Origin of the sequence: Sporosarcina sp. HYO08 (genome assembly GCF_001563475.1) — a bacterium.
GTDB lineage: Bacteria > Bacillota > Bacilli > Bacillales_A > Planococcaceae > Sporosarcina.
In genome coordinates, this window is record NZ_LPUT01000023.1 from 230,686 (window position 1) to 459,014 (window position 228,329).

Sequence of the window (228,329 nt, forward strand, 5' to 3'; positions counted from 1 at the left end):
CCCTCGCATCGATGGTGATTAAATAATTAATATTCGTCATGCCGCCGACTCTCTTGATGATCTCAATGGATGCATCTGGCATTTGTATAGATTGTCTAATGATTTCAATCACTTTTGCCAACTCCATCGCCCTCGCCCCCATCCCCTATCTAGTATATTACTATTATGATCGTTATTTTCTTAGCGCGCAATCACTTTCTTTCCACGGAAATAGACTTGTTGAATGGCATCGGCTTTTGAAAATTCTAAACCGGGGATTCCGTCACAAATAATAAAATTGGCGTCCATTCCCGGCAGCAATCGGCCAAAATGATTGTCTTTCCCTAAGATTTCGGCGGGGTTCGCCGTAATCAGTGCCAATAGTTGATTTTCATCATAACCTTGTTGTTGCAAAAGCCGCATAGTCGGCTGAGCGATGGCTAATAATGACTCTACTCCGCGTAGCTGACCGTCCGTAAACGGCAGCCAGTCTGCCTCGGGATGCGGCGGTAAATAAGCATCGGTCGCGATTGAAACAGCAATGCCTTTCTTCACTAGCTTCAAAATATCCGAAGGAGAATTTGGTTTCAGATGTGTGCCCCCAAGCGGTGTAGCTACCACCTTTACATCTGTCGTTGCAACTTTTTCAATTAAAACGTCCGTAATACCATGCGCATGATGAAGGACATCCACACCCGCCTCGATTGCCATCCGAATGCTCTCTTCCCCCGCTACGTGAACACCGATCTTTTTTCCCATTTGATGGTAAATTGAAACAGCTTGTTTTAAGTCTTCTAATTCATAGATGATTTCTCCCGCTCTTGGCACTTCATTTTCAGTGAAATTGGCAGGGGTTGCGTTGATAAAAATATTTTCTCCTGGAAACTCACTTTCCCTGGCAATTTTTCGGATTAGGAACGGGTCTTTTAATTCATCGATCGTAATCGGTCGGGATTGTGTGATGGCTGAAAAATGTGCGGGTTCCGAAAAACCAATGGATATGCTGACAGTCGCAAAGGAAACGTCAAGCGGTATTCCTTGAACAATTTCACGATAATCTTGCACGGAAAACCGACAAAGCGGATGGCCGCAAATTTGCTCGCCGATTGCTGTAATGCCTGATGAAAGTGCTTTTAGAAGGATCGCTTTTGCTGCTAGAAAATGCGTTGCAGGGGTTACCGGATATAATGAGGATGGTGCAAATTCAAGCAAATGCGTATGGCAATCGACAAGGGATGGCGTGATGGTCGCATTTGAATAATCGACTATTGGCAAAGCAGGAAAACGTTTTTCCAATTGTCGCCAAGTGTCGATGGCAACTATTTTCCCCTTGTCAATTACCATACCGCCATTTTGAATTGTTCCAAGTGGACTAACAGTAACAAGTTCCCCGGCTTTGATCAAATAACCGTTCATTCTTTAACCTACTAAGAATGGCGTTAAGAAGACGGCTAATCCCCATGCAGTCAGGAGTCGAATCATGACACCTATAAGCGCTGCATGTAACGCTTCTCTTTCATTCAAATTAGATGACTCGATCCAAGTAACTGGAATTTGACCAAAAATGACGGACAGCGGCAACCCCGAATTAGCCAGGATAAAAGAGCCGACAATTAAACGCGGATCGATCGTTGTCGATAACTCTGCCAGTTGCGCAACAGCTAAAGTTGGTGCAGCGAGAATCGAAATAATGCCTGTTGTCGGTTCAATGCTAATAAAAGATAAAACAGCCGTTAGACCCGTTTCAATCGGTCCCCATATACCGAAAAATTTTAATGTGCCGATGAAAAAGAAGACAGCCGCAATTGCCGGAATAATGATCAACAGCAGGAGCTCGACGCCTTCTTTTGCAGACGAGAAAAACGTTTCTAAAAAACGCGTTCTCGGTGTAAATCTTGGCAAGTCTTCTAAGTCTACTTTTTTCGTATCGCGATAGATGGTAATAGAGAGGAGGAATGGAACAACAACAATGGGAAGAAGAATAGAGAAAAGGATGAGTGGAACAGATTTAATGCCAAAGACGGCGAGTGCAATGAGCCCGAGGACGAGTGTCGCAAAAGATTGCGGCGATTGAATCATTGTGGCAATGGCAATTTTTTGTTCGTCTTTCGTCGCTTTTGCTTTCACTAAAATTGGCCCGGCAATTTTACCAGCCGCATTAATATCGCCGAGAATATTGTAAACGCTTGGCACAATGACGGATGGGTTAATTTTCAACCATTTCATAACCGGGACAAATAGACGGATGAGTCCGTCTGTAAAGCCCGCGCGCTCAAGGAGACGTCCAAAAATGACACTTATGATAATGGCAATTCCCACTTCCCCCGTAAGAAACACATCGACGACAATTGGCTTTACTTCACCCATAACGGTATTGAAGTAATTGGACAATGAATTAGGCGCTTTTAACAAAATGATCAAGGAAATAAAGACTAATAGGACACCAATGATTTCAAACACTTGCCATTTTGACCGGTAAGATGAACTTTTTTTCACAGCCTGCCCTCCTATCGTTTCTCTATTTTATGTAGGAAGGGAAAATTGTGTGTTTGTCTTGGGTACTGATCTATATGACTGGCGAGTGACTATCACTCAGTTCTGCCGAATAGTCATGATAGGCACTTAATTGCAAACAAAAAAGCACTTCTGTTAGCCAGAAGTGCCCCGTTCATCATTTCAAACTGCGATTCAAAAATGCTTTCGTTCTTTCAAATTTCGGATTTAATAAAACTTCTTCTGGACTGCCGGATTCGATAATTTCTCCTTTATCCATAAACATCACGCGATCGGCGACTTCTTGTGCGAATCCCATTTCGTGTGTGACGACGATCATCGTCATATGTTCCTCTGCTAAATCTTTCATTACTTGCAACACTTCGCCTGTTAACTCTGGATCTAATGCAGAAGTTGGTTCGTCGAATAATAAGATATCAGGATTCGTCATCAAAGCACGTGCGATCGCGACACGTTGTTTTTGTCCCCCCGACAATGTCGCTGGATGAGCATTCGCAAACGCTGAAAGCCCGATTTTCCCCAGGAGCTCTGTACTTCTTTTTCGAACTGCCTCTTTTGATTCCAATTTTCGCAGCTTCGGTGCAAGCTCCAAATTTTCAATGACAGTTAAATGCGGATACAAGTTAAAATGTTGAAAGACCATCCCCATTTTAGCAGTCACTCGTTTGACCTCTGATTGCTTCGGGTAGACGCCGTCTTTCACTAAATAATCACCGCCGACCGCGATCGAACCGCCGTTAATCTCTTCTAAGTGGATTAAACTGCGAAGCATTGTACTTTTTCCAGAACCCGATGGACCGATAATCGCAACAACTTCATTTTGCTTTACATCAAATGTAATTTGTTTTAATACTTCCAGCTCGCCAAATGATTTCTTTAAATTTGAAACTTCTATAATAGCCATTGTTAAAAACCCCTTACCCGCTAAATGTGTACTTCTTCTCCAGCCGTTTAAAGAACAGCGTGAGGATTAGTGTCATGATTAAATAAATGATTCCTGCGAAGAAGAAAGGAATGATGGTGAAATCCCTATTGACTGCCGTTTGTGCAAAGTGCAGCAATTCCGGAACTGCGACCGCGTAAAGCAGTGCTGTATCTTTCACAAGTGTAATCGATTCATTCGATACGGCCGGCAATGCGACACGGAACATTTGCGGCAAAATAATACGTGTCGTCGTCTGCCATTTCGACAACCCTAAAACTTGTGAAGCCTCATATTGCCCTTTATCAATCGCAAGTAACCCGCCGCGGAAAATTTCCGCAAAGTAAGCCGCATAGTTGAAGATAAAGGCCAATGTAGCAGCAACGAAACGGTCTAATACTAAATGTTCACCAATAACCGGCAGCAGCGGTAACCCAAACACAAAAAATAACAATTGTAAGAGTAAAGGTGTTCCACGCATTAAATAAATATAGCCATGCGCAAACAACGAAAGCGGCTTAATGGAACTTCTTACCGCGAGCGTCAATAAGAAGCCAAGCGGAATCGACACAATAATGGCAATGAAGAACAATAATACCGTTGCCTGTGCTCCTTCTAACATCGGTTTAATGATGGATAAAAAATAATCTAACGTCATACGCGTATTCCTCCAAAAACAAAACAGGTTTCCCCTAAAGGAAATCCTGTTTGCCTTTTAGTTGTTCATTCTATTCCTGCAAAACTTTGTTTTCCCCGAACCATTTTGTTGAAATTTCAGCTGCTGTGCCGTCTTCATTCATTTCATCTAATGCATTTTGAAGCTTTTCCAACAGCTCTTCATTTCCTTTTTTCACACCGACACCATATTCTTCCGGCGCAAGTGATTCGTCAAGCACTTTAAATGTGCCAGGTTCTTTAGACATATAGTAATCGATAACAACTTCATCAATGACAGCCGCATCTAAACGGCCTGTTTTTAAATCTGTAAGAACGAGCACATTGTCCGCAAATTCTGTTGTCGATTTAATTTTTGAAGCAATTGGGTTTGCATTTAAAGCGTCAAGTGCCGACGATAGTGCCTGAAGGCCAACTACTTTTCCTTCCAAATCAGCTAGCTCCGTAATATCCGAATCCGCAAGCGTCGCAACCACTTGTGCGTTTCTCAAATAAGGCTTCGTGAAAAGAACTTTTTCTTTACGCTCATCTGTAATTGTATACCCATTCCAAATTAAGTCAATTCGTCCACTGCTTAATTCAGTTTCTTTCGTTTTCCAATCGATCGGTTGGAATTTCGGCGTGTACCCCATATGCTCTGCCGCTGCTTTCGCATAATCGATATCAAAACCTGTAATGTCATTATTTTCATCGCGGAAGCCCATTGGCGCGAATTTATCATCAATCCCAATAACGAGTGTTTGTTTCTCTTCTCCCGCATCATTTCCTTCATTTGAAGCGTCCGATGGTTCAGTAGAACTACTACAGCCTACAAGCAGCAGTAAAGCAGCTGCTAAAATGGACATCATTGTTAACAAACGTTTCATTTCCCATAACCCCTTTTCCGTTTTAACGCTTTAATGCGCTAAAGTGATGTTGTGTTTAATATAGCATACTTCATTTCAAAATGGTAGTCTTTTTATTAACTTTTTAATGCCTGCACCGACACCTCTCGAAACCCCCGGCTCTTTTCACTCGTGCTAGGCACCCAAAAATGAAAAAGCGCCTGCGAATTAGTTCGTGGGCGCTTTTTCTAGTTATTTATTTCTCAAGCACTTGATGAATTACGTCTTGTGCTTTACTGTTGTTGAGGTTTTTGTAAATAGTACCCGCTGGTTTGTGGCGAAGAGTTGCGGCGAAAGCGTTGGCGTGATCTGCTTCGCCTGTAATATAGACTGCATCCCAGCCCAATTGTTTTTTCAAACGTTCGACAATTTCGCCCATTCCTTTGTAAAAACGCTGCAAATTTTCGCGAAGTCGAGGTTCAATTCCATCTATACGCGTACTGCCTCCCGAAGTCGTGTTATGGGCATCGGACATATTTCTTCTCCCCTCTGCCCATCCTTCTAAATTGGGGTCGAATTCAAAAGTCAGTTCCCCGTGGACAAAGCCCATAGAGGTATCCAATATGCGGACTTCGCCAAAGCTCGGCAGAATAATTCCTGCCTCTGGGTATGCTTTGTACATATATTCCAATTCCTCGGTGACAGGATGACTTTCCCAATGAAAACTTGTTTTCCGGACAGGCACCTGCACATAATGAACGGACCAAAGCTCCGGATTAGCCGACGCAAAAATCACAACGCTTTTGCGTAAGCTATTCATATTGCTTTCAATTTCTTTTGTCACTTTTTCCCTAAGCGACTTGAACGCTTTTAATTCCTTCGGGTCGTCGGAAGCTTGAATATACTCTTCAATTCGCTTTAAGCCACTTTTCAAATGGAGTTTCCAACCGCCATTCAATTGTTCGGGATCCCCGGGATTTGTGCTCAAATAAACACTTAACACACAACGGTCGCCACAACTGAATTTTTTTAGCCTTTGAAGTTCGTTCTTAATTGTTTTCACTCGCATCGCCTCCTTCACAATTTTCACGCATAGCATGCCCTTTTAACGGATTCTAAAACGTATGTGATTCGGGCAGATTACAGTGGAATACTTGATCACAAATAAGTATCTTTTTTATGTTTTTTGCCCATTCTAATCACAAAGGAGGGTGATCTTGTGAATCAAGAAATTCTTTGCGAAGTAAACAACTGTAAATATTGGGGTTCTGGCAACCGTTGTAACGCAAAATCAATTTACGTTGTCAGTCAAAAAGGAAAAACTGCCCAAAGCAGTGAAGAAACCGATTGCAAAACTTTCGTACCGAGAGACTAAACGCTATTTAGGACATAGTATCAACCAAAAGCGCTTCGGTATGAAGATTAATCTTCATACCGAAGCGCTGCTATGTCTTTACTTCTCCAGTTCTTTGCCCATACCTTTTAAAAAATCAAGACCAAACTTCACCGCGCGATTAATATCGGGGTCATTCAAAGCTGTTAATAGCTGAAATACACTTACTTTATCGCCGTTATTTTGATAAAGCTCCGCTTCCTGCATGCCACTCTTTAATCCATTCGCTAATTTTTCTGTAACGGCCGGATCGATTGATGAGAAGACGCCAGCGACATTCATAACGTGATTGATCAGATTCGTCACGGGTTCTTTCGATACTTGGTCAATCGCAATTTTCGAAATGGCATCTTTTGCTTTTGCCATTGCCTGCACCGCGTCAAGTACACCAGCTTGATCTAATTCACCCGTAATCGCTATTAATTTTTGGAGGGCCTCATCTTGTTCGGCGATGAATGTTTGAAGTTCTTCTAACTTTTTTTGTTTGGATTGTTCTTCCGTCAATTCATTCCGAATAATCGTCGTAATTGGTTCCGCCATGGCTCCTCACATCCCTTTCCCATCATCAGTCAAATGGACGTAACCTGGACGTGCCCATTTCCGTTCGACTTCCACACCATTTTGCGGATGACGTTTTTTATTTCGCGGATTCGATTTTGGCAATGGATTTTCGCCGTCTTTTTGAAGTACTTCCATCCGCACCATCGTCTGCTTATAAGCAGGTGTATTTGTTCGTTGATCCACAGCCGGGCCTGTTAAAAAGTTAATGGCCGATTGTTTTTCAACTGAGTTCATCGGTAAGAATAACTCGTTTCCTTTAACACGATCCGTCACAAGCGCAGGTAATTTCAATGCACCAAACGGCGAGACGAGACGTACCGTTGAGCCGCTTAACACGCCGCGCTCTTTCGCAAGTTCCGGTGAAACTTCCACAAAAATTTCCGGTACTTTCGCTTGGATCCCTTCCGATTTATTCGTCAAGTTTCCTTCATGGAAATGTTCCAACATCCGGCCATTGTTAATATGCAAATCATATTCCTCAGGGAATCGGGTCGGCTCTACCCAATTGGATAAAGCAAACCTTGCTTTTTGATCTGGAAAATTAAACCCATCTTCATAAAGAAGCGGCGTACTGGAACCATCCAAGCTGCCCCATAAAAAGCTATCCCAGCCTTCCATGACTGAATAGTCCGCCCCAGCAAACAGCGGTGATAAACTTGCCATTTCCGCAAAAATTTCCTTCGGATGGCTGTAATTCCAATCGGCACCGAGACGATTCGCAATTTCTTGGACAATCCACCAATCTGCTTTTCCTTTACCAAGCTCTGGCAATGCCTGATACAAACGCTGTACACGTCTTTCGGTATTCGTAAACGTTCCATCCTTCTCAAGTGATGGCACTGCCGGCAGAATGACATCCGCATAGCGTGCAGTCCTAGAGAAAAAGATATCTTGAACGACAAGAAATTCAAGTTTAGAGAGCATGTCATGGACATAATTCGAATTGGAATCTACAAGCGCCATATCTTCTCCGACAACATACATCGCTTTCATAATGCCTTGATCCACTGCTTGAAGCATTTGAATATTATCTAAACCTGGCTTGCCCTCGATCTTCACACCGTAGGCCCGCTCAAATTTTTCCCGTGCTGCGTCATTCGTGACATGTTGATACCCAGGTAGCCAACCCGGCAGCGTTCCCATGTCACAAGCCCCTTGTACATTATTATGTCCGCGAAGTGGATAAGCACCTGTGCCCGGGCGTCGGTAATTTCCTGTTGCCAAAAGCAAGTTTGAAATAGCAGCCGACGTATCAGAGCCGCCAGTATTTTGCGTCACACCCATGCCCCACAAAATACAAGTTCCATCTGCATCTCGAATCATTTTAGCCGTTTGGATCAATTGTTCCTTCGAGAGCTTCGTAATTTCAGCTGCATAATCTAATGTATATTTTTCCAGCACTTCTTTAAATTCATCAAAATAATGCACATTGTCATCGATAAACTTTTGATCATGCCAACCTTGATCGATCATATATTTCGTGACAGCCATCAACCACACTTGATCCGTTCCCTGTCTTGGACTTAAGAAAATGTCGGAACGCTCCGCCATTTCATGCTTTCTAAGGTCCGCCACGATCAGTTTTTGACCGTGCAATTTATGCGCTCGTTTGACACGCGTTGCAAGCACAGGATGTCCTTCCGCCGGATTTGCGCCAACGATAATGACAAGACCCGCTTTCGCGATATCTTGAATTGTCCCGGAATCCCCGCCCATACCGACTGTACGGAATAAGCCGTCTGTCGCTGGGGATTGACAGTAACGCGAACAGTTGTCCACATTATTCGTTTCAAACACTTGCCGCGCAAGCTTTTGAATAACATAGTTTTCTTCATTTGTAATTTTAGACGAAGAAATAATGCCGACACTGTCTTTTCCATTTTCTTTTTTAATCGTGCCCAATTTCTCTGCCACGAGATCGAGTGCTTCTTCCCAAGATGCTTCCACAAAGGCACCATTTTTTCGAATTAAAGGCGTCGTAATCCGTTCTTCGCTATTCACAAAATCCCAGCCGAACTTTCCTTTAATACAAGTAGAAATCGCATTCACTGGTGCATCCGAAACCGGTTGGATTTTTAAAATGGTCCGATCTTTCGTCCACACTTCAAATGAACAGCCGACACCGCAAAACGTACAAACCGTTTTTGTCTTTTTCGTTCGCGTATCTCGCATTGCCGCTTCCGCATCCGAAATCGCCATAATACCGCTATACCCCGGTTCAACGTCTTTTACAAGGTCAATCATTGGGGTTAATACATCCTCTTTCATCCCCGTCATAAAGCCTGCTTCTCCGAGCATCGATTTTTCCATCAGCGCATTACATGGACAAACGGTAATACAATGGCCGCAACCGACACAAGATGAATCATTAATTTTCGCGCCGCCGTCCCATAAAACAATCGGGCGTTCCCGTTCCCAATCAATGGATAGCGTTTCATTCACTTGTAGGTTTTGACACACTTCCACGCATTGTCCACAGGCGATACACTGATTCGGATCATAACGATAAAATGGATGCGTCAAATCGACTTCGTCTACCGAACATTTCGGCGAATACGGATATTTTTGGTGCTCAATCTCCATCATGTCGACCGTATTATGCACTTTACAATTGCCGTTATTATTATCACAAACTGTGCAATAGAGTAAATGGTTTTCTAAAATGCGATCCATCGCTTCGGTTTGGGCCGCTTTTGCTCGTGTTGAAGAAAGCTCGACATTCATGCCCGTCGCAGCAACTGTTGAACAGGACCTGACAAGCCTTCCATCCACTTCTACGATACAAGTATCACATGTCTCGATCGGGTCTACTTCTGGCAAATAGCAAATTTGAGGATGTTCAATTTTGTTTTCATTGATGACTTGGAGCAGTGTTTGTCCTTCTCTATAGGTGTACGCTTTGTTATTGATCTTGATGTTCAACGCACAACCCCTCCTCCCAATATAAATGCTAGCTATTGATCATGTGTCATCTAGCTTCGCTTTTGTTCGCAAATGCCTTTCTACGTAACAGCATTCGCTAGCGCCGAAGCGGATTTAGTGTAATTCTTCAGTCTTTATTATGTTACTATTATTATAGTAGATTTTCATTACATAAACAATTTGTTTTCAGAATTCCTTGACATTGAAAGGAGGGCTACGAGTGGAGCAGGTGACGAAAAGAGTTGTGTCCCGCTATCAGAACGGACAATTCATTCAGAAAGAAGATACGATTGCGGTCGAACTCCCCGTTACGATTTATATAAATGGTCGTGAATTTGCGACGATCGTTTGTTCACCTGAATACATCGAAGACATGGTCATCGGCTTTTTGGCATCCGAAGGTGTCATTCCAAATTATGAAGACATTCAATCGATTCATTTTCAAGAAGAGCTCGGACATGTGCATATTTCGACGAATAAAATGTATTCCTTTTACGAAAAAATGCTCAACAAAAGATATATTACTTCGTGCTGCGGGATGAGCCGGCAAGGGTTTGTCTTTGCCCACGACGCCATCACCGCAAAAAACATGTCCCAAGTCCAGTTCACACTTACAGCCGGGCAATGTTTTACACTAATGAAACAAATGGACGAAGCCGCCGACATGTTCCACGATACGGGCGGCGTGCATAATGCTGCACTTTGTACACCAAACGACGTCGTTGTCTCGCGAATGGATATCGGGCGGCACAATGCATTGGACAAAATTTACGGTCACTGTTTAAAGCATAAGATTTCTGTTCGAAACAAAGTCATTGTGTTCAGCGGCCGCATTTCCTCTGAAATTTTATTAAAAGTGGCTAAAATTGGCTGCAGTGTTGTTCTGTCAAAATCCGCTCCGACTGAACTCGCGCTTCAACTGGCGGATGAGCTCGGCATTACAACGGTCGGCTTTATTCGCGGACAGTCTTTTAATGTTTATACCCAGCATCATAGAATCGAAGAATAATGAAAAACCGTCAACAATGAATGGTTCATTGTTGACGGCTTTTTTAAATAGTAGGCTCGTATTGTTCATAATAAGCATTTAGTTCGTGATAATACTTATTCAAAGAGGACGGCGAAATTTCAAACCACTCGGCAATTTGTTTAATCGTCATTTCAAGCGGCTCTATTAATTGTTGCTCAACTCCGAATCGAATCGCGCCTGCCGCAATTGCCACGTCTTTTCGGGCATTCGGCTGCTGCTCGACTAAGTAATCTTCGATAACCTCTAACAGCTTGTCCGGATCCTGGCCTTTTTCGTTTAGAAATGCTGTCACTTTAGAGAGTACACCAGATTCAAAGTTTGTAAATTCGTCCCCCCCGTACCCTTCCGCGCAAAGCATTTTCCAGAAAGCAAGCCCATTTTGCTGCATGAAGGCAGTAGGTACTTCACCTTGTGCGTTAAATTGCTTCACCAACTCATCAAACACTTTTTGATGATCTGTTGGGATAAAGACCAGGCTCGAAATCGCCAAATAATGATCTTCTTGCGCTGTACCATCCGGCAAGGTAAAGCAATATACATGAACACCTTCAGGCACGGGTTTCCCACTTTCTCGTCGTAAGAAATTCGTTTTTCCTGTGAAAATACAGTCAACTGTTAAGTAATCTTCATGAACTGCCTTTACTTCCCCGATCAAGATGCTCGGCTCGTACCAATTTTTCAAGACATTTTCAACGCTTGGGCGAATGATTTTCTTTCGTTGTCTGTCCAAATATTTCGTCCAAATTTCCGGTTGATGATGAAAGAAAAACTCGTCCAGTCCGATGGCTTCGATCATTTCCTCTTCCAAATCAGTGCCAAGCGCTGTCTTCCATTCATTCACGAGATTCAAATAGTCGCGAACGCTTCCGCGATCCGGATGCACTTCGTAAAAAGTTTGTAAAACCGCTTCCAGTTCCTCCGCAGTCACATCCGCGATCGAAACAGTTTCTTTCCCTGCACAACATTTTTTATATTTTTTCCCACTGCCGCAAGGGCATGGATCATTACGTCCTACCATAAAAACACGTCCTTTTCTTTCTTGTACCCGATAATTTAGTGTAACACTTATCGAACAATACGAAAATGGACATAAAAAAGTAAGGTTACTAAAATAATTCGGAATACTTTAGCAACCTTAGAAAATATTGCTCGTAACTAAAAGTTAAACCATTTTCAACAATGCTTCTTCCCCGATCATTCCTTCATGGATGCCCAGACTTTCCGCTTCAATCGTAACGGATTCGAGCGGTGCTTTTAATAATTGCTCAATCGTTTTGACGCCTACTGCGCGGCCCGCGATGATTTGCCGATCCGATAATTTCGTGTTTAACAGTTCGACATCGAGTGCCCCACACATAATATAACCATTTTTGTTCGAAACCGTCAGTAATGTCGTTTTAGGCAATTTTACTTCTACTGCCGTAAACGTATTTCCATTAATTGAAACTGGTGTCATCGTAATCATAACAAAGCCCCCTTCTTCCCTATACATATGGAAAGAGCGGGCTAAATGTTCAACAAATTAGTGTGACCTCACCAGTAAATAAAAGGCACACTATTAGCAGAAAGTGACAGTCGTCCAATGAATTGGTATACTAAGCATAACCTCAAGTAGAAGGAGGAAAACTGGGTTGAGCAACAATGCAAAACTGCAAAAAGAAGCCATGCATGTTCTAAAGTTAACAAGCCGAACATTTTATATCCCGATCAAACTACTGAATACGACATTACGGCAAACTGTCGGTTCAGCTTATTTATGCATGCGTGCAATTGATGAAATTGAAGATCACGAACAATTACCATCAGACGTAAAACAACATCTATTGCGTTCAACGAGTCAATTGCTTCAAACGACATTTGACAAAAAGGCCTACGAAAAGTTAGTACAGCCTTATGAAAACATTTTACCCGAAGTCACTTTACGTTTAAGTGATTGGCTGGACGTTTGCCCAGAAGGAATCCTTGAAAAAGTGAAAGAATCGACGGGTATTATGGCAGATGGAATGGCAAAATGGGTTGAAAAAGATTTTGTTATCAAAACAAAAGAAGACTTAGATGATTATACATATTATGTAGCAGGCTTAGTCGGCGTCATGCTGTCGGATATATGGGAATGGTTCGATGGCACGAAAACGGACCGTGAGTTGGCGATTGGCTACGGGCGAGGGCTACAAGCGGTCAATATGCTTCGTAACGTAGATGAAGATGCTGATCGCGGTGTCCATTTTATGCCGGATGGCTGGACGAGAGAAGAGATGTTTGACTATGCAAGTAAAAACTTAGCGCAAGCAAATGATTATATTGCATCGATCAAAACGAAAAACATCATTACGTTCTGTAAAATTCCGCTCGCCTTAGCAGAGCGAACACTGAAAGCATTAAAATCGGGCCACGAAAAAATGTCACGGTCAGACGTCGAGTCAACAGTCGATGAGATTTTGAATGAACAATAAAGAAGAGCGATCCATTGTACAATTTCCAATGGACCGCTCTTTTTTTATTCGCCTAAAATAACACCAACTGGCCGCTTCACAAGCAGTCGAAGACCAAAAAATAATGCCCACACTTCATTTTTTTCGTTTAATACGAATTCAAGTGGCTTCTCGTTCGGCATCATGACGAATGACTGACGAGAAAGAGCGCATAGAGGAAAATTGTTTTGATCAATCTGTGCGACAAGACCTTGTTCTTCTAACTCAATCTCAACTTGATATCCTTCATCGGATGCATAACACCCAACCATTCCCTTCAACTGACCTTCGTCCAAGGCAATTTGAGGTGCTGTGTATCTTTTTCGGTCTAGCGGGAGACCTAAAGCATTATTAGCGGCTGCTAGCCAAATGGCATCTGCACTAACGCCGCTGACATTTGTTAACACCGCCACAACGATCTCTTTTTCGGGGATAAACCCGAAATTCGAAGAAACGCCCGGCTGCCCTCCCCCATGTTCCACTAGCGTAACTTCCCCATAACGCGGCGTGATATGAAGACCGTATCCATAATGGCGATTTTGTTGTGTCCGATGAACAGGTTTTGCCATGATATCTGTCGTCTTTTTTGACACGATGCCATGCGCAAATCGATGTAAATACAGCTGGCCATATTTCAATAGGTCTTTTACTGAAGAACGGATCCCGCCGCCCACTGCATAATTGCCCAAAGTCGGCCATGCACATTTTGTCGGCCGTCCACTATTGAATACATAGGGGACCGATACATTCTCAAAGTGCCGTAATTGTTCTAAATCAAAAGTCGTTCGATTCATTCGGAGCGGCTCAATAATTTGTTTCGTAATGTAAGTCTTGTAATGTTCCCCCGTGACTTTTTCAATAATAGCACCCAAAAGTAGAAACAAATCATTGTTATAGCTCATATGGGCCCCGGGATCACCGAGAACATCAAGTTTCTTTTCAGCCAAATAGCGTAAATGTTCCTCCAAATTTGTCAGCTGCTCTTTACGTTCAACAGAACCCACTCCTGTCGTGTGGGACAGTAAATGGTGGATCGTGATTTGATCGCTCTTTTTATAGCCGCATAATTTAAAATCTGGCAAATAATGAACAACTGGTTTATGAATTTGTACTTTGCCTTCTTCCGCAAGCTTCATAATTGCCAAAGCGGTAAATGACTTGGTGACCGATGCGATCCCGAAAATCGTATCGGGTGTTACCGGCTCCATTGTTTCTAAATTTCTCTTTCCAAAGCCTTGTTCATAGACAACTTGACCGCCTACCGATACGGCTACAGCCACGCCAGGGATTTGCTCCTTATCCATTAACTCTTCAACAAACTGTTCAAACGCTCTCCATTTTCCCACTTAAAACAACCCTTTCAAACTTTCATTTCTAGTTAGTTACTTACTATTGATATACACTAGAATAGAACAAATAAACATGAATTGATGAAAAACCACTATTTTCTACTGAATTAATAGGAGATTTGATAGGATGCCTACTAATGAAAAACGAATAGATGAACAGCTGGAAGAATCTGAAGAAGAATTAATTGAACGGCTTGCGTTGGAAGCGCAGGCAGACATACGGCAAAAAGATTTACAAAACCGTTCCGGCCAAAAGCGAAAACGCCCTTTTCATAAAATGCTCATTTGGCTCATGTCCATTTCATTAACGCTCAGTACATTTCTCTTTATCTTTGAAGTTTACTCAATCCCAGCTATCGAATTTTTAAAAGTATCAGCCAAACTATCTGCGCGGGAAGACATTGCTAGTTATAAAAAATCAGTTGTAGTCGTTTTAACGGAAGACAGCAAAGGAACGGGCTTTTCGATTGATCAAGGCGGAACGATTGTCACAAACTATCATGTCATTGAAGGTTCCGAAACAGCAACAGTCACATTTCCAGAATTGGGGCGTTTTTCTGCAACCGTAGCAAAAACGTACCCAGACATTGACCTTGCCGTACTTGAAATAAAAGACGCGGTTTCTTTCCCCTCTTTACCATTAGCCAAATCAAATGACTACGTCCGAAAAGCAGCCGTCTATTTCATCGGGAACCCGCTCTATTTCACCGGGATTGCCAATGAAGGTACGCTGCTTGAACCGATTCTGCTACAGGATTGGCCGGAATCCGTTATGATGATGAAAGCACCCGTTTACCGCGGAAATAGCGGCAGCCCCGTGCTGAATGAAAACGGACAAGTCATTGGCATTGTCTTCGCAACACTCGATCATGATGCATATGGAAAAGTTGGATTGTTTGTGCCGATTGAATTATACAAATTATATGCCAGTAAAAACTAACCCCCAGCCAGAACGCCGGGGGTTTAGTCACTTCGTATTTTTCTTTTTCGCCGCTTCTTCCAACTTTGTTTTTGGTTCTGATCCGAATTCTGTATCGCCTTGCGGTGTCACGCTTGTTGCTTGTCTGCCTTTATTATGATTGTTCTTTTTAGACATCCTTCCACACTCCCTCCTTTTTCATTCAACAGATAGTATGGTCAAATTTTTTTTGTCTACGCATGCATTTCTCTTTTAATTGAATATTTACATCCCGGTCCTCATAAAGTGGACAGAGGAGTGTGATGGATTTTGGAGCGTCAACAATTTAGGGGAACGTTTATGCCTTACGTTTCTCCGCTTGATCCGTGTCCGCCGATTCGGGTCAAGACTTTTGTTTTGCCGCCACAACTTTTCATGGATACCCAACCACCTGGCCTACCGCAATTTTCACCTGCCGATGCGCTTCGGCATGGATCACTTTGGCCGGCATTAGTGGATGGATTTTCACGGGAGGAGGGAATTTCTTGACACCCGCCGAAGAAGAACGCCTACTAATGGAAAAAGTACAACAAGCCGATTTTGTCGTTGTCGAACTCACACTCTATACGAATACCCACCCAAACGATATGGAAGCTTTAGAACAATGGCGCGAAGCGATTAAAAAAGCCGCGCAAGTGAGACGCCAATATGAATCCAGATACGGTCCCATCTCTTTAAACTCCATTCCTACACAACAAGCACTTGAGGTCGGCTGGCGTTGGAACCAATCGCCATGGCCATGGCAACGGTAGAAAGGGGAAATTGAATGTGGGTTTATGAGAAGAAACTGCTTTACCCTGTCAAAGTAAGCACTTGTAATCCAAAACTTGCTAGATATATTATGGAGCAATACGGTGGTGCCGATGGAGAACTAGCTGCTGCACTTCGGTACATGAATCAGCGTTATACGGTTCCGGACAAAGTCATCGGTGTGTTAAATGATATCGCCACAGAAGAATTTTCACATTTGGAAATGCTGGCCACAATGATTTACAAATTAACGAAAGACGCGACACCTGAACAGTTAGTAGAGGCTGGTTTAGGCGCTCATTTTGTGAATCATGGCCATGCGTTATTTTATGAAAATGCCGGCGGTGTTCCATTCACGACAACATATATTCAAGCGAAAGGCGATCCGATCGCGGATTTATATGAAGATATCGCGGCGGAAGAGAAAGCACGCGCGACATACCAATGGATCATTGACGTTTCGGATGATCCCGATATTAATGATGCTTTAAAGTTTTTGCGTGAAAGAGAAAACGTCCATTCTTTACGTTTTAGAGAAGCTGTAGAAATACTGAAGGATGAGCGAGACCGGAAGAAAATATTTTAAATACACAAAGAGCAGGGAGAGAACCCCCTGCTCTTTTTCTATTATCAAACGATCGATCATTGCTTAGAAATACTTTGCCACACATGCTTTTTATTTTTCTTAAACAGCGTCAAAAGTGACCTTCTGTTTCCTTTTTTACGATTAGAACGTTCCATATGATAGCGTTGAACCTCTTCTTGCATTTTTTGTCTATGCTGCTTGGCAGCTTCTATGTCAGGTATAAACATAATAATCTCCTTTACAGGAGTTTCCAGCGACATCATTGAATGCTATATTCACCTTCGCCGATATAGATCCGGTGGAAGCCCCATTTTCAGTTTATTTTTTTCGTTTTTTGTTGATTTATCATTTACAATCTGCATCTTGAATTTGATCATTGTACTTCTCCTCCTTTTTTTATTGTTGAAACACTTCTTAGAAATTCTTCTACTACCTATCCACTGTCAAAAGCACCATTTCTCACAATTTCCTTTTCTTGCACGAACATTGGAAACACTCCTTTTTTGTTATATATATCACACGCATTGCGTGAAGATACCGAATTTTCCCATATGTGAAGACACAAAAAAAGCACACGCCTTTTACTATAAGCGTGTGCTCATGAAAAAAGAACGGCAATGTGCCATTCCACAATTCAAAAATTACATTGAATCTAAAAGATAATCTGGCACGGAATGATATACGATTTGATGGATTGTTGTATGTACTTTTGTCATTTTCCGTACCTCCCTTTTAGTATAATCAGAACTTACTGGTAAAGGATAACATTTCCATTTCCAAACTGTCAATACCTTTATTGCATCAATTAACAAATAGAAGTGTGAAGATCATACAGCTTGTTTATTTTCGGTATAGTATACTAACAAATGAGGTGACTACCGTGAAAACAAAAATGCTTATGAATAACGAAAAGATCTTAGCTGGTATTACCTTAAAAGATCCTAATGAACCCGAACACAACAATATGGCACTGCACGCCTGCAAAAATCCGGCATCTATTTTAACGAATCGAAAAAAATTAGCTGATTTTCTCCAATGTGAACTTGCACAATTTGTTTGTGCCCATCAAACCCATAGTGCAAACTTTCATAAAGTTACTTTAGGAGACCGGGGAAAAGGCGCCCTTCAAAAAGAAACTGCGATCGCAAATACAGACGCGCTTTATACGTATGAACCCAATATTTTATTAAGCGTTTTCACAGCGGACTGCGTACCGGTCCTATTTTTTGATGAAACAAGCGGGTTAACGGGTGTTATTCATTCCGGCTGGCCCGGAACCGTAAAAGAATTGACGTTAAAACTATTCAATCATTTAATCCAAGTGGAACAATGCAATCCTATGCATATACAAGTGCACATCGGCCCCGCCATAAGCCAGCGTAAATTCGAAGTCGATGAAGATGTTTATCGACAATTTAAAAACCTCGGCTATGCGGACGAGTTTATTGACTACAATTCCAAAACACGTAAATACCATATTGACAATCAACAAACCGTCAAAAGGCAATGCATGATCGCCGGTATTCCAGAGGACAACATTTTCATCGATCCGACTTGCACATTTCAAAATCCGAACGGCTTTTCATACCGCGAAAATAAGCAATGCGGAAGACATTTGAGTTTTATCATGCGGAAAAGTAATTAACTGTATAAATGAACAGCTCCAGCAACAACCTACATATTGCATTCCAATTGATAGGAGCTGTTCACTATGAATGTCAATTTAATCTGGCAGACCGCGCTTATTATAGTTGTCGGCACATTATTACTAAGAATCGCCGGCAGAAAAACGATTTCCCAAATGACATTAGCGGAAACAATTTTAATGATTTCAATCGGAACTTTACTTATTTCAGGGAAAATTTGTTTACAGAAGTCCAAAATGAAGGCCATACCAATCCCCCGCCCGAATACTTACAATGAACAATAGCGGGTAGACAAAGTTTGTTCTCCACTTTGTCTACCCGCTTTTTTATCGCGTGAAAATAGAATTGATGTGTCTACCCGCGCGATTGACTGTGAATTCCCTGAAACCTTTCGGCAGTTAACCGAATTCTTTCCCCCGCCTCTTCTACCATACCTGCCAGCAACTCTTCAACACTTGGGATCTCATCGATTAACCCCGCAATCAGACCACTATTGATAAAACCATTTTCCATATCCCCTTGAATCGCACCTTTAATGTGCTGGTCTTCAGTAGTCCAGTCCATGTATTGCTCTAGCGTGATTCCTGCTTTCTCTTGCTCTACAATTCTTTTTGCATAGGGATTTGTCAATACTCTTCTTGTACGTCCGATACTTCGGCCAATAATGACCGTCGACGTGTCTTCCGCTTCGACCAGGCGTTGCTTGTAAGACCTATGAAACGGAGCTTCCCTCGTTGCGATTAACCGCGTGCCCATTTGGACACCGCTTGCGCCGAGCATAAACGCTGCAGCAAGTCCTTTGCCATCTCCAATACCACCCGCGGCCAGTACGGGAACTTGGACACTTTCAACAATTTGTGGAATAAGTGTAAACGTTGTCAATTCCAAATGCGAATTAATCCCAGCAGCTTCGAACCCTTCCGCCACTAAAAGATCCGCCCCAGCCGCTTCCGCTTTTTGCGCGTGCTTCACGGAAGCAACGAGTACCATTACCTTGATACCATGTTTGTGCAACTTAGGGATGAACGGTGCTGGATTACCAGCAGAAAGCGATACAACTGGAATGTTCTGTTGAATGACGACATCAATTAATTCATCCGTATAAGGCGACACACCGATCGCAATATTCACTGCAAAATTTTTCGTTGTTTGCTCTTTCGTCTGTAAAATGATATGTTCAACTTCTTTCGGTGTCATCGTACCGCAGCCAATCGTGCCAAGTCCACCTGCTTCAGAAACTGCGGCTGTCAATTGGGCATTACTTATGTTTCCCATTCCCCCTTGAACGATCGGGTACTTAATCTGAAGTAGTTCGCACACACGTAACATTTCTTCATCCTCCTAACGAAATTATGTTATAGTAGAAACAAGTATAAATTATCACTATATTCTACTGGGGGGCTTTTCATGATTATTCCGTATAACAATCATACACCGATAATCGATTCAACCGTGTTTATTGCACCGGGTGCCAAAATAATTGGAGACGTTCAAGTCGGAGCAGAATCGACGATTTGGTTCAGTGCCGTCCTACGCGGAGATGAGGACTACATCAAGATTGGTAAACGATGCAGTGTCCAGGAAAACTCGACGATCCATCAATCCGAGGGTGTACCCGTTAACGTAGAGGACGAGGTCACCATTGGTCACAATGTTGTTTTACATGGATGTACAATCGGCAAACGATCCATTATCGGAATGGGCTCAACTATACTGGACCATGCGGAAATTGGAGAGGAGTGCATCATCGGCGCTAATACACTCATTCCACAAGGTAAAAAAATTCCGCCCCGTTCGCTCGTTATCGGTGCACCCGGTAAGGTCGTCCGGGAACTGACGGATAAGGACTTGGAACTTATTCAACTATCAATCGATTCTTATGTTCAAAAAGGATATGAGTATCGTAAAATTTTCTCGGATTCCGTCCTTGTAAAATGAACTGGGGGCCGCTTGAAAAGTCGTTTAGTGAACGCACTTTTCAAGCAGCCCCTTTTCTCATTAACCTTCTATAACCAAAGCGGGGCGCAGTATGTTTGCCTTCATTAGGATATAATCAGCGGATGATCATTGGCGTTATACTCTTTGTCTTTTCGCCCCAAATCATTATCTTTTGCAAATATCTCTTCGAAAAAGCGGCTTGCGGGTTCTGCGAGTAATTTATAATACTCTTTAAATAAGAGACTCGCATGCGTTCCACTCCACATATCCGGTAACAATTCTTTAGGCAGACCGGGATCGCTAAAAAGAAATTTTCGGTATTCATGCACAAGATTTGTCCGCTCAACGAAACATTCTGCATCGGTCATCCGCCCCTCATTAATCATGCTTTGATGGACGATGTAACGTTTACTGTATACTGAAACAAATTCTTCGTATTTCGACTCAATTTCTTCGAGGGGCCAACTTCTTTCAACAAGTGCCTTATTCGTATGTGGTCCCCGATACTCAACCAAAAAGTAATCCACATAGTCCTCGATACCGTATTTTTCCACGAGTAATCTTGCCTCTATAGCCAAATCATTAGGGGCGATCCAACAGCCGTTTGAAAAACTGCCAAAGCCACTCCACATCAACTCATTGCGCAACTCATCGCGAATATGCCGCTTTTCTTCCGGGATTGTGTACATCAGCATGCGCCATTTTCCATCCCATTCATGCGGCTGCACACGGTAAATACGGCGAGCAGCCTCTTCAATCCGAGTTTTCCCACGAGTTGTTAGGAAATAATAGCTCTTATTTCCTTGTCTTTCGGATTGAAACCAACCAAGTTTCATCATTCTAGAGACAGCCACACGAACGGCTTGTTCGTTATGACCAAACTCTTTAAGCAACCGAATAAGACTGCCGATCCAAATTTTGTTTCCATAATGCCGGATATAATCTCCGTAAATTGTCAATATCATAGATTGCGTATTAGACATCGTGTATCACTCTTTCTTTAAAGCATTTCAAGAACTTCCTTTCTTTACATTATATCGTTACATAATTAAATTGGAACTCATTTGCCTAAAAACGCTGGAGTTCTTTTCTCACTAAATGCCTGTAACGCTTCCAGACGATCTTCCGTCGGGATCACAAGCTCATATGCCTTCGACTCGATGGCAAGTCCCGTCTGCAAATCGGTATTCATGCCTTGTGAAATAGCAAATTTCGCTTGTCTAATCGCGACCGGTCCATTTTTCATGATATTAAAAGCAAACTCTTCACATGTTTCGATTAGCCGCTCTTTTTCTACTACCTTCAGGACGACACCTAGCTCCAGTCCTTCTTCAGCTGTAAATCGTTTTGCTGTAAAGATCAATTCTTTTGCTTTCATTTCACCGACGAGTCGAGGAAGCCGCTGCGTTCCACCCGCGCCCGGAATAATCGCCCAGCTCGTTTCGGTCAGCCCCATGAGAACTCCTTCTGCTGCGATTGGAAAATCACACGCAATCATCAATTCAAAGCCTCCGCCAAGCGCATAGCCGTTTACCGCCGCGATTGTTGGTTGCGGAAGGTCAGCAATACTATTGAACACATCACGGATGGCCCGCACATTCCGTCTTGTTTCCGCCTCCGTTAACGTTTTACGTTCTTTTAAATCGGCGCCCGCACTAAATGCTTTATCTCCTGCACCGGTAAAAAGGACTACTTTCACTTCTGTATCGAGTGCGATCTTGTCCGTTACTTCTTGTAACTCCCGTAACGTATCATAGTTAAAACAGTTCAACGCTTCTTCTCGGTTAATTGTTACATAGGCAATTCCATTCTTTTTTGTCAATAAAACATTCGTCATTTTTCTCTCTCCTTTATCACCTATCAAGCTCGGTCTATTTCGCATACTATTAGAAAAATAAAACAAAAAAGCTGTCCACTATTTACTGGACAGCTTTTCACGGCCGGTCATTCTTGGATATTTTCAACAATAGCCGCAATGCCTTGTCCGACGCCGATACACATTGTCGCAAGTCCGTATTTCTCGTCCCGCTTCTTCATTTCATGAATGAGCGTTGTCAAAATACGCGCCCCACTCGCACCGAGAGGATGTCCAAATGCAATGGCTCCGCCGTTCACATTTACTTTTTCCTGATCGAGTTCAAGTTGTTTGATACATTCCAGTGCTTGCGAAGCAAATGCCTCGTTCAATTCAATTAAGCCGAGGTCATCTTTGTTCAAACCTGCACGTTCCAGTGCCTTTCTGGATGCATAGATCGGACCAAGCCCCATCACAGCAGGTTCAAGTCCCGCTGCCGCTCCTGATACGTATTTCGCCAATGGTTTCAAACCAAGTTCTTTGGCCTTTTCAGCGCTCATTAATAACAGAGCAGAAGCCCCATCATTGACGCCGGAAGCATTCCCTGCTGTTACCGTACCATTTTCAAAAATAGGACGTAGTTTACCAAGTCCTTCAAGTGTCGATTCAGGACGTGGATGTTCATCCGTATCGACAACAATTTCATTTCCTTTACGGTCTTTATAGATCACCGGAACGATTTCTTCAGCGAAACGATTGGAAGTCATCGCTTTTTTGGCACGCATTTGACTTTCGAATGCAAAACGATCTTGCGCATCTCGGCTAATATCGAAACGTTGCGCTACATTTTCCGCCGTCTTCGGCATTGTGTCTGCGCCGTACATTTCTTCTAGCTTTTTATTAGTGAACCGCCAACCGATTGTTGTATCGTACATTTTCATATCACCACGAGGATTGGCTCGTTCTGGTTTTGCCATTACGAATGGTGCACGCGTCATGCTTTCCGTTCCACCCGCGATATAAATATCTCCTTCTCCAACTGCAATCGATCTTGCGGCATAAATGACGGCATCGAGCCCAGATCCACATAGCCTATTCAGTGTCGTACCGCTAATTTCGATTGGCAAGCCTGCAAGTAATGTGGACATTCTTGCAACGTTACGATTATCTTCTCCGGCCTGGTTCGCATTCCCAAAGATCACTTCTTCGATCTGGTTAACTGGAACATCTGGATTTCGTTCAACAAGTGCTTTCAGAACAACGGCACCGAGATCATCTGGTCTAATATCTTTTAACGCACCGTTATATCTTCCGATCGGTGTACGTACCGCATCGACAATAACTACTTCTTTCATTTTTCCACCAACTCCTTCTCTGCTGCAGGCTGCGTATAATCATACACACCTTTACCACTCTTTCTTCCGAGACGTCCCGCTTGGACATATTGCTCTAAAAGAGGGGCTGGACGGTATCTTTCTCCAAGTTTTTCATACAAATAGCGCAAGTTATTCAAACGCGCATCTAAACCGACAAGGTCGACGAGTTCAAATGGCCCCATCGGATAACCAAGACCTAACTTGATCGCTTTATCAATTTCTTCCGGTGTACCGAGTCCTTCTTGCAACATATGAAAGGCCTCATTTCCTACAAGTGCACTCATACGACTCGTGACAAATCCTGGAAACTCATTAATCACAACTGTTTCTTTGCCCATTTTTTCAGCAACTTCCCGGATCACTTCGGCCGTTTCATCACTTGTCTCCAACCCGCGAATAATTTCAACGAGCGGCATTTTATGTACGGGGTTAAAGAAATGCATGGCAATCGTTTTTTCTGGTCGCTTCCCGTACGATGCAATTTCTGTTGGACTCATTGTAGATGTATTCGTTGCAAAGTAGCACTCTTTTGGCGCATACTTTTCAATCGTTTCAAATACTTGCTGTTTAATCGCAGCGATCTCAGGAACGGCTTCAATGATCAGATCGGCGTTTGCTGCTGCTTGTGTTAAATCTGTGACATAGGACAAGTGATCTTTTGCAGTTGCTGCTGCTTCTGTCGTCACTTTTCCTCTTTTAATGCCATGCTCAAAAATCACATCAAGCTCTTTTTTTGCATTTTCCAGTGCGTCGGGGTTAATGTCTACGATGGAAACGAAATAGCCTCCCAATGCCCCAACGTAAGCGATCCCTCTTCCCATGACGCCAGAACCGACGACAACGATGCGCTTTATCACATTCATTCCTCCCTATGGGTAAATCAATGCGGACGGAGAATGACCCCGTCCGCATCGTAATCAGTTGATAACATCAATTACGCCTTGGCGTAATTGCGGCGGGATTTTGAATTGAGGCCAACAGGATGTTGGTCATGCAGTCGTCGCGACAGGACGTCGCGCACTTAGACTGCCTTCCTTAACTCCTTTCAAAATCCCTGACATCCGCCGGAGGCTTAACTTGAATCAGCAGGGAGTTTGTACTCCCTCTGATTTAAAGGATTTTTCAGCATTCATCCCGCCATTTATGGAAGTGGGAGATTTCTGCTGAATCAAGTTAAACGCCTAGTGGATTCAATGGACGACTGCCAAAATAGGAAACTATGCTCTTCGTTTCCGAATACAAGTCCAATGTCTCGATCGATAGTTCACGTCCGAAACCAGATTGCTTGTAGCCGCCAAACGGTGTGCCTGGCATTGCGGAAAACGGACAGTTAATCATCACAATTCCAGCTTGAATTTGGTTTGCGACACGTGTTGCGCGTCCACCGTCTTTTGACCAAATTGCGGATCCAAGACCGTAGATTGTGTCATTTGCCAAAGCGATTGCTTCTTTTTCATCTGAGAATTTCATAACCGTTACAACTGGACCAAAAACTTCCTCCTGAACAATTTCCATGTCTTGTGTAACGTTGCCGATAATTGTCGGCTCGTACCAGAAACCGTTTTCAAATCCTTCAGGCTTCGCTACTTTACCGCCCACTAACACTTCCGCACCGTCTTTGACTGCACGCTGAACGAACCCATCAATCGTATCCAACTGACCTTGGTCAATGATTGCGCCCATATGTGTTCCTTTATCGAACGGGTTGCCTAAAACGATTTGTTTAGCTTTTGCAACGAATTTCTCCATAAACTCTTCGTAAACAGCTTCATGGATATACAGTCTTGAACGCGCCTCACATGATTGACCGGAGTTATAGAAAATACCATAAAGAGAACCGTCAACAGCCGCGTCAATGTCCGCATCTTCAAATACGAGGTTTGGAGACTTCCCGCCAAGCTCTAGCGTTACACGTTTCAATGTTTGAGATGCTTTACCCATAATGTCCTTACCGATTGGTGTAGATCCTGTGAATGCCACTTTGTCAACATTCGGGTGCTCTACTAAGTAATTTCCAACGTCTGCACCTGATCCTGGTACAATGTTCACAACGCCTTCAGGAACGCCTGCTTCGTGACAGATTTCACCAAGGACAATTGCCGTAAGCGGTGTTAAGGATGCCGGCTTGACGACGATTGAACAACCAACCGCAATGGCAGGTGCGATTTTCCAGGCTGCCATCATCAGTGGATAGTTCCATGGAATAATTTGTGCACAAACGCCTACTGGTTCTTTTTCTGTATAGTTGTGGAACTGACCAGGAAGGTTATTCACAACACCTCTATGACCTACAATAGCGCTAGCGTAAAATTCGAAGTCCTCGATCGCTTGGTTAATTTGTCCTTTTGCAGCATCAACCGTTTTGCCTGTATTCAACACTTCAAGCTCAACAAGCTCTTTGAAACGTGAACGCATAATTTCAGCAATTTTGTTTAATGTACGTGAACGGTACCCTACCGGTAACTTTTTCCACTTCCCATGGTCAAATGCATCGCGTGCTGCTTGAACTGCACGTTCTGCGTCTTCTTGTGAAGCTTTTGCAACTTCTGCAATTTGTTCTCCTGTTGCTGGATTATAAACTTTAATTGTTTCACCTGTGCTGCTTTTCACTTGTTCTCCATTGATCAGCAGGGAGTAAAAATCACGTTTAACTTCTAGCTTCGTTTCTTCTATAGTTGTCGACATGTAGAACACTCCTTTTATTTTCCTATAAAAACTGGCTTTCTTTTTTCTATGAATGCTGTGACACCTTCTCGATGATCAGCTGTCAAACCCGCTGCACGCTGTCCTTGTGCTTCTTGTTCAAGAAACTCATCATAAGAAAGTTCATAGGCTGCGTTTAATGAACGTTTAATGAGTCCAATGGCTTTTGTCGGCATCATTGCCAATCGTCCTGCAAACGCTGTCACTTCAGTTTCCCAGTCATCGGCCGCAATCAAGCGATTGGCAAGACCCAATTGGACGGCTTCGTCTGCTGGGATTTTTTCACCAAGTATCGAAAGTTCCGCTGCTTTGGCCTGTCCAACGAGCTTTGTCAGCGCATATAAGTTCCCCGAATCTGGGATGAGTCCGACATGAATGAAAGCATTTAAGAAACTCGCATGCTCCGATAGTAATCTGAAATCACACGCAAGGGCGAGGCTGAATCCTGCACCCGCTGCAACCCCATTTACAGCCGCAACAATCGGCTTTTCAAGTTGTCGAATCGCTTTCAACATTGGACCGTACTGGCCTCGCAATACTTCGCCGTGATCCATCTGTTCATCTACGCTCTCCAAGTCTTGGCCGGCGCAAAACGCTCTTCCCTCACCAGTTAGTACGACGCAGCGAACTTGTTCATCCGCTGCTGCGGCTTTAACTGCTTTCGTTACTTCTTTGAGCATCTGATCCGTAAACGAATTGAGTTTGTCCGGGCGGTTTAGTCGAAGCCAAGCAACATTGCTTTTTACTTCATATTGAATCGTATCGTACATACGACAGTTCTCCTTTACTTCCCTTTATACTCTGGCTTCCTTTTTTCAACGAAAGCACTCATGCCTTCTTTCTGGTCCTCAGAAGCAAACAACAGGTAGAAATTTTTACGCTCATATTGCATTCCTTCATATAATGTATAATCAACAGCCTTATTCACTGAATCTTTGATGAGGCGGATTGCAAGTGGTGGCTGCGCAGCAATTCTTGTTGCATACTTCATCGTTTCTTCAAGTAAGAGTTCCGGTGCAACGATCCGATTAATGACACCGTGGTGAAGTGCCTCTTCAGCTGGAATTCGTTCTCCCGTCCATATCCACTCCAGTGCTTTTGTTCGTCCAACAAGCTTTGTAAGCCGTTGTGTACCACCTGCCCCGGGCATCACTCCCAGGTTCACTTCCGGAAATGAAAACTCCGTGCCGCTTGCTGCAATTAACGAATCACAGCAAAGCGCTAGTTCAAAACCGCCGCCGAAAACAAAACCTTGTACAGCACCGATAATCGGTTTTTTGATGTTGGCAATTCGATCCCAATCTGAAAACTGGTTTAACAGCTCTAGACGGATTGGATCATCTTGTGACATTTCATCGATGTCTGCACCAGCCGAAAAGGCGCGGCCTTTTCCTGAAAGCACAATCACACGTGCGTCAGGATCCCGGTCGAATTTTTCCATTGCCTGCAGAATTTCTCCAACCATTTTCCGATTCAAAGAATTTAGTTGGCGCGGACGGTTCAAGACGATGCTTGCAACTCCGTCCGCCAGAGATGTTTCAATGAATTCAAAGCTCTCCATTATTATTGATCCTCACCGATGCTCAATGAAACGAGATCGCCCGCAAAGCTCATCAAATCTTTACCAGATGCTTTTCCTTCCTCCGAACGCAAACCATTATTTAGTGCTTCCATATCGTCATAGCTCATTTCACACATCAAATAATAAGGAGGTTTTCCGCCCATTACAGACTTGGAGAATTTTGTTACTTTCATTTCACGCAATCCTGGAATTTTTGCCGTCAGTGGGCCATGGACATTAAAGTAATGCTCATCGAATGCCTGCTCATCTTCTGGATGTTTATATAATGCAACTAGTTTTGCCATTGTCAATCTCCTCACTTTACATTAATGTTGAAATCGGCTTCATAGCCTCAAAAACGTTTTTACAACTTTTACAATAGAGAATACTTCTACATGCGGTCGGTCCGAAAATATTATCCATTGTCACATATGTTGAACCACAATAAGCACAGTCAACATGCCACGATCCGTCTTCTTCGAAGTGGCGTGGCGGCGGTGCAATACCAAACGCTCGGAGGCCCGCATGCCCTTGCTCCGTAATACGGTCAGATGTCCAAGGCGGACTGAATATGAATTCTACATCCACGTTCGACACGCCCGGAACTTTCTGCACAGCCTCGACTGTATTCTTCTCGATAATTTCAAGAGCCGGGCAGCCGAGGAATGTCGGCAAAAGGACGACTTTCACATCATTTCCTTCTACCGAGACATCCTCTACCATCCCAAGATCGAGAATACTTACTGTGTCAATCTCTGGATCTTTCACATTCATAAGCGCACCATATATACTGTCGTTCGTAAGTTGTGTAAGTACCGTCACTAGAGATGCCTCCTTTATTGATCAATTACCAAACAGCTTCAACGTCTAATCGGTATACTTCAGACAGTGTCGCAATCGCTGTGTCCAGCTCATCCGTATGTTCACCGTTTCGTCCATTTTTCACAGGTGCCGGGATCGTAGGCACTGCTAAACCTAGCGATTCAAAGACAGGTGTCAAAGCTGCAATCCAGTTCTTCGTCAATTCTTCCTCAGTTGCAATGAGGCCTGCACTTTCAATATCCTCTTTATACTGACCGTATGAAAAGATGTCGCCAAAATCTTCCATCACAAGCTTAATCGCGTTGGTCATTCGTTTTTCAGCTTCATCTGTAGAGCTCATTAACTGCGTGAACCACGTTCTCCAGTGCATAAGGTGATAATGCAGTTCCATACTCACTTTCACAGCGCCTTCTGCAAGCGGTGCATATGAGCTTTCTCGAAGCGAATCAATTTTCACGCGCTTCGCCTGTGCATAGAAGTAGTTTCGAACGACTGCATAAGCCCAATCATAGATCGGTGTTTCCATGTAATAACCTTCACCGTTGACACGCTCGGCTAAAACACTGTTTCTTCTTTCTGCTGACGAACGTAAATGTGCGAGTGCGTCTGCATTTCCTTCTCCAAGTTCCTCTAGTAAGTTGTAGTACATTGTCGCATGTCCCATCGTATCCTGCGTGATCGAAGAGAAAGCAACGTCCTCTTCAATATGTGGAGCCAAACCAAGCCATTCGGATCCTCGGTATGATATTAAGAAGTCATCATCCGCTAATTGGAATAGAAGTTCTTTCAATGCTACTCTTTCGTTACTCATTTTTTATCACCTGCCCATGATAAAATTTCTTTTTCATCAAACATTTGCTGCTCATAATGACGCCATTTCTTCTTTAAGTAGCCGTAACCTTTTGTTTCCCGATAATCTTTATTATTCAAGCGACCAAGGATTAGCTTCTCTTCACCTTCCAAGCCACGTATGTCTTTCCGGTTCACGATCCATATATCAACAACTGGCTCACGTCGCATAAAGTTTTCCTGTGCCATGATCAATGCCATTTCCTTGTTCGGAGCGAGCAAGCTGAATTGGTGTTGGAATGACGCTGTCGGTGTTCGTTTGCTAAAGACTTCAAACTCTTGATAAAATGTTGTCTCTCTTCCCATCTGTTAACGTCTCCTTTCTGTTATCTAATGACTGCGCTCAATGCGTCACGTACCCATGCGTTATATTCGTAAGAAGTGCGTCGTAAGTTCAAACGCGCCTGTGAACGCGGTCCTTCATTTCTAATAATCTTCTTAAATTCATTCCAGTCTGGCTGCGCGTACTCCCAACGTTTTTCCTCATCGTTGTAACGAAGAGTTGGATCTGGAATTGTTAAGCCAAGTGACAGAATACGCGGGATGTATTTATCAAAGAAATCTTGTCGTAATTGTTCGTTTGTTTTCGTACGGATTCTGTATTTAATCGTTACGTCCTGTTTGGAAGCACCTGTTGTCTGACTGCTTGCAGGTCCAAAGAACATGAGCAAGGATTCCCACCAACCATTCAGTGACTCTTGAATCATGGCTCTTTGCTCAGGCGTTCCTTCTGCTAAAGCAAGAATGATAGACTCTCCGTGTTGCGCGTGGAATACTTCTTCCGCACAAATACGTTGTAACGCTCGTGCATAAGGACCGTATGAAGCACCTAGCATATTCGTTTGAGTGATGATTGCCGCTCCATCGACGAGCCAGCCGATTAGCCCTGCATCCGCCCATGTGTTTGTTTCCATGTGGAAGACGTTATGGAACTTCAAATCTTCATTGAATAAATCTTGCATCAAGTCGCCGCGATTTTTTCCGTACGGTTTCAATAGATCTTCTGCAACACGCAAGAGAAGCTGTCCATGCCCCATTTCATCTTGTACTTTTGACATAATGCCAAGCTTTCGACGTAAAGACGGGGCTTTCGGAACCCATTCCTTTTCGGGAAGTGCCCCCATTATTTCACTGATTCCATGCATGGAGATCAACTTAATAAGCGCTATCCGATATTCCTCTGGCATCCAATCATCTGCTTCAATCTTCTCGCCTGCTTCAATACGTGCAAGAAATTCTTGCTGCTTTTCTTCTTCCGTTTTTAAAGCTACCACAACCATTTTCCAAATCCCCTTTCTGCTGTTAACTCCGTTCCATATAACCGTCTACTAACGATAGTATACAATACTGTTATGTTAGAAGGCAAGCCTTTATCCGATTATTCCGATTAGGATGAAAGTATTTCAATCGAATGCCCCGACCAACAATGGTTCTTCACTCATTTTAATTGAATCAGTAGGGCAGCCATCGCATGCATCTTCAAGATCATCTAGTAAATCATCCGGCACTTCTGCAGTTCCTTCGTTATTATCCAAAAGGACATAAGCAAAACCTTCATCGTTATAGGCAAAGATCTCAGGGGCACTGGCTCCGCAAGCCCCGCACGCAATGCAAGTTTCTTGATTCACTATTGTGTATGCAGACATATCTTATTCCTCGCTCCCGGATTTTTTTTGTTATACATTAACTGTTTCTGAGGCCTTATTCTTTTTTTCTTCTCTCTTAGCCATCACTGTCGTGCTGTGAACCGCCTGCACTTTGGCAGACGGATCGATATATGTTTTTGCGTTACTAATAGCAGTCGGCCCTTCTCCAAAACCACTCGCGATTAATTTCACTTTTCCTTCATATGTGCAAATATCACCAGCAGCGTAAATACCCGGAATGTTCGTTTCCATTTTCGAGTTGACAACGATACAGTTCTTGTCTAGCTCAAGTTCCCAATCCTTAATCGGTCCAAGCGAAGAGACAAATCCGTAATTGACGACGACATCATCTACATCAATCACTTTCACTTCATCACCTTTTGCTTGTTGAAGAACAACTTGTTCGATCTTGTCATCTCCGATCAATTTTATTGGCACGTACGGTGTCAACACATCTACGGAAGAATTCTTCATTTCCTCAACTGTCGCTTCGTGCGCACGGAATCGATCACGGCGGTGAGCGATTGTCACTTTTTCTGCAATAGGTTCCAACATAAGAGCCCAGTCAACGGCGGAATCTCCGCCGCCGAATAATTGAACTTTTTTCCCTGCAAAACGATTGAGATCTGTGATCAAATAATGCAAATTCGAGTTTTCAAATTTGGTCGCTTCTTCAAGTTCAAGTCTTCTTGGTTGGAAAGAACCATTGCCCGCTGTAATAATGATAGTTTTTGAATAATGTGTTGCTTTGTCTGTGACAAGCTTGAATGTGTTATCTTCTTGCCGTTCAATCTGCTGAACCATTTGACCAAGACTAACTGTCTGTTCAAATTGTTCCATTTGTTCTGTTAAGCGATCAATCAAATCTTGTGCTGTAATTTTTGGAAATCCAGCTACGTCATAAATATATTTTTCTGGATATAAAGCGGATAACTGACCGCCTAGCTGCGGTAAACTCTCGATAATATTACAAGTCATGTTTCGCAATCCAGCGTAAAAAGCAGTAAATAAGCCGACGGGACCTCCGCCGATAATCGTTACATCATAAACCTTCTTATTTTCAGACACGCGTTTTCCTCCTTATTAACGGTATTTCATGCTTCTACTAAAACCTTTTTCTCACGTAAATCAATAATTCGAATCGCCTTTCCTTCCGATTTTGGAAGCGTATTCGGTTTATTGAAAATAACACCCATCGACACTAGACAGTTTGATGAGATCGCTTTTACAATCTCCTTAGATAATTTTTGAATTTTAGGGTGGACAAGATCGCCCGAAATTTCGTTGTATAATTCATTTGTAATTTCAACGTGCAGCTCAACACTTTCCATCGTCCCTTTTTGCAAACGGTGAATTTGATAATTTGGCACAAGATCTTCTACTTGCAGAAGAACACGCTCGATTTCCGATGGGAAAACGTTTACTCCACGTAAGATAATCATGTCATCTGTACGCCCTTTAATGCGTGACATTCTTGTCGTCGTTCGGCCGCATTTACACTTTTCTCGTGTAATAGAAGCAATATCGCCTGTTCGATAACGAATAACCGGGAATGCTTCTTTCGTTAAACTTGTAATGACAAGTTCCCCTTCTTCGCCTTCAGCAACGGCTTCCAGTGTTTTTGGATCAATCACTTCCACATAGAAGTGGTCTTCTTGAATATGCAATCCATCCTGTGCTTCGTGACATTCTATAGAGACTCCTGGTCCAATAATTTCGCTCAACCCGTAAATGTCGACCGCTTTCAAATCAAAGGTTTCTTCAAGCCGATGGCGCATTTCTTCTGACCAAGGTTCCGCACCAAAAATACCGTATTCAATAGACGTTTCTCGAGGATTGATCCCCATATCTTTCATCTTTTCAGCAACCGTCATAATGTATGATGGTGTTCCGGAAATACCTCTTGGTTTGAAATCATCAATCAGCATCACTTGCCTTTCCGTATTCCCCCCAGAAATTGGAACAACAGCTGCGCCTAATTTTTCTACGCCGTAATGGACTCCAATTCCTCCGGTAAATAAACCATAGCCATACGTATTGTGGAAAATATCTCCCTTTCTACCACCCGCGGATACGACTGCACGTGCGACCACTTCCGCCCAGTTATCAATATCGTTTCTCGTATAGCCAACAACAGTCGGTTTACCACTCGTTCCGGAAGAAGCGTGTAATCTGACAATTTCATCTTGCGATACTGCAAATAAACCGAATGGATAGTTATCACGAAGATCACCCTTAATAGTGAAAGGTAGTTTGCTAATATCATCTAAACTTTTAATATCCTTCGGAGTTACCCCTAATTCTTCAAACTTTTGCTTGTAAAAATTCACATGCTTATAGACTTTCTCAGCAGTTTCTTGAAGTCTTTCCAGCTGTAAAGCCTCCATCTCAGGCCGTGATAATGTTTCCATTTGTGGATTGAACACGTTAACTCCTCCTTCTCCTAGTCCTCTTATCCCTCACCAAAACATAACACCAATATCACGAATGAATTAATTTTGTAACATGAATACAGGGTAATCCCTGATTCAGAAAATGTCAATATGAAAATCTGAATACTCTTAATAAAATGTATATTCTTTAATAAATAGCTATTCAGGAACGTCTTGAGTTTAAAAAGAGACTGTCAAGCGTTTCTTCAAAATAAGGGAGAACCCACCTGCATGGATTCTCCTTTATTTATTTCTGAATCTCAATGATTTTGTGCAGATCCTACGCCATAACCGGTATTCGATTTATAAACAACTTCTGCATATTTTTCTTCATCTGCTTTTTCGGTTGACAAAATGGTTCCTAAGTAAGCACCTAAAAAGCCAAGTGGTACAGTAAAGATCGTTGGATTTCCTAGTGGGAACAATGCTTCTCCTACAAAAATAGCTGCACCTGGTTCAGGGTTCCAAACGTTCGGGCTTAAAAAAACAAGAATGACAGAACTCAATAATCCAACGAGCATTCCCGTAATTGCCCCCGATGCATTAAAGCGCCTCCAGTAAATCGTGCACAAAATGACCGGTAAATTGGCGCTAGCTGCGATTCCAAGCGCTAAAACAGACAAAAAGGCGACATTCAGCGTTTGAGAGAATAAAGCAAGAATAATAGATGTAGCGGCTACACTGACTGAAGCAATACGCGCCACTAGTACTTGCTCTTTTTCAGAAACTTTTCCATCCTTTATAATTTCTCCATAAATGTCATGTGCAAATGCGGATGCAGAAGTTAACACAAGTCCAGACACGACAGCCAAAATTGTTGCAAATGCAACTGCTGCAATAAAGGCAAATAAGAAGTCCCCACCGACAACTAAGGACAACAAAGGTGCCGCCATATTTCCAGCTGGATCCGCGCCGACAATCGTATCAAATCCTACAAATGATGCCGCACCGAAACCTAGGAAAATTGTCATGACAAAGAAAGCGCCGATAAACCACGTTGAATAGACAACTGACTTCCGTGCCGTCACCGCATCTTTTACCGTGAAGAACCGCACGAGTAAGTGAGGCAATCCAGCTGCGCCAAGAACAAGCGCCATATTCAATGAAATGATGTCAAGTCCATTCGTGTATTTATTGCCCGGTTGCAGAAATTCCGTCCCAAGTGGCGTAACTGTTTTCACATAATGGAACATTTCTGAAACGTTAAAATTAAACTTTGAAAAAACCATAAACGTTAGGATCCCTGAGCCGCCGAGTAGAAGAACCGCCTTCGTAATCTGAACCCAGCTTGTTGCAGTCATCCCTCCAAATATGACGTAGATCGTCATCATTACCCCTACAATTAAGACGGCTATTCCATAGTCAATGTCAAGTAGAAGTTTAATGAGCCCCCCTGCACCGACAAGTTGGGCAATCATGTAGAAAATGGAGATAACGAGTGTACTAACTGCCGCCATTCCCCTTACTTTTTTCGAATTAAAGCGCGAGGTAATCATATCCGCAAGCGTGAATTTCCCCAGATTTCTAAGCGGTTCCGCCACTAAAAAAAGAAGGAATAGGAATGCCATCAAATTCCCTACACTCATATAAAATCCGTCAAAGCCGATCAGCGCAATCGCGCCTGTAATTCCTAAGAAAGAAGCAGCGGACATAAAATCACCAGCAACCGCCAATCCATTTTGCCAAGCCGTTAGCCCACCGCCCGCTGTATAGAAGTCACTTGCACTTTTCGTTTTCTTTGCTGAAAAGTACGTTATTGTAAGCGTTAACAAGACAATACTTAAAAAAAGCGACAAAGAAAGAAGGCTCATTTCTCCAACTCCTTTTTATGCTTTGTCAATATCTCTTTAACCGTTATATCGTACTTTGCAGCGGTCTTCATATAGACAAGACCTAAAATCCAAACAACTGCGAATTGCAAGAGCGCATAGACCCACGCCCATGTCAGACCGAAAAACGCGTCCCCTTTTAAAACATCTGTATAAGCTGCAAGGATTGGCAAAAGAAAATAAAAAGATAAGAAAAATATTGTTGTTGGTAAAAGAAATGCCTTCTTCTCTTTGATAAGCTTCGCAAATTCCTTCGTTCTGGTTAACTCACTATATGTCTGCTTCGAACCTGTTTCCGTTCCCTTCTGGTAAGGCCATGACGGATCCATCGTTGTTTCATTGGAACCCAATGCTGAATCGTAGCGATCTTTTACATTTATTGTCATTCCAGTTCCCCTTTCTCCCCAAGGATTTTCAGTTTTCAACCAAACTTTTTAAGTACTTGTCCCCATCCTAATTTCTTTTTTTACTCACGCCTTTCCTGACTTATAATCTAACGTAATAAAGTGTTATCGGTATCTTCTGACTTTTCTTGATGTAACCAAAGTATAGCTCAACGTATTTAATACGTTACGTTATGAATTAACATATCACCGTTCATGGGGTTTGTAAATAACTTTTTGAAGTTTTTGTGAATTTGTTTTTAAGAATTATTCAAACTTTCACTTAAAACACTATAATAGCAATGGTTCCAATGATTTTTATATAACACAAAAAGTTCACACACCTTTTTGAGGTTATGAATATACCTAACTTCATAAATGGCAGCAGGAATTTTATTGTTTAATTATCAAGCAAATCTTTTATAATGATAAGAAGATTAGTGATTATAATCGTATTAATGACGATCGGGATGGAAATGGAAATAACTTCCCTAAATAAAAAACATACCAAAATTAGCAGTCTAGACCGCATCTATGGGTCGGATTGCTAATTTTAGTATGTTTTATGATCACTATTGCCGCACAAACAATATTTTAAAACTCTGATGATGATCCTCTGCGGTGATAAGCCGAAAGAGCGTTATGTTCACAACAGAAAAAATCCGATACCCATAATGAGATACGCCGCAAAAAGCATCAACCCTTCAAACCAATTAGACTCCCCATCATTGCTTACATTAATGACAAGAAACGTCGCTGTAATCATCGCCACCAATTCAGGAATCGTGAAAACCAGCGGCATTGGCTCGGGCATAAAGAGCGAGATAAGTACGAGTACGGGCGCTACGAACATCGCCACTTGCAAAGTCGATCCAACCGCAATTTCAACAGAAATGTCCATTTTATTTTTTATCGCCATCGTAATCGCGGAAAAATGTTCGGCGGCATTCCCTACAATCGCGACAATGATGATCCCAATAAACAATTCTGACCAACCAAATTTCTCGCCAAGCGTCTCAAATGTATGAACAAGTTGTTCCGACACAAAGGCAACAGCAACTGTTGAGAGTAGAAGGATTAAAATCGACTTCCCTTTCGTCCACTCGGGCGTCTCGGTTTCTTCATGATCAGATGCGCCAAAAACTCCCCGGTGCGTCACCAATTTAAAAAACAATCCCGCAAGATACAAAGTAATGAGAATGACAGAAATCCCAATACTTAAACTTAATGTCTTCGGACGATCTAGTGTCATCGAAAAGATCTCAGGAATGACAAAGGCTACAATGACAGCGAAAATGAGCAAACCAGAGTTATATCTTGCATCTTGAATACTGAAATTTTGCCGTTTAAATTTAACGCCGCCCGCAAAGAAGGAAAGTCCCAAGACAAGCAGCAAGTTACCTAGGACAGAACCCGTAAGTGAAGCTAAAACGATGCCAATCATGCCAGCCTTTAATGTGAAGATGGAAATAATGAGTTCAACCGCATTTCCAAACGTCGCATTTAACAAACCGCCAATCCTCGGCCCGCTTACAATGGCCAAACTTTCCGTCGCCCGCCCCATCACACCCGCAAGTGCAATAATGGTTACGCTGCAAAGAAAAAACATTGGAATGTCTCCCCAATGAAAAATGGCACCTGCAATGACAAATGGTACACCAACAAAAATGAGTATCGTAAATAACCGGTTCAATGGAAGCCCCCCTGTTGGATAAAAAGAGTACTCTTCCTATCTTTTCCCTAAAGAAAAGATCAAAACATTCATTTTTACATTCGTGACACAGTCACAAAAGAGTTTCTATTGTTTACGCATACCGTAAAAGAATGAGCAAAGCGGCCTACACAATGAACGTGTAGACCGCCTTATTTTCATTGCTTCTGTGCAAATTGATCAAACAGCTACCAAATGCCCAAATAGGCTCACCAATGTCAAACTAACAGCACCAACTGCAACGGCAGCAATGAGGCCGATCAAAAATGGTTTGATGCCCAGCCCTTTAAATTTACTGAAGTCAGTGGATAGCCCAACGCCAGCCATTGCCAACCCAAGCATATATGTCGTACCAAAAGAACTGCTGGCACTATAAAAACTCTTCCATGCATCTGGTTCTAAAAAGCCAAACGCTACGCCATTATTCGTAATATTCATGTCTCCAATCGTACGAACAAGTGCCAACAATAGAAAACCAATAACAAATAATGGAATAAATTTATACCATTTTGGGATGTTTCGCTCTTCGCCAATCCCACCCTCTTGACTAGCATTTTTATAAAAGAAAAACGAAATAAGCGGAATGACAGCAATGATAAATAAATTCCTTGTAAGTTTTGTAACCATCGCGACATCAACGGCCTGTTCCATATCAAATACCTGATTAAAAATGAGTGCTGCCCCTGTCACTTGTGCTGTGTCATGAATAGCTGTTCCTAAAAACAAGCCTGCTTTAATCGGATCATCTGCAAAAAACAGATTGGCTAAGTATGGGTAAAACAACATACCGACTAAACCGAAAACCGTAATATTAGCGACCGCGTATGAGATTTCATTGTCTTTCGCCTTTAATACTGGAGAAGTCGCCATAATCGCTGTAACGCCGCAAATTCCTGTTCCGCAAGCAATTAATGTACCAAGACGTTTAGACTGATTGAGCTTTTTGGTGAAAAATAATGTTACGAAAATACCGCAAGAAATACAGATCACAACAAGCGGAATCCCCCACGCTCCTAGTCTTACTGCTTCTATTAAACTGAGACGAAGACCTAATAAAATAATTCCGGCCCTTAACGCATACTTGACTGAGAAAGCAGCACCTTCGACGAAGATCGGGTGCAGCTTCAGCGCATTCCGAATGATGATTCCAATGAGGATTGCCACAAATATGCCCGATACAGGACTTGCGCTTCCCTCCGGCAAAATATTCAGCTTCACAATGACTACGCCGATTAACTCCGCCAAGTAGATCCCCAGCATCATGATTAGAAAACAAATCACGAGACCCGGGAGAATGACACTTACATAATTTCGGTTAGGAGTGGCCGCCACCTTATTCATATACATTTTAATCGTCTCCATTAGTTCTCCCTCACTTTCAATTTAAAATCAATCTAGACCATAGATACCAGACGAGTCATGACGTCCGTACCAGTTCATTTTAGGTACTTCTAGTATAATCATCTAAAGGTTGATAATTCAATATTTTTCGTCATTTAGGGGTATATGAATATTGAATAAGTATAATTATAAAACAAGATAAATGCGGTCTAACCATACAATTGGTACTATTTGAACGACTTTTAGGATAATGCGCCTCTTCACACTAGACATGACTAAAAGAGCCAGGCTCACATTAAATGTACAATGGTGCCTAGCTCTTCGTTTTAGTGATTGTGTTCTTCTGCAGCATCTGCTTCCGCTTTGGTCATATGAACCGTTCCAAATGGATGGTTCGGAGGTGCATAAATGGTGTAGAGCTTTAGCGGAACATTGCCTGTATTCGTTAGATTATGCCATGTTCCAGCAGGAACCATAATTGCGGAATCATCATCAACCATTCTTCTAAAATCTAAACGATCCCTACTTCTCCCCATTTGAACAATTCCTTGGCCTTGTTCAATACGCAAAAATTGATCAACATCAGGATGCATTTCTAAACCGATCTCTTCGCCAACATTTAGGCTCATTAACGTAACTTGCAAATGTTTCCCTGTCCATAAAGCAGTGCGAAATGTATTGTTTTGCTCCGCTGCTTCATCGATATTGACAACATACGGATTGGGGCCATAATCTTTTAACATCATATTTTCATCGTCGTTATTTACGTAAAAAGAATCCAATCCATTTGCATACACGACCCTATCCGGAAAGGTACCAACCTGTCTTCCATAGTGGTACATGGGGATGTAACCGTAATAAGGATACTGATAGGGATACCCATATGGATAATTGTACATTTCTTTCAATCCCTTCGCAGTTCGTCGAGTTATCCTATGCGTTTACTATTGGGAATGGCACTGAAGTATGCATGATTCTTAAAATGAAATTAGGCGCTGTTCCTTGGTTCAGGAAAGCGCTTTACTCCATCTCTTCTACCTACCGATCGAGCCGATCAAGGATTTGTAACAATAGTTTATTTGACGTCTCTGAGTTAGATACATTTTGATCAAGCTGCTTTTTTAATTCATCAATTTGTTTTTGAAGATCCGCTGTCTGTTTGGCTTGCTGCTGATCAGAAATTTGATCTTCCTGAATCGCAATGATTCCCCCTATAACGGCCACCATATCCCCAAACGCCGAAATAGCTGCCCCCAATAACGCAATTTTATCACCGGCCTGTGGGGACGATTCATTGCCAGAACGGGCACCTATTTCTTCAATTTCAAACAATGGGAACTCTCTTGTCAACTGAAATTCCCCCTTACCCATTTGCAAACGAAATGATACTGAACTTAGTATATGAAGGTTTCGGACAATGGGTTCAAGCACAGTTCCATTTTATAAGCGTCTAAGAAAGACCCCCAAGTCCATAGTCCTTCATCCTATACATTGTAAGATCAGCATAGCGAATAAGTTCATCAACATCCCTTCCATGTGTCGGAAAAACTGCAAGTCCAACCGATGCCTCAATTGAATAATTCGGAATGAACGCAGTAGCCGAGAACTCTTGCTCCAATTTTCTAATCAAATCATTGGATGCGTTTGGAGACAATCGAGAGATGAGTATAATAAATTCGTCACCGCCCCAACGAGCGATAAAATCTTCATTCGTTGTAATTTTTTTCAATATGCATGAAACATGACGCAATAGCTCGTCACCTTTTTCGTGACCATATGTATCATTGACTTTTTTAAAATTATTAAGATCAATCATGACAACACCAAATTGTCGGCCTTTTCTTTGGTAGTTCGTCTTAAATCTTTTCAGCGCCTTCTCAAAGGAACGCCGATTATAAACGTCTGTCAAAGGATCTTTTTCAGCGTAATATTTAGCAAAGTCATATTGTTTTCCGCACCACCAAGCAACGAGCAGAAAAATTACTGTTAAGATAAAAAAATCAGTTTGAAATTGGACGTCCATATAATGATGGTAATAAAAATAGCGCAAAATATTAAATAATCCCACAACTAAAATCGAAAAAACTCTTCCCCTATACCCCATAGCCGCTCCCTCTTTTTCTTTAAACTACTTATTATTTTAATATAACCTAAGACAATTGTCCTGTATGTTACTTATTTAGCCACTCATGAGGAAAGTACTGCCGCATTTTATGTAAGCTAGGTGCCGCTGACACCTAGTTCGTTCACTCACCAGTAAACGCCCCCGGAACTGATCCACTTACTGGTTGAAGCCTTTTTTGTTTACGCTCTGCTTTAAGTATTTTCATTAAAACGCGCTGCACTTCTATTGTTTCTTTTGTACAATGCATTGGATCTGCCAAATTCTTTTGTTCTAAAGGATCTTCCGTTAAATTATACAATTCAAATTCATCTAGCACGGGCTGTTCTTTTCTCTGTGTTGTACAATCCTTTTTATTCAAAATCGCATCGCTTTCCCCTGGACTGGTCCAGAATTGCGGATTGTCAAAATACCGTCCAAACTTCCATTTTTCCTTCCGGCCATTTTTGCCTGTTTCGAGCATCGCCACTACTGCTTCAATCGAACATGGCTGTATGACCGATTCATACGCTTTACCAGTCACTGCATTCGCCTGACGCAATCCTTTTGATACATGATCATCCGTCATGAAGTAAATGGGTTCGTTAATTCTTGAAAAATGCCCATATCCTTTCACAAGCGGCTTTAAATTTCGCCCAACGAACGAATGTACTTCCGTATGATCTTTAGAAAGAATCTGCTGGACTTTGTGAACGTTAATTTCCGAAAGACCTAGCAAAGTAGGCAGTACATCCACATGACTCGTTAGCATATCTGTACTTGCTTGTTGAGGAAATAAAATAGGATTGGATATAATGAACGGAACATGAATCGACTCTTCATACATATTATACCACTTTTGATACAAGCCGCCGTGCGCCCCCAATAATTCACCGTGATCTGAAATAAATACAACGATCGTATTTTTGTGAAAACGGGATTGTTGAAGAGCATTTAATACTTTCATCACTTCAGCATCTGCTTGCTTCATTAAACTAAAATACAGTTGACGGTAAAAGTTATTATCAATAATGGGCTGCAGCATTTTCGGATACGTATCACGATAACTAGCTTGCGCTTGCGGTTTTTCAAGTAATGAATCTAACGTGGTGGGGGCGGGCGGTATATAAGGAAGTGTGTCATCGACGGTAAAACGGTAGTTGGATGAGACGGCTGTAAAGATCCCATACAACGCAATATCATGCGGATTTACAATTGAACAAGTGATCAGCCACGGTTTATGATCCTTTTCACTAGACGCCTGATCGTGTAATTTTTTTATTAATTCTACAGTTTTAGCCGAATAGACTTCATCGCGGCCGCTCGTGCCAATAGCTGCGGATGATCCAGAATTTCTTGGATCGGCACCGTGGGGATCTGGTCCTATCCAGTCAGAATAGCCGTATTCATCTAATCGATTCGCCTTTTGATAATGATTTTCTTTCGCCAAACTAGGTGCACCAGTAGACGGATCATAGCTTGGCAATGCATTATGCGTCCCTGGTATTAAAATATCTGCTTCTGAAGCGTGCCATTTGCCTTGCCAGTACGTATCGTAGCCAGCAGCACGGAAATAATCGCCCATCGTTGGCACAGTGTTCGGATCGAGCCAAAATTGATCGGCATCAAAAGATCCTTTGGCTGCGCCGGGTGTTTGAGAAACGCCATGAAGCGATGGGTATTGTCCAGTGAACAATGTTGTCCGGCTCGGTGCACATGCCGTACTGCTAACGTAATGATTTTGAAATTCCATCCCATGTTTCAGCAACCATTGGTGCGCTTGTAAGTTTTCCTTGCGCCATTTGCTTAACTCTTCTGATTCATAGACAGTAGGATAACGTTCCTGATCCACGATAATAAAGAGGATATTAGGACGTTTTAGCCGACGAGGGTATCGCTGATTTCTTTTCTTATCCATGCTAACCACTCCCCTTCGTTCCTTTATTTATCATATGAGAAAAGAAGAGAAGTCGTGTCATTCGCCGTGACGTTTTTAAAGTTGTACTTTCGAACTACGTAGTGCACCTCTCTATTCTCGATTTAGAAAAACCAAATTATCTGTTTTACATATACTAAAATCAAAAATAGCACAAACCATGTTCCAGGTTTGTGCTACCCTATTATTTCTTCTCATTGCTCGCAGGCAAAATATGGGCTGGAATTGGAGATTTGTACACATCGTCGCCGAGACGTTCTTTTAGTTCTATTTTGCTTCTTTCAATTAGCTCTGGATTTCTCAGCATTTCGAGCGCCGTTCCTGCCATTACTTTCCCTGCCATTAACATTCCTTTTTGGGCAATGGACGTGTTCCCAATAGAGACAACTTGCCACGTATGAGCAGGTGTACCAATTACCCAACAAGCACTAAAAATTTGAGCGGTTGGCGTAACCCAGCTGACATCCCCGACATCAGTCGAGCCGAAAATAGTTGGTTCAGCTACCGCATCATAAGGATGAAGGACATCTGCCATTGCTTTTCCTTTTAATTGAGCCGCAACTTCTTTTGGCATTTTCCCCATGTCGTTCTCAATATCTGCCGCTGACAATGTCGCTTGTAGTTGTTTGGCGAATGCAAGCTCTTCTTCACTATATTCCGGCACACCAATTTCATTAAACACTTCATACATTTTCGTTTCAATTGTTTTATTTGGAATAAGATTTGAACAAGCTTTATCGAAAATGATTTCAACTTCCGTCCCTGTCATTAAGGCTGCGCCTTTTGCGATATTACACACCCGCTCGTAAATTTCTTGGACTTGTGGTGTTTTAGGCGCACGAATTAAGTACAAAACTTCCGCCTCAGCTTGGACGACGTTCGGCGAGAAACCACCTGAATTGGTGATGGCATAGTGAACCCGTGCTTCAGGAATAATATGTTCACGCAAGTAGTTCACACCAACGTTCATTAGCTCAACTGCATCTAATGCACTTCTGCCAAGATGCGGAGCGGCCGCTGCGTGAGCACTTTTCCCTTTAAAACGATAGTAAACTTGATAGTTTGCAAGTGAATTGCCTGTAAAAATTTCATTCGTTGACCATGGATGCCAACATAATGCAAAATCGACATCATCAAAAATGCCTGCGCGTGTCATGTACGTTTTGCCAGAACCGCCTTCTTCTGCCGGACAGCCATAGTAACGAATCGTTCCTTCTAATCCTTCTTTTTCCATTAAATCCTTTAATGCGACTGCAGCGGCTAATGAGCCTGTCCCGAGCAAATTATGCCCGCAGCCATGTCCATTTCCGCCTTGTTCAATCGGTGAGGCATTTGACGTGCCACCTTCTTGGCTTAATCCGGAAAGCGCGTCATATTCTCCTAAAAACGCAATAACGGGACTGCCAGAACCATAACTGCCTACAAAGGCTGTCGGCATGTCGGCGAGTCCCTTTTCGACTTGAAAACCTTCGGAATCTAGCGTTTCACAAAGTAACGCCGCTGATTGCACTTCCTCAAAGCGCGTTTCCGCAAAATCCCAAATTTGTTCACTTACATTTATCCATTTCTCTTTCTTTTCCTCTATTAATTGTACTATCTTTTGAAGATCATTCACCTATATCCCTCCTGCTTTTCATTTACTTTTTGCCAGTTCTTTTGCGGTGCGGAATAATAGATCGACACCAGTCAGCAGTACATCCTCCTCATAGTCGAACCGTTCATGATGATGTCCCGCCGCCAAATTCGTCCCAACGATCACATACGTCGCAAGACCGCCTCGTTCTTTCACTCTTTCCATGAAATAAGTGGCGTCTTCAGAACCGGCAGATTGATCACTTATCGGAATAACTTGATCGATATACGGTATCGTTTTGGCCACCTCGGAAATGATGTCCACTAACGCTTCGCTTGGTGTACTGCTCACCGCTTCACCGACGATTTCTATGTCAACTTCTGTTTGATGCATCGCAGCCGCACCTGTTAAAATCGATAAAGCTTGCCCACGCACATAATCATTCACTTCGGATGTTTCCCCGCGCGTTTCAATCTGTAAATACGCTTGCGGTGCGATAATATTGCGTCCGCTCCCAGCTTCTAACACACCGACGTTAATGCGGGATGCACCGTTTGCATGACGAGGAATTCCATATAATCCGAGCACTGCCGTTGAGGCCGCTACTAATGCATTATGCCCTTCATTCGGTGCTGCCCCCGCATGAGCAGCTTTCCCTTTAAATACCACATCCATTTTCGTCGTGGCTAGAAAACCTGCATTTCCCGCGACGACATGACGAACTGGAACACCTGTCCCAATATGTGTGGCAATGAAAAAGTCCACATCATCAACAACACCTGCTTCTGTCATCGATTTTGCACCGCGCGTCCCTTCTTCCGCAGGTTGAAAAATTAACTTCATTACCCCGTTGAGCGAATCTTTATTTTCCATGAGCAATTTAGCAAGCCCCATTCCGATCGCTGTATGACCGTCATGACCGCAAGCATGCATTGTTTTTTCATTCACGGAAGCAAATCCCTCGTCAAACGGAAGATGGCCGGGTGACAATTCTTCTTGAATTTCAAGTGCATCCATATCTACACGAAATGCAACCGTTGGACCCGGTCTTCCCGTATCAAGGACACCAACAACACCTGTCAGGCCATCCGTCAATCGTTCCAACCATTTTTCATCGGCACCGTTCTCTCTTGCCCACGCTGCATGTGCATCCAATGCAGCCTGATCCGGCACTCCCATTCTCGCTTCTCGGTTCATCACTTCTTCCCCTGCGTAAACCGTATACCCTAACGCCTCTAAATAGCGAGCGACGAGCGATGCCGTCCGTATTTCCATAAAGCCAATTTCTGGGTATTGATGAAAGTCGCGCCTCCAGTATTGCAGCTGTTGCTGGAGTGCTTTACTCTGTTGTTGCTTGTCCATAAACTCCACCCCCACATATTTTAAAAAATGGCGTACTGCTACGGTCTATCCGCAACAGTACGCCATGTCAATGTACATAATTTAAGGTGTATAGAATGGCGTCACGCCTGGTCCAAATGGAATGCCAGCGTAGAAGAACACAAGGATCATAAGAATCCAACTGACAAGAAATGCAATGGAGTAAGGAAGCATTAAGGAGATTAATGTTCCAATTCCAGCTTTTTTGTCATACTCGCGCATGAACGATAAAATCACAACGAAATACGCATTTAACGGCGTAATAATATTTGTTGAAGAATCCGCAATCCGGTAAGCGACTTGTGTAAATGCTGGGTGGTACCCTAGCTGCATGAAGAGCGGCACAAATACAGGTGCTTCCATCGCCCATTTTGCTGAACCAGAAGTAATTAAGAAATTTAGCATAGCCGTGAACAGGATATAGCCAATAATGACCCACATGCCTGTTAAATTGATTTCGTTTAACCATTCTGCACCATTAACCGCAATCCATGTACCAATATTGGACCAGTTAAAATAAGAAATGAATTGAGATGCCGCAAAAATCAGTACGATATAACCCGATAAATCGCGAATAGATGTGTTCATATGTTTCGCAACATCTTTTGTCGATTTTATCGTGCCAGTCGTCAACCCGTAGGCAACGCCAATGGTTACGAAGAAAAAGATAATAATTGGCACAATACCCGTTAAAAATGGTGAAGGGATCATACCGCCATCTTCATTGCGAAGCGGAGAGTTAGGCCAGAAAATAACAAGCAGCAGTAAGGCGATGTAACCGAGTCCTGCTAAACCTGCATTACGAAGCCCTTTACCTGCATTCGGCAAATCTTCGTCCATAGCCTTTAATACGGCTTCTCCGGTAAATTTACCAAGTTTCGGCTCGATAATTTTATCAGTAATGAGTCCGCCGACAATTGTCAAGACAAAAACAGATGCAATGTTAAAATACCAGTTGTCTACCGGTGTGACGATGACTGTTTCATCAATAATTTTAGCAGCTTCCGTCGTAATTCCTGCTAACAGCGCATCCGTTCCAACGACTAATAAGTTTGCAGTAAATCCAGCACCTGCGCTCGCAAACCCAGCGGCAAGACCAGCTAGCGGATGACGACCAAGCTTATAAAATACCATTGCCGCAAGCGGTGGGATTAAAATCATCGCTGCGTCGGAAGCTAAATTCCCCATAATCCCAGTAAAAACAATTGCATATGTAACTAATTTTTTAGGTGCTTTTAAAACCGTTTTTTTAATGGCCGTTTCGAGCAAACCAACTTTTTCTGCTAATCCAATCCCAAGCATCATCGCAAGAACAAGCCCTAAAGGTGCAAAGCCTGTAAAGTTCGTAATCATGGATGATAATATATATTGCAAACCTTCACCCGAAATTAAGCTTTTAATTTCTAGTTTTTCTCCTGTGCCAGGATGAATAACCGATGCATTAAATTGTGCGAAAATAAAAGATGCAACCATAACTGCGATTGCCAAATAGACAAATAGCATGAATGGATCAGGTAGTCTATTTCCAACTTTTTCAACGCCATTTAAAAATCGAATGAAGAATCCTTGTTTTTCAGATTTCACTGTAGATCTTTCCATATCTTACCTCCAATGTTTTAAGTACTGTCCTTATCAACAGGCCAGGTTCATTTTAATAGATGAATGCGCTTTCATTATGATGAAAAAAATATTTTGAAAACTACGACACTGTAGTCGTAAAAAACTATTTTTAGACCTATTTAAGACATGTCATGAAAGAAGTATAACAGGCTCATTTTAAGATTGCAATCATACTTTTCCTGAAAACTACTAAATACTACTAAAAACTACTGAAAACATTATGATTTTCTCAATTATGATTGAACACTCTTGAGTTTTTTTAGTATAGTTAAAATTAATGGATTTTTCGGGAAAGGATCGGATTGAAAATGCTTAAAATTGGGGTTATTACAGCAAGCCACTCCATTAAAATGATTCAACAAGTCGAATCATACTTGCCAAATGATTGTGAGTTAACATTTATTCCGTACCGACAAATTAAAGAAATTGTAGAATTATACGAGCAGCACCATTTGTACTATGATGGTATCCTTTTTAGCGGTAGGCTGGCTTATAAAATATTGTTGCAGCATAGAGAGGATTTGCCTACACCAACTTTTTACTTAGAAATTACGGAGGGCGATTTTTATAAACACCTATTTGTGATCCGCAACCAATATAAAGAACTGCAGTTTTCAAGAGTTTTTATTGATTTTTTAGATGACAATGAAAATGCGTTTGGCTTGTATGAAGTCTTAGCAGAAGACGAAAGACCTTATGCGATGCAACCGGAGTATTCTGAGGAAATCTATGAAAAAACATTGCAAAAACATTTAACACTTTGGCATGAAGGAAAAATTGATTACGCCATTACGCGTTTAAGTAATATCGTTCACCGATTAAATGAAGCGGGCATTCCTAATACCTTTATCTTCCCATCTACAAAATCGATTTGGGAGCAATTACAGCAAATCATTCACGAGTTGCAAATCTCCCATCTGCAAGAAAACCAATGGGCGATTGGGATCATCACATTAAAAAACGAGACTGACAGTGAACTAGACTTTACACAAGTTTTATTACACAAAGCTTTGTTAGAGTTTAATCAGCAAACAAAAGCTTTTTCCATCATTCAAAAAAAGCGTGAGGGTTTTGAAGTCGTTACTTCACAGAGTGAGTTGAAAAAGTTAACAAATGATTTTACAAATTGCTCCGCCATTCACTACTTAACGAATGCACTTCCCTTCCAAGTGAACATTGGCTGGAGTGTAGGAACGACACTCTATCAAACAAAAAAGGATGCCTACATTGCCAATACTGAAGCGGCTGCACATCATTTTTCTTGCGCTTTCGCTATGATTGACCAGGAAGAGGTCGTTGGCCCGCTTGGAATGGATACTTGCATTGAGTATAGCATTGCCGTCGATCCAGAAATTGAGCGATTAAGCGAGCGTTTAGAGATCTCCAGTCTCCATATCCAGAAAATACTAGCTGTCCTTTCAAATAACCAATCAAACGAACTGACCTCAGAAGATCTCGCCCATCATTTAGGACATACCGTTCGCCAAGCGAATCGGATTTTAAATAAGCTGGAAGAAAAAGGTGTTGCCGAAACGATCTATCGAAAACAAGAAAAGTTAAGAGGTCGCCCCAAAAAAGTATATCGCATCGACTTTCGAAAAACGTCCCAACGCAAAGAGTAGTTGCGCTGGGACGTTTGGTTTAAGTACCACAAAATGTCCGGTAAGGCCCATCCGTCGACGGTGGCAATGTACAATAATCATCTTGCTCTTTCGTATACGCATAGGGATTTGACAAAGCTGCCAGTAAGTTTTCCATTACACTGTAATCTGCCTGTTCTACTGCCGCTTCGAGTGCTGCCTCAACACGGTGATTGCGCGGAATAATCGCTGGATTATGCTTTTTCATGAGCTGAAACACTTCGTCTTGCGTCCTTGATTGCCTTGTTAACCTTTCTTGCCATTTTTCATGCCAATGTTTAAACTGATCCGTCTCGAACAAGGGCATTCCCTCAAATTTTTCAATTGTTAAAGCACGAAAAGTGTTCGTAAAATCTGCTTCATTTTTTCGCATGAGATCAAGAAGGCTATCAACTAATAACGAATCCCCCTCTTCTTGATCTAATAGCCCCAATTTAGATCGCATCCCTGAAAGCCAATACCCCTGAAATATTTCAAAGTAATCCGACATCGTATCTTGTGCAATTCCAAGTCCTTTTTCCTCATTTTCATCCAATAAAGGAATGAGACTTTCCGCTAAACGCGCCAAATTCCACCCGCCGATATACGGTTGGTTGCCATACGCGTAGCGGCCATTCACATCGATTGAGCTAAACACTGTATCCGGATCGTACGTATCCATAAACGCGCAAGGTCCGTAGTCAATCGTTTCACCCGAAATCGTCATATTGTCGGTATTCATGACGCCGTGGATAAAACCGACAAGCTGCCATTTGGCAATTAACGATGCTTGTCTTTTCATCACTTCTTGTAAAAAAGATAAGTATGGGCTTTCATGTGATGCTACTTCGGGGTAGTGCCGTTCGATCGCATAATCCGCTAACGTACGAAGCTCTTCAATCGTCCCCCATTGCGCCGCAAATTGAAAAGTGCCGACGCGTAAATGGCTTGCCGCAATTCTTGTTAAAATAGCACCTTCCAATTCTGTTTCCCGAAAAACCGGTTCCCCAGTTGTCACAACTGCTAAACTTCGCGTCGTCGGAATGTTTAGCGCATGCATCGCTTCACTAATCATGTATTCCCGAAGCATCGGGCCAAGTGCAGCACGACCATCTCCGCCCCTCGAATAAGGCGTCCGGCCAGATCCTTTCAACTGCACATCAAATCGGTCTCCATCGGGTGTGATTTGCTCGCCAATGAGTAGCGCCCGTCCATCGCCAAGCATTGTAAAATGGCCAAATTGATGCCCAGCATAAGCTTGAGCAAGCGGCTCGGCATGCTGAGGTGCTTGACTACCTGCCAATATATCAATTTGTCCTTCCTCTTTTAAGGCTTGCGCATTTAATCCCAATGTCTTCGCCAATGATTCGTTAAATTTCACTAACTTTGGTGACGAAACTGGATGTAATTTCATTTTCGAATAAAATAGTGCAGGCAGTTCCGCATAGCTATTTTGCAAATGCCAGCCTGCTTTGTTTTGATTTTTTGTCATTTTTTCTCCTTTTGCCTAGATCTTAATTGTCGTTGTCTTTATTTTATCCCAATCCGCGATTAAAATTCTTAGTTGTGGCTTGAGAAATGATTTTACTAGAACAATAGGTGTTTTCATCACCCCACCCTTGCACCAAATTCATAAGATACAACATAAGTTCAAGATCGACAACTTGTCCTAGTTGTTGGTGGAAGGGGGTCTGACAGATGAATAAATCTTGGGGATTCTGGACTGGATGGCTTGGCATTATTTTAGCGGTAGCTGGATTGCTTTATGATCCTTTCTGGTTAGGCGGAGCAGCCGTCGTATTAGGTCTAGTTACTTTTGCATTTCCACAAAAAATGCTCGCTTGGTCGGCACTTGTGCTCGGATTAGTCGCATTCTTACTGCCATATATACACTAGCTCTATATAAAAAGGCCTGTTGTCTCTACTTTTGACAACAAGCCTTTTTCTATAGAAATAAAACTAGCAAGTTCATAAGAACCTAGATAAGTTCATAAGATAGTAGACAAGTACAAGATCGACAACTTGTCCAAGTTGTTACAAAAAAGGAGGTTCTGACAAATGATGAAGTCTTGGGGCTTCTGGACTGGATGGCTCGGCATTATGATGGCGGTATGCGGATTTTTCTTTGACCCCCAATTAGGCAGCGTTGCAATTATGTTAGGATTAGTCACTTTTATATTCCCGAAAAAAATACTTGCTTCGTCAGCACTTGTACTTGGAGTTGTTGTCCTCTTACTTCAACATATATAATAGCTTCTATACCGATGGAAAGGTCTGTTGTCTTTTACTTAGACAGCAAGCCTTTATTTTTTATGTGTCATGCAAGATTCCTTCGACAATAAAAGTATTATGTCAACACATTGAATCTCCTAATGTTAACCTCTTCTAAGATGTAGTTGACATATTTAACACGTTCATGAATAATGATAAATGTGTCAACTACTTATATATTTAGGTTAACCACCAAGGGAGAGGAATTCATATGACAGAATCTAGTACAAAACTACGTATGATGATTGTATCTGCACTATTTGCGGCCATTACTGGGGTATTGGCACAAGTGACTGTGCCCCTGCCGCTTGTTCCGATTACCGGACAAACATTAGCGATTGGCCTGGCCGCGACTATTTTGGGTGCTAGATACGGGACAGTATCGATTTTAATTTATTTAGCGCTAGGCGCAATTGGTATTCCAGTTTTCGCGCAAATGTCTGCTGGGATCGGTATTTTAGTAGGACCTACTGGGGGCTATTTAATTGGATTTATTCCTACAGCATTTATCATCGGTTATTATTTAGAGAAAACGAGCTTTTCTATGCTTCATGCGATGATCGCAAATGTCATTGGCATGTTTGTCGCATTGATATTTGGAACGGTTTGGTTAAAGATCGTAGCGGATTTATCTTGGACGGCTGCGTTCGCTGGTGGATTTTTGCCATTCATTATCGGTGGCTTTATTAAAGCATACTTGGCAGCGTGGGCGGGTATTGCTGTTCGAAATCGCTTGAAATCGACAAGCCTTTTAACAACTCGGGAAGCAGAAGCAAAATAATATTTTTATGTCATGCCATGTGCCGAATGATTGCATTCAGCTACATGGCTTTTTTATAATGGGGTTTTATAACTGAAACTAAACTGATCCTTTGAACGTCTACTAAATAGTCTTTTCATACAAGAGGTCTATTTAACTGGAGGAATACTTGTGAAACGTTCAGAAATAAAACAGATGAAAAAACGAAAAAAATGGCCATGGATTGTTCTTTTACTAGTCTTTGTTAGTTTTGGAGCCTATGCGCTAAGTTTTTATACGGAATTGTCTTCCACCTTAAAAAATATGCACAGTCCAATTGACCGTGAAGAATCAGACAAGCGAGCCAATGAGATCGAACTCGAAAACCAGCATCCCTTTTCAGTACTTGTATTAGGGGTTGATGAACGAGAAGGCGACAAAGGACGATCGGATACGATGATTGTCTTAACCGTTAATCCGAAGTTAAAATCTACAAAAATGGTCAGCATTCCACGGGATACGTATACTGAAATCGTCGGTTACGGCAAAAAAGATAAACTGAACCACGCCTTTGCATTTGGCGGGATTGAAATGTCTTTAGCATCGGTTGAAAATTTATTGGACATGCCCATTGATTATGTGGCAGAAATTAATATGGAAGGATTTCAAGATATCGTAGATGCAGTTGGCGGGATTAAAGTGGAAAATGCTTTTGATTTCACCCAAGATTCTATTCATTTCCCGGCTGGCACTATAACGTTAAATGGGAAAGAAGCATTGTCTTACATTCGCATGCGAAAAGGAGATCCAAACGGAGATTTTGGTCGCCAAGAACGGCAAAAGCAGGTTATTCAAGGCGTCTTGCATAAAGGTGCATCATTTAATAATTTATTGAAGTATCGCGGTATTTTTAATGCACTCGGAGACAATGTAAAAACAAATATGACGTTCGATGAAATGATGGAAGTTCAAAAAAGTTATCGGGCAGCTGCTGGTACAATCGACCAATTACATTTTGAAAAAGGACACGGCCAGCGCATGAACGGTCGAATTTGGTATTACATCATGGATGAGGCAGAATTGAATCAGATGTCGGATGAGTTGAAGCAGCATTTGGAATTGAACTAAAAATTCTCTTCGACGCTGCCGATCAGACACAAATCTTTGTGATAAGACGTTTTAGCGATCAAAATAATCCTGTTGAAGGGGTTTTTGCCCTCAACAGGATTATTTTGCATGGCAGAAAATCGCATGCTATTTAGTGAAACCATGTGTTCGAAGATTATAAAAAATAGGCAAAGGGGCAATACTGCGAACATCTATGTTTCGCAGGAGGAATCTGATATTGAATTCAACAGCAAACACCTTATCGGTTTTTGCCTTAGGCGGCATTAATGAAATTGGAAAAAATATGTATGTATTGCAATATGCAGATGACATCATAATCATCGACTGTGGTTCCAAATTTCCGGATGAAAGTCAATTAGGCATTGATTTAATCATCCAAGACATTGCCTATCTACAAGAAAATAAAGATAAAATCCGGGGTTTGGTCGTTACCCATGGACATGAAGACCATATCGGCGGGATTCCCTATCTATTGAAACAACTAAACATCCCTATTTATGCAAGCAAATTAACGTTGGGGTTAATCAGAATTAAATTAAAAGAGCATAAACTGCTTAGGGAATCGGAACTCGTAACGGTAAACAGCGATTCGACTCTTCACTTTGGGTCCATTACAACGACTTTTTTCAAAACAAATCATAGTATTCCCGATTGCCTCGGTATCGCTTTTGAAACGCCCGAAGGAATTGTGGTACATACGGGTGATTTTAAATTCGATTTAACACCGGTAAATGGTGAGTTACCCGATCTATATAAAATGGCTGCGCTTGGTAAAAAGGATGTTATCCTTTTATTATCAGAAAGTACGAATGCCGAACGTCCTGGTTTCTCACAATCGGAACGGATTGTCGGCGAGCATATTGAAGAGGAATTCCGCAAAGCGCATCGGAAAATTTTCATTTCAACTTTTGCGTCAAATGTAAACCGTGTGCAACAAATTATCGATGCCGCCATGAAGACCAATCGGAAAGTAGCTTTGCTTGGAAGAAGTATGGTGAATGTCGTTTCCGTAGCTGCTGACCTCGGCTATTTGACAATACCGGAAGGCATGTTAATAGAGGCCCAAGAAGTGAACCATATGGATCCCGAAAACGTTGTCGTGTTATGTACGGGCAGTCAAGGCGAACCGATGGCAGCTTTGGCGCGGCTTGCGAGCGGCTCTTTCCGGCAAGTTTCTGTTTCACCCGGGGATACCGTCATTTTCTCCGCAAGTCCGATTCCTGGAAATGAAAAAAGTGTTTCCCGCATCGTCGACAACTTATATCAATTAGGTGCAAATGTCATCTATGGTTCTGGAAGTGCGTCGGGCATGCACGTTTCGGGTCATGCCTTCCAGGAAGAATTACGGTTGATGCTCGCTTTAATGAAACCTAAATATTTCGTTCCGATACACGGTGAATTGAGAATGTTGCATCACCATAAAAGGCTGGCCGAATCCGTCGGGATCCAATCAGACAATATTTTTATTATTGAGAACGGAGATGTTGTTGATATTCTGGGCGGGGTTGCCCGCCAAACGCGGGATGTACAGTCGGGGAATATTTTTGTGGACGGATTCGGGATCGGCGAAGTCGGCAAAATTGTCATGCGTGACCGCAAGTTACTTTCCGAAGAAGGAATGCTTGTTGTCATCGTAACACTCGGAAAAAACCGAACACTTATTTCAGGTCCTGATACTTTTTCACGTGGGTTCGTATTTGACCCCGAGTCGAAAGATCTACTTAACGAAGTCAATGAAATGGTTACAAAAACGATCGAAGAATGGAAACAATCGACAGCCAACCAACGAAACTTAAAACGAAAAATCAAAAACACCGTCGAACAATTATTATACGTCAGAACCAAAAGAAGACCGATGATCCTACCATTCATTATCGAAATATAATAAGTGCCAGGCACCCGAAAAATCACGTTAATTCAATTTAACATGATTGTTTAAACAAACGTGAATGTCGAAACTTTCACGTTTGTTTTGGTGCCTGGCACCTTATTTTGCAGCTATAGATCGATTCCACTTATACAACTTCCAAATAAGTACAAGAAAGATGAAGTAACCGACTGAAGAGTAATATGAATTCCATTGATCACCAAGAGAAAGGAACCCATACTGCACTGCCTGCTCCTCTGCATAGGGTACAAAAGCGCAAAGGGCTATTGTAAAGATGAGCCGAAGCCAACTGGCCATCTTCCCTGCTACTAAAAGATAAATGAATGTGATGGATGGAATGAGTAATAGTGTAAATGCGATATTAATCGAAAAGATTTCGGGGAAGGGCCGGATGGAAAATGTGTAAAAGTTTTTTTCAACAAACCATAATTCCACATAAGTCCCTACTAATGCAGCGAAAAGAATTGCGAAGACATACGGTTGGACTCTACGGGAAAATTGCATTTTTGGCAATTGCCGCAAGTTCAAGTTTTTCGAGTGTTTCACAATAGTCACCTACGATCTTTCCATTAATGGTTGCGTTTTCCCTTAGTAAATAATGAATGACATGCCAGTGCTCAAACCAATCTCCCAGCTCCGCCTCCGGATGGATGACATTTTGCCATGCATACTCGAGTTTTGGACTATAAATTCGAGGGGAGCCCTTTCTCAAGCGGCATAATTTTAGCCGCCGCGAAAACGCATGTCCCGGCAATCTTTCGTGTAAATCATTAAAGACATCCGGCCAATAATCTTTTCTTGATCCCGTATGGGGATGCGTGATCGCCCATTGATACACTTTCTCGAACAGCTCCGGATCTTGAAACAACAGTTGGTACAATTCCTTTCCAAGTTGAATCCGCTCATGCAAAAATCCGAAATGGTGCAGTGTCAATCCCCTAAGTGATGCCCTTCTTAGCTCCTCCCCCTCCTTTGCGAATGGAAATAAAATATGATTGAATGATAAAAAATCTTGTAAAACAAACTCTACTGTCTGAAAAACTTTTTTCTTGTAGACTGGATTTTGAACGACCCGATTTTCTAAATAACTTTGTTCATTAATAATTAAAGCAATGGCAAGGATGGCAGGATCATGTTCCTTCCAAAAATAATTCCAGATCACTTCCATGAAAACCGAGACATTCAAATAAGATAAGAGATAAAACAAGTTGCGGTTTCGCATGACACTTTCTTCATACAATAAAAATTGCGGGTACGCATCTTGAAAAATGAGCCAGTTTCCCCTTTCCAAAAACGAAAAGAAATGAGTGCGGGACGATTCGGTCATTAATCTGGCAAGAAATTCTCCGCGTAAGTCTGTCATATTCCATCCGCCATTTCTCGAAACGATATGCCCAAGAAATGCCCAGTGAATGTCCGGCCAACAATTATAAAAATCAAGATACGCTTTCGTTCTTGTTACATTATTTACATTCAACTGTTCCGTTTTCAATCGAATCGTTTGCAGCAAATGCTGTTCGTGCAGCGGCAAATTTTGTTCCTCTGGCCGATTCGTGCGGTCCATCCGTTTCAGTTCATCTCTAATTTCCAGTAAGTGATCCGGCAGCCGTAATTTTCCCCTTATTTTCTTGATGAAATTAAGCACGATGCACCCCCGCCAAGTGCCAGGCACCCAAACCATCACGTTAATCCTATTAAACATGAAAGTTTCAACAAACGTGAATGTCGAAACTTTCACGTTTGTTTGGGTGCCGTGCACCTTCTTCTACTTTTTCTTCTCTGTTCCCGCCACAACTACCGCGGCGGATGCATCGCCGACGATATTGACAGTTGTACGCATCATGTCTAATACGCGATCGATTCCCGCGATGAGCGCAATGCCTTCAAGCGGCATATTTACTGAAGTGAGTACCATCGCTAACATAATCATGCCAGCACCCGGCACTCCCGCGGTTCCAATGCTTGCCAATATGGTGATTAAGACAACTGTAAGCAGTTGGACGAAAGTGAGTTCTAAACTGTAAAATTGCGCAATAAATATGACGGCTACTCCTTGGTAAATCGCTGTTCCATCCATATTGACAGTTGCCCCAAGCGGCAGGACGAAACTTGAAATTTTATTCGGGACGCCGAGATTTTCGTTTGTGTTTTTAATCGTTACCGGCAGCGTTCCCGCACTGCTTGCTGTACTAAAAGCAACGAGGGCGGCTGGTGAGATTCCTTTGAAAAACTTTAGCGGGCTCATTTTTCCCCATGTTTTCACGGCCATTGAATAAACGATTACTGCATGAAGAATACAGGCGATATAGACAGCTAAAATGACTTTTAAGAGCGGTAATAAAACCGATAAACCGTATTGACCGATCACCGGTGCAAGCAATCCCAGAATCCCGATTGGTGCAACTTTCATGACAATGCCTGTAATTTTAAACATCACTTCCGCAAATCCTTCAAAAAAGCGATAGACCGGCTGCGCTTTTTCCCCTACAAATGTAATAGCCAGCCCGATGAATAAAGCGAAGAAAATGATTTGCAAAATACTTCCCGCAGCCAAAGCCGCGAATGGATTTTCCGGAATGATATTCAAAATTGTCGTAATCGTACTTTGCGGTTCTTGCGCTGCCGCTTCGGGAACAGCCAACCCTTCTGTTGACATCGTAACCCCTTTACCCGGCCCGATGGAAAATGCAACAGCCAATCCGATGATAATCGCGATGGCTGTCGTCCCCAAATAATAGACAACTGTTTTGATGCCCATCCGACCCAATTGCTTCGGATCTGAAGTTCCCGCGACCCCGACAACAAGTGTGGACAAGATAAGCGGCGCAATAATAAATTTGATCAATCGTAAAAACAAATCACCAAGAGGCTTTAGAAAATTGATGGAGCTGCCAAATAGACTTCCAAGTATAATGGCCAAGACAAACGCGATAAAAATTTGCGTTACAAGATTAAACCTAATCTTCATGTCCTTTTCCCTCCCCTATTTTTCCTCCTTTTTCCCCCTACTCCATCCTATACAAATTAGGCAGTCGGCATGAATGAAAATCTCTTCTATATTAATCTATTCGTCTTCGGGCAGATCAGACATGCATTGATGCGGTCTTTTCATATAACAGGTATTTCAGATACAACATTCCTTCCCGACGTGGTACAATGCTCCTACTATAAGAGTCATAATTTCTTTCACTTTAATGGGGATTCCATGCCTTTCAATTTCGGTGAAAAGCAGGAACAGGGCGTTTATCCGGGATTGGAAAAACCTTCCAACACCGGATTCTTTCGCCTAATTGCTTTATTCGTTGTAGATGTAAAGAGAGGCATTGTGAAATTGTATGGTGAAAACAACCTAATCAATTCCCCCTTAACTATCACTCACTACTCATTGACTTAATCTGATTCTAAAGGTCCAGACTCGTTCATTCCCAATCTATGATATAATATGCCCTAAATTAACCGATGACTTGTACAACTAAGGAGGATTCTATGCTTACCAAATTTAAAAACAAGCGGAAATTAAATCATTATTTAGAGCAAGAAAAACATTCCTATCCTGATATTTTTGAGAATTCACCAGATATACTTTTATTTGTTGTAGATTTATATGGCACCATTGTAAAATTTCGCGGGGGGAGCCCGCTAGTCAAAGACGTTTTCAATCGGCTCGTCGGCAAACCGTATAAGAAGTTCGTTCACCCCGAGGATGTTGCCCAAGTAGATGCTTACTTCAATGAAGTATTGGGCGGCGAAGCTAAATATGTGGAGTATCGCATGACAGGTCTAGATGGCGATTTTATACCAATTGACGTTACACTCGTTCCAATTCGACTAGAAAATGATGAAATCATTGGATTATACGGCCTAACGCGGAATATTACTGATAGAAGAGATTTGAATCACAGCTTACAAACATCGCAGGAAAGATTTCAATCTTTATTAAATCACGCCGAAGAAATTATTTGTATTCTAAACAGAGAAGGTAATATCTTATTTGCCAGTGCAGCGACTGAAAAAATACTCGGTTATACCGCGGATGGGCATCTTGGGAAGAATTATGCCCACCTCGTACATACGGATGATCTTTCACTAGCCAACCGGAAGCTTGATAATATTATGAAGCGACCGAACAAAACAACAGAAATCGAATTACGCCTAAAACATAAAAATGGTGAATGGCGAGACTTTAAAATAAGCATAAAAAATCTACTTCACAATGCAAGCGTGAATGGCATCGTTTGCAACCTCCAGGACATAACGAGAATCAAAAAACAACAACGAGAAATTCACTATATGGCTTATCACGATTATTTAACGGAGTTGCCGAATCGGAGAGCTTTTGAAGAACGGTTAAATTTAGAAATACGGCTCGCCAATGTTGACGATCGTAAATTTGCTGTCTTATTCCTGAACTTAGACGGATTTAAATATTTGAATGATTCGCTAGGGCATAAAATTGGTGATTTATTGTTAATTGAAATTGCCCGAAACCTACATCGTCATTGCTCGCAATCTATTGAAATGCTCGCAAGAATTGATGGTGATGAGTTTGCCATTTTAACGACACCTCTCCACGATGACAAGATGATCGAAAAAATCGCTAAAGAGGTATTGCAATTTTTCGAGCAGTCCATTCAAATAAAAGATTATAATCTTTTTATCACGGCATCAATCGGCATTGGGATTTATCCCGAGTCTGGAAATGATGCAAATACGCTTATAAAAAATACAGATTTAGCATTGTATCTCGCGGAGAAAAAAGGAAGTCATCATTATCAAATCTTTTCTCCGACAACCGATATTGCTACGCATAAAATTTTTTCATTGCGAAATGATCTGCAACAAGCGTTACATAACAATGAATTCATTGTTCATTATCAACCGATTGTCCATCCAGTGACAAATGAAATTGGAAGTGTAGAGGCGCTTCTTCGTTGGGATCATCCAAAATGGGGAATTGTTCCTCCGAATGAATTCATTCCGCTCGCGGAAGAATCGGGATTGATCATCCCTATTGGCGAATGGATTATTCGAACGGTGTGCGAAAACTTGAAAGAGTGGCATAAAAAGGGATATTTCATACAAGCTTCTGTCAATTTATCAGCTGCGCAGTTTTTCAATGAAAATTTAGTGGATACTATTATCCAAATTTTGGAAGAGCACGAACTAGATCCCAAATGGTTAAATGTTGAAATTACTGAAAGTGTTATGTTAGAACAACAAGAAAATAAGATTAAGAAAATCGCTAAATTACGTACACTTGGCATCCAAGTATCCCTCGATGATTTTGGCACGGGCTATGCCTCTTATAGAAGCTTAAAAGAAATAAAACCTAATATTGTAAAGTTGGACAAATCTTTCGTTAAAGAGCTTCCTAATGATCAGGAAAGTGTTGAAATTGTCACTTCCATTGTCCAATTGGCGAAAAAGCTTTCTATTATTGTTGTTGCTGAAGGTGTTGAAACGGCCGAGCAGCTTGCATTTTTATCGAATTTACAATGCGATTGGGTGCAAGGATATTTGTTCAGCAGGCCTGTGTCAGAAGATCAGCTGTTAACTTTATTGAAGGGACCGTCGATTTCTGAAAACCTTGTTCAAAACACGACGGAAAGAAGAAAATATTTTAGAATTGAATTTCAATACCCATTGGAATGTTCGATGACTATATCGGAGTTGAATGGAAAAAAAGTTCAATTAGGACGTACTAACGTATTAATCGAAAATATTGGACCTGGTGGATTACGATTCCTATCAAATATTAAACTGCCCGCAAAAGAAGACCTCACCTTACAATTCAAAATGTCAATTTTGGGGAATGAATTGGTATTACATGGGAAGATCATTCATACATCAGAAATAGATGATGTCTACCGATACGGCATCCAATTTATTTTGAAAGAAAAACGGAGAGAATTGTTAATTAAAAAGCTTAATCAATTTCAACTGCGTCTCGAAAACAGTCCCGTGCCCGCAGATCATTTATTTGTAACAGATCGCGTGGATCATTACTTTAATAAGTTGTAAAAAAGTGAAAGGGCTGTCCTGGAAGTGCCTGGCTCTTCATTTTAGGACAGCCTTTTCCCTTTTAAAATTTCTCACGCTTTATTCGGCCCAAATACTCGCCTCTCGTCCGACGGAGCCTCCCCTTGTAACCTTTTTTCCAATGACTGCCGCCAACTCTCTGCCAACAGTTCACATGAAGCAAGATCGCTAGCCAGTTTCCTATCGTCTTTACGCACATACATCACTTCATTGCACGCGGCAATCGTCCATTTCGGATAAGGACGTTCGATTAACTCCAACCGTTCGCCCCGCCGGATCGCACCTTCCTTTAAAACGCGGAAATACCATCCAGTCCTTCCGCTGTCTTGGATCCTTAACGCCAAATCGACCACTCGAAATCTTCTTGCCGGTTTCCAGCAAGGTCGTCTCGGTTGGGATACTTGGATAAGGGCATCTCCTAATTGATAAATATCCCCAATACAGACAGTCGATTCGGCCATGTCGTGTACGGCCAGATTTTCACCCATAGCCCCCATATCAATCGTTTCCAACTTCAACTCTTTTTTCCAATCGGCATAATGCTTCGCTGGATAGGCAAACACAGCTTTTTCCGGACCGCCATGGTTGATTTTGTCCGCTACCTCATCCCCTTCGAGTGCTGTTTTCCCCAACCAAACCCGCTCATTCTTTTCAGTCTTAAACATTCCGCTTTCCCATTGTCGATCCATACGATCCTTGGCATTTGGATCACCCAATTGCTTTACTTTTCCCGTGAATATTTTTAGTACATGTGGTTGCATCATTTTCATATCCCCCCGCAATTCGTTGATTGGCCGCTAAAAATCAACCCAAATAATGGTCAAACAATAAATAACCCATATAAAATGAAAACAATGATAACACTGCAAATACAACCGTTTCCACTGCCCCGCCAGTTTTGGCAGTCAATGGAAAACGAACAGTAAATCGAATCGGATACAACAATTGAATCCCATTTTTAGTAGCCATGTCTAACAAATAATGACTTGCCATTCCGACTAAAAATCCGCCGCGCAAGGATTCATTCGGTACATACATATTCAATAGGAAGGCGACAGTGACTAAAAATAATAAGCTATGCGTAAAGGTGCGATGCCCAAATAGCTTATTGACGAGCTTTGATAAGAGCGGTAATTTCCTGCCAATTGTACTACCGCTATGGCAAATGTCCGGCAGCAACGCCCCAGCCACCCCGGCTCCTAATGTACTAATTGGATCATAGTGATAGAAATGGGCAAAAGCAAGACTTGCTGCGATCCCGCCTACGATGTGTGTTTTTCCTCTCATGCTTTCTTCCTTTTCTAGAGTTTTTTCCCCTTTAACTAAGGGGAATATGTATGATTATACCAGTTCCAAAAGTATTTTCGTGAAAATGCAATTGTCATACCAAAAAGCCCATTCACAGCCAAGCGATCGAAGCGCCATACAGCTACGAATGGACTAAATCCGCGTTACCTTGAACTTTTCAAATAAAATATCCCACCACTCAACACTTCAATTTTTATTTTCGTTTCATATTGTTGATCAATCGCTTCTTTTTCAATTTCATAACACTCCGGTCGATCTTCCATCCCTTCATAAAAATATTCCAGGATCTGCCTTTCCTTTTTTCTTCTTAATTTTGCTTCTTCCATCCATGTGTGATCATCTTGTTCGATGATGTTTTCAATCACCATATCCAATCGATCCAATGCCCGAATCGGTTGAATAATTGGCGGCGGATAAAAAGTATTTTCTTGCATAGTCGCACTTAAGTCAATGTCCTGTATAGATTCATGAAAGCCATCAATGACTTTCCCTGTCATTAAATGAATGCCCAATGAATAAAGTTTTTCGGTCATTTGATTACTCGAATAGGATACTTTATAATTCACACCTAACCACGGTGCTAACATTGCTTTGGAATCCAATGGATCTACTTCATACATTTGAACAAACGACCCTTTTTCTTTCGTTACTTGAAACAGTTGATTCAGCCGCGGGGAACCGAAATGGACAACTTCTCCTTTGATGTCTTCCACTAATTTATTTTTATCGGTGATCAATGTAAGCTGCGCCGGACGAGGTTCCTCATTCGTACTTTCTTGGTATTTCCAATAAAAGGGCCTATTCATAATTCTTTTATCCATTTCAATCGTTAATTGAACGCAGATGAAATGGTCATGCCTACTTAAAATCGGGCAATTATTTTCTTTGAAAAATTGATGTAAATAATCATGAATTTGTTGGGGATACATGCGCATGAAACCTCCTTTCTTCTCCAACTATTATGCCTGAGACAAAATATCATCCAGTTCCCCCACTACTTTTTCAAAAACATCGATTTTTTCATAAAGCAAATCTAATATATGATCTTCAATTGTATGTTGAACTGCTAAATTATAAATATGAACGTCATGTTCTTGCCCTAATCGGTGAACACGTCCAATCCGCTGTTCTAACTTCATTGGATTCCAAGGCAGATCATAATTAATGACGTGATGGCAAAATTGTAAGTTGATCCCTTCGCTGCCGGATTCCGTCGCAATGAGCACTTGTGCTTTTTCTTTAAATAATTGCTTCATCCACTCACGTTTACTTTTATTAAACTGCCCATTGAAAGGAACACTTGTAATGCCTTTTTTTTGTAAAAACCACTGCAAATATGTTTGAGTTGCCCGATATTCGGTAAAAATAATAACCTTGTCGTTTACTTCAGAAATAATTTCGAAAGCCTTTTCCGCTTTCGAGTTACGATCTAATTCATTCATTTGTTGAATAATGGCATCTATATAAGACAGATCCTCTTCATTCGCACATTTTTGACGCATTTTCGTTAACGTGACAAATGCAGCTTCCTTACTGCTGCACATTTCCCTTTGAAGCGTAATCATGGAAAATGCATCCGAAAAAACTGGCGACACATTTTTTAGATCTGAAATCATATCGTAAATGGCTTTTTCTTTGTCCGAAAAATCGATCGGCAGTATTTGCACGCGGCGATTCGTCCATTCTATCCCTGTATCCTGTCTTCTATTTCGAACCATTACTTGATTGACCAATTCTTTTAAAAACTCATCATGTTCCACATGACGTTTACTCGCGGAAAAGTAGGATTGGAACGCTTCGTAATTCCCCAAATGACCTGGTTTCAGTAATGAAATCAAATAAAATAATTCAAACACATCGTTTTGAACAGGCGTTGCCGTTAACAATAAACAAAATTTTTTCTTTAAATGTTGGACAAACTCATAGCTTTTCGTTTTATGGTTTTTTAATTTATGTGCCTCGTCAATAATGATCAAATCATACGCCTGCTCATAAATTTTCTCCATATGCGGACTTCGTTTCGCTGTATCTAGACTCATGACGACAATATCACAAGCGTTCAAATCATAATTTTTCTTATATTGGATCGCAGGGATATAAAATTTCTGATTTAATTCTTCAATCCATTGGGTCACAAGCGAAGCTGGCGCCAAAATCAACGCTTTTTTCACAAGCCCTCTTATTAAATATTCTTTTAAAATTAAACCCGCTTCAATTGTTTTCCCGAGCCCTACTTCATCCCCAAGAATCGCTTTGCCATTCATCCGTTCGATGACTGTTTCCGCGGCTTCCAATTGGTGCTTAAGCGGCGTTAAATTCGGCAAATATTTAGTACATTGAAGACCATAGAAATCTGTGATCAAGTTTGCTTTGACTGCCTCGTAATGCATTTTATACAATGTCCAACTATCCCATGCTTCACGATTTTCCAACCTTTCCACTAATCCATCTTTCCATCCAGACGACCTTTCAATGATCATAAATATCACCTCACGCAACTGTTTTGTACGATTAAGATGCCCCAAAATGAAGTTCCTATGTTTATTTTTTGAATCATCATTGAATGTTATAATATGAGTGTAAGCATACTAGAACAGAAAAGAGGATGGTCATATGCTGAAAAAATTCGCTTCAGACGCATTAGGATTATCGGATATCGGTAAAATCATTGGTCCAGAAGACTATGACAAAACAGATGCAGATGATTATATTCGACATGAAGACAATGAAAAAATTTATTTTTTGATCAAGACAAAAGCGGATGAATATTGCTTTACGAACATCGCCTTCATCCATGTTGATGGGGAAAATGCGATCTCTTCGAAACGCGTGCTAAAACGTTATCCTTATTCACAATATCAGTTCACCAATGTATTTTTGGAAACGGCGGGAAGAGTAGATTTAGATGTTGAAATCAAGTTCACTTTAGGCGATCAGTCATACAGCATTGATGTCGACAAAAAGCAGCTGGATCAATTAAAGGATCTATACAAAGCATTGGTCTATATCTCAGAAAAAGTCTACGACAACAACATACTATTTGACATGGCGACACAAAGTTTGGATAAAGCTGTAACAGTGTTGCAAAACGCAAGACCGTCTGACATTCAATTGGCCGACCAGTATAAACAATTGACCGAATTTAGTTTCTCTTGGCTATCATCGGCCCGCTCCCAATACCATGTGATAGACTTTGGCGATGTGTTTGAGAAATATATCAACAATTGAAACTGAAAAAGAAGTACCTAGTTCTGCAAATATGCCGAACTAGGTATCTTTTGTTTATAAAAAGACTGCCCGATCTGTCGATGAAAACCGACGATAAGACAGTCTCTTCCATTACATATGATAATTAGCTAAACTCACTATAACGAACACCTTTTGGGTCAATCTCTTCTAAGTATTGAATCTCTTCGTCCGTCACTCGCGGAAATTCATGGAATTCCTGATGTTTTTCAATCGGAAATCCTGTATTCTCAATGACATCTTCAATCTTTGCTGTCGGCAATAAAGAATACAGTTTAAGCTGATTGTCTTGTTCGGATTTTTTGAAAATAGCAAGCGGTGTAACGACAAATTCCGTATTGCCCGATGCCGTGACAACGTCTAGCTTGTCGACAAGCGCCCGTTTATCATGCGTTGTTTTCCATAAAATCCCCCGTTTTACCGTTGGAAGAAGTGCCGCACTGCCCGCTCCGCCCGGCAAACGGACTTTTGGCTTCTCAAACGATCCAATGGCACTTAAATTCAACCGGCCGGCGCCATCAATTTGCGCGCCGCTTAAAAAAGCAACATCCAACGCACCGCGTGCCGATAAGTCAAAGATGTCAGCTAATGTGAAAGGTGCAAGGGCGCCTTCAGCTAATGACGCATCCGCTGTCGAAACGCTTGAATAGTCCGTTGGCACTGCATCCACTCCACCCGCGATGCTGACATAAACAGCATTTTTAGCATGTAACTTTTTCGCAAGTTGAATGGCAATAGCCGGCATCGGAGAAGCAACACCATGGAAAACGCGCTCACCGTCGTTGATCAATCGCGCCATTGCAACCGTTATATAATCAGCGGGCTTCAAATTAGACATGGGAAGCCACTCCTTTCACTTTTTCTAAGTAACTTTCAGGATCTTGCAAGTAACGCGTCACTTCATCCTCATCAATCGAATATAATGATCCGCAGCTTCCAGGCGCTGCGCCCTTTTCTGCAAGTACAACCGTTTCCACAAGGAATCCTGGTACTTGAGGTGTCACTTTCCACTCAGTCGAATCAATGATTTTTTCAGCTGTAATAATGACCCGCGCCGCTGCTTTCACCATGATCAAATCTTCAAAGGCTGCACCGTCGATATACGCATTTCCCTTTTCATCAGCTATGCTTACATGGATAACTGTAATATCCGGACGTAGTGCTTCCACAACCGCCGTTTCTTTATTCGTAAACGGACAAGTTACATTTCGAACCAATCCCGTCAACTCCGGCAGTTCACTTCCTTGGAACCCATTGATTGGCTGGAACGGCACACCGTAAATACTTGCCCGTAGTCCCGCGATAACACTGGCACAAGCGTGTTCATGGACGATGATTTCTTCGTTTTGAACGCCTTTCCGGTAATTTTGCGCCAAACCGAGCATCTCAAAGCCGATATACCCTGCATAAACCGAACGAATCGATTTTGCTAAAGCAAGCAGGTCAATATCTAATGCACCGGCTGTTTTAATTACAGAGAGTTCTTTTTTCCCTTGACGAACCAGCTCGCGAACAAAAGAAAGCGGAGATCGATGTAAAGCATTTCCCCCAAGCGCAAGGAGCGAACCATCTTGAATGGAAGCGACCGCTTCCTGTAAAGTTTTTTGTTTTGTCATGTAAATTCCTCCATTCCGACTATTTTTCTAGTGCTCTATGCAATCACAACTCCGTCCGGATCAAGTGAACGCAATGTCGTAAGCTCTTCATCTGTCGGTTTTGTGACATACGTCCAATCTTTCGAGATGGCAATTGGGAAACTGCTATTCTCTTGGACTTCTTCTAGCGTGTGTCCTTCAAATAAATGCAACAACGTCATTTTTTTCGTTTCCTTATCAAATCCATAAACCCCTAACTGTGTAATGACGCGATAAGGCCCTGTATTTGCCGGCAAACCTGCTTTCTCTCGTTCACCTGGACCTGTGAAATAGCCTGGGCTCGTGAGGAAATCCAGCTCCTTGACAAATTTCTTTCGATCCTGCCCGATAATGACAATCGTTTTTTCGCAGAGTGACGCTAAATCCGCTCCGCCGCCAGAACCAGGAAGTCTGACTTTCGGCTTTTCCCAATCCCCAATAACCGTTGTATTCAAGTTTCCGTATTGATCGATTTGCGCGCCGCCTAGAAATCCATATTGGATCCAACCTGCTTGTGCCAGACTCATGACGTAATCCATCGACCCAACTGTCACGCCGTTTTCATACGTTAACGATTCGCTTACTTGAATCGGCAATCTTCCGGTTGGTTTCCCGCCAACGCCGCCGCCTTCATAGACGAGCAACAGATCGGGCGCATGTGTATTCAACGCTAATACGGAAGCAAGAAGCGGCATACCTGTTCCGACAAATACTGCTCCGTCCGCAGGCAATAACCGCGCTGCGGCAACAATCATTTTTTCTGTTTCGTTGGCCATTATTTCCCTCTCCTTCTCGCCACTTTTGGATATGGCGCCAATTTCTTTTCAATTTTCTCAAGTTCACGGAGAACACGTACGCCCCCGATTTTTTCTAAATAGGCATAATGGTCTTTCGTTCCGTAGACGTATGTATTAAAGTATTGTTCAACATCCTCATCGGTCAGCGAAGCATCCAGCCACTCCTGCCAATGTGTTTCGTCAAACGAATAGAGGCCAGGTACTTGGTTGGGATGGGAGCCGTATGGTACTTCGACAACCGCATCGACGACAAAATAAGGAATTTTCGTCAATGCTGGATCCTGTTGAATCACTTCATCATGAATAATTTCTTCAGCGGTAATGATGACAAATTTACCTGCATGGGCAAGTTCGATATCCTCTGCAATATTCCCGTCAATTTGGCAGTTGCCATAGCGATCTGCACGATGTACATGAATGATGACAACATCCGGATAGCAAGCTGGCAATAATTCTACTGGTTCATTGGTAAATGGATCTATAATCGTTTTTGAACCGCTATAGTGCAGTGTATCTGTACCTAGCGACGAACGCGTTGGATAAAAGGATAATCCTTTCATGGCAGCGGTAAACCGCCATTGGAACCCTGCATTCGTTGTTTCTGATAACACTTTGAGACGCCCGGACTCAGCCGCCGCCCGTGCAGGTCTTGAGAGGCCACGCACTTCATCTCCAAACCCATAAGCTACTTCGGCCTTCGTTACATTTCCTGCTGCCGCAAGCAATTGCCAATCATGCTGTGATCCTTTTGTGCCGATTGTTAAATCCCCAATTTTTTGACGAATGATCTCATGAACTGCCGCAATCGGATTTCGTACGGAACCCATCCCCCCGAAAGCGATATAATCTCCGTCCTTCACACCACGGGACACCGCTTCAGCGAGCGTTGTTCGTTTATCTTTTTTGGCAAAAGATTTATGTTTTTTTCTGTATTCCCTCATTGTATCCGGGTGTTCCCATCCGTAAAGCCTCGATGACACTTCTTCTGTTCGTACCGTCATATCTTTTTTCCTCCTTTATCTCCGATCGACTGCTTTTGCAGATCGATCCCCAACATATTGAATGAGCTGTACAAGAATAATTAAAATGACAACGGTAACGAGCATAATTTCATTTTGGAAACGGTAATAGCCAAATCGAATGGCCAAGTCTCCAATACCGCCGCCGCCAACCATCCCGGCCATTGCCGAATAACTCAACAAGCTAATGACTGTCACCGTTAATCCCGCAATCATGCCTGATCTTGCTTCCGGTAAAAGTACTTCCTTAATGATGAGCCACGGAGAAGCGCCGCATGATTCGGCTGCTTCAATAACCCCTTTGTCGATTTCGCGCAATGATGTTTCCACTAAACGTGCGTAAAATGGGATGGCTGCCACAGTGAGCGATATACTTGCGGCAGTCGGCCCAGTTGTCGTGCCAAGAATAAGCTTCGTCACAGGGATGAGCACAACAAGTAAGATGATAAATGGCAATGAACGAATAATATTAATCGCAGTGCCCGCAATATTTTGCACTGCCCGATTTTGCCAAAACATCCCTTCACTTGTCGCGAACAAACCAATGCCAAGAGGGACGCCAATGAGAATGGCAAAAACGACCGCAATCCCCATCATCCAAGACGTTTCAACAAAAGCTTTTCCAAATTCATTGATCATCTCAAGCGGCATTTGCTAGCACCTCCAATTGATTCGTTCGTGTTGTCATATAGTCGATCGCTTTTTGTCTTTCTGATGCCTCGCCGTTAATCTCAACGATGAGTGTGCCTAATGGACGATCTTGTATATAAGTGATCTGTCCGTGAAGAATATTCACGGACACTTTGAATTTTTCCAATGTTTCCGAGAGAACGCCTTCCTCTGCCGACTCCCCCCGAAAAACGATTTGAATAATGGGTCCCTTCCGGCCAGCAAGTAACCGTTCTGGTAACACTAAAGAATGGACCGTTTGAACAAATTGCTTTGTCAATGAAGTCTTCGGATCTGCGAATAGATCATAGACGTCCCCAGATTCAACAACTTGCCCGTTTTCCATCACTGCAATCCGATGGCAAATCTCTTTCACGACTTCCATTTCATGCGTAATGAGGACAATTGTGATGCCTAGTTTCTGATTGATTTTTTTCAATAGATTTAAAATGGAAACCGTCGTCGTTGGATCAAGGGCAGATGTTGCTTCATCACAAAGCAACACTTTCGGTTCATTCGCTAATGCGCGCGCAATCCCGACACGTTGCTTTTGCCCGCCTGACAATTGGGATGGATAATGATCCGCGCGATCCGAAAGGCCGACCATCTCAAGCAATTCCAATACCCGCACCCGAATTTCATCTTTCGTTTTACGTGCAGCCTTCAATGAAAATGCGACGTTTTCAAAAACGGTTTTCGAACTAATTAGATGGAAATGTTGAAAGATCATGCCAACCTTTAGCCGCTCTTTCCGCACTTCTTTTTTCGTTAAGGATGTAATTTCTTTTCCATCGATGTAGATCTGCCCTGTTGTAGGCTTTTCCAATAAGTTCAAGCAACGCAGCAAAGTACTTTTGCCCGCGCCGCTATACCCAATGATCCCGAAAATTTCACCTTGACGAATGTTCAAATTGACATGATCTACAGCAGTCACTTCTTTGTATTGTTTGGTCACATTCACAATATCAATCATCGGCAATCACTCCTTCTCAAGCTGATAAGCAGGCTTTACATACCCTTTTGAATTTTCGTTCGTATATTGTAAAAATTCGTCGGATTCATAAGCAGCCTTCAACGCTTTCGCAAAAGGTTTTTCTGCATCTTCTTTACGGATTGTCATGTAAATTAAGAAATCCTCAGGCGTTTTTTCCACATCAACCGCCTCTTCCAGTTTCAATCCGGACGCAAGCGCAAAATTTCCATTGACGAAAGCAAAGTCAGCATCACTTAAGGAACGTGGTGTAGCCGCAGCATCTAATGGCTGCACTTTTAAATTGTACTTATTTTCAATAATGTCTTTCTCAGAAGCTGTCGTCTGTTCAACGTCAGGGTTTACCTTAATCCAACCGTAACCTTCCAACATGTGCAGCGATCTTGCCAAGTTCGTCGGATCATTTGGCAATGTGACGGTCATACCTTCCTTCACATCGTCCAACGATGTATGCTTCTCAGAATATAATGCGATCGGAGCTGTTGGCACCGCAAACGCCGGATCAAGATCCATCCCGTGGCTGTCGTTGAAATTCGTTAAATAAATGCGATTTTGAAATAGATTTGCATCAATATCTTTTTCATCCAATGCCTTATTCGGCTGAATATAGTCATTAAATTCGACGATTTGCACTTTATAGCCGTCCGCTTCCAATAATGGAATAATCCCTTCTTTCAACTGATCACTATAAGGACCGGCAGTCGCTCCGATCTTAATTTTCTTTTCATCGTCTGCGGATGCATTTCCACAAGCCGCTAAAAGAAATGCACTGACAACAACTAACAACAAACTTGTGATGATTTTCTTCATGTTCTTTTCCCCCTAATTTTTTTATGCTTATAAAAAATGACCCCTAACCAAAGTTAGAGGTCATTGCATGTCAAAGCATGTATGCAAAACCTCTCATAGATCAGACTCCTAAAGAATCTGCTGGAATTGGCACCGTTTGAACAAGTTCAATGGTTGCCGAGGTATCAAAGGGCCAGTCCCTCAACCTCTCTTTATAAGAGTTTTTAGTCATTTAATTATTTTCTTGAAACTTACATTAAACCAATAATTCCTATTTGTCAACTAAGTCTTTAATATTTAATAGAGTAGTAGCTCACTTCTTCGCAGGGACTATCGATTTCCAATTCTCGCGGATGAATGGTGCTCTGCCCGATTCTTCTTTAAAAACTGCATACTGATCAGGATTTTTTTGATAATAATCTTGATGATACTCTTCTGCAAGATAGAATGTTGTCGCTGGTTCAATCGTCGTTACGATTGGCTTTGAAAAACGATCGCTTTCAATTAACGCTTGTTTTGATTGTTCCGCGATTTTCCTTTGCTCCTCGCTATGGTAAAAAATGACGGTTCGATAAGAGGATCCGCGACTGCGAAATTGCCCCTCTGCATCCGTCGGATCAATTTGCTGCCAATAAATTTCAACGAGTTGCTCATATGGAAAAATAGTAGGATCGTATGTAATTTGCACTGCTTCCGTATGACCGGTGATTCCCGCACGCACCTCTTCATACGTTGGATTTTCTGTTGTTCCGCCAATATAACCTGAAACAACCTTTTCAATTCCCGGTTGTGTATCAAACGGTTGCACCATACACCAGAAACACCCCCCTGCAAATGTTGCGATTTCGTAATGATTGTTTTTTCTTTCAGCCATCTACATCATTCCCCCATTTCTTATTAAATAAAAAGGCAACCTCTTAAACTAATAAGAGGTTGCCCATATCTACTCCACGATGTGTGCAAAACCTCTTATCTGTCAGATTTTCAAAGAAATCTGCTGGAATTGGCACCGTTTGAACAAGTTCAATGGTTGCCGAGGCATCAAAGGGCCAGTCCCTCCGCCTCTCTTCATAAGAGTTTCAAATATTTTGTTGATATTCATACTAGTCTTTAAATTGCGTGATGTCAATAGACTTTTGCAGCAAATACAAGATATGTTAGGCATAATTTGAAATGGATCATCCAACTAAATAGCTATATTCTTTCTTACCTTCATTGTCCCAAATGACCTTTTCCAAGACCAAATACGCTAAAATCCCCCCGAAAAAACAATTGCAAATAATATTGATCCAAATGGGTTAAGGACACTAAAATTGAAAAGCTCAAATTAAACCAAGTGTATTCAGAAAAACGAGCACAATCGTCAACGGCACGACCCACTTCATTAAAAGTGTATGATGTAAAATGATCATTCAGTGATTATAACTTCGTTCGCAAATCCCAAAGTTCTGGGAAGAAGCGATGATCCAATACTTGTTTCAAATAATTAACACCCGATGAACCCCCTGTTCCTACTTTAAATCCAATAATCCTTTCCACTGTTTTCGCATGACGGAATCGCCATTGCTGCAGCCAGTCTTCTACATCGACCAATTTTTCAGCAAGCTGATATAAATCCCAATACTTATTCACATCGCGATAAACTTCTTCCCAAGCAGCTGCAACAGTTGGGTCTCCGCCGTACGTCTCTGAATAATCGCGCGTCAGCAAATCCGGATTAATCGAAAAGCCGGCCCGTGCAAGTGATTTGATCGCAACGTCATAAATACTTGGTGCATCAAAAGCTTGTTTAAGGGTTTCATGAACTTTTTGATCTTTCTCGTAAATTTTTAATATGTGACTTGTTTTATAACCTAATGCAAATTCAATTAATCGATATTGATACGATTGAAAACCCGATGCCTGACCAAGGGAATCGCGGAACTCCAAATACTCGGCAGGCGTCATCGTCGATAAAACATCCCATGCCTGAATAATTTGAGACTGAATTTTCGTCACACGTGCCAACATTTTAAAGGCTGATTGCATTTCCCCCGCTTCAATCGCTTGAATCGCCGCTGTCAATTCATGGAGAACAAGTTTCATCCACAACTCGCTTACTTGGTGAATAATGATAAACAGCATTTCATCGTGGTGGCCTGAAAGTCTTTTTTGGCTTGATAAGATAGAATCTAGGCTTAAATATTCGCCATAAGTCATTTTATTCTTAAAATCGGTATGAATATTTTTTTCCGCTTCAAGCTTTTTATGAAGATCTGCAATTGACTTATTCAATGCTATTTCCTCCTTTAATTTTGAGCATCTTGAAAAAGTTTCACTTCCACACTTTTGATAGCGCTTTCATTTATTTGGACTAATTTCGCAATCGACCTTTTTCATCCACTCCCTCTCGACTGAGTTTTCCACTTATTAGCATATTGATATAATAGCAGTCCCCTTAACGGAATGTCAATGACATAACGTCAATGATGCGGTATCACTTATGATTTTTGACGGGCTTCCCTCCAACAATCCCCTCCTTCACCTTATGAAAGAGCCCGAATGAATGCCCATCCCATCTATATAAGGCGGCTAAAAATGCTGCACATAAAAACCGCTCAGAGATTTCTCTAAGCGATTTTTATCCAATGTGATTAAATTAAAAGTCAGGGATGACCCCCCGACCTTTTCCAATATATGATTACTAAAGTATTGTAGAAGAAGACTCCTGTCCCAAAATAGTGAGATGGAATTGCACTCAATGAATATCTCTTTTCTTAAAATTACCGCCCTTCACTTCAGCAACGTCATAGACAACAACGAACGCATTTGGGTCAATTTCATAAATAATTTCCTTCATTTTGCTATCTTCTAGCCGATTAATGATACACGTAATTTCTTTATAGGTTTCTTTTGAATAGCTTCCCTTAACAATGTTATACGTTGCACTGCGGCCGAGGCGGTCACGGATCATTTCTACCATTAATTCTGGTTCGCTTGTAATAATTTTATAAGTCTTCGAACCGCTTAAACCTTCTTCAACGATCTGAATGACTTTAGAGGCAATATAATAAGCAATTCCTGATAAGAATGCACCTTGAAGACCAAATACGAACGAAACGACGATAAATACAAATAAGTTTAAAAATAAAATAAGGTCGCTTGTTCCAAATGGCAATCTTCGGGAAAAAAGTACAGCCAGCATATCAATACCATCTAACGCACCGCCATTTCGTAACGCGATCCCCATACCAATACCAATGATGATTCCCCCAACAACTGTTACTAATAACGTATCTCCTTCGATAATCGTAGGGAGTTGATGCATAATACTCGTCCCGTATGCAAGTGAAGCGATGCCCAGTACGGAATAAATCGCAAAGCTCCTACCAATTTGTTTATACCCTAAAAATACAAAGGGGATATTGAGTACTGCGATAAGGACACCTAGTGGTAGTCCAAATAATTGCGAACCGACGATACTTAGACCTGTCACGCCTCCGTCTGATACGTTGTTTGGAATGAGTATAGTCTCTAGACCATAAGCGGTTATAAACGCCCCAGCCATAACAGCTAATGCGCGTAATCCCATTTTTAATTTGCTTACTTTTTTGGGCTTTTTCATAGCTTTCATAAATTTTCCTCCTGCTTACATTTGCCTTGATCTCATGGATCATTGAATTAGAATGACAGGGATTGTAGCATTTGTCACTGTTCAATCATTCTTGATTTTTTATTATCTCACTTTAACAAGTGTTTTTCACTTTTAAAATATAGTTTTCCATCAAAATACCGTTCCCATTCACATTGGATTTTATGCATAGATAGAGTAACGATTGGAACAACAAAAAAGCCGGGGACTATTCCCTGACCTGCACACTATTCCCTTTTTAACAATAGGCTTCATTTCAATCAATCAAAAATAGAATCAGAATCTATATTGAACAGATCGTCTAGCAAAAGCATACTGTAAGATGATATTGGATGGAGGTTGGTTGGATGAAGATCAATTCTTTTAGTGGGACTGTGACTGCGATAAATGATTTTGGGATAACACCTACAGATGAAAATGGCGGTTGTTATCAGTTGTTTACAGTCGATAATGGTTCAGGATCTATTGTCAATTTTGTTGTCGAACCAACTACTTATTTTGTTGATCACACAATGGTCAGGATTGGAGATCGGGTAACAGGTTTTTATGATGCAGATGTGCCTGTTCCATTCATCTATCCGCCGCAGTACCGGACAATTGTGATGGCTAAATATTCTCCGAATCGGAACGTAAAAGTAGACTTTTTTAATCGAAATTTACTAAGCAGCGACGGACAATTAAAATTAAATCTTTCCCCACAAACGAAAATTCTTTTAACGAACGGGCAAGCGTTCCGCCGCTACCCCGCCAATCGTACATTGGTCGTTGTTTACGACTTCACAACAAAAAGCATTCCAGCGCAAACGAGCCCTACTTCTATTATTGTTCTGTGCCACTAAATTGATTGAATAACCATTATGTAGTAGAAAATCTCGCCCGTCATCTTGTTGATGGGTGAGATTTCTTTGTTTTTGTTTCTTATCGGCGATCTACACACTCAAATAAAATTCTCCCAAATATTTATTTTCCAATCATGTATCCTTTTTGACCACTCCCTTCTATCTAAAAGGTAAAGGGGGAATAGTAAATGACACATTATTTAAAACAACACGCACGCTTCACTACAATCGCCGAAATGGATACAGCCGCTGAACAGCATATCTTATGCCACTGGGATCAAATGACAAAATCAGATCGCCGGGTGCTGGACGTGATCCGCCGCTATTCGGTGAAATACGGTGCAGCACATTTGAAACACGAAACAATCGAAGAAGCGATTGGGGTATCAAACGTAACAGTCCGCCGTGCCATCCGGAAACTTGTCAGCCTACAAATTATCGAAAAAGTTCACTATATTCGTCCAGTTATGAGCGGGCTCGGCGCCAATATTTACATCATTTTACCTTTCGATGACCACGGGAAAATGAACGACCGGGATGAGGCCGATAAACCCCATGACAACAAGGAAAACGAACCCATTTCCGAAAACGAAGCCTTTCTTTCTAAATCTAAAAAATCTAAAGATCTAAATAATACGTCTCCTAAGGAATCGTCAAAGTACTCCACAAGTCTTTTTAGTCGAATGAAAGATCTTCTTAACACAACAATCGGAAACACTAAACTAGCTCGCGAGTTTTTTGGTATTCATAAAGCGATCTCAAGTAAAATGTTAAAGTTTGATATTTACAAAGATGACAAAAATGTCTTCGAAGATCTTGCCTATCGTGCGCTCATGATTACCGTAATGGCAACAAAAAGGAAATCGATCCGCAACTTGCCGGGGTATTTTCATGGCGTGCTAAAGCAATTGGTGGACGAGATGTATTTTGGAGATATTTTCATGTGCTTTGACGTGCCTGTAGAGGGATTTTATTGCCCGGAATGACGGGGTTTTTAGAGGTCTTTTGAAGAAACTATCGGATTTCCCGATTGGATAGCAGAATGACTACACTTAGCTAGAAAATAAAATTAAGGTCTTGTAGAATATAATTAACAGAAACGAAGAGAATCCACAATAACCAAAAAAGATCAAAAAGAACAGGCACTCAGGAGTTCATCAGTACCCGCATTTGACGAGTGGATGAAGCAACATACAAAGATCCAAATACCGGAAATAGAAAAGAGGGAATTCATTGAAAAAAATGTCCAAAGAATACTTAGACGATATTCTTGTCCGTTTGGCTCATCATTCATCTGCGTTAGAAGGGAATACGATTACATTACCTGAAACAATCTCAATTATTCTGCACAATCAAGTGTCAAGCAATCGCAGTGTTGATTTGAGAGAAATTTACGAAATTAAAAACCATGAGCAAGCCTTTCGATATCTCGTACAAGAAATTGAACAAGATGCGCCGCTTCACTTGCAAACAATCAAGGAAATTCACGCTTTATTAATGGATCGTTTGCAATATGACAGAGGGCAATTTAAGTCTGTAGACAATGCGATACTAGGGGCTGACTTTATGCCAGCCAGCGCGCGGGAAACACCACTTCTTATGCAACAATGGGTAGAAAATTTGAATTATCGTTTACAAGCGGCTACTACTGCGCAAGAAAAAATAGTCATTATTGCAGAAGCTCATATTGTATTTGAGCGTATTCACCCTTTTGCAGATGGCAACGGGCGCACTGGACGTATGCTTCTCAATTATTCTTTATTACAACACGATTTTGCTCCACTCATTATTCATAGCAAAGAGAAAGCAACTTACTTACGTTATCTTGCTGAACAAGATATAACGGGCTTTAGCGAATTTATCGAATTAGTACTAACGGAAGAACAACAACGTTTACAACGCTTTGCGAATAAAGAAAAACAACAAATATCTCCCGACTCACCTGGCGAGAATTCTAAATGAAACGTTTGTTTCAGGAAAATAGTTGAATGTGGTCAAATGAATGGCAAAAATTCCGGACACCGCTGCTTTGTCGCAGGATCCGGAATTTCACAAAGCTTTGAGTTGTTAGTCCAGCGGCATTTTAGAATGCCGCTGAACAAGCTCTTTTACAGAGAATCTATTTCCTCCCCATTATTTTTATCAATCAATTTAACTCCTTTCCTATCTGAAAATGAACCGCCTTCAAAATACCACAGATACAGCCCCTTCAATCGCAATTGTTCCACCTTATTTTGCGGCAGCATTTCCAAATTGAGCATCTTCGCGTCATGTTCACCTACTTGAATAAGCCGCTCGTCACCATGCCGGATCAATCCATAAATCAAATGATCCCCATGTCCTGAGTAACTGTCCAATCCTTCATTGTTACGATCCAGCGAACTCCATGTCAACATGCCTGCTTTCCATCCAAAGATTCTTTTATGCACATAAGCAGCACCTAAATACGTCTCATTTTTTATAAAAAAGAACAGTGCTCGATCATCGTGTTTATAACCGGGGATGAGTACTAGGTCTTGATCATTCGCTAGTAATGCTTCATTCGGTTCCTGAAAGGATTCTGACCTTTCTGCCAAAGCCCAGATGAAGAATCCGATAATAAAAATGAGAATTAATGGGAGAATCCCTAGTAATTTTTTATTCATTTAAAACACCTTCCCTTCTATCAACTTCAACATAAATCCCCTATTCCTTAACTCTAGTATAACGTATAAAGGTTATTACTCTCCCCGTCCACCTATGGTATGATAAACAAGGTTCAAAACAAGAGGTTCGCAAACTCCCTCTATAAAAAACTAAGGAGATTGGTAATATGAAAAATGAAAAAGCGTTAGTCGTCTTTAGCGGCGGCCAAGACAGTACGACATGCCTGTTTTGGGCATTGAAAAATTTCCGGGAAGTCGCAACAGTGACGTTCGACTATGGACAGCGTCACTCGGATGAGATTGAACATGCCCGAAAAATTGCGGAGGAACTTGGTGTATCGTTCAAAGTGTTAGATATGAATTTGATCAACCAGTTATCCGCCAATGCACTCACGCGAAATGACATTGAAGTGGCAGAGGTAGACGGCGAATTGCCGTCGACGTTTGTACCTGGAAGAAACCATTTGTTCTTCTCTTTCGCGGCGGTTTACGCCGATGCGATTGGCGCACGGCATTTAATCACCGGTGTGAGTGAAACGGATTTTAGCGGCTATCCGGATTGTCGCGATAACTTTATTAAATCATTAAATGTGACATTGAATTTAGCAATGGATGGAAATTTTGTCATCCACACACCGTTAATGTGGCTCGATAAATCTGAAGTTTGGGCACTTGCCGATGAGCTCGGTGCACTCGATTTTGTGCAAGAAAAAACACTTACTTGCTACAATGGGGTGCCGAGTACGGGATGCGGGGAATGTCCGGCATGTGTACTGCGCAATGAAGGTCTTGCAGCATACCTAGCAAGAAAGACTGCGGGTGTTTCCAAATGATGCAGCAATTTTATCCGCAAGTACAGCACAACTACCGATTCGAATTAAATAAAGATATGCATTTTTCAGCTGCGCATTTCATACCAAATGAAAATGCGGGGAAATGCCAAGTGATGCATGGCCATACGTATTTTATCAATGTAACGATTGGTGGAAATGAATTAGATGAACTTGGTTTTTTAATTGATTTCAAGCAACTGAAAGATTTGATTCATAAAAAATATGACCATTCTGTATTGAATGATCATCCTGAATTCCAACAGCTTTACCCGACCACTGAGCGATTAGCTGAACAAATTTGGACATCGATACAGTCAGTTTTGCGAACAAAAGACAATCGGCCTGACTGCCTCCAAGTGATTGTGCGGGAAACACCGACGAGCTATGTCGTCTACCGTCCAAGACAGGAGGAATTGGCATGAAAATTCCTGTTATGGAAGTGTTCGGTCCGACGATCCAGGGCGAAGGAATGGTAATTGGACAAAAAACGATGTTTGTCCGAACAGCGGGCTGCGATTATTCTTGTGCGTGGTGTGATTCAAGTTTTACGTGGGATGGAACAGGGAAAAGTGTTTCGAAACGACCGCAAGAAATTATCGATGAACTGAAAACGATCGGCGGACAATCTTTTTCGCATGTGACGATTTCGGGCGGAAATCCCGCCTTGCATAAAGGTATCGGGGAACTCGTCGATTTGTGCCATGCAGAAGGTTGGAAAGTTGCGGTCGAAACGCAAGCGACGTTTTGGCAAGATTGGCTGTTGAAAATCGATGACATCACCCTTTCGCCGAAACCGCCGAGTTCAAAGATGATAACGGATTTCGACAAACTAGATCTTTTCATGGAGAAGCTTTCGGACACAAATGCAAGTCTGAAAATCGTCATTTTTGACGAAGAGGATTTCAAATTTGCAGAAGAAGTCCATCTCCGATACCCTTCTGTTCCTTTCTATTTACAGGTCGGTAACGATGATACGACAACAACAGACGATGCCGTTCTGATCCCTCACCTTTTGAAACGGTTTGAATGGCTCATTGATTTAGCTGTTGCTTCTCCGATTATGAACGATGTAAAAGTGCTGCCGCAGTTGCATGCGCTTGTATGGGGAAACAGACGGGGCGTTTAACGATCAAATTGAAAAAGGTGCTGTACTTCATGTCGATTTCGACATAAGGTACAGCACCTTTTTATAATTACGCTCACAAACAATTAACTTTCATAAGCCGACGACGGGGTAAACTTAATATCCGCATCTTCCGGATAAAGTGCTATAAAGGCATCTTCCATATGAAAGACAGCTATTTCAGCCCCTTCTAAAAGATTGTGACGATGCAGCACATTCACCATCGTTTTGAATGCTAGTTCAACGTCTAGTGCTTGAAAAAAGTTGATGGCAGCACCCTTCCCAATTTCTGCGCCATCAATACCGCCATTGCCGGTATCATGCAAAGCTTGGTCCAATAAATCTCCCACATGGACACATTGATCGGATGCTTCATCGAACGCGCCGTCATCTTCCTCATCATCGTAACGGTATTGAACAGCTATGATCGTAAGCGACTCCTCATCCACATGGTTATATCCCTCATATTCCTTTTCTTTTGCCAGTCTTTTCATCACTTTTTCTGAACGCTCAAATAACCCAAGTAGGATTTCTTCACGTCGGCCCACTTTTCCTAGAATCCCTGTCATCGTTACTATTTTCCGCTTTAGTTTCCACACTTGCCAAAAATGTATTTCATTCCCTCTCTTTTTCATCATCCGAATCACGTGAACAAACTCCCTTTTTGAAATTAGTAAATTCCAGTATACCTCATTTTCTACTAATCTATTTTTACACGTTTAAAAATGTAAAAAACCGCTAAAATATATTTACTTTAGATGGGAAAGCTATTAGTTAAATGAAAAAGGATGTGTGACAAATGCAAAGTAAAATTTATATATTATTATCAATAATTGTGATCACCATTTGTTTTTCAGCTTATGAGTTAATATCAGCCAACCAAAACGATCGACCGGAATCTTTTGAAGAAGGTTATGAAGAAATTGGATATAAATCTGTTGAAGATGCAGTCATACAATTTGAAAAACACTTCAATCAGAAAGTGCAGTTACCAACAATTACACCCACTATTCCTTTCACCCATCAATTCGGAAGATTTACTGAAGATCCGAAATACAACATCAACGATTCACTGGAAATTAAGTTTGTGAATGAAAATGCACCAGAAAATCATTATAAAATTGATATTCGCCCTTTGAAAAACCGATTACATTTTAAAGATCAACGCAATCAGAAAACCTATACACTTAAAAATGGTGGGAAAGCCATTTACTTCGAACACCACTTATTCAACTTTTTTGTTTTTGAAAATGACGCCTGGCAATATATGCTTGGCATCGATAAAAGATTGTCTCAAGTAACGCCCGAGACTTTCGTTAAAATTGCAAACTCCATTGAATAAAAATAGCCTTTGCGGGATTCAATTCCTCATCCGCAAAGGCCATTCACTATTCTTTTCTTTCAAGATTGTTTTTTTGACCAATCCGCTTTTCACTCATTAAATCGCTTACCGTACCTAGCTGCAGTCCTTTCGCTTTACTTTCCTGAATAATCGTCCCAAGTCCTTCTTCGACAGGTTTTGTCGGATGCATCAGCACCATATATCCTTTGTCAACGCCCTTTACAATGCGGTTGACCATTTCGGCAGTAGCTGGTTTTCTCCAATCGACTGTATCAATCGTCCATAAAATTGTTTTCATGCCAAGCTCATCAGCGACTTGGATCGTCGTTTCGTTAAAGCTTCCGCTTGGCGGTGCAAACCATTTTGGTGTGATGCCTAATGTTTTTTCAATCACTTCATTCGTCTGGGCCAGTTCTTTGACAGTTTCTTCTCTGGAGCGATGCTGCAAATCAGGATGACTGTACGCATGATTGCCAATTTCATGCCCTTCCTCATAAATGGTCATCGCGAGATCTGGATTGTTTTTTACCCAGCTGCCGTCATAAAAGAAAGTGGCTTTCACGTTATTTTCTTTCAATGTCTTCAGAATTCCCGGGATATGTTCATTGCCCCACGCGACATTGATTAATAATGCGATCATTGGTTTTTCGGGATTGCCCCTATAAATCGGCGACGGTTCCAAATCATCCAAATGAACGCTTGGTGGAATTTCTTTCAAAACGACTTTTTTCGGATCAAATCGTCCGGTTTTTTTCATTTTTTTATAGCTAGCGTCCGTATCAACAACGAGTCCATTGTATCCGGGTATTGCCTTCCAAACACGGTCAATTTTCGCGTCAATCGGTTTGATTTGATGCAACCGATCATACGTTCCAATTTCTTTGGATAGTTCGTCTGGTTCAACTTCTGCAAACGTTGCGACCTTATTACTACGAATAATTTCCGATAAAATTCCGATTTTCACTACAGCAATGACGCCAATTCCAATTACGGAAAGAATTACGAGCAATATTTTTCTCATTTCATTTCCTCGGGTATACAATAGTTATCCACAGGCAAGCGGTTCGTTACATTATTTGGCAGCAATGGAAATCCTCCGTTTCAATGATTGGGTAATCATAGGATTCCCGTACAAATGAAGACAATACATAAAATCATCCAACAACCATCGCGACATCTTTTTAGCTATCGGCGTTCTCAGAGTAATTGGTGACAGTCACTCACACAACTCACTTTCCATTTGATCATAGCATTTTTTCAAAATAATTTCTTTATTACGCCAGGCAACAAATAAATGACGATAAATCGCTTGGGATTCATCGTCATTTTGTTTGCGGTACTTTTTTGACTGAGTTTAGTAGAATTGCCGAAGTGATCTTGGAGAGGTTCATGACCGTGTCTAATCGCGTAGTATTCAAAGAATTGACTGGGAAATGAGGATCTAAGTAATTAACAACCGCCTTCAAATGGTAGGTCCCGACTTCGATTAATGGATTCCCAATCGCATTGCCGGGAATGAACGGACCTTCTTTTAAAAGAATAGAGCCAATTTGATGATGATCTCCTAAACATGCGTCGACGCCAATAATCATCGGATCAGTGAAGCGGCTATGAATGTCTTTAAGGACTTTTTCCAAATTTATCGCATGAACGGGTTCGGAAATGGTGCCAAATACAGGATAGGGAAAGTGGCTTTCTTCGAGCATCGTCCCAACGAGAGGTCCATATGCATCTCCCGTCGAGCGATCTGAACCGATACAAAGGAACACAATCTCATTACACGACTGGTAGCATGTATTCAGGATAAAGGACATTTCATGCAGATCCTCTTCTGTCGATGATTCAGCCGAATAATGAAAATACAACTTACTTTCCTGAAGTCGAACAGTTTTTTTCTTTTTAAAAGAAAACACCGGCTTCCCTCCTCTTTCGGTAATAGGACTACTTCAGACAATGTACTACTTCTACGAAGAGCGGGGAAAATCCTTTTATAGGGGGATACTTGAATAGCATGGAGCTAAAAAAGCATCTTCTCCGAAGAGTAGATGCTTTCTTTGTTAGGATGCCTCCCTGTTCCTTCGGGCAAGTCCATAATAAGAAAAAATGGCAATAACAGCCGACCCGAAAATAAGCACCCCCATTGGGACCGCTGTTTCTTCTCCTGCGATGCCAACAAGCGGCGCGGTAATGGAACCCAACACGAAGGGCAGTAATCCGAGCAGCGCGGAAGCACTCCCTGCAATATGCCCTTGTGATTCCATTGCTAAGGAAAAAGATGAGGTTGCAATGATGCCAATCGATGCGACGAAAAAGAAGATCGGCACAACAATGGTGAGAAGCGGTCCATGGGCAAGTACCGCAATGAGTAATAATGCACCGGACGTAACGGAAATGAATAACCCCGTCTCTAAAAACCGCTGTTCAGAAACGACACCCGTCAAACGCCCAACAATTTGCGATCCTATGATGAGCCCAATCCCATTCATGCCAAATAACACGCTAAACAATTGCGGGGAAACACCATAAATAGTTTGATAGACAAACGGTGTCCCTGCAACATAAGCGAATATGCCAGCCATGATGAAACCTTGTGCCAAGGCGTACCCCATAAATTTTCGATCTTTGAGTAATGATTGGAAGTTTTTCAATGTCTGGGAAAGATTGCTTGACACCCGTAAATGCTTCGGCAAGGATTCATCCATTCCCCACAGGACAACGACCGTTAATAATAGGCCGATGAAGCTTAATGTGATAAATATTCCTTTCCAATCTGTAAACGCAAGAATCCCACCTCCAAGAAGGGGTGCAATGATTGGCGCTAAGTTATTGATCAGCATCAGCAGCGCAAAAAACTTTGTCAATTCCCTGCCACTATATACATCTCGGACGACCGCCCTTGATATAACAATCCCCGCAGATGCAGCAAATCCTTGTAAAAACCGTGCGGCAATAAACAAGCCAATATTAGGTGCAAATGCACAAAAAATCGATGCCGCCAAATAAACGATGAGGGCAATGACTAACGGTTTCTTTCGTCCATGAACGTCGCTCATCGGGCCAAGTATCAATTGCCCCACTCCTATTCCAACAAGTGTCGCTGTTAGACTCACTTGCACGAGGGAAGGCGTTGTACCAAAAGCCGTGACGATCGTAGGAAATGACGGCAAATACATATCGATTGTTAAAGGACCCATCGCTGCCAACGTTCCTAGAAGCAGCGCTAGCTTTAATCGCCTTGTTCCTGTTAATGATTCCATATATGCTTTCAACCTTTCCAAGCCTAAAGGCAATCCATTCATTATATACCTTTGTAAACATAAGATTTTACTCTATCACTAATACTAGCAATTTGAAAGATTTTAGCTCGAAATATAAAAAACAGCCCCCGCTAGTTCTAAATGAATCTGAACAACGGGGAGCTGGTGTTTTTTAAATTTACTGTTGCTTTCTACGATCATCATTCTTTTTGTTATTTGTTTTGCGGATCCGATCGTCTTGTGATCCAAAACAAACGGCTAGTTATATTACTGAAACGCTTAAGTGGATACGATTTCCGGAAGGATCCGTTGTCACAATCGAACCATTTTCTTCAGTGACAGCAGCGCCCATATTCTTTAGTTGAGCGATCACTTTGTTTTTCTTTTCTTCATTCGGAAGCATTAACGTAAATGATTCAAGTCCAACATGATTCGGAGATGGCACAGGTGCCCCGACTCCATTCCATGTATTTAACGCAATATGGTGATGGTATTTTCCGTCCGCAATGAAAAGGGCTTGTGTGCCATATCGGTTGACGACCTCAAATCCAAGTCCTTTAATATAAAATTCTTCCGTCTTTTTTAATTCAGCTACATGCAAGTGAATATGTCCCATCACGGTGCCGGCGGGTAAACCGTTCCATGATTGCTTTCTGGCACCTGCTAGTAGGTCTCTAAAATTCAATGGATCAACTGTCATTGCAACCTCACCGTTATGCCAATCCCATTCGGAAGGGTCACGGTCTATATAGATTTCAATCCCATTCCCATCTGGATCAGATAAGTAAAGCGCTTCACTTACTAGATGGTCCGAAGAACCGAACTGCAAACCAATTTCACTAAAGTGTTGCACGATATTGGCTAAATCATCACGTTCTGGCAGAAGAAGTGCAAAATGATACAATCCTGTCGTTCTTCCTTGTTTCGGCACAACGTTTTCCAATTGCTGAAGGGTCAATAATATAGTCTTCCCATCCGCAGTCAATTGAGCAGATTGCTCTGTTTGTTCTAATACTGTAAATCCAATGACCTCTTTGTAAAACGCTAAGGATCTTTCTAAGTTTTGTACTTTCAAGTCAACTCGCCCTACGAATGTAATAGGTTCACGATGAAAATTCATTTTGGTTGCCTCCTACTTTGGATTAAAAAAATTTGATATCCAGTTACTTTATGTAAGTTAGTATACGATCAGAATTGACGACCGTCAAGTAACTGATTTGTAATTCGTCATTCATACTCGTTATACTATAAGAAAGGAGTTGATTTTATGGATCAGTCAATTTGTCCGAGATTCGAAAAAGCGATGGGCTTATTAAGCCAAAGGTGGACGGGTTTAATCATTTACCAATTATTATCTGGTCCACAACGTTTTTGCAACATGGAATCATCCATCGGTGTAAGCGGCAGGGTGCTATCAGAGCGGTTAAAAGATTTGGAAAATGAAGGGATTGTCAATAGAGCTGTATTTCCAGAGACACCGGTTCGCATCGAATATTCCTTAACCGATAAAGGGAAATCGCTCGCACCACTTATGGAAGAAATAGAAAAATGGTCGCAAAACTGGTTGGAGGTATAAAATCATAAAGGAAGCACCATATGAAAAGGGGTTTTGCGCCTGTTCACATGCGCAAAACCCACCATCATTTTCTTCCTATTTATTTAAATAATCTTCTCGCCATTGCTTCCGTTCTTTTTCGTTCAACTGCATTTCAAGCGTTTCATCCCAATGCTCCGTCATCGTATTCCAAACGCGGGCATAGAGCAAGTCTTCCGCCTTGTTGTATAGCCGAAATTCCAGACATGGCGACCAATCGGTTTGAGTGTCAACAACCGAAAGAATTTCAGAAATAACAATTTGGACGTTGCCTTCAGCCGATTCGACATTCAAAAATTGAAGTGCACTCTTGATTTTATTTTTTTCAAGAGATTCGACTGCCCAATCATTAAACTCATCCGCATAACGAAAGACTTCCCTCGCTTCTTCAGTTAAATTCGCCACATTTCCATTTAGGAATGATTGATGACATAGGCTGTATAGTGCGGTTTTAGAATCTGTTTCAGGCTCATGAATAAAAACTTCCTCATCAAGTCTTTCCTTTCCTCGATCCATTAAGGTAAAAGATGTGCTGCTCTTTTCAACCATCTGCGTCCTTGTCATTTTCGCAAGGATTCCTTCTACAAAAAGCGGTTCAACAAGCAGTATGTCACTTAGTTCTTCAATAGTTGCGGTCGTTAATTTTTGTAACACGATGAGTATCATTTTCATCAAGACATCCATTTTCGTTCGCTTCTCGGTTTGATATGAAATGTCAATGGAATGTACGGGTACATGCCAAACGAGAGAATCCAAAATTTTCACATTGAAATCCTGTTGGAGTTCCCTTGCCAAACGCTTTTTCAATTCATCCATTGACACCACTTCCCTCCCCTATAACGTCACCTTGATAATCCCTTAACCCATTGACCTCTTGAACATTTTGCAACAGGCGCCCATACATTTTCCTCGAAGCCGGGTGTTTCGTCTGGATCGTAAACATCTCCGAACTTCCTACAACAATTAACAGTTCGCGAGCACGTGACAAAGCAACATTTAACCTGCGATAATCTTTCGCAAAACCAATGTCGCCGCCTTTTTCGTCGTGATTCCGAACGAAACTAACAATAATGACATCCATTTCCATTCCTTGGAATTTATCGACAGATCCAGTTCTACAATGCAAATGCTGCGGCATCAACTTTTGTTCGATTAGCTGATCAATCCGCTTCACTTGCTCCCCGTAGAAACTGATCACACCAACACTTTTTTGATCTTCCTCTGCCATTCTGCCTGCTATTTTCGCATTTTTCGTCGCATCATTCAAATCGGCGAGCAGTTTTTCAATCATCGAAAGCTCAGCTTGGTTGAATCTACTTGTACCGCCTTTCACTCGCTCTTCGAAATAATTCGGTGCATTTGGCAGATCAAACCAAAGCAAATGATCTTTTCTTTGTACAAAGCGCGACTCTAATAAGTGATCTCGCATCCGATCTGAATCAGTTAGCCCACATTGTAGTCGACTATTTCCTTCTTCATAAAACGGCGCGATCGTCCCCATGATCGTTTCATGCATGCGATATTGGATCCCAAGCATTGTTTTATTTTGCTTCGGCAACGTTCTAAAGAGCCGTTCGAATAACGACTCATTCAACAGTTGAGCGAATTCTTTCTGCTCTTCCTGGTTTTCAATTTCCTCTAGGAATTCTTCCATTGTTTCTTGGCCGATTAATGGCGGCAACTGATGATGGTCTCCGACTAAAATAATCTTTTTCCCCTTTAGCATCGGAAGCAACAATTCAGGCGGCGTTGCTTTTGACACTTCGTCAATAATAACGACATCGAATTCTGGATACTCTTCGTCAAAGTCGCGTCTCGCGGAAGCGACACATGTTGTACCAATCACATTGGCATGCTCTACATACAGTTTTCGGATTTCATCCAAATCATAGTCATTTGCTTCCAATAAAAGAGATTGCCATTGTTGTTGCAACACTTTTGTCATTGGCAACCTTTTTCTAACACTTTCCAATGCTTCTATCTTGTTATGAAGGGTGTTTATTTCAGCGATTACTAGTTTACGCTGCTCTTCGGGACGTTGGGCAAGTAATTCATCCAATACCTTGCGTTCGTTTTCCCGTTCTTCCATTTCATCGCAAATTGTTTTCTGTTTTTCTTTCAATTCGTTCAGCTCTTCGGCAATCAACTTTTCTTCGTTAGCTTTCTCATTGACTTCTTCTTGATGGGTCGCAAGCTGGCGCGCTGACTGCTCAAGGGCTCTCTTCTTTTCTTCGAATTGAGCAAACACCGCCTCTTTCCTCCGCAATGCTTCTTCCATAAAACTAATCGCTGCTGACTCATTGACAGTGCCAAGTTGCTTTAGCTGTTTGGCACTAGCACGCCGTAGGTCACTCAGCTTTATCTCTGCATTTTCCATTTCTTGCTGAACGGCTTTTCTTTCATGTTCTAAGTTGGTCATCATTCCGTTAAGCTGGTCATTGATGCCTGATTTAATAGCAGCAAATAATTCTTTAGCATGTTGCTGCAATTGATCTTGCCTTTCCAATTTCATTGCTTTTTCTTTCGCATAATACAGGCGTTCACGCAAAATATCAGCCGCATCGGCTATTTTAAGAAGACAATCATATTTCTCGGGCGAATAATTCCTCGTTTCCAACATTCGTTTTGTAGGCGGGCTAATCAAAAATCTTCCTACCCGATCCACTAGCCCGTGAATGTCTTGTACCGAAGTGAATGTTTGATTCATCCTTCTTTGAATGGGCTGCTGTCGAAAGCCATTTTGCCTTAACGTTTCTTCAACCTTTTCAATTGCAATTGCCAATCGATTGTTTAAATCGTTCCAATCCTGAAAGCTTTCGCTCGACGTATTGGCATGAATTTCTCGGATTCGCAACTGTAATTCATTTATGTTCTTTTGTACATTAGAAGATGGAGGGATCTTGAAGTCACGGATGCGTTCCATAAAAGTGGAAAACCTAGGAATCTCTTGAAGTTGTTGAGTCATGTCTTGAAGATTTTTCACTTTGCTTTGATTCAATTCAAGCGATTGCTGATGGTCTTGAAGCGCCTGGATTAGCGCCCCGATTTCTTCCAATGTTTGGCGGTAGCGCATGTTTCCGCGAAGAATTTCGATTTCCTTTGCCGCTTCTTTCATTTGCGCCTCTGTCTCCTCGCCCACCTGTTCTGCATCAAGAGATTGTTTAAGGCGGGAAATGACTTTCTGTAATTCTACAGTAGTTTGTTTCAGCTTCGCTTGATCATTTTCCAGCGCTTGTTTTTTCACGCCGAGCTGCTTTATTTCTTTCGTCAGTCCCTTAAGATCGACGTCAATCCGCAAGCGTTTTTCTTGTGCTTTTTGTTGCAGCTGGATCGTTTTTTCTAGTTCTTCCGCTTCCCGCTGCAATTCCTTTATTTGGGTTTCGCAGCGATGTAGCTCTTCTTCCGTTTCTTTTTCCCTAAGCGAAAAAGACTGCAGCTGTTCATCCACAGCTTCCACTGTTTGTTCTTTCCAATAATGCGCCACATTTTCTTCGATAAACTTTTTGCCTTCTTCTTCAATGCTTTCTGTCCGACCGTAACGCAAAATTCGAATATCCGAGTCTGACAGCAACCGGCCAAGCGCATTGTCAACAGCAAGGTTTGCCTGGGATGCGACAAGTGTTTTCAGGCCGGCCTTTACATTTTGATAGCAAATTTCAGAAATCACCGTCGTTTTCCCTGTGCCTGGCGGTCCTTGAATCACATATAGATCATTCGCATTCATCGCACCTGCTACTGCTTCTTGCTGAAATTCGTTTAATTCATTATGAAATTCAAGTTTTTTCTTTTGGTTTGTAATACGGACGCGTGGCCGTTCTTCAAAAAGAATTTTTTCTAAATTGGGGTTGGCAGCGAGTCCATCTTGTAAATCTTTAAATCCTTTGCGCAATCGTCTCACTTGGCTTAGTTCCGCAAAATTGCTAAAGATAATTTCTTCGTCCCACTTCGGGCGCCAATGATTTTTCCGGGCGCTTTCCGCTGTAAATCGATTTAGTTCAATTTCAACGGTGCTTTTCGCTTTATTTGTCTTCAATACTTGGCCAATGTCACGAGAAGATCCTTTCAGTTTTGCACTGAACCCTTGAATCATCTGCCAGCCTTTCGCTTTTAAGCCGCCGCATACGAGACGCAGCCTTGTGAAGTCCTCATTGAAAGTTACCTTTGAAAACGTTGTAGTGACGTCTTCTACATCGGCATTTCTTTCCTGAATACGCAAATACCCTTCCCAGCTGGCAATTCTTTTTTTCACATATTCTGACCGTTCTTCAGCAATCGGCAATTCTCGGAGCTGTGTATATAATTCAATCGGCGCGGCAGTTTTTCGGCCAGGTAAAAACTTTATTCGAATCGGGAGGCGGCGATTCGTGCGGACGATTTCTTTCCGCCCCCTTACGTGAAATCCTGTTGCCAAAAAGCCGTCTGACTGATAGACACATTCCATGACAGCGACTTTGCCGTCTAATCGTTTTGCTAATAATTCATTCGTGTCATTATCAAAGAATAACGTAAAAGCCATCGCTCCTTCCCGATTGCTTTTACGTTTTTCAATATAGATATCGAAAGCTTCCTGCATAGAAAAGAAAGCCAATTCATCTTCTATTACTTTCGCAATTCCTTTACGGGCATTATTGGTGATGCCAAGGCCGCACTTCAGAATGCTTTGTTTCGTTTTATCTTGCTTCACCCGTACGACCCCTTTCTAAACAAAATAAATAATGAAAAGTCAGGATCTCAAAAAAAGATGACCGACTTGTAAGTTCCCCTATAAATTTTAGCACGAGCTTTATTGTAACTCATTTGAGGGTCTCATATCTAAAAAAACTCACTTTTAACTGTCTCGATTGCAATCCTGTTCGGATCCGTTTAAAGTTACAATTGAAGAAACAGCTTTAGGAGGATTATCGTGGATAAGAAAGCGAAGCATTTAGTAGAAACCTATTATGAAAAATTTTCCATACGGAATTTTGATGAAAAAGATCTTTATTGTTTTTTAACGTTCGTAAAAAATGATGTACAAGATATTAAAGTATTGAAAGACCTTGGAGATTTTATTGTACAAAGGGAACATTACACTGGATTTGTCAAAGAGTATTTTGATGAAAGTATTCAAATTATCAAAGACATGGAAAAAGGACGCAGTCTGAAGAAAATTGAAGACTTGTTTTCTTTTAGGGAAATTCGAAACGGTTTTAACGCTTTGTTTTTAAAATATGGGTATGAAAAGCTCTCTCCCGAAGTCATTAATGACTTTATTTTATGTATCATTTCCCTATTGCAAAGTATTCCGCTTCGCTCGGCGGACACAGGCAGAGAAGTTGGATACTTAAGTTTTGCCGCTTCTAGTAAAGAAGTATTTTTAATGGGGAATACGAAAACTTTGAATAAAGGCCGCTATATCCCAGTCACTTTTCAAGTGCTGCGGACACAAAATAGCTATGAAAAAATAACACCGCAAGACAAAAATGACACACCTTATCTATTCGATAAAGAAATTATTGAAGTGATCAATGTAGACCGCCAGCTTGTCATTACGTTCCCACATTTGGTTCAGGCATAAAAGGAGTCCCAAGCAATTTTGACGCTTGGGACTTTTTGTGATGATTAATGAGCAACAGGCACCGCTGACAGAAAGTATTCCTCCACTTCTAGCCAACTATTTAGCCTTGTGTAGCCTGTTACATTCCAATTATGCGGGGCGGTAAAAAGGATGCCTTCACCTGAAAAAGTAGCTAAATTACTCGGTGTATCATCGATTAAGTAATCCGCTTGAATAATGCTTTTATCTCCGCAGAAAACGAAATTTCTTTCATTCAAAAAGCCAAAATGCTTTTTCAACCATTCGTATTTTGGCGCCATAGACGCAGGGAAGTCCATGGCTGCTGTCACAATATAAATTTCATAATGCTCACTTAATCGTTTGATCACTGCTTGACTGTCTTTGACGACATCTAATTCAAGAAAAAAGGAATCCTTCTCTAAGTAATTCCCTATTTTCTCCTCAAATCTTGTGTCAAGCTCTACTAGTCGCCTCCCCTGTAAATGTTCACTTGTATATTTTTCTTTGTAATCTTCGTTGAAAAGTTCCAAGCATTTCGCACTGAAATGCGCCATTACTTCATCCATATCTATTGCAATTCGCTTCATCAAAATTCTCCTTTAACATTTCCTGTTTATATAGTTTAACATACCGATCAAGCGGTTCCATTTGACACGCGTTAAGGATCGTTTAATCCTTTCGGACGAAGGCAATAACTATAACAAGAACACTCGGAAGGAATGAGAAGAATTTGAAAAAGCTTGGAATCATTTGGATGATCCTATGTACATCCATCTTAATTGTGAGCGGATGCGGCAACCTGGGCAAAAATGCGGATCAACCACAACGTGAAGAGGCCGACATTATTCATGAAGACGAGAAGGAAGGCGGTTCTTTAGAGACTGGTGCTGGGTATGGATTTACTTCCTTCGACCTTGATATTGACGTCAACGGCAAAGATACGATCGAAGCGGACTATGAGACAACAGAGAATCAACTGAAAGCAGAATATATCGACGCAAGAAATAATGTTCAATTACAAGATACAAAAGCAATGGATGAGCTCCACAAATTGTTTATGAAAATTCTTATCAGACACGACACGCCGCAACAAGAAGTGATCGACAAAATACTAGAATGGTATGCCATTGATCAGTATTCGAAATTCGATTTAGAAGTGCATTTTGATGATGGTACGACTTTAAACATTGAAGAAATGAAGTAGTGTTTGCATAGAAAAAAGGCATCTGATGCTGTTACTCCGATCTTGTCGGAGAACCTCATCATGATGCCTTTTTCTAATTAAATGATAATAATTCCAAGTACGACCGCAATCGCTAATAGAGCGATACTCAACCCCCACATCATCATAAAGGAATACCGGATATGTTTCCCCATTTCTAGTCCAGCAAGTCCAAGTGCCAACCAAAGGGCAGGCGATAGCGGACTGACAAACGTCCCGATAATGTTTCCAATGATCATTGCGTAAGCGGTAGAGAGTGATGGCACGCCAAATGACGCTGCCACTTGATCAACAATCGGCAGAAGAGCAAAATAATAAGCATCCGTACTTAACAGCAAATCAAAAGGCACGCCGAAAATCCCAATGATGAGATGTAAATACGGTACAACAAACGCCGGTAAAACTGTCACAAGATCCGTAGCAATAGCAGTCAACATATTCGTTCCGTTTAAAATCCCTAAGAAAGAGCCAGCAGCCAAAATAATCGTCGCCATTAAAATACCGCCTGGCGCATGTTCTTTAATGCGCGCCATCTGGTCTTGCACTTTCGGAAAGTTTAACGGTAATGCAATACTCACGCCAATCATAAACGCAAAACCTGCTGGAATAATCCCCCATACTAGAACACCAATCACAGCAACCGCTAAAATGGCGTTAAGCCAAAGCAGTTTAGGACGCTTTAAATCTTCCTCGATTACAGTAGCTGCCAGCTGCGCTTCAGCAATCGTTGCATCAGAAATCTGATCTTCCATCGTTTCTTCGCCTAAAGAAGCCTTCTTTGCAATGAGTCGTTTTTCACGATAGCCTAAAACAATGGCAATGATGATTAATAATACAAGACCGATCAGTTGAATAGGAATAAGTGGTCTCCAAAGTTCTGTCACGTCAACATCTAATACTGAAGCTGTTCTCCCAAGCGGCCCCGCCCAAGGAACCATATTCATAATGGCTGCCGCAGTCCCGACTAGCATTAGGAGCAAATAAGGATTCATTTTCAACCGCTTATACAATGGCAACAATGCTGGTATTGTAATGAGGAATGTAGATGCCCCAGACCCATCCAAGTGTGCGATTGCTGCAATGATCACTGTTGCGACCGCAACTGCAATGACGTTCCCACGGGAAATTGCAATCATCTTGTTAATAAGCGGATCGAACAATCCGACATCTTGCATAATTCCGAAAAATAAAATCGCAAAGATGAACATAATGGCCACGCCGGCAACTTTGGTCGTTCCTTCTGTGAAAAACTCTCCGATTTGGTCGAAGCCGAAGCCTGCTGCAAATGCCCCTACAACCGGTACTAACACAAGACCCACTATCGGAGAAACTTTCCCGCTAATGAGTAACGCTACAATGACGACAATCGTTATTAAACCTATAATACTAAGCATATTGGCTCCTTTCTAGTAAACCGAATAGTTCACTCATGAAAGAGAAACGGCATCTTATGATGTAAGCGGATACATACTCAACAAAAAATAAAGTATCCCATACAAAAAATAACCCTCTCTATTTCAAAATTCTTTATACTAAGAAATTTATCATAGAGAGGTTACATGGATAAGTTTATTCAACTAAAATCCCTATTGATCATTATGGGTGTTTTGTTCATTTTGTTCACGGCACATATTTCCGTTCCGGACGTCCGATCTCGCCATACTTCAAACGCGCATCTGCTTCTTTGATCGACACTAAGTATTCTAAATAACGCCGCGCAGTTGAACGGCTAACGCCCACTTCATTCCCTGCATCTAATGCGGTAACACCTTCTTCACCATTTTGCTGCAGTACTTTTTTGATCTTCTCTAAGGTTAGCTGATCGATGCCTTTTGGCAGTATTTCCTCATTTTCTTTCTGCGCTGTCACAGTGAATTGTAAGCCGGTCAAACGGTCAATTTCTTCTTGATCCAGTTCTTTTTTTGTCTGTAAAACATGCCTTTGAGCATGATACCTACCCAATGTTTGTGCAAATCGTTCAAAATCTACAGGCTTCACCATATAGTCAAATACACCGCCGCGAAGTGCTTCTGCTATCGTTTCTACTTCTTTGGCTGCCGTCATCATAATTACGTCAATCTCATTAAACTCGTTTCGCAATGTCCAAAACAAACTTAAGCCTTCTACGTCCGGTATGTACACATCCAGCAAAATGAGTTCTGGCAAAACGGCTTGACTCCGCAAATAAGTAAGTGCTTCCTCGGCTGTTTTAACAACTTCTAGCGCCGCAAATCCCTCTACTCGATTAACAAACTGCCGGTTAATATCCGCGATCCGAAAATCGTCTTCTACAATCAATACGCCAATCCCATCACTCATTTTCTACTCCCCTTTCATATGCTTTTTTCGGAATTGAAAGAACAAAACGCGCGCCTCCAAGGTCACCCTGTTCTAAAAAAACATGGCCATTTACTCTCTCGATCAATTGTTTGGAGAGCGCCAACCCAAATCCGCGGTGTTCTCCTTCTTTTAATGAAAAGCCTTGCTCAAAAATTCTATGGACATCCGTATCTTGTACACCCGCGCCTGAATCCTCGATTTCAAATAGTATATCATTCCCGATATCTGTAAAAGAAATAGAGATTTTTTGATCGGCTGACGGATTATTTTTCACCGCATCGATCGCATTGTCCATGAAATTCCCAATCGCTGTTAATAACGCTTCACTTTGTTTTTCAGTTAAACGGGATGCAAGTCTACTCCCTTCTTCAATTGTAAAATCAATGCCTAGCTCATGTACTTGATTTAATTTCCCTAATAATAGTCCGCTTACCATTGGATCTGCCACTTTTCGAATTAATAAATGGATCCAGTTTTTTTGAAGGGAACTTTCACTCTGGATATAGGCGATGGCTTTTTCTTGTTGATCCAATTGCAACAATCCGAGAATCGTAAAAAGTTTATTCGAAAATTCATGCGTTTGGGCCCGCAAAGCGTCCGTATACTGTTTAACCGTTTTTAATTCCTTTGTTAACAAATCAATTTCTGTTTTATTTCGAAACGTAAAAACAGTTCCCATCAACAGGTTCTCATAGTAAATGGGCACTTTATTGGCAAAAACAACTGTTTTCCCTAACAGCATTTCTCGGTCCATTTCATCATTTTCATTTTGCAAATAATCTACTAATCGATGCGCCGGCACGATGTCTTTTAGCATTTTCCCTTCATACTGTTGCGGAGGAGTCGCTTCATCAAATAGCATCCGCTCCGCTGCCAAATTCATCATTGTAACGATGCCATGCTGATTCACTGCGAGAATGCCTTCATGCGTCGATTGAAGAATCGTCTCTTTTTGAAAATAGTAATGCGCAATCTCTTCCGGCTCTAAGCCTAATAACACTTTTTTTATATACGAGGCAATGAGGACTGCCCCAATGATGGCAACGATGGCGATATTGAATAAAACGAGCCAAACATAGTTGTTTGTCGATTCGATAATCGTTCGAATATCATTGACTAAAAAGCCGACCGAAACGACCCCAACAATTTCTCCGTCTAAATAGACCGGCACCTTTGCTCTTAAAGAACTGCCCAATGATCCAACTGCTTTAGACACATAAGACTGTCCATAGACTAATGCTTTTTCATTGTCTTCTCCTATCATTCTCTCCCCTATTTTGTCAGCGTTTGGATGGGCATAGCGAATTTCTTCTTGATTGCCTACGACGATGAACTCGGCCCCCGTCGCTTGTTGAATAGGCGTAACAATCGGATTGATAATAGAAGCGGGATCTTCCTGTTCAAATGCATGGACGAGCTCTGGGATACGCGCAACGGTTTCCGCAACACTTAGTGCACGATCTCCTACTTGTTCCTCTAATGTGTCCGACAGAAAGTGATCAACAAAAAGTCCGATCACGCCGATGATGGCCAAGACAAGCGCGCCGACTAGTAAAATCATTTTCATTTTGAAGTGAATAATAGTGTTTGGCTTGCCTTGAAGATATTTAATTTTCTTTTTATCAACAGATATCATCTTCCCTACTCCTTAAAAATGGGACTTCAATAGAGCATGTCTTTCATACTCTCTATTCTACGTGATTGTCAGTAGTTATTAAAATAAATATCATGTCTGCCCGTTCATTAAAATTATATTAAAAAACCTTCACTTATTTATCAATCTTATTTCAATGCTGTTACATCCCTCCAAAAACAAGATCTTCGGGTATACAATAGAACAGATTATTTTTTGGAGTGATGTTTATGAAAAATAAACGGTTAGGCTGGGTCGATGTGATGAAAGGGTTTTTAATGATTCTTGTCGTCATTGGTCATTATCCCGGTCAGCTTGATTTTCCACTTGCAAAGTATATTTATTGGTTTCATATGCCTGCCTTTTTTATTTTGAGCGGCTTATTTTTCAAGCCTGTAGTAGAGAAAGGGCAAATGAAAAATGCCATTCACAAACGATTTATGCAACTCATTGTTCCTTATTTATTTTTCCTGATCAGTATTACACTCATTCGATATGGCATTGAATTTGGTACGGGGAATCGGGATTTAACCTGGTATGCCAATGATTTGTGGACGCTTGTCATAGGGGGTCGTTTTATACGAGGAGCCTACGGGGTTTTCTGGTTTGTGACAACCTTATTCTTTACGTATTTGTTTTTCTTAGGGTTAACCAAATACTTTGATCGCACAAAACAAATCATCATTCTAACGATTTTCTATATCATTGCTCATTTGGAAAGCATCTTTGCTATGCATGTCATCGGCGGTTCACCAGCTGCCGCCGCCCAACAAATTCCAATGATTTGGAATATCGATGTCGCTTTGATGGCAATCGTCTATTTTGCCCTTGGGTATTACATGAAAAATCTCTGGATGGGCATATCAAAAAAATGGATGTTTGTGGGAATTGCAGGATGTGTTATTGCGGTATTACTCGATCATTTCCATGTGATTGATTATCATTTAAGCATGAAATTTTTACGCTATGATCATTTCATTCTGGATTTGGTCATTCCACTGTCATTTACTGTTACATTTGTAGGCCTATTCCAGTTCATTACATCACGTGTATCACTTGTCTCGTTACAAAAAGTTGAGAAACACTCACTGACCATTATGTACTTGCATATTTTTGTAGATATATTAATGAATGACTACTTCACTTATGGCATCATCGGATTTACAGCATTTGGCTTATTCATACCGATTCTCGTCTCGATCACGATTAAGAATTTGATGCCAAAAGGTAAACTATTGCTAGGAGAGTTACCGCCAAAAGGAAAATTGCCCTCCGCAACTGCATAATAAAAAGCTGAACCCGACTTTTTTTTGCGGGTTCAGCTTTTTGTTTCGAGAACCTTAAACTCTTACTTGCCCTTCGCCGTAAATGACCACTTTACTTGACGTTAACGCTTTCAGTCCCATTGGTCCGCGTGCGTGGAGCTTTTGTGTACTGATGCCAATTTCCGCCCCATAACCAAACTCAAAACCGTCCGTAAATCGTGTTGACGCATTATGGTAAACCGCGGCAGCATCTACTCGTTGTAAAAAGATCGCTGCATTCCGGTCATCGTTTGTTACGATCGCTTCAGAATGTTTCGTGCCATATCGGTGAATGTGATCGATCGCTTCTCCAATAGAGGAAATGAGCTTCACACTAACTGTCAGCCCCAAATATTCCGTCTCCCAGTCCTCATTTGTCGCTTGTTTCACATCGCTGCATGCTTGCACAACAGACGCATCACCGTAGATTTCTACACCATTGCGCTGCAACGCTTCAATGAGCTGGGTTCCATATTTTGTAAACCACTGTTCATGCACTAAAATCGTTTCAACCGCATTACAAACGGATGGACGTTGTGTTTTCGCATTTAAAACGATCTCCTCCGCCATCTTGTAATCCGCTGTTTCATCGACCACAATATGACAATTACCAGCGCCCGTTTCAATAACAGGAACTGTCGCTTCTCGCACGACTGTCTCGATGAGTTGCTTTCCACCTCTTGGAATGAGTACATCCAGATAATCATTGAGCTTAAATAATTCTTTTGCCACTTCCCGGCTCGTGTCCTCGATCAATTGAACAGCCTCTTTTGGCAATAGGCTTTTTTCAAGCGCCCGATGAATGGATTGAATAAGTGCCAAGTTTGAGTGTCTTGCAGACGAGCTGCCGCGTAATACGACTGCATTGCTCGTTTTTAAAGCGAGCGTTGCTGCATCGACCGTCACGTTTGGACGTGCTTCATAAATCATGCCGATGACACCGAGCGGTACTCGTTTCATTTCAATGCGCAGTCCATTGTCTTTCTGAATCTTTTCAAGTGTTTCTCCGATCGGATCTTCCAATTCGATCAATTGTTGAATCGCATCTGCCATCGCCTGTATCCGTTTTTCATCTAACAGGATACGATCTAAAATAGCATCTGTCAGCCCATTTTCTTTCCCCGCTTGTAAATCTTTTTGATTTTCGGCCAAAATCGACTCCTGGTCCAACAATAATTGCTGTGCGATGAATTGCAAGGCTTCATTTTTTTCAGCTGATGAAACATCTATGAGTGCATAGCTCGCATGCTTAGCCAACTTTCCTTTTTCAACTGCTTCGCTCATGATCGATTCCCCCTTATATTTTCACCCAACGGTCCCGGTGAATGACTTCCACCGATGCCGCCTGGCGGTTCCGTGTTGCCATCTCAGCTTTCAAGTCTTCCGCCGAATACTGCACTTCTCCTTTTCCGAGCAACCCTTTGCGACCAAATACTTCTACAACATCCCCTTCACGAAACGCACCTTTTATTTTATAAACACCTGCGGGTAAGAGACTTTTGCCATTATGCAAAATCGCTTTTTCGGCACCTTCATCGACATACAACTTGCCGGTCGATTCAGAATGTAAATAAATCCACTGCCGATTTGTATTGATTTTCGAAAGTTTTGCCTTGGCAATATAAGTGCCATCCCCTTTACCTTTCGCAATTTCCACCAATTTCTCATGCCCTTTTCCATTTCCAATAAAAACCGCTACCCCAAGTGATGTCGCTGTTTTTGCTGCCAGGATCTTTGATTTCATTCCACCCGTTCCGACACTTGAGCCATTTTCATCAGCACCAGATAGCTGCTCATCCGTAATTTCTTCAAGGTAGTCGAATCGTTTTGCGGTTGGATGTGTACGCGGGTTTGCATCATACAGACCGTTAATATCCGTTAAAATAATAAGCTGATCCGCATGCAGAAATCCGCCAACGAGCGCAGATAGCATGTCATTGTCTCCGAAAGTCAGTTCGTCAACTGCAACCGTATCGTTTTCATTAATAATCGGCAAAATGCCTCGCGCAAGCAATTCCGTTAACGTTGCAAATGCATTTTTATAACGATCCCGATCGGAAAAATCATCCCGTGTCAGTAAAATTTGAGCAGGTATAATCCCATGTTGCCCAAGCCTTTCTCGATATGATTGTATTAAGATACCCTGTCCGACCGCAGCCGCGGCCTGTTTTCCTTTAATCGTTAAGGGGCGAGCGGGATACCCTAGGCCCGCAAATCCCGCCGCCACCGCTCCTGAAGAAACAACGATGACTTCATGACCATTTTCACGCAGCTGCACAAGCGCGCCCACATGATCATCAAATTTTTCTTGATCAATTTCACCAACATCGTTTGTCAGTGAACTGCTGCCAATCTTTACGACAATCCGCTGCTTTCGCACGCAAATCCCCCATTTCTCGTTTCGCCTAATGACGTTCGCTCGATTTAAATTAAATAAAAAAAGCCCATTCATCCTCAATATTAAGGACGAAAGGGCTTTGCTTCCGCGGTACCACCAAAATTGGACGTCAATGACGACATCCCGCTTCCTCGTAACGCTGAGGTGTGCGCCTCTATTTTCATAAAGGACTCTGCCGGCAGGTTCCGCAACGATCCACGGCGAAATCTTTCAGCTGGTAAATTTCGCTCTCTGACCATGTTCGTTCTGCATACTATTCCGACGTTGGACGTTCAAATTATCGAATTATCGAATGATTTTTACTTATCATACACCAGAAGAATGGAATGTCAAGGGGGGTTTTTCTAAAGTCCGCAGCTTATTTTCCAGATCATATTAAAAAATGCACATAATTAAGAACATTCTTGTGTTATGCATGTATTTCATGATAACATTGTTTAATATTTAAATGATAATGAAGGAAGATGATGGAGTCATGCAAGTAACAAAATCAGATGTAAAACCAGTGCAAGTTGAAGATATCTTAATCGCCAATCAATTACTAAAAGATGTCGTCGTTCATACCCCTCTCCAGCGAAATGAACGCCTTTCTGAAAAATACGATTGCCATGTTTATATTAAAAGGGAAGATTTACAATACGTCCGTTCCTTTAAATTGCGCGGCGCTTACTATAGAATCAAGTCCATTGAGAAAGATGCAAGGGAAAAAGGGGTTGTATGCGCAAGTGCCGGCAACCATGCCCAAGGCGTTGCTTATGCTTGTGCACATCTCGGAATTAAAGGAATAATTTTCATGCCACAAACGACTCCGAAACAAAAGATTAACCAAGTCAAAATGTTTGGTCGAGAATTTGTAGAAATCATTTTAACCGGTGATACATTCGATGACTCATACAATGAAGCAATGACCTTAACACGCAAAGAAGATAGAATATTCATTCATCCATTCAATGATCATGAAGTGATTGCCGGACAAGGAACTGTTGCGGTAGAAATTATGAATGATATTGAAGAACCCATTGATTTTGTTTTTGCCAGTATTGGAGGGGGCGGCTTAATGTCTGGCGTTAGCACATACATTAAAAACTTGTCACCTTTCACAAAAATGATTGGCGTTGAGCCAGCGGGCGCAGCAAGTATGAAAGCGTCCTTCCAGAATAATGAAGTCACAACATTAGCGTCTATCGACAAATTTGTAGATGGTGCTGCGGTTGGCTGTGTTGGTGAGCAAACGTTCAGCATTTGCCGCAAATATGTGGATGATATGATCTCTGTGCCAGAAGGTAAAGTTTGTACAGCCATTTTGGATTTGTACAACGAACATGCCATTATTGCCGAACCAGCAGGTGCCTTGCCGATTGCAGCACTCGATTTTTACAAAGAGCAAATTAAAGGAAAATCTGTCGTCTGTATCGTGAGCGGTGGAAATAATGATATTGGCCGCATGCAGGAAATCAAGGAGAAATCTTTAATTCACGAAGGATTGCTCTATTACTTTATCGTCAATTTCCCACAGCGTGCTGGTGCTTTGCGTCAATTCCTAGACAATGTGTTAGGACCTGATGATGACGTTACAACCTTTGAATATACGAAGAAAAATAATAAAGAAAATGGACCGGGACTAGTTGGCATTGAAGTAAAAAACAAAGAGGATTATCCTGGCTTAATTGAACGGATGAAGCAATGCGGATTCCCATTCCAAGAAGTAAACAAAGATAGCAGCCTATTCGGATTACTGATCTAAATAACGGTAAGAAATGGGCTGTCCCAGAAGTGCTTGGCTCTTCGTTTTGGGACAGTCCTATTTTAAATAGTCCAAAGATCCCACGGATACTCTTTTGGCGGGAATGATTGAACGGTGATGATTTCTTTTGTTGTCGGATGCGGAAATGAGAGTGTATGTGCCCATAAGGCAATTTGCTGTCCGGGTTTGTTGACATGCTGGCCGTATTTTTGATCGCCATAAAGCGGGAAACCAGAAGTTGACAGCTGGACGCGAATTTGATGAGAGCGTCCGGTGTGAAGATGAACGGATAATAAGCTCAACTCGCCATCTGTATCGATCATTTCATAATCGAGGATTGCTTTTTTCCCACGCTTATCATTCTGTGCTACCGCAAATACTTGGTTCTTTTTTGTGTCTTTAAACAGATAATGTGTGAGTTGTGCTTTCTTCTGTTTCGGTACCCCTCGAACGACCGCTACATACTTTCTTTCCAATTCGTTTTTGCGAATGACATCCGAAAGACGGGATGCCGCTTTTGATGTTTTCGCAAAGACCATCACACCGCCAACTGGACGGTCAAGACGATGGACTAATCCTAGATAGACGTTACCGGGTTTATTGTAACGGACTTTCAAATCTTCTTTTAAAATAGTTAGCATGTCCTGATCTTTGCTGTCATCTGCTTGAACCGGGATATTGACAGGTTTTTCCACAACAAGTAAATGATTGTCTTCGTAAAGAATGTTAATGTCCATATGTAAATTGTACTCCCTTTTTATTAAATCGATCCTATTTCATTTTAATCGAGCTTACGGAAGGAAGCAAAGATGACGGTCCTCATGAATGCATATGGTAAAATGGCAGTGCGGAGAGTGATATAAAATGAGCAATGAAAAAATGCATGGAGACGAGCGTCGTCAACTCCTTTTGACGACCTTGCAAAATTCCCTTAGGCCGATGACGGGAAAAGAACTTGGCGAATTAACAAATGTGAGCCGTCAAGTAATTGTTGGTGATATAACATTATTAAAGGCAAAAGACGAGCCAATCATTGCGACGAGTCAAGGCTATTTGTATATGCACACGGATTCAACGCCAAAGAAAATTGAAAAATCTATTGTTTGTCAGCATGATCCTCACCAAACAGAAGAGGAATTAAATATTCTAGTCGATCACGGTGTAACTGTGAAAGATGTAAAAATTGAACATCCTGTCTATGGTGATTTAAGTGCATCCATTATGGTTTCAAATCGCAGTGAAGTCAAAGAATTTATGGAAAAGATTAATGAGGCAAATGCTGTGTATTTGGCAAATCTTGCGGAGGGCAGCATTCATCTGCATACGATCGTTGCAGACAAAGAAGAAAATATTAAAAATGCTGAAGAAGCGTTATTAAAAGCGGGTATTCTCGTCGAATGACGGATTGTCATTTGGATGAAAATTTAGTGTGATACAAAACCTTTATACAAAAGGTCTATCGAACCTGCACCATCTTTCATAAGATGGTGTTTTCTTCGTTATAGATATAAAAGTGATGTCAAACTTTATGATAAGAGTAAATGGCTAATTTATACCAATTAAAAGGCGGTACTCAGAATTAATTCTTTTGTACTAGGGAAATGAAATTTCTTCCAGCTATACTAGTAATTAAAGGGGGCTATTTATTTGAAGACTTTAGTCAATTCAGTAATTTTCATGCTTATGATCGGACTAATTGCGCCAATCACGGGACAAGCAGCAGGGTTTAATGACGTTAAAACAGGAGACAGGTTTACGAAAGAAATTATGTTCTTAACGTCAAGAAATGTGATTTCAGGCTTCTCCGATGGTTCATTCAAACCGAATGATGCTGTCACTCGTGCACAAGCGGCTATTATGATCGGTCGAGCGCTAGATTTAAATGGAGAGCAGAGAAAGACAATATTCAATGATGTTGAACCTACTGCGGTAGCATCTGGATATATTGCGTCAGCTGTTGAAAGAGGAATAATTTCTGGCTTTCAAGATGGAACATACCGACCTAGTCAACCTGTTACACGTGGACAAATGGCTATCTTCTTAAATCGTGCATTTGACATGGCAGATGAGAAAACAACTAGCTTTAAGGATGTTTCACCTGGGATGGCAGCCTATCAATCTATAGTAAATGTCACTGCAGAAGGCATTGCAAATGGTTATGCTGATGGGACTTATCGCCCCAATCTACCTATTACCCGAGGACAGTTTTCCGCGTTTTTGGCGCGTGCATTAGAGCCTTCATTTAGAGATACTCCGACCCTCGCCATTAAATCTATTTCAGGCTGGGAAAAGGGAGCTTCGATGATAGAGGTAGACATAGATCATGAATGGGTTATCGAGTTTAACGATGAACTTGATGAAAGAAGCCTTTATGAGAATATTTATGCTGTAAGTGAAAGTGATAAACAAGTACGTGCAGTTGAACCATTGTTTTATAATCCAAAATCAGTCAAACTTCATTTAGTTGACCTTTATGATTTTGATGAGAGTTACGCTCTATACATTACGAAAGATATTCAATCAAAAACAGGAAATCCTTTGGCTGAACCTATGACATTAAAATTTCATACAACTAAACCTGAGTTTACTCTAAAAAAGTCGATCGAGCAGGATGGAGTACAATTTGAAATGATGTTAGCTCATTCGGATGAGAAGATATACGCAAAAGTAAAAGCAACCAATGTCAGTAGTAAAACCATTCCGTATGTAGGCTATAATGGATGTGATCCAGGAATTTCTGCCAAACTATTTATTGAAACTGAGGATGGTCAAGTCAACATAGGAAGTAAATGGCATACTGTAGCTGCATGTACTCAAGACGTCTCAGAGCATCATCTTAAGCCTGGCGCATCAATTGAAGTAGTTGAAGTGTTATACCCGTCCGTACAAACAACAAATGGAAATATTTATGCAAAAGTAACATTTCAAAGAGGAGAAATTAAGGAAAATTCTACAATCAAGCCAATAGAAATTTCTATTCCCTTAAAAAACTTTGAATAAAAGGTCATTTAAAAACCGCTTCCAAAACAGTTTTCTAGTTTTGGAAGCGGTTTTCTATGGCTGAAAATTTCAGGCCTATCCTAAATAAAATATCCAAGCAATGATTGGGCCAATAATCGAACCAACAACCGCACATAGCGTCATCGCGACGGAGCTCATTGATCCTTCTTGCTCTCCTATTTCGATCGCCTTCGATGTGCCTAACGCGTGCGCAGCCGCTCCGAAACCAATCCCTATACCAGTTGGAGAGTCTATGCGAATCCATTTTAAAAAGATGCGGCCAAAAAGAATACCAGAAAATCCGGCGATCATCACAAAAGCTGCGGATAAAGATGCATATCCGCCAAGACTTTGGGTAATTTGTATCGCGATAGGCGTTGTAATCGATTTAGGTAAGATCGACATGACGATGTCTTTTGGAAAACCAAAGATTTTTGCAAAAAACACACCGCTAATCATGCCTACGAACACACCAACAATGACACCGCCGATAATAGGAAATAAATACTGTTTCAGTAAATCCCGTTGCTTATATAAAGGAATGGCGAGCGAAACGATGGCTGGACCTAACAGAATATCGATCCATTTGCCGCCCGTCATATACGTTTCGTACGGAATATTGAAAAGAACAAGTGTAATTATAATAATTGCCGATGAAGTTAAAATCGGAAATAGAAAATCACGGCGATACTTAACATAAACCCAATTCATGACAACATAAACGCCGACTGTTAAGACGGCATATAGTGTAGCTAATAGCATCATTTGCATGGCGTCGGCCCCTTCTTCTTTTCAGATTGACGCGCAATCCATTGGCTCGTCCAGGCCGATAGCCACATCGTTAAAAAAGTGCTAAAAATAGCGATGATAACGAGCAATACCCCTTTTCCAATAAAAACTTGTCCGTAATTCATAATGCCGATCGCGGCGGGTATGTAAAAAAGTGGTAAATATGATAGAAAAAAAAGTGCGCCTGACTCAATCCAGCGTAATGGAAAAACTTTCAACATGAGGCAAAGCCATACAAGAATCAACCCGATAATACTTCCAGGCAATGGCAAGTGTAATAGATTTTGAAGCCAATTGCCCACCATCGAAAATCCGAATAATACAAGGACCTGAAGAAAAATCATTAAAAACTTCAACCAAACACCGCCTATTCTACAACTAAACTTCCAGACATTATAACATATTGGAAAGAGGAATTATTCACCAATCTCCTCTTCAAGTTGCTGCAAAAATTCAATCATGTAATCATGCCGCTGCTGTGCAAGCCTTTTGCCAGCCTCTGTTACCATCAAATCCTTTAGAAGGAGAAGTTTCTCATAAAAATGTGTGACTGTCGCTGTTTTTTTCGTGCGATACGCTTGGGCAGACATTTGCTCACGTGCCGCCTCATTCTTATCATACAACTTTCGTCCCCTCGCTCCTCCGAAAGCAAATGCACGTGCAATGCCAATTGCACCGATCGCATCGAGTCGATCCGCATCCCTAACAATCGCCCCTTCGATCGAAGTAATCTCTTTCGAGTTGCCTCCATTGAACGATACGCTTTCAATACATGCGACCACTTTTTCAATGAGTTGCTCATTTGCACCGACATTGTGTAAAATGTCAGTGATCTTTGGCCCGTCTTCCGTTTGATATTTAATATCTTCAACATCGTGTAAAAGTACTGCAATTATTACAAGTTCCCGATCGGCCGATGGCTCATGTAATAGAATCTCTTCCGCATTTTTTAATACACGTTGGATGTGGTCAAAATCGTGACTCGCGTCATATGAATGATAAAGATCTTCAACAACATCTTTACATTTTTCAATTAATGTTTTCATAAGCTCCTCCTAGTACCATCATTTTTCCGAAGTTCATCGAGGGGATTTTCCACTCAATTCAAAATAGTGCCCCATATTGTTGACGCAAGTTGTCGATTCATGTATAGTTAGTGCAACCATGTAAACATTGGTTAGGACATTTGTGAAACGCCGAGGAGGAGTGTACATGTACCAGGGTACGGTGAAATGGTTTAGCAACGAAAAAGGCTACGGATTTATCGAAGCTGAAGATGGAGAAGATGTATTCGTCCATTTTACTGGTATTGTATCGGAAGGTTTTAAAACGCTTGATGAAGGTCAAACTGTTTCTTTTGAAATCATCGAAGGGAACCGAGGTCCTCAGGCAGCTAATGTCTTAAAAATGGAAGCCGATTCATAAATTTTTCGGAAATGATAAATAGGTAATTAATATAACCTTCAACCTGATTGAAAACGCTTGTCAAGGTAGGCAGGCTAAGTACGCGACGTCCTGTCGCGACGCTTGCATGACTCGCATCCTGCGAGCCCGCGCGAAGTCGAGCGAAGACGCGAATAGAACTAAAAGTTCATGAGCGGACGAGCTTTAACTGGAAGGCATCCTAAAGTGCGCCGCGTCCTGCGGCAACGGATGCATGACCTACATCCTGTAGGCCCCAACGACGGATGCGAGCGTTTCTCAACAGGCTGAATCCCGCTGAGAATTTTTTCAGCGGGATCTTATTTTGTAAATTTATTCATTTCTTCCCCTAGAAATTGAAGATGTTCACCGATCGTACACATGCTAATACAAAATTGATGCGCACCCGCTTTTCCTCTTTCTTTCCCCAACTGCGTTTTCACCAAACACTTTTCACAATACGTATCAAGAATTTCATGAATTTCCGTAATCACAATCGCTTTTTCCATACAAACCTCCTCAAGGTGACTTTATTCTAATACGGAACATCCTTCATCGCAAGCCCCATATGCTATACTGAAAGTAAACTTCCGTCAGTGGAGAGTCCCACTGTAAACAGATGAGGTGTAGATATGCTCGAATTATATGTTGACGGTGCGAGTGCCGGAAACCCCGGTAAAAGCGGCATTGGCATCTTTATAAAAGGCGAAGGCCATCATATCAAAATTTCCGAGCCCATTGAGCCAACGGACAATCATAGTGCTGAATTCCAAGCCTTAATTAAAGGTTTGAAAGAAGCAGCCCAATTGACGACCGGAATCGTCTCCGCACGATCTGATTCCCAAATTGTCGTCATGGCGGTTGAAAAAGAATTTGTAAAAAACGAAAAATATCAACCTTATTTACAACAAATCTTAGAACTCACTAAAACATTTGATTTCTTTTTTATCAAATGGATTCCAGACGAACAAAATCGGGCAGCGGATGCCCTCGCAAGGGAAGCGATCCGTAGACATTAACATGCGCCTAAACCCGAGGATTATAACCTTCAAAAAATAAGCACAGCCATTTGGCCATGCTTATTTTTTACGCTTTCATAAATGTTAGCGTCTCGCCTTCCGCATCGTATAACACCCATTCACGGTTACCAATTACCGCACCCACATTGACGAGTATATTAGACTTATTGAGCTCATAAGCTTTGCCAAATTCGACTTCTTGAAGAACGCCGTCCATCGTCCATGATGATCGATGACTATGTCCGTAAAAAGTAATGGGCGCTGAAGTTTCCGCTTGCATTAAATCCCACGGCTCTCCACCCCACTCCCATTGATGACCATGAATGATTTCCGCCCGCCCGACTTCGTAAGTTTCGGGCATGATTGCTAACTTTTCTCGAAGCTGTTCGTCTGTTTCAGTCAACAGTAAAATACGTTCTTCCTGGTTGCCCCTTACAGAAACGAACGTTAACAAGTCCACAAATCCATCAGGGAGGATCATCACATCTTTTAAATTAGTAAACTTGTGTGCTGTTACGTCTTTTTTACTAATTGTACACTCAAAAATGTCACCTGTACCGATCCGAATGGCCCCAGGCGCTTCGTTTGAAATTTGCCTTAGTACTTCTTCCAAATCCTCTTTAGATGAGTGTATATCTCCTAAAATTGCGTATTGCAAAATTCGCAGCCTCCACTACTATGTTTTGATGAATAAGTATTCCCTGTCTTTCAGTATGCCTTGTCTTACTAAACTTAGTCCTTATCCCCTTTCAACCATCATCTCCACAGTTGAAATCCAATCGCTATAACTTCCGACATATAAGCGAATATTATCATATCCATGTTCTGCCAGCATTGCATAGAGAGGGGCTGCCGTTACGCCGCTGCCGCAGTATACAGTGATCGGTTCGCCGGGATTTGCCACTTCGGACAATTTGGATGAAACATCAGCATTCAAACAAAACTTCCCTTGTTCTTTTAACTGTTCCCAATCTAAATTAAGTGCACCCGGAATTCTTCCTGCGATTGGATCAATCGGTTCTACTTTACCCATATATCGCTCTGCTGAACGCGCATCGAGAAGCTTGCCTTCCCGCTCTCCAAGCACAATGTCTTTCACCAATTGCCGATCCGCATAGATCGTTTCATCCCAAACAGGCGTCATATCCGTTTGAACAGGATTTGACATTTCCTTGCTTACCGCAATGCCTTCTTTCACTATTTCTTCAAAGCCTTCCAGCGCAATAAAGGCATTTTTGAAACCCGCATACTTTAATAACCACCAAGCACGGGCGGCAAAAGGACTGCCGCCATCATCGTACACAACGATCTTGTCCGCTAAGTTCAATCCACTTTTTTGAAATAGCGCTGTTAAGGCTGACTTGTCGGGCATTGGATGACGTCCCGAAGACTTTGTCATATCCGACAAGTCTTCTTCCAAATCCCAATGGACTGCACCCGCAATATGTTCTTCTGCAAATTTCCGCTTACCGGCAGCCGGATCTTGCAATGAGAAACGTGCATCGATCCATTTGATATCTTTAAGATTTACATCTTTTACGGAAATGAATACATTCGCCATTCAGACCAACTCCTTGTTCAAATCTTTAATGGATGTGTAGATTTCACGCCACTCTTCCAATTGCTCCGATCCTTGTAGCAATGTTCGTTCTGATGCAATTTGCTGCAGGCTTTCGCTTAGAAGATGTTGCCTTAATCCCTCCGCCTCTTGATCGATCCATTGATCCGTCCATTTTTCAAGCTTTTCTTTTTCAATCCCCAAATAAATGGAAGCCTCTTCCTTCAATAACTCTTCCAAACGATCTTTTAAAACATCGCGCTCTCCTTTTTCGAAAAACGCTTTTTGGTTTTTAAATACTTTATTCACACTGCTATATTTAGATGGATCTTTGTAAGGCGCTTCAAATGTTAATAAATCCACATCCTGTGGTTCATACGGCGAGAACGCAATCGAACCATCTTTGTCTTTTAAATAAGACATTTCATTTCGCTCACGTTCTTGTATTTGCTTTTTCATAAAGTTTAACATCCGTAAGTTCGTCACTTTTAATTCTTGCGTCAAATCAAAGCCAATCAGTTGCGTCGTTTCAGCAAGTGCCATTGTCAAAGCACGGTCTGCTGAATGGTTGACGAATACGGATGGATTATACGCTTCTTTAAAGAAATCACCGTATCGTAAGAAAACACGCTGTAAAATGTAATAAACAAGTTCACCTAACTCATGGTGTGCAGCTTTCATTAACACATTCGCAAACTTTGCCCCGAAGTGTTGCCGCAGTTCCCCTTCCCAACGGTCAAGCTCTTGGAGACGTTCCGCTTTTCGCGTGCGATTCGCTTCTGTTCTTATAATAAGTGCTGACAACCGTCCGATTGTTTTCATCGTTTCTTCTTCCAATGCTTGAACGGCCAAACCTTTCAAGTCCTTTTCTAAGAAATGATGAAATTCTTGTTCAAACGGCGCCATAAATGGATCTTGACGGTTTTCAAGCTTCGCTTCAAGCGCTTCTAAACTTGATATACCATGTACGCGCGGGTGTCGAATGCCAAACTTCTGCAACTCCTCCTTCACAAATGTTTGTACCGCTTCCGCCTCTTCTTCATTTGCGGCAAGGTCAATGGCATTAACGATAAAGAACATTTTATCCATTTCAAATGCGTCTTTCACACGACCTAGCTGAATTAAAAATTCACGGTCTGCTCTAGCAAATGCATGGTTGTAATATGTCACAAACAAAATCGCGTCCGCATTTCGGATATAGTCAAAAGCAACGTCTGTATGGCGGGCGTTAATGGAGTCTGCACCAGGCGTATCGACAAGGGTAATGCCTTTTTGCGTTAATGGACAATCATAATAAAAATCGATCGATTCCACAAAACAGCTTCGGTCTTCTTCCGCAACAAATTTCACAAACTCGTCTCTTTCAACGTTTAAAATTGTACCGAGCGCTTCTTTGTAAACCGGATAGCCTTTTTGGAATGCATCAATAAATGATTTGTGGATGTGTAGACTTTCATCGTCTAATTCTAATTGCACCGCTTCCTGCGCTTTATCAAACGCAACTTCGAGCGTTGACACCGGCATCCCCAGTGCATCGAATGAACGTATCACATCTTCGGTCATCGTTTCTTTTGATTTTAAATGAACATCCGCTGTATTATTTCGTTTCGTTTTAGTAATTGGACGAATCCGGTTAATGGCAGCCGTCGTTGGATTTGGGGAGACTGGCAATACCTTTTCTCCGATCAATGCATTGGAAAATGATGATTTCCCTGCACTAAATGCACCGAATAAGGCGACCGTAAATTCCTGACCTTCCAATCGATTCGATTTTCTTTGTAAATAATTCGCGGATTCTAAAAATCCTGGAATTTTCTCAACCGCTTTTGCCACACGGGTCGCATCAGCAATCACAGCATCGGCATCAGAAAACGATGTTTCCGCCACGTATTCAACTTGCTGATCATTGATTGTCTTATCTTCTTCTAAAGGGGTGCTGTTCACTTCTTCTGCATAGTCCGCCGCACGTATAGTTGTCCGTGCCGTCCACTGCTTTAATAGTAGCGCACTCCCCGCTTTGATTTCGGAAGTCGGATGCATGATTTCCCGGTCAAGCACTTCTAATTGGTCTTCAATTACATTCACTTGTTCAATTGCAGATAACTTTTCATCCAAGCGATGAATTTTTTGCTCAAGTTCACCCGTCTGTTCATTGCCGGCAGTTGACGCGACGGTTGACATCTCATGCTTCCAGTCATCCGTTAACCGTTTAAAACCCGTTTGAATGACGGTCTTCATCCGCTCCGCATAATTAAGGACCGTATCACCCGTAATGACGTCCGAGACGTTAAATTCTTTTTCAAGATCGGCGAATGGTACAGAAAGGTCAAGCGCATCAATCGCCAAAGAACGTTCATCGGTTAGGATGCCCGCCTCTCTTAATGATTGCTTCATCAGTACTTTTAGATGCACTTCGATTTGTGTATGAATGAGCTTGTCCAGGTTTTCGGCAAGCGCTTCTTTCCGTCTCGCTTTTTCCTCTTCGGTCTTTTTCCCGCTGAATAGAAATCCAACTTTAAAGCGTGAAGACAATGATTCTAAATAGTCTTTTAGCAATTCTCTCGTTTCATAGGGCGTAATCGCTGCGTTTTGTAAAAGATGACTGCGGTTTTCTTCAAATGCAGTTGCAAAGGCATCGCTTGATAAAAGCGTAAGTTTCTTCTTTAATTCTGAAGCTTCCGCTTGCAGTTCTTCCCTTTCTGACCACTCTTCTTCCGAAACGATTTCAGCAAATGTATTTTTGCGCTCTTCCATTTCATCTGTTAAAAATTGTATATGCTCATCTTTTAACTTTGCAAATGTTCCATCTATGTTTTCCAAAAATCGCTCTTGCCAGTTGTCCATTGAATGTTGAACGATCGCTTTCACTTTGTTGAAATCATTATGCGGATGTTCTAACTCTTTTAATGATGTGTAAAAAATCCCTTTCGGCTCCACGCCCCAAAGTGCAAAAGAATTTTCCACCGATTGTTTAAACGCTTCAAAAGGCAATTCGCTTTCCCGATGCTTGTCGATTTGGTTGATAATTAAATAAACGCTCTCATTGTACCGCATTAATTCCTTCGTAAAACGAAAGTTAAGTTCGGACTGCACATGGTTATAGTCCATCGTGTAGAATACCAAGTCCGCTAAGTGAAGTGCGGATTCCGTTGACAACCGGTGTGCATCATCTGTGGAGTCAACGCCGGGCGTGTCCATTACCGTAATCCCTTCAGGCAAGTTGGATGCCGTATGGCCGATTTCCACAAGCGACACGGCAGCACCGTCTTTACTAAAAGACTTAATGGCCCCCGGAAATCCATGACCATCGTATTTAACAGCCGTTCCATCCGTTCGATGGATGATGGCATAATCATGATCATCTTTTTTAACTTTAACGATGTTCGCACTCGTTGGAATCGGGCTGGAAGGCAATAAATCCTCCCCCGTCAGCGCGTTGATCATCGACGATTTCCCAGCAGAAAAGTGCCCCGCGAAGCCGATCATATATTCCTGATCAATGAGCTTTTTCGCAAATAAATTTGTTTTCCGTATACGCTCTTCATCGTCATGCATCGCAAAAACTTTTCCATAAGTTGCTGCTAACTGTAAACGTTCGTCTATTTCAGACATACCTTTCGATCCCTTCATACAATGCTTTTCTTATCATACCATTTTTTATAGGGTGGAATGATGTGAATTTTTAGGGAATAGAAAAACGAATGACTGTCACCGCTCTCCTTGTTTCATAGCCTGTACGATACACTAGTACAAACTTTGAAAAAGTGGTGTGGTGACAGTCACTTGTGAATTCATACAATGAGGTGAAGAACAAATGAAAAAATACGTTATTTTTATAATTACATCTTTTCTTGTAATTGCCCTTATTAAAGCAAAAGCAACCATTCCAGAACATATTGTGGTTGCAACAGCAGATAAAGACCATATCACTATTTATGCCAAGAAAACGGATAGTCACTATCAAGATTTTAAAATTGATTTGAATGGAAGAGTTTATTCAAGACCCTATTGGATGAACGTTACGAACCGTGCCTACGCCCCGCAAGTATATTACGAAGACATTAATAAAGATGAAAGGAAAGAATTAATCATCATATTGACAAAGGGTTACGGTACTGGTGTTTTAGACCAAGAGGTTCATGTTTTTCATATAGATCATAATCGGTTCGAAGAAGTGCTTGTTGACCAACCGATGGCAATCGTGAATAAAAATATCAAATCAAGCCTAACTCGAAGCAAGGCCAAAATAATAATCGGTAAGAAAAATTATGTCATTAACGTTAAAGAGTTGAAACTTCTTCCTGAAACAATATTTAATGAAATTTACTTTGGCAGTATCATTAAAATATGAAGTGAAAAATAATCATCTTATCGCTAGATTACATCCCCAGTTTTCTCCAGGAGCTTTTGTTGGTAACATTATTATTACTTATGAATATCGTGATAAAATGTATCAAGCAAAATCAATTAAATTTCAATTGGTGGATTTATAAATTGTTGTCTCACGAGTGACAGTCACTCGTAAACCCATTTTGAAGGTGTTCAATCAAGGTTCACTCAATTAAAAGTGTTTTCAACTAACATGATTAATCTATCCGTTTGTTCTGGTGAAACAGTATAAATGGTGTTGGCATCTTTCGTTTTCATAAATGTGCTTCTTTGTCCTTTTTCCCCTATCCATAAATAAAACCTTAACTGTTCATTGTTATCATAAATGACATCCATATAAAATTCAGGATCAGTCATATTAACTATGCCGTCTTCCTTTATTACGCTTGAAAAGATGTCTTGAAAGGCATTTAAAGTTTGCTGATCATCAAAATTAACTTTATTGAAACCATTCAGACTCGAAAAACTAATGCCAATAAAATTATTGTTTATTGAAAGTTGATTACTGTTTTCCGGTTCAGGCGATGAATTAACAGTTTTTTCGGTAGAGATGTTTTCTTTTGGCTGACAACCGAAAAGTAGCAAAGATACAAATGCTAGGGATAATGCCCTGAAGATGGCTTTTTTCAAATCCTATTACCTCCCAACAAAAAACTGTTAAAGTTCATTTTGGTTTTCCTTGCTTCGCGGCTTGTACGATGCCCTAGTGCAGAGCCTTATTGAAGTAATGTGATAACAGTCACTCATAAATCAAATACAAATGGGGTATATTTCCCTATATTTCTTTCGCTTCAAACAGGACTTGTTTATATAGACTTTTTGAAAGAAATATTCCATTAGCAATCAATTCATCCAAAAGGGGTTGTATCCTTTCTACCTTTCCTTTTTTCTTGGCGAGTAGTAGAATACCAACAGTCCCGATCGGTCGAAGTAAAAAGGTTTTGGCGAAAGATCTTGCAGCTTGTTCATCCAGGAGAACATTTTGCAGGCCAAGTTCCTTAGCACCCACAATTGTCTCCAATTCTCCCTCATGCAATTTCCCATACAAGGTGTCAACGAGCTGTTTGTTTTTTATCTGCACTAGACTGAAGCTGCCCTCCTCGATCAAGCCCTTTAACTCTTCTTTGCCATATTTCCGATTCGATCTTCCGTTTACAATTTCATTATATACAGCTTCCGGTACATAAACTTCGTCAAACAGTTCGTTCAATAAAGAAAGCTTTCCTATCATTGACAAACCAATTACCGGTGTCGAGTTTGTGATGATTTTTCTCATATCATCTCATCATCGGAAGATAAAATCTCCTGAATGGCTCGGTGATCGTCTTCCAGATGTTCTTGAGTGTACTCCAACCAAGGAATATTCTTGGATTGCAAAAGGTCAATAAAGTCTACAAGGGAACTATCGGCTAACTCCGCAGCCCTTGCCAAAGTAACCTGTTTCTCAATAAACATTCCAATTGCCAAAGATTGTTTTACCTTTGCATCAATACTCTCACCCGAGGCATGATTGATAAACGGTAAAAAAGATTTTGGCAAGTTTACCTGAAAATATTCCATAGCCATCTTCGCCACCCCTTCTTCCTTTTTCTCCATAATCGTATCTTGCTTTCTTATTATTTTACCATCGCTGTTCACAAATATGAAATTTCGGAAATAACTAATCATACAATTACTCACGCGTTATAATACTAAGATATGCATATGATTAGATCGCTTCACAATATAAAAAATTACTTTTTAATTTGTTGAGGTTGCTCCAAAAGGGGTCATATTGATATAAATGGAGGGGCTACGCTGAAAAATCATTCGTTTAGGTATCTTGTGATCGGACAAAGCCTAGCCAATGCGGGGGATGTGTTTTATATCGTTGCGCTCATATCGATCGTTTACGATATGACAGGATCCACATTTTTTGTGTCCCTAGTGCCTTTAATCCATACATTTTCAACTTTTCTCAGCGGTTTGATCGCACCTTTGATCATTGATAAATATAAATTGAAAAATATTCTTCTGTACTCACAGTTTTCTAAAATGATCCTTCTTTTCCTATTGGCAATATATTCCTTAACTTTTGTATCCCTCTACTCAATCGCTATTCTTTTTATATTAGTTGGTTGTATATCTTTTCTAGATGGATGGGCATCTCCTGCCAGAAATTCTATGATCCCTAGATTAGTGCCTACTGATAACTTGATTAAAGCGAACAGCCTCGTTTCGCTATCCGACCAATCGATTCGTTTAGCCGGATGGTCTTTAGGAGGGATTCTTCTTGCCTTGCTTCATCCCAACGGATTGTTTTGGATTACGTTTAGTTTGTTTATTTTATCAACTGGGTTAATGAGTCTGCTTGTTGATCCCAAACAAAAGGACACAGTGCCTCGAGAAAAAACTTCTATTAAGCAGGCATTGTTTGAAGGTTGGCAAATTATTTTTAAAAATCGGGCCTTGCGTACGATTCATTTACTTATTATTTTCGAAGCGATCGCAAACACAGTTTGGCTATCTGCGATTTTATATGTTTTTATTCAAGAGCGGCTAAAGGTCGGAGTGCAGTGGTGGGGATATATCAACACTTCACTTTTTGTCGGAATTCTGCTTGCCGGCATAATTGGCTACAAGTCCGCATTTTTGAAAGAACGCCTCGTTCCGACTGTCATTGTTAGCAGTTTTTTCGTCTTTTTAACGACTTTATTTTTCGGATTCAATGTATTCCCGTGGCTCGCGCTATTGTTAATCGGTTTCAACGGACTATTCGATCAGCTAAAAGGCATTTTTTTACAAAGTATTGTGCAGTCGTCTCTGGATGATCATTTGCTGCCAAAAGTTTACACTGCCCAAAGCGCCTTAATCACCATTTGCTTCGGACTTTCAACAGCTTTGGTTGGTATCGTTTCCGATTTGTTTAATGTCGTGTACACTTTTATAGGCGCGTCTGTTTTCTTAATCATTTCGTTTGTGATCGTTATTAATATGAAAGATACTTTACAAATGAAACACGAGTGACTGTCACCGATGTCCTTTTTTCATAGTTTGTACGATGCCCTAGTACAAAAATTAAGAGAAGTGTTATGGTGATCGTCACTCGTGGACTTTCAATTACAATTTTTTCAAAATCTCCCGAATAAACGCCGGTTCGTCTTTCGGCGTTCGGGAAGTAATAAGGTTTCCGTCTACAACGACTTCTTCATCAAAATACTCCGCACCTGCATTTTTGACATCATCGCGAATGCCGATATAGCATGTTGACTTCTTCCCTTTTAGAATGTCAGCGCTAATCATCACTTGAGGCCCGTGGCAAATACCCGCGATCACTTTTTCCTGTGCATGTGCTTCCTTCACAAATTCGACGACTTGCGGATTCACTCGAAGTGCTTCCGGCGCAGATCCTCCTGGAATAATAACTGCAGCAAATTCAGAAGCATCCACTTCATCGATTGAAACATCAGCTGTATACGATGCGCCTTTTTTCCCTTTTAGTTCGACTCCCTTTTCAAGTCCTACAATTACCGCCTCGTGACCGGCTTCTTTCACCGCTTCATACGGGTTCACCATTTCAGAGTCTTCATAGTTGTTGGCTAATAAAAAACAAACTTTTGCCAATACATTCCACTCCCTTATATTTTCATTCGGCTATTATTCTAGGTCACTTTCGGAATCCGTTCAAACAATAGGATTTACTTTCCATACAAATCCTTTAGCGCAGTGTGCAGCGTCGGGAAATGAAATTTAAATCCGCTTTCCAGTAGCACCCCAGGAACAACATGCTGTCCTTCCAATACTAGCGCACTTTTCTGACCGAGCGCCAGCTTCATCGCAAATGACGGAACAGGCATCCAATGCGGACGATGTAAGACCGCACCAATTGTTTTGCCAAATTCTTTCATTTGTAGTGCTATCGGTGCAGTCACATTGACTGGGCCGCGTATGTTGTCATTTTCAATGACGAATGAAATCGCCTGGATCACATCTTCCACATGTATCCAAGAGACCCACTGATCCCCTTCTCCGACAGTACCCCCGGCAAACAATTTGTACGGCAACACCATAAGTGGCAGTGCACCACCTTCCTTACCAAGCACAACTCCGAATCTCATCAATACAGTACGCGTCCCATATGTTTCTACTTGCTTCGCTTTATTTTCCCAGTCAAAAACCGTCTTACCGAGAAAATCATTTGCGACTTCAGTTGATGTTTCTGTGTAAACGGCTTGTTTCGAAGCTGGATAAATGCCAATTGCACTTGCATTGACAAAGACGGAAGGCTTATGAGGCAGTGCGTCAATGATTCGTAATAACTCGTCCGTCGCGGTCATCCGACTGTTATAAATTTGTTGCTGATGCTTTGCATCCCATCGTCCGTCATTAATTGAAACACCGGCTAAATTAATGAATACGTCAACATTTGTTAGTTCTTTTTCAGGAGAAGCCCCTTCGCAAAGCCATTGAACATACGTGATATTTCTTGATGATTGTTTGGCAAATCTTGTTAAGATCATAATGGTATGCCCCTCATTTACAAGGAACTTTGTCAATTTCTGTCCAATAAAACCCGAGCCACCCGCAATGACAATATTCACTCCATCACCCCGTTCGACTATTTTTGAAATAGCGCAGAAAAGCATTCACTTTGATTTTTATAGACATTTTTGCAACTACTAAGTCAATTATAGTCAATCAATAGTAAAAATGTTGAATTGCTAATTTTCTCCTTTTAAAATTTGAAGAACCCTGTCCAAAAACTAGGACAGGGTTCTCGGTGAGTCGCTTATAGTTGTGTTTGCCACCATTTATTGTGCGCGAGACACATTCGCCTTTCTTTCCCGAAAATCCACATTCGGATAATAAGCATCTTTCACTAACAAATTCGGGCCCAAGCATTTCACTGCTGGACAATGGCAGCCGATCGTCTGTGCGAGCGGCTGCTCTAGCCAACGATCCAACATGACCGGCAATGCCTCTGTCTGAATATTACCCATCGGCGGCGTATCACCGAAGTCCGTCACGATCACATCGCCCGTGAAAATATTAACGTTGAGTCGTGATCTGCCGTCCGGATCGTTGCGGACAGACACGTTGCGGCTATTGTACAATCGTTCCAACAACGCCAACTCTTCCTCATGATCGCTGCACGGATAGAACGGCAGCGTACCAAATAGCATCCATACATCTTCATTGCGAATGTCCAGCAAATGATGGATCGCTTTCCTCGTTTCTTTTAAAGAGAGCACTTCTAGATTTGAAGCAAAATTTACAGGATACATCGGATGGATTTCATGCCTTGCGCATTTCATTTCCTCTACCACTTGACGATGAATATGCTCAAGATGCGGCAACGTCCGTTTATTCAACATCGTTTCCGCCGAAACCATTACACCCGCCTCAGAGAGCGCCCGACTGTTTTCAATCATCCGCTCGAACTGTGCGGCACGGCGCTCACGAGGAGGTTTGCGTTCCATGTTCGCAAACCCGCCATCGACGAAATCATCGATCGTCCCCCAGTTATGGGAAATATGTAACACGTCCAAATATGGAGCGATCATCATATAACGGTCCAATGGCATGGTCAAATTGGAGTTCAATTGCGAACGAATCCCGCGTTCATGTGTATATTTCAATAAAGGCAGCACATATTGTTCCACGGACTTCTTGGAAAACATCGGTTCCCCACCTGTAATACTGAATGACCGTAAATGCGGAATTTCATCGAGGCGGGATATGAGCAAGTCGAGTGGAAGCGCATCCGGGTCTTTATGTTGCAACATATCTCCGACCGCACAATGTTCACAACGCATATTGCATAAATACGTTGTTGTAAACTCGATGCTCGACAACGTGTATTTCCCATGTGCTTCGATATCCAAATAAGCTTCCCACGGATCATAGGTCGGCGTTATTTGTTTCAGTGATTCTACCTTTTTTGTCATTGTTTACGAACTCCCTCTAATTTACCTTTTACCAATTTTTTCTTTATTACTTTAACACATTCTAACAATCTATAAACACTTTATAGCGGGTTCGCTGCTTGATGATATGCATTTTTTGGGGCGATTAGTAGGTCAGTAGTAAATATAGCACTAAAGAAGTAGGTGTCAACAAAAAGGAAGTCTCCGTAGCATTTATTTTGTAGCTTAAATAGATTGGCCTTGCCCTAAATGTAGGACAGGGCCAATCTATTTTTGATGAGTTAGTTATTCTGAGCGATTTGAATAAGATTCCCGCATGTATCATCGAAAATCGCGATGGTCACTTTCCCCGCATCTGTCGGCTCCATTGTAAATTTCACACCGAGTGCCGATAAACGTTCGTACTCTTTGCGAATATCTGAAACACCAAACATCGTTGCTGGAATGCCATCCGCATAAATTTTCTTTTGATAATCCTTAGCGGCTGGATGATTATTCGGTTCAAGCAAAAGCTCGGTACCTTCTTGATCGTTGGGGGAAACGAGCGTAATCCATCTAAATTCTCCCGCGGGAACGTCATGCTTTTTAACAAATCCTAGCTTTTCGGTATAAAATGCCAATGCTTTGTCTTGATCTTCTACAAATAAACTGGTGACAATAATTTTCATACTGTTTCGTCTCCTTCGACATATTTAGCAAAAATTGGCCGATCATCAATTCAATGCATATAGCTTCGAATATTTTTCCTTTAAATAATCCGACAAATACTTCGCATTTAACCCTTCACCCGTCGTGTCTTGAATAATTTCTAGCGGCTGTTTCATTTTGCCGTATTGGTGGACATGCTGTGTGAGCCAGTTCAAGATTGGCTTGAAGTCCCCTTTTTCACATAGATCATCGAAGCTTGGCAAGTCTTTGAGCATCGCGTTCTTCAACTGCGCTGCATACATATAGCCGAGCGCGTAGGACGGGAAGTAGCCGAACATACCGCCCGACCAGTGAACGTCTTGAAGCACACCTTCAGCATCATTAGATGGACGAATGCCTAAATACTCCTCGTATTTATCATTCCAAATTTGCGGCAAATCTTTTACTTGCTGGTCACCGTTGAATAGCCCTTTTTCGATTTCATAACGGATCATGACGTGAAGCGAATACGTTAATTCATCGGCTTCGATTCGAATGAGCGACGGCTTCGATACGTTGATCGCGCGAAGATAGTCTTCTAGCGCAACGTCATCAAACTGCCCCGGTGAATGTTCTTTCAACAGGTCGTAATTATGCGTCCAGAATTTTTCATTATGTCCAACGAAGTGCTCATAAAACAAAGATTGTGATTCATGAATACCCATAGAAGTGCCATCCGCAATCGGAAGTCCTTCTAGTTTCGAATCAATATTTTGCTCATACAATGCATGGCCGCATTCATGAATCGTGCCGAAAATCGCCGTGCGGAAATCATTTTCATCATAGCGCGTTGTAATCCGCACATCCCCTAAATTAATCCCCATCGCAAATGGATGCACCGTCTCATCTAGACGCCCCGCTTCAAAATCATAGCCGAGTTGTTTTAAAATCGCATGACTAAACGCTTCTTGGCGCTCTTTTGGAAAATGTTTAGATAAAAATGATGTGTCCGGTTGCTCGCCCGCTTCACCGATTTTTTTGACGAGCGGAACAATTGTCTCTTTCAATTGCCCAAACACTTCGTCAATAATCGCTGTTGTAACGCCAGGCTCGTACTGGTCAAGCAGCGTATTGTATGGATTGCCGTCTTTTTCGCCCCAATAGCCGATAAACTTTTTCGTCATTGCCACAAGCTTCTCAAGATAGGGCTGGAACATCGCAAAGTCTGATTGATCTTTCGCTTCTTCCCAAATCGCTTCTGATTGCGAAGTCAAAACAACATATTCACGGTACTCCTCCGCAGGAATTTTCTTGCTGCGGTCGAATTCTTTTTGCACTTCTTCAACTGTTTTCGCCAACACTGGGTCAAGTGAATCTTTTCGGCCGCCAAGCTCTTCAAGATAACCAGCCATTTCATCCGAAACACTCATCATAAATCGTTCGGTTGAAAGCGCGCCGATTGCCTCAGAACGAGCCGGAATTCCTTTTTTAGGCGCGCCCGTCCGCATATCCCAATACATGATTGAAATCGCTTCAGAATAAGCGCTCATTTTTTTCAATAAAGCTAAAAATTTCTCCTCAGTGGACAAAACAATTCCCCCTTTTATATACAGTTGTATCGTACCATATCATTCACAAGATATGGAAAAGGAGACAGAAATAACAATAGCTAACTATAAAAAAGAGTGACACCGCTATGGGCATCACTCTTTTCCTTAGTATTTCATCGGCACTGGAAAAATCCCTTCAATTTCGGGAATTAATTGTTGCTCTTCCGGATTCAGCAACAAGTGAACAAATCCAAAATCCTCAGATGTTCGAATGAGTCGGCCTGCGCCTTGACGCAATCTCAGCAACATAAACGGCAAGTCTACCTCTTGGAACGGGTTCTCTGCATGCTTGCGTCTTGCGTCAAACAATGGGTCGGAAGGCGGCAATGGTAAATCGTAGATGATGACACGTGTCAGTGCATCTTGCGGAATATCCAGCCCTTCCCATAGATGATACGAACAAAAGACAGACACTTGTTTTTGTTGAAAATCGCGGACAATCGATGACAGTTCACGTTCTCCTTCAAATGCAATGCGCTCCCGCCATTCGCTAGGGACTTGCTGTCCGAACTGCTCCATCGAACGCTCCGATTTGAACAATATGAGCGTTTGTTCACCATCCGCTAAAAGATCAAGCACACGTTTCGGTTTGTCACTTGCCTCCACTTTTGTCCCGAACACTTTCATAACCTCTTCATAATCGAACGGAGACTCAACCGAAAATGATAAATAATCGTCAATTCCAAGTCCTTCTGCCAAATAAGAGAAATCTTTTCCAACTGATAACGTTGCTGAAGAAAATACAATCGGCGTTTTAGACGAGAATAACGTCTCCTTCAAAATATCCGTCACAAGACGCGGCATAATTACAAGTGTCCATTCACCTTTTCGATCTTCCAGCCAGTCGACAGCGTCATCCCCTGCCGTAAATAACTTCATTGAATAAATATATTGATCTAAGTACTCTTCAACAATTTTCAAATCATATTCGGGAATGATAAACAGTTCACCTTCAAAAACGAATTCCTCTAGCAGTGCTGTTGAAATATCCACCGCTTCTTTCCCTACAGTCATCAGTTCAGGTGCTTTTTCAATCGCAAGCCGCTCATTTTCCATCGTCACCGCATGTTTTTTCAACAATGTGAAAAAAGCTTCATGCACATCAATTAAACGCTCCATTAGTTGCAGTGTGTTTTCCCGTACGCCATCCACCATAATACGTTCTAACAACTGAAGAAGCGTACTATTTTGTACTTCATATGTCAATGCACGCTGCGCTGAATATTCAAGTAAATGCCCTTCATCGAATACGATCATCGAAACGTCCGGCAATAACGGCAATTGCCCTTGGCGTTTCCGGGAATCCTTCGTCCATATATGCTCCATATAAAAGTCATGCGAACAAATAATAATTTCAATGGCTTCCCGGTAATGATTGCGGTGAATTGTTTGGCCGCAGCGGTTCCGAACATCACAAGCTGCGCATTGCTGAATCGGATGGAAATTGACCGTGCGCCACTGTTCATCGCTAAGTTCTCGATAATCCGAACGTTCTCCGTACGGGTGAATCGATTGTAAAGATGAACTCCCATAAACGAATTCCGGTAAACGATCTTCAATTTGTTCTACAAATTCCTCGGCAGTCGTTTCGCCCATTTCTTCCAAACGCTTTAAACATAAGTATTGATCACGCGCTTTCGCAAGTCTAACATCAATATCGAGTCCAAGTGCCGCACTTATTTTCCGAATATCGCCATCTTCTTTCACAAGCTGGTCAATCAGCGTTTCATCCGCACAAGAAATAAGCGCCGGCTTTCCTGTATAACGTGCATACGCAATCGCCGGCAATAAATAGGCAATCGTTTTACCCGTCCCGACACCAGCTTCTGCAAACAATACTTTCTTTTCTTTTAACGCTTGTTCGATTTGAAAAGCCATAAAAATCTGCTCATCCCGACATTCAAAACCTTTTTCGGTCAGATCATCGTATAACGTATCCCCGATCCAATCGTTGAGCGATTCGTAAAATGATTTTTCTTTCGTTAAAGGGAATGGCATTTTACTTTTCATAGTGAACTCCTTCCTAACATGCAAAAGGAAGAGGCTTTCCCTCTTCCAACATACGCTTTATGATTGTCGTTGTCCCCAATATTGATAAAAATCAGTACGGATAAAACCGTTAAACAGCTTGCGCTTTTTCGTCGCTTTTTCACCGTACATCTCCTCAAAATTACTTAATGAAGATAACATATAGACGGACCACGATGGGTAATTTTTCATAATCTTTCCTAAAACGCGCGTGATTTCTTCTGCTTCTTCTATTTCACCCAGTCGTTCTCCGTAAGGCGGGTTACCGACCATAACACCATTCAAGCCTTCCACTGTCAAATCATGCACATCACGCTGTTTCCATTGAATGAGATCCGCAAATCCTGCTTCCATCGCATTTTCTTTTGCGACTTTAATCATTCGCGGATCATGGTCCGACCCCGTAATGTCTAGCGGTTGGTCATATTTCGCAACATCTTCTACTTCTTCGCGCACACGGTCCCAAACGTCTTTTTTCATCCACGGCCACGCTTCACTTAAAAATTCCCGATTGTAACCCGGTGCAAGATTTTGACCGATCATTGCCGCCTCAATGGCAATCGTTCCTGATCCACAAAATGGATCGACGAATGGCCGGTTTGGGTTCCAGCGTGTTAAATGAACGAGTGCAGCAGCCAATGTTTCTTTTAACGGAGCATCTCCTTGCCCGACACGGTAACCGCGCTTATGTAAACCGGCTCCGCTTGAGTCAATTGTAAGTGTCACATGGTCTTTTAAAATAGATACTTCCAATTTGAATAGCGGTCCGGATTCGTCTAAAAAGCCGATTCGTTTATACGCCTGTTTCAGACGTTCCACAATTGCTTTTTTTACAATCGCTTGGCAATCCGGCACACTATAAAGCGTCGATTTAACTGACTTCCCGGCAACTGGAAACGCAGCATCGACCGGCAAAAATCGTTCCCACGGAATTGCTTTTGTCCGTTCAAATAATTCATCGAATGTCGTTGCGCGAAATTCGCCGGCAACGATACGCACGCGATCTGCAACGCGAAGCCACATATTCGTCTTGGCGATAGCCGCTTGATCACCTTCGAAAAAAACTTTCCCATTTTCTGTAGTCGTTTCAAATCCAAGTGCTTTTACCTCATTTGCAACAATGGCTTCTAATCCCATTGCGGATGTTGCTACTAATTTAAAGCTGCTCACGCAACCCACTCCAATTCTATGTGCTTTTACTCAATTATTTCCCGATAAAGCATCATTTTAACATTTTATATGTAGACTTAAATATCCAAAAGAAAAGCCTCTCGCAAAACCGGAGAGGCAATTACATGTACATTTAGGCCATAGCCAATTCGATAAGCCATGTTTTGTTCCCGTGTACTCAAACGGCCGAAGCCTCGTACTTAGGGTGGTAATCATCTATCTACAGGCAATTGCCTGTCCCTTCGTCCGTTCAATTCCTTCAGAAGAGTGCCCCTACCATAATTTGGGTTTCTCACTCGTGGGGTTTACCGCGTTCCACCCGATCCGTTTCCGAATCGGCTACGTCACTGTGGCACTTTTCAGGGAACCTCACCCATATCCGCGAACGGACTTAGGGCTTATTCCCGCCGTCAACGTGCTATTTGCACGAAGCCGCGACTTATTTTTTCGTCACGCACGAACACTACGATCGTCTCAGAATCGTGTGAGCATGGACTTTCCTCTACAACGTCAAGCATTGCAGCGATTACCTGAATTCTTGCTATGGCTTAGCTATTATATAGCATTTATCAATCGTTTGCAAGGACTTATTCATGATGTGTGCCCGTCTCACTCTTGATCGTAAAGCTTGCTTCCAAATACATGCTTTTCAAGATTGGAAATACGTTTTAGGAGATCAAAATTTGTCGTTCCCGTACTTCCGACAGCTGGACGTTTTTGTGCAGCTGCAAGTTCTTCTTTCATACGTGCGTTTTCATTACGCAATTCAGCAATTGTTTTTTTAAATGTTTCATAGTCTTGGATGATGTCATCTAGGAAGAGATCGACTTCTTCCTGGTTATAGCCGCGAAGGCCTGTCTTGAAATCTTTTTCAAGAATCTTCTTTGAGTCCAGTTTAATATCCATACAAAATCGCCCTTCCGTCTATCGTTACATATGTGTGATTATACCATAATTTGTCCATATCTGTCTTTTTTAAGCAGACACAAAGGCAGCTTTTGTCAGCTTTTGCGCTTTCCCGGGAAATATTTTCTCATTATTCTTATTTCCCGTTTTGTAAACGCTTCCGTAGCCCGTTCCTTAAAACGGAACGTCAAATTTCCGTCGTTTTCCAGCCATTCCATCGCCTCTTTCGTATAAGTTAACGCTTCATGCAGACTTTTTAACTTATGCTCATAAAGCTTTGCTAATTCCTCCAAAGCAATAATTCGATGACGTCCTGTAAGCGCTTCAGCTGCTACCTTAAATGCATTTGCGGCCTTTTCATATTCATGAATTCTTTTTAGGCTAAATCCAAAATGGTAGTGCGTCATCGGATGATTTTCTCCATACTTGGCGATAGTCTGTTCAAAAAAAGCTCGACTTTGATCATGAGACTTTAAATCCGCAAACCATTTCCCGATATTTGTATGTGTGATCGCTGACTCGGGATCTGCCTCTTTGAGCAGAAGATCGGTTGACCGTATATATAAGGCGACAAGCGATAATATGTCCCATTCATTATGTTCAAGCACTTTCATGAGAAGTTCAGCCCTCCCGCTTTTCACTGCGTCTTGATATATGATCGGCGCCATATGACCCGGTATGTCGTCTTGACGATAAAACCCAAGTTGCCTTTCTTCCACAGCAGTCAATTTAAACGAGCCCATTGCATCTTTCCAAATCCGTCTGGATCCGTGGAGTAAATCAATCTGATCATGCTTGAGTAGCGGCGGCAAGTCGTTCCGATTCATCGTCCACCTCGTTTCGAGTTGGGGTAAATCAAAGCTTTTGCCATTGTATGTGATCACAGTTGCCGCGTCTTTCCAAAACGGCGAAGCGTATAAAAAGGCAGCTTCATGATCCGGCCCTGGCAATACGTATTGCGTTAATGTAAATGTATCTGCTGTTTGTTCGATGAAGCCCATTAAAAAAATAAGCGTCCCCGTTCCTTTCAGCCCCGTTGTTTCCGTATCAAAAAACAATAACGGCTTGGAAGGATCGGGTGACAACGGATGGCGGATCGGGGCGCGCTTCCAATTAGTTAAAGTTGTTGTTAAATCTCCTAATCGAATATTGCCGTGGAAATGATTGGCGTCGTATTCAACGATACGCTTATAAACAATCCCCATTTGATGTTCTTCTTTCATAACCCCCGCTGAAAGCCATTCTTTTTCATAAGAAGGAGCAGGGGGTTTTGCAAGGATCGGCTGCTTTTCTGGCGCTGTCTTCTCTTTTTTATGCAACAGCTTTTTCATCGCCATCAGCTTTTGTTCATATGACATCGGCACTCACGCCTCCTGTAGCCTCCGTCCAGTCTTTCGGTGAGTCAAAACGGATTTTTATAAAGCATAGGTTATAAACATGTTCATATTGGAATGTAACCAATGCTATCACCTCTGAATCATTTTACCATGATTTACTGAGTAAAATTAAAACCTCCCGTGATGGACGTTCTTATTCTATATTCAATAATAAGATCGCGTAAATCACTTCTATATTATTTTATCGGAAATAAATGTTACTGACTGTTTAAATGAGAAAAAACTATCTTTATTATCCCCGCTGTCTACGAAAATGACAATTGATTCTGGATTCCCAATAGACACCACGACAACGGAACGTACGTTTCCAATCAATAGAAAGTAGTATGGATTGAAAACTAAATCTAGAATTTATAAACCCAATAGAGGACTAACTTTTATTAGCCGCCTCAGACATTTATTTATATAGCTCTTTATAAGCAATTACTTTTAACGCCAGAATTTCTTCCTCTGTTAATTTACCTTGATTTTCTTGAAGTACCGCTTCTTTCGAAATAGATCCATCCTGCAGTTGCACCCTAATATCATTAAGTTCCGTTATTCCAACTTTTTGAATCAAAACCTTTGTTGCCTCCTCTTTAGTTGTAAATGGCAACTTGCTGCTGTCTGCTGTTTTAGCCTCTTCTAAAATTGACTTTAGTTCAGGATCATTTTCGATCACCGCCTTTATTCCTATTTCTTGCCTTCTGCCTTACCAACGTCCAGCTGCATAATAAGGGCATTATGGGAGATAGTAAATGTAGATAGGAGGTTCGACAATGACAAACCAAAACATGAACACAAATGCAGGTGCTGACAAGAAAAATAAAGACCCAGGTAACTATACAGCTTACGGAGATCCTGTAAAATCGTCTTTACCTACTATTAACAATGAGTTTAAGAAAGCTAATTCTACAATTGCTGAAAGTACTCAGAATGGTACTAGTCGAACAGATTGAAAATGAATGGGGATACATTGTAAGGCGACCAACTCAATCAAGAGTGGTCGCTTTTCCTTTTACTGGATCCGATTCCCATCGTTTAATGCTGCACCGGCAATTACTGTCATCAAGAAGATCGCCTGATCAACTGTCATTTTTCCTTCCAGTACGTTCTTCTCGTGTTCCGCAGATGAAAAAATTCCTTTTTCACGTGCAAATTTGTACACTTCTGCTGTTTCTTTTTTCTGCCAATCTGCTAAATTCAAATATCTCACCCCATTCTCGTTATTTTGGTTGTTAGTTGTTGCTGTGATGATTGCAGCGATTGATTTTTCAATGGCGGCTACTGTCAAAGGACCTGCTACACCATCATCAGTTAATCCATTTTTCTTTTGATAGTCCAATACCGCTTTAGTGGTTTCAGCACCATAGATGCCATCAACAGTTAAAGAGTAACCCAGTTTGTTAAGTGACTGTTGCAGATGCCGTACGTCTGGATCGTCAATGTAAAGTGCTGGATCAACGTGATATTTGTAGCTATTGCTCCATTGTCCGCGACTGATCTCAAAGTGCAAGTGAATGCCTGTACTATTGCCAGTCGTACCCTTAACGCCAATAAGCTGCCCCTGACTAACCTTTTGACCGACTTTCACATTTATCGATGCTAGATGTGCATACACTGTTTCCCAACCATTGATGTGCGTGATGATAATATATTTGCCAAAGCCTGTCGTACTATTGACTGCAATACGTACTGTTCCCGATGCTGATGCCACAATCGTGTTGTCGGCGTGATTGCCGTAATCAATGCCCCAGTGAGGTTGGACGACACCTGTTACGGGATTTTTTCGAGATTTATCGAATAGCGACATAAGTAAACCGCGACATGGTTTGATGAACATTTATTTCACCCCCTTGTCCCTAATATATTCCGTGATTCGACAAGTCTTGTAGGTCAAGCATCTTTTGGCTCTCATTTATTTCACATCTTTTTAAGGCCAAGTACATACGGATTGCTCAATGCATCCAAAACCAAAGAAAAAACAGAACCCCATATGATGAGGTCCTGCGCTGTTAAACCGAAATATACAAGTAACACCGATATAACGAACGGTTGTCTTTTCTTCCTTGTTTTTCCGGCCCCGTCTTCTCTTTTTTTGTACATTAGCTTTTGTTCATATGACACGGCTACCCGTGCCTCCAGCAAGAAGTTTTAATAGTGCAGCCACTTCTTTTTTCACATTTTGTCCCGCTTCCTGTGCACCTACACAAATCGGACAGCCTGCTTCGCACCGACAAGCTGCAACATGCCGAGATGCTTGTTGTAATAATTCATCCCAACGATCGAAAAGCTTTTCACTTAAACCGATGCCGCCGGGATAGCTGTCGTAAATGAAAATGGTCGGTCGTTCCGTATGAACAGCTTTCACTTGAGGAACAACATGAATATCCGATTTATCACACTGCACGAATAATGGAATGAAAGACTGAATAGCATATGCTGCCCCAGTCATCGCATCCGTAAGCGCAGCTTCCGTCCACCCTTTCGGCAAATCAAAAGTCAGCCATGTAGATGATGTATGCAGTTCTTCTGCGGGTAATGAAATGGGACCTGAACCGATATTATCATGCGAATCGAAACGGATCTTTTTAAATATCGTCGGAATCGCCAACACCGCGAGATCGCCAAATGCGGCTTCATTCTTCCCAAATACTTTCGTCTTGTCTTCACTGATGACTTTTAGTTCAACAGCAAGGTTCGCATCCGTAAAGTAATCAACATCCACTTCCGTCACATACGCTTTCTTTTCTTCCCAATCGAGCAGCTCCACTTGATATTGTGTGCCTTGGTGAATATAAATCGCTTCTTCATGAAGTAGCGTCATCGCACTGAAGCGATCCATTTCCCCGATAACCGTCGTTTCCTTTGGATGGGTTTTATCAATAATGACGACGTTTTCTTGGGAGGCAGAGCGCAAACTAATATCCCCAGCCGGAAAACGATCCGTCATCCAATGCCATTTCTCACTCGTTTTAACAAGCACACCTTCACTTTCAAGAAAGGCGAGCAGCTCTTGCACTTCAAATTCCCCATACGTTTCTGTTAATGTAAAAGGCAGCTCAAAAGATGCACATTTCAAATGGTCCATTAAAATGAGGATATTGTCAGGATGAATGCGTGCTTCTTCCGGCGTTTGACCGAGTAAATAATCTGGGTTATCGATAATGTATTGATCAAGCGCAGTCGACTGTGCCACATAAATGATGAGCGCTTCTTCTTGTCTTCTGCCAGCTCTACCAGCTTGCTGAAAGGCACTTGCAATATTCCCCGGGTAACCCGTCATGATACACGCTTGCAGCTGGCCAATATCGACACCAAGTTCAAGTGCGTTCGTACTGACAACCGTTCGGATCGCTCCATCTCTCAATCCTTTTTCAATCTTCCTCCGTTCAGAAGGCAAATACCCACCCCGATACCCCATAATCGTTTCGTCAAATAATTTCTTTTTCGTTAACTCTTTCATATAGGTGACAAGCATTTCTACTCGAACACGGCTTTTAGCGAAAATGATCGTCTGAACACCTTCTCGGTAAAGTAACGAAGCCAAATCACGAACTTCTAAGATGGCACTTCTTCGAATGCCGAATGTTGGATGGATAACGGGTGGATTATAAAATAAGAAATGCTTTTTTCCAGCCGGCGCCCCGTTATTGGCAATTAGTTCCATATCGGTATTCGTCAACGTCTCTGCCAGCTCTTTGGGGTTTGCAATCGTTGCAGACGTACAAATAAAAATAGGGTTACTCCCGTAGTAATTGCAAATTCGCTTCAACCGTCTAAGGACATGTGCGACATGGCTCCCGAACACGCCTTTATACGTATGCAATTCGTCAATGATGATATACTTCAAGTTTTCAAACAGCGATACCCATTTCGTATGATGGGGTAAAATGCCGGAGTGAAGCATATCTGGATTGGTCAGCACAATATGGCCAGACTTTCGAACTTTCGTTCTTAAACCCGGTGCCGTATCGCCGTCATACGTATAGCTTAATATTGTTTCTTCGCTTGCTTCAATCATTTCATGCAAGTCCGCCAATTGATCCTGCGCCAGTGCTTTTGTCGGAAAAAGATAAAGTGCACGCGAATTGTCATTCTCTAAAATACTTTGCAAAACCGGCAAATGATAACAAAGTGATTTCCCCGATGCGGTCGGCGTAACAGCCGTAAATGAATGACCACTCATTGCAAGATCAAACGCTTCCCGTTGATGGCTATAAAGTTGGTTGATCCCCTTTTTCTCCAAAGCTTTCATGAGAGAAGGGTGAAGCTGATCCGGGAATGGTGCGTAATGAGCAACCTTGCCTTCAATCGTTCTATAATGGGCAACGTTTGATGAGAATGATGGATCTGTCCGCAACATCTCTAACACAGCTTGGACATTCACATTGTTCTTCATTTCGAATCCTCTTCACGCTCTTCACGTAAGGCATCCAATATTGTTTTTAGCGTATATTCAGCAGACTGAATCGAATGAACGAAACGGCTTTTCCCTGTTTTCTTATAAAAAGATTGGACAATAAATTGCTTCATCGAATCATTCAATGACTCGATTTGAACCGGATGTACGTATTTCGGCTTTGCCATTTTTATAAATTCATAAATTTCAGTTGTCCACTCATCAAGCAATGCATGGTACTCGTCAGCATAAGGCTTCACATCTATAAAAAAATCAGGATCTCGGTCGAGCTCCCGCCAATGAGCATGTCTTTCTAAACATTCTCCGCAAACAGAAAGGAGCTTTGTTGTTTTTTCTATTAAATTCATCTTCCTACCACCCTTTCATGTCCTTTATTTTATCAGAAAAAGAGATGTACGACCATACAGGAACGAACATGCATTCCAATCCCATTTATACCATTTCCCGTGTTTCCATCTTGATCATTGATGAGTTCACATACACTTCATGACTTTATGACTACTTAGTGACACTCTTCACATTAATCTGTGAATGATTGATGACATGCGACAGCACTGTGATTTATATCACAATTCAAAATAATTGACAGCATAAAATAAAGGTAGATAGACAAAGTCATTAAACGGCATAAAAGCCAACTATTAAAAAAACGGGAGGAAAGAATCATGAAGAAGTTTGCAGCAGTAGGATTGTCAGGGTTGCTCGTCGCGGGAATATTGGCAGGTTGTACGTCAAACTCGGCTTCTGAACCTGTGGAAAAAATTACGCCGCCAGAGTCGAAAGTTGAATCTGCCTCGGAAGTCTTTGGTCCTCATGAAGGGTTGCATCAAGAGCCGATTCCACTAAAAATGGAACGTGTCGGAGAAAATGAAGTAAATATTGAGATGACAGCTCAAATTACAGACATTGAAATCGACAAAGGGAAAATGTACAAAGCATGGACATTTAATGGTGAAGCACCTGGTCCAGTCATTGTCGTAAATGAAGGCGATATCATTAACTTTAAACTCGTCAATATGGACCCGGCGATTCCGCATAGTATGGATTTCCACGCAGTGCACACATCACCTTCTAAAAACTTTGCGGATATCATGCCAAACGAAGATGGCACGTTTACGTATCCAGCAACAAAACCAGGTGTCTTTATGTATCACTGCGGAACAGATCCAATCGTCTCCCACATCGCGAATGGCATGCACGGTGTCATTATTGTAAAACCCAAAGATGGTTATCCAACTGACGCGGAAATTGATCAGGAATACTTGCTCATTCAAAATGAATGGTATGCCTATAATGATTACGATGCTTTCATTAACGATGAGCCAGAGCATGTTGTCTTCTCAACAAAGGCACTAAAAGAAGGCGATCTGAATACAAACGGCGATACATTTAGCCTGAAAGAAAAACCGCTTCAAGCAAAAGTCGGTGATAAAGTACGTTTGTATATTAACAACGTCGGGCCGAACGAAGTCAGCTCTTTCCACGTCGTCGGTACGATTATGGACGATGTCTACGTCGATGGCAATCCTGCTAACGTTCTAAAAGGCATGCAAACGATTATGCTCCCTGCAAGCGGTGGTGCAGTCGTCGAATTCACAGTGACGGAAGCAGGCAACTACCCAATCGTAACGCACCAATTTAAACACGCATCGAAAGGCGCAATTGCGATCCTGGAAGTAACGGAATAAGGTGCCAGGCACCCAAACAAACGTGAATGTTTGAACATTCACGTTTGTTTTAATGATTACACCAATTCTACCCAAAACCTTTTGACGACATTGCCGTTATCTTCTATAAAATCCTCATCTTCAACGCCGCCGTTTTTACGAATGACTTTTTCGGAAGCGATATTATCCGCATCACAGGTCACCAAGGCATGTTCGATACCCAGCCCTTTTATTTTTTCAAGCCCGAGCGCAAGCAGCTTTGTGGCATATCCTTTTCCACGGGCACTTGGGCGAATGCCGTATCCGATATGTCCCCCAATATTTTGTAATCGTTCCGTTAATGCATGGCGGATATTCGCCGCACCTAAAACGTCATCGTTTTCATTCACAAGCCAATATGTCGAATCCGCCACCCAACCTTCTGGAAGGCCAATGCCTTTTTCGGCATCTAAGCGCGTATTCACCATTCCTTCGAAATCGGACGGATCTTCACCGATAACCCAAGGAACGAAACTTTCCCCTGAAGCTTTCCATTCCTTATAAAAACTTAAATATTGCTCTTCTAGTGAAATAGTTGGTTTGACAAGTTTCACGGCCATATTTCCCCCCTCAACAAACTCAATTTACCATAACTTTGTAAATACAAAAAGGATCCATAGTCCGGATCCTTTTTAACGTTCCACTTCTTCCTTCCGAAATCCTGTTGAACGGTAGATTAGCAGGAGAAGAAACACGATAATCATCACTTTTTGGATGAACATCCCACCATCGAAGTTAGCCAAGTCGCATTCCCTCCAATCTATTCTATTCTGCTAAACCGCAGTACTAACCTATGTAAAACAGCTATAAATGTGCCGGCCTCTAAAAATGGTGCCTGGCACCGTTCACAGCACCGTTCACAAAAGATTCATAATTCCATCTTACTGTCAATAAACTACATTAACGATAGTCTGAAAGGGTGAGGCAGCTTGAAGCGATCTTATGTATATACTGGGGCGGTCGTAGTCGGTATTTTAATAGGGATCATTGTTACGTATATGATGGAATTAAATTCATTTTAAAGCGGACGGTTTTCTCTTGGCTCCACAACACCACTGTGATTGGATTGGACAAACCCCAAGGCATGATTGGCATAGAATGGATCCACGTGATGATAGTAGTTAAGGATCCATTCTTTTAACCAATCCCCGTTACCCACCCCAAACCTCAACTCTCTTTTCCGTATCCAAAATTTCCCTATGAAACTTTCCCACGCCTACTTCGTCCAATGCATATGTGGTATGATTAGGTGATGTGAGGTGAATGCTTTGGCGATTCGTTACCCTAATGGCAAAAAGTACGTACCTGTGCAAAAAAAAGACACCGCACGCAAAGTAAATCCGTCATTTAGTAACCGTGGAAAGACACTTGAGGATGAATTGAACGAATCCAATGAATACTATTTACATCATGGCATTGCGGTCATCCACAAGAAACCTGTACCGATCCAAGTCGTCAATGTGAAGTACCCGGCAAGAAGCGCGGCAGTTATTACAGAGGCTTATTTCCGTACCCCTTCTACAACAGACTATAACGGTGTTTGGCAAGGCAAATACATCGACTTTGAAGCAAAAGAAACGAAAAACAAAACTTCGTTTCCACTGCAAAATATTCATGAGCACCAAGTGATGCATATGAAAAACATTTCATCCCAAGGTGGTATTGCCTTCTTTGTCATTCGGTTTAGTACGCTAGACCGTTACTTTATTCTACCATACGCATCATTCTCCAATAAGTGGAAAAGAATGATAGATGGTGGAAGAAAGTCTATTACCTTGGCGGAAATAGAAAAAGATGCAATCGAAATTCAACCCGGATTCCACCCGAGGCTGGATTATATACAAGCACTTGACACCCTAGCGGCAAAGAGCACTGAAACAATTGAAAGGCAGGAACAAGAACGATGAGTGATCAGTTAAACTCACGAACGGCGCGGCGTAAAAAACTAGAACAAGAACGCGCAAAAAACAAAAAAACTAAAAAACCCCAAAAAGCAACGTCATGGATTAAAAAAATTGTTTTAACCATTTTCTTAATCGGGCTTGCTGGATTACTTGGAGGCTTTGGGCTATTTGCCTATTATGCAAGTTCCGCTCCCGCACTAGACGAAAACTTATTAAAAGATCCATTAACTTCTGATTTTCTTGACGTAGACGGGAATGTCTTTATGAAGTTCGGGGCTGAAAAGCGAGAATTTGTACCTTATAATGAAATTCCTAAACTAATGGAAGATGCTATTCTTGCAACAGAAGACGTCCGATTTTATAAGCACCACGGAATGGACTTTTGGAGACTGGGCGGTGCGGTTTTGGCTAACGTACGCGGCGGGTTTGGCTCTCAAGGTGCCAGTACGCTAACTCAGCAAGTCATTAAAAACTCCTTCCTAACGGATGAAAAGACATTAAAGCGGAAGGCGCAAGAAGCGTGGCTCGCCTTTAAATTAGAACGCGAATATAGCAAAGAAGAAATTTTTGAAATGTATTTTAACAAAATACTCATGTCAGGCAATCGATATGGATTTGGAACAGGCGCCAAGTACTTTTACGGTAAAAACCTAGACGAGTTGGATCTACAAGAAGTCGCTACATTGGCGGGTCTGCCGCAATATCCAAACGGCTACAATCCATTTTTGCATCCAGAACGAGCCGAAAAACGACGCAATATCGTTCTCGGGCTCATGTATCAGCATAAGAAAATTACAAAAGAACAAATGGAAGCTGCAAAAGCGATTCCTGTAACTACAACACTTTTATCTGAAGCGGAAAGAGAAGAAAATAATTCTTCTAAATATCCAGCTTACGTCGCATATGTGTTAGACGAGTTAGAAGCTGCCGATCTAACGCACTTGCTTTCTGAAGGGATTAAAATTCAAACGAATTTAGATCCAAAAGCGCAGCAATCTGTTGAAAATGCATTAAACACGTCGGAACTGTATGAGTCTGAAGAAATGCAAGCGGGTATGACAGTTGTCGATACAAAAACAGGTGCGATTGTCGCCATTGGCGGCGGGCGTAATTATTCCGGGCACAATTGGAACTTTGCCTCAAACCAAAAACGTCAGCCTGGTTCAGTTATTAAGCCGATTCTCTCTTACGGTCCGATGATTGAAAATAATAGCTGGTCAACGGGAACGACGATCGTCGACGAACCGTATAATTACAAAGGAACAAACAGAGCGATTCGGAACGTCGATGGAAGGTACTTAGGCAAAATGACAGTTCGAGAAGCTTTATATAAATCGCGGAACATTCCCGCAGTGAAAGTTTTCGAAGAAGTCGGCGTTTCAAAAGCAGGTGCTTTCGCCGATGGACTTGGGCTCCATTATAATACCAATAAATTATATTCCTCCGATGCTTTAGGCGGCGGTGAACATAATTTCTCAACAGTTGAAATGGCAGGTGCCTATGCAGCCTTCGGTAATGGCGGTATTTATACGAAGCCGCATGCGGTGAAAAAAATCGTTTTCCGAGATGGCAAAACAGAACGTAGTTTAGCACCAAAACCAGTTGTCGCGATGAAAGAATCAACGGCGTATATGATTACCGATATTTTGCGTGATGTTCTTACTTCAGGAACAGGTCAGCGTGCAAATGTTTCTGGATTAGACATTGCTGGAAAAACGGGAACAACAAACTATCCATCCGAAATTATTCAAAAGAATGGATTTAAAAGCACTTATGTCCCTGATTCGTGGTTTGCAGGCTACACAACAAATTATACAATTGCCGTATGGGGCGGCTACGAAAAATACACAACACCGATTAAAACATATGACTACGGCCGATACGTTCCACAAAACCTGTTCAAAATGGTTATGCGGGATATCTCTTCCGGGAAAGATACAGCAAGATTCAAAAAGCCAAGTTCAGTTGAAGAAGCGACAATTCTTTACGGCTCCCAACCGCTGATCCTTGCCAGTAACTCTACTCCGTCGAATCTGAGACGTACAGAGCTTTTTGTACGAGGAACAGTGCCTGTCGAAATGGCTAAAGAAGAAGTGATTGAAATAGCGGCACCAACTGATTTGGCCGCACAATACGATGTTGCGACAAACTCGATTTCGTTAAGCTGGGCACACAATGCACCAGATCCTGAACTTTACGAAGGTCCTGTACAATTTACTGTTGCAGTTGGCGTAGACGGTGGAGGCATGCAGGAGCTAACAACAACAGGCGAACATTTCGTCACGTTCTCGGGCGTTGAAATGGGTCGAACGTATACCTTCTCCGTTGTCGCAAGAGCTGGAGAACTTGTCAGTAAGCCAGCATCCACTTCATTGAAACTGGATGGAGGTCAGGAAGAAGATCCGGGTAATGCCGATGAAGATAACGAGCCTGAAGTTCCGAACGATGAAAATAATAATGGCCAGAACGGCAATGGATGGAACAACGGGAATAACAACAATGGGAACAACGGCAATAACGGAAACTGGAATAATGGCAACAACGGAAACAATGGTAATGGCAATTGGAATAACGGAAATAATGGTAACAACGGCAACAACAATGATACCAATAAGCAACCTCCTCAAGAAGATTCAACTCAAAATGATTCAGGTGGAAATACCGAAACAAATGAAAGCAGCGATGAAATCGCCCAGTAATACGTAAAAGCCATCATCCCAATCGTGTTCAACTGATTGGGATGATGGCTTTATTTTGTTGACACTTGAAAACGAGTAGTCGGCACGCCCGGCTATTTCCATTCGTGCCAGGCACTTCTGGGACAGCCCTTTATCTTTTCTGTATCGCCAGTCTCGCTGCTTTCTTTTTCGTTTCAGTATAAAGTGCATCCAATTGTACAAAAGCATAGTGGCTTGTGATTTTCTTTTTAATGAAATCCAGACGCTCTTCTCCATTCAAGGGGAGAAGAATATATAGTTGTTTTCCACTGCGTTCGTTTAATTCTTTTCCACCAAACGCAAGCAACTTTTCGAAATTATTAATGGCGTGTTCCATTAAGGGAACCACTTTTCGATTTTTGTTAGCGTAACCTGCCTCGATTTCTTCACGCATTGCTTCCCATTGTTCAAAAAACGGAGCCAATTGCTGCCGGTCCAATCGTTGATTATTCATTTGCAACAACCTTCATCCTTTTCTTTCCTTCTCGGCAAAGTGGTAATAGCGGACATTCCCCGCATGCAGGGTTTTGTGCTTTACAATGATAACGGCCAAAAAAAATAATTTGATGATGCGTATCCGTCCACTTTTCTCTCGGTGTCCAGCGCATAATTTTTTCTTCGACGGCAAGCGGTGTATCTTTCCATCGATTCATCCCAAGCCGCTTTGCAACGCGTTCGACATGCGTATCAACAGCAAGTGCCGGAATGCCGAATGCGTTTGATACAACGACGTTGGCAGTCTTGCGCCCAACGCCCGGAAACGTCATTAAGACATCCCGATTTGCAGGCACTTCCCCGCCGTAACTTTCGATCAATAACTCGCTTAAGGCGCGAATATTTTTCGCCTTATTCCGGTACAAACCAATCGAGCGAATATCATTTTGCAGTTCTTCTATATCAACCGACACATAATCTTCCGGTGTTTTATATTTTTGAAATAAATCCGCTGTGACTCGATTCACTAGAACATCTGTACATTGCGCAGAAAGAAGTGTTGCAATGAGCAATTCAAAAGGATTGGCGTGAACCAATTCACAATGCGCATCGGGAAACATTTCCGCAAAATTTTCTAAACAAACTTCCCATTGTTTTTTTGTCAGCAACTGCCTCCACCTACTCTCTTTCGTCCAACCAATTGTAAAATGGTACACGTTTGACTGATACTGTTTTTTGCTGGTCCATTTGACGAATACCCGCCCGACGGAACGTTTTCGTTTGTTTCTCAACGTCTTGCAATGTTTTAACGTTTTTCTTTTTCCATTCAAATAAAATCCGATCAATGTAACGAAGACTTAGCTTTTGGGCAATGACGGCTTCCTTCAACGCTGCGCGAATAATTTCGGCCGAATGTCCATCTTCGTCAATCCACATCCCGATCGATTCACATTCCATAGGAGATAAAAAACGCCCAAACTCTTGTTCAAACAAGGAGAAAATTTCTCCCTCCGAAAGCTTTTTCTTTTCTGCCTCGTCCACTTCTTTTGATAAGGTAAGCTGATCGACAAGTCGATTCCATAGCGGATAAAGAGAAAATGTTTCATGGATCACACCTGCCCCATCTTCACTTTGCCCGATTTGTAGAAAGCCATGTTGCATGAGGCGCTGCAAGATCGTCGATACATCATTTTCCGATATATACATTCGATTGGAAAAGTCCGCAGGTGTTGGAAAGCCTTTGCCTTCCGCTTGAAACGCAATCATATGCATAATAAGCATTGCGTCAATATCTTGAATGCCAAGACGTTTGTATTCGTGAAAAAAAAGCTGGGAAATGTTAACATTTCCCTGCTCTAACCAAATTCGGAGCCGATCTTCGTGCATATCCGAACTCCTCTCTATTTCTTTAAGGTATGATCTTTATTCCTTCCAATTCACTTCTACGAATTCGTGTATGCGGCGAATCGCTTCTTCGATCAATTCAATCGATGTCGCATACGATAAGCGAATCGTTTTTGGTGCACCAAAACCAGATCCAGGAATGACTGCCACATTCGCCTTCTCAAGTAAAGCCGCTGCAAAATCATCTACATTTTCAAAGCCCGTCTTTTCAACTGCTTCTGAAACTTCTGGCAGCAGGTAGAAAGCACCTTGCGGCTTTACTACTTTGAAACCAGGAATAGCAGCCAACTGTGGATAGACGCGCTCTAAGCGACTTTCAAAATCTCTTCGCATCGTTTCAACCGCATCTTGCGGTCCATTATACGCTTCAATCGTTGCATATTGGGAAGTTGTTGTAGGATTGGACGTCGAGTGGCTCGCCAAGTCCGTCATTGCGCGGACAACCGCAGCATCCCCGGCAATATAACCGATGCGCCAGCCCGTCATCGAATGCGATTTAGAAACCCCATTAATAATGAACGTTCGATTCTTCGCGTCTTCCGACAACTCTGCAATGGAAACATGCTTCACGCCACCGTAAATGAGCTTTTCATAAATTTCATCTGAAATAATCCAAACGTCTTTCTCCTTACATACATCCGCAATTTGCTCAAGCTCATCGCGCGTATAAATCATGCCTGTTGGATTTCCAGGAGAATTCAAAATGACAGCTTTCGTTTTGTCCGTAATGGCATGTCGAATTTGCTCTGCCGTCACTTTAAATTGTGCTTCAGCTGTTCCTTCAACATGAACCGGTACACCGCCGGCAAGCTTTACTTGCTCCGGGTAACTCACCCAATACGGTGTTGGAATGATCACTTCATCACCCGAATCGAGCAATACTTGGAACAATGTATATAAGACGTGCTTCGCACCAATTCCAATGAGTATTTCATTTCTTCCGTATGTTAAGCCCTGATCCCGCTCTAGCTTTTGAATGACGGCATCTTTTAATGCTGGCAATCCACCAGAAGGCGTATATTTTGTTTTTCCTTCTTTCATCGAACGATAAGCCGCTTCGATAATATTGTCTGGGGTATTGTAATCAGGCTCACCCGCACCCAAACCGATGACATCAATGCCTGACTCTTTCATCTCTTTCGCTTTTGCCGTGATCGCCAATGTAGTTGACGGTGATAATGTTTTGACTCTAGCTGCTAATTGTTTTTCCAACACAATCCATTCCCCCTACCCTTAGTTAAAACAAATCATTATAAATTTAATATCCGTTTCTTCCATTGTCCATTTTTAAATGATAAATAGACGTAATTCAACTGCCCATTTCCACTTTTAAACGCGATTTCCCACATGGGATCTTCTTCCATGACCCCAAGTGAGACATGCATCACTTTCTGAACATCCAATTCTTTTTTAACAACATCTAGTGCTTTTTTAGCTGTGATGCCATCTGCTAATAATACTTCATCATACCGTTCTTGTTTGTTTTTTCCTACAAAGACAGCCTTTTCGTTCCCTTCTTGATCTTTCCCAAATACGGTAACCATCGAATTCGTACCGTTAAAGATTTCTGTCGACTGAACCGTCACAAGCTGCCCTGACTTAATTGCCACTTCTCTTGCTTTTTCTTCTTCAGTAGCAATAGGTTTGTAAGCATTGTAAAAAACAAGAATGGTAATGACAGAGGCTAAGGACAACAAGAAGACCGTTATAAATTTAATCCAATTCCACATCGTGCCGCATGCCTCGTTCTTCGTAAACTATCGTTTCATACCCAGCCATTTTGGAACCTCTTTCTATTCATCCCCATTATTATAACAATTTTCGATATCATTCACCATATGCTCAAGTGTTACTTTTTGGATTGGAACATTTGGCAATGATTTTAAAAAGTGCTTGCCGTAAGATTTTGTTTCAATTCGCCGATCTAAGATAATAAAATAGCCTTTGTCTGTTGACGCACGAACGAGGCGGCCAAACCCTTGCCGAAGCCTCATCATCGCTTCAGGTAAAGCATATTCCATAAATGAGTTTTTACCAGCCCCAGTCAGCTGTGCCGCTTTCGCTTTAAAGATCGGCTCATCGGGAGACGAAAATGGCAAACGGACAACAACGACTCCGCTTAGCGCCTCACCAGGAACATCCACCCCTTCCCAGAAGCTATTCGTCCCAAAGAGGATCGACCGGGAAAGTTGGCGAAATGCTTTTAATAGCCGCATTCGACTCCCAGAGCTAACGCCTTGTGCATAGAGCGCAAAGTCATTCAGCTGTTCACTTTCGACGATTAAATCATACGTTTTTCGGAGCATATCTTGCGAAGTGAACAAGACGAAAAGCCGGCCATTTAAGGTGAGCGATACGCTGATAATTGCATCTGCAATGGCTTCAATATAGTCGTTTTGCGACACTTTCTGAATGTCCGGCATATCTTCCACAAGATAAATTTCCGCGCCTTCATAAAAATGCGGCGGTGCTTCGTATTGAATGAGCGGAATCTCATCAGCGATGCCAAGCTGACGGGCGATAAATCGGTCATAGTCCTGGAGCAAAAGCGTACCAGAAGTCCAAATAATTCCTGCTTGATGATCTTTAATTTTTCCAATGAATTGGCGAATGATCGCGGCGCTGTCAATGGGCGTTTTAAAAACTGTTAAGCTGCCAGGAATGCTGCGCCGATCGACTTCAACCCAAGCGGTATTGCTGTCCGATTGTAAATCCAGAAAAATCTCTATCCATTCACCGGCTTTGATCGTCATTTCTTGCACCCAATAATCCCATTCTGCAAGCCTTGCGAGCTCATCTTTCGTTAGCTCATTTTTTCGGGCGTGCAGTGACTTTGTATAAGCATCTGCTAACTGTAGATAATTTGATAGCGCTTTTGATACTTGTGCAAATCGGTCCATCTCCCCATTCACTTCGACTAAAGAATATTGGACACGTTCTCCATTTTGCTTTCCTTTATGCACCCAGTTACCAACTGTTAACAGCTGAATAACCTCATCGAAAAGATGAGAAAATGATGAATAGGAAAATTGTAGCTGCTCTTTATGACCCGAATTTGCAGTTTCTAATTGGCGATGGATCGCATCAATTTTTTGTAGCAATTGGCCATCTCCATCGGAACTAAGCTGCCCCATAACATATTTCCAATTGGTATACGAAAATACGATTTCATGATGCCGACGTGCAACTTGGACAAATTGATGCGCCTCGTCAATAATATAGCCAGCCGCCGAAGTGAGAACACCTTCTTCTCGGTTCATTTCGGACAAAAGCATCGCGTGGTTTGTAATAATGACATTGGATTGTTTACATAACTGAACGAGCCTACTATAATAATCAGCTTGTTGTTCATCTGACCGTAATACCGTAGTTCGTTTCCGGATCCGATCCACAAATAACTGACCGCCGCCGGAAACGTTAATCTCATCTAAATCACCAGTTGCTGTTTCTGTTAACCAAACAAGTATTTGCATAATCGTGAATGTTTCATCGTATGATTCATCCGCAATTCGAAGAAGTTCTTCAAATTTCCCCAATGATATATAATGCGCTTTTCCTTTTAAGACGACTGCCTTTAGTTTCGTTCCAAGCATTTGTTGGACCCGCACCAATTCACCGTTCATCATTTCATCCACCAAATGGTTTGTGTAGGTGCTAATGACGATCGGTTTATTTGCTTGAAGGGAATGAATCGCTGCTGGTAGTAAATAGCCTACCGTTTTCCCAATACCTGTTGGCACTTCAACGGCGATTTCCTCGTGGTTCTGAAGTGCTTGCCAAACGCGATCCATATACCGAAATTGTGAAGATCTTTGTTCAAAAACTGGGAAAGCTTTTTCAAACAACTGTTTTTTTTGCTGATCTTCTGCTGGGTAATCGAAGCCTCTAAAATGGACAGAAGGATCTGCTGGGATTTTCTTGTACGGAATCCCTCTAAAAAGCGCATAGTCCTTTCGCTCATTCAAAGCGCGGACTTTTTTCAGCGCTTTAAAAATGAGTGAAGCTATATTCGATTTCAATGTAAACGAACGCTTATGCAATAAGGCCAATGTCTCGTACGGCAGCGTGTATAGCTTTTCAAAACCTGTTAGAAATAGCTGCGCTGTTGCACGGGCATCGTCATCTGCGCGATGCGCGGATGGAAGCGAAATCGCAAGCTCATCTGCCAAATCCTGAAGTCGATAGCCTTGTGCAGAAGGATAAGCAATTTTCGCTAATTCAACCGTGTCAATTTTCATCCCTGTCCATTTTGGCAGACCGCATCGCGTCCATTCATTTTGTAAAAAATTTAAATCGAAATCTGTATTGTGTGCAACGAAAATCGTCCCTTGTAAAAGCTCCAAAACTTCTTGGGCAATTTCTTCAAAATAGGGCGCATTGCACACATCTTCATTCGAAATCGACGTCAACTGGCGAATGAATGCGGGAATTTTTTTCGCCGGATTGACAAACCGAACATATTCATCGGCAATTTCACCATTTTTTATGAAAACGATTGCGATTTGAATGATGCGATCTCCCTTTGCAGAAGAGTTCCCAGTCGTTTCTAAATCAACAACCGCATATGTATTATTTTTCATCGTAATATCAACAACTTCCTGTTAATCATCCTACTGCCGATTGTATCATATTCTTACTGAAGCTTTGAAATAAAGCATGATAAAAAATCGTGAAAACGAATCCGCCGTAATAAAAAAACCATTTTGATTTGGATTAATCAAAATGGGTGCTTCTTTTATACATGGAGTTATATAAATTATTGATCTCATTGAAAACGCTTCGGCGCTGGCGGGAGGCATCCACATAGCGCCGAAGCGTTTTTAAAGGGGTAAGCTTTTAACACGCTTCTTTCCTTAAACAGTCATCCCCGGTTTTTCTTTAATAATTTCTTTCACCTGATTGCCTTCATCCATAATCAATACAGTCGGTTCGTGTGTACGCGCTTCTTCATCGGTCATGTAAACGTAGGAAAGGATAATGACGACATCACCGCGCTGGACGAGGCGAGCTGCTGCTCCATTCACACAAATGACGCCGCTTCCGCGTTCTCCTGCAATGATATATGTTTCAAATCGTGCGCCATTGTTGTTGTTAACGACATGAACTTTTTCATTCGGCAGCATGCCTGCTGCGTCGAGCAAATCGCTGTCGATCGTAATGCTTCCTACGTAGTTTAGATCCGCTTCCGTGACAGTTGCGCGGTGTAGTTTACTGTTCATCATCATTCTGAACATATTTTACCATCCTTTTGAATTAAAATATTGTCAATCAATCGTGTCTTTTGGAATTTAACTGCACAGGCAAGAATCATTTCCGTCGCCTTGCCGTCATCAGTTGCTAGTTCAGGATAAGTAAGCATCGTTACATAATCAATTTGCCCCGATGTCTGTTCCGTAATATAGTTTGCGACTGCCTGTTCCACATCAGTTGCGGATTGACCGCTTTGAAACAATTCCGCCCCCCTGCTCAAAGCTTGACGAATAGCAGGTGCTTCCTTACGCTCTTCTGGCGATAAGTTGACATTTCTTGAGCTTTTCGCAAGACCATCGCTTTCCCGCACCGTTTCAACACGTACAATTTTTGTTCGGAAGTTAAAATCGCGGACGAATGTTTCAATAATCGCCAGCTGTTGGGCATCTTTTAATCCGAAATAAGCACGATCTGGATCGACCATATTAAACAGCTTCAAAATGACTTGCAAAACACCGTCAAAATGAGTCGGACGCGATGCTCCGCAAAGCACTTTCGCTTGCGGCCCCGGTAAAATCCGAATCCCGCCGTCATGCGGGTACATTTCTTCAGGTGTTGGCATAAACAGAATATCGACACCAGCTTCACGCGCTAGCTGAATGTCACGTTGTTCATCACGTGGATACGCTTCAAAGTCTTCTCCCGGTCCAAACTGTGTCGGATTGACGAAAATGCTCATCACGACTAGATCATTTTGCTTTCTCGCATTTTCAGCGAGTGCTATATGGCCTTCGTGCAAAAAACCCATCGTCGGTACAAATCCGACTGTTTTTTGACCATCCCTTTTTCGTGTGGCAATCGCTTCCCGAAGTTCTCCAACAGAATGAACAATCACCATCTCTTTTTCATTAGCGACCATTGTCATTTCCCCCATACAAGCTGACTAATTCCTCTTCCTTCATCGTAAAGCGGTGCTGTTCCGCTGGAAATGAACGATCCTTCACTGCACCAACATAAGACGATAAGCCGTTGACGATACTTGTACCGACCGCAGCGTACGATTCGACGAATTTCGGAATATGGTGACTTCCGTATTCGAGCACATCGTGAAACACAAGCACTTGTCCGTCTGTTTCGCTACCCGCTCCAATGCCGATAATCGGAATCGAAACCGCTGCTGTCACTTCTTTTGCAAGTTGATAAGGAATGCATTCGACAACAATCATCATCGCACCGGCAGCTTCACAGCTTCTCGCATCTGCAATCAACTGCTTGGCGGCCGCAGCCGTTTTCCCTTGCACTTTGTAGCCGCCAAGAACAGCTGCGGATTGCGGCAATAATCCTAAATGCGCAACGACGGGTATACCGGCCTCTGTAAACAGCTCAATCTTATCAATGACTCGTCCTGCGCCTTCCACTTTAACAGCCTGTGCGCCGGTTTCCTGGTATAAACGAACCGCCTCTTGAAGTGCTGTATCATTAGAGCCGTGATAAGTGCCGAATGGCATATCGACAACGACAAATGTATCTCTCGCTCCCCTTACCGTCGCTTTTCCGTGATGAATCATATCCGCCATCGTAACAGATGTCGTTGATTCATACCCTAAAACGACCATGCCGAGTGAATCACCGACGAGAATGATGTCTACACCCGCCTCCTCCGCAAGCTTTGCAGACGGATAATCATAGGCGGTGACCATCGCAATTTTTTCACCTGCTTGTTTCATTTTCATAAAATCGACTGTACTCTTCACTGTTTTTTGCTCCCTTCTTTGGGGAGAAAACCGTTTATTTCAATCAAAAAACCCTTCATTTTCCGAGTTTGGACAGAAGGGTTGTGTAATGTCATATTAAATGGTTTCCTCCGTCCCTGTCTGTAAAAAGATCAAGGCAGATCTTATCGGACTCATATTCAATTATCATGCGAATGAATCGGTGCAGTTCCTAAGATACCGCCCTCTGGGAATACTATAACAAAAGCCGAGTCCCCTGTATAGAGTTTTCAGTCTTTCGGTAATTCAATATCTGCAGAAAAAATGCCACGAATCGAACCGTCATCAAGTCTTAGCTCCAATACACCTTCGTCCGAAATACCGAGCGCGGTTCCTTCAATCGTTTCATTGAGCAGCACAGCCCGAATTCTTTTTCCAATTGTATTGGAGTAACTTTCCCAAACGAGCTTGATCGGCTCAAATCCACTTTTTTCATACATGGAAATATAGAGCTCTAAATAATCAGCAATTTTGGCGATTAATTGGGCACGATTTACTTGTTGACCGGAAGCAATTTTTAATGACGTCGCAATTGTTTGCAATTCTTCCGGAAAGTCACTTTCCTCATGATTCACATTAATGCCGATCCCTAAAATGACCGCTTTCACACGATCCGGGTCGGCTTGCAATTCTGTTAAAATGCCCGTTATTTTTTTACCATCGATCAATAGGTCATTCGGCCATTTAATTGTCGGCTCCAAACCTGTAATCTCTTCGATTGCCCGCGTCACAGCAACTGCTGCAACAAGCGTCATCTGTGGTGCTTGCTGAGGCATAAGATGCGGTCTGCAAATGACACTCATCCAAATGCCTTTACCGCTGGCAGAACTCCAAGGCCGCATCATTCGGCCTTTTCCTGCCGTTTGTTCTTCGGCAACGACGATCATGCCATCAGGTGCGCCATTTTGTTCTTCCTCAAGCGCAATTGGCTGCGTAGATGGGCAGCTATCGACATAACGAATACGACGGCCATATTTTTTCGCCATTAAGTACTTTTGAATATTCGCCTCGTTCACGAGATCCGGCGTTTCAATTAAATAATAGCCTTTTTTCCGTACCGTCCCAATTTCATAACCGTCCTTTTCTAGGTCCTTAATATGTTTCCAAATAGCTGTTCGGGACATTCCGAATTGATCGGCGAGATCTTGACCGGAAACCGGCTCCCCTTTTGCTTCAAAGAGCTTTTTCAACAATTTACTTTTGACATTTAAACTCATGTAGAAACCATTCCTTTATCGCGCTGCGTTCATTTATACAGTTCTGATGCAGCACAGCATATTCCACTTTTGTCAACCAGTCACTCGTCCATTTTCCGCCTTTTGTCTCCGCCCATTGTATTAAGTCACGGCCGGAAACTGCCAGTTGCTCTTTTGATTGGATCGGCAATTGCTTTTTTCGTTTTACCAGTTCCCCGGGCCCTACAGTCGTTTCCTTTGGGTTCAGTGCGGCAAATAATTTCTCAGTCGCAAATAGCACTTCGAGGCTCGATTGATAATAATCATCTATTGAATACGTTCGCATTTTTCGTGTTTGATAAGCCGTATGAACGTCTTTTAAAAATTGCCGTTCAGTCCTTGAAAGTTTAAATGCCCTCGCTACTTCAAGCGGCTTAAATGGTCCAGCAAGCATCAAGCCGGCCCACCCTTCCATTGCACTTACAAATGGAATCGCCTGTTTAAGCCGTACCGCTTCATCTGGAAACAGCGGCAAATAGTTCCCCAACCGCGTATCTTCAAAGTATTGCAAAGCTGCTAACGGCGTAATACCCATAAAAAGCTTATCCATTTCTGCTTTCACCCGCTCGATCGAAACGTTTCGAAGCAAGTGTCCGTTTGCAGCAATCGCATTGAATGTTTCAGCTTCTATCTCAAAACCTAAAGTAGAGACGAAGCGAATTCCGCGAAGCATCCGTAGGGCATCTTCTTGGAAACGCTCGGAAGCCATGCCGACTGCCCGTATCGTTTGCGCCTGAATATCTTGTTTTCCGCCAAAAGGATCAATGAACGTACCGTCTTTCGTCATTGCCAAGGCATTCATCGTAAAATCACGGCGGCGCAAGTCTTCCTTCAGCGTTTTTACAAATTGTACAGTGTCTGGTCGACGATTGTCTGAATAGGTCCCTTCCGTCCGGTAAGTCGTCACTTCGATCGACTCACCGTCTAACAGGACAAGAACCGTTCCATGGTCAATGCCCACATCGACTGTCGAGGAAAAAACTTTCTTTACTTCTTGCGGTTCGGCAGACGTTGCAATGTCGATATCCGTCGCTTCTTTTCCAAGCACATAATCCCGCACCGCACCGCCAACGTACACCGCTTCAAAACCCGCTTGCTCAAGGGACTGAATCACTTTCTGACTCGCATGGCTTCCAAAAAACACTGTCATTTCTTTCCCGCCACTTCATAGTAAAGTTGTTCGTATTGCTCGACAATGACCGAAGAATGAAACTTCTCATTTAACGTTCCTAAAGCATTCTTTCGAAAACGTTCGTAGAGCTCTTCATTTGAAAGCAAGAAAACCGCCCGTTCAGCCGCTAGACTTGTGTCACCTAATGGAACGAGATAACCGTTCACACCGTCCTCAATTACTTCTGGAATGCCGCCGATATTTGTCGCGATCGCGGGAACACCGCAGGCAAGTCCTTCCAGCAGCACTAAACCGAATGCTTCTTTTTCGGATAGAAGAAACATAAGATCGCTCATTGACAGCAATTCTGGCAAATCATCCCTCTTCCCAGTAAAGATTACATCCTTCTCCAGTTGAAGATTTTGAACGAGTTCAAGCATTTCCTCTTTTTTTGGCCCTTCCCCAACGAGTAACAGTTTCGCCTTCATAACAGCCACGATTTTTGAAAAGCTTTCAATAATATCTTGAATCCTTTTTACACTTCTAAAATTCGAGATATGTATAAGCACTTTTTCATCCGCTTGAATCCCTAGTTCCCCTTTTAAATTTCCGGGATCAACAGGGCGATACTTTTCTTCGTCAATAAAATTATAGATTGTCAGTATTTCTCTATCAGGCTTTATCGTCGTCAATGTTTCCTCCCGCAAAGACGCTGAAACAGCTGTTGTGCGGGTGGATTTTTGAATGCCATATCGGACTGTATTGCGCAGTGCAGGGTCCTGCCCAAGAATTGTCACGTCCGTTCCATGGAGCGTTGTAATCATCCCAATGTCTGAATTGGCCATATCTTTTCCAAGCGCTGCACAGATCGCATGCGGAACGGCGTAATGGACATGTAAAAGATCCAGCTGCTCTTGTTCTATGACCCCGGCAATGCGATTCGCAAGCGCGATGTCATAGGGCGGATACTTAAAGACGGCATATGCATCAATTTTTACTTCGTGGAAATGGATGTTTGAATGGGATTCCTCCAACCGAAAAGGCTTATCTGACGCTATAAAATGTATTTCATGCCCTTTTTTCGCCATCTTCTTCCCTAGCTCAGTCGCAACAACTCCCGAGCCGCCCAGTGAGGGATAGCAAATGACACCGACTTTCAATTTTTCCAATCACAACATCCCTTTCAACCGAGGCTTTGTTTTTAGTCGATAATTTTTTCTAAACCGTATACAAAATCATTGCGATTCATCACTTCCCGAATGGCTAAAGTAATGCCCGGAATAAAACTTTTACGATCCATCGTGTCATGTCGAATGCTTAATAACTCGCCTTCTCCGCCTAACAGCACTTCCTGATGTGCGAGAAGACCCGGCAATCGGATGCTATGGATTTTCATCCCCTCTATATCTGCACCGCGCGCGCCTGGAATGATTTCCTGCTCTTCCGGATGGCCTTGTACATGCGCTGCCCGAACGGCTTGAATCATTTCTGCCGTTTTGACAGCTGTTCCGGATGGTGCATCTAATTTACGATCATGATGCATTTCAAGAATTTCCACATCCCCTAAATAACGAGCCGCCATAGCGGAAAACTTCATCATTAATACGGCACCAATTGAAAAGTTCGGTGCAATGATGGTTCCTACTTGTCTTGCATGTGCAAGCTCTTCTAACGTTGCGAGACTTTCATTCGAAATACCTGATGTGCCGATGACCGGACGAACGCCATGTTCGATCGCTTGCTTGGCATTATTGAACACAGCATCCGGATCTGTCACGTCCAACAGAACATCGGGCTCCGTTTCAGCAACCATTGTCGCAAAGCATGTATAAAAAGGAATGCCGCCTGGCTCTTCGTTAATAACAGTATCGTGTAAAAAGAGACCGCCATGTTTATAGTCGAATGCCGCGACGACTTCCATATCATGCATTTCTGTAATGCCTTGTAAAGCTGCGTTGCCTAAACGACCGCGCGCACCAGCAATTGCTACTTTGATTGTCATGTCATTTCCCCCTATTTTTTCGTCCATCGATCTGCGTCTCGTTCTTTAAATTTTGACAAGACAGTGGAGAGCGCATTTTCCAAGCTAATTCCTTGCGAATTCGCAAAGCAAATAAGTACAAACAATAAATCTCCTGTTTCTTCTTCAAGTGTACTTATTTCTTCTGTCGATTTTTTCTTTTTCATGCCATAAACATGCTGCACTTCTCTTGCTAATTCACCAAGCTCTTCTGTTAGCCGAGCCATCAATTCCATCGGAGGAAAATAGCCCTCCTTAAAACTGCTTATGTATGCATGCACTTCTTGTTGCAGACTCTCCAATGATTTTGATTCCGTCAATTGAATGACTTCCTTTCTTATCGTATTGATTTACCTAACTATTGTCAAAATAAATATTATAGCCCATAATAGCCATGTTAGTTTGTTATGACAAGGAGGTATCGTATGCTGGACGGTATTAAAATCCGTAATATCTTTTGGATTATTATAGGCGCCGCATTATTTAGTTTTGGTCTTGTTAATTTTACTATTCAACACGAACTCGCTGACGGTGGGTTCACAGGCATTACGCTCATTTTACTATTTGCTTTTAATTGGGATCCAGCCATTATGAACCTCGTTTTGAATATTCCGATGTTTATCATTGGTTGGAAGCTATTAGGGAAACGTGTTTTCATCTATACAATTGTTGGAACCGTGGCTGTATCCGTGTTCATTAAAATATTTATGAAATATGAAGTGAACATTCATCTGGAGGACGATTTATTCCTCGTCGCCCTATTCGCGGGTGTATTTATAGGCGTTGGCCTTGGCATTATTTTTAGATCCGGCGGCACAACAGGCGGTGTAGATATTATCGCACGACTTGCCCAAAAGTACATCGGTTGGAGCATGGGGAAAACAATGTTTTTATTTGACGCAATTGTCATCCTTCTATCTTGGCTCGTTTATCTCGATTACCGGACGATGATGTACACGCTTGTCGCATTATTCGTCGGTGCACGTGTTATTGACTTTGTACAAGAAGGTGCGTACTCGGCGAGAGGCGCATTGATCATTTCCGATGCCCAAGACGAGATTGCCGCTAAAATCGGAACAGAAATGGAACGCGGTGTTACAGTATTCCGAGGCTATGGCCATTATACAAGAGAAAATCGAGAAATTTTGTACTGCGTTGTCGGTAAAAATGAAATCATTCGTCTGAAAAATATTATAACATCGATTGATCCGCATGCCTTTGTTTCACTCACCGATGTCCATGATGTAATGGGAGAAGGATTTACATTAGATGAAGACAAACGCCCGATTGAACCTTGACTTGATTTCACAGAAACAAAAAATCCGTCCTCTTTTAATAGAGTGACGGATTTCTTTACTATTCTCTATTCGTAAAGATAAAAATCAGACGAACAAGTTCTAGCACCGCTACTGTAGCTGCTGCAACGTAAGTCATTGCTGCTGCGCTCAATACTTTTTTCGCATGCGGTTCTTCTTCATTGCGAATGATGCCGTGCGCGACAATTTGGTTCATTGCACGTGTTGAAGCGTTAAATTCAACTGGCAGCGTTACAATTTGGAATAGCACACCCACCGCCATTAATAAAATCCCAATGCCTAGCAAAGAGTTTAAGCTTGAGAAAAAAAGCCCGGCCATGATGAAGATCCATGATGCGTTCGACGTAATATTTGCCGCAGGCGCAAGTCGGTGACGGAAACGCAAAAAAGAATACGCTTCTTTGTCTTGAATGGCATGGCCCACTTCATGCGCCGCAACTGCAGTACCCGCAACAGACGCCTCGTGGTAATTATGTGGAGATAATGCGACGACTTTCGTGAGCGGGTTGTAATGGTCGCTCAAAAACCCCTGGCTCTCTATGACTTTAACATCGTGCAGACCGTTCTGATCAAGAATCAAACGTGCAACTTCTGCACCAGTCATACCAGAAGTCGAACGGACTTTTGAGTATTTGTTGTAAGTTCTTTTTACTTTAAACTGAGCATATAGCGGCAATACGATAATTGCAGCTAAATAAATCCAAAACATTCACTTATCCTCCCCTTTTTTCTATATGAGTATTTTATAATGAACTAGCGTTCCCCGCAACCTTTACGACTGTAACCATTCAATGTGGATATCGTTACTGCTAACTAGGACGGATGCTTGACCAAAAAGTTGCAGCAAATTACATTTATGCAAAGGCAGATCGCTTTATTCTTTTTTTATAAAGAACATAAGCAAGCACAATACAGCCAATCGAAAGCCAGAACGTGAAATAGCCAATTTGCGCCATATATTTCATCAAGTTATGATAAATCGGCATTTGACCGAAAACATAATCGATGACATCATTATGCAGCGTCCAAATACCAGCGATCACAATATGTATTTTTCCAAATTTGTATAGCGGACTATATAGAACTGCCTGAACCGCCATCGCAAAATGGGAGCCAACAAGCATCCAGCCGACCCAGCCGATATCCCCCGTTTCAATCAGTGTCAATAAGTTCATAACGACTGCCCAAAGCCCATATTTCACAAGTGTAATAAGCGCCAGTGCTTCTACTAACTTGAAGTTTCTACCAATGATCCAGCCGAGCACAGCAATTGTAAAAAATAGACTGGCTGTTGGGCTATCCGGAACAAAAATCCAAAACTTTGGTTCTGTTCGAACGAGCTGCCATTTGTACCAGTAATAGCCATAAACAGTACCAAGCAAGTTAACATATAATAATATCCATAGAAACATTTTATGTGATAAGTAAAACCAAACTTTTTGTAATAAGGCTCCCAATCGGCATCTCTCCAGACAGACGTTCAGTTTTGTATATTGTTCAGTATGTGAAAAACACGCAAAAAAGAGTCAGGTTTCTGACTCTTTTTTAATGGAATTATTTCAATTCTGCTAGGAATTCGGCAAGAACTTTCAAATCTTCATCAGAACCTGTCCAAGTACCTGCCGGCATGTCGCCAACCCCATCATGGACAATCGTTTCAATTTCCTCAGCTGCTAAGCCTGTGTTAGCAAGTGGTTTACCCAAACCGCCTTGGAATGCATCCCCGTGACATCCAATACAGGATGATTCAGCATAAATCTGATAACCTTCTGAATTCGGGTCGAACTGAACTTCTTCAACAATTGCACCCAATGCTTTTTGTTTTTCCCAGTCATGATTGACAACAGACTCCCATGTTAAATAGAATAGCGCTGCAAATGCTAGAAGCATAAAAGCAGTCGGAAGCGGACGCTTGATCGGTTTGCGCTCTTTCGATGTGTCCATAAATGGAACAAGCATCAACGCACCAATTGCTAGTCCTGGCATAATAATTGCCCCAACGATATTCCATGGACCTGAAGCAAATTCATATTTTAGTAACTGGTACATAGAAAGGAAGTACCAGTCCGGAACCGGTGTATACATTGTGTCTGTAGGATCCGCCTGACGTTCAAGCGGTGACGGGTGTGCAACTGTTAAAATTAAGTAACCGATTAGGAATACAGCACCGACCATCCATTCCTTCAATAAGAAGTTTGGCCAAAACGCTTCCGTTTTACCCGGGTATTCAGAGTAGTCTTTCGGGACGTTCGGCATTTTATTTTCAGCCTTAATCCGCGAGTCGCCGACAAATTTCATCCCTTTTCCGCGTTGCATATTGTTCCCTCCTTATAAATGTCTTGAGTTCCTCAAACCTTCATTGGAAAAATAGTTGTCTACTTTCCGCAATCCAGTATTATAGAGGTCCAGCAATACCTTGTCTTCTGATCATGATAAAGTGAGCCGCAAGCAACCCAAGCAAAGCAGCTGGCAGGAAGAATACATGAATCGCGAAGAAGCGTGTCAATGTTTGAGCACCAAGAATTGTTGAATCTCCAGCAAGTAGGATCTTGATAGATTCACCAATAAATGGAACTGAAGCTGCAATTTCGATTCCTACTTTTGTTGCGAATAGCGCTTTCATATCCCAAGGCAATAGGTAGCCCGTGAATCCAAGCCCAAGCATCACAATGAAAATAAGAACCCCAACTACCCAGTTAAGTTCACGAGGTTTCTTATAAGCACCCGTGAAGAAAACACGTAAAGTATGTAGGAACATCATAACGATGACCAGTGATGCCCCCCAATGGTGCATCCCACGCACAATTTCACCAAATGCTACTTCGTTTTGAAGATAGTAAACGGATTTCCATGCATTTTCAATATCCGGCGTATAGTACATCGTCAAGAACATCCCGGATAAAATTTGGATGACTGTGACAAAAAACGTCAATCCTCCGAAACAATAAATGAATGCAGAAAAATGATGCGCAGGGTTTACGTGTTCAGGCACTTCGTGGTCAGCAATGTCACGCCAAATTGGTGTGACGTCCAACCGTTCATCAACCCAATCATAAATTTTGTTAAGCATGTTTGTCGTACCCCCTTACATTTTAAACTAATGTGTTCGGTATCGTTTTTCCAAGGTAGACATAGCCGCCTTCTACCTTCACTTCAAATTGATCAAGTGGACCCAATGGCGGTGATCCTGGGATATTTTTACCGTTTTTCTCGTAGCGACCATTATGGCATGGGCAGAAGAATTCATTTTTATGCGCAGGATCCCCTTCCCAGCTCACTGTACAACCAAGGTGTTTACAAACCGGTGAAAACGCAATAATTTCGTCGCCTTCTTTAAAGACCCAGGCAGTATTCGAAACATCCGACTTATACCATCCATCTTTTCGATCTTTAACTGTAAAGTCGACACGAATTGGCGTTGCTGTTAAGTCATCCACTTTTTGAGGTGTTGGAATGAATTCTCCCTCACCACCCGCTTGCAATACGGGATCTATTGCAAAGCGAACCATTGGCATTAGCATCGCAGAAGCCATAAATCCACCGGTTCCCATCAGTGCATAACTTAAAAATTGGCGCCTTGTCACTTTCTTGCTCATCAATTTCCCTCCCCCTACTTAAGTTCAGTCCAACGGAACGGACATAATATTGCAAATTGTAATACTAGGACATCTCTATGATAGCCCAATACGAACCTTAATTCAATTACGCTTTTAAAAATACAGTTGAAGTTTGTGAACATTTGTTGAAGTTTGTGAACAAACTTTGAAGTTTGTAGTTCCCACTTCTTTTTCGCAGTGAAAAAATGCAATTTTCCACCCGTCAATGAACGATAATCTCCCGAAAAAGAGTGTAGACAAAGTCAACAAGCCTTTGCCCACACTCTAAATGAACATATTCGCAAATACGTCCTACTTTTCGGATCTTGCTTAAAGTACTAATCGAAACGGCGATTCGATGATACTTGACAAACTCCCTAAAAATTGTGCAGCATCCGCGCCATCTAGAATTTGGTGATCGAATGTCAAACTCAGCGGAATTTTCTTCGATACTTTAACAGATCCGTCTTCGGTTAAAGTTAATTCGTCTTGTAGGGCACCTACTCCTAAAATACCTGTTTCAGGGGCATTCAAAATCGGTGTGAAATATTCAATTCCCGTTGCCCCAAGATTCGTTATGGTGAAGGTAGATCCCGTTAACAGCCCCGGATCAGCTGTTCCATTTCTTGCCGCCTCACTCACAGTCTTCATTTCTTTGGCAAGTTGACTAATCGTCATTTGATGAGCGTTTTGAATGACCGGGACGACTAAACCATTTTCTAAAGACGTCGCAATTCCTAGATGAACCTCATCAAATTCCGTTAATCTGCCTTCCGCGTAAGTAGCATTCATTTTCTTCAGCGATTGTAGGGCAAGTACTGTTGCTTTTGCGAGAAATACGGTTAACGTCAGCCTTGCGTCGATTGCATTCGATTCAATTTCTTTTGCCAATAATTTTTGGAAATCTAGTAATGAATCAGCTGTTACTTTTCGATGAAGCGTAAGTTGCGCCGATTGCTCCAGACTATTACGCATATTTTGGGCAATTGCCTTGCGCATTGGCGTAAGTCCTTCTCCCACTTTTGTTCTGGTCTTTACAGTATCCGCCGCCACAGCTGCTTCCTCTTTCGGAAGCTCTGCAATCGCGCGAAGAACGTCTTGTTTCGTAATGCGCCCATTGCCGCCTGTCCCTTTAATCGACTGAATATCCAGTTCGTTTTCTGCCGCCATTCTTCTTGCCAACGGAGTAATAAATATTCGAGCACTCTTACTTTCACTCGATTTTTCTACCGTACTTTGCTGATCAGTAGTTTTGCTTATTTCTGCCGCAGTGACTGTCGGAGCTGATGCGTTTTTTTCTATCTCCGGAACAACAGACCCTTTTGCCCCAACGACGCCAATAACTGCTCCTACTTCCAGTTCATCGTCCACTTCTCCATTTCTAGCAAGCAGCATGCCATCGATCGGTGCTTCGATGTCTTGATTCAACTTGTCCGAACTAATCATTAAGACCGCTTCACCTTTTGCAACAGGATCACCGATCTCCTTATACCACTCGACAATCGTGCCTTCCTTCATCGTCATTCCCAATTTGGGCATTACAATTGTTCCTTGCATCTTCTTGCTCACCTCCTAGATCATCGGTTCTTTTTTCAAATCTACAATAAGTTCTTCTGCTACTTTTAATACTTTCGCGGCATTTGGAATATATGCCTGTTCGAGATTCGTTGCAAATGGTACCGGTGTATTCGGTGCACAGACCGTTTTAATCGGCCCGTCTAAATAATCAAATGCTTGATCCGCTACGACGGATGCGATATCCGTTGCTGTGTTATTGTGAGGATTCGATTCATCAATAACGATTAGTCTTCCTGTTTTCTTAACGGACTCCAACACCGTTTCTTGATCCCATGGGGCAACTGTACGCAAATCAATGACTTCAGTAGAAATATCATCTTTCGCCAGTATATTTGCAACTTCTTCGGCAACTTGCACCATTTTACCAATGGCAACGATTGTCAGCTCTTCCCCGCTCCGTACAACATTTGCTTTACCGATTTCAATCGTGTAGTAATCTTCAGGCACATCACCTTTCATGCCATAGAGCATTTTGTCCTCTGAAAAGACGACGAGGTTATCTTCTTCAATCGCAGCAAGCATCAGGCCCTTTGCATCGTATGGATTGGAAGGAACAACAACTTTGACGCCTGGTATGGCCCCGAACATGCCGTACAATGTTTGGGAATGCTGCGCTGCCGCACCAGCACCGGCGCCGTGTACTGTCCGTACCGTCAGTGGAATTTTCGCTTTTCCGCCAAACATATAACGCATTTTAGCACCTTGATTTAAGATCGGGTCTAATGCAAAACCGACGAAGTCATTAAACATCAGTTCTGCGATCGGACGTAATCCTGTAGCAGCAGCACCGACAGCGGCGCTAAAATAGCCGTGTTCTGCAATTGGTGTATCAATGACACGCTCGCGTCCAAACTCTGTGACAAGTCCTTTCGACAGGCCGAATACGCCTCCAAATGCGTCATCATAACGTCCATCATCATGGACCAAATGATCTACCTCCGCTCCGCCTGCAACGTCTGTCCCGATTAGGATGACATTTTCATCCTTTCTCATCGCCTGAGCCATCGCTTCGTTAATGGCAGTCATAAATGTGATATTCCTATTTGTCATCATAGTTCCTCCTTTTCTTAAGCAAAAATGTCTGTGTAAAGTGTTTCTTCATCCGGCAGCGGACTCGCTTCGGCGAAAGCAACCGCTTCTTCTATTGTCTTTTTCGCTTCTTGTTCAATTTTGTCCGCTTCTTTCCCCGTCATCCAACCATTTTTAATCGCTTTTTCACGAAACTCAGGAATTGGATCTCGATCGCGGTTCGGATCATCTTCCGTTTTATACTTCTGCTCATCACCTTCAAAATGACCATATTGACGGTATGTGTCGCATTCAATGAGCGTTGGTCCTTGTCCGGCCTTCGCGCGCTCAATAGCCTCTTTCGTTGCATTATAAACGGCCTCTACATCCATGCCGTCTACACGAATCCCCGGCATATTATAGGCAGGCGCACGTTCCGCAACCGTTTCGGATGCACTTGCATAACGGAACGGAGTCCCTTCACCAAATTGATTGTTTTCGCAAACAAAAATGACTGGTAAATCTAAAATAGAAGCTAAGTTTAACCCTTCATGGAATGTCCCTTCATTTGAAGCACCGTCGCCAAAAAAGCAGACGGCTACATTGTCAAGACCTTTCGTTTTAATCGACAGTGCTGCCCCGGCCGCTAAACCAAAACCGCCTCCAACAATTCCATTTGCCCCCAACATCCCTTTATCGACATCGGCGACGTGCATAGATCCACCCTTTCCACCGCCCAATCCATCTTTTTTTCCCATAATTTCCGCCATCATTCCATTGATGTCACAGCCCTTGGCAATGGCATGCCCATGTCCGCGGTGCGTACTCGTAATGTAATCATCGTTTTCCAGCAATGCCATAACGCCTGTCGCAACTGCCTCTTCACCCGCATAGAGATGAACAAATCCAGGGATCAATCCTTTCCCAAATGTGCGGTGCACTTCATCTTCAAAATAGCGGATTTCGTTCATTTTTTGATAAATCCATAATGCTGTTTCTTTATTCATCATCAATTCCTCCTTTTTACACTTTTACATATGAATGGCTTGTTTAAAAAACAAATTTGCACTTTCTCCGATTGCTTCTGAAATTGTTGGATGTGCATGGATCATACTCGCTAATTCATGCATCGTTCCTTCTGTATGCTTCATCGCCAATAATTCGCCCACCCATTCAGTCGCTCCGTGTCCAACAATAACAGCCCCTAGGATTTCACCAAACTTCCGATCAGCAATAATTTTTATGAAGCCCGCTGTGCTATCCATCGCGATTGCCTTTCCATTTCCAGCTAACGGTGTTTTTGTCACTTCTACGTCAAAGCCGGCCCTTTTTGCTTGTTCTTCATTCAATCCAAAAGAAGCGATTTCAGGTTGTGTATACACACATCTCGGTATTTTTGTCTGTTCGATTGGCTGAATCGGCTCACCTGCCATCGCATGCACAGCTATAATCCCTTCAGCGCTGGCAGCATGTGCGAGCTGATAACCGCCAATGAGGTCACCAATGGCATAGATGTGTTTTTTACTCGTTTCATACTGTTCATTTACAACAACGAATTTTTCATTTTCATCTAGTTGCAGCTGTAAATCTAAAGCTAGTTCACGATTCGGACTTCTGCCGGCAGCAACGAGCAGTCGGTCAAAAGAAATGGTTTGATCAGCTAACACAACCTCTTTCTCTGTTACCCGTTGAATTTCTGCGCCTGTAATCGTTTGAATCCCTTTCGCTTTTAGCTGTCCCTTGATCACTTCACGTGCATCTGGATCTTCTGTCAGCAAAATATTTTGTGCTACTTCAATAATCGTAACGTTTGTTCCAAGAGGTGCCATTGCAAATGCTAATTCCACTGCAATCACGCCTCCGCCAATAATAACCATAGATTCTGGCAACTCTTCTAAGTTGAAGAAATTATCTGTTGTTAAGTAATCCACTTCATCCAATCCATTAATCGGCGGAACAAAAGGTTTACTGCCCGTTGCCAGCAAAAGATCTTTGCCTTTTAATTTTTCGGAACCAACCGTGACAACTAAACTTTCATCGACTGTTGCCGTTCCTTTAAATAATGTCACCTTGTTTTTCTTTAATAGATAATCGACGCCGTTTGTTAATGTGCGAATAACTTGATCCTTCCGCCCCATGAGCTTTCCAAAATTAATAGAAATTTCACCGGTTTGAATTCCCCAATCATTGGCTTTTTGAATGGTTTCAACCGCTTCTCCGTGTTGAAGCAATGTTTTGGAAGGAATGCAGCCAGTATTGAGACATGTCCCGCCAAGTGCATTCTTTTCGACAATCGCAACTTTTTTTCCAAGTTGCGCTGCACGAATTGCCGCAACATATCCGCCTGGCCCTGCCCCAATAACGATTAAGTCAAAAGATTTCATTCGTTTTCATCACCTAACTTATAGTTTTGGTAAGTGTTTCTTGATCTGTAAGCCTTAACCGCATTTCCACCTCCTAGCAGATGACTAGCCATTGTTCACATTCGATTTGGCCAAATGTTCAGTTTGGCTTTTCATTAATTAATATTGCAAGATGTATGCCAACTTTTAAAAGTGTGGGAAAGTGGAATATGATCACGTTTTTATTCTTACAACTAGCACATAGACTGTCTCACTGACACACAAAACGTCTCATTGTCTCATGTTTTCTCATAAAAAAACTCTAAACGCTTTTTGCGTTTAGAGCTTTTAAAAGGCCGTCTATGCTTGATCCAGTTGATGTTGTTTAAGTCTGCGATACATTGTCGATCGAGAGATGCCAAGCAGATTTGCGGCATTTGTAACATTTCCATTCGTTCGCATGAGCGCTTGTTGAATGTGTTCTTTCTCCATATTCCATTCATTCTCCACTGCATTGACAATTCTGTCCGGCAGATCGAACACTGACAATTTATTTCCTTCCATATTAAAAAGTGTTTGCTTAACAACATTGATCAATTCCCTGACATTACCCGGCCATTTGTATTGGGAAAGATGCCACATTGCCTGATCATCAATTTTTATATGCCTTTTATGAAACTGACTGCTCAATTTCGTCGTGTAGTAATGAATTAGGTTTAAAATATCCACACCTCTTTCCCGTAATGGGGGGATCGTTAATGGAATGACATGCAGTCGATACAACAGATCTTCACGAAACTCTCCCTTCTCGACAGCCTCGATTAAATTTTTATGGGTCGCAGCAATCACACGCACGTCAATGGGAATCGCTTTTTCACCGCCAATTCTAGTCACTACCCGCTCTTCCAATATGCGTAAAAGATGCACTTGCATATCGAGCGGCATTTCACCAATTTCATCGAGAAAAATGGTGCCGCCATTCGCAAGTTCAAATTTTCCCGGACTTCCTTTAGATTTTGCGCCGGTAAAAGCCCCTGGTGCGTAACCTGATAATTCGCTTTCAAATAGACTTTGTGGAATCGCACCGCAATTGACGGCAACGAATGGGCGTTCGCTTCTGGCGCTTGCATGATGAATTGCCTGCGCAAACATCTCCTTTCCCGTTCCAGTTTCACCTGCTAGAAAAAGGGTTGTATCGATCGTTGCGGCTTTTTCCGCTTTTTTGACAGCCTTTTTAAAAGTTGGAGACTGACCAATCAGATCGTCGAATGTATACCGAACCGATAAGGAATTAGAGGATTTTTTCACGGGAGGATTATCATTTTTAGAACATCTCATACTGATCTGTTCCTTCAGAAATACAACCGCTCCTAGTTGTTCCTCTTGAAAAGTAACTGGAAAAATCGAACATTTGTAATGCAGATCACTATTGGCATTCTGAACCCATTCATTCGTAATTCTTTTGCCTTTCCATAATACTTCGCCCAGTAGTTTTGAAATTCCCAGAAAAGGTTGCAGCGATTGGATGTTTTGATCGTTTGCCTTTTGGTTTTTCTGAACAATTCTTTGTTGGCTATCCACAATGATAACCGCATCATCTACACCTTCAACAACCGAGGTTAAAAACAAATTATCGCGCAATGTATGCGCATACAATTCGTTAATGAACACGGTCGCGAGGTGATTTGCTTCTGCAATGACAAGTTCGATGGCATTTTTACTTTTGGCCGACATGCCGGCAATGTTAACAATCCCTAATAATTCATTTGTAAATGGTTCTACAATTGGCGTTGCTGCACAAAACCATTCATGGTTTTTTTCGCAAAAATGCTCAGAAAATAAAACTTGGGCAGGCTGCTTCGTTCGAAGTGCAACGCCAACTGCATTCGTACCCGCTGATTGTTCGCTCCAAGTTCCCCCGCACATGATGTTTAATCGATTGGCCATTTTCAAAGTCATTTCATCGCCATTCGATTGTAGGATCGTTCCATGCTTGTCCACTATAGAAAGCATCGTTTTTGATTCACTGAGTAAATCCGTAAATGTTGACATTTTTGGTTCGACAAATGATAACAATCGCTCATTTTGCGCTAATCTGCTATACAGGGCCTGTTCACTAATAATTTCATTGATCCGACTTTGAAATGGATCCACACCCATTTCCTTTGAACTTTTCCACGAGTGATAAATCTCGGGACGAATAACATGATCCATTTTCCGTCCTTGCTCCAAATAATGTTTCCATGCGTTTTTAGTAGAAAGATAATAATGGTCCGAAGTGACCAAAGCCTCTCTTAACAATCGATTCATCTTCTTCCTCCCGTACCTATTATCTATGCAACAACATATTAACCTACTATTCCAAATAGTATAACATAAAATAATTGCCCAATTCCCTTAATATCCAACAAACAAATGAACGCTTCCCATTACTTCTGGAAAGCGTTCACTTGCACAACTATTGAAGTTCCATTTTACTGCCCCGACCATTTCTCCGTCAGCTTTGGCAAAAGCTGTCTAAACTGATCTTCTATCACTTTCATCTTCAAGGCATCATCCATACTTTCTATCGGAACAGATGGCACCCAAAGGACTTCACCCGCCAATTCAATACGAGTCCATGCAGGATCTGTCGTTACATAAAAAATATGTTTAAACGGCAATTCCTGAAGATCTTTTGAAAATGTTTCACCTATTTGTACCAAATCAATGCTAGGTGTATATGTAAATGGCGGTAGAAGCATTAGCCTGCCTTTAAACTGTGCCTCCATGAATGTCACAAGCTGCATTAAAAACTCCGATGCAGATGCACTATTTTTCATCGCTGCCGCATTTGTTTCAATTTTAAGCAACGGTACAATGAGCGTGTCGATATATTGTTGCTGCTGTAGAAATGTATCCATATCTTTAGATGTCCAATTCATTTCCTCAATCCCCCTGCAATCAAAACGAGCAAATGACTCCATCACAATAAGATGGAGTCATTACTCTTTTAATACTTCCAAGTCCTTTAACATATCGGACAGCGTGATAAACAACTCTTTATTATTTGCATCAAGCGCTTCATCCACTCTTTTCATCAAGTTGGCCGCCGTCATCTTCGAAATGCTTTCCTCAAGCAGTTGTTCAGCAATTTGTTTATCCCTTTCACTTACTTGCAAGTAAGTGGGAAGGAATGGATTTTCCTCCCGCACACTTGCATATTGAGGGCAAGTGTGATTGTTTGGGAAATTAAGCTGGATATACATTTTATCATCCGGATGAAGTCTTAAATCGTGAAATGACTTTTCTGCATCCGCTGTCATTAAATTGCCCTTATAAAACCGAAATGGAATACTGTCCGAATCTGTCGTCGACATCACCATTGCGCGGGGACAATAATGAGCTTCGTCCGTAAAATGAACGTTTTCTAGAAGGTGTTCTTGACTCAGAAGATAATTTAAAATCCATACACATTCACGGCGTTTCAATTTATACCGTTTTAAAAACCAGCGTACGAAATCCTTTTTGGCTGCGACAGGAACCATAGCAGTCATGTCACACCTCCTCATCAATTGATGTTTCTAGAAAATCTCTCCAATTTGCGTCGTCAGGATTCAATTCAACCAATTTCTTTACGATGACAATAGCTTCTTCACGTCTTCCTTCTTCAAGTAGGAAGTTTGCATACTTACCTAAAAACTCTTGCTCCTCTTGTAATTCAGCATATGCCTTACGATAGGCTTTGTATGCATCATTATATTGTTCTAAACGTTCATAACTATATGCACGAAAAGCATTTAGTAGGGGAATTCCCTCATTGGTTGCTTGTTGATACGAAAGTAAATCCAGTAACTCCTCATCTTTTTCTTCCTCATTATACAACGAAGCGAGGGTTATCAAAGCTTCTACATACTCAGGATCTAAGACAAGCGCTTCTTTCAAATGCACTTCAGCTTGCTCAGGTAATCCAATCTTTAATGCTGATTTCCCAGCCGCCAATTGAAGCGCTTTGTCAAACTCGTCTCTTCGAATCCCGCGTTTAAATAACTCATAAGCGCCTTTGTCGTCACCCGTTGAAGATAATGCCTCACCCGCAAGCATATATGCCGAGAAATAATCAGGATCCATCTCGAGTAAATCTGTTAGCAATGGTACTGTTCTTTCGGGGCGACCGCTTTGGAAATAGGCAAATGCGGCACCAAAAATAATATCTGGCGTAGGTGACTTTTCCAAGAGCCTTTCATAATAAGGGATTGCCTCTTCATATGCAGCACCTGCGTTATAGGCTTCAGCCACCCGCGATAATAAATCGATGGGTCCGATTTGACCGACTTCCTCAAGCAATTCAAGATAATATTGAATAGCCTCTCCGTATTTCCCTGCATTTAAAAGCAATTCCGCATAAGCAAATCGGACAACAGGTTCATGCGGTGCGAGTTTATGCGCTTCTTGAATTTTTGCAAGTGCAGCTTCGGCCATACCAGTCATTTGATAATAGTCAGCAAGTGCCAACAAAGATTGCACGTACTCTTCGTCTTCTATGGAAATATCCGTTAACAATAAGAGTGCTTCGTCCTCCTGGCCTAACTCAAGCAGGATACCCGCGCGATCAATCTTTAATTGCGCCTCGTTCGGCAAATGAAGAAGTAGCACTTCATAAATACGGTCAGCTTCTTCAAGAAAACCATAGTCTATTAAAAGTCCCGCGGTATCATACAGCAAATCAAAATCAGTTGAAGCAAGCAGCGCTTCAAGTGTTCGCTGTAAAGAAGTGACATCTCCTTCTATTATTTGCCGTTCAATTTCTTGCAACTTCCCCATATTTTCACCTGTTCTTTCACAATGTATACATTTGCCTTAACCATTTACATTGGATGGACTCGTCAGTTTTTCCAAGTGTTCGAAAAATGTAGGATACGAAATGTTAATACATGCAACATCTTGAATCGTGATCGGATCTTTCGCAACGATGGATGCAATGGCAGCCATCATCCCGATCCGATGATCCCCATAGGAAAACAGTGTTCCGCCCGATAACGGTGTAGGACCATGTATGATCATACCGTCTTCGGTTTCTTCGATATTCGCACCTAACTTCTTTAACTCCGCAGTAACAGCTGCAATTCGATCCGTTTCTTTGACACGAAGCTCGGCTGCATCTTTGATGATCGTCGTTCCTTTAGCCTGCGTAGCAAGCAGCGCTATGACAGGAAGTTCGTCAATAAGCCTTGGAATGAGTTCACCTGAAACTTCAGTTCCTTGCAAACGATTATAGGCTACTTTAACTGTACCATAAGGTTCGCCTATTTCACCCTTTTGATCAACTATTTCAATCGCTGCTCCCATTTTTTCAAGGACATCAAGAATACCCGTTCTCGTTGGATTTAGTCCTACATTGTTAAATGTAATCCAATTTCCTTCTTTGATCGCTGCGGCGACCATAAAAAATGCTGCCGATGAAATATCGCCGGGTACATGTACATCTGTTCCTTTCAGCTCTGCCCCGCCTTCAACAGAAACAGTTTTCCCCTTCTGTTCAATGGATACACCAAATTGTTCAAGCATTCTTTCGGTATGATCGCGGGATACTGTTTGTTCGCTGACAGACGTTTTCCCTTCAGCATTAAGTCCTGCCAATAAAATAGCGGATTTCACTTGGGCACTCGCTACTGGCATCTCATAATCGATCGCTTGTAATGAGCTTCCTGAAATCGTCAGCGGCAGTAAATTACTATCCGGCTGCCCCTCAATAGAAGCGCCCATTAAGCGCAGCGGCAACGATACACGATTCATCGGTCGTTTTGACAAGTACTCGTCACCTGTAAGAACAGATGTTACGTTAGAACCTGCAAGGATGCCAAGCATTAGTCTCGCTGTCGTTCCAGAATTCCCAGCATATAGCTCTCCTTCTGGCATGGTCCAGTTTTTCATGCCTGGGCTATGAATCGTTACATTTGTTCCTTCTCTTTCAATCGAGACGCCAAGCTGCCGAAAAATATCGATCGTCCGCAGGCAGTCCTCTCCGTCCAAGAAGCCTGTAATACGCGTTGTTCCTTCGGCAATTGAACCGAGCATGACGGCCCGGTGGGAAATTGACTTGTCCCCCGGAACCGTTAATTCACCCGTCAGTTGTGAATGATTGAACGCTATCGTTTTCAAATTCATTTCCAGCTCCCCTTCGTTCAAATAATATGCATCGAATAATCGGTTGCTTTCTCCAAGGCCTTTTGGGCATGTTTTCGATCCTCGGCAGTTTGAAAGCTGATCACCAAAATGCCATATACGTCCGTCCGTGTTTCTACGATACGAATACTTGTTAAACTAATCCGCTCATCGGCTAAAATCTTTGTGATTTCAGAAATAATACCCGGCGTATCCGGTATGTCAATATGTAAATCAAAAGGCGTATAAAGGGCACCTTGAACAGCGCCTTTAGAAGTAAGCGGCAAAGTATCTCGAAATTTCTTCGCATCCGCAAAGAATTCATAAATATGGTTTTCATCATTCGAGGCGATCATTTGGCGAACTTCGGTCATCTTCTCCATCCAACCATCGATTTGCGTTAATAACTCTTCTTGATTTTGAAGGGTGATATCCCGCCACATCACCGGATCCGCTGATGCAATTCTCGTAATATCACGGAAACCTCCCGCGGCTAACTGTTTCACAAACGGCTGGTGTTCGTGTTGATCTTCAAGTCTGCCAACGAGCGAAGATGCCACGATATGAGGGAAATGGCTAACAATGGCCGTCATTCGATCGTGTTCTATCGCATCGAGGACGACAATTTTCCCTTTTGTCGGCAGCAGCAAATGCCGCATTCTTTGGATTTGCTCTTCATCCGCCGTGTGGGAAGGGGTCAACACATAATAGGCATTTTCAAACAAGTGTCCTAACGCTGCAGAAACACCGCTTTTATGAGAACCCGCCATCGGATGCCCCCCAATGACAATGATCCCTTTTTCAATTAAGTTCGCAGCTGCATCCATAATTGGTTTTTTTGTACTTCCGGTATCAGAAATAATCACATTCTCTTTTAACTTCCAAGTTTCGGCTTCTTGTAATAACCTCACCGTCGTATTGACAGGTGTTGCAAAAATAATTACGTCGGCATTTCGGCATGCCGCTTCCGCCGACGGTGCAATGGTGTCAATGATGCCTCTTCGGTAAGCCTCATCCGCCGTTTGATAAGATCGGTCAAAGCCGATTACGTGAAGATTGGCATTTCTTTTCAGCGCCAGACCAAGCGAACCGCCAATTAGGCCTAATCCAATGATGGCTACGTTTTCTTTCATTTGTCTTACCCTTCCATCCACAAACGATCAAAAGCTTGAAACAGTTTGTCATTCTGTTCTTCTGAACCAATCGTTATACGTACAAAGCCAGGTATCCCAAGCGCATTTCCACTTCTCACGATCAATCCATCGTGTAAAAGTTTTTCGGATGCGACGTCCGTATCGTTTGGTACTTCCATTAAAACAAAATTGGTTTCAGAATCGTACAAACGAATGTTTTTTTCTTGTGCATATTGTTTAAATCTTTCTCTTTGCTGGTGGTTTAACGCACGGCACTGCTCGATGAATGCTTCATCTTCTATTGCTTTTTCGGCAACACTGAGTGCAAAGGAGTTATTATTGAAAGGGTTTCGAACTTTGTTTAACTCTGTGATGATTGTCGGATCACTGATCGCGTAGCCGATTCGATAAGCTGCAAGACCATACGCTTTTGAAAATGTACGTAAAATACTAATATTTGAAAATTGGTTAAGCCAAGTCATCGAATCTACATGTCCGGGATCGGTAATATACTCGAAATAAGCCTCATCCAATACGACTAATACATCGCTTGGCACTTTTTCAAGAAATGATTTTAGGTCATCGCTTGGGATTAAATTCCCCGTCGGATTGTTCGGGTTACAAATCCAAACGACAGCCGTCTGCTCATCGATTGCCTGCAAAAAACCATCCAGATCATGCTGTCCATTGTCGGTGAGCGGAATTTCACGAATTTCCGCGCCTTCGATTTTGGCATTATGCGCATATTGCGGAAATGTCGTAGCCGCCATAACCGTATTCGTATCAGGTCCTAAAAGTGCCCTTGAAATGATCGTAACGATTTCATCTGAGCCGTTTCCAAATAAAATTGCACCTTCATCTACACCATGTTTCTCGGCAAGTTTACCGCGCAATGATGCTGCAAAACCATCCGGATAAATTTCAGTATGGATGGAAGCAGAATTGATCCACTCTTGTACAGACGGTGCACAGCCGTATGGATTCTCATTCGAGGCAAGCTTTACGACTTCTTTTAATCCATAATGCTGAATGACATCTTCGATCGATCTCCCCGGCTTATAAGGCGTAATCTCTTGTAATGCTTTAACCCATTTCATCAAAATCCCCCCGTTTAGTCCGATACATATATTACTTTTGTAAATCTGGTCGCAATTTAACCGCATCGTTTTGGTAAACATGCTGTATATAGCGTTGTGGTACATCTGTATTAACATGCATAAGAACGCGAATGCAACGCGGCAGTGCCCCTGGAATATCCATTTCATGCGTGCACATAACAGGCACGTATTTCCAGCCATCGATTGAACGAACAGCTTTCGCAGGAAACGTCGAGTGAATGTCTGTCGTTGTAGAGATCAAAACCGAAATAATATCTTTCGGCAATACTTTGTTTACTTCGGCAAGTTCAATGACAAGCGCTTCCGTCGCCGCCAACACATCTTCACTTTCATCGCGTTGGACGGTCGTTGCACCTCTTAATCCCCTAACCATCATTTTTCCCATCTCCCTTTTTTATCCGTTCCCTTAATTGATGAAAAGCAGCATCACACGAAGCTTTTGTTAGTTCTTTTACAATAGGCTGTCCAACCTTTTCCAGCAGGACAAAATGCCATTTTCCATGGGATGCCTTTTTATCTTTATCCATATATTCTGCAAACTCTTCAAAGTCATAGTCCATAATCGGTTGGAATGTATAGCCGTTCTTCCTTGCAAAGTCTATGAAGCGATTCGTTAATTGTGCAGAGACGCCGCCTTCTGATTCGCTCAATAACAAGCTGTAAGCCATGCCGATCATGACCGATTCACCGTGGCTTAATCCGCCAAATCCACAAATGGCTTCCACAGCATGGCCAAATGTATGGCCAAAATTAAGAAACTTTCGGCTAGAATGCTCGAATTCGTCTTCTTCAACGATCTTTGCTTTCACTTGTATGCCTTTTAACAACTCTACCTGTAGCCAATCGATCGACGGTTCTGTAAATGACGGCTCATTTAATAGTTCTTCCGTCCAATTTTCATCCGAAATAAAGGCATGCTTTAACAATTCCGCCATGCCAGAACGAACTTCTACTGGCGGTAACGTTTTGAATAGTTCGGTCTGAAACAGTACACCTAAAGGCTGATGAAAAGCACCGACCATGTTTTTTCCTTCCGGCATATTGATCGCAGTTTTTCCGCCTACAGCACTATCGTGCGCTAAAATCGTTGTTGGACAATGAAGATAACGGATCCCGCGCATAAATGTTGCGGCAACAAATCCTGTTAAATCACCGCATGCACCACCGCCAAATGCAATGAGCAATGAATTTCTTGTGAAACCTTTATTTAACAAAAAAGATAGACATTCAAGGTAAACAGCGGATGTTTTGCAGCTTTCCCCAGAAGGCACTAATTTGACAGCAACTTCCGAATTCGTTACTTCTAGTGCGTCCAGCAAGAGCGGCAAATGGATTTCCGCTACCTGCTGGTCGGCAATAATGGCTATGTGATCGGCACTGCCCAGAAGATCCTGGTATTCCGTTGCCAATAACTGGTATGTATCTGAACCAATATGCACATCGTAAGCATGATTTTGAATACCGACTGTCAACTTTCCCATATTAAAACTCCTTGACATATTGTCTGTATTGGTCGATCTCCCTTTTGAGTCCATCCATTGTGTCGGAACGGAACTCTTCCATAATCGCTTTAGCCATTTCAGTTGCAATCACATGCTCAGCCACGACCGATGCGGCTGGTACTGCGCAAGGGTCAGAACGTTCAATTGTTGCTGCAAACGGCTCCTTCGTATCGATATCAACACTTTCAAGCGGTTTATATAATGTTGGGATCGGCTTCATAACCCCTCGAACGACAATTGGCATTCCAGTCGTCATTCCACCTTCAAGCCCGCCTAATCGGTTCGATTTACGGTAATAGCCCCGCTCCTCGCTCCAAGCAATTTCATCATGCACTTCACTGCCCGGTCTTCTTGCCACTTCAAAGCCAAGACCGATTTCTACACCTTTAAATGCGTTAATGCTCATCATAGCACCCGCAAGTTTGCCATCCATTTTACGGTCAAACTGTACATAGCTGCCAATTCCTGGCGGACAGCCTTCAATGATCACTTCAACGGTACCACCTAGTGTATCACCGCGTCCTTTGATCTCATCGATCGCTTGTACCATTTGCTTTGAGGCTGCTGGATCTGCGCAGTAGACAGGATCTTGCTCGATCGTTTCGCGCAGCTCTTCTATCGTTACATCTGCATATGTATTCGGATCTGTTTGAATTCCGCCGATTTCAGTGACATGCGCGACCGTATGAATGCCCAGCTCTCGTAAAAACTGTTTGGCAACCGCACCGATCGCCACACGCATTGTCGTTTCGCGCGCTGAAGAACGTTCTAAAACATTGCGTAAATCACGATGTCCGTACTTCATGCCCCCGACTAAATCTGCATGGCCTGGTCTTGGTCTCGTAATCTGCCTTTTAATATCTTCCGGATTCACATCTTCAGATAACGGCTCAATGCCCATAATGCTTGTCCAATGCTTCCAATCATCATTCACAACAGAAAGTGTTACGGGTGAACCGATTGTTTTCCCATGACGAACACCTGAAGAAATGACAACTTGGTCTTTTTCAATTTGCATCCGTCTTCCACGCCCATGACCGCCTTGGCGCCTTTTCAGTTCTTTATTAATCATTTCAGCTGTTAGCTCCATTTGAGCGGGTAGTCCTTCGATAATAGCCGTCAATTGTGGTCCATGCGATTCACCAGCTGTAAAATATCTCATCTTTTTTCCTCCTTATCACCTGCATCAAAACAAAACGATTTTATCCACTTTATCAAACTAAATGTGTTTTGACTATGCTTTTATTAAAAATATCTATCCATTTAGACTTTTCTATAAAAGAAAGTTTCAATAGATTCAAAACCGTATTGACCCGGATTAAAAATTTGTTCTGTACTTCCGACAAATAACACACCGCCCGGCTTTAGTGACTTTGAAAAGTTTGTGTAAATTTGATCTTTCGCTTCATCCGTAAAGTAGATCATCACATTGCGGCAGACGATTAAATCAAAACCACTTTCATAACGATCATGCAGCAAATTATGTTGTTTGAAGGTAACTGTTCGAAGAATTTCGTCTTTTACTTTGAAAAAACGACCTTCTTTTTCAAAATACTTTTGAACAATTTTCCTTGGGACTTCTTTTAAAGATTTCTCTGGATAGACCCCGTTCTTTGCTGTTTGAATCACACCTTGATCGAGATCTGTTGCCAAGATAGAGATATCCTTTAACGGAACATGTGTGGAAAGTGTCATTGCAATTGAATAAGGCTCTTCACCTGTAGAGCATGCTGCACTCCAAATTTTCAGCTTTGGATTATTCGCTAGTAAACTTGGAAATATCTTTTGCTCAAGCACTTCCCAGCGCTGTGCATTCCGATAAAATTCAGAGACATTAATTGTCATTCGATCTAAAAACTCGTCAAGCAGTTCGCGATCCGTCTGTAAGGCTTGGGCGTATTCCGTAAAATTCCGATAACCCCGACGTTCATATAGTGAAGTCAAGCGTCTTTTCATTTGGGCCTCTTTATACATTGATAAGTCTATCTTTGTCTTATTTTTAATGTTTCTTACGAATGTCGTGTAATCTGGCAATACCGCTCACTCTCCATTCCATTATGTATTGATTGGATAACAAAAAAACAGCCTGCGTTTAACCGCTTGGCTGTTTTTAATCAATCAATTACGCCTCGGCATAATTGCATCAAGTTAAATGGATTAGTTAACCCAGCTGTTCATTGATTTGTCGTAAGACACTAGTTCTTCTTCTTTAAAGAACAGACCAATTTCACGAACCGCAGATTCTGGAGAGTCAGAACCGTGAATAATATTTTTTCCAACAGTTACTGCGAAATCTCCACGAATTGTACCTGGTGCAGATTCTTTCGGGTTTGTAGCACCCATCATTAAACGTGCAGTTGAGATCACATTTTCACCTTCCCAAACCATTGCAAAAACTGGTCCTGAAGTGATGAAGTCTACAAGCTCGCCAAAGAATGGACGTTCTTTATGCTCTCCGTAGTGCTGCTCTGCAAGCTCTTGAGAGATTTGCATTAGCTTTCCACCTACTAGTTGGAAGCCTTTGTTTTCAAAGCGGCTAACGATGTCACCGATGACATTGCGTTGTACGCCGTCTGGTTTAACCATTAAAAATGTTCTTTCCAATGTTAACACTCCTCGTCTGATATGTAGCGGGATATTTCCCAATTGATCGTACCACCATGCGGAAAATCTTTCAACTAATAAACGGCGTATCTCCCATTAGCAGGGAGACCCACTGCTCATTAGGCTCAATAATTTCGTTTTCCGATAAAAGCAGCGATTTGCTCGAATGCTTTCTTAGCTTCTCCATCTGGTAATGACTCTATTTCTCGCAGCGCTTTTTGTAAGTACAGATCACTTACCGCCTGCGCTTTTTCAATTCCGCCTGAACGTCGAATGTATGTAAGCATCTGGTCTCTTTCTTGTTCTGTAAGCGTCCCATCAAATGAACGTTCCATATAAAACTGAAAGCTTGGATCTTCCTTTATGTAAAATATTGGTAATGTTAAATGACCATTCAATAAGTCACTGCCTGCCGGCTTGCCAAGCTCTTCGTCCGTCGATGTGATGTCTAAAATATCATCGATGATTTGAAAAGCCATACCAGCAAAATAACCGAAGCGGCGCAGCCGTCTTACTGTCGCTTGGTCAGCACCTGAGACAAGCGCACCTAACTCACAGCTCGACGATAAAAGTAATGCCGTTTTTCTCTTAATGCGCCGTAAATAATCGCGGACTGTTTGCTCTGGTTTTCGTTGATAGTCAATTTGAATGATTTCACCTTTACAAATTTCTAACATTGTTTCCGCTAACAGTTGATGGACTTCGGGGATTTCAATTTCTCCAATGGAGGTAAGCGCACGCGAAAAGATAAAATCTCCCGTATACATAGCAATCCGATTGTCCCATCTTGCCTTGACCGTTTTAAACCCCCTGCGCATATCGGAATCATCAATAACATCGTCATGGACAAGTGATCCCATATGCACAAGTTCAAGAGACACTGCTACTTTCCCGACTTCTTCCAAGGAGTATTTTCCAAATTTAGAAGCAAGGATCACAAAAATTGGACGAATTCTCTTTCCACCAGCACGCAGTAAAAGTAACGATGCTTGTCGAATAATAGGAGAAGATGAATCGACGGATCGTTCAAGTTCCTTTTCGATATAATTAAGATCCTTCCGGAAATGAGTGTAAAGTGCCATTAACTTCATTTTCTCCAAATCGATAACCTTCCCCTACGGCAATTATTGTTTGAAACCTATGTGGCCAGCCGCAGCTCCACCGCTGTAAGACTTATAAAAGACGTTTGAAAATCCAGCGTCTGTGAATAATTGAGCAAGCCCTTCCATGTCTGGGAAATTGTCGGCTGACTCTTGCAACCATGCATACTCTTTGTAACTTTTTGCAAAGATCTTCCCAAGTACTGGCATAATGAATTTAAAATAAAATTTAAACAGCTGACGGTATCCCGGAATTTTCGTTTGTGATGTCTCCAGGCAAGCAATCATTCCGCCAGGCTTTAATACGCGATTCATTTCTTTTAATACTGTTAAATAATCGGCAACATTGCGAAGCCCAAAGCCAATCGTTACATAATCGAAGGAGTGATCAGGAAACGGCAACTGCATCGCATTCCCTTGAACGAGTGTGATGTTTGGATAATCCGCCGTCTTCTCACGGCCGGTAGCCAGCATACCTTCGCTAAAATCAAGCCCTGTCACATGTCCGTCGGCGCCAACCGCCTCCGCAAGTGCAATTGTCCAATCTGCCGTTCCACAGCAGACATCCAATGCAGAAGCACCTTCTTGAACCGCCATGCGATTCATCATATCTGTTCGCCATTTTTTATGTTGGTTAAAACTAATAACGGAATTCATTTTATCGTAATTACCCGATACTTTTTCAAATACTTTATGGACTCTTTGTTCTTTTGATAAAGCCATTGAGATGCCCCCAGTCAGATCTTTTGCGCTTCGATGTAAGTCAATTCAATTTACCAAGAAGAGGTGATGTCATGCGACGAATTTCATCGTTCAAAAAAGGGGCAAGAAAATCAGCCTGTTCTAAAGCTTCTGCCATTTCCGAGTGAAACAAGGCTAGCGCCTCGTCCGTTAACTTCTGCTTTTCGTATAGTGGACTTTTACCTTCTCTTAACGTAAGCAATGGCAATGCAACACTCGCAATGGCAGCGTAGCGCTCAAAACCAAACGATTGAAAATAGTCGACAATACAGCCTGCTTCTATAATTTGAAGACTATCCATCAAGTCCCCGAGATTCAGATCGGTTTGCATACGCATCGTCGCTTTCCTTTCATTGACCGAAGCGATTGTTTGAGACAATGAACGAATGAAGTCAAAATCCGGCAATGACGCCAGGATACGATAGTGAATGCCGCTAAAATAATCGCCTGAAAGAACTGTTAGCTGCTGTTCCTTTGACGTAGCATCCCATTCATCGATTGTATCATGTGCTGCAAATGCCGCATGAACGGCACCGACAGCCACTGCCGCCTTATACATCGACTCCGTCAACCTTTCACCATTTAACATTGGCAAAAGTAAAAAAAAGGCTTGGTTAACTGCCATATCAATGGGTCCGATTTCTCTTTCAATAATTGGTTCTGTAATTGTCTGCGTCACTGTTATTTGATAATTTTCGATATGCTGTTTTATCTTTTGTCTTTCCATCAGCGGATCTCCATTCAAAGACATCTTCATAGATGATCTTGAATTATTCTTTTCCTTCACTTGTCACAATGCCATGTGCGGTATGTATTTCAGCTTTTCCACGAATTTTCATCGCCGACGTGTGCTCCGTGAATTGAGCAATCATTACTTCACCATGATCTAACTTCTCTGTATGATGAAATTTTGTATCGTTTCCACGTGTAAGCCCAATAACGTTCACGCCGTCCTCTTTCGCTTTAATTACGATATATTCAGGTTGTGCCATGTTTACCTCTCCTGTCTGCCTATATGGATCCATCATATCATAGAAAAGGAACTGCCCGCAAAAACATCAGTGCATCTTAATCAGTGATAATATTTCAGCACGTTTCACATCATCATGTTCGTAAATTCCACGCGCCACAGTTGTGACTGTTTTTGCACCTGGTTTTTTAATACCGCGCATTGTCATGCACATATGTTCAGCTTCAATTACGATATAGACACCGATTGGATTGAGCATATCCATTATTGCCTCGGCAACCGTTGATGTAATTCGCTCTTGCAGTTGCGGTCTTCTCGCTGTCGTTTCAACAGCTCTCGCTAGTTTACTAAGACCAGCAACTACACCGTCCCGTGGGATGTATGCGACATGCGCATGCCCAAAAAACGGTACAAGATGATGCTCGCACATCGAATGGAAGGGAATATCTTTCACAAGCACGACTTCATCATGATTTTCATGAAAAATTGTCTCGAAGTATTCACGTGGATCTTTGTTCAATCCTTCAAATGCTTCCGCATACATTTTTGCAACTCGTTTAGGTGTATCAAGCAGCCCTTCCCGCGAAGGATCTTCTCCAATCGCTTCAAGAATCATTGTGACTGCTGTCTCTATTTTTTCATAATCGAATTCTCTCATCGTACGTAATCCTCCCTAATCGGAATTAAAGCTATTCCAACAAGAATAGTAGCATATTCAACCCCTTCCGTACAGGACTTGGAGACGAATGTACAGTATTTCAACATAAAGGAGCCCTTCCTTAGATCTCAGTTAAGATCTAGCGGAAGGGCTCCTATGTAAGTTTAATTATTTAACAGCGTCTTTTAGTGCTTTACCTGCTTTAAATGCAGGAACTTTGCTTGCTGCAATTTCGATTTCTTCCCCTGACTGAGGATTACGTCCTTTACGTGCTGCGCGCTCACGAACTTCGAAGTTTCCGAAGCCGATCAACTGCACTTTCTCACCCTTTGCAAGAGCCGACTGGATCGTATCGAATACCGCTTCAACAGCTTTTGTAGCATCTTTCTTTGTAAGGCCAGCTGCTTCAGCTACAGAGTTAATCAATTCTGTTTTATTCACACCATTCACCTCCTCTCAAAGGGGATGTTGATCAATTAAAGCCTCTGTCTATTTACGCCATAAACATATCCGCGACGATCACAGAGGGTTTAACCTCATATCATCTACTTTTTAATTACTAAGATTGGCAAGTGCATTCACCGCTAGAAACAGCTTGATGACTATTGCCGTATGAAGTTAAAGCTTCATTACTGTAAAAAGAGTATCATAAGAAAAACCGCGGTGCAACAATATTATCGTGTTTTTTTCCATTATCATGCACTTTTATCTATTATTACCCTTTTTTCCAAGTTAAAACCTAATAACGATACGTTTTTGTCATATTTTCTAACCTTTCAGAACATAGAAAGGCAGATGAAGAAAACAACTACTTTCTTCATCTGCCTTTATGCTATTTATACTATAAATGTAATCATGCCTTTGTTTCCATCATTGACCATTTGCTCAATCGTTTCCCGTAAACGTTTGCGGGCGTTGGCTGGAACAGATGCTGTTTTAAAGCGAATGCTTTCTTTCATCACTTCATGAAGCGGTGTGCCGAAAAGTTGTGTTTCCCAAAGTGCTTCTCGGTCGTGTAAGTACGAGTTTTTCAACTCTTTCAGTAAATGATGGCTGTGGAATTCCGAACCGATGAGCGGCGAGAATTCTGCTTCCATGTCAACCCGAATAATATGCAAAGAAGGCGCTGTGGCTTTCATCCGAACACCAAAGAAATTATTTTCCTTAATTAGTTCTGGAGGTGTTGGATTAAAATCAGCAATTGTCGGAAGGGCAACGCCATACCCTTGCGTTTTTGCTGTTTCAATTGCTTCCGAGTAAAGCTCATACGATCTCTTTGCTTTAGCAGCTTCTTGGACGAATAATAGCCAATCTTTTTTCGTTCCGATTTCTTGCCCCATAATACTTTCGCACACTTCACGAAATGCCTCTTCATCCATATCGATTTTCACCGTGGCTTTTCCTTTTCCTGCATCGACTTCAATCACTTCGGCGTTCCGAACATATTTTTCGTCTCTTAACCTTTCAGCAAGCTCCTGCACTTTCCGTATTTTTGACACTTCCAAAAATCCTTCTTGGATAACACGATCGATATTTGCATTCAATTCATGCTCACTGCCGAGCACGTCCATCCAATCCGGCTTTTGTAAATCGATATCAGAAATCGGGAATTCATATAATGCCTCTTTTAAAATAAGCTGAATTTCTTGAGCGTTTAATTGATCGGCACTGATGGCAATAACCGGCACACCATACGTTTCATGCAATTCTTGTTTTAAAGCGACTGTTCTAGCGTGCGCAGGCATTTTCGAATTTAACACGATGACAAACGGTTTACCAATATCCTTTAATTTATTAATAATTTCAACCTCGGCTACTTCGGCGGCAGCGCGCGGAATATTATTCACGGTTCCGTCCGTCGTCACAAGAATCCCGATTGTTGAATGGTCTCGGATGACTTTATCTGTTCCGATTCGAGCCGCCTCTTCGAATGGTACAGGTTCATTATGCCATGGTGTATGGACATATTTCGGTCCCTCTTCATCCTCATAACCCTTTACACCATCAATTACATAACCTACACAGTCAGCGAGGCGGATTTGGAAATTTAGGTCGCCATCCCCTACCGAAACTTGTGTTCCTTGTGCGGGTACAAATTTGGGTTCCGATGTCATTATCACTGGCCCAGGCGAGCTTTGAGGCAGCTCATCCTGCGCACGAACCCGATCAGAAGCATCCGTCATATTTGGAATGACGACTTCTTCCATGACCCTTTTTACGAATGTTGACTTCCCTACACGGACAGGGCCCACCACACCAATATAAATATCACCATCTGTACGTCTAGCGAGGTTTTCATACAATTCTTCTTTCATTGCTCCATCGTCCTCCTTTTCTGCGCATAATAGTTTATGTAAAAGAAAAACGTTTCATGCCCAAGCATGAAACGTTTTTTCATATTATTTCAGAAAAATAGGTTCATTGTTTTCATTTATAGTATACGGCAAAGAGTAGGCAGGTACGATCGGATAATCGTCAGATAATAGGAATCGAATATCCTCGCCTTGTGTAACGTCAGGATTTTTCTCACGTAAAGCCCGGCTCAAATCAATGGTGTAGTCTACGTAAAAATTGCCGTCACCAGCAATAACAATTGGTAATTGAACATCCGAATAAGGGCTCGGCACAGTGACCGGACTTTTAAAGCCCATCTTTTCAAAATCAACCTCATATACATTTTGCCCTACCGCTTCTTTAAACGGCACAGAATTATTCACGTTTTTTCTTAAATTTAATTCACGAATACGTTCTGCCGCCCGAAGATCCACAAGTTTTACTGTAGGATTTTCCTCAACGTCCAGAAGTACATATTGATAAATTCCACCAGTTTCATAGGCATTGCTTGGAATTTTCTCTGTGTAAGCCGGCACAATCTTAGAAAACTCAATCGGATATTTAATAAATATGTCTGTTGACGCTTCTTTAGTCTTAATCGGCAGCATGCCGCTTGTATTTTCTTTGTATGCATCTACCGCTTTTTGAACGGCCTCCAGCTGGTCTGCATACGGCGTTTGCTGACTCATTTGATCATCCCCCGGGTACATACATCCGGATAAGATAAATAGCAATAGTACACTGAGAAAGAAGCTAAACTTGTATTTTGAAAATGTCATGATGCCCCTCCTGTTGGTCCATTAAAGACAAGGTAAATCATTGCAAAAAATGCAATAATAAGCAGGATCCAAGCGACAAGGGCAAATAGAAACTTAATCAATCGATTGTTAATCTTGTGGCGGCTCACGTAGATGAGACCCATAGATATGGCCATGAATCCCATCGCATAAAATGAGAGCCACATTTTATCCATTGCGGACAAAGTGAGTCATCCTTTCAATTGTCACAAAAATCTTTTGTCTCATTTTAATATCAGAATAAAAGGTATATAATTACTCGTTTCCAAATAGATCCTCAACTTCTTGTTTTTTCAATCTTCTCATCAATTTATCCACAGCGTCTTTTGGAGGGATATTTTCAAATAATATTGCATGGAGCGCTTCCGTCAACGGCATTTCCACATCGTACCGCCGGGCAAGTTGATGGGCTGCTTTCGTCGTTCTGACACCTTCTATGACCATGCCCATGCCGGACTCTACCTCGGCCAAACTTTTTCCTTTTCCAAGCATGTTACCCGCCCGCCAGTTTCTAGAATGGACGCTTGTACAAGTAACGATCAGATCTCCTAGACCCGTTAAACCTGAAAACGTCAAAGGATTCGCACCCATCTTGGCGCCTAGACGTGTAATTTCCGCCAGACCCCTCGTAATAAGCGCTGCCTTTGCATTGTCTCCGTAGCCTAGACCATCGGAAATACCAGCAGCCAGTGCAATGACATTTTTTAATGCGGCGCCAATTTCAACACCCATCATATCATTATTCGTATAGATTCTGAAGTAGTGGTTCATAAAAGCGTCCTGTACTTCTTGTGCAGCCTCCAGATCCGTCGAGGCTGCGGTGATCGTAGTTGGATGTCTAAGTACAACTTCTTCCGCATGGCTCGGACCTGAAAGCGCGACAATCGCTTTTCTTTTCTTCGGATCAATCTCTTCTGCGATCATTTCCGAAATCCGGTTCAGCGAATCTGGTTCAATTCCTTTAGAGACATGGACGATAAGTTTCTTATTCAAAGCCATGCCATTCAATTGCCTGCATACTTCGCGAATCCCTTTCGTCGGAACAGCAATCACAAGCATATCACCATGCATTGCCGCTTCCTCCAAGTTCGAGGTTGCTCTTAAGTTTTTGGGCAAAGTAATCCCTGGCAGGTAAGCACTGTTTGTATGCATTTCATTTATTTCTGCGGCCTGTTCCGGACGTCTTGCCCAAATTAAACAGTCATGATCATTTTCTGCAAGAACAAACGCATTAGCTGTTCCCCAGCTTCCTGCTCCAATAACAGTAATTTTTTTCATTTGAATTCTCCAATCTCGTCCTCGGTCCAATCCATTACGCCTTTGCGTAATCACGTCCAATTTTCTGCTTATAGTTAGCTTCTGGCACGCGTGATGATTCGGATCGGTGTTCCTTCAAAACCAAATGCTTCCCTTAGACGGTTTTGTAAAAAGCGCTCATATGAAAAATGCATCAATTCAGGATCATTGACAAAGACGACAAATGTCGGCGGCTTCACAGCTACTTGCGTCGTGTAATACAAGCGTAATCTTCTGCCCTTATCAGTTGGCGCTGGGTTTCTTGCAACTGCATCCTCAATGACCTCATTCAACACACTCGATTGGATGCGCAGCGCGTGGTTTTCACTAATCATCTGAATGGAATCGAAAAGGCTTTTGACTCTTTGTTTTGTTTTGGCAGAAACGAAAGCAATCGGTGCATAATCGAGAAATTGGAAGTTTTCACGAATAGATGTTGTAAACTGATTCATTGTTTTATCATCTTTTTCTACGGCATCCCATTTATTGACAACGATCAGGACACCTTTCCCAGCTTCTTCTGCATAACCGGCGATGCGCTTGTCCTGCTCACGAATCCCCTCTTCGCCGTTCAAGACGATTAAAACAACATCTGAACGGTCAATCGCTTTGAGAGCACGCAGTACACTATATTTTTCAACGTTCTCATACACTTTTCCTTTTTTACGCATACCAGCCGTATCAATAATTTTATATTTTTGTCCTTCAAATTCGTAAGCCGTATCGACTGCATCAGTTGTCGTGCCCGCTACGTTACTAACAATTGCACGCTCTTCTCCCAACAATGCATTCACGAGAGAAGATTTTCCAACATTCGGACGACCGATCAAAGAAAAGCGAATGACGTCATCTTCTATCTCTTCTTCACCTGTTTTAAAATGTGCCGCTACCGCATCGAGTAAATCACCGAGTCCGATCCCATGGGAACCCGAAATAGGGTATGGATCACCAAAACCGAGCGAGTAAAAGTCATAGATCATATCGCGCATATCGGGGTTGTCGATTTTATTGACAGCGAGTACGACAGGCTTCTTTGTTTTATATAAAATTTTAGCAACTTGTTCGTCGGCATCCGTGACACCTTCGCGGCCGTTTACGAGAAAGATGATAACATCGGCCTCGTCGATCGCAATTTCCGCCTGCAAACGGATTTGCTCTAAAAATGGCTCGTCTCCAATGTCAATGCCACCTGTATCAATTACATTAAATTCATGCGTCAGCCAATCTGCGGAGCTATAAATTCGATCTCGCGTAACACCGGCAACGTCTTCTACAATTGAAATTCTTTCGCCAACGATTCGATTAAAAATAGTCGATTTACCGACATTAGGTCTACCGACAATTGCAACTGTTGGTTTTGTCATCATTAACATCCTTTCAACTTACACAAACCGCCCGGTGATGAATGGCCGGGCGTTATTCCTGTAAGGCAAGTTTATGTCCTTACGTAAGGGTTCAAACATAAATACCCCAAAAAAAGATGATGATGCCCGTTAAAGCACCATCACCATGTACCAATTATGACAGCTACTATTATTTCGTGAATTTTTTGAGCTGATCACCAATGACATCACTTAATGAAAAACCAGACGCTTCTTCCGGCATTTCATAATCCGAAAAAGAACTGTCAACTTCTTTTTCGATCAGATCCTTAATGCTCAATGAAAGACGCTTTTCATCCGCATTCACATCAAGAACCTTCACGTTGACTGTCTGTCCTTCCTCCAACACTTCATGCGGTGTACCGATATGTTTGTGGGAGATACGAGAGATGTGGACAAGTCCTTCAACACTAGGGAATACTTCAACAAATGCACCATACGAGACAAGACGCTTAACAGTTCCTTCAAGCGTTGAACCTTTTGGTGCTTTCTCCTCGATCCCTTCCCACGGTCCGGGAAGGGTTTCTTTAATGGATAAAGAGATTCTTTCTGAATCGCGGTCAACTGATAAAACTTTAACCGTAACCTGATCTCCTTCTTTTAACACGTCCGAAACTTTTTCAACATGCTCGTGAGATAATTGAGAAATGTGGACAAGTCCATCTACACCGCCGATGTCAACAAAAGCACCGAATGATGCAAGTCTTTGGACAACACCTTCAAGTACTTGCCCCTCTTTTAAGCCTTCTAACACTTCACCTTTTTTCGCTGCTTTTTCCTCTTGAACGACTGCGCGATGTGAAAGGATGAGACGATTTTTCTCTTTGTCCATTTCAACGATTTTAAATGTCATCGTTTTTCCTTTGTACTCATCAAATGATTCAACGAAATAATCTTCAACAAGCGATGCAGGGATAAAACCTCGTACGCCCAAGTCGACAACTAAACCGCCTTTTACAACATCTTTTACTTCTGTTTCAACGGTTTCTTGGTTATTAAATTTCTCTTCCAACGAACCCCATGCATTTTCTGCATCGACTTTTCGTTTGGATAAAACATAATTGCCTTCTTCAACTTTCATAATCATTAAGTCGAGCTCATCGCCAACTTCAACGACATCTGAAGCTTTTTCAATGTGAAGGCTAGACAACTCACTGATCGGAATCACCCCGTCATATGGCGCCCCACTAATTTCAACCGTTACCGATTTATCTTCAATTTTTATTACTTTTCCGGTAACACGATCTCCTTCACTGTAGACGTTTTCATTTTCCAAATTCAACTCTTCAGTCATATGTAGTCCTCCTCCATAAAGAATCCTACTTCTATATTATGCGAATCTATTCATAAAAACAAAAAATTACCCTTGAGGATTCATTTATTTTGTTCAATTAACTTGCGTATTTCATCCATGATCGCTGCTGTGACTTCTTCGGCAGACGCTTTTTGTTCACGATAAGACGTTACATCCAGTGGTTTTCCATAGACAACCTTTAATTTTTTAAACGGCTTGTACGGACCAATAATCGCACATGGCATGACATGGGCATTTCCTTTGAGCGCAAAAAAACCAGCACCTGCCAGCCCTTTTCCGAGCTCTCCGCTTTTACTCCTTGTTCCTTCCGGAAAAAGTCCAACTACTTCCCCGTTTCGTAAAAGCTTTAATGCTGTTCTAAATGCCTCTCGGTCACTCATTCCTCTTTTAACCGGGAACGCATTTACATTCGGCAAGATGTTCTTTAAGACCGGAACATGAAATAGTTCTTCTTTTGCCATAAAATGAACCGTTCTAGGACTTGTAAGGCCAACTACAGGCGGGTCTACGTTAGAAATATGATTCGAACAAAGAAGAACACCCCCTTCTTTCGGGAAATTTTCCTTGCCAATGACCTGAATTCTATACAGCGGAGAAAATATCAAACTGCATAGCGCTTTGCCAAATGGATATAAATTCATCGACGAACCCTCTCTTCGGCAAGTTCTTTAATGCGCTCGGCCACTTCTTCAATTGTCATAAAAGTCGTGTCAATGCGTATTGCGTCCGCCGCCTGTCTTAGCGGCGACACCGCTCTCTCCGAATCTATCTGATCTCTTTTTATAATTTCAGCAGTCAATTGTTCAAGTGGTGTTGAAATCCCTCTTTTTTCATTTTCTAAAAAGCGTCTTTTCGCTCTTTCTTCGGCCGTTGCAGTCATGAATACTTTTAAATCAGCATTTGGAAGCACGTCTGTCCCGATGTCTCTTCCGTCCATGACAACATTTGTTTGAGCTGCCAAGAGGCGCTGATTTTCCACCATTTGTTTTCGAACCCCGTTATGTGAAGCAACTAGCGAAACTTTTTCTGTAACTTCCCGGGAACGAATCGCCTCAGATACATCCTGTCCATCTAAAACAACACGCTGTCCATCTTGAGAAGGATGTAATACAATTTCCGTCTTAAGAAGCAAATTCGCCATTTGTTCACCGTTAGTAGTATCTATGTTTTCAAGCAACGCCTTATGCGTTAATGCACGATACATTGCACCCGTATCAATGTACGTAAATCCAAGTTTCTCAGCCGTTATTTTCGCTATCGTACTTTTTCCGGCTGCCGCAGGTCCATCGATTGCGATTTGAATACCTTTTGACATTTCTTCATCTACCCCCGTTGTCAAGTCGAAAATATTGTAACATATAGAAAAGGGAAAAGTCCTCCTAGAGTAGACTTTTCCCGATTCATTTTCTATTTTTCGTTTCGTAATTGCAGCTGACGCAAAAAACAAAAGCGAATGATTAGTTGACGTTCGTCCTCTTTTATCTCATCAAATTGAATGGGGGCAATTGTCCGTCCATCTTTTTCAACGACCCGAACAACACTACCCTTGGTCTGAACATATTCGATTTCATCATTTGGAAATGGCAGTACGATCGTTAACTCAATTTGTTCAAAGACCGAAAACGAAGCACCATCCCGAAGAATTAAGGCAATCCCGCCTCCGCTTATGTCTTTTGCAACAAATTGTTCATACGAGTCGTCGTATTTGACCGCAACATCAACTGGCGTTTCTACTCTAACATATTCACGTCGTTGAATTTTATTAAGCTTATCATTTCCCGGGTAAAATAAAGTTAACATGGGAATTTGCTGCTTCAAACGACCAATAATTTTTGTGTCAAACTGAAAAGAATCTTTTTGATCATCCGTAAATGTTGCGGTTATCTCCGTTCCGTTTGTCATAAAAGCTGTCCTTCCAGTATCGACTTGAATCGGATAATCAATCATAAAGCATTGATCCCCTAAGTCAACGACTTTACTTTTATAATGCTTTTTTTCATCTTGATCATGAGTCACTAATGAAATGATAGATCCAATTGAAAGCATTTTCCATCACCACCAGCCTGCTTTTCCCTTTATTATGACATGGTAGGATAAATATTCCAATCGTCAGATAACAAGAACCCCGCTTCGTTAATAAAACAAAAGCGGGGAGTCATTCTCATGATAGGGGTTTCTCTTATTTTAACTTCTCGGTTTTGATCACTTCTTTGGTTTCCGTATCAACGATCACTGCATAAGTGCCGACTTTTCCATTTTCGTCCATCGTGACTGTTAAATAATGCGCCAGACGTTGTTCCAGTCGATCATTTTCAACATAAGCGAGTTCGTTTTCTGCAATATGAACGCCTGAATGGAAAAATGTATTCCAATCGATTTGTACCATAGGCTGTGGTGCTGTCTTTTCTTTACGGATGTATTCTGATGCATCTAATCCTACAATTTGTCCATTATCCTTCGCTACTTTCAAATGAATAACATCTGAAAACACTTTTGCTTTATATTCCGGTTCAATCCGAACATAGACCAAATGCCAAGACGTATCGTTTTCCCGAGCCTCCTCGTAAACGACATCTTTATACCCTGCATTTTTTAAAAATGTTTCCGTTTTTTGCTTAATTTCTTCAAAAGGCAAAACCTCTTTACCAAATGGTCTTTCTGAAAGATAGGATAGGACATGTCCCCCTTTTTCAGTAATGTCAATGTAGCTGACGGATTGATTTTCCGCGAAACGAATATGGTAAAAAGGATAGGGTGATCCCGGTTTACTCATTTCCACACCGACGACTTCATTTGATACATTCGGAAATAACTGTTTAAAACGCTCAATTGCTTGTTCTTTTGTTACTTTTTCATCTTTCATATCCCGTAAATCTTTTTTCTTCATAGAATCAGACTCACTTGCAGTTAACGGAAAGTCGCTTTCTGTATATTGTTTAACGGTAGTCCCCATTTTCTTCCAGTCATGACCTGAATGTTCGGCATCCAACTTTCTGCGCCACTCATCCATTGTTAGTCTTCCGCCAACCATCCCATTTGTAGCAACCTCCCATTCTTCTGCCATCGCTGAAAGGTTGTTGGATGCTTGAGACATGACTTTGTGATACTCCTGATGATTCGTTATATTGTCATTTTCTTTTGCATAGTTCCCTAGTCTGCTTAAATAATTCATCCAAGAGGTAGAAAAACTTGGATCTATCGGCAGCGAAGCAACGGAACTTTGAATATCTGCCGATAATCGCCAAATATCTTCACGTGCTTTTGAAGACCCTTCCGCCTCATTGAATAATAATGTTTTCTTTACTGCTGTATCAAGTGCGCTCAGTTTTTCAGAAGCATCCGCCATATGATTTGCATATTGGCCGCTTAATGCGATTGACAAGCTTTCATTTTCTTTTACTTTCCCGTAAGAAAAAATAGCTAACGCGACAAGCGCGTAAGATAATACAAAAATGACTTTTTTCATAAGTAGAGCAAAACATTGCCGAGAGATGATGGCTACCCGGTAATTTTCGCATATCCTCCCTTCCGCGGTTTAACTACAAAAGATATGCAGTCCAATTTTCTTGATTTGCGGTCTTGACCAAATCCATTTGCTCGTTGCCGTTATCGGATTAAAATAGTAAATGGCATTTTCTGACGGGTCCCAGCCGTTAATCGCATCTAGTACAGCCTCTTTTGCCCGCTCATTTGGTGTAAGCCATATTTGTCCATCAGCGACTGCAGTGAACGCAAGCGGTTGGAAAATGACACCGCTCACCGTGTTCGGGAAGTCGGGGTGTTCTACTCGGTTTAAAATGACTGCTGCCACTGCGACTTGTCCTTCATACGGTTCCCCTCGCGCCTCGCCGTATACAGCATTGGCCATTAACTGAATGTCTTGTTCAGAGTATTTTGATGGTAATTGCGTGTTTTCTTTTTTGCCAGCACCTTTTGAAACTTGATTGGCCAATGGTTTTCCCCCATAGTGGGAAAACTTATTGCCTTTGTTTAAATTATCCTTTACAAATTTCTCATCATATTTGGATACTTCCGAAAGCTTCTTTTTTGTTTTTGCTCCGGCAATCCCATCCACTGGAAGGCCATATTGATCTTGAAAGTTTCTTAGTGCCCAATAGGTTCCATAGCCGAAGTTCCCATCAATAGAACCAGTATAATAACCGATGTATTGAAGTCTTGCTTGCAATTCTATAACGTCATCGCCCTTTGCTCCACGTGCAATTTCCTGTGCACTAAACGCACCAATTTGGATCGGTGAAGTTATGTATGCACATCCTAGCAGAAGGACAATGGTCATCAAATGGATGACTACTTTTTTCAAATTTCATTCCTCCTTTTTGATATAGTCTGTCCAAAGTTTTCTGTTTTATAAAATAAAAAAAGACCTCTAGTGTGAGAGATCTTGAATTAGCTCTGTAACTCTACATTTTCATTTCACTGCGCTTTCTGCCTAAATTGTTGCAGCGCAAAAGTATGTGCCTGCTTGACCCTCGATAGGCCAAACCACCATAGAAATAACATAAAAGGGACCATTAAATAAATCCACAAAGCAGAGAAGGCAAGAATTCCATTATAGATCAGATGAAGGCTATAAGGGGCTAAAAAAGCAACAAAAAGAATAAACCGATTGTTCTTGACCGCAAATTTAGCTTTTCCAAAATAGTAGCCCATTACGACGCCAAACAATGCGTGACTGGAAACTGGCAAGAGGGCGCGGAGAAATGCGGTATCTAGTCCAAAGGCAAGTAAGTAAATAATATTTTCAACTGTCGCAAAGCCAAGCGACACGCTTGCGCCAAACAAAATACCGTCATAAGCATCTTCAAATTTCACATGTCTAAAAATCGCAATTAAGAGAATAAGCCATTTGAAAAACTCTTCTAACCCACTCGTAAAAATAACGTTACGAAAGAAATAGTTTAAAAAAATATTTTCTTCCTCGAAAACATGTTGGATAAATAGAATGGGGAATGTCATGACTGCTCCATAGATAAATGTATGAACAAGGATACGCGACGGTTCTTTTGCAATTTGTTTTCGTAAATAAAAGTAGCTAAATAACGCCAATCCCGGCGCAATCGCTACTGTAAACAAGATGAACATCCGCTCCCCACCCCTTTTCCATTCTTTCCCATTATATCATTTACTCTTATAACTATGACGGAACAGACAAAAAAGCTGCCCAAATTTAACATTCGTTTTAGGCAGCTTTCCATTTACTTCACAATAGCTCTTTTTTCTTTGATCGATTGGGCAATTTGTTCGCCATGGAATCGGCCATTTTCAATAAAAATTTTATTTGCATTATTGCCCGCTGCAATGACACCAGCAATATAAAGACCTTCTACAGTCGTTTCCATCGTTTCTTCATTAAAAATCGGCTGACCTGTTTCCGAGTCAATTTCAATGCCTATTTTTTCAAAGAAATAATAATCCGGATGATAGCCAATCATCGCGAATACTGCATCACTTGGAACGATAAAAGTTTTCTCTTCCTGCTCAATGAGAACCGATGACTCTGTAATCCGGACGACATTCGCATTAAACAGCATATTAATTTTCCCACTTCGTACTAAACTGTCGAATTCTGGTAAAATCCAAGGTTTAATACTGGGAGAATAGGTAGAGCCACGGTAAACGACTGTTACTTCTGCACCTGCCCGCACTAATTCAATAGCAGCATCAATTGCAGAGTTTTTCCCGCCGATGATCGCAACCTGTTGCTGAAAGTATGGATGCGCTTCTTTAAAGTAATGGAAAACATGCGGCAATTCTTCACCTTCAACATTCAGCATATTCGGCTGATCATAATAACCTGTTGCAACTACTACTTTTTTAGCAGCATATTCTGCTTTTGACGTCACAACGCGAAAGTATTCTGATTGTTTGACAATATCTTCTACTTTTTCAAAACTGTTGATTGATATTCCCTTTGCCTCTGCAACGTGGCGGTAGTAAACGAGCGCATCGTTCCGCTTTGGCTTTTCTTTCGCAGTAATGAATGGGATATCCCCAATTGACAATTTAATACTTGAACTGAAAAATGTTTGATGAGTGGGATAGTTGTAAATCGAATTCACAATATTTCCTTTTTCAATGACAAGTACATCCAAACCTAGTTTCTGTATTTCAATCGCAGCTGAAAGACCACAGGGCCCTCCCCCAACAATAATGACATCTTTTTGAATCATGTTACCTTGCACCCCTTTAATGAACTTCACCCACCGTAAATAATTGTTATCAAATGACATTCGGGATCGGCACCGAGCCGAAGCGGCAATGTGGAAGTGCCATATCCGTTACTAATGAGCTGCCCAGATCCTTCATTCACTTGGAATGTTCCTTTTTCCGCAAGTCCAAACTTTCCAATTCGAATTTGTCCGCCATGTGTGTGTCCGGCTAGCATTAAATCCGGCTGTATATAATTGGAAACTTTACGGAATAATGATGGGTTATGTGTTACTAATATCATATTCTCATAATTCTCACTATACTGGACTGCTTTTCCAATATCGACCTTTCCGCTTGATGGATCATCTATTCCACAAATTCCCCAACTTGGATGTTTTGGGATCTGCATGATTTCATTGTCGAGAATGCTTCCGCCTCGGCGCTTCATAATGTCTCGAATTGCCTGTTCACTTACTTCCCGATCATTATTTCCCCAAACGTAAAAGAGCGGTCCAAGCTCCGAAAGTTGCTGTACATTCTGTTCAATCCGTGCTAACGGGACGCCCTTTTCCGCTAAATCCCCACCAACAATGACAACATCCGGTTTTTCCTGGCTTAATACTTTCGAAACTAATTTCTCGTCAATTTTTCGTCGATGAATATCAGAAATGAAAAAGACAGACAGCTTTTTTGCTTGCTTACTTCTTGTTCCAATGATCATTTCCTGGGTAATCACATTTCTTTTTCTCGCATTGATGAACATAAAAAGGAAAAAGCCAAAAATAAAAGAAAGAGATGTCCAGACTATTTTCTTAAACGTAATCATGCGCCACCTTCCATTTGAAAAGGGGGCGTCCCCGAACGAAGAGCCAGGCACCTTTGCACACTAAATATCGTATCGAAATCGAAAGGTGATACGATATTTTGACAGTGTATAGTGGTGCCAGGCACTTCTGGAACAGCCCCTGTTGCCAATCTTAAGGAATTATTAGCGTTTGGCCTACCCGAATATTATCCGAAGTCAGTCCGTTTGCTTTTTTAATTTTTTCAACGCCATCACCCGAATTATAGTATTTCAATGAAATGCGGTATAAATTTTCATTTCCACCCACTGTATGCGTCTTAACAGCTGGTTTTGGCTCTGGTTTTGGTTCTGGTTTTGATTCTGGTTTTGATTCTGGTTTTGGTTCTGGTTTTGACTCTGGTTTTGGAGCCGGCTTTTCCACAGGCGGAACTTTTTGTATCGACGGAGCCGATACAACTTCTCCGCTCGTTTCTAATTGATTGGCATCTTGAAGATTTTCATTCTTTTTTTCTTCATCATCATCTTGCGCGATCTCTTTATGGGAGGGTTCCATCTTTTCCGACGAAACTTTACTTCCCGAATCAATGACTACGCCTAAATCTTCCACTTTTGTGGGATTACTATCCCCTGGTGAATAGAAATTGGACAATACATAAAGAAAGATTAAAATCGGTATGAGTGTAAATAATCCAAGAAGAACATTAATCATTGTATGGCTCGATCTTTTTTTCTTTTTAACATTTCCTTTTCGATGCTTTGCGGCACGAGATGGAAGGCTTTCCTCATGATCGTTGTCCAAGCTGATTTCCTTCCGATGCTCTTCGAATTCGGCTTTGTAATTGTCTTCCTTCATGGCCACATCTCCTATCGCATGGTACTTTCCCTTTATTATGACGAATTTCGCTAAGAAAGTAAACGAACAAAAGTGTGGCGGTTCACAAATGATTCAGTCTACGGGAGAATCGCTGAGTCTATTTCATCAAACAACTTACAGGAGGAGCGCCAGCCGTTCTCTCCAGTTAAGTGCTTGTTTACCACTATCTTCGGCCGTTTTCGCTAGCCAAGTATCATCTAGAGAATGACAGTTCGAACAGCAAACAGCTTGCAATGCTTGCTGCCTCTCATCAAAAAACGCTAAAATTTCCTTTCGAATGCATACCCTCGTATGAACAAAACGAATGATCTTTTGTAGTTGTGTCTCCTTTTCTTGGATTAATGCATTAATTTGTTGAATGACCGCATCTACTACCATTCGTTCTCTATAGTATTCAATGATCCGCATACTTGTTTCACTAATTCCAGCTAACTGCGCCGCTTCAGTCGGCGATGCATTTTCGGCCAGCAGGTGGTTATAATGGCGAATTTCTGTCTCTGTCGGAAGATCTTCTTGCATGATGAATCTTGTTCGTCCTTCATCTTCAGGTGTAAATAACAAAGTCGCTGCCGATTGTTCCCCATCGCGCCCCGCTCGTCCGACTTCTTGAATATATCCAGCCATTGTTTGCGGAATATGCGCATGGATCACTTGTCGAATATTATCTTTATGTATGCCCATACCAAATGCATTTGTCGAACAGATCCATTGGAGTTCGCCATTAATGAATTGTTCTTGAATAAACGCGCGATCTTCTTGCTCTTTCCCGGCATGATAAGAGGCAATCGAAATGTCTAACATCTGCAATAGTGAAGCGATTTCATCCGCCTTTTTACGCGAAGCAACGTAAATAATGCCAGGACCTACCGTCCGTTTGACATGATTTTTTAGCCACTCCAATTTTTCGTCCTCTCGATCAACTTTCACAAAAGAATAGGATATGTTTGGCCTGTCAACCGACTGTCGATGAATAATTGGATTAGATAATTTTAAATAATGGTGAATATCCTCGACAACCTTTTGATTGGCAGTAGCCGTTAAAGCGAGGATAGGCGGACGTTCATGTTCATGAAAAACTTCTCCGATTCGTAAATAATCTGGTCTAAAATCGAAACCCCATTGTGATATACAATGCGCCTCATCGATGACAATTAAAGATAATTGAATGCGCTTAAACGCTTGCATAATTTTTTTCTGAACGAGCATTTCTGGTGATATAAAGATAAATTTATATGCCGGCAAATTACGTAAAACTTGCTGTTTCTCTTGATAAGATAAAAAAGAGTTTAACGCGGCTACTCTTTTTTCACCATTCTTTTTCATAATGGCCACTTGGTCTTCCATCAATGCCACGAGAGGCGAGATGATTAATGTGGTGCCGTCCATTAAGGCAGCAGGGAATTGGTAACATAACGACTTACCCATTCCTGTCGGCAAAATCGCAATTGTATCCTGACCATCTAATACATCGCGAATAACCGCTTCTTGACCAGGACGAAATTGTTCGAACCCAAATTTCTCTTGTAAGATTGCCTTTAAATTCATGAACGCTCTCCCCCTGTTCTGGCGCCCAAAATAAGTCGAAGCTGAAAGTAAGACAATGCGGGAAATTGATCTTTTAATATTCTAAGCCGCTTCGTTCCAATTTGCCGTACTTTGTCCACAACTGCCTGAGCCTCTGCTTCTGATACAAACTGTGTTAGCGGAAATTTTTGATCATTGATCGCCATTTCTACAAAATGGTCCTCGATCGTACTCATTTTCAACTTTCTTCTTCCCGCAATAGCAGTCATCGGAAGCCCCATTTCGAAAAGTTGCTTTGTCTTATTTGCCGATTCCGTTAAATAAGAAGTAACTTTAATATTTTCCGCTATCTTGGGCAAAAGTGCCATATCCTTTGATGCTTCAATGACTTTTAATATTCGATGCAAACTTTCAATATATAAAAGACGGACGTTTGCGACTGGGTACTGTAATTGCTCGGAAAGCTGATCCCACGTCCAACCAGTTAGTCGATAACCTGATAAACGATGAATTAAAATGAATTTTTGTTCCTCAGTCATGCCACTTTTCTCCATACAATGGAGAAGTTCTTCTTTCAAAGTACTGGCAAACACAGGATCTTTTAGTGAATAACTTCTTGCGAATTCTTTCACGAATGACTGAACTTCAACATTTTTTTGAATTGGCATAAATGACGGTTCACCAGCCTTCAAATGTGAGGCAGCTTGTACAATTAATGATAATCTGCTAAAAAACAACAGTTCTCTTCCACGATAATTCCAGCCATTAAATTGTGGCTCTGCAATCGCCTGCGCTTCCATTTTCCCTTTCTCCGTAGTATGGGCAAAGGAATCTGCCGCAAAGTAAATTAGATGAGCCTGACATAATTTGTTCACAGCCTCGTCATAAATTTCTTTGGAACAGTTTGGAATGATATGAAAATAAGGTTTTAACCCATAATATTCGACATCTTGCAACGTTTGACCTGAACGCTTTCCCCTTAATAAATGGTAACCTGCATAAATCGTTCGCTCGCCATCCAATTGATCGATGATTTTTAATAGGATAGAAGATAATTCCATGCCATTCCCTCCCTCCTTTTAAGTTTTTTTTGTTGAAAACTAGCGAAAAGATCTTTAGAATGGAATGGGAAGTAAATGTACGTACGGAGAAAGAGGAGAGAAGGATTATGCCTAAATATACAATCGTCGATCAGGACACATGTATTGCTTGCGGCGCATGCGGCGCAGCAGCCCCTGACATTTACGATTATGATGATGATGGAATTGCATATGTTATCCTTGATGATAACATGGGAAATACAGAAGTACCAGAAGAACTGTATGAGGATTTAGAAGATGCGTTCGATGGCTGTCCAACAGATTCGATCAAAATTGCAGACGCTCCATTTGACGGCGACGCGTTAAAATATGAAGATTAACTAATCAAAAAGGACCAACTCTTTGAATGAACCATTCACTGGGTTGGTCTTTTTGATCTGTTTACAAAGTTAAAAAATGGGGCTGGCCTATAACGAAGAGCCAGGCACCATTGAACACTAAATATAGTATCGTAAACGGTAAGATGATACTATATTTTGAAAGTGTTTAGCGGTGCCTGGCACTTCTAGGACAACCCCATTTCTAATCTAACTTTTCTATTTGAATAGTTTTTAAGCCATTAATTGTGTACGTTGTTGAGCAATCCATTTTTTCATGCTCTTGAATAAAAGTAATGAAACAGCCATTAGAATAATACCTTTAATCAAGTTAAACGGTAAAATCCCAAGGACGATCATAGAATATAGCGCATCTCCAGACATGACTGGCATATTTAAGAAATACGTGTACATCGGCAAGAATAATACGTAGTTTAAAACACTCATCCCGACTGCCATCGCAACTGTTCCTGCAATCAGACCTGCCGCAAGACCTTTTGTTGAACGAAATTTATTGTAAATAAAGTAAATGGGCATGATAAACAATACACCTGTCGTAAAGTTCGCAATTTCCCCTACCGGAACGCCTGTAGGACTGCCGGATAAAAACCAGTGCATAACATTTTTGATCAGCTCAACTGCAATACCGGCAACCGGTCCCATCGTCATAATGGCAATTACCGCGGGAATCTCCCCAAAATCAATTTTCAGAAAAGACGGTAAAGCCGGCAGCGGAAAATTAAACTGCATTAAAATCGTGCCAATACTTCCAAGCATCGCCATCAAAATCATTTTACGCAACTTCTTATTATTCATTTGTTCCTCTCTCCTTTTGCGATTCACTTCAAAAGAGGAAAGGCGGTTCCATCGTCAGCATCTGTGTCTACAAAAAATCCCTAAAGCGAAAAAATCACTTTAGGGAGTGTTAAAGGCATCTTTAAATAAAGGGTAATCATAAGCGTTTTTCTCCTTATCCCACCCGTACTTAAATAAGCTCTCTCTTTGCATGCAACACAAAAAGACGGCCTACCTTCACCTTCTCCCATCCAGACTTTACTGTCGGCTCTGGAATCACACCAGAATCAGCTGTTAAGCTCGCGGGCTAGAAAGAGATCTTCCATTACCGCCGGTCGGGAATTACACCCTGCCCCGAAGATGAATCAATATTGTATTTGGTTTTATTATACACAAAAAACGACAACTTGTAAACTCTTCCGTCACAAGTTGCCGCAATACTCATTTTAATAGAGTTGGCATTGGGTTCGAACCTACTGGTACTGGAAGTGGCTTTCGGAAATCAAATCCATTCCACTCTTCTTGCATGATGTTCTCAAATTGTAACTGCTCGCCGAAACTTGCACCGGTAAGTAGTAGACCTTCGATCATTTGCATCGCCCGCTTCTGCTCCATCGTTTCCAAGTCCACTAGTTGCTTAAACTTTACAACTGTCACATCTGCCTTCGGAATCACATTAAATTCAATATGTTCCGGAATGACTGATAAAAATAGATCATTCGGCTGCTCTTTTATCTGCTCTAAAGCCTCCGGCAAATTCGCATACGTTTGACCAAAGTTTGGAGACAAAAACTGTTCGCCGTTTGCTTGTTCATATACATAATAACTAGTCGCATTTCGGCCGTTCGTTAATGGCAGTGCTCCCGGCTCACCCACTTGATCGAACTCGGCAGGTGTACCATCTTCATTTTGAAAACGCACTTCCTGGAAACCGTAAAACGTATCTTGTAAGGAATGCGTGTAGGTCTCTATCGCAGCAGATGATGAATCGTAACCATGTCCTTGTGGCAGCTTATGAATGAGGGCATCGCCTTCTGCTAACAGCTGACCTTTATAAGGGTGGTATTCCCCGAAGCCAAGTCCAGTTTCGTCAATCTCCGCGGCGTATTTTTCATACAACTCATAGCTCGTCGGATTGACGTTCCCAAAATCCTTTTCAATTTGGCTCTTGGGAATTAAAATAGTGACAGGTATGCTTAGTGCTTGATCACCTAATAAGCCAAGATGGAATACTGTCATTCCTTCCAAGTCTTGTGGATAGACTGCGTTTTTTAACGTTCGGCTTCTTTCAGCAAATGCAACAAGCTTGTTTTCAGTTTCGACAGCTACACTTTCTTCAGTTCCTTTAAGATAACCGTCATCCGTCGCTTGACTGCTATATAACTGAGCGTCATTTGATTCCGCCTCAAGTGCAGCTGTTTCAGCATAATCCTGTGAGGTGGAATCCCTAGATGCTAACCTTTCGCTATCATTCAGCATAGAAGGAACAAGAATTCCGATTAAAAGAAGTGCGGCCGCAGCTACCATAGCCGGGATCCACTTCTTCAAACGATTTTGACGACGAGGGGCAGTGAATCTTTCATCTGCTTTTAGCCTGGCCAATATTTCCGACTTCGGGCGGTGATCTTCAATATTCGGCATATCCTTTAAAAGCGTTTCAATTTTATCTTCATCCCATTTTTTTTCGTTCACTTCTGTCCCCCCTTTTCAGCTGGAAGAGCATTCAGTTTTTTCTGAAGCGCTTTGATCGCCCGGTGCTGGGTTGTTTTTACTTTTCCTTCCGTCCAGCCAAGCGAGTCGGCTGTTTCCGCAATTGACAGATCATGGAAATATCGCATAAGAATGACCATTTTCTGATCACCCGTACACGTATCGAGCGCGCTTAAAAGTTCTTTCATGTCTTCACTGAGCATGACAATTTCTTCCGGAGGAGGACCCAAAGAGACAAGCTCCTGTTGTTCCCAATCGAACTTGTCAAACGCATGCTTTTTCCGAACGGATTTCTTTCGAAAATGGTCGATGGCAACATTTTTTGCGATCGAAAAAAGCCATGTCTTCTCAGAGCTTTTCCCTTCAAAGCCAGCATATGCCCGCAGTACACGGACATACACTTCATGAACGAGATCCTCCGCACCATTGCGATCCCCTGTTAAATAAATTAAGAACTTAAAAACATCTTGGTGATATTGATCATAAATTCTATGGAAAACGGAGTCGTCCATGAAATCCCCCCGTTCAATCAATTAGTCGTTAGTTAAACTGAAAAGTTACAGAAGATCAATCAACTTTTTTACAATGTCGCTTTGTGGCTCATCATTCACTTGAACCCGTAGCCGTTAAAGGAAGGATACAGCTAAAAATAGTCCCTTTTTCTTCGCCTCTTCTCGCGCTAATTTCGCCGCCGTGTAAATCGATGATGTTTTTGGCGATGGCAAGTCCTAGACCCGTACCGCCTTTTCCACGTGTTCGCGCTTTATCCGCCTTATAGAACCGTTCAAAAATAAATGGCAAATCTTCTTCAGGAATCCCGACGCCAGTATCCTTAACGGTTAATTCAACAGATTGACCATATTGCCGAAGAGCAACTGTGACATTCCCGTCGATCGGCGTATGGCGGATCGCGTTGTCGATCAAGTTCGTGAATACTTGCTCCAGTCGATCTTCGTCCACATGTAAAATAACCTCTTCATTTTGCGGGACATCCAATGTCAACGAAACTTCTGCATCACGTGCAACTTGCGTAAACTTCGTCACTATCCGATCTAAAAATGGTACCATTGAGACATCATCTTTATACAAACGCTTATGACCAGACTCCATCCGGGCAAGATCCAGCAAATCTGTGACGAGACGCCCCATGCGCATCGATTCATCATGAATCACTTGGATCATTTCATCGCGCTCTTCATCATTCGCGATCACACCATCAATAATCGCTTCACTATACCCTTGAAGCATTGAAATCGGCGTCCGCAGCTCATGGGATACATTCGCGATAAAATCTGATCGCAACTTATCCAATTTATGTTGTTCCGTCATATCTCTTAGAACAGCAACCGCTCCACGGATATTATTGCCCCTACTATAAAGCGGGCTAATGGAAATATCATAAAAGCGGCCATTGAGCTCGAGCTCATCCTCAACTTCTTCTGCAAATGATAAAACATGTTCAAGCATATGGAAAATTTCGGGTGGTATCGGTTCATCTTCCGCGCCGTTTTTCAAATACCAATTTTGTAAAACGCGATCAGCTTGCGGATTTGTCGATAAAATTGTGAAATCACGATTAAACGTTATGACCGCGTCTGCCATCGACGTTAAAATACTTGAAAGTTGTTCTTTTTCTTGGCTAATGAGTTCAACATGATACTTTAACTGACGACCCATTTGGTTAAATGCGGTAGCCAGCTGGCCGAGCTCATCGGTTGATGTGACTGGCAACTTTGTATCGAAATTCCCTTTCGACAATTCAAATGCAGCTTGTCTTAATCCTCTAAGCGGTGAAGTAATACGGGTCGATAAGAAAAATGCAAAAACAGTCGTCAATATAAACGCAATAAAAGCGGACAACACAACGATATGTGTCGTTCGTTTCGTCGTCCTATGAATCGCTTCAAGACTTTGATACATAACGACAGATGAGACTAATTCCTGATCTTGCTGGAATGGTTGGATCAATACAAGGTATTGTTCCATCACGCCTTCTTCTTTATTCGATGGCAGCATCATTTCTTTCACAACTGGCGTTTTATTGTTATACATCGATAGCAATGACGATTCCGTTAAAATTTTTTGCTCAATCGTATCCGCGTTTAGGCCATGATGAAAGGCGTAAAGCGTCTTGCCATTTTCATCGATAATCATTGCACTTGTTTCGACATCCAAAATATCTTGGATAATTAACTTCATGGACGATTCGCTTTCATGATCTTCCACAATCTTGCCTATGGTGGTAGCTTCCCTCCGCAAAGAATCTTCAGCCTGTTCCGTGTGAAAATCATCCAAAAACTCTAACAACAATACCGTAACGATAAATAAAACAAATGAAACGAGAAGCAATATGGTTGCCCATAGCTTCCCGACAATTGAATTCCATATTCTATTCATAAGGGATCTCGAACTTGTATCCAACGCCCCAGACCGTTACGATCATCTTGGCCGCCTGTTCTGATACCCGGCTGAGCTTTTCACGCAATCTTTTCACATGTGTATCAACCGTCCGAAGGTCTCCGAAAAACTCATAATGCCATACTTCTTTTAATAATTGTTCCCGGTCGAATACTTTGTCCGGAGACTTGGCTAAGAAGTAGAGAAGTTCGTATTCTTTCGGTGTTAAGTTCACTTCTTTTCCATCTGCCGTCACACGGTGTGCATCATGGTCAATTGTAAGCTGTGGAAAAACGACAAGATCTTTCGATGTCGTTGCTGTTGCAGCTCCTGCAAATGAAGCGGAACGGCGAAGAATTGCCTTCACACGCAATACAACTTCCCGAGGACTAAACGGTTTGACGATATAATCGTCAGCTCCTGATTCGAATCCAGAAACCCGATCGGATTCTTCTCCTTTCGCAGTCAACATAATGACTGGTGTCATATCTTTCTTATCTCTTAAATCCTTCAGTACTTCGAGCCCATCTTTTTCAGGCATCATATGATCAAGTAAAATGCAGTCATAACGAGTAGCGGATGCTTTCTCAATGGCTTCTGCGCCGTCTACCGCCTCATCGACTTCATAACCTTCACGTGTAAGGTACATATTTAATAATCGGCGAATTCTGTCTTCGTCATCTACAACTAGTAAAGTAACTTTGCTTTCCACAAAACATTACCCCTTTCAACATCCTTCTGTCTCTATTGTACAAGTCAAACCGCGAAAAAGTAAACTGGAACAACACCATACTGAAAAACTGGGACTGTCCCAAAACGAAGGGCCAGGCACCTTTGAACACCAGATATAGTATCGAGATTTAAAGGAGATACTACACCCTGATAGTGTATAGTGGTAGGCACTTCTGGGACAGCCCCAGTTAATCAATTTATGCGTAGGAATGCAGTCCGGCAATAATTAAGTTTACCGCAATTAGGTTAAACATAATGATGATAAATCCAATCACTGCTAGCCATGCGGATTTCTTTCCTTCCCAGTCGCGGGATAAACGCAAGTGAAGGAAAGCCGCATAAAAGAGCCACGTAATGAGTGCCCACACTTCTTTTGGATCCCAGCCCCAGAAACGAGACCATGCTTCATGCGCCCAAATCATCGCGAAAATTAATGCACCTAATGTAAAGACCGGGAATCCGATCAGAACTGAACGGTAACCAATTTCATCCATTAATTGCGAGTTTGCTTTTTTAGCAAATGACTGGAACATCATGGCGATCGGACGACGATAAATGAGTCGCATTAATAAATAAATGACAATTCCAGTACCAACTGACCAAACAAATGTCGTTAACGTTTTCGCATTAATGACTGCCGGCATTTCAGCCCAAGGCTCCATCGCACCTGGGGTAAGTGCCTCATATTGATGCATGCCAAACAATGGGGGATAATGATAAACCATTTGAGCCGGTTTTTCATTTTGATCGACATATGTAAATGCCGCCTCATACCCAGTCACTTTAAAAGTTGTTGAAGAAACGATAAAGCCAACGACTAAAATGAGCGTAAAGACAACTGCCTCAAGCCAAAAACGCTCTTTTGACTTTTTCGTCATATCGACATTTTTTAATAAGTAGACAACGCCTGCAACGGCACTAATTGCAAGAATCGCTTCTCCAAGCGCTGCTGTAATCACATGGATTGTTAGCCAATAACTTTTCAATGCTGGTATAAGCGGTGTAATTTCCCTCGGAAACATACTTGCATAGCCGATGATAATAATCGCAATTGGCAGTGCAAACAAACCAAGGGATGGCGTTCGATAGATAAAGAATAACAATATGAACGCCCCGACAAGCATCATGCCAAATGCCGTTGTAAATTCAAACATATTACTTACAGGTGCATGACCTGATGCAATCCATCTCGTAATAAAATAGCCAACTTGGGAAACAAATCCGATAATCGTAATAGCTATTCCAATTGTTCCCCATCGATTATTTTGATAAGTTGCTTCCGATTTCGCGCCTTTTACGGCACCGCCAAAAAATAGCGTGGCTACAAGGTAAGCAATAAACGATATCAAAAGCAAATTGGCACTTAACGATGCAAGTTCCATTAAGCCTTGTCCCCTTCCTTTTGTGAATTGGACTCTGGATCTTTCCGATCTTCATAATTAGGTAGTTGCGCAAAATCCTTCACTTTGTCAATTTCTTTCCTTAATGAGAACCAGTTTTTATTCGTATGCGCAGCAACCAGCAACTCCCCGTCGGTTCCTTTTTGAATCCAAATTCGACGGTGGTTCCAGTAAGAACCTTGGGCTACACCGATCATGAAAATAATGCCGCCCAATAATAAAATGTATAATGTCTTATCTTTTCGGATCGTTAATCCGGAAATGTTTCTTGTCTCTGCACTTAAGAAGTTTACTTTATAATTATTCTCTTCTGTTTCCAATGTTTGACGTATCGCAACGAAACTCTTTTCACCTTCTGGTTTCTCGGCAGTCACCATTTTAAAGATAAATGCTGGATTATTAGGTAATGGAGACTTTGAAACAGGCTCCCCATTTTCGATCCCGTCGTAATCAGGGTAATAGTCTAATAGATCAACACGCGCACCATTTCCTAAATCATACGTTTTTTCCGGATTGACCAGATTGACCGTAAACTCACCGAGTGATCCGGCAGATGCTTTATCTGTTAATTGGAATGTCATCGCTTTCAGCTCATCCAAGCGATAATCCATTTGGAAAACATTGTAGCCGCTAAATTTTAGCGGTTTGTTAACGATAATAGAATAGTCTTCTACTTTTTCCAAATCAGCCGTTCCCGGTAAACCATCTTTTGTTTTATAAAGCGTGACGTCTGTCTGGTAATTTTTCGGAATCATGCCAACCCGCTCAAGCGCTTCCCCAAACACGTCTTCCGCTTCTTCTTTTGTATAATTTTCTAATATAAATTGATGACTCTCTAAATAATACCCTGGCGCGCCTGGAATCGCCCGCATTTCCCCTTCACGAATCCACATCGTTTCATCTACGTAAAAACCTGGCAGTCCGCGCAGTAAAACCCCTAAAAGAAATATGATTAAGCCTGTATGATTCACATAAGGGCCCCAACGAGAAAAACGGCCTTTTTCAGCTAATATTGCCCCGTCTTCTGTTTTCACATTGTACTTTAACGCTTTGAGTTTCTCTTCCGCCTTCGTCAATGCCTCGTCTGGATTGTCGGAAGGTCCTTCGCCGTAAATCCGCTGTCTTTTCATAAATGATATATGCCGCTTTGTACGTTGCTTCTTTAAAGATTTATAAAGAGGAATGACCCGGTCCACACTCGCAATAATAATCGAAGTTCCTAACATGCCGACTAATATTTTAAACCACCAGCTACTATACATGTCATGGAATCCCAGTTTGTAATAGACAACGCCCGCAAAACCATACAGACGCTCATAGTAGGCAGCAATATCTGCTTCTGCCGTAAATGGAACATACAGTTTCTGCGGAAATATTGTTCCGATTGCCGATGTTGCAAGTACTGCGACAATAATGCTGACTCCTATTTTCACACTCGAAAAGAAGTTCCATATTTTATCAATGATCGATCGCTTATACGTTTGTGATCTTCGGGACGAACCTTCATAGCGCATATCGACAAGCTTGCTCTTTTTTGCTTCTTCGGTTAACGGTCGTCCACAGCTTTCGCAAAGCACCGTGCCAAATGGATTATCGTGACCGCACTGGCATTTGATTTTGTTCATTTTGAACGCTCCTTCATTAAGGCTGAATGCTCTCCATTAATGACTTGATCTCAGCCTCGGACATTTCCCTTGTAATAATCTGTTCAATTTCCCCTTCTTTGTTGATGAAAAACGTCGTCGGTAAAGGAACGACATTATAGGCTTCCTTTACACTTTCGTCCTTATCAATCGCAATTGGAAATGTCAGACCATATTGGTCACGGAATGCCTCTACCTTAAGCTTGGACTCTTTTATATTTACTGCCAATACATGTACGCCTTGATCTTTAAAGTCTTTATATTGGTTTTCGATATAAGGAAACTCCTTTTTACAAGGAGGGCACCAAGTTCCCCAAAAGTTCAACAATACGCCTTGTCCTTTATAATCAGAAAGACGTTGTTTATTGCCTTCCAAGTCAATTAGTTCAAAATCCGGCGCTTGATCGCCGACTGCGAGTACCTTTACTTTATCTTTAGATGCAATAGAAAAAATAATTGCGATCGCTAAAACTGCTAATGTGATCGTCCTGATAACCAGTCGCTTATTTTTCTTAGCTGACTTCGCCACGTTTACCGCCTCCTATCATTCATATGCTGAGTAAGTAATTGATCCACCTATTATTATAACAAAAAGAAATCTGTCGAAACTTGAAATAATGAGTGGATTGTGAACTTTCTAAGGACTATCCAATCTTCCCCGTTTCCGCTAGGACACGGAGCTGCTTCACTTCGTGCGTTGTCAATTCACGTACTTCTCCCGCGTTCAATCCGCGCGTTGTTAACATGGCGAACGATTCCCTTCTGAGCTTTTGAACCGGGCAGCCAATCGCATCAAACATTCTGCGTACTTGCCGGTTGCGTCCTTCATGAATGGTAATTTCGACAATTGCCGTTCCAGTTTTTCGGTCAACGGTACTCATTTTTACACGTGCAGGTGCTGTTTTCCCGTCTTCCAGCTCAATCCCTCGTTCTAATTGGCGCAATGATTCGCGACTTGGAATTCCTTTCACTTTTGCAACATACGTTTTTTTAATGCCGAATTTAGGATGGGTCATCAGATAAGAGAAGTCCCCGTCATTCGTTAACAAAATAAGACCCGATGTATCATAATCAAGACGGCCTACGGGAAATATTCGTTCTTCTACATGAGGAACCAAGTCGAGCACCGTTTTTCTACCTTTTTCATCATGAACAGTTGACAAATATCCTCGCGGTTTATATAACAAATAATAGACAAATTGCTCTTTCACAAGTTCAATTCCCTCAACTTCTACTCGATCCGTCCGCGTTACCTTTGTGCCTAATTCAGTGACGACTTTGCCGTTCACTTTTACTTTCCCGTCAATAATGAGTTGTTCGGATTTTCTTCTCGATGCAACGCCTGCGCGTGCTAGTACTTTTTGTAATCTTTCCATCTGAGTCACCCCGCCTGTTAGTCTGTGAAAAATTATGTCATACTTCTCGTAAAAATAAAAGAAGACTGACCTATATAAGGTCAGTCTTCACCAAAAATTTGGTTTTCACCTCAATTATTGCTGAATATCTACTTCTTTTGTTAGGAGAACGGAATGATCCATGGAAATGGACCACAGACCAGTCGTTCGATCGTGCTTCCCTCTTGGTATTTGAACGATATTCCTCACATTCTTACGTTCTTCGTTTTTTATAAGTAGTTTAATAGGTTCTTCAACTTCGACTTTGACACCGGGTTGGATTTTATACGTTCCTTTTTTTACAACGGTCGCAAGCTTAAATTTGGAAAATGTATCTTCTGCCACTTGCATATGATCTCTCCAATCGTCACCGTCATTTAACGTACAAACAATTATACTTTTTCCATCTTTTTCAAAATAAGTAACAAGCGTTCGCCCTGCCGCTTTTGTAAACCCCGTTTTTCCCGCAATGGCTGTCGGCTCATTTCTTACAAGTCGATGCTTGTTTCCCCAGCTGTATACCTGATCTTTCCCTTCATACGTATGGATTTTTGCGGAAGCAATTTCCCGAAACTTTTCGTTTCTCATCGCATAATACATCATCAATGCCGTTTCATAGGCAGTGGAAAGATGTGCATCATGATGCAAACCGGACGGATTGGCAAAGTATGTATTTTGAAGACCATAATAGAGCGCTTTTTCATTCATTAAGTCAACAAAGCCTTCAACTGACCCTCCCGCATATTCGGCTAGCGCATGGGCAGCATCATTTCCCGATCTTAACATCAGCCCATATAGTAATGCTTCAGAATCCATCGTCGTATTTTGTTTTAAATAAAGTGATGAACCTTCCGCAACAGCCGCTGCCGCTGAAATCGGCACTTCTCCGGGTAACGCACCGCTTTCGAGAAATGTAAATGCCGTCCAAATTTTCGTTAGACTTGCAATCGGAAGCTTTTCGTTCGCATTGCGTCCATCCAATAACCTACCCGTGTCAGCGTCAATGACGGCCCATGCTTGCGCAGAATTCGCTTGAACTGATTTCGTGCCGCCAAGACATAACATTAGCAATAGGAAAACGAACAATGCTCGTTTCAAGAATGGTTTCCTCCCCCGTTATTGTCTACTTCAAAAGCTTCTTGAAACTGTGTCATAAATAAATCTGTATCCCCCACATCTTCTTCATCGTTATGCATAAGAGGCGGCAAATCGCTTAGGGAAGCTAGCCCAAAACGATCAAGAAACAAATCTGTCGTTCCATAAAGAATCGCTCGTCCACTTCCTTCCAAGCGTCCTTTTTCCATGATCAGCCCATTTGAAATAAGGGTATGTATGGGTCCTTCTGATTTTACTCCGCGTAAATCATCTATTTCGACCCGAGTCACCGGCTGTTGATACGCGATAATTGCCAGTACTTCCAGAGAAGCTTGCGTGATTGATTTTGGAGATGAGTTTTCTAGTAACTTTTTGATATCATCCGCATATTCCGCTTTCGTCACAAGTCGGTACGAACCTCCGAACAGCTTTAACGTAAGCCCGCTATCCTGTCGCTGCTCATAACTATTCTTTAGCTGCCCGATAATCGCAAGCATCTGTTCCTCACTCTGTTCCGTCAATGCCATAAGCTGCCTAACGGAAAGTCCTTCATCACCTGCTAAAAACAAAAAACTTTCGGTCTTCCCGACAATTTGATTGTCGACTTCCACTTTTTATACACCCTCCTGCCGGAACATTACCGTCAAATCAGCAAAATTATTATTTTGCTCGACAGTTATGTCATTACATTTCATTAATTCGAGCAACGATAGAAATGTTACAACAAGGCTAGCTGTATCGCCTCGTTCAAACAACGTATAAAAACTACATCTTCCGCCTTCTTTTTCCAGGAAGGACATAATTTCATCCATCCTTTCACTGACAGATATTTCGCTTTTCGCAATACTTGCCGTCAGTGGTGTTTTTAACCGTTTTCGTTCAATCATTTTCTGGAAAGCACCGATGAGGTCAAATACATTTAATGGATCTGCCTGGTCTGTGACATCAACTTCCCCGAAGACCGATAAATCTCCAGGCTCTTTTGTAAAATGATTGGACCGTTCCTCAGCTGATTGTTGAAGCGAAATGGCTGCATCTTTATATTTTCTATATTCTATGAGACGTGCAACGAGTTCATCCCTCGGGTCGTCTTCTATTTCATATTCTATTTCATCGTCAAACGCTTCTCCTTCATGGATTGGCAACAACATTTTGCTTTTAATTTCAAGAAGCGTTGCTGCAAGCACCAAATATTCACTCAGCTCATCTAGCCGAAGAACGCGCATGGCGTGAAGATGTTCTATGTATTGTTGTGTTAGTTCAGCCATAGGAATATCGTAGATATCGATTTCCAGACGGTTAATTAAATGTAATAATAGATCTAGGGGACCCTCAAAAACTTCGAGTCTCACTTTATATGACAATATCGGACACCTGCCTATTGGTCTACTAGAACAAAAGCGTAGGGAGCCTGTTCAGACGCGACAGGCATAAGGCGAGTCGATGCCGTGGCGTTCTTTGCCACAGAGTCGGCTTGACTTATGACCCGAGCGTCTGGCGCCCGGAGCCTAGACGGGAACTGTTCCTGTTCCAACCTTCCGTTGTTCGAGTTTTTATCATTTACTATACAAGAAAGGATTGATTCAATGCACCCATATCATCATCCACTATTCGTAAAGTTTATTGTTTATTTTAATGAGAATCAAGATTTTTTTGAATGCCATGAAGTATTGGAGGAATACTGGAAGTCGCTGCCGAACAGCGATAAGCAGCACCCCCTTACAGCTTTCATATTACTCTCTACCGGCATGTATCACTGGCGAAGACGTAATTTTACCGGAGCCGAAAAGACACTGCAAAAAGCTGTGCTTAAATTCATGAATTTCAAACTGCATGCACCGGATTTCACAGAAGAAATTGATATGCATCAGCTAATTGCAGATGCAAAATTAGCATTCTCTCAGTCTAAAGAACGTTCAAGTTTTAGCCCGTTTCCAATCCATGTATCTTCGGCCACACTCGCTTCGCATGTGAACGAAATGGTGACATCCATAGAGTTATTACCATTTGGAAGCGATGCTGTCATTCATAAACATATGCTCCGGGATCGGTCAGATATTCTACGTAAACGAGAAGAAAAGAAGAAGAGCAGATAGGATTATTCCCCTGCTCCTTCTTCTTTTTCTATGCATTTTTTTATAAAAGATTCTGTTTCATTCGTTGCGAAGCACTTTTTAGCTGGAAATAGGGACTGCAACTTCGATACGATTGCTTGACCGACCCCTTCTCCTCTATAAGATGGATTGACGGAAAGATGATGCAAAATATAAGCATCATCTTTCACTTCGATCCCGATCAGACCAATAATATCATCCTCTTTTTTCGCTAAATAGAGCTGCCAGTCTTCATCGGTTTCATATTGATGGATGGCTTCCTGAAGCTGCTTTGCACTCTTATCGCCAGGCATATAGGAAAGCAAACCCATCGCAATTTTTTCGTATGTTTTCTTATAACGTAAAAGCATCATTTGAATCCCTTCTTTTCTGAAAATCACTACGTAAATACTGGGTAGTATATTTTCCATAATCAGCGGTGTTCATCGATTATTTGCATCCAACTACAACGCTTTTTGTACTAGCGGGGATCGATGTACGGCATCACCCAATACCAATAAATCGCTCCCCATACAATTGCCATTACGATTAACAGAAGAAATAAGAGGATGTTGCGTCTTCTCAAATCTTCTCTCCCCGTTTCGCAAGCTGTAACGGGATGTCCAATCGAATGACGTCTTCATACGTTTCCCTACGAACGACAAGTTGGTGTTCGCTGTCTTCGCAAAATACGATGGCTGGTCTAGGAAGGCGGTTGTAATTGCTTGCCATTGCATACGTATATGCCCCCGTACAAAAAATGGCAATCAGATCTCCTTCCTCGGGATTTGCAATGAATGCTTCTTCGATTAATTTGTCGCCGGACTCACAACATTTCCCGGCAATTGTAACTGGATCGGAATGTGGTACATTCATCCGATTTGCTGTAGCCGCATTATATTTCGCTTCATACAAAGCAGGACGGATGTTATCAGTCATCCCTCCATCTACTGCAATATACTTACGGACTCCCGGAACTTCCTTCGTGCTGCCAGCGGTGTATAACGTTGTTCCAGCATCCCCGACAAGTGATCTGCCTGGTTCTATCCAAATTTCAGGAATTGGGTATTGGAACTCCCGCGTCATCGCCAACACGACAGACGTCATTTCTTCAACATAGGCAGATGGATGGAGCGGCTCATCCTCTTCGGTGTACCGAATGCCAAATCCACCGCCTAAATTTAAAACTGTGCAAATAAATTGATGCTGTTCGCGCCATGCGACCATTTTGTCCATAAGCGCTTTAGCTGCCAATCGAAAAGCGTCTGTTTCAAAAATTTGCGAGCCAATATGACAATGCATCCCAAGCAACCCAATGTAGGGATGGTCGTACAACTGCTTGAAAGCCTCGTCTGCTTGGCCATTTTTCAAGTCGAATCCAAACTTAGAATCTTCTTGACCTGTCGTAATGTAGTTATGCGTGGACGCTTCGACACCAGGCGTTACTCGAATAAGCACCTTCATAGATTCTTTTCGAATTTCTGCAATTTCTTTCACCATCGCAATTTCCGAAAAATTATCAATGACGATGCAGCCTATTTTTTCATCGAACGCTAATTGCAGTTCTGTATAGCTTTTGTTATTACCATGGAAATGGATTCGTTCTCTCGGAAAATCGGCGGCAATTGCTGTATACAACTCTCCCCCTGAGACAACATCTAAAGATAGACCTTCCTGCTGCGCAACTTCATAGATTGCAATAGAGGAAAATGCTTTACTCGCATAAGCCACTTGTGCCTGAATGCCCGCATTTTTAAATGTTTCCTTAAAGGCTTTTGCCCGTTCCCGGAACAAAGCGATATCGTATGCGATTAGCGGTGTACCGTACGAATGTGCAAGATCGACCGTATCGACACCGCCAATTGTCAGGTGCCCCTTTTCATTGACCGTTTGTGTCCCGTAGAAATGCATAACACTTCACCCTCCCGAATTAAATCAATCACGCCTCGGCGTGATTGTGTCCGGATTTTTTCGAGCATACTCGAAAAACTTCCCTTAAAAACCCGTGACATCCGCCGGAGGCTTTATCTTCGTTCAGCGGGTATTTAAATACCAGTTGAACAGGTAAACCACACTTCTTTCATCTTACCATTTATAGAAGTGATAGTCTTCCGCTGAACGAAGATAACTAGAACTTTATCATAATGGAGTGTGAAGTGGCAATGTCCAATGGAACACAATTCCAACAAATAGACAGGTTCAATTTAAATCCATGCTTTAATCTGAGCGCATTTTTGCAATTGCTTCTTCGGCATTTACGCCCATCCAAGTTTTCAACTGGGCTAATATTTTCTTTTCCAACCTTGACACTTGCACTTGGGAAATGCCGATTCGCTCAGCGATATCACTTTGCGTACAATCCAAATAGTAGCGCATATAAATAATCGTTTGATCGCGTTTATTCAATCGCGAAATGACGTCACGCAGCGGGATATGATCAAATACCTTTTCCGATCGATCATCCCTTAGCTGATCCATTAACGTTAAACTGTCTCCCTCATTTTCGTAAAGTTCCTCATGAAGCGAAGCAGGATCTCGCAGCGCATCCGACGCCAAAATAATATCATCAACGGACACTTCTAAAGCAGCGGCCACTTCCGTAATAGAAGGTGATTTTCCATGTTTTTTAATATAATCATCCGTCGCATGACGAATTTTAAAACTAAGTTCTCGAATAGAACGACTGACTTTCACCATGCCATCGTCTCTCAAAAAACGTTGTATTTCTCCAACAATCATCGGAACCGCATACGTTGAGAATTTCACATCATAGGATAAGTCAAATTTGTCAATGGATTTCATCAAACCAATACAACCGATTTGGAATAAGTCTTCAGGGTCTGCCCCTCTTGAAGCGAAGCGCTGAACGATTGACCATACTAACCGTGTATTTCCTTCAACCATTACTCTTCTCGCTTCTTTATCGCCCGATTGAGATGCTTGGATCAATTCACGCATCTTCTCTTGAGACAACAACTCATTCTGCTTTTCAACGGATACGTCCATGGGTCACCTCATTCTGCTTACTTCCGTGACCGGAGAAAAGGTTTTCTCGAATTTAACGACGGTTCCGCTTCCCATGGCGGATTCTACGGAAAGATGGTCGGAAAAACTCTCCATAATGGTAAAGCCCATGCCTGAACGCTCCATAAATGGACGCGTCGTGAACATCGGTTCCATTGCTTGCTCCACGTCAAAAATACCAGTACCCTCATCGCGAACTGTCATCGTTACTTTATGATCCTCGATAACGGCATGAATGGTCACAAGACTTTTTCCATCACATTCATACCCATGTATGATCGCATTTGTTACGGCTTCTGATACAATCGTTTTGAATTCTGATATTTCCTCAATCGTCGGATCTAGTGGTGTGATGAAACAGGTCATCGCCATCCTCGCCAGTGCCTCATTTTCTTCTTTCGCGACGAATGATAGTGTCATTTCATTGTTCATGTAGAACCCCTCCGATTTCTCCAATTGCCACATCTACTGTGCAATGTCTAATGTTGGAACCAAGACCGGAAAAATTGAATATCTTTTCCATCGTCGGGGACGGATTTAATATGAGTGTTTCACCATTTGAAGGAGCCAAGTCACGCATCCTTCCAAGAATCAGCCCGATTCCTGCACTATCCATAAAACCAAGCCGTTCGAGATCCCAAATGATCGCCCTTACTTGTCCAGAAAAAATGGCTGACGAAATCTGAGCACGAATTTGATTTGCCTCATGATTGTCCAGTTCCCCATGCAGTGCTACTACTAAAATCCCGCTGTCTCGTAGTACGATATTAGCCACCGTTAACCGCCTCCTTCTATAGCGAAATATACCACACTATAAGGATGCAATCCTTTCACTTGACAGAACTAGTCACAGACTGTGAAATGTTCTTAAGTTTCGACACTTGCTTACTGCTAAAAAATAGTATGTACGATTTCTAAATGATTTACACACTCGCTAAAAAAGAAATAATAAAAACGAAGTGCCTGGCACCACTAACCATCAAATAAAGTATCGAAAAAGGAATCAGATACATTATTTTGACAGCGTGCAGCGGTGCCTGGCACTTCTGAGATAGTTTTTTCTTACAGTTTAGTCTCCTGTGATCACGTCGCCAATTAGGCTCGGGGGCGCGACATAATCGTTCTCTATTCGAATATGTTCCTGAAGAAGCTGAAGAGATTTTTCGATCTCCTTTGAATTTGAGTGAATAATGGCAATGGTTTCTCCTTTTTCCACTGTATCTCCAATTTTTTTCTTTAACATGATCCCAACTGCCGGGTCAATTTGATCGTCTTTCGTGGCCCTGCCTGCGCCGAGAATTGCAGCGGCTACGCCGAGGTCGTCGGCTTCCATCTTCGTAATAAAGCCGGATTGAAGAGCAGGCACCTCTATTTGATAAGTCGCCGTGGGAAGTTTGGAAGGGTCGTGGATGACCGCTTCATTGCCCCCTTGCGCTTTAATCAGCTCACCAAACAGTTTGAGCGCAGAGCCGTCTTTCATGACTGCAGTCAATTGGCCGCGTGCCTCCTCAATCGTTTCGGCCTTGCCACCGACAACAAGCATTTTGCTGCCAAGCACGAGACATAATTCTGTTAGATCTTCAGGCCCTTCACCCTTCAACGTTTCAATCGCTTCTTTCACTTCAAGCGCATTGCCAATTGCAAAACCTAGCGGCTGACTCATATTAGAAATAACCGCCATCGTATTCCTGCCGACTTGACGACCAATGGCTACCATGGATTCTGCCAAAGCTTTTGCATCTTCCACAGTTTTCATAAAAGCCCCTTCGCCAGTTTTAACATCAAGTACAATGGCATCTGCACCCGCCGCAATTTTTTTACTCATAATGGAGCTCGCGATGAGCGGAATGCTGTCGACAGTAGCTGTTACATCTCGAAGCGCATACAAACTTTTATCTGCCGGTGTCAAATTCCCGCTTTGTCCAATGACTGCCACTTTTAGTTCGTTCACTTGATTGATAAACTGCTCTTCCGTCAGTTCAACATGAAACCCTCCAATAGATTCTAGCTTATCGAGCGTTCCCCCGGTATGACCAAGACCACGACCGCTCATTTTGGCAACTGGCACACCACATGCCGCTACAAGAGGCGCCAAGATCAAAGTTGTTGTATCGCCAACGCCGCCCGTAGAGTGCTTATCTACTTTAATGCCTCGAATCGCGGAAAGATCAATTTCATCACCCGATTTGACCATCGCCATCGTTAAGTGGCCTTGTTCCTCGGCTGTCATTCCTTTAAAGTATACGGCCATTAAGAATGCACTCGCTTGATAGTCTGGGATTGTTCCGTTTGTGTATCCATTTACAAAGAATGTAATTTCTTGTTCAGTTAATTGCCCACCATTGCGTTTCTTTTCAATGATATCGACCATTCTAAACAAAATACCCACTCCCCTTTGTCATTTATAAACAATCATCTAGTAGAATCTGAGCCATTTACATCCATTAAAAAGCTCTTGCCAAACTCCGGCAATTTCACGTGAAAATTATCGGCAATCGTCGCGCCGACATCTGCAAATGTTTTACGAAGCGGCAGCGCACCGCCTTTTGTAAACGATGGTGAATAGACGAACAAAGGAACAAACTCTCTTGTGTGGTCAGTTCCTGGCTGCGTTGGATCATTGCCATGATCCGCTGTAATAATAAGCAGATCATCTTTAGCCATTGCCTTCATGATTTCCGGTAATCTAGCATCAAATTCTTGAAGCGCATTGCCGTAGCCAATTGGATCCCGGCGGTGGCCAAATAATGCATCGAAGTCCACAAGGTTTACGAAGCTTAGCCCTTTAAATTCCCTTTGCATGACGTCAACCAATTTGTCGACACCATCCATATTGCTAACGGTACGGACTGACTCTGTAACGCCTTCACCGTTATAAATATCCGCAATTTTCCCAATGGCGATCACGTCATGACCAGCATCCGCCAATTCATTCATAACGGTGCGACCAAAAGGCTTCAACGCATAATCATGCCGATTGGTTGTCCGAGAAAAGTTTCCGATTTCCCCAATGAACGGCCGCGCAATCACTCGTCCTACCAGGTATTCCGGCTGCAATGTTAACTCGCGCGCAATTTCACATATACGATACTGTTCTTCAATCGGAATAACATCCTCATGCGCAGCAATTTGCAAAACAGGGTCAGCAGATGTGTAGACGATGAGTGCCCCTGTTTTCATATGTTCTGGCCCCAGTTCGTCAATGATCGCTGTCCCACTTGCCGGCTTATTGCCAATTACTTTACGACCTGTACGTTGTTCTAGCTGGTCTATGAGCTTTTGCGGAAAACCGTTCGGATAAACTTTAAATGGCTGATCAATATTGAGGCCCATAATTTCCCAGTGCCCTGTCATCGTATCTTTTCCGACCGACGCCTCTTGCATTTTTCCATAAAATCCGACCGGAACTTCCGCTTCGACTACACCTTGAATCGGTTCAATATTCGATAAGCCAAGCTTCCCTAAATTTGGTAAATGGAGACCATTCATCGCTTCTCCAATATGTCCAAGTGTATGGGCACCTTCATCACCAAATAGATGGGCATCAGGTGCTTCCCCGATCCCCACGGAATCTAATACAATTAAGTGAATGCGGTTAAACTGTTTTTTTTCCATAATAGGTCCTCCAATACATGTAATCGCATACATGACGATTTATAAAGACGCCATCGCTGGGGCTTTATCGATTTTATGCCCGCGGGTGAAATTTCACAAATACATCTTTTAACCTAGTGCGGCTCACATGTGTATAGATTTGTGTCGTTGAAATATCTGCATGTCCAAGCATTTCTTGCACCGCGCGAAGATCAGCACCATTTTCAATAAGGTGCGTCGCAAAAGAATGCCTCAAAATATGCGGTGTCAATTCTTTTTGGATCCCGGCTTTTAAGGCATATGTCTTTAATATTTTCCAACATCCTTGTCTCGTCAAACGAGTTCCCCGCAAGTTTACAAATAAAGCTTCGGTTTTCTGCTTTGACGTTAACCTTGGCCGGACTTCTTCCATGTATTGCCTGCAAGCTTCTATCGCCTTTCTGCCTAACGGAACGATTCTTTCCTTACTTCCTTTCCCGAAAACACGGATAAAGCCCATCGATAAATGTAAATCATCAATATTCAGTCCAATACACTCACTTACACGCATACCTGTTCCATATAATACTTCCAATAACGCTGTGTCTCTTATACCTTGCGGCTTCGCGCGATCGGGACTCGAGATAAGTCTGTCTATTTCCTCCAACGATAATACGCGCGGCAATTTCTGTTCAAGTTTAGGAAGTTCTAAGTGGACAGTTGGATCTTGCGTTGTTACTTTTTCCCTCAATAAAAATTGATGAAATGATCGAATCGATGAAATATGCCGTGAGATCGTTCGAGTAGACTTTCCATCCTCTTTTAAACGATGTAAATATTCCAGAATTGTCGATCGCCCGATTTCGTCCAACTTTGCTAGACCAACTTCTTCTATACTACTTATGTATTCAACCAAATCCCGCTTGTAAGATGTGATCGTATTGTGAGATAACTGGCGCTCCACTTTTAAAAAGTGAATATAATCTTCCAATGCATAATGAGCATCTTCCACTCTACGGCCACCTCCTTCCTTCACTGAATAAAGATAAAGATAACAAAAGGGATAGCGTCGCGCCATCCCTCATTTTAATCTTTACTATCATTTTCACCTGATCTGCATCTTTTACAAATCCCATGAAATGTTAACCAATGATCTTTAATGGTGAATTCAAATCGACTTTCAACTATTTTCTCGACATCTCCAAGAAGATCTTCCTGTACTTCATCTACCGTTCCGCATTCAATACAGATCAAATGATGATGAAAATGGGCTGCTCCTTCTTTTCTCAAGTCATATCTTGAAACACCGTCTCCGAAATTGATTTTATCTACAATTTTGAGGTCTGTTAGCAGTTCTAACGTTCGATAGACGGTTGCAAGCCCAATATCAGGTGATTTTTCTTTAACGAGCAAGAATACATCTTCCGCACTCAAATGATCTTCTTCATGTTCCAGAAGTACAAGCACTGTTGCTTCTCTTTGAGGCGTCAACTTATAGCTAGCCCCGTGTAATTGTTTCTTTATGCGTTCAATACGGCCTTCCATTCGACGCCCCCCCAAACTGCCACCATTATACCAAATGGGGTTTCCTTCTGACAACTGAATAGAATGAGCCGTTAGAAAACTACGATTGGAAAACAAAAAGGAAAAGTATTATATCTAAAACTAGAACGATTGCCATTAAAAAGATAAAAACAAATAAAGTTTTGCTAGATTGCTTTTTTCGAAAGTTCGTCCGCATAAAATAAGGAGGGACGAGAATGGCACAAAACATCAGAAATAAAAAGCATGATAAAAACTGGAACGGAAACCACCAAATTGTATATTCAATCATACGCTTACTTGAACTTAATAAGTAAGAAGACGATAGACCAAACAACACACACTTCAAGGCACCTAGAAATAGGACAAGCAGCCGCGTCCTCTGAAATGACGCTAAAACAATTACAATGACAACTAATAAAATTGTTGTTAAAAGAGGTTGGAATATCGTCTTTTCAGCATCCGACATCACCCGGACATCATAAAATGCCAACAATTTTTCGATCGCGGCGACGGGCATTTCACGAAACAGCAAAGCCCCTCCAATATAGCCAACCGCAAGTATGATGAATAGATGGACAATTGGTAAAGAACGGACCACCGGCTACACCCCCGCATAGTTTCTTTAATCTATGCTTGTCCGGTTTGACTTATTAAACATTTATGATTCATTTTTAAACTTGACTGAGTAATTGCTTTACGTAAAGAACAGCAAATGCCGTTTTCGCATCAAAAATCTCGCCTGTTTCCATCATTTTCTCGGCTTCTTCCACTGTTACTTCTAAAAGACCGATGAATTCATCCTCGTCTCCTTCGGCGGGCTGCTCAACCGAATAAAGCCCTTGTGCCAAATACAGATGAATGATTTCATCCGCAAAACCGGGAGAGGTGGCGAATGATTGAATATATGTAAAATCTCTTGCGCCATAGCCTGTTTCTTCTTCCAGCTCGCGAATCGCAGTAATGGCTGGTTCCTCATTCGCCTCGATTTTTCCAGCGGGAATTTCAATCATTGTTCGCTCTAGCGCTTTACGATACTGCTCTACCAGCACTAGTTTATGGTCTTCGGTAACCGCAACAATCGCTACCGCACCAGGATGCTTGATTAGTTCTCGCTTTGCATGACCGCCATCTGGAAGCTCAACCTCTTCAACCCGGAGTGTAATAATTTTCCCTTCATACAGCGTTTCTCCAATAATTGTTTTCTCCTCGTATTTGCTCATATTCCCAACCCTTTCATTTGGATTTAATATTGCGATCATTGTAACATGGAACAATGGGGAGGGGTGTTTTGTATGAATAAAAGAAGATTAGGCAACAGTTCTTTGTTTGTTTCTGAGCTCGGACTTGGCTGTATGTCTTTACCAAATGATCTGCAAGAAACGAAAAATATTATAGATGCGGCAATCGATGCGGGGATTAACTTTTTCGACACCGCGGATCTTTATGCAAACGGACAAAACGAGGCGATTGTTGGCCAAGCACTCAAAAAACGGAGACATGAAATAGTTTTGGCAACAAAGGTTGGCAATAAGATGAACGAAGACGGTAAAAGCTGGACGTGGGATGCTTCCAAAGAACATATAATAGAAGCGGTCAAACAAAGTCTGAAAAGGCTTGGCACCGATTATATCGATTTGTATCAGCTGCACGGCGGTACGATGGAGGACAATATTGATGAAACAATCGATGCGTTTGAAAGTTTGAAGCAGGATGGACTTATTCGCGAATATGGCATTTCTTCTATTCGTCCAACTGTCATTCATCGCTTTTTAGAAAAAAGCGATGCCAGTTCAATTATGATGCAATATAGTCTACTCGACCGAAGACCAGAAGAATGGTTTCCAATGATCCAAAAGGCAGGAGCCTCTGTTATTACCCGAGGAACAATCGCCAAAGGATTCTTAACTGCGGAAGGATTGGAGCGAGCTTCAAAGTCGAATGGTTTTGCAGCGTATAACACGGAACAATTGCGGGAAGCTGTTGCCGCCCTCGCTAATGAAACAGATGATTTGCATGCCGCGGCCATCGCATTTGTGTTACGTGAACAAACTGTCGCGACGGCTCTCATTGGCGCACGGACAACAGAACAATTCACCCGTTCGATTGAAGCCTACAACAAAGAGGTAGCAAAGAAATCCATTGAAGCGCTATCCCATTTAACAGCCGCACATCAATATAAAGAGCACCGACTTTGAGATCGGTGCTCCGTTTTTTCATCTAAAATGACATCTATCAAGCTTATATATTTTTCTCTCCCCAAAAAATTAAAGATTAATTTCCAATACAATCGGGCAATGGTCGCTGCCCATAATTTCGCTGTCAATTGAAGCAGTTACAAAGTTTGACTCCAGTCTGCTCGAAGCAATAAAATAATCAATGCGCCAGCCGATATTCCGTTCCCTGACCTTATTCATAAAGTTTTAATTACGTTGAACTAATAATAACATAAAAAAAAAGAGAAGTAGCACTATGCACCCCCTCTTTTATTCTTTATATTTATTTTTCTTTATATGCACCGATATTCATTAAATACTTAGCACATTCAAGACCTCCTAGCTCTTTACTGACAGTCACTGTTACGGTGATTTGTTTCATTCCTCTTTTTCGTTTTGGTTTTTGTATTGTTTTTTTCATCGCTTATCCTCCTGAAGTTTACTGCTTCAGAAAGACACTTACGTACCACTAAATTTTTAGGACATTTTTTCATTATGAGATGTTTGTTATTTAATACCAATCCCTCAAGTACGTGGAAATATGAAAATTGCCGAATAAATGTTATGTAAAATGAATGGTTAATGTTTTCGAGTTTAATTTTCAGGTTACAATCGCCTTCATAATACCCGTTTACACCTCTATTAGCATGGACACTCCCAAGAGGGTTAAGCTAATATGCTAACCCCCTATAAGGAAGATAAGCCATCCACCTATTACGGATGAAGCGAGTAGTATTTTTTCAATGATGAACACCTCCTAAAAATGGGAATAAAAAAACACCTTCAGAATTGAAGGTGCAACATTATATTAGTAATTAGCAATCAGCGTTTTCAACTAGCCACTCTTTCATTTTTCTGTACTTATCTGTTTCGTCTCTCTCTAATCTTTTGACACTAGGTAGAACTTCATTATTTTTATAATATGTCCTAACCCTGCTTTTAAACTTGGAGAATATGTCTTTTTTATTGAAATGTTTAAATAAGTCGTTGTTCAAATTTGTACTTTCGGAAATTACTTCTTCATCTTCCATTTCAATTGAAAAGATATGATAAACAGGTTTACGACTACCGTTTGCAGAATCATCATGGAAATATCCATAAACATTGTTATCTACAATAATATATTTATCCTCAATCTTCTTTACTTCGTTCCTGTATTCAGCATACGTTTTATAGTCATTACCTAACTTATCAATCAACATACAATTTCTTTTAGCAATAGTGTACCATGATGAACCAGAATAATTATCAAAGGATTCCGAAACCTCTTGCCCATTGTAGGTAAAGCTAGTGTAACTTTTATCGGTGTAGACGTGTGTGCGAACATTGATAATTTCACCATTGTGAGTATATTGTTCGTGTAAATAAACAGGTTTGCTAAACATCCTAATCCCCCTATCGAACTACGTGATAATAGTAGCAAAACAATAGATAGAATTTCATACCAAACAAAAGAGAATCGCAAATCTAATAATTAAAAACACCATCAAATAAAGATAAATTTCAAATCATTAATCTTCGCTAAAATTATTCCTGTATCGTCACCAAATAACCATCTTCAAAATATAAATATTTGTAATTTGGATAAACCCATTGTTCGCTTACACCATACCTAGTCGTCGTTTTATTAATTTTTTGAGGTTTGCCCCATGTAGATTCCCTTACCTCATAATCCGTCATGCCAATAGCAGGTTCATAGGGAATGGGTTCTGCTGTTTTCGCCACTTTTTTATTCTTTCTCTCGTACTCCCGATTTTTATGATCATTGTAACGTCTCTCCCATTCCTCGTATGGAATCTCGCTTTCAAGCATAAAAGCCCTGATTTCGTCTTTAAATTCGCCATCATAATCCGGAGGAATCTTTACATGTAACCCTCCGTATGTGACTTGCCCTGTTTTTTCTTTTAAATCCATTTTCGCTGCATATAAATTTAATATTCTTATTTTTTCACTGTTCTCTAATATCCCCCACGGGATAATATCACTAGCTTCTTCATAATTTTTGTCTGCAATATGTTTTACAATTAAATCTTCCTGTTCTTTAATCTGCTCGTATTCACTCAAAACAGGTTGTTCATCAGTGATTGCTTCCCCATCAGTATCACTACACGCGACTAACATAAGAGTCATTAAAAACACAACAATTGTTTTTAATTTCATTGTATCGCCTCCCCATGACTCGAACTATTCTTGAATAGCCGTCAAATATCCATCCTCGAAATACAAATATTTATAATTCGGATACACCCATTGCTTGCTCACTCACACCATATCTCGTTGTTGTTTTGTTAATTTTGTGAGGTAGACCCCATGTGGATTCCCTTACTTCATAATCAGTCATTCCGATAGTTGGCGCAACCCTATTCCTTTCCCTTTCTTCCTCTTTCATTTTTTCATATTTCTCTCTAAGTGATGGAAAATTATTAACTGTATCAGGTGGAACTGACGACCATCTTCCTTTAGGATCTTGTTTTTCAGCTTCTTCTTGTTTCCTATTATCAATTTCTTCTTGCATCCGTTCTCCTTCTTCTGTTCCCCTCAAAGCTGTTGGTACTCCCATAATCGGCTCTTTTACTTCCTCTGTTGCTTCTGCTTCTTTTGTATCTACCTTTTCAATTTCTCCCTCTATTTCTTCACTGCTTTGAAACTCTTTACCAGAACAGCCCGCAATCAATAAGCAACCCACAATAATTATAAAGATATTTTTCATTCTTCCCCTCCGTAGGTAATATTGAACTGCGTCTATTTTACCATATACAAAGATAGTTTATAGACTTTTCTGTACAATGAAAACACCTTCTTAAGAATGTATCAAATTTAATAGCTGATATATTCAATAAGGCGCTCTAATCGCTCAGGGTTAAATTGGTATAGAAAATGGACTAGGATTGATCATAGAACACTGTGGATTGTCGGGATTAATGTTAATGTGGAATAGAAAAATGTTCATTGCGGTACTAGAATAAAAAATAGGTACGTGAAAAAATTGATTAGGTAGAACACTATTTCATATTTAGGAATCGAAATATATTCAATCATTCCAGAGAATAAATTTTCTCTTGATTTAAAAAGAATTTTCAAATTGTTATTTTACCTTTTATAGTCACCCCCAAAAAGGTTTTAAAAAATTGGCGCAGAATTTTTGACCGGAAAACGACCATTTGGAATGAAAAATTTTGACAAGGACACCCCCAAAAAGAAAATATGCATTTAACAGTGCGCCCGGAAAGTCTAATGTTACGAAGAGTTTTCCGACCACCGAATATATCCAGTAAACGGTAGAAAGCGTATTTCCAGCTACCCACTTCAGGTGGTATACCCTTCCTTACTTTCCAGCACCTCAATACAACGGCCTGTACAAGGGCTACACTAGCATTGAATATACATTGCCTTGAGACATTATAGCACCAACCTACACCAGGCTTGCCCATTGTGTGGCGTTGCGGCCTTGCCTGTACATGATGTGCTTCACAACTCCTTCCCTTCTCTATGCCCCGATGATGGCTGGCGGTATTGGGGTAGTTAGTGCCGTTCTAACGGGGTGACTTATGATAAGCCGGGAGCGTTACCGTTACGCTTGCCTATTGTATGTATTTGAGTTTTGATTGGGGGTTAGCTTTGTGAGAAGCACATACCACTAAAGAATAGTACTGTAAAGAAATTTCCCCTAAGTTGGAAGTTAGTTTCTAACTTTTGTTGCCCCTTTCGTACTTTCCACAAAGCGGCAATATACCCCCTAAAAGAATACTCTACAAAGGTATAGCATCTTGAGTAGCAAGAGAAAGTGTTATATTGTTGTTGAGTATAGGGGGTAAGCACATGGCTTTATTAAGTTGGAATGAAATTAGAGCAAGAGCAATTAAATTTTCGAAAGAATGGGAGAATGAAACAAGCGAACATGCCGAGGCCAAATCCTTTTGGGATGATTTTTTCAATGTTTTCGGTATATCACGCAGAAGGGTTGCAACTTTTGAAAAAAGCGTCAAAAAGACTGGCGGTGAACAGGGGTTCGTTGATCTACTTTGGAAAGGTGTTTTGCTTGTTGAACATAAATCTAAGGGTAAAGATCTGGAGAAAGCCTATCGGCAAGCAAAAGACTATTTCCCCGGTTTAAAAGAAGCAGAGCTACCCAAATACATATTGGTTTCTGATTTTGAAAACTTTGTCCTTTATGATTTAGATGAAGGTGGAGAAAGACGGTTTACATTAAGTCAATTTCCCCAGAATATAGAGTTATTTGGGTTTATAGCGGGTTATCAGAAACAAGAAATCAAAGAACAGGATCCCGTTAATATTCATGCAGCTGAAAAAATGGGAGAGTTACATGATAAGTTAAAAACAATTGGTTATACCGGATATGATTTAGAAGTGTTTTTGGTGCGGCTACTGTTTTGTTTATTTGCTGATGATACAGGGATTTTCGAGAAAAATTTATTCCGGGATTACATAGACGAGGAAACCCGTAAGGATGGCAGTGATTTAGGATTTCATTTAGCGGGGATTTTTGAAACATTGAATATACCGGTAGGGGAACGGGCAACAAATATTGATGAAAATCTTAATCAATTCCCATATGTCAATGGCAGCTTGTTTGCGGATCGGCTAGGTTTTGCAACTTTTGATTCTGAAATGAGAGATTTGCTATTGGAGAGTTCGGCACTAGATTGGGGAAGAATTTCCCCAGCGGTGTTTGGTTCTCTATTTCAAAGTGTTATGGATGCCGAGCAACGTAGAACGCTTGGCGCTCACTATACAAGCGAAGAAAATATCCTAAAGGTGATTAAACCACTATTCTTAGATGATTTATGGGATGAATTTGAAAAAATTAAAAATGCAAGATCTCGAAGAAACGAAAAGCTAAATGACTTTCATGAAAAACTTGCTTCATTGCGGTTTTTAGACCCTGCATGCGGTTGCGGAAACTTCCTCATTATTGCATATCGCGAGCTACGGCTTTTGGAATTAGAAGTTATACGAGAACAGTTGCGTGGACAAATGACTTTAGACATTGATTTGTGGGTAAAAATTGATGTCGATCAGTTTTACGGAATTGAAATTGATGAATTTGCTTCCCAAATTGCCCAGGTTGCTCTATGGCTAATTGACCACCAAATGAATATGAAAATTAGTAATGAATTTGGTGAGTATTTTGTCCGTTTGCCCTTGAGAAAAAGACCTCATATTGTTCACGGAAATGCTTTGCAGCTAGACTGGGAAAGCGTAGTTCCTAAGAGTGAATTGAGTTATATTCTAGGAAACCCACCTTTTGTTGGATCCAGTTTGATGACAAAAGAACAAAAAAATGACCTAGTAGCCGTAACTAAAGGATTAAAGAAGGCAGGACATCTTGATTTTGTTGCTGGATGGTATATAAAAGCTGCTGAATATATACGTTTTACAAAAATACAAGTGGGGTTAGTATCTACAAATTCTGTTTGTCAGGGTGAACAAGCCCTTAATTTATGGAAGTATCTTATGTATCAACTTGATGTGGAGATCCATTTTGCCCATCAAACATTCCAATGGACTAATGAAGCAAGAGGGAAAGCAGCTGTTTATTGTGTTATTGTTGGGTTTAGTTGTATAAAAGGTTTACCTAAAACTTTATTTTCATATCCCCATATAAAAGGGGAGCCTACCTCTAAACCCGTAAATATGATTAATCAGTATTTATTAGACGCCCCGACTATATTTATAGAAAGTCGACGATCACCTATTAGTAATGTTCCCCCTATGATATGGGGTTCAAAAGCTACCGATGGCGGAAATTATATTTTTACAGAAGAAGAAATGATGGATTTTATTGCTAAAGAACCCCTATCCAAAAAGTATTTCCGTCCGTGGATTGGGGCTCACGAGTTAATAAATGGCTACCAACGATATTGTCTATATATAGCTGATTGTCCTCCGACCGAATTAAGGAAAATGCCCCATGTTATTGAACGGGTAGAAGCAGTAAAGCAAATGAGATTAGAAAGCAGGGCCGCTTCTACAAGAAAGTGGGCGGACTATCCAACACGGTTGCGTCAAGATCAAGTTATAGACGAAGATATATTAATTATTCCTGCAGTCTCATCAGAAAACCGAAAGTTTATCCCTATGGGTTATTTTGAGCCTCCTACAATTTGTACCAATGCAGCATTTCAAGTTATTAATGCTGATAAATATTTATTTGGAATACTCAATTCATCCATGCACATGGCTTGGATGAGAACCGTATGCGGTCGGCTAAAAGGGGATTATAGATATTCAAACACACTAGTTTATAATAATTTTATATTTCCCGAACCAACGGAAAAGCAAAAAAGCGATATTGAGAAGAATGCCCAAAAAATACTGGATGTTCGAGGGAAGTACGCAGGCAGCACATTAGCCGACCTCTACGATCCACTTGCTACTCCACCTGATTTATTGAAGGCTCACAATGATCTAGATAGATCGGTTGAGAAAGCCTACGGCAAAACATTCAAAACAGATGAGGATAGGGTAGCGTTCCTATTTGAAAAGTATCAGGAAAAGGTACGAAGCGAAATGACTAAATAGATAGCAGGAAGGAGGAATAAAAAATGTTGAAAAAACGAAGACATTTGCTGATTTCAATTTTTATAATTACGGTAATTTTTGCAGGGTGCAGTCCAAAAGAAAGTGGAAGTGTGGACTTGTATGAAAATTATCCCGAGGGAGTAGAGAATGGAGATGTCAGTAAAGAATACTTTCATGATTTGATGGGATATTTTTTATCCAATGCAAACTATAGGGATGACTTTACGGAATTTATTGGAGAAGATGATTACTATACTCAATCAAGAACTGAAGAATTTAAAGAATTGATAATGGCTAACAGTATTAAAATAAATAGTTATAAGACTATGCCAGTAACAGATGTTGAAAAAGAAATTGATTACTATTTTCGAGAAGCTATTTTACAAAACGAAAAACTTAATAAAACCACTCTCAAGGAATTAAAGACAGAGGAACCAGTTAGTGTAGAATTTTATGATGCGATAACTTCCATATTGGAGGATCAAAATATTGCTTTGGATTTATTACATAAGGTTCTTCTAAAATATAAAATATTTGAGGAATAGTATCTTCGAATTTTAACACGACTCTACAGTAATGCCGTAGGGTCGTTTTTCATTCTCAATTTCTATAAAAAAGAGATAATCAGACATAGAGCGAACCTAATGTAACAAAATACATAATAAGTTACATTCATTTCATTTATTCTATTGACCTTGACCGGAAAGTAGGATATTCTATGTTTAGATAAAAAATATGTTACATTCAAAACACTGATTCTAAAGGGGTTATACATAATGGGAAAATCAAAAGAAATCAAAGACGTACAGCCGATTCGTTCACTAGAAAAGATTGAGGATATGAAATGGTCTTTACGGAAATGGTGCGGTGAACGTGATTACATAATGTTTTTAATTGGAATCAATACAGGATTAAGGGTGAGTGATCTTCTTAACTTGAAAATTAGTGACGTGAAAGGGAAAAAGCGGATTACTGTCAAAGAAGGAAAGACCGACAAGCCCCGTACTATACAGCTTGCCAATATATATGATGAATTGAATACATACATAAACACGCTGGAGGGTACAGAATGGCTTTTCCCGTCCCGTAAAGGTGACAAGGCTATTAGTCGAATACAAGCGTACAGACAACTCAACAAAGCGGCTGATATGGTAGATATTACGGACGGGATCGGCACTCATACAATGCGGAAGACCTTTGGTTACTGGCACTATAAGCAGTTTAAAGATGTGGCGGAATTGCAGATGATTCTAAACCATTCCCACCCTGAAATAACGCTAAAATATATTGGAATCACTGATGAAGAAATAGAAAACAATCTAAAAAATTTCGTGCTTTAAGAGGGACGACTGCATAATGATGAAACTGGAAAACAATAGCGTTTGATATTCGGTATTCTGTCTTTATAAATCAAGTAAAAGCAGCAATTGTATATGGTAACTTAAAAGTGAGCCACTATAACAATTGAAAACTGAGCCACTTTTGATAGAAAATAACCCTAGCATTACGTTAGGGGGAAATATCAGGAGTGATCACATTGAAAGATAAACAGATT

The 228,329-nt window shown here is 41.7% G+C and carries 230 protein-coding genes, 1 other RNA gene, 1 pseudogene and 4 riboswitches (1 of these 236 running past the window's edge); of the genes and pseudogenes, 47 read left to right on the plus strand and 185 right to left on the minus strand.

Annotation, left to right across the window (positions count from 1 at the left end):
- From AU377_RS08115 to AU377_RS08145, 7 genes are all read right to left on the minus strand, one after another.
- Positions 1-127 carry the 5' end (the start) of a choline/ethanolamine kinase family protein gene (locus tag AU377_RS08115; protein ID WP_067406718.1) on the minus strand. 764 nt of this gene lie to the left of the window's left edge, so 127 of the gene's 891 nt are visible here — the first part of the coding sequence; it begins with the start codon at positions 125-127; the stop codon falls past the left edge of the window.
- Positions 128-180: 53 nt separating this feature from the next.
- A complete protein-coding gene (locus AU377_RS08120) occupies positions 181-1,395 on the minus strand; it encodes an amidohydrolase family protein (RefSeq protein ID WP_067406721.1) in 1,215 nt (404 codons plus the stop codon).
- Positions 1,396-1,398: 3 nt separating this feature from the next.
- Positions 1,399-2,475 carry a hypothetical protein gene (locus tag AU377_RS08125; protein WP_082731972.1) on the minus strand — a complete coding sequence of 359 codons (1,077 nt, stop codon included), beginning with the start codon at positions 2,473-2,475 and terminating at the stop codon, positions 1,399-1,401.
- A 175-nt stretch (positions 2,476-2,650) separates the two neighbouring features.
- Positions 2,651-3,397, minus strand: a complete 747-nt coding sequence (locus AU377_RS08130) for an amino acid ABC transporter ATP-binding protein (RefSeq protein WP_067406726.1) — start codon at positions 3,395-3,397, stop codon at positions 2,651-2,653.
- A 13-nt stretch (positions 3,398-3,410) separates the two neighbouring features.
- Entirely contained in the window at positions 3,411-4,073 is a 663-nt protein-coding gene (locus AU377_RS08135; protein WP_067406729.1) for an amino acid ABC transporter permease, read from the minus strand.
- Positions 4,074-4,143: 70 nt separating this feature from the next.
- A complete protein-coding gene (locus AU377_RS08140; protein WP_067406732.1) occupies positions 4,144-4,956 on the minus strand; it encodes an amino acid ABC transporter substrate-binding protein in 813 nt (270 codons plus the stop codon).
- Between the two features lie 214 nt (positions 4,957-5,170).
- Positions 5,171-5,977 (minus strand): VLRF1 family aeRF1-type release factor, encoded by an 807-nt coding sequence (locus tag AU377_RS08145; RefSeq protein ID WP_253724427.1) that lies wholly within the window; start codon positions 5,975-5,977, stop codon positions 5,171-5,173.
- Between the two features lie 156 nt (positions 5,978-6,133).
- On the opposite strand from AU377_RS08145, the gene AU377_RS15310 reads away from it, so the two are divergent.
- Positions 6,134-6,289 (plus strand): DUF1540 domain-containing protein, encoded by a 156-nt coding sequence (locus AU377_RS15310; RefSeq protein WP_082731973.1) that lies wholly within the window; start codon positions 6,134-6,136, stop codon positions 6,287-6,289.
- A 78-nt stretch (positions 6,290-6,367) separates the two neighbouring features.
- On the opposite strand, the gene AU377_RS08150 is transcribed toward AU377_RS15310, so the two are convergent.
- Both AU377_RS08150 and fdhF read right to left on the minus strand, forming a co-directional pair.
- Positions 6,368-6,847: a DUF1641 domain-containing protein gene (locus tag AU377_RS08150; protein WP_067406737.1), complete on the minus strand. Its 480-nt coding sequence runs from the start codon at positions 6,845-6,847 to the stop codon at positions 6,368-6,370.
- A 6-nt stretch (positions 6,848-6,853) separates the two neighbouring features.
- Positions 6,854-9,790: a formate dehydrogenase subunit alpha gene (fdhF, locus tag AU377_RS08155; RefSeq protein WP_067406740.1), complete on the minus strand. Its 2,937-nt coding sequence runs from the start codon at positions 9,788-9,790 to the stop codon at positions 6,854-6,856.
- Between the two features lie 220 nt (positions 9,791-10,010).
- Here fdhF and fdhD point away from each other — a divergent pair, with 220 nt between their 5' ends.
- Positions 10,011-10,799, plus strand: a complete 789-nt coding sequence (fdhD, locus tag AU377_RS08160; RefSeq protein ID WP_082731974.1) for a formate dehydrogenase accessory sulfurtransferase FdhD — start codon at positions 10,011-10,013, stop codon at positions 10,797-10,799.
- Between the two features lie 43 nt (positions 10,800-10,842).
- Here the strand turns inward: fdhD and AU377_RS08165 are convergent, their stop codons facing one another.
- Together AU377_RS08165 and AU377_RS08170 are read right to left on the minus strand one after the other, a co-directional pair.
- On the minus strand, positions 10,843-11,838 hold the full coding sequence (locus tag AU377_RS08165; protein ID WP_067406745.1) for a YecA family protein: 996 nt from the start codon (positions 11,836-11,838) through the stop codon (positions 10,843-10,845).
- A 144-nt stretch (positions 11,839-11,982) separates the two neighbouring features.
- Positions 11,983-12,285 (minus strand): YunC family protein, encoded by a 303-nt coding sequence (locus AU377_RS08170; RefSeq protein WP_067406747.1) that lies wholly within the window; start codon positions 12,283-12,285, stop codon positions 11,983-11,985.
- Positions 12,286-12,451: 166 nt separating this feature from the next.
- On the opposite strand from AU377_RS08170, the gene AU377_RS08175 reads away from it, so the two are divergent.
- The gene (locus AU377_RS08175; RefSeq protein ID WP_067406750.1) at positions 12,452-13,273 is read left to right on the plus strand and encodes a squalene/phytoene synthase family protein; all 822 of its coding nucleotides are present in this window, start codon (positions 12,452-12,454) and stop codon (positions 13,271-13,273) included.
- Between the two features lie 44 nt (positions 13,274-13,317).
- Here the strand turns inward: AU377_RS08175 and AU377_RS08180 are convergent, their stop codons facing one another.
- Positions 13,318-14,637: a serine hydrolase gene (locus tag AU377_RS08180; protein WP_253724428.1), complete on the minus strand. Its 1,320-nt coding sequence runs from the start codon at positions 14,635-14,637 to the stop codon at positions 13,318-13,320.
- 130 nt (positions 14,638-14,767) lie between these two features.
- Between AU377_RS08180 and AU377_RS08185 the strand changes: the two genes are divergently transcribed.
- The gene (locus AU377_RS08185; RefSeq protein WP_067406752.1) at positions 14,768-15,580 is read left to right on the plus strand and encodes a serine protease; all 813 of its coding nucleotides are present in this window, start codon (positions 14,768-14,770) and stop codon (positions 15,578-15,580) included.
- 27 nt (positions 15,581-15,607) lie between these two features.
- Here AU377_RS08185 and AU377_RS08190 read toward each other — a convergent pair whose 3' ends face one another.
- Complete coding sequence (locus AU377_RS08190) at positions 15,608-15,736, minus strand: small, acid-soluble spore protein L (RefSeq protein WP_067406754.1); 129 nt, start codon at positions 15,734-15,736, stop codon at positions 15,608-15,610.
- Between the two features lie 162 nt (positions 15,737-15,898).
- Here AU377_RS08190 and AU377_RS08195 point away from each other — a divergent pair, with 162 nt between their 5' ends.
- Genes AU377_RS08195 through AU377_RS08205 form a run of 3 tightly spaced genes read left to right on the plus strand, consistent with a single transcriptional unit; the run spans position 15,899 to position 16,934 of the window.
- Positions 15,899-16,087, plus strand: coding sequence for a spore coat associated protein CotJA (locus AU377_RS08195; protein WP_067406755.1), 189 nt, complete (start codon positions 15,899-15,901; stop codon positions 16,085-16,087).
- Positions 16,084-16,350 carry a spore coat protein CotJB gene (locus AU377_RS08200; protein WP_067406757.1) on the plus strand — a complete coding sequence of 89 codons (267 nt, stop codon included), beginning with the start codon at positions 16,084-16,086 and terminating at the stop codon, positions 16,348-16,350. Before AU377_RS08195 ends, AU377_RS08200 begins: the two co-directional genes overlap by 4 nt.
- Before the next feature lie 14 nt (positions 16,351-16,364).
- Complete coding sequence (locus tag AU377_RS08205; protein ID WP_067406758.1) at positions 16,365-16,934, plus strand: manganese catalase family protein; 570 nt, start codon at positions 16,365-16,367, stop codon at positions 16,932-16,934.
- A 56-nt stretch (positions 16,935-16,990) separates the two neighbouring features.
- Here the strand turns inward: AU377_RS08205 and AU377_RS08210 are convergent, their stop codons facing one another.
- Complete coding sequence (locus AU377_RS08210; protein WP_067406760.1) at positions 16,991-17,197, minus strand: hypothetical protein; 207 nt, start codon at positions 17,195-17,197, stop codon at positions 16,991-16,993.
- Between the two features lie 617 nt (positions 17,198-17,814).
- On the opposite strand from AU377_RS08210, the gene pgeF reads away from it, so the two are divergent.
- Both pgeF and AU377_RS08220 read left to right on the plus strand, forming a co-directional pair.
- Positions 17,815-18,579 carry a peptidoglycan editing factor PgeF gene (pgeF, locus tag AU377_RS08215; RefSeq protein WP_067406761.1) on the plus strand — a complete coding sequence of 255 codons (765 nt, stop codon included), beginning with the start codon at positions 17,815-17,817 and terminating at the stop codon, positions 18,577-18,579.
- Positions 18,580-18,645: 66 nt separating this feature from the next.
- The gene (locus AU377_RS08220; RefSeq protein ID WP_067406763.1) at positions 18,646-18,864 is read left to right on the plus strand and encodes a hypothetical protein; all 219 of its coding nucleotides are present in this window, start codon (positions 18,646-18,648) and stop codon (positions 18,862-18,864) included.
- A 70-nt stretch (positions 18,865-18,934) separates the two neighbouring features.
- Here the strand turns inward: AU377_RS08220 and AU377_RS08225 are convergent, their stop codons facing one another.
- Positions 18,935-19,909, minus strand: coding sequence for a nitronate monooxygenase family protein (locus AU377_RS08225; RefSeq protein ID WP_067406765.1), 975 nt, complete (start codon positions 19,907-19,909; stop codon positions 18,935-18,937).
- A 78-nt stretch (positions 19,910-19,987) separates the two neighbouring features.
- Between AU377_RS08225 and AU377_RS08230 the strand changes: the two genes are divergently transcribed.
- Entirely contained in the window at positions 19,988-20,518 is a 531-nt protein-coding gene (locus AU377_RS08230) for a gamma carbonic anhydrase family protein (RefSeq protein ID WP_067406768.1), read from the plus strand.
- A gap of 104 nt (positions 20,519-20,622) precedes the next feature.
- On the opposite strand, the gene paaX is transcribed toward AU377_RS08230, so the two are convergent.
- The 26 genes from paaX to AU377_RS08360 form a co-directional block, all read right to left on the minus strand.
- Positions 20,623-21,501: a phenylacetic acid degradation operon negative regulatory protein PaaX gene (paaX, locus tag AU377_RS08235; protein WP_067406771.1), complete on the minus strand. Its 879-nt coding sequence runs from the start codon at positions 21,499-21,501 to the stop codon at positions 20,623-20,625.
- A 77-nt stretch (positions 21,502-21,578) separates the two neighbouring features.
- The gene (locus tag AU377_RS08240; RefSeq protein WP_067406774.1) at positions 21,579-22,355 is read right to left on the minus strand and encodes an enoyl-CoA hydratase-related protein; all 777 of its coding nucleotides are present in this window, start codon (positions 22,353-22,355) and stop codon (positions 21,579-21,581) included.
- 107 nt (positions 22,356-22,462) lie between these two features.
- The gene (locus AU377_RS08245) at positions 22,463-23,668 is read right to left on the minus strand and encodes an acetyl-CoA C-acyltransferase (RefSeq protein ID WP_067406777.1); all 1,206 of its coding nucleotides are present in this window, start codon (positions 23,666-23,668) and stop codon (positions 22,463-22,465) included.
- On the minus strand, positions 23,665-24,546 hold the full coding sequence (locus AU377_RS08250; protein ID WP_067406780.1) for a 3-hydroxyacyl-CoA dehydrogenase: 882 nt from the start codon (positions 24,544-24,546) through the stop codon (positions 23,665-23,667). Before AU377_RS08250 ends, AU377_RS08245 begins: the two co-directional genes overlap by 4 nt.
- Positions 24,547-24,862: 316 nt before the next feature.
- Positions 24,863-26,374, minus strand: a complete 1,512-nt coding sequence (locus tag AU377_RS08255; RefSeq protein WP_067406782.1) for an aldehyde dehydrogenase — start codon at positions 26,372-26,374, stop codon at positions 24,863-24,865.
- A gap of 14 nt (positions 26,375-26,388) precedes the next feature.
- Positions 26,389-27,162, minus strand: a complete 774-nt coding sequence (locus AU377_RS08260) for an enoyl-CoA hydratase-related protein (RefSeq protein WP_067406785.1) — start codon at positions 27,160-27,162, stop codon at positions 26,389-26,391.
- A 14-nt stretch (positions 27,163-27,176) separates the two neighbouring features.
- Positions 27,177-27,953, minus strand: a complete 777-nt coding sequence (locus AU377_RS08265) for an enoyl-CoA hydratase/isomerase family protein (RefSeq protein ID WP_067406796.1) — start codon at positions 27,951-27,953, stop codon at positions 27,177-27,179.
- Positions 27,954-27,955: 2 nt separating this feature from the next.
- Positions 27,956-28,258, minus strand: a complete 303-nt coding sequence (locus tag AU377_RS08270) for an EthD family reductase (RefSeq protein ID WP_067406799.1) — start codon at positions 28,256-28,258, stop codon at positions 27,956-27,958.
- Positions 28,259-28,274: 16 nt separating this feature from the next.
- Positions 28,275-28,775 (minus strand): 1,2-phenylacetyl-CoA epoxidase subunit PaaD, encoded by a 501-nt coding sequence (gene paaD / locus AU377_RS08275; protein WP_067406802.1) that lies wholly within the window; start codon positions 28,773-28,775, stop codon positions 28,275-28,277.
- 25 nt (positions 28,776-28,800) lie between these two features.
- Positions 28,801-29,586, minus strand: coding sequence for a 1,2-phenylacetyl-CoA epoxidase subunit PaaC (paaC, locus tag AU377_RS08280; protein WP_067406805.1), 786 nt, complete (start codon positions 29,584-29,586; stop codon positions 28,801-28,803).
- The gene (gene paaB, locus AU377_RS08285) at positions 29,583-29,930 is read right to left on the minus strand and encodes a 1,2-phenylacetyl-CoA epoxidase subunit PaaB (RefSeq protein WP_067406807.1); all 348 of its coding nucleotides are present in this window, start codon (positions 29,928-29,930) and stop codon (positions 29,583-29,585) included. Before paaB ends, paaC begins: the two co-directional genes overlap by 4 nt.
- A 20-nt stretch (positions 29,931-29,950) precedes the next feature.
- Positions 29,951-30,904, minus strand: coding sequence for a 1,2-phenylacetyl-CoA epoxidase subunit PaaA (paaA, locus tag AU377_RS08290; RefSeq protein ID WP_067406810.1), 954 nt, complete (start codon positions 30,902-30,904; stop codon positions 29,951-29,953).
- A 123-nt stretch (positions 30,905-31,027) separates the two neighbouring features.
- Positions 31,028-31,270, minus strand: coding sequence for a ferredoxin (locus tag AU377_RS08295; protein WP_067406812.1), 243 nt, complete (start codon positions 31,268-31,270; stop codon positions 31,028-31,030).
- A 30-nt stretch (positions 31,271-31,300) separates the two neighbouring features.
- The gene (locus tag AU377_RS08300; RefSeq protein WP_067406815.1) at positions 31,301-32,338 is read right to left on the minus strand and encodes an NAD(P)/FAD-dependent oxidoreductase; all 1,038 of its coding nucleotides are present in this window, start codon (positions 32,336-32,338) and stop codon (positions 31,301-31,303) included.
- 26 nt (positions 32,339-32,364) lie between these two features.
- Positions 32,365-33,681 carry a phenylacetate--CoA ligase family protein gene (locus tag AU377_RS08305; protein WP_067407242.1) on the minus strand — a complete coding sequence of 439 codons (1,317 nt, stop codon included), beginning with the start codon at positions 33,679-33,681 and terminating at the stop codon, positions 32,365-32,367.
- Positions 33,682-33,962: 281 nt separating this feature from the next.
- Positions 33,963-35,513 (minus strand): cation acetate symporter, encoded by a 1,551-nt coding sequence (locus tag AU377_RS08310; RefSeq protein WP_067406818.1) that lies wholly within the window; start codon positions 35,511-35,513, stop codon positions 33,963-33,965.
- The gene (locus AU377_RS08315; protein WP_067406821.1) at positions 35,510-35,917 is read right to left on the minus strand and encodes a DUF485 domain-containing protein; all 408 of its coding nucleotides are present in this window, start codon (positions 35,915-35,917) and stop codon (positions 35,510-35,512) included. Before AU377_RS08315 ends, AU377_RS08310 begins: the two co-directional genes overlap by 4 nt.
- Positions 35,918-36,560: 643 nt before the next feature.
- A complete protein-coding gene (cax, locus tag AU377_RS08320) occupies positions 36,561-37,607 on the minus strand; it encodes a calcium/proton exchanger (protein WP_067406825.1) in 1,047 nt (348 codons plus the stop codon).
- A 198-nt stretch (positions 37,608-37,805) separates the two neighbouring features.
- On the minus strand, positions 37,806-38,987 hold the full coding sequence (locus AU377_RS08325; RefSeq protein WP_253724429.1) for a YeiH family protein: 1,182 nt from the start codon (positions 38,985-38,987) through the stop codon (positions 37,806-37,808).
- Positions 38,988-39,292: 305 nt separating this feature from the next.
- Positions 39,293-39,865 (minus strand): cupin domain-containing protein, encoded by a 573-nt coding sequence (locus tag AU377_RS08330; RefSeq protein ID WP_067406828.1) that lies wholly within the window; start codon positions 39,863-39,865, stop codon positions 39,293-39,295.
- A gap of 139 nt (positions 39,866-40,004) precedes the next feature.
- Positions 40,005-40,316, minus strand: coding sequence for a hypothetical protein (locus AU377_RS08335; RefSeq protein WP_067406830.1), 312 nt, complete (start codon positions 40,314-40,316; stop codon positions 40,005-40,007).
- Positions 40,317-40,416: 100 nt separating this feature from the next.
- The gene (locus tag AU377_RS08340; RefSeq protein ID WP_067406833.1) at positions 40,417-41,070 is read right to left on the minus strand and encodes a GGDEF domain-containing protein; all 654 of its coding nucleotides are present in this window, start codon (positions 41,068-41,070) and stop codon (positions 40,417-40,419) included.
- A gap of 142 nt (positions 41,071-41,212) precedes the next feature.
- The gene (locus tag AU377_RS08345; RefSeq protein WP_067406836.1) at positions 41,213-42,985 is read right to left on the minus strand and encodes a sulfatase-like hydrolase/transferase; all 1,773 of its coding nucleotides are present in this window, start codon (positions 42,983-42,985) and stop codon (positions 41,213-41,215) included.
- A gap of 202 nt (positions 42,986-43,187) precedes the next feature.
- Positions 43,188-44,618 carry a M20 family metallopeptidase gene (locus AU377_RS08350; protein WP_067406838.1) on the minus strand — a complete coding sequence of 477 codons (1,431 nt, stop codon included), beginning with the start codon at positions 44,616-44,618 and terminating at the stop codon, positions 43,188-43,190.
- Positions 44,619-44,636: 18 nt separating this feature from the next.
- Positions 44,637-45,938 carry an amidohydrolase gene (locus AU377_RS08355; protein ID WP_067406841.1) on the minus strand — a complete coding sequence of 434 codons (1,302 nt, stop codon included), beginning with the start codon at positions 45,936-45,938 and terminating at the stop codon, positions 44,637-44,639.
- 81 nt (positions 45,939-46,019) lie between these two features.
- Positions 46,020-47,555 (minus strand): AbgT family transporter, encoded by a 1,536-nt coding sequence (locus AU377_RS08360; protein WP_067406844.1) that lies wholly within the window; start codon positions 47,553-47,555, stop codon positions 46,020-46,022.
- Positions 47,556-47,878: 323 nt separating this feature from the next.
- On the opposite strand from AU377_RS08360, the gene AU377_RS08365 reads away from it, so the two are divergent.
- Positions 47,879-49,198 (plus strand): hypothetical protein, encoded by a 1,320-nt coding sequence (locus AU377_RS08365; RefSeq protein WP_067406847.1) that lies wholly within the window; start codon positions 47,879-47,881, stop codon positions 49,196-49,198.
- 19 nt (positions 49,199-49,217) lie between these two features.
- On the opposite strand, the gene AU377_RS08370 is transcribed toward AU377_RS08365, so the two are convergent.
- Complete coding sequence (locus AU377_RS08370) at positions 49,218-50,687, minus strand: YdiU family protein (RefSeq protein WP_067406850.1); 1,470 nt, start codon at positions 50,685-50,687, stop codon at positions 49,218-49,220.
- 206 nt (positions 50,688-50,893) lie between these two features.
- On the opposite strand from AU377_RS08370, the gene AU377_RS08375 reads away from it, so the two are divergent.
- From AU377_RS08375 to AU377_RS08395, 5 genes are all read left to right on the plus strand, one after another.
- The gene (locus AU377_RS08375) at positions 50,894-51,091 is read left to right on the plus strand and encodes a hypothetical protein (RefSeq protein WP_067406853.1); all 198 of its coding nucleotides are present in this window, start codon (positions 50,894-50,896) and stop codon (positions 51,089-51,091) included.
- A gap of 162 nt (positions 51,092-51,253) precedes the next feature.
- Entirely contained in the window at positions 51,254-51,445 is a 192-nt protein-coding gene (locus tag AU377_RS08380) for a hypothetical protein (protein WP_067406856.1), read from the plus strand.
- Between the two features lie 232 nt (positions 51,446-51,677).
- Positions 51,678-52,247, plus strand: coding sequence for a biotin transporter BioY (locus AU377_RS08385; protein ID WP_067406859.1), 570 nt, complete (start codon positions 51,678-51,680; stop codon positions 52,245-52,247).
- 150 nt (positions 52,248-52,397) lie between these two features.
- Complete coding sequence (locus AU377_RS08390; protein ID WP_067406862.1) at positions 52,398-53,333, plus strand: LCP family protein; 936 nt, start codon at positions 52,398-52,400, stop codon at positions 53,331-53,333.
- Positions 53,334-53,550: 217 nt separating this feature from the next.
- Positions 53,551-55,218 carry a ribonuclease J gene (locus AU377_RS08395; RefSeq protein ID WP_067406864.1) on the plus strand — a complete coding sequence of 556 codons (1,668 nt, stop codon included), beginning with the start codon at positions 53,551-53,553 and terminating at the stop codon, positions 55,216-55,218.
- A gap of 102 nt (positions 55,219-55,320) precedes the next feature.
- Here AU377_RS08395 and AU377_RS08400 read toward each other — a convergent pair whose 3' ends face one another.
- The 3 genes from AU377_RS08400 to AU377_RS08410 form a co-directional block, all read right to left on the minus strand.
- Entirely contained in the window at positions 55,321-55,656 is a 336-nt protein-coding gene (locus AU377_RS08400) for a CBO0543 family protein (protein ID WP_067406866.1), read from the minus strand.
- 52 nt (positions 55,657-55,708) lie between these two features.
- Positions 55,709-56,866 carry a DUF2515 family protein gene (locus AU377_RS08405; protein ID WP_253724431.1) on the minus strand — a complete coding sequence of 386 codons (1,158 nt, stop codon included), beginning with the start codon at positions 56,864-56,866 and terminating at the stop codon, positions 55,709-55,711.
- A 120-nt stretch (positions 56,867-56,986) separates the two neighbouring features.
- Entirely contained in the window at positions 56,987-58,189 is a 1,203-nt protein-coding gene (locus tag AU377_RS08410) for a dicarboxylate/amino acid:cation symporter (protein ID WP_067406869.1), read from the minus strand.
- Between the two features lie 518 nt (positions 58,190-58,707).
- Here AU377_RS08410 and AU377_RS08420 point away from each other — a divergent pair.
- Complete coding sequence (locus tag AU377_RS08420; protein WP_172794040.1) at positions 58,708-61,242, plus strand: EAL domain-containing protein; 2,535 nt, start codon at positions 58,708-58,710, stop codon at positions 61,240-61,242.
- 71 nt (positions 61,243-61,313) lie between these two features.
- Here AU377_RS08420 and AU377_RS08425 read toward each other — a convergent pair whose 3' ends face one another.
- From AU377_RS08425 to AU377_RS08440, 4 genes are all read right to left on the minus strand, one after another.
- Positions 61,314-62,024 carry an MOSC domain-containing protein gene (locus AU377_RS08425; protein ID WP_067406875.1) on the minus strand — a complete coding sequence of 237 codons (711 nt, stop codon included), beginning with the start codon at positions 62,022-62,024 and terminating at the stop codon, positions 61,314-61,316.
- 40 nt (positions 62,025-62,064) lie between these two features.
- Positions 62,065-62,547: a metal-dependent hydrolase gene (locus AU377_RS08430; RefSeq protein WP_067406878.1), complete on the minus strand. Its 483-nt coding sequence runs from the start codon at positions 62,545-62,547 to the stop codon at positions 62,065-62,067.
- Between the two features lie 164 nt (positions 62,548-62,711).
- Entirely contained in the window at positions 62,712-63,497 is a 786-nt protein-coding gene (locus AU377_RS08435) for a YqhG family protein (RefSeq protein ID WP_067406881.1), read from the minus strand.
- A 30-nt stretch (positions 63,498-63,527) separates the two neighbouring features.
- Positions 63,528-65,048 (minus strand): DEAD/DEAH box helicase, encoded by a 1,521-nt coding sequence (locus AU377_RS08440; RefSeq protein WP_082731977.1) that lies wholly within the window; start codon positions 65,046-65,048, stop codon positions 63,528-63,530.
- Positions 65,049-65,181: 133 nt separating this feature from the next.
- On the opposite strand from AU377_RS08440, the gene AU377_RS08445 reads away from it, so the two are divergent.
- Complete coding sequence (locus AU377_RS08445) at positions 65,182-65,796, plus strand: PH domain-containing protein (protein ID WP_067406882.1); 615 nt, start codon at positions 65,182-65,184, stop codon at positions 65,794-65,796.
- Between the two features lie 124 nt (positions 65,797-65,920).
- Here the strand turns inward: AU377_RS08445 and AU377_RS08450 are convergent, their stop codons facing one another.
- The 10 genes from AU377_RS08450 to AU377_RS08495 form a co-directional block, all read right to left on the minus strand.
- Complete coding sequence (locus tag AU377_RS08450; protein ID WP_067406883.1) at positions 65,921-66,652, minus strand: CoA-transferase subunit beta; 732 nt, start codon at positions 66,650-66,652, stop codon at positions 65,921-65,923.
- On the minus strand, positions 66,645-67,430 hold the full coding sequence (locus AU377_RS08455) for a CoA transferase subunit A (RefSeq protein ID WP_067406885.1): 786 nt from the start codon (positions 67,428-67,430) through the stop codon (positions 66,645-66,647). The genes AU377_RS08450 and AU377_RS08455 overlap by 8 nt, the downstream gene beginning before the upstream one ends.
- Before the next feature lie 35 nt (positions 67,431-67,465).
- Positions 67,466-68,224, minus strand: coding sequence for a CoA-transferase subunit beta (locus AU377_RS08460; protein WP_067406886.1), 759 nt, complete (start codon positions 68,222-68,224; stop codon positions 67,466-67,468).
- Complete coding sequence (locus AU377_RS08465) at positions 68,224-69,246, minus strand: CoA transferase subunit A (protein ID WP_067406888.1); 1,023 nt, start codon at positions 69,244-69,246, stop codon at positions 68,224-68,226. Before AU377_RS08465 ends, AU377_RS08460 begins: the two co-directional genes overlap by 1 nt.
- 15 nt (positions 69,247-69,261) lie before the next feature.
- Positions 69,262-69,915 (minus strand): methionine ABC transporter permease, encoded by a 654-nt coding sequence (locus AU377_RS08470; RefSeq protein ID WP_067406891.1) that lies wholly within the window; start codon positions 69,913-69,915, stop codon positions 69,262-69,264.
- Entirely contained in the window at positions 69,905-70,906 is a 1,002-nt protein-coding gene (locus AU377_RS08475; RefSeq protein ID WP_067406895.1) for a methionine ABC transporter ATP-binding protein, read from the minus strand. Before AU377_RS08475 ends, AU377_RS08470 begins: the two co-directional genes overlap by 11 nt.
- 6 nt (positions 70,907-70,912) lie before the next feature.
- The gene (locus tag AU377_RS08480) at positions 70,913-71,734 is read right to left on the minus strand and encodes a MetQ/NlpA family ABC transporter substrate-binding protein (RefSeq protein ID WP_067406898.1); all 822 of its coding nucleotides are present in this window, start codon (positions 71,732-71,734) and stop codon (positions 70,913-70,915) included.
- 90 nt (positions 71,735-71,824) lie between these two features.
- Positions 71,825-71,934: riboswitch (SAM riboswitch) on the minus strand.
- A 92-nt stretch (positions 71,935-72,026) separates the two neighbouring features.
- Complete coding sequence (gene msrA, locus AU377_RS08485) at positions 72,027-72,587, minus strand: peptide-methionine (S)-S-oxide reductase MsrA (RefSeq protein WP_067406900.1); 561 nt, start codon at positions 72,585-72,587, stop codon at positions 72,027-72,029.
- Positions 72,588-72,679: 92 nt separating this feature from the next.
- Positions 72,680-72,790: riboswitch (SAM riboswitch) on the minus strand.
- A 342-nt stretch (positions 72,791-73,132) separates the two neighbouring features.
- On the minus strand, positions 73,133-73,987 hold the full coding sequence (gene kynA, locus AU377_RS08490) for a tryptophan 2,3-dioxygenase (protein ID WP_082731978.1): 855 nt from the start codon (positions 73,985-73,987) through the stop codon (positions 73,133-73,135).
- 463 nt (positions 73,988-74,450) lie between these two features.
- The gene (locus tag AU377_RS08495; RefSeq protein WP_172794041.1) at positions 74,451-75,326 is read right to left on the minus strand and encodes a YitT family protein; all 876 of its coding nucleotides are present in this window, start codon (positions 75,324-75,326) and stop codon (positions 74,451-74,453) included.
- Between the two features lie 365 nt (positions 75,327-75,691).
- On the opposite strand from AU377_RS08495, the gene AU377_RS08500 reads away from it, so the two are divergent.
- The 3 genes from AU377_RS08500 to AU377_RS08510 all read left to right on the plus strand — a co-directional run bounded on the left by AU377_RS08500 (position 75,692) and on the right by AU377_RS08510 (position 78,145).
- Complete coding sequence (locus AU377_RS08500; RefSeq protein ID WP_067406901.1) at positions 75,692-76,183, plus strand: hypothetical protein; 492 nt, start codon at positions 75,692-75,694, stop codon at positions 76,181-76,183.
- A 188-nt stretch (positions 76,184-76,371) separates the two neighbouring features.
- On the plus strand, positions 76,372-77,169 hold the full coding sequence (locus tag AU377_RS08505; protein WP_067406903.1) for a hypothetical protein: 798 nt from the start codon (positions 76,372-76,374) through the stop codon (positions 77,167-77,169).
- 256 nt (positions 77,170-77,425) lie between these two features.
- Positions 77,426-78,145, plus strand: a complete 720-nt coding sequence (locus tag AU377_RS08510; protein ID WP_067407253.1) for a Fic family protein — start codon at positions 77,426-77,428, stop codon at positions 78,143-78,145.
- A gap of 146 nt (positions 78,146-78,291) precedes the next feature.
- Here the strand turns inward: AU377_RS08510 and AU377_RS08515 are convergent, their stop codons facing one another.
- Positions 78,292-78,828: a hypothetical protein gene (locus AU377_RS08515; protein WP_067406905.1), complete on the minus strand. Its 537-nt coding sequence runs from the start codon at positions 78,826-78,828 to the stop codon at positions 78,292-78,294.
- Between the two features lie 116 nt (positions 78,829-78,944).
- Positions 78,945-78,988, plus strand: a riboswitch (PreQ1 riboswitch).
- Positions 78,989-78,995: 7 nt separating this feature from the next.
- On the opposite strand from AU377_RS08515, the gene queC reads away from it, so the two are divergent.
- The 3 genes from queC to queE are packed head-to-tail and all read left to right on the plus strand — an operon-like array spanning position 78,996 to position 80,787.
- On the plus strand, positions 78,996-79,661 hold the full coding sequence (gene queC, locus AU377_RS08520) for a 7-cyano-7-deazaguanine synthase QueC (RefSeq protein ID WP_067406908.1): 666 nt from the start codon (positions 78,996-78,998) through the stop codon (positions 79,659-79,661).
- Positions 79,658-80,083: a 6-carboxytetrahydropterin synthase QueD gene (gene queD / locus AU377_RS08525; RefSeq protein WP_067406910.1), complete on the plus strand. Its 426-nt coding sequence runs from the start codon at positions 79,658-79,660 to the stop codon at positions 80,081-80,083. The genes queC and queD overlap by 4 nt, the downstream gene beginning before the upstream one ends.
- Positions 80,080-80,787, plus strand: a complete 708-nt coding sequence (gene queE, locus AU377_RS08530; protein ID WP_067406913.1) for a 7-carboxy-7-deazaguanine synthase QueE — start codon at positions 80,080-80,082, stop codon at positions 80,785-80,787. Before queD ends, queE begins: the two co-directional genes overlap by 4 nt.
- An 83-nt stretch (positions 80,788-80,870) precedes the next feature.
- On the opposite strand, the gene AU377_RS08535 is transcribed toward queE, so the two are convergent.
- Positions 80,871-81,431: a hypothetical protein gene (locus AU377_RS08535; RefSeq protein ID WP_067406916.1), complete on the minus strand. Its 561-nt coding sequence runs from the start codon at positions 81,429-81,431 to the stop codon at positions 80,871-80,873.
- Positions 81,432-81,583: 152 nt separating this feature from the next.
- Between AU377_RS08535 and AU377_RS08540 the strand changes: the two genes are divergently transcribed.
- A complete protein-coding gene (locus AU377_RS08540) occupies positions 81,584-82,126 on the plus strand; it encodes a hypothetical protein (RefSeq protein ID WP_067406918.1) in 543 nt (180 codons plus the stop codon).
- A gap of 46 nt (positions 82,127-82,172) precedes the next feature.
- Here the strand turns inward: AU377_RS08540 and AU377_RS08545 are convergent, their stop codons facing one another.
- The 4 genes from AU377_RS08545 to AU377_RS08560 form a co-directional block, all read right to left on the minus strand.
- Positions 82,173-83,147, minus strand: a complete 975-nt coding sequence (locus AU377_RS08545) for a polysaccharide deacetylase family protein (protein WP_067406921.1) — start codon at positions 83,145-83,147, stop codon at positions 82,173-82,175.
- Positions 83,148-83,448: 301 nt separating this feature from the next.
- Positions 83,449-84,039: a spore protease YyaC gene (gene yyaC / locus AU377_RS08550; protein ID WP_067406922.1), complete on the minus strand. Its 591-nt coding sequence runs from the start codon at positions 84,037-84,039 to the stop codon at positions 83,449-83,451.
- A gap of 144 nt (positions 84,040-84,183) precedes the next feature.
- Positions 84,184-85,383 (minus strand): multidrug effflux MFS transporter, encoded by a 1,200-nt coding sequence (locus AU377_RS08555; protein WP_067406924.1) that lies wholly within the window; start codon positions 85,381-85,383, stop codon positions 84,184-84,186.
- Positions 85,384-85,645: 262 nt separating this feature from the next.
- Positions 85,646-86,503 carry a VOC family protein gene (locus AU377_RS08560; RefSeq protein ID WP_067406926.1) on the minus strand — a complete coding sequence of 286 codons (858 nt, stop codon included), beginning with the start codon at positions 86,501-86,503 and terminating at the stop codon, positions 85,646-85,648.
- A gap of 147 nt (positions 86,504-86,650) precedes the next feature.
- On the opposite strand from AU377_RS08560, the gene AU377_RS08565 reads away from it, so the two are divergent.
- Positions 86,651-86,959, plus strand: a complete 309-nt coding sequence (locus AU377_RS08565) for a helix-turn-helix domain-containing protein (RefSeq protein ID WP_067406927.1) — start codon at positions 86,651-86,653, stop codon at positions 86,957-86,959.
- Between the two features lie 75 nt (positions 86,960-87,034).
- Here the strand turns inward: AU377_RS08565 and AU377_RS08570 are convergent, their stop codons facing one another.
- Together AU377_RS08570 and AU377_RS08575 are read right to left on the minus strand one after the other, a co-directional pair.
- Complete coding sequence (locus tag AU377_RS08570; protein ID WP_067406929.1) at positions 87,035-87,793, minus strand: hypothetical protein; 759 nt, start codon at positions 87,791-87,793, stop codon at positions 87,035-87,037.
- A complete protein-coding gene (locus AU377_RS08575; protein WP_067406931.1) occupies positions 87,786-91,661 on the minus strand; it encodes an AAA domain-containing protein in 3,876 nt (1,291 codons plus the stop codon). Before AU377_RS08575 ends, AU377_RS08570 begins: the two co-directional genes overlap by 8 nt.
- 219 nt (positions 91,662-91,880) lie before the next feature.
- Here AU377_RS08575 and AU377_RS08580 point away from each other — a divergent pair, with 219 nt between their 5' ends.
- Positions 91,881-92,534 (plus strand): hypothetical protein, encoded by a 654-nt coding sequence (locus AU377_RS08580; RefSeq protein WP_067406934.1) that lies wholly within the window; start codon positions 91,881-91,883, stop codon positions 92,532-92,534.
- Positions 92,535-92,578: 44 nt separating this feature from the next.
- Here the strand turns inward: AU377_RS08580 and AU377_RS08585 are convergent, their stop codons facing one another.
- On the minus strand, positions 92,579-93,121 hold the full coding sequence (locus AU377_RS08585; protein ID WP_067406937.1) for a 5'-3'-deoxyribonucleotidase: 543 nt from the start codon (positions 93,119-93,121) through the stop codon (positions 92,579-92,581).
- A 143-nt stretch (positions 93,122-93,264) separates the two neighbouring features.
- On the opposite strand from AU377_RS08585, the gene AU377_RS08590 reads away from it, so the two are divergent.
- Positions 93,265-93,738 (plus strand): YusW family protein, encoded by a 474-nt coding sequence (locus tag AU377_RS08590; protein WP_067406940.1) that lies wholly within the window; start codon positions 93,265-93,267, stop codon positions 93,736-93,738.
- Positions 93,739-93,815: 77 nt separating this feature from the next.
- On the opposite strand, the gene AU377_RS08595 is transcribed toward AU377_RS08590, so the two are convergent.
- The 3 genes from AU377_RS08595 to AU377_RS08605 form a co-directional block, all read right to left on the minus strand.
- On the minus strand, positions 93,816-95,150 hold the full coding sequence (locus tag AU377_RS08595) for a CitMHS family transporter (protein ID WP_067406943.1): 1,335 nt from the start codon (positions 95,148-95,150) through the stop codon (positions 93,816-93,818).
- A gap of 226 nt (positions 95,151-95,376) precedes the next feature.
- Positions 95,377-96,075 (minus strand): response regulator, encoded by a 699-nt coding sequence (locus tag AU377_RS08600; protein ID WP_067406945.1) that lies wholly within the window; start codon positions 96,073-96,075, stop codon positions 95,377-95,379.
- Complete coding sequence (locus AU377_RS08605) at positions 96,068-97,732, minus strand: sensor histidine kinase (protein ID WP_067406948.1); 1,665 nt, start codon at positions 97,730-97,732, stop codon at positions 96,068-96,070. Before AU377_RS08605 ends, AU377_RS08600 begins: the two co-directional genes overlap by 8 nt.
- A 227-nt stretch (positions 97,733-97,959) precedes the next feature.
- Between AU377_RS08605 and AU377_RS08610 the strand changes: the two genes are divergently transcribed.
- Positions 97,960-99,015 carry an acyltransferase family protein gene (locus AU377_RS08610; RefSeq protein WP_067406951.1) on the plus strand — a complete coding sequence of 352 codons (1,056 nt, stop codon included), beginning with the start codon at positions 97,960-97,962 and terminating at the stop codon, positions 99,013-99,015.
- 54 nt (positions 99,016-99,069) lie between these two features.
- Here AU377_RS08610 and AU377_RS08615 read toward each other — a convergent pair whose 3' ends face one another.
- Both AU377_RS08615 and proB read right to left on the minus strand, forming a co-directional pair.
- Positions 99,070-100,317, minus strand: coding sequence for a glutamate-5-semialdehyde dehydrogenase (locus AU377_RS08615; protein ID WP_067406953.1), 1,248 nt, complete (start codon positions 100,315-100,317; stop codon positions 99,070-99,072).
- 13 nt (positions 100,318-100,330) lie between these two features.
- Complete coding sequence (gene proB, locus AU377_RS08620; protein WP_067406955.1) at positions 100,331-101,413, minus strand: glutamate 5-kinase; 1,083 nt, start codon at positions 101,411-101,413, stop codon at positions 100,331-100,333.
- Between the two features lie 493 nt (positions 101,414-101,906).
- On the opposite strand from proB, the gene ilvA reads away from it, so the two are divergent.
- Positions 101,907-103,175: a threonine ammonia-lyase IlvA gene (gene ilvA / locus AU377_RS08625; RefSeq protein ID WP_067406957.1), complete on the plus strand. Its 1,269-nt coding sequence runs from the start codon at positions 101,907-101,909 to the stop codon at positions 103,173-103,175.
- Between the two features lie 62 nt (positions 103,176-103,237).
- Here the strand turns inward: ilvA and AU377_RS08630 are convergent, their stop codons facing one another.
- Positions 103,238-103,912 carry an RluA family pseudouridine synthase gene (locus tag AU377_RS08630; RefSeq protein WP_067406959.1) on the minus strand — a complete coding sequence of 225 codons (675 nt, stop codon included), beginning with the start codon at positions 103,910-103,912 and terminating at the stop codon, positions 103,238-103,240.
- 127 nt (positions 103,913-104,039) lie between these two features.
- On the opposite strand from AU377_RS08630, the gene AU377_RS08635 reads away from it, so the two are divergent.
- Together AU377_RS08635 and AU377_RS08640 are read left to right on the plus strand one after the other, a co-directional pair.
- Positions 104,040-104,576, plus strand: a complete 537-nt coding sequence (locus AU377_RS08635) for a transcription repressor NadR (RefSeq protein ID WP_067406961.1) — start codon at positions 104,040-104,042, stop codon at positions 104,574-104,576.
- 246 nt (positions 104,577-104,822) lie between these two features.
- Positions 104,823-106,175 carry an S-layer homology domain-containing protein gene (locus tag AU377_RS08640; protein ID WP_067406963.1) on the plus strand — a complete coding sequence of 451 codons (1,353 nt, stop codon included), beginning with the start codon at positions 104,823-104,825 and terminating at the stop codon, positions 106,173-106,175.
- Between the two features lie 75 nt (positions 106,176-106,250).
- On the opposite strand, the gene AU377_RS08645 is transcribed toward AU377_RS08640, so the two are convergent.
- The 3 genes from AU377_RS08645 to AU377_RS08655 are packed head-to-tail and all read right to left on the minus strand — an operon-like array spanning position 106,251 to position 108,010.
- Entirely contained in the window at positions 106,251-106,946 is a 696-nt protein-coding gene (locus AU377_RS08645) for an LrgB family protein (protein ID WP_067406967.1), read from the minus strand.
- Entirely contained in the window at positions 106,937-107,320 is a 384-nt protein-coding gene (locus AU377_RS08650) for a CidA/LrgA family protein (RefSeq protein ID WP_253724437.1), read from the minus strand. The genes AU377_RS08645 and AU377_RS08650 overlap by 10 nt, the downstream gene beginning before the upstream one ends.
- Positions 107,321-107,380: 60 nt before the next feature.
- Positions 107,381-108,010, minus strand: coding sequence for an HD domain-containing protein (locus AU377_RS08655; RefSeq protein ID WP_067406970.1), 630 nt, complete (start codon positions 108,008-108,010; stop codon positions 107,381-107,383).
- Between the two features lie 166 nt (positions 108,011-108,176).
- Here AU377_RS08655 and AU377_RS08660 point away from each other — a divergent pair, with 166 nt between their 5' ends.
- Positions 108,177-108,389 (plus strand): cold-shock protein, encoded by a 213-nt coding sequence (locus AU377_RS08660; protein ID WP_067406973.1) that lies wholly within the window; start codon positions 108,177-108,179, stop codon positions 108,387-108,389.
- Positions 108,390-108,706: 317 nt separating this feature from the next.
- Here AU377_RS08660 and AU377_RS08665 read toward each other — a convergent pair whose 3' ends face one another.
- A complete protein-coding gene (locus AU377_RS08665) occupies positions 108,707-108,895 on the minus strand; it encodes a zinc-finger domain-containing protein (protein ID WP_067406975.1) in 189 nt (62 codons plus the stop codon).
- A 123-nt stretch (positions 108,896-109,018) separates the two neighbouring features.
- Between AU377_RS08665 and AU377_RS08670 the strand changes: the two genes are divergently transcribed.
- Positions 109,019-109,405: a ribonuclease HI family protein gene (locus AU377_RS08670; RefSeq protein WP_067406978.1), complete on the plus strand. Its 387-nt coding sequence runs from the start codon at positions 109,019-109,021 to the stop codon at positions 109,403-109,405.
- Positions 109,406-109,472: 67 nt separating this feature from the next.
- Here the strand turns inward: AU377_RS08670 and AU377_RS08675 are convergent, their stop codons facing one another.
- The 3 genes from AU377_RS08675 to AU377_RS08685 form a co-directional block, all read right to left on the minus strand.
- The gene (locus AU377_RS08675) at positions 109,473-110,063 is read right to left on the minus strand and encodes a metallophosphoesterase (protein ID WP_067406980.1); all 591 of its coding nucleotides are present in this window, start codon (positions 110,061-110,063) and stop codon (positions 109,473-109,475) included.
- 81 nt (positions 110,064-110,144) lie between these two features.
- Complete coding sequence (locus tag AU377_RS08680) at positions 110,145-110,966, minus strand: sulfurtransferase (protein ID WP_067406983.1); 822 nt, start codon at positions 110,964-110,966, stop codon at positions 110,145-110,147.
- The gene (locus AU377_RS08685; RefSeq protein WP_067406990.1) at positions 110,967-114,575 is read right to left on the minus strand and encodes a dynamin family protein; all 3,609 of its coding nucleotides are present in this window, start codon (positions 114,573-114,575) and stop codon (positions 110,967-110,969) included.
- A 202-nt stretch (positions 114,576-114,777) separates the two neighbouring features.
- On the opposite strand from AU377_RS08685, the gene AU377_RS08690 reads away from it, so the two are divergent.
- A complete protein-coding gene (locus AU377_RS08690) occupies positions 114,778-115,314 on the plus strand; it encodes a hypothetical protein (protein WP_253724439.1) in 537 nt (178 codons plus the stop codon).
- A gap of 206 nt (positions 115,315-115,520) precedes the next feature.
- On the opposite strand, the gene AU377_RS08695 is transcribed toward AU377_RS08690, so the two are convergent.
- The 3 genes from AU377_RS08695 to AU377_RS08705 form a co-directional block, all read right to left on the minus strand.
- A complete protein-coding gene (locus tag AU377_RS08695; protein ID WP_067406993.1) occupies positions 115,521-115,982 on the minus strand; it encodes a hypothetical protein in 462 nt (153 codons plus the stop codon).
- 145 nt (positions 115,983-116,127) lie between these two features.
- Positions 116,128-116,628: a DUF3368 domain-containing protein gene (locus tag AU377_RS08700; RefSeq protein ID WP_067406996.1), complete on the minus strand. Its 501-nt coding sequence runs from the start codon at positions 116,626-116,628 to the stop codon at positions 116,128-116,130.
- A complete protein-coding gene (locus AU377_RS08705) occupies positions 116,625-116,948 on the minus strand; it encodes a UPF0175 family protein (protein WP_253724441.1) in 324 nt (107 codons plus the stop codon). Before AU377_RS08705 ends, AU377_RS08700 begins: the two co-directional genes overlap by 4 nt.
- 201 nt (positions 116,949-117,149) lie before the next feature.
- Between AU377_RS08705 and AU377_RS08710 the strand changes: the two genes are divergently transcribed.
- Positions 117,150-118,358, plus strand: coding sequence for an MFS transporter (locus tag AU377_RS08710; protein ID WP_067406999.1), 1,209 nt, complete (start codon positions 117,150-117,152; stop codon positions 118,356-118,358).
- A gap of 93 nt (positions 118,359-118,451) precedes the next feature.
- Here AU377_RS08710 and AU377_RS08715 read toward each other — a convergent pair whose 3' ends face one another.
- From AU377_RS08715 to AU377_RS08765, 11 genes are all read right to left on the minus strand, one after another.
- Positions 118,452-118,955 (minus strand): type 1 glutamine amidotransferase domain-containing protein, encoded by a 504-nt coding sequence (locus AU377_RS08715; RefSeq protein ID WP_067407002.1) that lies wholly within the window; start codon positions 118,953-118,955, stop codon positions 118,452-118,454.
- Between the two features lie 74 nt (positions 118,956-119,029).
- Entirely contained in the window at positions 119,030-119,932 is a 903-nt protein-coding gene (locus AU377_RS08720) for a TIGR01777 family oxidoreductase (RefSeq protein ID WP_067407005.1), read from the minus strand.
- Positions 119,933-120,142: 210 nt separating this feature from the next.
- The gene (gene yfkAB, locus AU377_RS08725) at positions 120,143-121,279 is read right to left on the minus strand and encodes a radical SAM/CxCxxxxC motif protein YfkAB (RefSeq protein ID WP_067407008.1); all 1,137 of its coding nucleotides are present in this window, start codon (positions 121,277-121,279) and stop codon (positions 120,143-120,145) included.
- Between the two features lie 260 nt (positions 121,280-121,539).
- Positions 121,540-121,926, minus strand: coding sequence for a VOC family protein (locus AU377_RS08730; protein WP_067407011.1), 387 nt, complete (start codon positions 121,924-121,926; stop codon positions 121,540-121,542).
- Positions 121,927-121,971: 45 nt separating this feature from the next.
- Positions 121,972-123,474 (minus strand): carboxypeptidase M32, encoded by a 1,503-nt coding sequence (locus AU377_RS08735; protein ID WP_082731980.1) that lies wholly within the window; start codon positions 123,472-123,474, stop codon positions 121,972-121,974.
- 126 nt (positions 123,475-123,600) lie between these two features.
- Complete coding sequence (locus AU377_RS08740) at positions 123,601-125,505, minus strand: ATP-dependent DNA helicase (protein ID WP_067407013.1); 1,905 nt, start codon at positions 125,503-125,505, stop codon at positions 123,601-123,603.
- Between the two features lie 57 nt (positions 125,506-125,562).
- Positions 125,563-126,693, minus strand: a complete 1,131-nt coding sequence (locus tag AU377_RS08745) for a class I SAM-dependent RNA methyltransferase (protein WP_067407015.1) — start codon at positions 126,691-126,693, stop codon at positions 125,563-125,565.
- A gap of 148 nt (positions 126,694-126,841) precedes the next feature.
- Positions 126,842-127,231: RNase P RNA component class B (gene rnpB, locus AU377_RS08750), an RNA gene on the minus strand.
- A gap of 71 nt (positions 127,232-127,302) precedes the next feature.
- Positions 127,303-127,599 (minus strand): cell division regulator GpsB, encoded by a 297-nt coding sequence (gpsB, locus tag AU377_RS08755; RefSeq protein WP_067407017.1) that lies wholly within the window; start codon positions 127,597-127,599, stop codon positions 127,303-127,305.
- A 95-nt stretch (positions 127,600-127,694) separates the two neighbouring features.
- A complete protein-coding gene (locus AU377_RS08760) occupies positions 127,695-128,957 on the minus strand; it encodes a ribonuclease H-like domain-containing protein (protein ID WP_067407021.1) in 1,263 nt (420 codons plus the stop codon).
- A 436-nt stretch (positions 128,958-129,393) separates the two neighbouring features.
- A complete protein-coding gene (locus AU377_RS08765) occupies positions 129,394-129,657 on the minus strand; it encodes a hypothetical protein (protein WP_253724444.1) in 264 nt (87 codons plus the stop codon).
- Positions 129,658-129,754: 97 nt separating this feature from the next.
- On the opposite strand from AU377_RS08765, the gene AU377_RS15510 reads away from it, so the two are divergent.
- Positions 129,755-129,934: a hypothetical protein gene (locus AU377_RS15510; protein WP_067407024.1), complete on the plus strand. Its 180-nt coding sequence runs from the start codon at positions 129,755-129,757 to the stop codon at positions 129,932-129,934.
- Positions 129,935-129,993: 59 nt separating this feature from the next.
- On the opposite strand, the gene AU377_RS08775 is transcribed toward AU377_RS15510, so the two are convergent.
- The 3 genes from AU377_RS08775 to AU377_RS08790 form a co-directional block, all read right to left on the minus strand.
- Entirely contained in the window at positions 129,994-130,818 is an 825-nt protein-coding gene (locus AU377_RS08775) for a peptidoglycan DD-metalloendopeptidase family protein (RefSeq protein WP_067407027.1), read from the minus strand.
- A gap of 273 nt (positions 130,819-131,091) precedes the next feature.
- Entirely contained in the window at positions 131,092-133,341 is a 2,250-nt protein-coding gene (locus tag AU377_RS08785; RefSeq protein ID WP_067407259.1) for a DEAD/DEAH box helicase, read from the minus strand.
- Between the two features lie 32 nt (positions 133,342-133,373).
- Positions 133,374-133,745 carry a YppE family protein gene (locus AU377_RS08790; protein ID WP_067407032.1) on the minus strand — a complete coding sequence of 124 codons (372 nt, stop codon included), beginning with the start codon at positions 133,743-133,745 and terminating at the stop codon, positions 133,374-133,376.
- A 318-nt stretch (positions 133,746-134,063) separates the two neighbouring features.
- Here AU377_RS08790 and AU377_RS08795 point away from each other — a divergent pair, with 318 nt between their 5' ends.
- The gene (locus AU377_RS08795) at positions 134,064-135,086 is read left to right on the plus strand and encodes a multicopper oxidase domain-containing protein (protein WP_067407035.1); all 1,023 of its coding nucleotides are present in this window, start codon (positions 134,064-134,066) and stop codon (positions 135,084-135,086) included.
- A gap of 56 nt (positions 135,087-135,142) precedes the next feature.
- On the opposite strand, the gene AU377_RS08800 is transcribed toward AU377_RS08795, so the two are convergent.
- Positions 135,143-135,664, minus strand: a complete 522-nt coding sequence (locus tag AU377_RS08800; protein ID WP_067407038.1) for a GNAT family N-acetyltransferase — start codon at positions 135,662-135,664, stop codon at positions 135,143-135,145.
- Positions 135,665-136,372: 708 nt separating this feature from the next.
- Between AU377_RS08800 and recU the strand changes: the two genes are divergently transcribed.
- Both recU and AU377_RS08810 read left to right on the plus strand, forming a co-directional pair.
- On the plus strand, positions 136,373-137,011 hold the full coding sequence (gene recU / locus AU377_RS08805) for a Holliday junction resolvase RecU (RefSeq protein ID WP_067407261.1): 639 nt from the start codon (positions 136,373-136,375) through the stop codon (positions 137,009-137,011).
- Complete coding sequence (locus AU377_RS08810; protein ID WP_067407040.1) at positions 137,008-139,707, plus strand: PBP1A family penicillin-binding protein; 2,700 nt, start codon at positions 137,008-137,010, stop codon at positions 139,705-139,707. Before recU ends, AU377_RS08810 begins: the two co-directional genes overlap by 4 nt.
- 130 nt (positions 139,708-139,837) lie before the next feature.
- Here the strand turns inward: AU377_RS08810 and AU377_RS08815 are convergent, their stop codons facing one another.
- The 14 genes from AU377_RS08815 to AU377_RS08880 form a co-directional block, all read right to left on the minus strand.
- Positions 139,838-140,179, minus strand: coding sequence for a YpoC family protein (locus AU377_RS08815; protein WP_156450414.1), 342 nt, complete (start codon positions 140,177-140,179; stop codon positions 139,838-139,840).
- Positions 140,172-140,828: an endonuclease III gene (gene nth, locus AU377_RS08820; RefSeq protein ID WP_067407044.1), complete on the minus strand. Its 657-nt coding sequence runs from the start codon at positions 140,826-140,828 to the stop codon at positions 140,172-140,174. Before nth ends, AU377_RS08815 begins: the two co-directional genes overlap by 8 nt.
- 10 nt (positions 140,829-140,838) lie before the next feature.
- Entirely contained in the window at positions 140,839-141,546 is a 708-nt protein-coding gene (locus tag AU377_RS08825) for a DnaD domain-containing protein (protein WP_067407046.1), read from the minus strand.
- 36 nt (positions 141,547-141,582) lie between these two features.
- A complete protein-coding gene (locus AU377_RS08830) occupies positions 141,583-142,776 on the minus strand; it encodes a pyridoxal phosphate-dependent aminotransferase (RefSeq protein ID WP_067407263.1) in 1,194 nt (397 codons plus the stop codon).
- Positions 142,777-142,814: 38 nt separating this feature from the next.
- On the minus strand, positions 142,815-143,294 hold the full coding sequence (locus tag AU377_RS08835) for a DUF5590 domain-containing protein (RefSeq protein ID WP_067407048.1): 480 nt from the start codon (positions 143,292-143,294) through the stop codon (positions 142,815-142,817).
- Between the two features lie 63 nt (positions 143,295-143,357).
- Positions 143,358-146,144 carry an ATP-dependent DNA helicase DinG gene (dinG, locus tag AU377_RS08840; RefSeq protein ID WP_067407051.1) on the minus strand — a complete coding sequence of 929 codons (2,787 nt, stop codon included), beginning with the start codon at positions 146,142-146,144 and terminating at the stop codon, positions 143,358-143,360.
- A 273-nt stretch (positions 146,145-146,417) separates the two neighbouring features.
- Positions 146,418-146,798, minus strand: a complete 381-nt coding sequence (gene panD, locus AU377_RS08845; RefSeq protein WP_067407054.1) for an aspartate 1-decarboxylase — start codon at positions 146,796-146,798, stop codon at positions 146,418-146,420.
- Positions 146,786-147,652, minus strand: coding sequence for a pantoate--beta-alanine ligase (gene panC / locus AU377_RS08850; protein ID WP_067407264.1), 867 nt, complete (start codon positions 147,650-147,652; stop codon positions 146,786-146,788). Before panC ends, panD begins: the two co-directional genes overlap by 13 nt.
- Positions 147,653-147,662: 10 nt before the next feature.
- A complete protein-coding gene (panB, locus tag AU377_RS08855) occupies positions 147,663-148,508 on the minus strand; it encodes a 3-methyl-2-oxobutanoate hydroxymethyltransferase (RefSeq protein ID WP_067407057.1) in 846 nt (281 codons plus the stop codon).
- 248 nt (positions 148,509-148,756) lie between these two features.
- Positions 148,757-149,743 (minus strand): biotin--[acetyl-CoA-carboxylase] ligase, encoded by a 987-nt coding sequence (locus tag AU377_RS08860; RefSeq protein ID WP_067407059.1) that lies wholly within the window; start codon positions 149,741-149,743, stop codon positions 148,757-148,759.
- On the minus strand, positions 149,721-150,911 hold the full coding sequence (locus tag AU377_RS08865) for a CCA tRNA nucleotidyltransferase (RefSeq protein WP_067407062.1): 1,191 nt from the start codon (positions 150,909-150,911) through the stop codon (positions 149,721-149,723). The genes AU377_RS08860 and AU377_RS08865 overlap by 23 nt, the downstream gene beginning before the upstream one ends.
- Positions 150,908-152,041, minus strand: coding sequence for an N-acetyl-alpha-D-glucosaminyl L-malate synthase BshA (bshA, locus tag AU377_RS08870; RefSeq protein ID WP_067407064.1), 1,134 nt, complete (start codon positions 152,039-152,041; stop codon positions 150,908-150,910). Before bshA ends, AU377_RS08865 begins: the two co-directional genes overlap by 4 nt.
- A gap of 32 nt (positions 152,042-152,073) precedes the next feature.
- Positions 152,074-152,874: a 4-hydroxy-tetrahydrodipicolinate reductase gene (gene dapB / locus AU377_RS08875; protein WP_067407066.1), complete on the minus strand. Its 801-nt coding sequence runs from the start codon at positions 152,872-152,874 to the stop codon at positions 152,074-152,076.
- An 11-nt stretch (positions 152,875-152,885) separates the two neighbouring features.
- On the minus strand, positions 152,886-153,212 hold the full coding sequence (locus tag AU377_RS08880; RefSeq protein WP_067407068.1) for a nucleotide pyrophosphohydrolase: 327 nt from the start codon (positions 153,210-153,212) through the stop codon (positions 152,886-152,888).
- Positions 153,213-153,317: 105 nt separating this feature from the next.
- Here AU377_RS08880 and AU377_RS08885 point away from each other — a divergent pair, with 105 nt between their 5' ends.
- Positions 153,318-154,190, plus strand: coding sequence for a YitT family protein (locus AU377_RS08885; protein WP_067407070.1), 873 nt, complete (start codon positions 153,318-153,320; stop codon positions 154,188-154,190).
- A 58-nt stretch (positions 154,191-154,248) separates the two neighbouring features.
- On the opposite strand, the gene AU377_RS08890 is transcribed toward AU377_RS08885, so the two are convergent.
- The 44 genes from AU377_RS08890 to AU377_RS09110 form a co-directional block, all read right to left on the minus strand.
- Positions 154,249-154,917, minus strand: coding sequence for a zinc metallopeptidase (locus AU377_RS08890; RefSeq protein WP_067407075.1), 669 nt, complete (start codon positions 154,915-154,917; stop codon positions 154,249-154,251).
- A gap of 145 nt (positions 154,918-155,062) precedes the next feature.
- A complete protein-coding gene (locus AU377_RS08895; RefSeq protein ID WP_067407266.1) occupies positions 155,063-155,620 on the minus strand; it encodes a DUF1405 domain-containing protein in 558 nt (185 codons plus the stop codon).
- Positions 155,621-155,762: 142 nt separating this feature from the next.
- Positions 155,763-156,524, minus strand: coding sequence for a menaquinol-cytochrome c reductase cytochrome b/c subunit (locus tag AU377_RS08900; RefSeq protein WP_067407077.1), 762 nt, complete (start codon positions 156,522-156,524; stop codon positions 155,763-155,765).
- A 79-nt stretch (positions 156,525-156,603) separates the two neighbouring features.
- A complete protein-coding gene (qcrB, locus tag AU377_RS08905; RefSeq protein WP_067407079.1) occupies positions 156,604-157,278 on the minus strand; it encodes a menaquinol-cytochrome c reductase cytochrome b subunit in 675 nt (224 codons plus the stop codon).
- A gap of 22 nt (positions 157,279-157,300) precedes the next feature.
- Complete coding sequence (locus tag AU377_RS08910; RefSeq protein ID WP_172794042.1) at positions 157,301-157,804, minus strand: ubiquinol-cytochrome c reductase iron-sulfur subunit; 504 nt, start codon at positions 157,802-157,804, stop codon at positions 157,301-157,303.
- 330 nt (positions 157,805-158,134) lie between these two features.
- Positions 158,135-159,361, minus strand: coding sequence for a dihydrolipoamide acetyltransferase family protein (locus AU377_RS08920; RefSeq protein WP_067407084.1), 1,227 nt, complete (start codon positions 159,359-159,361; stop codon positions 158,135-158,137).
- Positions 159,362-159,376: 15 nt separating this feature from the next.
- Complete coding sequence (locus tag AU377_RS08925) at positions 159,377-160,435, minus strand: alpha-ketoacid dehydrogenase subunit beta (protein ID WP_067407085.1); 1,059 nt, start codon at positions 160,433-160,435, stop codon at positions 159,377-159,379.
- A gap of 14 nt (positions 160,436-160,449) precedes the next feature.
- Positions 160,450-161,403: a thiamine pyrophosphate-dependent dehydrogenase E1 component subunit alpha gene (locus AU377_RS15685; protein WP_253724446.1), complete on the minus strand. Its 954-nt coding sequence runs from the start codon at positions 161,401-161,403 to the stop codon at positions 160,450-160,452.
- 18 nt (positions 161,404-161,421) lie between these two features.
- The gene (gene lpdA / locus AU377_RS15690; RefSeq protein WP_067407089.1) at positions 161,422-162,774 is read right to left on the minus strand and encodes a dihydrolipoyl dehydrogenase; all 1,353 of its coding nucleotides are present in this window, start codon (positions 162,772-162,774) and stop codon (positions 161,422-161,424) included.
- Positions 162,775-163,092: 318 nt separating this feature from the next.
- On the minus strand, positions 163,093-165,042 hold the full coding sequence (locus tag AU377_RS08940) for a sigma-54-dependent Fis family transcriptional regulator (RefSeq protein ID WP_067407091.1): 1,950 nt from the start codon (positions 165,040-165,042) through the stop codon (positions 163,093-163,095).
- 164 nt (positions 165,043-165,206) lie between these two features.
- Positions 165,207-165,656, minus strand: a complete 450-nt coding sequence (locus AU377_RS08945) for a DUF2487 family protein (RefSeq protein ID WP_067407093.1) — start codon at positions 165,654-165,656, stop codon at positions 165,207-165,209.
- A gap of 60 nt (positions 165,657-165,716) precedes the next feature.
- A complete protein-coding gene (locus AU377_RS08950) occupies positions 165,717-166,268 on the minus strand; it encodes a ReoY family proteolytic degradation factor (RefSeq protein WP_067407095.1) in 552 nt (183 codons plus the stop codon).
- 1 nt (position 166,269) lies between these two features.
- The gene (locus tag AU377_RS08955; RefSeq protein ID WP_067407096.1) at positions 166,270-167,535 is read right to left on the minus strand and encodes a tetratricopeptide repeat protein; all 1,266 of its coding nucleotides are present in this window, start codon (positions 167,533-167,535) and stop codon (positions 166,270-166,272) included.
- 36 nt (positions 167,536-167,571) lie between these two features.
- On the minus strand, positions 167,572-168,879 hold the full coding sequence (gene aroA / locus AU377_RS08960; RefSeq protein ID WP_067407098.1) for a 3-phosphoshikimate 1-carboxyvinyltransferase: 1,308 nt from the start codon (positions 168,877-168,879) through the stop codon (positions 167,572-167,574).
- Positions 168,880-168,896: 17 nt separating this feature from the next.
- The gene (locus AU377_RS08965; RefSeq protein ID WP_067407100.1) at positions 168,897-170,009 is read right to left on the minus strand and encodes a prephenate dehydrogenase; all 1,113 of its coding nucleotides are present in this window, start codon (positions 170,007-170,009) and stop codon (positions 168,897-168,899) included.
- Between the two features lie 5 nt (positions 170,010-170,014).
- On the minus strand, positions 170,015-171,106 hold the full coding sequence (hisC, locus tag AU377_RS08970) for a histidinol-phosphate transaminase (protein WP_067407102.1): 1,092 nt from the start codon (positions 171,104-171,106) through the stop codon (positions 170,015-170,017).
- 31 nt (positions 171,107-171,137) lie between these two features.
- A complete protein-coding gene (aroH, locus tag AU377_RS08975; RefSeq protein ID WP_067407268.1) occupies positions 171,138-171,500 on the minus strand; it encodes a chorismate mutase in 363 nt (120 codons plus the stop codon).
- A complete protein-coding gene (aroB, locus tag AU377_RS08980) occupies positions 171,493-172,608 on the minus strand; it encodes a 3-dehydroquinate synthase (protein WP_067407104.1) in 1,116 nt (371 codons plus the stop codon). Before aroB ends, aroH begins: the two co-directional genes overlap by 8 nt.
- A gap of 1 nt (position 172,609) precedes the next feature.
- On the minus strand, positions 172,610-173,791 hold the full coding sequence (gene aroC, locus AU377_RS08985; protein ID WP_067407105.1) for a chorismate synthase: 1,182 nt from the start codon (positions 173,789-173,791) through the stop codon (positions 172,610-172,612).
- Between the two features lie 101 nt (positions 173,792-173,892).
- Positions 173,893-174,663 carry a protein-glutamate O-methyltransferase CheR gene (locus AU377_RS08990; RefSeq protein ID WP_067407107.1) on the minus strand — a complete coding sequence of 257 codons (771 nt, stop codon included), beginning with the start codon at positions 174,661-174,663 and terminating at the stop codon, positions 173,893-173,895.
- A 123-nt stretch (positions 174,664-174,786) separates the two neighbouring features.
- Complete coding sequence (gene ndk, locus AU377_RS08995; RefSeq protein ID WP_067407109.1) at positions 174,787-175,233, minus strand: nucleoside-diphosphate kinase; 447 nt, start codon at positions 175,231-175,233, stop codon at positions 174,787-174,789.
- A 125-nt stretch (positions 175,234-175,358) separates the two neighbouring features.
- Complete coding sequence (locus tag AU377_RS09000; RefSeq protein ID WP_067407111.1) at positions 175,359-176,333, minus strand: polyprenyl synthetase family protein; 975 nt, start codon at positions 176,331-176,333, stop codon at positions 175,359-175,361.
- Positions 176,334-176,357: 24 nt separating this feature from the next.
- Positions 176,358-177,056: a demethylmenaquinone methyltransferase gene (locus tag AU377_RS09005; RefSeq protein ID WP_067407112.1), complete on the minus strand. Its 699-nt coding sequence runs from the start codon at positions 177,054-177,056 to the stop codon at positions 176,358-176,360.
- A gap of 40 nt (positions 177,057-177,096) precedes the next feature.
- Positions 177,097-177,801, minus strand: a complete 705-nt coding sequence (locus tag AU377_RS09010; RefSeq protein ID WP_067407114.1) for a heptaprenyl diphosphate synthase component 1 — start codon at positions 177,799-177,801, stop codon at positions 177,097-177,099.
- Between the two features lie 43 nt (positions 177,802-177,844).
- Positions 177,845-178,066 carry a trp RNA-binding attenuation protein MtrB gene (mtrB, locus tag AU377_RS09015; RefSeq protein WP_067407116.1) on the minus strand — a complete coding sequence of 74 codons (222 nt, stop codon included), beginning with the start codon at positions 178,064-178,066 and terminating at the stop codon, positions 177,845-177,847.
- A gap of 66 nt (positions 178,067-178,132) precedes the next feature.
- Positions 178,133-178,702 carry a GTP cyclohydrolase I FolE gene (folE, locus tag AU377_RS09020; RefSeq protein ID WP_067407117.1) on the minus strand — a complete coding sequence of 190 codons (570 nt, stop codon included), beginning with the start codon at positions 178,700-178,702 and terminating at the stop codon, positions 178,133-178,135.
- Positions 178,703-178,870: 168 nt separating this feature from the next.
- Positions 178,871-179,143, minus strand: coding sequence for an HU family DNA-binding protein (locus AU377_RS09025; RefSeq protein WP_067407118.1), 273 nt, complete (start codon positions 179,141-179,143; stop codon positions 178,871-178,873).
- 395 nt (positions 179,144-179,538) lie between these two features.
- Positions 179,539-181,017, minus strand: coding sequence for a stage IV sporulation protein A (spoIVA, locus tag AU377_RS09030; RefSeq protein ID WP_067407120.1), 1,479 nt, complete (start codon positions 181,015-181,017; stop codon positions 179,539-179,541).
- An 84-nt stretch (positions 181,018-181,101) separates the two neighbouring features.
- Positions 181,102-181,815, minus strand: coding sequence for a hypothetical protein (locus tag AU377_RS09035; protein ID WP_067407122.1), 714 nt, complete (start codon positions 181,813-181,815; stop codon positions 181,102-181,104).
- Complete coding sequence (locus AU377_RS09040) at positions 181,812-182,018, minus strand: DUF2768 domain-containing protein (protein ID WP_067407123.1); 207 nt, start codon at positions 182,016-182,018, stop codon at positions 181,812-181,814. The genes AU377_RS09035 and AU377_RS09040 overlap by 4 nt, the downstream gene beginning before the upstream one ends.
- 70 nt (positions 182,019-182,088) lie before the next feature.
- On the minus strand, positions 182,089-183,111 hold the full coding sequence (locus AU377_RS09045) for an NAD(P)H-dependent glycerol-3-phosphate dehydrogenase (protein ID WP_067407125.1): 1,023 nt from the start codon (positions 183,109-183,111) through the stop codon (positions 182,089-182,091).
- 74 nt (positions 183,112-183,185) lie between these two features.
- Entirely contained in the window at positions 183,186-184,493 is a 1,308-nt protein-coding gene (gene der, locus AU377_RS09050; RefSeq protein ID WP_067407127.1) for a ribosome biogenesis GTPase Der, read from the minus strand.
- A gap of 169 nt (positions 184,494-184,662) precedes the next feature.
- Positions 184,663-185,805: a 30S ribosomal protein S1 gene (gene rpsA, locus AU377_RS09055; protein WP_067407129.1), complete on the minus strand. Its 1,143-nt coding sequence runs from the start codon at positions 185,803-185,805 to the stop codon at positions 184,663-184,665.
- Between the two features lie 80 nt (positions 185,806-185,885).
- On the minus strand, positions 185,886-186,467 hold the full coding sequence (locus AU377_RS09060) for a 1-acyl-sn-glycerol-3-phosphate acyltransferase (RefSeq protein ID WP_067407131.1): 582 nt from the start codon (positions 186,465-186,467) through the stop codon (positions 185,886-185,888).
- Positions 186,464-187,141: a (d)CMP kinase gene (gene cmk / locus AU377_RS09065; protein ID WP_067407132.1), complete on the minus strand. Its 678-nt coding sequence runs from the start codon at positions 187,139-187,141 to the stop codon at positions 186,464-186,466. Before cmk ends, AU377_RS09060 begins: the two co-directional genes overlap by 4 nt.
- A 92-nt stretch (positions 187,142-187,233) precedes the next feature.
- Complete coding sequence (locus AU377_RS09070) at positions 187,234-187,872, minus strand: flagellar brake protein (RefSeq protein ID WP_067407133.1); 639 nt, start codon at positions 187,870-187,872, stop codon at positions 187,234-187,236.
- Between the two features lie 133 nt (positions 187,873-188,005).
- On the minus strand, positions 188,006-189,292 hold the full coding sequence (locus AU377_RS09075; RefSeq protein ID WP_067407134.1) for a PepSY1/2 domain-containing protein: 1,287 nt from the start codon (positions 189,290-189,292) through the stop codon (positions 188,006-188,008).
- A 69-nt stretch (positions 189,293-189,361) separates the two neighbouring features.
- Positions 189,362-190,132 carry a spore cortex-lytic enzyme gene (sleB, locus tag AU377_RS09080; protein WP_067407270.1) on the minus strand — a complete coding sequence of 257 codons (771 nt, stop codon included), beginning with the start codon at positions 190,130-190,132 and terminating at the stop codon, positions 189,362-189,364.
- 128 nt (positions 190,133-190,260) lie between these two features.
- The gene (gene prsW / locus AU377_RS09085) at positions 190,261-190,929 is read right to left on the minus strand and encodes a glutamic-type intramembrane protease PrsW (protein ID WP_067407136.1); all 669 of its coding nucleotides are present in this window, start codon (positions 190,927-190,929) and stop codon (positions 190,261-190,263) included.
- Between the two features lie 113 nt (positions 190,930-191,042).
- Positions 191,043-192,017 carry a YpdA family putative bacillithiol disulfide reductase gene (locus tag AU377_RS09090; RefSeq protein WP_067407137.1) on the minus strand — a complete coding sequence of 325 codons (975 nt, stop codon included), beginning with the start codon at positions 192,015-192,017 and terminating at the stop codon, positions 191,043-191,045.
- Positions 192,018-192,043: 26 nt separating this feature from the next.
- Entirely contained in the window at positions 192,044-192,823 is a 780-nt protein-coding gene (locus tag AU377_RS09095) for a metallophosphoesterase (RefSeq protein ID WP_067407139.1), read from the minus strand.
- A 151-nt stretch (positions 192,824-192,974) separates the two neighbouring features.
- Complete coding sequence (locus AU377_RS09100; protein ID WP_067407141.1) at positions 192,975-193,655, minus strand: LysM peptidoglycan-binding domain-containing protein; 681 nt, start codon at positions 193,653-193,655, stop codon at positions 192,975-192,977.
- Positions 193,656-193,790: 135 nt separating this feature from the next.
- On the minus strand, positions 193,791-195,221 hold the full coding sequence (locus tag AU377_RS09105; protein WP_067407143.1) for an ATP-dependent DNA helicase RecQ: 1,431 nt from the start codon (positions 195,219-195,221) through the stop codon (positions 193,791-193,793).
- Complete coding sequence (locus tag AU377_RS09110) at positions 195,218-196,261, minus strand: helix-turn-helix domain-containing protein (RefSeq protein WP_067407145.1); 1,044 nt, start codon at positions 196,259-196,261, stop codon at positions 195,218-195,220. Before AU377_RS09110 ends, AU377_RS09105 begins: the two co-directional genes overlap by 4 nt.
- A 107-nt stretch (positions 196,262-196,368) precedes the next feature.
- Between AU377_RS09110 and AU377_RS09115 the strand changes: the two genes are divergently transcribed.
- Positions 196,369-196,620: a ferredoxin gene (locus tag AU377_RS09115; protein ID WP_067407146.1), complete on the plus strand. Its 252-nt coding sequence runs from the start codon at positions 196,369-196,371 to the stop codon at positions 196,618-196,620.
- Between the two features lie 231 nt (positions 196,621-196,851).
- On the opposite strand, the gene AU377_RS09120 is transcribed toward AU377_RS09115, so the two are convergent.
- The 12 genes from AU377_RS09120 to AU377_RS09175 form a co-directional block, all read right to left on the minus strand.
- Complete coding sequence (locus AU377_RS09120; protein ID WP_067407148.1) at positions 196,852-197,433, minus strand: ECF transporter S component; 582 nt, start codon at positions 197,431-197,433, stop codon at positions 196,852-196,854.
- A gap of 214 nt (positions 197,434-197,647) precedes the next feature.
- A riboswitch (FMN riboswitch) is annotated at positions 197,648-197,778 on the minus strand.
- 75 nt (positions 197,779-197,853) lie between these two features.
- On the minus strand, positions 197,854-199,104 hold the full coding sequence (locus AU377_RS09125; protein ID WP_067407150.1) for a hypothetical protein: 1,251 nt from the start codon (positions 199,102-199,104) through the stop codon (positions 197,854-197,856).
- Positions 199,101-199,634, minus strand: coding sequence for an RNA polymerase sigma factor SigX (locus AU377_RS09130; RefSeq protein ID WP_067407152.1), 534 nt, complete (start codon positions 199,632-199,634; stop codon positions 199,101-199,103). The genes AU377_RS09125 and AU377_RS09130 overlap by 4 nt, the downstream gene beginning before the upstream one ends.
- 91 nt (positions 199,635-199,725) lie before the next feature.
- A complete protein-coding gene (locus tag AU377_RS09135) occupies positions 199,726-201,519 on the minus strand; it encodes an ATP-binding protein (RefSeq protein WP_067407154.1) in 1,794 nt (597 codons plus the stop codon).
- Positions 201,512-202,231: a response regulator transcription factor gene (locus AU377_RS09140; RefSeq protein WP_067407155.1), complete on the minus strand. Its 720-nt coding sequence runs from the start codon at positions 202,229-202,231 to the stop codon at positions 201,512-201,514. The genes AU377_RS09135 and AU377_RS09140 overlap by 8 nt, the downstream gene beginning before the upstream one ends.
- Before the next feature lie 217 nt (positions 202,232-202,448).
- Positions 202,449-203,633 carry a c-type cytochrome biogenesis protein CcsB gene (ccsB, locus tag AU377_RS09145; RefSeq protein WP_067407157.1) on the minus strand — a complete coding sequence of 395 codons (1,185 nt, stop codon included), beginning with the start codon at positions 203,631-203,633 and terminating at the stop codon, positions 202,449-202,451.
- On the minus strand, positions 203,633-205,276 hold the full coding sequence (locus AU377_RS09150) for a cytochrome c biogenesis protein ResB (RefSeq protein WP_067407159.1): 1,644 nt from the start codon (positions 205,274-205,276) through the stop codon (positions 203,633-203,635). Before AU377_RS09150 ends, ccsB begins: the two co-directional genes overlap by 1 nt.
- Before the next feature lie 16 nt (positions 205,277-205,292).
- Entirely contained in the window at positions 205,293-205,823 is a 531-nt protein-coding gene (gene resA / locus AU377_RS09155) for a thiol-disulfide oxidoreductase ResA (RefSeq protein ID WP_067407161.1), read from the minus strand.
- Between the two features lie 115 nt (positions 205,824-205,938).
- Positions 205,939-206,670, minus strand: a complete 732-nt coding sequence (locus AU377_RS09160; RefSeq protein WP_067407163.1) for a pseudouridine synthase — start codon at positions 206,668-206,670, stop codon at positions 205,939-205,941.
- A gap of 114 nt (positions 206,671-206,784) precedes the next feature.
- Positions 206,785-207,786: a D-alanyl-D-alanine carboxypeptidase family protein gene (locus tag AU377_RS09165; protein ID WP_067407164.1), complete on the minus strand. Its 1,002-nt coding sequence runs from the start codon at positions 207,784-207,786 to the stop codon at positions 206,785-206,787.
- On the minus strand, positions 207,783-208,394 hold the full coding sequence (gene scpB, locus AU377_RS09170; RefSeq protein WP_067407166.1) for an SMC-Scp complex subunit ScpB: 612 nt from the start codon (positions 208,392-208,394) through the stop codon (positions 207,783-207,785). Before scpB ends, AU377_RS09165 begins: the two co-directional genes overlap by 4 nt.
- A 3-nt stretch (positions 208,395-208,397) precedes the next feature.
- The gene (locus AU377_RS09175) at positions 208,398-209,147 is read right to left on the minus strand and encodes a segregation/condensation protein A (RefSeq protein WP_067407168.1); all 750 of its coding nucleotides are present in this window, start codon (positions 209,145-209,147) and stop codon (positions 208,398-208,400) included.
- 222 nt (positions 209,148-209,369) lie between these two features.
- On the opposite strand from AU377_RS09175, the gene AU377_RS09180 reads away from it, so the two are divergent.
- On the plus strand, positions 209,370-209,879 hold the full coding sequence (locus AU377_RS09180; RefSeq protein WP_067407169.1) for a DUF309 domain-containing protein: 510 nt from the start codon (positions 209,370-209,372) through the stop codon (positions 209,877-209,879).
- A gap of 2 nt (positions 209,880-209,881) precedes the next feature.
- Here AU377_RS09180 and AU377_RS09185 read toward each other — a convergent pair whose 3' ends face one another.
- From AU377_RS09185 to AU377_RS09235, 11 genes are all read right to left on the minus strand, one after another.
- Positions 209,882-210,247, minus strand: a complete 366-nt coding sequence (locus AU377_RS09185; protein ID WP_067407272.1) for a GNAT family N-acetyltransferase — start codon at positions 210,245-210,247, stop codon at positions 209,882-209,884.
- Positions 210,248-210,458: 211 nt separating this feature from the next.
- On the minus strand, positions 210,459-211,787 hold the full coding sequence (gene lysA / locus AU377_RS09190; RefSeq protein ID WP_067407171.1) for a diaminopimelate decarboxylase: 1,329 nt from the start codon (positions 211,785-211,787) through the stop codon (positions 210,459-210,461).
- Positions 211,788-212,093: 306 nt separating this feature from the next.
- Positions 212,094-212,882, minus strand: coding sequence for a SigF/SigG family RNA polymerase sporulation sigma factor (locus AU377_RS09195; protein WP_067407173.1), 789 nt, complete (start codon positions 212,880-212,882; stop codon positions 212,094-212,096).
- Between the two features lie 3 nt (positions 212,883-212,885).
- Complete coding sequence (gene spoIIAB / locus AU377_RS09200; RefSeq protein WP_067407174.1) at positions 212,886-213,332, minus strand: anti-sigma F factor; 447 nt, start codon at positions 213,330-213,332, stop codon at positions 212,886-212,888.
- On the minus strand, positions 213,322-213,675 hold the full coding sequence (locus AU377_RS09205) for an anti-sigma factor antagonist (RefSeq protein WP_067407176.1): 354 nt from the start codon (positions 213,673-213,675) through the stop codon (positions 213,322-213,324). Before AU377_RS09205 ends, spoIIAB begins: the two co-directional genes overlap by 11 nt.
- Before the next feature lie 294 nt (positions 213,676-213,969).
- The gene (locus AU377_RS09210) at positions 213,970-215,271 is read right to left on the minus strand and encodes a pyrimidine-nucleoside phosphorylase (protein ID WP_067407274.1); all 1,302 of its coding nucleotides are present in this window, start codon (positions 215,269-215,271) and stop codon (positions 213,970-213,972) included.
- Positions 215,272-215,312: 41 nt separating this feature from the next.
- On the minus strand, positions 215,313-216,515 hold the full coding sequence (deoB, locus tag AU377_RS09215) for a phosphopentomutase (RefSeq protein WP_067407178.1): 1,203 nt from the start codon (positions 216,513-216,515) through the stop codon (positions 215,313-215,315).
- Positions 216,516-216,588: 73 nt separating this feature from the next.
- On the minus strand, positions 216,589-217,485 hold the full coding sequence (xerD, locus tag AU377_RS09220; RefSeq protein WP_067407184.1) for a site-specific tyrosine recombinase XerD: 897 nt from the start codon (positions 217,483-217,485) through the stop codon (positions 216,589-216,591).
- A 74-nt stretch (positions 217,486-217,559) separates the two neighbouring features.
- Positions 217,560-218,018 carry a Fur family transcriptional regulator gene (locus tag AU377_RS09225; RefSeq protein ID WP_067407186.1) on the minus strand — a complete coding sequence of 153 codons (459 nt, stop codon included), beginning with the start codon at positions 218,016-218,018 and terminating at the stop codon, positions 217,560-217,562.
- A 79-nt stretch (positions 218,019-218,097) separates the two neighbouring features.
- Positions 218,098-218,616, minus strand: coding sequence for a hypothetical protein (locus AU377_RS09230; RefSeq protein WP_067407188.1), 519 nt, complete (start codon positions 218,614-218,616; stop codon positions 218,098-218,100).
- A 73-nt stretch (positions 218,617-218,689) separates the two neighbouring features.
- A complete protein-coding gene (locus AU377_RS09235; protein ID WP_067407189.1) occupies positions 218,690-219,238 on the minus strand; it encodes an NUDIX hydrolase in 549 nt (182 codons plus the stop codon).
- Between the two features lie 72 nt (positions 219,239-219,310).
- Here AU377_RS09235 and AU377_RS09240 point away from each other — a divergent pair, with 72 nt between their 5' ends.
- Positions 219,311-220,213, plus strand: a complete 903-nt coding sequence (locus tag AU377_RS09240) for an aldo/keto reductase (RefSeq protein ID WP_067407191.1) — start codon at positions 219,311-219,313, stop codon at positions 220,211-220,213.
- 69 nt (positions 220,214-220,282) lie between these two features.
- Here the strand turns inward: AU377_RS09240 and AU377_RS15755 are convergent.
- From AU377_RS15755 to AU377_RS09255, 5 genes and pseudogenes are all read right to left on the minus strand, one after another.
- Positions 220,283-220,438, minus strand: a pseudogene (locus tag AU377_RS15755) (exodeoxyribonuclease III); the annotation flags it as partial.
- 76 nt (positions 220,439-220,514) lie between these two features.
- Entirely contained in the window at positions 220,515-220,652 is a 138-nt protein-coding gene (locus tag AU377_RS15520) for a hypothetical protein (protein WP_156450416.1), read from the minus strand.
- Positions 220,653-221,046: 394 nt separating this feature from the next.
- Positions 221,047-221,616, minus strand: coding sequence for a hypothetical protein (locus tag AU377_RS09245; protein ID WP_067407193.1), 570 nt, complete (start codon positions 221,614-221,616; stop codon positions 221,047-221,049).
- Positions 221,617-221,758: 142 nt separating this feature from the next.
- Complete coding sequence (locus AU377_RS09250; protein ID WP_067407195.1) at positions 221,759-222,391, minus strand: hypothetical protein; 633 nt, start codon at positions 222,389-222,391, stop codon at positions 221,759-221,761.
- Positions 222,392-222,461: 70 nt separating this feature from the next.
- On the minus strand, positions 222,462-222,941 hold the full coding sequence (locus AU377_RS09255) for a hypothetical protein (RefSeq protein ID WP_067407197.1): 480 nt from the start codon (positions 222,939-222,941) through the stop codon (positions 222,462-222,464).
- 1,109 nt (positions 222,942-224,050) lie between these two features.
- On the opposite strand from AU377_RS09255, the gene AU377_RS09260 reads away from it, so the two are divergent.
- From AU377_RS09260 to AU377_RS09270, 3 genes are all read left to right on the plus strand, one after another.
- A complete protein-coding gene (locus tag AU377_RS09260; RefSeq protein WP_067407199.1) occupies positions 224,051-226,774 on the plus strand; it encodes a DNA methyltransferase in 2,724 nt (907 codons plus the stop codon).
- Positions 226,775-226,797: 23 nt separating this feature from the next.
- Positions 226,798-227,319: a hypothetical protein gene (locus AU377_RS09265; protein ID WP_067407200.1), complete on the plus strand. Its 522-nt coding sequence runs from the start codon at positions 226,798-226,800 to the stop codon at positions 227,317-227,319.
- A gap of 231 nt (positions 227,320-227,550) precedes the next feature.
- Complete coding sequence (locus tag AU377_RS09270; protein ID WP_067407202.1) at positions 227,551-228,114, plus strand: site-specific integrase; 564 nt, start codon at positions 227,551-227,553, stop codon at positions 228,112-228,114.
- Positions 228,115-228,329: the final 215 nt, after the last annotated feature.

Bases quoted from the DNA above. Each gene is read 5' to 3' on its own strand.
- AU377_RS08865 (WP_067407062.1), bottom strand. From the start codon at position 150,911: ATGACAGTGTTTTTTGGAAGCCATGCGAGTCAGAAAGTGATTCAGTCC.
- AU377_RS08410 (WP_067406869.1), bottom strand. From the start codon at position 58,189: ATGAAGATTAGGTTTAATCTTGTAACGCAAATTTTTATCGCGTTTGTC.
- AU377_RS08370 (WP_067406850.1), bottom strand. From the start codon at position 50,687: ATGACAAAAAATCAAAACAAAGCAGGCTGGCATTTGCAAAATAGCTAT.
- hisC (WP_067407102.1), bottom strand. From the start codon at position 171,106: ATGAAATGGGTTAAAGCATTACAAGAGATTACGCCTTATAAGCCGGGG.
- AU377_RS08150 (WP_067406737.1), bottom strand. From the start codon at position 6,847: ATGGCGGAACCAATTACGACGATTATTCGGAATGAATTGACGGAAGAA.
- AU377_RS08385 (WP_067406859.1), top strand. From the start codon at position 51,678: ATGACAGAATCTAGTACAAAACTACGTATGATGATTGTATCTGCACTA.
- panC (WP_067407264.1), bottom strand. From the start codon at position 147,652: ATGGTGATTGTTCATTCTGTTGGAGAACTTCGGGAAGCGATTGCCACA.
- AU377_RS08420 (WP_172794040.1), top strand. From the start codon at position 58,708: ATGCTTACCAAATTTAAAAACAAGCGGAAATTAAATCATTATTTAGAG.
- msrA (WP_067406900.1), bottom strand. From the start codon at position 72,587: ATGGCTGAAAGAAAAAACAATCATTACGAAATCGCAACATTTGCAGGG.
- AU377_RS08220 (WP_067406763.1), top strand. From the start codon at position 18,646: ATGAATGTCAATTTAATCTGGCAGACCGCGCTTATTATAGTTGTCGGC.
- cmk (WP_067407132.1), bottom strand. From the start codon at position 187,141: ATGTCAAAAGGTATTCAAATCGCAATCGATGGACCTGCGGCAGCCGGA.
- AU377_RS08895 (WP_067407266.1), bottom strand. From the start codon at position 155,620: ATGTTTCTATGGATATTATTATATGTTAACTTGCTTGGTACTGTTTAT.
- AU377_RS08670 (WP_067406978.1), top strand. From the start codon at position 109,019: ATGCTCGAATTATATGTTGACGGTGCGAGTGCCGGAAACCCCGGTAAA.
- AU377_RS09075 (WP_067407134.1), bottom strand. From the start codon at position 189,292: ATGAAAAAAGTCATTTTTGTATTATCTTACGCGCTTGTCGCGTTAGCT.
- AU377_RS08500 (WP_067406901.1), top strand. From the start codon at position 75,692: ATGAAGATCAATTCTTTTAGTGGGACTGTGACTGCGATAAATGATTTT.
- AU377_RS08185 (WP_067406752.1), top strand. From the start codon at position 14,768: ATGCCTACTAATGAAAAACGAATAGATGAACAGCTGGAAGAATCTGAA.
- aroC (WP_067407105.1), bottom strand. From the start codon at position 173,791: ATGAGATATTTTACAGCTGGTGAATCGCATGGACCACAATTGACGGCT.
- ccsB (WP_067407157.1), bottom strand. From the start codon at position 203,633: ATGGAACTTGCATCGTTAAGTGCCAATTTGCTTTTGATATCGTTTATT.
- AU377_RS09100 (WP_067407141.1), bottom strand. From the start codon at position 193,655: ATGAAGGAAGACAATTACAAAGCCGAATTCGAAGAGCATCGGAAGGAA.
- AU377_RS08360 (WP_067406844.1), bottom strand. From the start codon at position 47,555: ATGGAAAGATCTACAGTGAAATCTGAAAAACAAGGATTCTTCATTCGA.
- AU377_RS08585 (WP_067406937.1), bottom strand. From the start codon at position 93,121: ATGAAGCGAATTGCAATAGATATGGATGAAGTAATGGCGCATTTCAGT.
- spoIIAB (WP_067407174.1), bottom strand. From the start codon at position 213,332: ATGAACAATGAAATGACACTATCATTCGTCGCGAAAGAAGAAAATGAG.
- AU377_RS08815 (WP_156450414.1), bottom strand. From the start codon at position 140,179: ATGAATAATCAACGATTGGACCGGCAGCAATTGGCTCCGTTTTTTGAA.
- AU377_RS08925 (WP_067407085.1), bottom strand. From the start codon at position 160,435: ATGATGACAAATAGGAATATCACATTTATGACTGCCATTAACGAAGCG.
- AU377_RS08890 (WP_067407075.1), bottom strand. From the start codon at position 154,917: ATGTTTTGGATTTATTTAGCTGCAATTATCGTATTGCCGCTATATGCT.
- AU377_RS08665 (WP_067406975.1), bottom strand. From the start codon at position 108,895: ATGGAAAAAGCGATTGTGATTACGGAAATTCATGAAATTCTTGATACG.
- AU377_RS08610 (WP_067406951.1), top strand. From the start codon at position 97,960: ATGAAAAATAAACGGTTAGGCTGGGTCGATGTGATGAAAGGGTTTTTA.
- AU377_RS08325 (WP_253724429.1), bottom strand. From the start codon at position 38,987: ATGGAGACGATTAAAATGTATATGAATAAGGTGGCGGCCACTCCTAAC.
- AU377_RS08460 (WP_067406886.1), bottom strand. From the start codon at position 68,224: ATGGCCAACGAAACAGAAAAAATGATTGTTGCCGCAGCGCGGTTATTG.
- AU377_RS08740 (WP_067407013.1), bottom strand. From the start codon at position 125,505: ATGAAAAGTAAAATGCCATTCCCTTTAACGAAAGAAAAATCATTTTAC.
- AU377_RS08260 (WP_067406785.1), bottom strand. From the start codon at position 27,162: ATGTACGATACGATTCAATATGAAGTAAAAAGCAATGTTGCTTGGCTT.
- AU377_RS08790 (WP_067407032.1), bottom strand. From the start codon at position 133,745: ATGAATTTAATAGAAAAAACAACAAAGCTCCTTTCTGTTTGCGGAGAA.
- AU377_RS08295 (WP_067406812.1), bottom strand. From the start codon at position 31,270: ATGTCTGCATACACAATAGTGAATCAAGAAACTTGCATTGCGTGCGGG.
- AU377_RS08835 (WP_067407048.1), bottom strand. From the start codon at position 143,294: ATGTGGAATTGGATTAAATTTATAACGGTCTTCTTGTTGTCCTTAGCC.
- AU377_RS08210 (WP_067406760.1), bottom strand. From the start codon at position 17,197: ATGATGTCGCTGGAAACTCCTGTAAAGGAGATTATTATGTTTATACCT.
- AU377_RS08920 (WP_067407084.1), bottom strand. From the start codon at position 159,361: ATGCAAGGAACAATTGTAATGCCCAAATTGGGAATGACGATGAAGGAA.
- AU377_RS08730 (WP_067407011.1), bottom strand. From the start codon at position 121,926: ATGAAAATTATTGTCACCAGTTTATTTGTAGAAGATCAAGACAAAGCA.
- AU377_RS08655 (WP_067406970.1), bottom strand. From the start codon at position 108,010: ATGAAAACATTAATTGAAAAATGTAAAGATGTTGTTGAAGATCTTTAT.
- dinG (WP_067407051.1), bottom strand. From the start codon at position 146,144: ATGAAAAATAATACATATGCGGTTGTTGATTTAGAAACGACTGGGAAC.
- AU377_RS09195 (WP_067407173.1), bottom strand. From the start codon at position 212,882: ATGGACGTATCCGTTGAAAAGCAGAATGAGTTGTTGTCTCAAGAGAAG.
- AU377_RS08505 (WP_067406903.1), top strand. From the start codon at position 76,372: ATGACACATTATTTAAAACAACACGCACGCTTCACTACAATCGCCGAA.
- AU377_RS08465 (WP_067406888.1), bottom strand. From the start codon at position 69,246: ATGACGGTACGAACAGAAGAAGTGTCATCGAGGCTTTACGGATGGGAA.
- AU377_RS08225 (WP_067406765.1), bottom strand. From the start codon at position 19,909: ATGTTACGTGTGTGCGAACTACTTCAGATTAAGTACCCGATCGTTCAA.
- AU377_RS09090 (WP_067407137.1), bottom strand. From the start codon at position 192,017: ATGATTCAAAAAGATGTCATTATTGTTGGGGGAGGGCCCTGTGGTCTT.
- AU377_RS09105 (WP_067407143.1), bottom strand. From the start codon at position 195,221: ATGAATTTAAAGGCAATCTTACAAGAGAAATTTGGGTTCGAACAATTT.
- AU377_RS08455 (WP_067406885.1), bottom strand. From the start codon at position 67,430: ATGACAAAACAAAAAACTTTACAGGAAGCGGTCGCTTCCATTCAAGAT.
- AU377_RS09110 (WP_067407145.1), bottom strand. From the start codon at position 196,261: ATGGAATTATCTTCTATCCTATTAAAAATCATCGATCAATTGGATGGC.
- queE (WP_067406913.1), top strand. From the start codon at position 80,080: ATGAAAATTCCTGTTATGGAAGTGTTCGGTCCGACGATCCAGGGCGAA.
- AU377_RS09005 (WP_067407112.1), bottom strand. From the start codon at position 177,056: ATGGCTTTATCAAAAGAACAAAGAGTCCATAAAGTATTTGAAAAAGTA.
- AU377_RS08230 (WP_067406768.1), top strand. From the start codon at position 19,988: ATGATTATTCCGTATAACAATCATACACCGATAATCGATTCAACCGTG.
- AU377_RS08950 (WP_067407095.1), bottom strand. From the start codon at position 166,268: ATGACTGCTATGGTTCCTGTCGCAGCCAAAAAGGATTTCGTACGCTGG.
- AU377_RS08265 (WP_067406796.1), bottom strand. From the start codon at position 27,953: ATGGAGAGCTTTGAATTCATTGAAACATCTCTGGCGGACGGAGTTGCA.
- AU377_RS08470 (WP_067406891.1), bottom strand. From the start codon at position 69,915: ATGCCGCTTGAGATGATCAATGAATTTGGAAAAGCTTTTGTTGAAACG.
- paaC (WP_067406805.1), bottom strand. From the start codon at position 29,586: ATGAGTAACGAAAGAGTAGCATTGAAAGAACTTCTATTCCAATTAGCG.
- AU377_RS09160 (WP_067407163.1), bottom strand. From the start codon at position 206,670: ATGGAAAGATTACAAAAAGTACTAGCACGCGCAGGCGTTGCATCGAGA.
- AU377_RS08700 (WP_067406996.1), bottom strand. From the start codon at position 116,628: ATGAGAAAAATCATCACAAACTCGACACCGGTAATTGGTTTGTCAATG.
- AU377_RS08475 (WP_067406895.1), bottom strand. From the start codon at position 70,906: ATGATTGATATTGTGAATGTGACCAAACAATACAAAGAAGTGACTGCT.
- AU377_RS15520 (WP_156450416.1), bottom strand. From the start codon at position 220,652: ATGAAAAAAACAATACAAAAACCAAAACGAAAAAGAGGAATGAAACAA.
- AU377_RS08315 (WP_067406821.1), bottom strand. From the start codon at position 35,917: ATGACAATAAATGTAAAAGATCGCTACGATTCAGCATTGGGTTCCAAT.
- AU377_RS08545 (WP_067406921.1), bottom strand. From the start codon at position 83,147: ATGAGAAAAATATTGCTCGTAATTCTTTCCGTAATTGGAATTGGCGTC.
- AU377_RS08630 (WP_067406959.1), bottom strand. From the start codon at position 103,912: ATGGACATTAACATTCTTTACGAAGACAATCATTTACTTGTTGTGGAA.
- AU377_RS08645 (WP_067406967.1), bottom strand. From the start codon at position 106,946: ATGCAAATGATGCTATTAGCTACACTATATGCCGTCTTAACAGTCGGC.
- queD (WP_067406910.1), top strand. From the start codon at position 79,658: ATGATGCAGCAATTTTATCCGCAAGTACAGCACAACTACCGATTCGAA.
- folE (WP_067407117.1), bottom strand. From the start codon at position 178,702: ATGAGAGAATTCGATTATGAAAAAATAGAGACAGCAGTCACAATGATT.
- paaB (WP_067406807.1), bottom strand. From the start codon at position 29,930: ATGGGAAGAGAGACAACATTTTATCAAGAGTTTGAAGTCTTTAGCAAA.
- prsW (WP_067407136.1), bottom strand. From the start codon at position 190,929: ATGTTCATCTTGTTTACAGTAGCGATTGCGCCGGGATTGGCGTTATTT.
- AU377_RS08965 (WP_067407100.1), bottom strand. From the start codon at position 170,009: ATGAAAGAAAACGTAGCCATCATTGGATTAGGCCTAATTGGCGGTTCG.
- AU377_RS08270 (WP_067406799.1), bottom strand. From the start codon at position 28,258: ATGGCAAAACTAGTTGCATTATATAAACATCCAGAAGATGAGCAGGCA.
- AU377_RS08810 (WP_067407040.1), top strand. From the start codon at position 137,008: ATGAGTGATCAGTTAAACTCACGAACGGCGCGGCGTAAAAAACTAGAA.
- AU377_RS09135 (WP_067407154.1), bottom strand. From the start codon at position 201,519: ATGAATAGAATATGGAATTCAATTGTCGGGAAGCTATGGGCAACCATA.
- AU377_RS08310 (WP_067406818.1), bottom strand. From the start codon at position 35,513: ATGAGCCTTCTTTCTTTGTCGCTTTTTTTAAGTATTGTCTTGTTAACG.
- AU377_RS09180 (WP_067407169.1), top strand. From the start codon at position 209,370: ATGCACCCATATCATCATCCACTATTCGTAAAGTTTATTGTTTATTTT.
- AU377_RS08515 (WP_067406905.1), bottom strand. From the start codon at position 78,828: ATGAATAAAAAATTACTAGGGATTCTCCCATTAATTCTCATTTTTATT.
- AU377_RS08940 (WP_067407091.1), bottom strand. From the start codon at position 165,042: ATGAATCGATTGTTAAGAGAGGCTTTGGTCACTTCGGACCATTATTAT.
- ilvA (WP_067406957.1), top strand. From the start codon at position 101,907: ATGCAAGTAACAAAATCAGATGTAAAACCAGTGCAAGTTGAAGATATC.
- AU377_RS08565 (WP_067406927.1), top strand. From the start codon at position 86,651: ATGGATCAGTCAATTTGTCCGAGATTCGAAAAAGCGATGGGCTTATTA.
- AU377_RS08340 (WP_067406833.1), bottom strand. From the start codon at position 41,070: ATGGGGTATAGGGGAAGAGTTTTTTCGATTTTAGTTGTGGGATTATTT.
- AU377_RS09210 (WP_067407274.1), bottom strand. From the start codon at position 215,271: ATGGTCGATATCATTGAAAAGAAACGCAATGGTGGGCAATTAACTGAA.
- AU377_RS08685 (WP_067406990.1), bottom strand. From the start codon at position 114,575: ATGTCTGAAATAGACGAACGTTTACAGTTAGCAGCAACTTATGGAAAA.
- AU377_RS08560 (WP_067406926.1), bottom strand. From the start codon at position 86,503: ATGAATTTTCATCGTGAACCTATTACATTCGTAGGGCGAGTTGACTTG.
- AU377_RS09235 (WP_067407189.1), bottom strand. From the start codon at position 219,238: ATGAGCAAATACGAGGAGAAAACAATTATTGGAGAAACGCTGTATGAA.
- AU377_RS08140 (WP_067406732.1), bottom strand. From the start codon at position 4,956: ATGAAACGTTTGTTAACAATGATGTCCATTTTAGCAGCTGCTTTACTG.
- AU377_RS08440 (WP_082731977.1), bottom strand. From the start codon at position 65,048: ATGATCATTGAAAGGTCGTCTGGATGGAAAGATGGATTAGTGGAAAGG.
- AU377_RS08345 (WP_067406836.1), bottom strand. From the start codon at position 42,985: ATGGATAAGAAAAGAAATCAGCGATACCCTCGTCGGCTAAAACGTCCT.
- spoIVA (WP_067407120.1), bottom strand. From the start codon at position 181,017: ATGAAAGAAGAATTGTATGAAAACCTCGCTAGACGTACAGATGGTGAT.
- deoB (WP_067407178.1), bottom strand. From the start codon at position 216,515: ATGGAAAAAAAACAGTTTAACCGCATTCACTTAATTGTATTAGATTCC.
- AU377_RS09255 (WP_067407197.1), bottom strand. From the start codon at position 222,941: ATGAAAAATATCTTTATAATTATTGTGGGTTGCTTATTGATTGCGGGC.
- AU377_RS09130 (WP_067407152.1), bottom strand. From the start codon at position 199,634: ATGGACGACTCCGTTTTCCATAGAATTTATGATCAATATCACCAAGAT.
- AU377_RS08605 (WP_067406948.1), bottom strand. From the start codon at position 97,732: ATGATATCTGTTGATAAAAAGAAAATTAAATATCTTCAAGGCAAGCCA.
- AU377_RS08885 (WP_067407070.1), top strand. From the start codon at position 153,318: ATGCTGGACGGTATTAAAATCCGTAATATCTTTTGGATTATTATAGGC.
- AU377_RS09060 (WP_067407131.1), bottom strand. From the start codon at position 186,467: ATGAATTTATATCCATTTGGCAAAGCGCTATGCAGTTTGATATTTTCT.
- AU377_RS09245 (WP_067407193.1), bottom strand. From the start codon at position 221,616: ATGTTTAGCAAACCTGTTTATTTACACGAACAATATACTCACAATGGT.
- AU377_RS08330 (WP_067406828.1), bottom strand. From the start codon at position 39,865: ATGTACAATTATCCATATGGGTATCCCTATCAGTATCCTTATTACGGT.
- AU377_RS08355 (WP_067406841.1), bottom strand. From the start codon at position 45,938: ATGGACAAGCAACAACAGAGTAAAGCACTCCAGCAACAGCTGCAATAC.
- AU377_RS08195 (WP_067406755.1), top strand. From the start codon at position 15,899: ATGCCTTACGTTTCTCCGCTTGATCCGTGTCCGCCGATTCGGGTCAAG.
- aroA (WP_067407098.1), bottom strand. From the start codon at position 168,879: ATGAATTTGAAAACGATAGCGTTCAATCATTCACAACTGACGGGTGAA.
- panD (WP_067407054.1), bottom strand. From the start codon at position 146,798: ATGTTCAGAATGATGATGAACAGTAAACTACACCGCGCAACTGTCACG.
- queC (WP_067406908.1), top strand. From the start codon at position 78,996: ATGAAAAATGAAAAAGCGTTAGTCGTCTTTAGCGGCGGCCAAGACAGT.
- der (WP_067407127.1), bottom strand. From the start codon at position 184,493: ATGACAAAACCAACAGTTGCAATTGTCGGTAGACCTAATGTCGGTAAA.
- AU377_RS08165 (WP_067406745.1), bottom strand. From the start codon at position 11,838: ATGGTAGGACGTAATGATCCATGCCCTTGCGGCAGTGGGAAAAAATAT.
- AU377_RS08635 (WP_067406961.1), top strand. From the start codon at position 104,040: ATGAGCAATGAAAAAATGCATGGAGACGAGCGTCGTCAACTCCTTTTG.
- aroB (WP_067407104.1), bottom strand. From the start codon at position 172,608: ATGGGAAAGTTGACAGTCGGTATTCAAAATCATGCTTACGATGTGCAT.
- AU377_RS08430 (WP_067406878.1), bottom strand. From the start codon at position 62,547: ATGAGAGGAAAAACACACATCGTAGGCGGGATCGCAGCAAGTCTTGCT.
- AU377_RS08305 (WP_067407242.1), bottom strand. From the start codon at position 33,681: ATGGAAACATTATCACGGCCTGAGATGGAGGCTTTACAGCTGGAAAGA.
- AU377_RS09045 (WP_067407125.1), bottom strand. From the start codon at position 183,111: ATGAAAAAAATTACTGTTATTGGAGCAGGAAGCTGGGGAACAGCTAAT.
- AU377_RS08510 (WP_067407253.1), top strand. From the start codon at position 77,426: ATGTCCAAAGAATACTTAGACGATATTCTTGTCCGTTTGGCTCATCAT.
- AU377_RS08495 (WP_172794041.1), bottom strand. From the start codon at position 75,326: ATGAAAGCTATGAAAAAGCCCAAAAAAGTAAGCAAATTAAAAATGGGA.
- AU377_RS08910 (WP_172794042.1), bottom strand. From the start codon at position 157,804: ATGAGCAAGAAAGTGACAAGGCGCCAATTTTTAAGTTATGCACTGATG.
- AU377_RS08555 (WP_067406924.1), bottom strand. From the start codon at position 85,383: ATGGAATCATTAACAGGAACAAGGCGATTAAAGCTAGCGCTGCTTCTA.
- AU377_RS09035 (WP_067407122.1), bottom strand. From the start codon at position 181,815: ATGACATTTTCAAAATACAAGTTTAGCTTCTTTCTCAGTGTACTATTG.
- rpsA (WP_067407129.1), bottom strand. From the start codon at position 185,805: ATGACTGAAGAGTTGAATTTGGAAAATGAAAACGTCTACAGTGAAGGA.
- AU377_RS09250 (WP_067407195.1), bottom strand. From the start codon at position 222,391: ATGAAATTAAAAACAATTGTTGTGTTTTTAATGACTCTTATGTTAGTC.
- AU377_RS08375 (WP_067406853.1), top strand. From the start codon at position 50,894: ATGAATAAATCTTGGGGATTCTGGACTGGATGGCTTGGCATTATTTTA.
- dapB (WP_067407066.1), bottom strand. From the start codon at position 152,874: ATGACAATCAAAGTAGCAATTGCTGGTGCGCGCGGTCGTTTAGGCAAC.
- AU377_RS08945 (WP_067407093.1), bottom strand. From the start codon at position 165,656: ATGAATTGGACATCTAAAGATATGGATACATTTCTACAGCAGCAACAA.
- AU377_RS08450 (WP_067406883.1), bottom strand. From the start codon at position 66,652: ATGTCTAATTTGAAGCCCGCTGATTATATAACGGTTGCAATGGCGCGA.
- AU377_RS08775 (WP_067407027.1), bottom strand. From the start codon at position 130,818: ATGTTCATCAAACCATGTCGCGGTTTACTTATGTCGCTATTCGATAAA.
- AU377_RS08255 (WP_067406782.1), bottom strand. From the start codon at position 26,374: ATGTCGACAACTATAGAAGAAACGAAGCTAGAAGTTAAACGTGATTTT.
- AU377_RS08760 (WP_067407021.1), bottom strand. From the start codon at position 128,957: ATGTCATATGAACAAAAGCTGATGGCGATGAAAAAGCTGTTGCATAAA.
- AU377_RS09265 (WP_067407200.1), top strand. From the start codon at position 226,798: ATGTTGAAAAAACGAAGACATTTGCTGATTTCAATTTTTATAATTACG.
- lpdA (WP_067407089.1), bottom strand. From the start codon at position 162,774: ATGAAATCTTTTGACTTAATCGTTATTGGGGCAGGGCCAGGCGGATAT.
- AU377_RS08570 (WP_067406929.1), bottom strand. From the start codon at position 87,793: ATGGATGAATTGAAAAAGCGTTTGGCAAGGGAACTCCAACAGGATTTC.
- AU377_RS08190 (WP_067406754.1), bottom strand. From the start codon at position 15,736: ATGTCTAAAAAGAACAATCATAATAAAGGCAGACAAGCAACAAGCGTG.
- AU377_RS08595 (WP_067406943.1), bottom strand. From the start codon at position 95,150: ATGCTTAGTATTATAGGTTTAATAACGATTGTCGTCATTGTAGCGTTA.
- AU377_RS08245 (WP_067406777.1), bottom strand. From the start codon at position 23,668: ATGAAAGAAGTAGTTATTGTCGATGCGGTACGTACACCGATCGGAAGA.
- AU377_RS09225 (WP_067407186.1), bottom strand. From the start codon at position 218,018: ATGGAAGGCCGTATTGAACGCATAAAGAAACAATTACACGGGGCTAGC.
- AU377_RS08540 (WP_067406918.1), top strand. From the start codon at position 81,584: ATGCAAAGTAAAATTTATATATTATTATCAATAATTGTGATCACCATT.
- AU377_RS09070 (WP_067407133.1), bottom strand. From the start codon at position 187,872: ATGCTTTCAATTGGATCTATCATTTCATTAGTGACTCATGATCAAGAT.
- AU377_RS09150 (WP_067407159.1), bottom strand. From the start codon at position 205,276: ATGAACAAAATCAAATGCCAGTGCGGTCACGATAATCCATTTGGCACG.
- AU377_RS08900 (WP_067407077.1), bottom strand. From the start codon at position 156,524: ATGCAACGCGGAAAAGGGATGAAATTTGTCGGCGACTCGCGGATTAAG.
- lysA (WP_067407171.1), bottom strand. From the start codon at position 211,787: ATGCATTTCTACGGGACACAAACGGTCAATGAAAAGGGGCACCTGACA.
- AU377_RS08690 (WP_253724439.1), top strand. From the start codon at position 114,778: ATGAAAAAATACGTTATTTTTATAATTACATCTTTTCTTGTAATTGCC.
- AU377_RS08955 (WP_067407096.1), bottom strand. From the start codon at position 167,535: ATGGGGAAGTTGCAAGAAATTGAACGGCAAATAATAGAAGGAGATGTC.
- AU377_RS08480 (WP_067406898.1), bottom strand. From the start codon at position 71,734: ATGAAGAAAATCATCACAAGTTTGTTGTTAGTTGTTGTCAGTGCATTT.
- AU377_RS09115 (WP_067407146.1), top strand. From the start codon at position 196,369: ATGCCTAAATATACAATCGTCGATCAGGACACATGTATTGCTTGCGGC.
- AU377_RS08205 (WP_067406758.1), top strand. From the start codon at position 16,365: ATGTGGGTTTATGAGAAGAAACTGCTTTACCCTGTCAAAGTAAGCACT.
- AU377_RS09240 (WP_067407191.1), top strand. From the start codon at position 219,311: ATGAATAAAAGAAGATTAGGCAACAGTTCTTTGTTTGTTTCTGAGCTC.
- AU377_RS08795 (WP_067407035.1), top strand. From the start codon at position 134,064: ATGAAGAAGTTTGCAGCAGTAGGATTGTCAGGGTTGCTCGTCGCGGGA.
- AU377_RS09010 (WP_067407114.1), bottom strand. From the start codon at position 177,801: ATGGAAAGACAAAAGATAAAACAGCATATCGAAAATTATCAAATAACA.
- mtrB (WP_067407116.1), bottom strand. From the start codon at position 178,066: ATGGCACAACCTGAATATATCGTAATTAAAGCGAAAGAGGACGGCGTG.
- AU377_RS08435 (WP_067406881.1), bottom strand. From the start codon at position 63,497: ATGTATCCCCAACAAATTCATGATTATTTACATCAATTTTTCAAAGAA.
- AU377_RS08380 (WP_067406856.1), top strand. From the start codon at position 51,254: ATGATGAAGTCTTGGGGCTTCTGGACTGGATGGCTCGGCATTATGATG.
- AU377_RS08825 (WP_067407046.1), bottom strand. From the start codon at position 141,546: ATGCACGAAGATCGGCTCCGAATTTGGTTAGAGCAGGGAAATGTTAAC.
- qcrB (WP_067407079.1), bottom strand. From the start codon at position 157,278: ATGCTTAACAAAATTTATGATTGGGTTGATGAACGGTTGGACGTCACA.
- AU377_RS08615 (WP_067406953.1), bottom strand. From the start codon at position 100,317: ATGAGCGAAGCAGTTGAAAAAGGAAAGTTGGCTAAGCATGCGAGCTAT.
- AU377_RS08785 (WP_067407259.1), bottom strand. From the start codon at position 133,341: ATGTTGCGGACAGATCCATCATTCTCATCAAACGTTGCCCATTATAGA.
- gpsB (WP_067407017.1), bottom strand. From the start codon at position 127,599: ATGGATATTAAACTGGACTCAAAGAAGATTCTTGAAAAAGATTTCAAG.
- AU377_RS08600 (WP_067406945.1), bottom strand. From the start codon at position 96,075: ATGAGTGATGGGATTGGCGTATTGATTGTAGAAGACGATTTTCGGATC.
- AU377_RS08425 (WP_067406875.1), bottom strand. From the start codon at position 62,024: ATGATGCAACCACATGTACTAAAAATATTCACGGGAAAAGTAAAGCAA.
- paaX (WP_067406771.1), bottom strand. From the start codon at position 21,501: ATGTCTAATACGCAATCTATGATATTGACAATTTACGGAGATTATATC.
- AU377_RS08660 (WP_067406973.1), top strand. From the start codon at position 108,177: ATGTACCAGGGTACGGTGAAATGGTTTAGCAACGAAAAAGGCTACGGA.
- AU377_RS08135 (WP_067406729.1), bottom strand. From the start codon at position 4,073: ATGACGTTAGATTATTTTTTATCCATCATTAAACCGATGTTAGAAGGA.
- AU377_RS09095 (WP_067407139.1), bottom strand. From the start codon at position 192,823: ATGATTACGTTTAAGAAAATAGTCTGGACATCTCTTTCTTTTATTTTT.
- AU377_RS08445 (WP_067406882.1), top strand. From the start codon at position 65,182: ATGCTGAAAAAATTCGCTTCAGACGCATTAGGATTATCGGATATCGGT.
- AU377_RS08240 (WP_067406774.1), bottom strand. From the start codon at position 22,355: ATGACGAATGTTTTATTGACAAAAAAGAATGGAATTGCCTATGTAACA.
- AU377_RS09120 (WP_067407148.1), bottom strand. From the start codon at position 197,433: ATGAATAATAAGAAGTTGCGTAAAATGATTTTGATGGCGATGCTTGGA.
- AU377_RS09260 (WP_067407199.1), top strand. From the start codon at position 224,051: ATGGCTTTATTAAGTTGGAATGAAATTAGAGCAAGAGCAATTAAATTT.
- yfkAB (WP_067407008.1), bottom strand. From the start codon at position 121,279: ATGACAAAAAAGGTAGAATCACTGAAACAAATAACGCCGACCTATGAT.
- AU377_RS08860 (WP_067407059.1), bottom strand. From the start codon at position 149,743: ATGAGTTTAAATGTCAAAAGTAAATTGTTGAAAAAGCTCTTTGAAGCA.
- AU377_RS08800 (WP_067407038.1), bottom strand. From the start codon at position 135,664: ATGGCCGTGAAACTTGTCAAACCAACTATTTCACTAGAAGAGCAATAT.
- paaA (WP_067406810.1), bottom strand. From the start codon at position 30,904: ATGGTTGTGGTAGCTTTAAAAACGGAAGAAGAAAAGCAGCAAGAATTT.
- AU377_RS08170 (WP_067406747.1), bottom strand. From the start codon at position 12,285: ATGATTACGATGACACCAGTTTCAATTAATGGAAATACGTTTACGGCA.
- aroH (WP_067407268.1), bottom strand. From the start codon at position 171,500: ATGGTTAGGGGATTAAGAGGTGCAACGACCGTCCAACGCGATGAAAGT.
- AU377_RS09270 (WP_067407202.1), top strand. From the start codon at position 227,551: ATGGGAAAATCAAAAGAAATCAAAGACGTACAGCCGATTCGTTCACTA.
- AU377_RS08130 (WP_067406726.1), bottom strand. From the start codon at position 3,397: ATGGCTATTATAGAAGTTTCAAATTTAAAGAAATCATTTGGCGAGCTG.
- AU377_RS08120 (WP_067406721.1), bottom strand. From the start codon at position 1,395: ATGAACGGTTATTTGATCAAAGCCGGGGAACTTGTTACTGTTAGTCCA.
- AU377_RS15510 (WP_067407024.1), top strand. From the start codon at position 129,755: ATGACAAACCAAAACATGAACACAAATGCAGGTGCTGACAAGAAAAAT.
- AU377_RS09185 (WP_067407272.1), bottom strand. From the start codon at position 210,247: ATGCTTTTACGTTATAAGAAAACATACGAAAAAATTGCGATGGGTTTG.
- AU377_RS08705 (WP_253724441.1), bottom strand. From the start codon at position 116,948: ATGGAGAAAAAGGAAGAAGGGGTGGCGAAGATGGCTATGGAATATTTT.
- AU377_RS08680 (WP_067406983.1), bottom strand. From the start codon at position 110,966: ATGGCGAATGTATTCATTTCCGTAAAAGATGTAAATCTTAAAGATATC.